Here is a 230686-nt window from a genome sequence, read left to right on the forward strand (position 1 = left end):
TCCCTTCTGCATTTGCAGAAGGGATTTTTTATATTAAGCTAATAAAATAAGAATACGTGAATACTAGCGGTAATATTTGACCATCCTATACGATAGAGAATTCAGTACAGGAGGTTGATCCGGGTATGGAGAAGCACGGGTTTTTATCCACGGGTTTAGCTGTTGGACTAGGTCTATTTGGGGTTGTCGGTCTATCGGCTGTTGTTTTAATTAAAATTATGGTAACTATTGTGGAATTATTTATAACCGTAACTACTTTAACAGTTTTGTAACTGAAGTAACGATAATAGAGCGCTGTATATACAAAAAAGACGTATCATACAGTGCTCTTTATTATCACATGATTCAATACCCCATGAAGCAAGTTATACTACTTGCAGACACAAAGTCCACTCTCTTCATTGTTCAATAGTCTCCTTAGATGCGATTAAAAAATAAACAAAGAATGCAACACAAATACAAGCAATGAACCCATATCCACCGAAAACATCAAATTTGGATGAAAAATAACCAAAGCCCAAACCGGTAATGATTAGAACTACATTTAGCCCTAATGACTGAAACGAATCAATGGTCGCTCTCATGGAGGAATTGATTCGATGGTGCAAGTATCCGGTTGTAATAGGTTCTATTATCCCTGAAAGCAAACAAATGAGGAAGATTGCTACCAAACTCGTATAGTCCTTAATCACTGAGATATAGATGAACCCAACAGCAAAAATAGCGGTCACGCCCGACAGTATTGTTCTGTAACGGAACCGGCTTTTGATTACATATGCAATTATATTTCCCGGAAGTCTCACAATCATAATGGCTGCCGAAAATAAGCCTGAATATAAAACCGGGATTTCCAATCTATTTAAATAAAGCTGCCAGAACTCATCGATGAAGCTTAAGGCTGCACCAGTAACCATGCCAGAAAGCACCACAAGATAAACCCCTGGATGTTTTCTGAAAAAGCGCACGGAAGCTTTTATATGTTCTTTAATCTCAGTTGATTCATCGGATTTGCTTTTAACAGCTGTCTCAACTAGCATCAACGATACACACACAGACACAAGCATACTGACAAACGATATCCAATAATTCAACTCAAAACCATACCGGCTCGCCAAAAGACTCCCACACAATGCTGCTATGATGGCTGCTGTGAAATCACACACGTTCAAGCGACCAAGATACTTTTCAAAAGCTTGCTCTTGACCATTTTGCAGCAATGAATCATAAAGCATTGCATTTTCCGACCCGCTGCTTGCGGAACGGGCAATGCCTGCTAGGAAAATAGCAGCTGCAAAATGCCAGAATTCCGTTGCGAATACCAGTATAAGAAACATGAAACATTCTAATAAGGTGCTCAACACGATCATTTGCTTCCGTCCCCACTTATCAGCAATGATACCTGTTGGAACCTCAAGTAAAACAACGGTTATGGCAAAAATTATTTCTGTATATACGACCATCTGGATGGTCATTCCTCTTTGTTCCCAAAATAACCTTTCAATTACATATGCAGGTATTAGATTGTAAAAAAATCGTATCGCATATAGCTTCCAAATATTTAATCTATAGTTCATAACGAAGCTCCTCTCATTTCTGATTGCACTTAGCCAATCAAATAATGGAGGTGCTCGTGAACGATTGGATTCTACATCTTAGCAGGGAGGTCTTGCGTATGGTGTCATATCAACATCTCCTTTGGTTTTATATTATTCATCTTTTTTTGTTGCATTTCAAGAAAGTATAAATTTTTAGTCAAAAGTGAACTCGACGTAGCAGGAAATTTTGAGAACAAAGTGTAGGTGCAACTACGCCTCTGTCTTCGCCCAAAGGCAGGGCTCGCCAATCGACGAGTTTTCTTTATTACATCAATCATAAGTTGTAGGAAATAATTGGTCAATTAGAAGGTTTTTTGGCAAATGTTTCACGGGGGCGGCGGCATTATGCAGTAGCTTCAGTGGATAACACTCAAGAACTTTTCGACAGGACAAAGGAAAATGCATACATATAAAACAAAAAATGCTTAGTAGGAATTTGCTAAGCATTTTTTGTTTATTGTTACACAATTTATTTCAAGGGCTGGCCAAAGCTTCCTTCAAATATGGATTCCTCTAAAGGACGGCGAGGAGATGGCTGTTCGCGCTGTTGAAGAGCTTCAGGAAGAGCATCCTTTTCACCTTGATAGCCAATGGCAACTAATGCATTAATAGCATAATCATCTGGTATTTGAAGGACTCCCCGTGCTTTATCAAAATCAATGCCGGTCATTGGATGAGTGATAAGCCCCTTATGGACTGCTTCTAACGATAAACTGCCCCATGCTGCACCTGTATCGAATGCATGGGAGCGATTATCGCCATGTTCTGAAGTCACCTTTGAGATAATCAGGGCGAAGGCAGGCGCCTTTTTGCACCATGTTAAATTGAATTCACCAATGAAGGAATGGAATTGCTCACGAGCTTCTTGCGAACGGGCGATAATAAATCTCCAAGGCTGTACGTTAAAAGCAGATGGTGCCCAACGTGCTGCTTCAAATAAACTGAGCAATACTCCCTCAGGAACTTCCTTCTCTGAAAATGAACGAGGAGACCAACGATTTACGAAAACCGGATCAATCTCATATGTGGGCTGACGGAATTGCGCTGCTTTAGATTGGGAATTTGAAGATATCATGATAATTACCTCCTGTTTTGTTAGTACCTATTCATTTTATAGTTGATGCTATTTATTTTCAAACAATATGATTGAGAATATTTGGATGAGATGCTGAAGGCATTGAACTACCCCCACCTACTCGCTAATGCTCCTTGAGGTGGGGGATTCTGTATTTTCTTCCTAAGAAGCAAAATACAGAGCCGTTCAACAGGCTTCTCATAGGGCAAATAGGGAGAGCTCACACTTCCTTGTACGTGACAAAGCCACCGAGGTGACCTTGTCTCATACAAGTAGTGATAGTTGCTTCTCTTTTTTCACCCTATACGTGTTGCGATGTTCTTACACCAATGCACCCACCATTCTGGAGTTAGATCCTCTGGCCTTTGCGGCAAAATGATGGTGATGCAAGAACAGATGATGCCATTCCAAACGAAGTCAGGTTTCCCTTTCTTCTAACCAAATTTTTGGTACATACTTCTGCAAACTATCACGTTCTGCTTGTGTCAGCCCATAGTTACAAATCTCTTTATTGAATAATGGATAAGATTGGCCCGATACATGATAGAATACGTGCAGACGAAGCGCTTTGAATGCTTTGGTCAACATACTCCATTGTTTTCAGTGGTGCTCCCCATCCTTACGTTCTGTATAGGTTTGCAACACCTTTGGCACCTGCTCCTTCAGGTTCATGCCGCGTCTGCCAATGACATAGGAAGCTGCTTGATAGATGGAAATATGCATCTGTTTCATATACTTCATCTTCCCAATCTGGCTTGTGAAGGCAGGATTCACTGCAAACACAGTGACTCCCATTTTAGCAGCTCGGCTGTGAATGCTATCCTGCATCTTTTTATAGGCAAACATGCTTATCCTTCGGTTTTGCTTCCGATTGCGGTAACGGCCGGCAGACTTTGATAGAGTTGTATCTAATACTTCTAACACAATCGGTTTATTTCTTTGAACCGCGATATCCACCAAACGAATCGCTTCTGCTTCTAGGATTTTTGTAATTTGTCCGCTTCGTTTTCCTTCTAAGGAGAAATAGAGACAGGAGGAGGAAAGTAATTGTCCTTGTCCATTTACATTGGAGAAGGCAATATGATTGTAGTTGAGATCTACACCAATGACACCGTCTGCTTTTGAATAATTGATAGGAGGATGTTCTAGTTCTTCTATCATGCATTTGATGATGTAGTACGTACCATGGTCTTCGATGGACCAACCGATTGGCTTGCCATACTTCTTTTTGTTCTGACAGGAAAGCTGCGTGGCGATAGATTCTTGCACCTGATCTTGTCCATAAGGAAAATACACATAGGGAAGTATAAGCGCTTGTCCTATAATACTTCTGACGTGTAAGGTTTGGCTTTGTGCATCATATTGGAACACAAAGTTCCCATACTTCGCATCCTTCCGTCCAGAGAGCGTCATCTTGGCGTTTCTTTTGTAACAGAATGCATGTCTCCACGCCGCATGACTCTTTTGATCCTTACGCATTGTATATTGCTTACGAAAGAAGGAACGAGAGCCGAACAAAACCGAAGGAATCTCTCGTCTTAATTTCTCCTTTTTCTGCTCCTGCCGAAGGAGACGATGCCGGAGCTGTCCGATTCTTGCCTTGAGACGTTTGAGCTCTTTATCTATATGCCGATGCTCAAACAGGTAGGGGAAGAACCAAACCTGTGTCTCGTTCTTACGATGAAGCGCATATACCGCACCGGAAGCTGTTTGATGCATCCGGTACCCCATTCTCTTATGCAATTTCGGTTTTCTATCCACAATTGATTGCTTCATGTTTTGCAATGCTGTCAGCTTGCTGCGTTCCTTTTTTAATTTCTTTTGAATCGATTTCATGACACTGTCTATCTGTTTGACATACAACGTTTGTAGTTCCTTTTGCGATGTCCGAAGAGCGTTTGCTTGTTGGACTGCGCTATTCGTATAGTAGTCATCCAGTTGAAATTGTTTCTTAATCGCAAGGTGAAGAGTGCCTTCATACGGCTTGTTCCCTGTGCGTAGATGTTTTGTTTGCCACGCATAAGCCGTGCGCACGGCTCTATTATAGAGACGGAGAGAATGAGAGAGTTCCTGATTCACATCGTGGGGGACCTTGTGTTTATAGATTCGATTGGAAAAATAACACTTCTTCATTCCTTTCTCCTCTCTTCTGGTTCATTTTGGTAATTATATATTACCGAAGGAACATACGTTTGTCTAGTGGAGTTTTCCTATTCAAACATGCTAGGCGAATCGCCTAGCCGACATTCATCCCTCACTTACCACTGGGCTACGCCCATCACGTGCTTGAAGTGGGGGTCTTCTGTCGGAAAATGATAAACGAGGATAGCTCGGAAATAATGGGGGCTTGGTTTAGGTGGTATCAGGATCTTACTAATGCTAGCTATGATAGGATATACGTTGGAACGAAAGATAAATTACACGAATTATTGCTGACAACTGATCCAGTTAACGTTGATGAATCTCTCATATATTGAGACCGTATGAGGCAAAGGCTTAGCGATTACGGGAGTAAGAGGTAAACCCTTCATTCTTTGGCAGGCTGCCTTCCTGGTGAGCCTGCTTTGTTTGCATCCTATGTCACTATGTACTATTTACATTTGCTTAGGAAATGCTAACTCACTAATCCTTCTCGTAAATTCATGACCTTTCCAAGTTCGCTAGAGAATATGAGAAAGGCTTCCTTATCTCGTGTATCAAGCGCTTCATTCACTTTAAAGCGCAAATAATTGATACGTAAATCTAAATCAGAGATAGCACAAATGGTTCCTTTCATACGCAGATGTTCAATATCCTCTAAAAACATAAACATATTATATTCGTCGTTAATCGTGATAAGGACGTACCAGCCCATACCGTCGACATATCTTCTCTCTTCTTCAATTGTTCAGATATCACCCGCTGAAAAGTAGATTGGATGTCGCTCGGGACAGTTGCAATTTAACTCGTATTCAAAAGACTTTAGTGTAACAAAGTTGCTATTCATTGTATTGCCTCCTTATAGTGATCTATAGTCTGTTGGTATTTTTCTTGCATCATTATTTTTGCTAGGCTGTTTGTAGCTACCAAAGTCAAACTTCTTCTCTTCTAAGGCTGATTGTTCTTCCGGTTTGAGCCTAGCTTTCCCTTGTCCTATAAATGTAGGAACTTTTCTTAAAGATGAAACAGAAACAAGGGGGAGGTTTATATTTTTACACTGTAAGAAAGTATAAATTCTCAGCTAGAAGTGAATTCGACACAGTGATTTTTCTTTAGTTGATATTAATTATCATTTATATTCACTAGTTTAATTGATAATGATTATCACTGTCAACTAATTATGTGTGTAAGATCTATTTTTTGAAATCCCATAACAAAGCTTAGCTGCAGTAATGTTCAGTGGTTTAAACAAATGAATTTTAGGGAAGTTACTAAAAGGAAGGCTTTTCTAAACTAGATTGCAGAACTTAAGCTATGTGTTGCTATTATACAGTTTGTCTTGTAACAGAATTTCTTTGCACATAAGGCTTTTTGTTTTATACTTCAAAATTATGTTAAAATAGATTAAAAGAATGAAAGCAGATGGATCTTGTCACTTTTGTTGGAGTAAGGGGAATGTCTCCTTCTAATATTAGGTAGGGAGAGGGAATGTTGAAGCTAAAAAAACTGAAACTGCAGCAGCGAATTACCTTGTTCATTATTGCTCTTATTATTTTAATTGTTTCGCAAATCAGCTTTCTATTTTATTACGTGCTATCTGATACGGTCGAGAATCAATTAGGAAAACGTGCGCTTCACGTTGCGAAAACTGTAGCGGCTATGCCTGAGATTAGATCCGCATTGCATACGGAAAACCCGGCAGCTATCATTCAGCCGATTGCGGAACGCATCCGGCTGGAAACAGATGCTGAGTTTATTGTCATCGGCAATAAACAGGGAATACGTTATTCTCATCCAAATCCGCAGAGAATTGGCAAAAGAATGATGGGCGGAGATAATGATAAAGCACTTGTAGATGGAAAAGCTTATATATCCAAGGCAAAGGGCACGCTTGGATTATCTTTGCGCGGTAAAGCTCCAATTTGGGATGAAAACGGAAATATCATTGGGATTGTCTCAGTTGGCTTTCTGATGGAGGATATTAATCAAATTGTCGGCGAATACGATTATACCATGTGGGGGATTGCCCTTTCTGGAGCAGTCATTGGAATCATTGGCTCCGTGTATCTCGCGCGCAATATTAAAAATTTAATGTTTGGTCTGGAACCCGAGGAAATTGCATCCCTGTACGAAGAGAGAAGTGCTTTAATTCAATCGGTTCGAGAAGGGATTATGATGATTGATAAGCAAGGAAGGATTAGTCTTTTAAATCAAGCCGCATATGAAATTCTCCTTATTCGTCAGGAACAAAATGTAATCGGAAAGCCTGTTCTAGAGGTGATTCCGAATACATCCATTTTAGAGGTACTTCGCAATGGGGAAGAGCAGCTAGATCGACAGTTACAATTAAAGGGACGAACTATTATCGCAAATCGGTTGCCCGTTAAAATTGGTAATGAAGTAATAGGCGTTGTTTCGAGTTTTCGTCTTAAATCTGAAATCGATCAACTAACAGAGGAGCTTTCACAAGTCAAACGCTATACAGAGGCTCTCCGTGCTCAGACGCATGAGTTTAATAATCTTTTGTATACGCTTTCGGGATTGATTCAGCTAGAGTCCTATGAGGAAGCACTAGAGCTTGTGCATAAGGAAACAGCGGTTCAGCAGGATTTTGTCCAGTTTATTATGAGCAGGCTGAAGGATCCTAGACTCGGTGGAATTTTAATTGGTTTTTATAACCGTGCAAGGGAATTGAAAATTGATTTTGTGCTCGATCGGGAAAGCAGTCTAGAGAGATTAGCTGAGCATATTGATAGCAGCTATTTCATTTCTATTCTTGGCAATTTAATTACTAATGCTTTTGAATCTGTTGAGGGAAATACGGATAAAGAAAAACAGGTACGCTTATGTATAACAGATATCGGTGATGATTTGCTTCTTGAGGTTGAAGATTCGGGCTCGGGTGTAGATGACAACCTAATTCCATATATTTTTAAACGCGGCTTTTCTACAAAGGATGGAGGAAATCGTGGATACGGTTTGGCGAGAGTGAAGGAATTGGTAGATGATTTGCACGGCAGCATTGCAATTGAAAAGGGAGATTGGGACGGAGCATTATTTATTGTGGCCATCCCAAAAGAAAGGTGTGGAGAGAATGTCTCAGCCTATTGAGGTATTGATTGTTGAAGATGATGTTCGAATTGCGGAAATTCATCGCCGCTTTACTGAGAAGATCGGTGGGTTTACAGTCGTTGGAACGGCAACGAACGGTGAGCAGGCAAAGGAGTGGATTGAGCTTGTGCAGCCGCAGTTGATTTTGCTTGATGTGTATTTACCTGATATGAGGGGAATCGATCTTGTACCGTTTATTCGTGAGAATGCCAAGGAGGCTGATATTATTATGATTACGGCCGCCTCGGAGGTTGATGTTGTGCGCCATGCAATGCGAGGCGGAGTATTGGATTATATCGTCAAACCTTTAACGTTTGATCGATTTAAGAGGAGCTTGGAGCATTACAGGAGTAAGATGCAGCAGCTTGAGCAGCAGGAGAAGCTATCTCCTGATCAAATTGAAAGCTTGTGGAATACGAGCTCGCCTGGTGCGGAGATACATGTCGATACTTCGCCAAAGGGAATCGATCCTTTAACGCTAGAGAAGATTTTAAAATGTGTTTCAGGAATAGGAGAGGAGGGAATTACAGCAGAGCTTCTTAGTCAGGAGTCAGGGGTGAGCCGATCTACCGCAAGACGTTATTTGGAGTACTTAATTTCACAGCGAAAGATTTATGCGGAGCTTATTTATGGAAATGTTGGTCGTCCTGAACGCAGGTATTTTCAAGTATAGGAATCGTAAATTTTATGAACAAAATGAACTTTATGTAACTTATTAATAGTATTAACAAAAACTTAAATTAAACTAAATTTTCCGATAAATTTAAGACAGCTTGAAAACGCTGTCTTTTTTGTTGGTTTCACATCATTCCAGGGGGGTTATGAAATGAGAAAAATGGCAACTGTATTTCTTTCCGGTGTGCTGGCATTGGTCTAGCGGCCTGTGGGGGAACAAAGGAACAAGCGGCGACAAAAAATGAAAGGGCTTCCAAATATCCGGAGAAGCCAATTACAATGGTTGCTCCATCGGGGGCAGGCGGCGGATGGGATAAAACAGCTAGGTCTATTACCAAGGTTTTAGCAGAAACGAAGCTGGTGGATCAGACGATGACGGTTGAGAATAAACCAGGGGGCGGCGGTACTGTGTTCCTTGCAGAGTACGCAACACAGGATAAAAAGAATTCCTACAAGCTTTTTGTAAATTCGCCTCCTATTTTAATTAATCACGATAAAAAAGAAGGAAACAGCCCCTATGGGTATGGGGATACAACACCTTTAGCACAGCTGACGACGGATTATGGAGCAATTGTAGTAAAAGCGGATTCTCCGTATAAGGATTTAAAATCTGCGCTAGAAGCGATAAAAGCAAATCCTGCAAAGGTGACAGTGGCAGGCGGATCAGCTCCAGGATCTATGGATCACCTTGTGGCAATTCTACCAGCTTATAAGTACGGAATTGATCCAAAGTCAGTGAAGTATGTTTCATATGACGGCGGCGGGGAAGCGATGGCGGCATTGCTTGGCGGAAATGCTGATTTGATTGCAACGGATGCATCAAGTGTAGGAGAGTATTTGAAGGCAGGAAAAATTAGAGTACTGGCTATTAGTGCAAAAGAACGTTTAAGCGGAGATTTAAAGGATGTACCAACATTTAAGGAGCAGGGGGCAGATGCTGATTTCACGATTTGGCGCGGTGTATTTGGACCAAAGGAAATGACAGCAGATGCGAAGCAATACTGGGAGGAGAAGCTAAAAGCTTTGTCTGAGCATGAAGCTTGGAAGAAGGAGCTGCAGGCAAACGGATGGGAAAGCGAATATAAAAATGCTGCCGATTTTAAAAAGTTTCTCGGTGAACAGGATAAGGTTGTAAAAGAACTATTATCTGCACTTGGCATGGAGAAATAGAGGGTGTGGTAGAGAGGGGAGAAGGTTGACTTCTCCCTTTTCTAAACAATAAAAAAGGGTTTCTTTCAAGGAGGCCCATGTCCGCTTTTCTTTACTTAACGGGGGTGAACTATGAATCGGTTGTTTGATCGTTACGCAAGTTTGGTGTTTTTCATTCTGGGAGCTGCATTTGTGTTTGAAAGCCGAAAAATTTCAGAGAGTGCATACGGAAGCAATGTAGGTCCGGATATTTTTCCGATGTTTTTAGGATGTGCACTTATTCTTCTTAGTCTGCGCTTGTTCTATGAAACATTCCAGTATTATGGATCAGAGCAGAAAAAGCAATCATTAGATTATAAGAGATTTTTCATCATACTAATCTCAGCTATCCTGTACGCATTGTGTTTGGAGACTGTCGGATACGTGATTGCAACCTTTTTGTTCTTGGTGGTGGGGTTTCAAGTAATGGAACGGGGTGGATGGTGGAAAACACTATTGATTTCAGCGATATTTTCTGGCGGTGTATACTACGTATTCGTACAAGTTTTGCAGGGAACATTGCCAGGATTTCCGATTTGGTTGAACTAAGGAGGTGCAGAAATGGGAACAATACAATTTTTAGCTAATGGTTTTGCAGAAGCGATGCAATGGCATAATCTTTTATTTGCGTTCATCGGGGTATTAATTGGGACAGCCGTGGGAGTTTTGCCAGGTATTGGTCCAATGAGCGGTGTAGCGCTGCTGATTCCGGTAACAGCAACGTTAACATCAGGTCTTGAGCCGGAAGCGGCGGCAGCAAGCTCTATTATTTTGCTGGCGGGTGTGTATTACGGAGCAATGTACGGGGGATCGACAACTTCTATTTTGCTGAATACACCAGGTGAGTCTTCTTCGGTTGTGACGGCGCTTGATGGATATCAGATGGCGAAGCAAGGACGTGCTGGTGTAGCGTTATCGATTGCGGCAATCGGTTCGTTCGTTGCAGGTCTTGTCTCACTTATTGGTCTTGTATTGCTTGCGGAGCCTTTATCGGCGATTGCAATTTCATTTGGCCCGGCTGAGTACTTTTCTCTCATGATCTTAGGTCTTTGTGCAGTGAGCGGACTTGCTGGAAAATCGATGACGAAGGCGCTGATCATGACAGTTTTTGGATTGCTGCTTGCTACAATTGGTATGGATAATGTGTCTGGTGTGGCACGTTTTACGTACGATATTCCTGTTTTGTATTCGGGTTTGGAATTTTTGACCATTGCAGTCGGACTGTTTGCGCTTGGAGAGGTGTTTAAGACAATCTTAGAAAAGGATGACGCGGGAGGGGATATTGCGAAGATTGGAAGGATTCTCCCGACGAGAGAGGATATGAAGAAAAGTTCTGGACCTATTATTCGGGGATCCCTACTCGGGTTTTTTATTGGTATTTTACCCGGTGCGGGCGCAACGCTAGCTTCATTTTTTTCCTATATTGCTGAGAAGAAAATGAGCAAAAACCCTAGCAAGTTCGGACAAGGAGCGATAGAGGGTGTAGCTGCTCCGGAGTCTGCAAATAACGGAGCGTCAGGCGGAGCGATGATTCCGCTTTTAACACTTGGGATTCCGGGTTCTGGAACAACAGCCATCCTGATGGGTGCTTTAATTATGTATAATATTCAACCAGGTCCATTGCTTTTCAGTGATCATCCGCAGGTAGCCTGGGGGTTGATTGCAAGCATGTTTATCGGAAACATTATGCTTCTCATTTTGAATATGCCTCTTGTTAAGGTATTTGCAAAAATTATTGAAACACCGGCAAAGTATTTGCTGCCGCTTATTATTGCTATTTCTATTTTCGGGGTGTATGCGGTGCAATTTACAACATTTGATTTGCTGCTGCTTATTGCATGCGGGATTGCAGGATATTATCTTACAAAGAATGACTTTCCTGTTGCTCCGCTCGTTCTTGGTCTTGTGCTAGGACCGATGATTGAGAATAATATGCGCAGGGCACTTACGACATCAAACGGTGACTATATGATTTTCTTGCAAAAGCCTGTTTCACTGGTCTTTTTGTTGGTTGCGGTGTTATGGATGGTTATACCTCTTATTCTAAAAATGAGAGGGCGCAGTGTGATTATTAATGAAGAAGCTTAGAAAAATAGAACGAAAGAAGCGTTATGATTACAGATGGCAGGAGAGTATAAGGAAGCTGAGTGCAAGTACTTGCGCTCAGCTTTTATGGTTGTGCAGTTTGTAATTCATGAAGGGTTTTGGTGGTGAACCTCTTCTTTAGCGACTAAAGTGGAAGGAAATGCAGGAGAAGATGGAAGAAGGAAGAATATTGTAAGTTATTTATATGAAAAGGAATTTGATTGTTTCTATTAATGGAGCAGGGTCTGCGGATACATCCAAATTCTATCATATGTATGAGTAAGCCCTGGAGATGATGCATAGACTTGGTCACAACTCGTTATGTTTTTCAATTCGTCCCAGTTTGGAGAGAATGGGAGAAGTAAATTCAGAAGGATTTCTTTTAAGAGGATTATTAACAAAAGGGAGTGTTCACATTGAAAGCAAAAGTGTATATTACGAGAAAAATTCCTGATGAAATCGTTTCTAAAATCGAGGCAGTATGTGAAGTACGTATGTGGCAGGAGGAAGCAAAGCCTGTACCCCGCGAAGTGCTGGAAAAGGAGATTGCAGACGTTGATGGACTCTTTTGTTTACTGACAGAATCGATTGATAAGGCATTGCTTGATCGGGCAAATGCTTTGAAAGTAATTAGTAACATGGCTGTAGGTTATAACAATATTGATGTTGAGGCTGCCAAGCAAAAGGGAATTAGGGTTACTAATACTCCAGGAGTTCTGACTGAGACGACTGCTGATTTAACATTTGCTTTACTGATGTCGACAGCTCGCAGATTAGTAGAATCAACAGAGTACCTAAGAAGCGGGAAATGGGAAACGTGGTCTCCTCTGCAACTGGCAGGGCAAGATATATATGGGACTACCCTTGGAATTATCGGGATGGGAAGAATCGGGGAAGCATTGGCAAGACGAGCAAAAGGCTTTAATATGAATATCCTCTATTCTAATCGCAGCCGTAAGCCAGTTGTAGAAGAGGAGTTAGGTGTGCAATATGCTGAAATGGATCGGCTGCTGCAAGAAGCAGACTTTGTTTGTATTATGACGCCATATACACCTGAAACAAACAATCTAATTGGTGAACGAGAATTATCACTTATGAAAAATACCTCTATTCTTATTAATACTGCACGTGGCGGAATCGTAAATGAAGATGCTCTATATCATGCCTTGAAAAATGGAGATATTTGGGCGGCTGGACTTGATGTCTTTGAAAAAGAACCTGTACCATTAGAGCACCCGCTTCTTACTTTACCAAACGTTGTAACCCTTCCGCACATTGGCAGTGCAAGTATTAAAACAAGAATGAAAATGGCGGAGTTAGCAGCAGAAAACTTAATTTTAGCTATAAAAAACCAAACTCCAAAGCATGTAGTAGTGTAAACTCTATTTCCGAATTTTGAATACATATCCAGTCTCCGAGAGAGGTATGATGCCTATACCTCTCCCTCTCCTCGGGGATTTTTGCACGCTGTAGGAAAGTATAAATTTCTAGCTAGGATTGGATTTGATGTATTTGGAGATTTTAGGAATATAGTATAAGTGCAACTACGTCGCTGTCTTCGTCCAAAGGCAGGGCTCGCCAATCGGCGAGTTTTCTTTACACTGTAGGAAAGTATAAATTTCCAGCCGGAAGTCCATTCGACGTAGTCGGAAATTTTAGGAATACAGTATAAGTGCAACTACGCCTCTGTCTTCGCCCAAGAGCATGGCTCGCCAATCGACGAGTTTTCTTTATAATCACCCAGCCTTTCCGACCGTTCGTTTTTTCACCTGTTTATTGAGCAGTTGAAAAAGAACTGGCAGAAAGCTAAGAATAAGAATGACTCGCAAGACCTGAACAGCTACAACAAATGCGGCATCCGCGTGCAGGGTAAGCGATGTTGTTGCCATTTCCGCAATACCGCCTGGTGCAAGCGCTAAGGTGGCCGTTACAAATGAAATATTGGTCCATCTTGAGATGAGAAACGCACATAGTATAGTTGTACAGACAAGACTGATTGAGCTCAGTAAGCCGACCATACAAACCCGTACTGCTCCCTTAAACATCTGGCGATTGAGGCGGGAACCAATGCTTGCGCCGAGTAAAATTTGCGCGAGCGTAATGCCTTGATGCGGCCACCATGCGGCAGCATTTCCTCCCATATACAATCCTAAACCTGTTTGGAGCGCAGCTACACCGAGCATTCCCCCAACTAACCACGGAGCCGGCAGCCTTAGGAGTTTGCCAATATGATAGCCGATCCATGCCGTGAGGAGCAACGCTTGTGTCCATAGAAAGGACGTGGAGCTCAAAGGAGTCATAATTGCATGTTGGGCGCTTTGTTCTATGACTTTGTCAGAGCTTAAGTAAAAGGAAAACAGAGGGATTGTGCAGACGACAAGAAGCACACGAGTAGTTTGGACAATACTGACCGTGGCCGTATTGGCGCCGAGTTCCGCCGCTATGCCGGGCATGGCAGACAAGCCTCCTGGTGTGGCGCTAAGGAAGCTCGTCATTAAGCTTTCCTTTGTGAAGCGAAGTAAAATAAGCCCTGAAAGCAATGCAAATATCGTTGATAAAATGAGCATAATAACAATTACAATCCAGTGATTTTGGAATGTCTGAAGCACTGCTGCATTTACCTTTTGTCCAAGCTCTATTCCTAATATATATTGTCCGATGTATCCCCAATAGGCATGGATGCCTTTTGTTGATGTGCTTGGAAGGAGAAAGCGCGGTCTCCAAAAGGAAATAGCTCCTGCCGCTACAATTGTTCCAAGCATCCAGCCGATTGACATACCGGTGAGAGATAATAGATATCCACCTATACTGCTTACAATAATGAAGCCTGCTTGTACGACAAGTAGATTCTTCTTCATAATCACTCCTCACTTTCTTTATTTATATTGTATATCGTAACGCTGAACTAAAGAAAACTTATTGATTGGCGAGTCGATAAGAGAAGGCAGAGACATAGTTGCACTTATACTTTATTCCTAAAATGTCTCGCTACGTTGAATCGTCCCCTAGCTAGAACTTATGCTTTCTTAAAGTGTGAAAAGCCCCTTATAAGGAAAGGGGCTCATTCATCCAAGTATCCATCTTACCTACCATAATGCTGTTAGAAAGGAACAACACCCGTAATAATTGCGACAAGAAGCATAAAGAGTGAAGTTCCGATTGCCCATTTTAAGGTAAATCTTTGATGGTCGCCGAAGTCTACCTTTGCCATACCAACCAATAGGTATGTAGATGCTACAAGCGGGCTAAGTAAGTGAACCGGCTGCCCGATTAGAGAGGCTCTTCCCATTTCCGCAGCGCTGATTCCATAGCTTGCAGCCGCCTTGGAGAGAATAGGAAGAACACCGAAATAAAAGGCGTCATTTGACATGAAAAATGTAAATGGCATGCTGATAAGCGCTGTAATAATTGGAAGATGCGGTCCAAGTGCATCTGGAATTAAGGATACGAGACCATTAGCCATTGAATCTACCATCTTTGTTCCGGATAAAATTCCCGTAAAAATACCTGCCGCAAATACGAGTGAGACAACTGCTAGTACATTGCCTGCATGAGAAGCAATGCGCTCTTTTTGTTGTTCTAAGTTTGGATAGTTAATCATAACAGCGATTGCAAATGCAACCATAAAGAGAATCGGAAGCGGCATCACTTCTTTAATGAGACAAACCATAAGAATAACAGTGAGCACAAAGTTTACCAGCAATAGCTTCGGACGTTTATAGTGCATGGAGTCCATAGCTGCAACCGCCAGCTCATCAATAGGAGAATTTCCTAGTGCAAAGGTCTCCAATTGGATAATTCCTAATCTGTTGCGTTCTTTCTTTCCGAGGATGTACGCGGCGAAAATAACCCAGGCTGCGCCGCCAATCATTGCTGGAATCAGCGGTGTAAACACTTGAGAAGCATCTAAGTGGAGTGCGCTCATTACGCGAGCTGTCGGACCGCCCCACGGGATAATATTCATAACGCCGCTTCCAAGCATAACAACTCCGGCTAGGATGAGCGGACTCATGCCAAGATACGTATAAAGAGGAAGCATGGCTGAGATTGTAATCATATAGGTTGTTGTTCCATCGCCGTCTAATGAAACAAGCAGGGCTAAGATAGCGGTTCCGATTACAATTTTCAAGGGATCTCCTTTTACTATTTTTAATAATTTGGAAATCACTGGATCAAACAAGCCGCTGTCAATCATAATTCCAAAGTACAAAATAGCAAATGTCAGCATAATCCCGGTAGGAGCTAACTTTTGGACTCCTTCTAGCATCATCGCTCCTAAATCGGAGGAGAACCCTCCAATTACGGCAAATAGCACGGGCATAAGCATTAAAGCAATCAGTGCTGACATCCGTCTTGTCATAATTAAAAACATAAACACGAAAATCATTGCAAATCCCAACACAGCCAACATATTATAACCCCTTCCCCTTTTTGTTTACGCTTTCAAAACATGGAAATGTAAATAACAAACTCATTAGAGTGATAATAAGCCATAATAGAGAATTGGTAAATAATTAGAAAAATAACTTTATTAAAGGCATTCTTTTCATTTTGATCATTTTGTTCACCGTTTTTTTCAGAATTACGCAGGAATTCATGAACACAATAAACACAATCCTTTTTAAGCAATCAATACAGCTTATTACAACAATGGTTACTAAAGGAAAGCGCTGTTATAAAATGTGGGCAAATACAAAGAGTATTTATTTTCTGTAATGGAAAAACCTATGAAATAGCCCTTCTTCCTCCTTCTGTTCTAAGAATTGGTTCTTGCCAAGGAGTATAGAGCAATAAGGGGGGGAGCAAGCGGCTGTTGATGAAGCCTTACATTTACAATGAAAAGGATGGGATTGGAAATGGGAGTATTGATGGAGAACATGTATCACCCGCATGAAGAAGGCTTGCAGAAGGGACCTAATTTACAGAAGGTAACGACAGAACAAGCATCCATTCCTTGCAGCACGGTAGAAACCGTATATAGTCCTTGCTGCGGCAAAGTAGAGAAGGTTTTCGTCAACGAAGAATCTTATATATATGAATGGGAGAAGCTCCTCACGATCCGCACGGAGGATGGCGGGACAGAGGAGGTTGCAATAGGCGTTAGCGGCAATATCGCTTCTGTAGAGGTGGAGCCAGGAGAAGAAGTAAACACAAATACAGTGCTATGTAAGGTAGCGGATGATTTGAAGATTACTGGATGTGATTAAGCAAGCAGACAGGTCGGGGCTGCTGGACAATAACAAGTCTCTTGGAATGAAGTCCCTCTCTCTTGAGTCAGGGACTTCATTCCGTTCCTCTATTCGTGTATAATGAGAAACATATGTACAAGAGTATGGAGATGGAAGTATGGCCAAAACAATTTCAGATATCGCACAAATAACAGGAGTGGCGAAGAGTACAGTATCTCGTTATTTAAACGGCGGTTCTGTCAGCGAGGCGACGAAACGGAAAATTGAGAGTGTCATAAAAGAGACTGGATATGTTCCAAATACATTCGCCCAAAGCTTAAAGGCAAAGAAAACGAATATTATCGGGACGATTGTGCCGCGTTTAGATTCATATGCTGCGTCGCAAACATTGATTGGGATTGATGAGAAGCTGAGAGAATATCAGTGTCAAATGTTAATATCAAACTCCAGTCAAGATTTAGAACGGGAAATCGAAAATATTTACAGCTTAGCGAGGCAGAAGGTTGCAGGCATTATTTTGTTGGCAACGCAAATTACACCTGCTCATCTAGAGGCATTTGATAAGGTAGACATACCGGTACTGCTTGTAGGGCAGCAGCATGACGGGACGTATAGTCTTATCCATGATGATTATGGCGCAGCTTATAATATGGGGAAATATGTTCTCTCCATGGGGCATCGGAAGATTGTATTTTTAGGTGTGACAGAACAAGATATTGCAGTCGGAGTGAAAAGAAAGGCAGGTTTTCAGCAAGCTGTGCAGGAGGCGGGAAATTGCGAGGTTAAATATTATGAAACGGGCTTTGCTATTAACGCTGCGCTCGAAACAGCCTGCCGCATTATGGATGAGTATAGACCTTCTATATTTGTTTGTGCAACGGATAATATTGCGCTCGGTGTATTAAAGGCAGTTTATATGAAAGGCTTGCATGTCCCCACGGATTTATCCATTACTGGCTTTGGAGGCTATGAAGTGACTGAGATTATGCATCCGAGTTTGACGACCGCAAAGTTTTATTATAAAGAGGCGGGACAGTTAGCGGCCCGAAGCATGATGAAGCTGGTTAATGGGGAATCAATAGGGAAAATAATGGTGTCTCAGTATAAAATTATTGAAAGAGAAAGCGTTGACAAATTATAAATCGCAATCTATAATAAAAAACAGAAACCGGTTCCAATAAAACGCTTTCTTTTTTTTGGGGGATGTTGGAACCGGTTCTCAAAAAGTACAAATTCTATTTTCTCGAAACCGGTATTATTATAATGAAATTGTCTATATTTTTTACTCGAGTTCGGAACCGGTTCCAAGGGAAAGCTAATCAAAAGTTAGGAGGATTATTATGGATTACAAGCAAATTGCGCAAGATATTCTTTTGGCAATTGGCGGCAAGGAAAATGTCGCAGCTGCAGCACATTGTGCAACTCGTCTTCGTCTCGCCTTGCATGATGAAGGAAAGGTAGATCAGGCGAAGCTTGATAGCATGGATGTTGTTAAAGGAACGTTCTCAACAGGAGGACAATATCAAATTATTTTAGGCTCTGGAACAGTAAACGAAGTCTACAAAGAGTTCGCGAATCTAACAGGTCTTTCTGAAATGTCTACAAAGGACGTAAAAGATGCAGGAGCAAAAAAATTAAACCCGCTGCAGCGTTTCGTGAAAATGCTGTCTGATATCTTCGTTCCAATTATCCCGGCTATCGTTGCGGGCGGTTTATTAATGGGTATTAACAATCTATTAACCGCAAAGGACTTGTTTATAGCAGGAAAATCGTTAGTAGAAGCAAATCCGGGAATGGCAGATTTAGCAGCTCTTATTAATACTTTTGCAAATGCAGCATTTGTGTTTCTTCCAATTTTAATCGGATTCTCTGCAACTCAGCGCTTTGGCGGTAACCCGTATCTTGGTGCAGCGCTCGGTATGCTTATGGTTCACCCTGACTTGCTAAACGGCTGGGGTTACGGTGCAGCCTTAGCAAAGGGAGAGATTCCGGTATGGAATATCTTCGGTTTTGAGATTCAAAAGGTAGGGTATCAAGGTACTGTACTGCCGGTTCTTGCAGCATCCTTTATCTTAGCGAAGACAGAAACATTCTTAAGAAGAACAGTTCCATCCGCATTGGATAACCTAGTTACTCCACTATTATCAATCTTTGTAACAGGATTACTAACATTTACACTTGTTGGACCAATTACACGTTCTGCCGGTAACTTGTTAACAGACGGTATCGTTTGGTTATACGATACTACAGGCTTTGTTGGCGGAGCACTATTTGGACTTTTGTATGCACCTATCGTAATTACAGGTATGCATCATAGCTTTATTGCCGTGGAAACACAGCTATTAGCGGATATGGCCAAAACAGGCGGATCCTTTATTTTCCCAATTGCGGCTATGTCCAATATCGCGCAGGGTGCAGCAACATTAGCAGTTCTTATGATTACAAAGGATGCAAAGGTAAAAGGTGTTGCATCTGCGGCAGGTATCTCTGCTTTATTAGGAATTACAGAGCCAGCCTTGTTTGGAGTGAACTTAAAGCTTAAATATCCGTTCATTGGAGCAATTACAGGCTCGGCAGTGGCTTCGGCATTTATCGCATTAACTAAAGTAAAAGCAACTGCACTTGGCGCAGCAGGCCTTCCTGGTATCATCTCCATTAAGCCTGATTCTATCATTTCTTATATCATCGGTATGGCTATTTCGTTTGCCGTGGCATTCGTTATGACAATATTCCTAGCAAAGCGTGAAGGAAAAAAACAAAGCCAAAATGGTACGGGAAAGAAAGCTGCGTAAGGAAATAGAAAAGAAGGAGAGTCCTTGGATTCTCCTCTCTTTCATTTAGGAGAGGTTGATACAAAATGGAATGGACAAAAGAACAAAGATATCGTCGGATTGAAGAGGCAAGCAGCGAGGAAATGAAGGAGCTCACCGAGAGGGCCAACAGCTGCCAATGGCGGCAAGCCTTTCATATACAGCCTCCAACTGGTCTCTTGAATGATCCTAATGGATTTTCTTATTACAATGGGGAATATCATTTGTTTTATCAGTGGTTTCCGCTTGGACCAGTCCATGGTCTAAAGTATTGGTATCATACGAAATCAAAGGATCTCGTTCACTGGGAAAATGTCGGGATTGGAATCCAGCCAGATACGGAATTTGATAGCCATGGAGCATATTCCGGAAGTGCTATCGAGTATGATGGAAAGCTTCATATTTTATATACAGGTAATACGCGTGATGAAAACTGGATTAGACATCCGTATCAGTGTCTGGCGATTATGGGGGAAGATGGGGTTGTAAAGAAAAGCGATCAGCCAGTCATTGCCGAGGTACCAGCAGGATATACAGATCATTTCCGTGATCCAAAGGTATGGGAGGAAGAAGGTATCCTGTATACCATTATAGGTGCACAGCGGGAGAATGAAACTGGATGTGTATTGCTATATAGCTCATCAGACTTCCGGAATTGGAAGCTAGAGGGTGAAATCCAGACTGAACTGGAACAGTTCGGATATATGTGGGAGTGCCCAGATTATTTTGAATTAGACAATCAGGGAGTTCTCATTTTCTCGCCACAAGGATTAGAAGCAGAAGGTGATTGCTATCAAAATATTTATCAGTCCGGTTATCTTCTTGGCGGTAAGCTAGCTGTTTCAAATCGCTTATTCACACACGGTGAATTTATTGAGCTAGATCGAGGCTTTGATTTTTATGCTCCACAAACGATGCAGGCACCAGATGGAAGACGGATTTTAGTTGGCTGGATGGGGCTGCCAGAGATTGAATATCCAACCGATCGAAATAGCTGGGCGCATTGTTTAACATTGCCGCGCGAATTGTCTGTGCGAGATGGAAAGCTTATTCAGCAGCCAGTGAAAGAGCTTCAAGCACTTCGCGGTCAGCAGTCTAAAGCAGCAGACACGATCAATAATCAAACAAAGGTATACACTGGATTCTCAGGAACAGCATATGAAATGATCTGTGAGTTTGAGAACCAAGACGCAGTCGAGTTTGGTCTAGAGCTTCGCGCCGGAAAACAAGAAAAGACAGTTATTAAGTACGATGCACTGCAAAAGAAGATTGTTCTTGATCGTACTGCTTCGGGTGAGGAAGTAGGGATGTTATATGGGACAACAAGAAAATGTTCGTTAGATGCAAGGAAGATCAAGTTTCATGTATTTGTCGACACCTCCTCTGTAGAAATTTTCATTAATGACGGAGAAGAGGTGTTTACAAGCCGTATTTTCCCGCGCAACGATAGTGAAGAAATTCGTTTCTTTGCTAGAGAGGGGCAAGTTTCCTTCGAGGCAGTAAAATGGGAGTGTGCGCAGATGTTAGGACAAGCGGAGCAGAGCAGTGAAGAGCTTGTATGCAGATAAAATAGTCTCGGTAATGCAGCAGGCTATAGAACGGCGTTTTGTATGCAAATGCAGCTAGATACTGTTGTTCCCTTTATTCATGTATAAGAAAAGCACCGCATAAAACGGTGCTTTTCTTGCATTTTAAGAGGGAGTCTATATTTTAAATTTCATTTGAATAATACCTGACTTTTTCAAAGCATCATAGATAATGATGAGAGTCGGACCGAGAAACAATCCAACAAAGCCAAGCAGCTTAAAGCCGATATACATGCTGATAATTGCCGCGAGCGGAGAAATACCCATGCTTGTAGAGTAGATTTTTGGCTCAATAATTCTTCGGACAATTGTAATAACAGCAAACAGAATAAGCAGGCCGATACCAAGAGATTGATTGTCCTGTATGATGGCAATCACTGCCCATGGTACGAGCACCGATCCGGTTCCTAAAATAGGCAGAATATCGACAATGACAATCAGCAAGGCAAGTAAGGCGGTATATGAGATATCAAGCAGCCATAAACCAGTGTATGCCATGAGGAAGGTCAACAAGCTTAACACGACTTGGGCTACAAGAAAGCCAATCCCAGCATTTCCGAGCTGATTCGCAATTAGATTCAGCTTCCGCTTTGTTTCTTGCGTTAAATATGTAGATGCCTTTTCTTTTAAAAGAGGGAGCTCTAGACTAATAAGAAACAAGGCGACGAAGTACACAAGAAATTCGAGCATAAATGCAGGAATGACAGCCACAAGGCTGATTAGACTTTGTGCAATATTTTTCGCGAGCATATCTAAGGAGTTTACGCTGTTTTCCAAGGTTCGTTCAACAGAAAACATAACTCCATTCGGCAGTGTTTCTGAATAATGTCTCCACTTGTCAATGATGGGTAAAATAGTTGTGCCGTATAATTCTTGTATGAAGGCAGGTGCTTTCTGTGATAGGGCTACCAGCTGTTTAAAGATGGTATTAACCATAAAAGCGGCAACCGCCACTAAGGAAGCTAAATAGGATAGAAAGACGATGAGTACAGCGTATAACCGCTTAAGGTTTAGGCGTTGCTGAAGTCGTCTAATCCCCCCTTCTAAAACAAATGCAGTTACTAAGGCAAATACAATAGGTACGCTATAAGGGACAAGCACTATAACGGCAAGCAGCACGAGGCCGACGAACAGTCGTTTTTTCCACATACAAAAACCTCCTTGGTGAAAGCGTGAAAATAGTTCTGTTTCTTCTATTTTACAGACTTTTGGGGGCTTTGTATGCTGTTTTCCACATTAAAAATGTTTTATTGTTCACATATTTACGGAAGGCATAGGTTACCCTGTTCATTTAGCAGGCGATTCGCAAGGGAATTTTAACGTCGCCGTTGTACCTTTACCGTACTGACTCTCAAAGCGTAAACGGCCTTTAAATTCTTCTACTAATCGAAATGTTACCATTAGTCCAAGGCCCGTTCCTTTTTCCTTCGTCGAATAATAAGGACTTCCTAATCTTTGCAATTGATCGGGGTGCATACCTTCTCCTGTATCTGCAATTTGGATAAGTACGGTTCCGTTTTGGGCATACGCCTTGACGAGAACGGAACCCTGATTTTCAGTAGCTTCAACAGCATTTTTCACAAGGTTGAGTATTACTTGCTTAAATTGCAGTGGATCTCCTGTTATAAACAGGTCACCTTCAATTTGAGATTCAATATGTACTCCCTTAAGGTTGGCATACGACTGAATAAATTCTAATAGTGCTAGCAGTTCCTGCGAAATATGTAATCGTTCTTTATGAATGGACTTCGGCTTAGCGAAGTTTAAGTAATCGGTAATAATTCCCTCAGCACGATCTAATTCTAAGATAGCAGTATCCATGAAATATTTGTGTTGTTCCGCTACGTTCTCCTTTGTCAGTTGAATAAAGCCTCTTACGACGGTCAGTGGATTGCGCACTTCATGAGCAATGGCAGCTGCTAGTTCACTAACCATATTAAGCTTTTCTGCCTTTGAAAATTCCTGTTGTATTCTTTCATTCTCATAAATGCGTTCAAATAGGATAATGCTGCATATAACAGCCCCAATAGTACACAGACCTGAAAATAGAAAGAATCTTAGTCCTTGCTGGAAGAAAAAAGAAAGATTGTTGATAGAATAAAAATAATACCAAATAAAGGGTATGACTATAACGTATGAACAAAGCAAAAGGACAGTACCAGATAAAATTTTTCTCGGAAGGCTAAGTTCTATAAAACGCTTACTAATAGGTAATAGCAGGAAAAATAAAAGAAAGTTCATAATGGCCACGAAATAAAAGGCTAAGCTAAAGTCAATATATGCGCGATACCCAAGTAAAAGTATCCCCGCGACTATTCCTCCTCTGTATCCACCATACAGAACAGCGATGATAAAAGGCACCCACCGTAAATCTAAAAAGAAGGATGATCCCTGCACAACCGGAAATATCATACATAGGATGGAAGCTAGTCCGCAAATGATTCCGAGCAGCCATTGCGGCATCCAAACGGCTCCTCGATAACGTTCTAAGCGCAAAAGCTGATAGATAAATACCGGCATGATAATAATGAGTGTATTTAGTAGAAGTCCTTTAAACACCTCGCACCTCCTTCTTCGCTATCGGATTTTTCTTTAGTATAATGATATAATACTTTCGTTCTATTGGGAATCAATAATGCAACGAAATGTGGAATGAGATGCATTTATTTCCAGTTAATTGTCACCAAAATAGAAGATTATTGCCTAACTGTTAGTGATCATGTTAAGCGAGATACCTTATTAAGGACAATTAAGGGAAAGGGTGTCTTTAGAAGATTTAAAGATAAAATTATTGATTTGGATATTGAGGAACAATGGTACTCATTTCGTAACGAACGATATAAAGAGATAGCGATAGAGTGGTGTAAGGACAATAACGTAAACTATACTGAATAAAATCGGTTATAGAAAAGAGGGATCTCCAACGTTACTCTTTGTTTAACTTAATGGGTGAGTTAATTGAAGAAGAATTAAATAAAATGATGAAAACAGCCAGACATTTATCCTGGCTGTTTTTTTCAATAAATATCAATATAATTATTTAACAGAGCCTATGTGTTACATCTCAAGAGCTTTTCTCTTGGCGGTATACAATTCTAATATATAAATAGAAGTGGTATTCCTATCAATAATCTAGTAGTTTGTTATTTGTAATTAACGGATTGATTTACACAAGTAGGTAGGGGCTTCCCAGACAGCCCTGCCAATAAGTTTTCAGCCGCTAAATTAGCCATGTTATTACGCGTCTCATATGTTGCGCTGCCAATATGCGGCGTAATTAAAATATTCGATAGGGAAAGAAGCGGATGATCTGCTGGAATTGGTTCAGGATCTGTTACATCAAGAGCTGCGTATGCGATTTTGTTCTGCTGCAGTGCGTCATAAAGAGCTTGTGTATCAACGACAGGCCCGCGTGATGCATTAACAAAATAAGTAGTTGGTTTCATTTTATTAAATTGCTCTTTACTAAACATCCCCCGACTGTGATTGGACAATGGAACAAGGCAAACAATGCAATCAGAGGTTGTTAACAATTCATCAAATGATACATATGTAGCACCCTCTTGTTCATCATTTGGCCGACGTGTACGATTATGATAAATAATGTTCATTCCACAAGCCTTCGCTCTTCTTGCAACTGCGCTTCCAATATCTCCAAGACCAACAATACCAAGTGTCTTTCCATATAAATCAGTACCATATACAGTACGCCATTGACCGGCTTTAACAAGCTCCCATCCTTCATGAATCCGACGGGCAGCCGATAAAAGAAGACCAAATGTTAAATCAGCGGTTGCTTCAACTAATACACCTGGTGTATTACCGAATGGAACATCTTTTCTCGTACAAGCCTCGACATCAATATTATCATAGCCTACACTTGATTGAGCAATCACACGTAAATTTGGTGCCGCATCTAGCAACTCTTCGTCTACCTTTACATGGCCGACATTAAACAGTCCTTCCGCATCAGCTAACCAATCTAATAATTGATCACGAGGAATGGGACCTGGTCCTTCCCACACTTTTACTTCACATTGCTCTAGCAGCTTTTCATATGCCTCAGGCCATGTTGTTCCTGTTAATACAACCTTATATTTACTCATCTTCTTTAAACCCCTTCCTTGATTGAACAGCATTCTATGTTCTTGTTGTTATGGAACATAGAACTAGTATATAAATTTATTAAATCTTGTTTTACAAGCGTTTTCAATAGGGATATATAAAAAGAGGTAGATTAGGAATTCCTGATAAATGATATAGCTACATTTAAGTATGCTTTCTAAATTCTTTTGGAGATGAACCCAATTTTTTAACAAAGAGTTCCCGAAAATAATCAACGTTTGTGTACCCGACCATATTACTGATTTCTTTAATGCTGAAATCCGTATGAAGAAGGAGATGACAGCTTTTCTCTATCCGTATATTTTGCAAATATTCTATAAAAGTTTGATTTGTATATTTTTTGAATATCCTTACAAAATGACTTTCACTAATACTCATAAGATTAGCCATATCTGATAGTGTAATGGGTTCATGTAAATTCTGATGCATATAAGATATAGCCTCATTAATTGCAAAGGAGGATATTTTAGAACTTGAGTTAGGTATAAACCGGTATTCTAGGCGAAATAAATTAATCAAAAGTTCTCGCAATTTAGCATGCAAGATAATTGAGTATCCAGATTGTTTTTCCTGAAATTCTAAAAACATAGAACGAATAATAGATAAGCAAGTATCATGCTTATCTATCAAGTGGAGGTATTCAACAGCGTTATGATCCACTAATTGAGAACACCATTTTGCAAAAGAATTTTCTTCATGAGCTATAGCTGTGTTTGCTAGTTGTTTTAAGATTTGGACATCGAAAGCAATGTTACAGACGATAAGCTTATCTTTTGAACTTGAAGATAAGGGACGAAAAACATGTGAGACACCGATAGGAAGCAGGAATAGTTCACCCTTTTGAACTGTCATGACTTCTTCATTAATATAATGATAGCCTTTTCCTTCCTCTACAATGGTAATTTCGATAAAGTTATGAAAATGATGAGGTCTCTCAAAACCTTCTTGCGGTCTGTTCAAATAAATTAATAAGTCCTCTGAAAAATACTTGTCTCCAATAAATAGATCTTTGTTCTTTTTCAAAAAGTACACTCTCCTTCCGGCTTTTGCTTGTTTATGCTTAATATCCAACATATATAATGATTAGATTACCGCGTGTTTATGATTATATTACCAAACTTTTTTATGAATGTAAGCGTTATACTTGACGTAACTCATCAATAATGGCGCTAGAGATACATTGAAAGAGAACTTCAACTCAAAGATATGTACAAAAACTTTAGCCAAAAGGAGAGGATAAAATGAAGCCAAAAGTGTTTATTGCCAGGCCAATTCCAAAGCAGGTGGAAGATTATATAGCTGAGTATTGTGAGGTTGAAAGATGGGGAAAAGAGGAAATGATTTCACGGGATCAGCTTTTCGAGAAAATTCGTGAGGTAGACGGATTGTTGATCTCTGACGGAAAAATTGATGCAGAGTTGCTTGACCATGCTCCCCGTTTAAAAGTGGTGAGCAATGTATCAGTTGGCTATAATAATTTCGATCTTGAAGCAATGAAAAGCAGAAATGTGATGGGAACACATACTCCTTTTGTATTGGATGAAACCGTCGCTGATTTGGTTTTCAGCCTGATGCTTGCTGTGGCACGAAGAATTCCGGAGCTTGACCGTTATGTAAAGGAAGGAAAATGGCAGAAAGGCGATCCTTCACATCTTTTTGGAATCGATGTCCATCATGCTACGATAGGGATTATCGGGATGGGAAGAATTGGGGAAGCAGTTGCCAAGAGGGCGAAGTACGGGTTTAATATGGATGTTTTGTATTATAATCGTAGACCAAAGCGGGAAGTGGAAAAATCTCTTGGCATCCGATATGCTGCCAAGGAGGAACTTCTGAGGGAAGCTGATTTCGTCATTCTCATGACTCCTCTGACACCGGAAACGACAAATTTAATGGGTGAAACGGAATTCAGACTTATGAAAAAAAATGCTATTTTCGTTAATGCCTCACGCGGAAAGGCGGTCGATGAACAAGCCTTAATAAAAGCTTTAGAGGCGAAGGCCATCTATGGCGCGGGATTGGATGTCTTTCATCAGGAACCAGTTAGTCCGGACAACCCGCTGCTTAAGATGGAGAATGTAGTTGCGCTCCCCCATATCGCGTCTGCGACAGAAAAGACACAATTCAATATGGCCATGATAGCAGCAAAAAACCTGGTTAAGGCCGTAAAGGGAGAAATTCCTTCTAATCTCGTGGAAGAATTAAAGGTGCTTGTAAAGGTGGAATAGATCAAAAAAGCACCATATCTTCCACCGGGAGAGAGCTGTTAAATTAAAGCTAAAATATCAATGACAAAAAAATGTTATGATGGAAAGAAGCCCAGTTTGGAAATCAGAATAGATAACCAAATCTATTCATATTAAATAATATTTCTAAGTTATATTCGAGTTGATGCCCCTTTTAGGGGTTTTTTTGTTTTTTTACAATGTAAGAAATTATAAATTTCCAGGTAGAGGATAATTAGACATAAATGGAAATTTTAGGAATTGAGTATGGGTGCAACTACGCCTCTGTTTTCCCTCAAGGGCAAGGCTCGCCAATTAGCGAGTTTTCTTTAGCCGGAACAATTTAGAGGGAAATATGTACATCCGAATAAGGTGAAATAATGTGCTCGTTTACAACACTTTGATTAGATAACCGTGTATTTATAGTCATATTACCACGTTTATTAATAAATGTAAGCGGTATAATTAACTTAAGTCATCCGAGAATGAATCTAAAGATCTTAATGGTTTTCCTCAGGAAGTGATACTCTGACTCTACTTATGCTGGAGCAAAAACATATCTGCTTGGGAAGTTCGAAAACCATTATTCCTTTAAATAGACTAAAAACCAGATTTCAATTCTCTGACGGTGACATGGACTTTTTATGATAGGACTTTGTTAAGCGAACAGCTGCAAAGCAACAAAATGATTGAAGAAAATAAGGGGGTAAATACATCAATGCTATTTGTGAAGGGATTAACATGTGAGTATAGAAAAAACTTGCTTGGAACAGATGTAAAGATCCCGCGATTTAGTTGGAAGATCGAATCGGAGAAGAGAGGGACTTATCAACAAGCGTACCAAATTCAAGTCACAGGATCTGCAGGCAATTTTCAATGCCCAATCTGGGATACTGGACGAGTGGAATCAGAACAATCTATACAAGTTGAATATGCTGGTACAAAGCTTCAATCCCGCACCCGCTATCATTACCGAATTAAGGTATGGGATAATTTTGGAAGGGAATCTGACTGGAGTGAACCATCATGGTGGGAAACCGCTTTTCTGTCAATGAACGAATGGAAAGCACAATGGATTTCACCGAACCCTGATGCCATTGATCCTCATTCTAAAGCAGTTTTTCTACTAAGAAAAAGTGTGCATTTAAAACGCGGTATTGTTTCTGCCCGTATTTACGCAACAGCTGCAGGAGTGTATGAAATCCATTTAAATAGCAGTAAGGTTGGGGATGACCTGTTAGCACCTGGATGGACAAGCTACCTTCACCGTCATCAATATCAGACCTATGATGTAACCCACCAGTTGCAGAGTGGAATGAACGGGATTGGTATCGTATTAGGTGATGGCTGGTATAAAGGAGAGGTATCTTTTATACCGAGACGAAACTTTTACGGCGACCGTCGAGCAGCATTGCTGCAGCTTCATGTTCAATATGATGATGGGACCGAGGAACTAATAGTCTCTGACTCGACATGGAAGTCGTCAACTGGACCAATTCTGTTATCAGAATTTTTTGCTGGCGAAACGTATGACGCACGCCTCGAAAAGGAAGGTTGGACCGAACCAGACTACGATGATGCGGATTGGAATAAAACTGCTGCCCTTGATCTACCGATGAACCAATTAGTTGCTCAGGAAAACTGGCCTACTCGAGTTACTGAAACAATTCGGCCAAAGAACATTATTCAAACTCCATCAGGGGATACACTCCTAGATATGGGACAGAACATGGTTGGCCGTATCCGAATGACATTGAATGTTCCTGCTGGTACGTGTATTAGGTTGCAACACGCTGAGGTATTAGATAAGGATGGGAATTTTTATACAGGAAATCTACGTTCTGCAAAGCAAATTGTTAAATATATAGCCAAAGGCGGCGGGAAGGAAACGTATGCTCCTCATTTTTCCTTCCAAGGCTTCCAATATGTTAAAGTAGAAGGTTTCTCTGAACAGGAAAATAATCACAAATTACTGTTAGAAAGCTTTATAGGAGAGGTTATGCACTCTGACATGGAGCCAACTGGAGATTTTGAATGTTCCCACCCAATGGTAAACCAGTTGCAAAGCAATATTAAGTGGGGGCAACGGGGGAATTTCCTTGATGTACCGACTGATTGCCCGCAGCGTGACGAGCGCCTTGGTTGGACTGGTGATGCACAGGTCTTCATTCGAACAGCTGCCTTCAATTATCACGTTGGTCCATTCTTTACGAAATGGGTGCGGGATTTAAAGGCCGACCAAAAGCCTGATGGTAGTGTGCCATATGTAGTTCCTGATGTACTAGTGGATTTTGTTCGTAGGTCTGGTAAAAAGACATGGGGCGATGAGACGTATACTTCATCAGCTTGGGGAGATGCAGCAACCATCTGTCCATGGACACTCTATCTTTGCTATGGTGATACCCGCTTGTTATCCGAACAATATGACAGTATGAAAGCTTGGGTCGAGTATATACGCAATCAAGGGGAAAACGAATACTTATGGAATACTGGCTTCCAATTTGGCGATTGGCTTGCTTTGGATGCTGAAGAAGATAGCTATTATGGAGCAACACCTGAATATTTAGTTGCTAACGCATATTACGCTCTATCGACAAGAATTCTTCGGGATGCAGCAGCCGTGCTTGGTAAAGAAGAGGATGTCCATATTTATAGCAAACTATTAGAAGGAATTGTTGCACAGTTCCATGAGAATTTTGTCACTTCGGACGGTAGAATGACCTCAAATACCCAAACTGCACATATACTGCCGCTAATGTTCGATTTGGTGGAAGGGGAAGTTCGTGAGCGGGTCGCTCGTGATTTGAATGAGTTAGTCGTTCAGAATGACTATCATTTGACAACCGGTTTTGTTGGAACACCTTATCTTTGTTTGGCGCTTTCGAGTAATGGTTATCACTCTACAGCCGTTAAGCTGCTGCTTCAGGAAAGCTATCCATCTTGGTTGTATTCAATTACAAAAGGGGCCACTACTATTTGGGAACATTGGGATGGCATCAAACAGGATGGTTCATTCTGGAGTGATGCGATGAACTCGTTTAATCATTATGCGTATGGTGCAATTGGAGACTGGATGTACCGATATGTTGCCGGATTGGATATGGATGAGAAGCGAGCAGCATATAAACGAATTCGGATTCATCCTCACTTTTCGAGCGGAGAATTAACTTATGCACGGGCATCGTTTATCTCTCTATATGGAAAAATAGAATCAAACTGGAGTGTCGACAATAACCAAATCATTGTAAAGGTACAAATACCAGCGAATACGACAGCAGAAATTATCTTGCCTGGAGCTTCTTTAAGCAATGTGATGGAAGGAAATCTTGAATGGAACATGGTAGAAGGAATCCATTCGGCTAATGAGGTAGAGGGAGGTGCCCGTTTATTAGCAGGCTCGGGATCTTATTACTTTACCTATCCGAAACATCAAGTATTTGAGAAAGGATATGCTAATATGCTGAACTCGCACTAAAGGTACTACCAAGGAAGGCAATGATTGCGACATCCTTCATTTTTATGCTAACAACTAGTTTTTTAACTCCATCTATAAATTTGTGAGGCTAGTATTAAAAGATGAAGGATGTTCGTAGAATGCTTTTGGATCTTAGACGCGTGTGTACTTTTAATATTTAGCTTTATGTCTCACTACGTAATAGAAACAACTATCTAGTGTTGGCTAGTATTTGCTCCATAAAAAGTCTCAAGGATTATGCAGGTCAATATTGAAACAATTATTTTTGCAGCTTCTGAATATGTCTGAAAGTTAAATCAATCAGCAACTTTGAAAGCGTTATCGTGAATTGGTAATACATTTATAAGTAAAAATTTAAGTCAAATAACATTCATTATAAAGAGAATATGGTGCAATTTAGAAATATAAAACAAATGACTTATCAATTTTTTATTAAAATATATCATTTCTGTCTATAGGAGGGAAAAAGAGGAATGTTGAAACTTAGACAAAAGTTATTTTTCGGAACAGGGAGCTTAGGAAAAGATTTATTTAATGGTATTATTACAGCCTATTTGATGGTTTTTTATACGGATGTATTTGGTTTGACAGCTTCTTTGGCAGGATTAGTCCTGTTAATCACAAAATTAGTCGACGGAGTATCTAATCCACTTATTGGAATGATGATTGACCGGACAAATACACGTTTCGGTAAATTTAGACCTTATTTTCTTATTGTGCCTATTCCTTTTGCTGTATTCACCATTCTAACATTTACAGCACCAGATATGAGTGAAGGCATGAAATTTATTTACGCATTGATCACATACAATCTCGCTGGAATCTGTTTTACTGTATTTGATGTTTCTTATTGGGGGATAGTTCCAAGTTTAACGAAAGATCCAAAAGTTCGTACGGAGCTTATTTCTTATGGCCGGGTCTTCACTGCAGTTGGGGGATTGATTGTATCCACTTTTGCCTTGCCAATCATTCAGTTTTTCGGTAGAGGAGAAGACAAAACCGGTTATTTCTATCTGGCAGTTATCGTTGCAGTCATAGGTTCACTTTTCTCGTTTTCTACGTTCTTCAATACTAAGGAACAGTACACTACAAAAACTGAGCCTCCAACTTTTAAAGAATATTTTAAAGTGATTTTTAATAATAAAGGTGTTTTGTCAGTTGTTACAATCGTTTTAAGCTATGGATTGTGTTTTGGCTTGCAAAATGCTGTGGGTATCTATTATCTGAAATATTATATGAAACAACCTGAATTAATACCTCTTTACATGTTTTTGACTTTAGGCGGTAAAGTCATTGGATCGATTGTGGCACCAATCTTCACAAAGCGTTGGGGGAATAAACATACAACTATTAGAGCATTTATAGGTGTATTCGCACTTAGCTTGATTATGTTTTTTGCGCCGATTCAACATCCGTGGGTTTACTTTAGTCTAGCGGTTTTGATTACATTCTGTATCGGATTAGTACTGGTTTCAATGACGGCTTTGATGGCAGATTTGGCTGATCTCACGGAGTATACAACAGGTAAAAGATCAGATGGTGTTTTATTTTCCTTAAATGCTTTATCTATCCAAATAGGATTTGCAGTATCTGCAGGGGTTGCGGGGATTCTTCTTGATTCTACAGGTTATGTTGCAAATCAAGTAATACAAAATGATGCAACATTACTTTGTATTAACTTGATGAGAACGATTGGACCTGGTTTAGTTTGTATACTTGCCTTATTCATGATTAGATACTACCCAATCAATTCGAATCAGGAACTTGAAACCATTTATACGGAACTGGATAAAAAAAATAGATCTGCAATTTGATTATAAAAACGGCCTGACTAGCGTTCCTGTTACAGTATGAGAGCTTAATTATTGTAACAGGAATGCAGGTGTCTATGAAAAAATGAAGTGGATTTAAGTCTTACTATACTATCGAATCATAGCTCTATTTTTTCTATACTCCTTACGAGCAGAAGCTGTTTCAAACAGTCGTTTTTCTTCTTCTGTCTGAGGTATTACTTTGGGGACTGGAATAGGTTTTCCGTTTTGATCAACAGCTACCATGGTAAGGAAGGATTCTGTAGTTAAAGTGTTCGTACCAGATAATAAATCAGTAGAGTGAACTTTTACATAAACTTCCATAGAAGTGCGCCCTGTTGATGTAACAAAAGCCTCCAAACTAAGAGCATCTCCAAGAGTGGCAGCTGCTAAAAAGTCTACAGAATCAATGGATGCTGTCACAACTATATTATTACAATGCTTCATAGCTGCCAATGCAGCAATTTCGTCAATATAAGCTAGAACCTTTCCCCCAAATATTGTTTGCAAATGATTCGTATCTGGTGGAAGAACCAGTTTTGTCTGAATTGTTCTAGAGCGTTCTACTGAATAAGCTTGTTCCATAATTATCACTCCATTTAACAGATTTTCTGGAAAGAAGAAGGGGGGAGATGAATTTCCGGTAGGCAGTAGCCTCCAAAACTGCAAATTGCCAATTATTATTATGACAAATCAGTTCCAAACCCCTCAGATTCGTAACATAGTTCCCTTGTATGTTTTTACATAACCAGTTTGCCCGCTGAATCCACTAATCTAACCTACTTGTCCAAATACAAGAACTTTGTTATTCAAATACCATGAATCAGCAGATTTTATGTTCTTTTCATTGCGTTTGGGTTGTATGTTTTTTTCTTTTATTCTCCTTAATCTGCAAATTAAAGAACCATAAAGTATAAGGATAAAATGATACTATCTCATAAGTATTTTACTACAAGTGAGTCTTTTCCTCTTTGATAAAACTAAAAGTATCCAAGAATAAAGAAAATTCACTGATTGGCGAGCCCTGCCCTTGGGTGAAGACAGAGGCGAAGTTGCCCTTATACTGTATTCCTAACATTTCTCGCTATGCCGAATTGGCTTCCAGCTAGAAATCTATACTTACAGTGAAAAAACCCCTGATTTCCTGCTGAATGTAGGGAAATCAGGGGTTTACCTTCTAGAAAATGCTTACCTATGTTATTATCCCTTTTTCACAAGCAATTTTTCTCTCGTCTGTTCTGCAGCTTCAACCATTACCTTCAGTGCTGCAACTGTTTCATCAATACCACGTGTTTTTAAACCGCAATCTGGATTAATCCAGAATAGCTTTGGATCAAGCACTTGCAGGGCGCGATCAATGTTTCTTGTCAGCTCTTCAAGCTTTGGTACACGTGGACTATGAATGTCGTACACACCAAGGCCGATACCTTTGTCATACGTATTTTCTTCAAAGGAATGAATTAACTCCCCATGACTCTTTGATGTTTCAATTGAAATTACATCAGCATCGAGCGCCTTGATAGCATCGATAATATTTTTAAAGTCTGAATAGCACATATGGGTATGAATTTGTGTATCGTTCTGGACAGACGCTGTTGCAAGCTTGAATGCATACACGGCAGCGCCAAGGTAACTTTGCTTTTTCTCCTGTTTTAACGGCAGTCCTTCGCGAATCGCTGGCTCATCGACTTGAATCATGCGAATTCCATTTTCCTCAAGTGCCTCAACTTCTTTGCGAAGTGCAAGTGCAATTTGATTTGCAACATCATAGCGTGGGATATCATCGCGTACAAATGACCAGTTTAAAATAGTGATTGGACCTGTTAGCATTCCCTTTACAGGCTTGTCTGTTAACGATTGGGCATATACAGTTTCTGCAACTGTCATTGGTTCTTGATAGGACACGTCACCGTAAATAAGCGGCGGCTTCACACAACGAGAGCCATATGACTGTACCCAAGCAAATTTCGTAAATTGGAAGCCGGCTAATTTCTCACCGAAATATTCAACCATGTCTGTACGTTCAAACTCTCCATGTACAAACACATCTAGACCAAGCTCTTCTTGAATGTCGATCCACTTTTTAATTTCTGCTTTTATATATGTTTCATATTCTGCATTAGTCAGCTCGCCTTTGCGCCATTTCAAACGCTGTTTTCTGACTTCTTGTGTTTGCGGGAAGCTACCAATTGTTGTAGTTGGAAGCAGCGGTAATTCAAAAGCTTCTTCTTGCAAGCCTTGGCGTACGCTAAACGGTGCTTGGCGATCTGCTTTATACGTATGCAGGCTGCGAATCGCTTCCTGAACTTCTGTATTGTTTCGAACTGATGATTGATTTAATGCTTTGATAGCTTCTACACTCGCAGTGATTTCTGTCTGTATCGCTTCTTTTCCTTCTTGCAGTCCTTTTGTAAGTACAACAATTTCATGTAATTTTTCATCAGCAAACGCTAATGCACCTGTTAAGATCTCATCGAGCGCTTCTTCGTTTTTCACTGTCACAGGCACATGCAATAAGCTTGATGAAGGCTGTACAATGAGATGATCTTTTGAAACGACCTCTGTAATCTCCGCAAGAACAGAAAACTTATCATCTAGATTCGCACGCCATATGTTGCGTCCATCAATGACTCCAGCTGCAAGCACCTTATCTTGTGGGAAACCGTACTGCTTCAAAGCCGCAAGATTCTGGCCGGCATCATGTACAAAATCAAGTCCAATTCCTTGAACAGGAAGTGAGATAACCTCTTCATAATGTTCAATGCTCTCAAAATACGTTTGCAAAATCACCTTTATGTTTGGCGCTGCTTCATGTAATGCTTGATAAACCTCGTTGAATAATGCAAGCTCTTCTTTTGAAATCGTAGTTGCTAAAATCGGTTCATCGATTTGTACCCACTCTACTCCTTCTTGCTGTAATTCACGTAAAATGTCAGCATAAAGCGGTACAAATTGATTCACGACGGTTTTAAATTCACCTCTTTGATAGCCTTTTGAAAGCTTTACAAATGTTACAGGTCCTAATATTACTGGCTTTCCAGCAATATTAAGCTTTTGTTTCGCCTCTTTATAGAATTGAAGTGGACGGTTTTCGACAAGAGCAGGCACTGCTTCGCCCAGCTCGGGAACAATATAGTGATAGTTTGTGTTAAACCATTTTGTCATTTCAGATGCAACCGCACCTGTCGTGCCTCGTGCTATATTAAAATACGTCTCAAGTGATACCTTACCTCCGCTATATTCAAAGCGTTGTGGCACTAATCCGAACATAACCGCTGTATCAAGCACGTGATCATACAAGCTAAAGTCTCCAACCGGGATCAGGTCAATTCCTTGTTCATGCTGCTTCTGAAGATGCTGTAGACGAATCTCCTCAATTTGTTTTAAAAACTCTTCTTTTTCTAGTTTCCCTGCCCAAAACTGTTCAAGTGCTTGTTTCCATTCACGCTTTTCACCAATTCTTGGATATCCTAAATTTGAGCTTTTTACTGTATTCATCGTATGTTTTACACTCCTTGTATGTTTGTAGTTTATCCCCAACTAAAAAATCTCCCTTTTCTAAATAGAAAAGAGAGATTTATACGCATAGTTAACTAGAGTTGAGATATCCTGATTTTCCCAACACGTATTCCTCACTCCTCTCTATGTCCACGTAGAGTATAAGCGCACACAACAGGCAGGTCTCCTGACTTAGGTTCATCGCTTCTTATCCCTTCCCATTTCAATATGAAACAGTGGTTCATTGATAAGTCGCTCCCCATCACAGTGGCGGGACCGTGCCGGAATTTCACCGGTCTTCCCTTTTAAGCTGAGTGAATCATTCACACAGCACCTGATGCATTTTCTTATGAAATTTTAATAAGACAAGCGGCTGGGTCTCGACCCGCCCTTAGTTTACCTCTTCCTAAATATAAATAACCTCTCTATTCCCAATAGAGAGGTATTCATTATTTATGAAATCCTCTCTTATTTGTCAAAGCAATCTGCTTTGCGGGAATTAGCACCTTTTCAACAAAACTGTCAAATGGTTGCCGGGCTTCACAGGGCCAGTCCCTCCACCACTCTCAATAAGAGTTTTTAATATTTTGAATATGATAGTCATCTTAGCATGAGATACACAGGCTGTCAAAAAGAATTTTAAAGAAAACTCGCCGATTGGATAGTTTTTCTCATCCGTTTATACGAATATAAAATAACTTGTACTCGATACTTACTTATTTATTTTATAAATATAATTTTTGTGTGATGTAAGATCACTGATGAGGTATACAGTTGAAGCAGCAAAACTTTTTCATGAAAAGCTTGTAGCAAACCAAACAATACGTGCATAAAATATGTAAAGCAGCAACGATACCTATATGGGGTGTCGTTGCTGCTTTTTTTGAGTACCGTATTAGGATGTAATAGTAGGTTCAGACCTTTTAGAATGGAGACAACCCTTAATATTTTACGAATGGTTACAGCTTAACGTAAGCACTCAAAAGCGGACGGTTTTGTTAGATAGTTTTTAATCGTCCTTCAAATATTTTTTTCATGAATGCAGTGTTTACTTCACTTCCGTTTGGTTTTATCACTACTTCTTCACCGCATATCACATATCCAACAGATTCATATAATTTTATATTTTGCGGGACAGACATACGTACTTGGCAGAGAACTTCTCGCTTGCCGTGTTGGCGGGCATATGTCTCTAGCCATGAAAGCATGGATTTTGCGATGCCTTTTCCTCGTTCCTGTGGAGAAACAGAGAGGCGAGAAAAATAAAGGGAATTCTCATTTAATGAGAATTTTGCTGAGCCAATTGTAGTTTCATCTTGTATGTATAAACAGGCTTGTTCCTTATTGTGAGATAACGATTCCTGGATGGAATGTACTGTTTCGCTTAAAGCACTTGAGGGAATGTCTATATGTCGATACTCCTCAAATGCAGCCATCGTAACTGCATGAACTAAATGTGCATCTTTTGCCTCTGCCAGACAAATCATTTTTATCTCCTTCCGCAAGTTAATACAGATCTCTCTAAAGAGAGGAGCATTTAGTATACAAGATTTAAATTATTTTAGACTATGCCCTTCAAGAATTAAGGCCATATCTGCTTGTCTCATCATAAAATTCTCTGGTTTTTTCAACGAACCAAATCCGTATTGGCTATATAATCCATGAGCATCTTCGGTCGCCAGCATAAAACGAGTGCCCTTCAGTTTAGGATGATTCACAATGATGTCTAATAACCATTTGCTTAGTCCTTCACCTCTGTATGCTGGAAGAATGAAAACATCCGCTAACCAACTAAAACGAACGAAATCGGTAATAACTCTTGCAAACCCAACTTGCTGGAAGCGGCTATTGATATCGGGTGTTTTCTTGTAGATGCCGTAGCAAAGAGATGAATGATTGATCATTTCATTGACTAACTCTTTTTTTATATCCTTTGCCCAATAAGATTGCACACTTAAAAACTCGTGAATCATATCTAGATCGAGAAGTTCTTTGCTTGTAGAGATGAAAAAGTGTTCTATTTCCGCTTCAATCTTCTGCATGGGGAATACAGCCTCTCTTTCTATAGAAACTGGTATACATCGTTAATTTTTGCTTATGAGGAGATTCGCTTAATCGAGAGTCCTATCACTGAAGCAATTCAGCCCCATACGAATTATCAATTATACAACGCCAAATTCCATCAGCTTCTTTTTTAAATACGTACTTTGTGGTTCTCTCCATGGAGAATTCTGAATCTTTTTTTTGATTGGCGCTCAAAATTGCTTTTGCAATAACTAATGCTGTATCGCCAGTTTCAATGATCTCCATCTTTTCCTGATTCACAATTAAACTATGATTAAAATAATTAGCAATAGCCTCAAATGCCCGACGGATTTCTGCTTTTCCTTTAGCTAGCATTCCAGGCTTTACAACTAAAGTGGCATCTTCTGAATAGAAGTTCATTAAATCATCAAAGTTTTCTTGGTTGATTGCAAGATCTGCATTTTTTATGATTTGTTTTAATTCATGACTTTGCATAGCAACCTCCTGATTTTTGTAAATTCAGTACTTATATTAGGATATTAAACATTACCGAACGAAAAACCTTTGTATCCCATATTCATTTTTAGATAATGCTTAGCTCCCGCAGCCAGTTTTCAGGGAGTGGATTATTTGAAAGCCCTATGGAGCAAAGTTACACCAAAGTATGGGAATGAAAGAAGATGAAGAGAGTGGATAGCATTACACATCAGCGAGGATAGACTCAGCATTTATGATCCGCGTTTTTACCGAAATGGCCAATCATTTTTGTTTGAGTATCTTAAAAAAAAATGGGAAGGTAGAATAGAGGATGACGCGTGCACCTATGGACTTTGTCCTATTTCTGATTCTAGAGCAATCTACAAGTATCCCATTAACTATTTCCTTTTTTAGCTAATTCCTGCTATAATATTGCTCTATGTCAAAAGCAAAATACTTCCATAGAAAAGGCAAGTTCTCTAAGAGTGCAATGAACTTGTCTTTCCTTGTGTAGAGATGAGGAAAGGAGCAAGTATGTCAGCAAAACAGCATCCGGATTACGATTTTGAAAAGAAACGGTTAGAATTTACGAAGACGTATATTCGCTTTTTGCTTGAGCAGGCAAAGGAAAGCAAGCAGCATTATCAGGAGAATATGGGGGAAGCGTATGCCGATTTAAATGTGCTTGACAGCTCGCTCGGCTATTCCAATTTGCTTACGAACGTGCAGTTTTTAGAAATGACAGAGCGAGAGCATCGGCAGCTAGAGCACGTGCGGCATAAGCCGTATTTTGCGCGAATTGATTTTCAAGAGAGAAATCATGAGCAGCACGATAAGTTATATATCGGAAAGGCTTCGCTATACGATAAGGAGTCACAAAAGGATATTATCGTAGATTGGCGCTCTCCTGTCGCAAATGTGTATTACGACAGCAGACTCGGTGATGTGACATATGAGGTAGGGGACGAGGTTGTTACTGGAAACGTTTCGTTAAAGCGTCAATATATCATTGAGGATGGAGAGCTGGAGGAGATTCGTGACATTGATATTACAACGCACGATGAATTGCTACAGCAGGCTTTGTCGGGAAGCGCACAAAACAGGTTGACCGATATCGTGTCAACCATTCAGGATGAACAAAACAGGGTTATTCGTGCTGACCTGTATAAGCCGCTCATTGTACAGGGGGTGGCTGGAAGCGGGAAAACAACGATTGCCCTGCACCGAATTGCTTATTTTATTTACAAGCATGCCGCTTATTTCTCTCCACAGTCCATCATGATTTTGGCTCCGAGTAAGTTGTTTCTTACCTATATTTCCGAAGTGCTGCCAGAGCTTGGGGTTGATCAAGTGAGACAAACGACATTTTTGGAGTTTGTAGTACAATGCCTTGATCCAAAGCTCCGATTTTCCCATATGGAAGAGGACCTTATCTCTTTGCTGCAAGGCAGGGAGGAGGAGAAGCAGCAGGAACGGGCAAAAGTGATTGCGTTTAAGGGATCACTCCGTTTTGCTCGTCTGGTTCAACGATATGCAAAGGATATTGAGCAGGACATGATACCAGAGGGAGATTTTAAAATCGGAAATATCTTAGTCATGAAGCATGAACGGATTCAGGAGTTATTCCTGCATGAGTATAAGTATTTACCAGTATATAAACGAATTCAAAAATTGAAAATTGTCTTGATGAACTATGTAAGAACGAAGAAGGTACAATGGGAGCAGCGGATTCTCAAAAATTATGAAATTAAGCTAGGGCGTGCGCTTGCCATCGAAGATGACATGAGGCGCAAAGAAACTGTAACGCGTTTAATGGAGAAAAAGGAAACACTGATGGCGGATTTTAAAAAGGGATGCCGGACGGCTGTGAACCATTACATCAAGAGATTCCCAAAGCGGGATGTATTTGATTACTATTCTGAGCTGCTGACAAATGAAGAACTGCTAAGAACTTATGATGAACGCTTAACGGGAGCGCTTGTAAGCGGACTTGCTTCCTCACGTCTCAGGTGGAAACGGCACTATCGGGCAGAGGATGCGGCTGCGCTGCTTTATTTGCAGCACTACTTATATGGCCCGAGGCAAGAAGTAAAAACAAAAAGCATTATTATCGATGAAGCGCAGGATTATACGATGTTTGAGCTGTATGCGCTGAAAAAAATATGTAAAACTGAGCTATTTACCATATTGGGTGACTTATCGCAGGGCATTCATAGCTACCGGGGAGTAAAGAGCTGGGGAAATGTTGTCGAGCAGCTATTTCCAAAAGCAAACTATTTAACGCTTGAGCGAAGCTATCGGACAACAATTGAGATTATGAACCTAGCAAACGCGGTGTTAAGCAGCAGCTATGAGGTGAAGGTACCATTAGCGATTCCCGTTGTTCGTCATGGGGATGCGCCTGTATTCATTTTATATGACGATGAAAGACAGTTGGCAACTGCTTTGGAGCGGGCTATTTTGCGGGCGAAAGCAGATAAATTAAAGTCATTTGCCTTACTTGGGAAAACAAAAGCGGAATGTGAGTATCTCATGCGTATATTCGAGGCACATAGCTCTCTAGCTGTTGAATTAATGACAGAGCAGCGGGAGCTTGATACGTCTGTTGTTTCAATCATTCCCATCCATGTTGCGAAGGGATTGGAATTTGATTTTGTGGCAATTGTTTCCCACTCGGAAACGTATAGCAAGGAGGAACTCGATGCACAGCTTTTATATGTAGGAATGACGAGACCGCTTCACCAGCTATATGTATGTGCGAAGCGAGCAGAGGATGTGCTGCTTGATGATATAAATAAGGATTTATTCATGAGAGAGACTGGAGAACTGGGAAATAAAAGGGAAGAGGAAGACTCTTAGAAGGCGAGAGCTTGAAAACATTGTTTATAAGTGATGATAGCAATAAAATAAGGAGTTATTCTTAAATCCTCTAAAAGGAGGAATAACTCCTAAAAGTTTTTATGGTTATTTATGTTGCAGAAGTATTTATCAGGAGCGCTTTGTTGCTTCCTTTACGCGCTGAATATGCGCCATTTTATTGTTCCAGCAAGCCTCGCTTAGATCTACTGGATATTCCTCAGGATTCATCGTTCGTTTATATTCCGTCCAGAGAAGCTCCATATTTTCCGCTGCATATTGTTGGATGTCCGTGAGACGCGGTATATCGTATACAAGCTGTCCGTTTACAAAAATATCATGATGCAGCTCACGGGCTTCAAAATTTGTTACAAATTTGCTGATAAAGGTATGAACAGGATGAAACATTTTTAGCCGTTCTTCTTCTTGAGGCTTTTCTTCTTCAAGTGCAATATAATCACCTTCAGCATGGTGATTGACGAGATTAATAATTCGATACACCTTTTTTAAGCCGGGGGTACTGATCTTTTCAGGATTCGAGGAAAGTTTGATCGTATCCATCATCTTGCCATTTTCATCTTCAATCGAGACGATTTTATAAACAGCACCAAGCGCAGGCTGATCATAGGCAGTAATGAGCTTTGTCCCAATTCCCCACATATCAATCTTCGCTCCCTGTGCCTTTAAATTCATGATCGTATATTCATCTAAGTCACTTGAAGCAACGATTTTTGCTTCTGGAAATCCGGCATCATCAAGCACTTTTCGTGCTTCCTTGGAAAGATAGGCCATATCGCCGCTATCAAGACGAATGCCGATAAAATGAATACGGTCCCCAAATTCCTTTGCTACTCGAATTGCATTAGGAACTCCCGATTTCAATGTATCGTATGTATCCACGAGGAAAACGCAATTTGTATGTGTCTCAGCATATTTGCAAAAGGCTGTATATTCATCACGATACGCTTGTACAAATGCATGCGCATGTGTTCCTGAGACGGGGATGCCGAACTTTTTGCCCGCCCGGACATTGCTTGTTGCAGAAAAACCGCCGATAAAAGCTGCTCTTGTTCCCCAAAGTGCCGCATCGAACTCCTGGGCACGACGCGTACCAAATTCCATAAGGTCTTCAGAACCGACAGTCTGCTTTATCCGGGCAGCCTTGGTAGCGATAAGCGTTTGATAGTTGACGATGTTTAGCATGGCTGTTTCAATGAGCTGTGCCTCGGCAAGCGGCGCTTCGACGCGGAGCATTGGCTCATTTCCAAATACCAATTCCCCCTCCTGCATAGAGCGCAATGTTCCCGTAAACTGGAGAGTGTGTAAATAGGAGAGAAAGTCATCGCCATAACCGAGTTCTTCACGAAGATAACGAATATCGCTCTCTGTAAATCGAAACTGCCGCAAGTATTCAATGAGCTTTTCTAAACCGGCAAAAATGGCATATCCGTTGCCAAATGGAAGCTTGCGGAAGTACAGGTCAAATACTGCCCGGCGGTTATGAATTCCATCACGCCAATATGCTTCAACCATATTGATTTGATATAAATCAGTGTGTAACGCATAGCCATCATCTTCATACAGGTTATTCATCGTAGTACCCCCTAGTTAGTTTTAGTAACATTATAGCTAAAAAGATGGTTTGAGATTCCCTTCTTGATGAAACATCGCGTTGTGTATGGACTATCGGAGAGTGGGGAAATCAGCTTGCTTGCTATTATGTCCTTTTCTGTTTCCATATGAACAGAAGCATGATGACGGAAAGAGCTCCTAGTATGACTTTTCCTGTCCCGCTCCAATTAAGCACTTCAGAAACGGAGTATGTTTCTATGAGCAGGGCGGGAACCTTCCCGACTGTACTGGCAATAAGAAAAGAGAGCCAACCCATTTTCCCGAGCGCCGCAAACAATGTAACAAGACTTGACGGTACGAATGGCAGCAGCCGCAAGGAAAGAACGAGAAGAAATGCCTCTTTTCCTTCTACGTGAAGCAGCCGTTCTGCTTTTGGATAGCGCGCTGCATGTTGATTGATCCACTTACGGAAGCCATGTCGATATAAAAAGAAAGCGGCAATGGCCCCAAATGCTTCTCCTATCAGAGATACAACTGCTCCACCGGTAAAGCCAAATAGTTTTACGTTAAGAGCTGTAATAAATACACTTGGAATTACGCCAATGATGCTGATGAGGATATTGCAGAGTATACTGAACAAAAGGGCGATTTCCTTGTGGGCGCTAAGAATAGACTCTAATTGATTCATTGTCGTATATACTCCTAGTATGAATGATGTGATACCATTTTAGCATACAAATACGGAGTAAACTTGTGAAGAGGAAGATACAAAAAAACGACGTGGAAATCACGCCGTTTTTTTGTATCTGCTTTTTGAAATTTGCCCGCTTTCGATGACCTGTCCGTTTTGTTTAACAGTCTTATAAGTAGCGACAGTAATATTTTTAGATGTTTCGCTGACAACCTTCGAGGACACAGTTACGCTTTTTCCTGTGCTTGTACCAAACACACGCACAACTGTATTTGCTCCGTCAACCAAGGATTGAATGTAGATATAATGCCCTGTATTGTTTTTAAACTTCAGGTCTGGACCATAATCAGCTATAGTTGCATCCTGGCCAAGCGGCACATAATGAACCGGCTTGGAGTGATTGCTTCGTTCGACAATGGATAAATCTGCACGAAGAACGGCTCCGTACAATGTGCTGCTAACCTGGCAAACACCGCCGCCCGCTTCTTGCTCCAGCTTTCCATTCACGTATACGCCTGCTAGTTTATAGCCATTTGCAGCGTTAGTCAATCCAACATGGTCATTAAAGCTAAATACTTCATCAGGTGCAATAAATACGCCAGTTAATTTATTTGCGGCCCTTGATACATTGTAGACTTGATTTGCATTGCGGCCTGCGACTGGTGAACTGTATTCGGCAATGACTTCTTTAATGCCCATGTTTTGCACATCTTCTGTAGTACGCTCCGGCTTTGCGGCAGTGATAGGAACGTCAACACTAGCGATTGTTTTGCTTACGGCTTCTTCGGTTAAAGCTTTCAGTTTCTCTTTATCAACCTTCTCGCCGTCTACACTTGGAGAAATTGAAATATTGGTTCCTGAGATGCTGATGGATGCATTTTTCGGCTGCGTTAGGAGGCCGTTGTACTTATCCTTCATGAACTCCTCATATTTTTTGGCATCCAACTGAGCTGTTAATTCGTAGGAGCGCTGCAGCTTTCCTTCATTCGCTTGTTTCCGTAGGGTATAGCGTTCACTGATGCTGCCTTTTTGCGCCTTGAAAATCTCGTCGGCAATGTCAGTCTCTTTATATTGCACACCTAAGTCCTTCCACGTATATGTGCCTTTTGTACCACGCAAGGAGTATGTAATCGATTGCTGGTCCAGCGAGTTCATCTTTTGCTGAATAATCTTTGCTACCTCGTTTTTCGTTTTCCCATCTAACGATATATCTGCAAAGGTTGTATTCGGAAGAACATATGTATTAAGTTCCTTATTCATTTTTGATATGTAATTATAAGCAAATCCCCCAATAGCACAAATACCGATACCGGCTGCGGCTACTGAACCAATAATCCAGCTACGCACTTTCATTTCTTTCCCTCCTGAATCTCTATTCCTTCAGTGTCGTGCGGCAAAGTTGTCATCACTTTATCTCTAGTATACTACTAACTGAAAAATATGCGTAATAAAAAAATAAAATTTGTCATGATACTGTAACTTTTTAGGTAAAAGATAGAAAAGGGTAATGTGTTATATGTTATATAATAATTATACAGTAAATAAGAAACAAATTGTCATGTTAATTCTATTTTTTGTAATTTGTGTATTATTATTCCTTGTTCGGACAGTTATCATGGTGTCAAATGAGTGTACATTACAAGTAGAAAGGATTTTTACAGTTGTAAGAGGATATAAATTTCTAGTTGGAGGTCGTTCGACGTGGTCAGAAATTTTGGGAGTACAGTATAAGTGCAACTATGTCTCTATCTTCGCTCAAGGGCAGGGCTCGTCATTCGCTTTACAACAAAGAAAAACAGCCGTTGTGAAACGGCTGTACTTTTCTTACACTGTAAGAAAGTATAAATTTCCAACTGGAAGCCAATTCGACGTAGTCGGAAATTTTAAGAATACAGTATAGGTAGGGCTACGTCTCTGTCTTCGCCCAAGGACAGGTCCCGTCAATCGGCGAGTTTTCTTTACATGCGGGAATGTACTTCGTAAATAGCAAACTTTAAGTAATCTCCTTCATTTGCAGCGAGCAGCTTTGGATGGTCGTAGCCAGCTCCGCTCCAATGCACCTGACGAAGAATTTTCTTGGCATCAAATGCTGCATCCTCCACCATCTTTTGAAACATATCAGCATGGATGTGGTATGAGCAGCTGGCAGTAACGAAGAAGCCGCCATCCTTGACGAGCTTTAAGCCGTTTAAGTTAATATCCTTATATCCGCCCATTGCTTTTCTCACCGCATGAGCGGATTTCGCAAATGCAGGCGGGTCAACGATGACAACATCCCATTGCTTTTCTTCTCTAACAGCGTCCCGTAAATAATCAAATGCATTAGCTACTACAAATTCTACATTATCAAAGCCATTTAGGGCAGCATTTCGCTTTGCGGTATCAATGGCATGCTCAGAAATATCAACGGCGGTTACGTGCTTTGCTCCGTATAGACATGCATTCAGCATAAATGAGCCAGTGTGGGTAAAGCAGTCTAGTACAGTTTCATGTTGAGAAACGAGCGGTGCGATTGCAGCACGATTTTGACGCTGATCAAAGAAAAAGCCTGTTTTTTGTCCGTTTTCAATATCAACAATATAGGATACACCGTTTTCTTCTATTTGAATTTCAGTAGGAGCTTCTCCATACCAAAATCCCTTTTCCTGTTGTAGGCCCTCTAGCTCGCGTACATATACGTCGTTTCGTAAATAAACAGCCTTTGGCTCAAAAACAGTAAGAAGTCCTTTTAAAATCCATTCCTTTCTCCGCTCCATGCCGAGTGATAAAATTTGGACGACGAGAACATCCTCATACTTGTCAACAATAAGACCAGGGAGGAAGTCCGATTCACCATACACAGCACGGCAGGAACGAACATTTGGCAGCAGTCTTTGTCGGTATTCCCAAGATTTTCGAATGTGTTCGATAAAGAATGCTTCGTTTAATTCTTCATCTGGATTTTGCGTAAGAATACGTACAATCATTTGTGAATTTGGATTTATGTATCCCTTTCCTAAAAAGAAGTTTTGATGATTGTATACATCAACAAAGTCCCCTAGTTCAAAATCTCCTTCAATACGATTTACTTCGCTTTGAAATACCCAAGGATGTCCTTGTTCTAGTCGTTTTTTTCGATTACGCTGTAAAATAACTTTTGCCACGTGATTCACTCCATCATTGTATTTTGCTTATTCATCATACCTGACTTCTCCACGGGGCAAGCCCGCGTGGGTTCCAAATACTGTTTCTCTCTATCGTACACAAAGTTACCTCCGAAAAGATAAGATTGCTTTGGAGCATAGAGGTCAAAGACCACTATGGTTCATTCCTTACGTCCTGAACTGAGAACTCACAGTAGGGTTGAAACCCGACGTACAAGCAGTCCTCTGACCACATTCGCGTACGTCTTCTCTCTTTACAGAGAAGGAAGCAAAGTCACACTCCCTTTGTTTTATCAACATAATGCAAATTTTATGTTCAAGCAGATGTTACAACTATTTTTCCTTTATTACAAGTAATCCCACTATTTAGAACAACCTTACATTTATTTTTGATTTCCTCAATACATTGGTTGTGTAAAATTAGAAATTCATGAAAGAAACTATCGCAAATTTGTTTATTTGGCTTTTGTAAATCATGTTCTGTACAAAACAGAAGAAAAGCTGAGTATAAATCCCGTTGTAGTTGTATTCCGTTTGGAAGAGTATGCCAACGTTTCGATAATTGTTTTTTACTTGTATCATCAAGAATATGGTCATATTGAGAAGCCTTAAATGTCCATGTATTTGCTTCTTTTACTGTTCCGTCAGTTACTATAAAGCGATATTTCGCTTGTTGAATGAAGTATCCTGGACTTCGTTTTCCAATGCTTTTTCCAAAACGTTTGCGACGATTAAATGTACCCGTTTTTTCATTTACAGTTACCTCTTTTGCTTTCTTTTGAAGAGCTTTGATACTCATTTGTTCGATAATGAATTCATCACCCATGGAACGCAAACGATTTACTTCCTCATTATGTGCATATTTACGGCTTTCTGCTGCTTTTCGATGTAGGTCTCGAAGCTCTTTTTGTGATTTTAGGTATCGTTTGGAAAAATCCCATACCTTTTTACCTTTTGTAATACGTCCTTTTTCATCAAAATATTGTGGATTCATTGCACGACGAGAACGTTCTAAATATCGTTGTAACAAGTAGAGTTTTCTTTCATAGACAAACGTATGATCAGAGCGCTCTGCTAGGTTTTTTAGAAAGACCTTATCTTTTGACACAACTGCTAATGATTGTGTGCCAATGTCTCCAGCTACACGACCCACACCGTAAGTATGTCGGAATGAGCCGTCTTTCTTTCGTTTTGCAACAGGTATGCCTTCTAGCACGATTTGTACAAAATATCGTACTTTTCCACGAATATTCTTACGAACGATACGATTGTTCCGAATGCGATATGTTGAAAGGAGTGGCAATCCTAATGGATGGCGTTCTACATTTTGCTTATCTATTTCTTCACCATGTTTCATATAATAAGCAATAGAGGACAATGTTTCTTGAATGAATACGTCATCTTTTTTAATCATCAAAGGAAATTGCATATCATGAAAATGAATGTAAAAGTTATTTTTCTTTTCATTATGTTTTAATATGATACAACGTTCTGCTTGCTTTCCTTGAAACGTAATCAAATCATTTCGTTTATAAAAATACGGGTTTTCAGCACCTTTGAAGAGAATGGTTTCCATAGAATTCCATGACATTTCACAAGCAGACCAGACAGTTACAGCATCAGGCAAACCAAACGTAGTTTTGCGAATTTGTTTGCCATATTTACGGACGAAATCAAATGTTACATGATGTGTATTTCGAAGATTTTCCAGTGTATCAGTTAATTCTTTTTTCTTTTGCTCTAGCTTCTTTAGTTCCCTAGCGTCTTTTTCTTTATCGATTTGTTCTGAAAGGAAGTGATACAATTTCATTGTTCGCTTGTATGCCTTTGTACGGACCATTTGTTTATAGTTTTTTAACAATTCACCTAAAACGGTATTTCGAATGATACGCAGTTGTTCACCGATTCGCTCCATCTTCCAATGTTGAAATTCCCAAACATGTAATTCTACTTCTACTACATGAGAAGGAGAAAATTTTCGTATGACATCTAATTGCTTTTGAAACACTGATTTCGGTTTCCTTTGACGCTTTTTTACTTTATTTGTCATTTCATGTTTCTCCTTTCTATGTAGTAGAATCTGATTAATAGCTGGTATGATCATTAATTACGTATACGAACACATGCAACAGTTAACTCAGTTCATAGAATTATTATAATAATGGAAGTGTCTCATTATCAAATCATATCGATATAAAAAGGAAAAAATTTACATTTGTACATAGGAAAACATCGGTCAACTGAAATGGCAATAGCCATTCCTTGACTGAAGCCAATTCATCCTGAGGACAAGCTCGTCAGGTTTTCTTAGCTAAATTTCTATAACTAAGCGGCGAGGTGCCAACGAAAGGTTCTCATATTTCATCTTGTCCTATTTTAAACATCTTCAAAATAAGGATATTTTACCGACTATACGTCTAAGGGAAATTTCTTTTGGATCTCGAATTGGCGAAATTTATAATGGATTGCTTTTTATTTTATGAGGAAAAATAAAAGCAATCCATTTTTGTGCAGCATAGAAGGGTAAACCTCGGCTTCCCTAGGAGGTGCTACTGTTGGGAGCATGGAACTTAGTCATGATTGCATTTTTAATTGCGCTAACAGGTTTTTTCGTCGCAACAGAATTTGCAATCATTCGAGTGCGTCCGAGTCGAATTGACCAGCTTATAGCGGAAAATACGAAAGGCGCACTAGCCGTAAAAAAAGTAATCACCAATTTAGATGAATATTTATCAGCATGCCAACTCGGTATTACTGTCACATCACTTGGGCTTGGATGGTTGGGAGAACCGACTGTTCACCACCTGTTGGAGCCCATTTTTCGGGATATCCATCTTTCTCCAGCCATGGCAAGTACGCTTGCGTTTATTATTGCATTCTCTTCCATTACATTCTTGCATGTTGTAGTAGGGGAGCTGGCCCCAAAAACATTGGCTATTCAAGAGGCAGAGCGTATTAGCCTGAACTTTTCTAAACCAATTATTTATTTCTATAGGGTCATGTTTCCTTTTATCTGGCTCCTGAACAGTTCAGCGCGTCTTGTGACAGGGCTGTTTGGACTCAAGCCAGCATCGGAATATGAGGTAGCTCATTCAGAGGAGGAGCTGCGCTTTATCTTATCAGAGAGCTACGAAAGCGGGGAAATCAATCAAGCCGAGTTTAAATATGTAAGTAATATTTTTGAATTTGATAATCGTCTTGCAAAGGAAATTATGGTGCCGCGAACGGAGATTGTCGGGTTGTATGAAGAAGATACGATGGAAGCTCATATAGAAATAGTTCGTTCCGAAAAGTATACTCGTTATCCCGTGTTTGGAGAGGATAAAGATGAGATTCTTGGAATGGTTAATGTCAAAGACTTCTTTATTAACTATATGAAGAGTGAAGAAGGGCGTGTAGAATCTATTACCTCCTATATGCGCCCGGTTATTGAAGTAATGGAGACTGTTCCCATTCATGATTTGCTATTGCACATGCAAAAAGAGCGTATTCCTCTCGCTGTGTTATACGATGAATATGGCGGTACTGCAGGACTTGTGACCCTTGAGGATATTTTAGAGGAAATTGTCGGAGAAATTCGTGATGAATATGACGAGGATGAACGAGCACCGATTCAGCATATATCTGAGGACTACAAAATTGTGGATGGAAAGGTATTAGTAAGCGAAATTAACGATTTACTTGGTCTTCATCTAGAGGAAAATGATGTTGATACAATTGGCGGCTGGATATTAATGCAGGAGCAGGTGATTACGGAAGGACAGTCCTTTACCGTTGATGATTGGCAGCTGACCGTTATGTCTAAAGACTCTCATCAAATTAAGTTAGTTGAAATTAAAAAACTAACACCAACGGAGGAGGAAGCTGTTGTATCCGTACCGGAATAATTGCTTTCCTCAGAAGGAAATAAAGTGATGCAGTAAAGGCAATGGAGAAGTCCATTGCCTTTTGTAGTTTGTTGAAAAAATCCATTTATAAATCCCGGACTTTCCAAAAGTTGTAGTACCTTTGACAAAATCCGGGATTATAATCTAGGATATTAACTTAAAACAGTTTGATTGATTCTCTCAGAAATAGCTTCTGCGAATTCAGAAGTAGAGGCATTACCCCCTAAGTCTTTGGTCTTTACACCGTCTTTGAGTGATTGGTAAAGACCTTGTTCCACCAACTTACCAATTTCTTTAAGCTTGCTATCATTATGTCTCTCAGCAAGCCATTCCATTAACATGACTGTTGACAGCATAATACCTGTTGGATTTCCTAGATTTAGTCCTGCAATATCTGGTGCAGAACCATGGGCTGCCTGAGCCATAGCCAGTTTTTCGTTTGAGTTGATAGAAGGGGACAATCCCAGGCTTCCTACAAGTTCACCAGCTAAATCAGAAAGGATATCTCCGTACATATTCTCCGTTACGATGACATCGAAGTCTTTTGCTCGGCGGACTAAGTGAGCAGCCATTGCGTCGATATGATAATCATCTACCGCCACTTCAGGATATTGTTCAGCTACTTCACGACACACCTTTAAAAACAATCCCATACTTAAACGAAGAACATTCGCTTTATGGACAATCGTTACTTTTTTGTGGCGCTTCATAGCCATTTTAAAAGCTGCGTGGGCAATCCGCTCTGCGGCTTTTCTTGTAAATACACCTGATGTAACAACCACATCTTCTGTAATTTTCCATTCTCCATGACCGACAAACATGTTTCGGTCTGCGTAAAATCCTTCTGTGTTTTCACGGAAGATGACCAAGTCCGCTTCTCCCACTACGCTTTTAATTCCTGGCATAGTTTTAGCTGGGCGAATATTTGCAAATAAATCAAGGGTATGGCGAAGCGCCCCGCTTGGATTGAGTTTTACCTTATACTCCGGTGGATAAGCAGCAGAATCATGAGGACCAAGTATCCACCCATGAGTGTTTTCCAATGCTTTTGTGGTTACCTCTGGAAGGGGATTGTTGTGTTGTTTGATTCCTTCCCATCCCATAGGTAGGTCAATCCATTCGATTTCAACTCCAACTTTATATGCAGCAGCTTTAAATACATCAACTGTAGCGCTTACAATTTCCGGACCAATTCCATCACCAGCTAGCACACCAAGACGATAAACAGTCATTTTTAACATTCCTCTCTGCAATAGTATAGTAATAGTTTAAGATTTCTTAGAAGAGCTTGAGCTTTATACTATTAATGTAATATAAAGTTAGGGATTAATAAAATATGGTTTTTTTATATTTAACGATTGAGATTTTCTATACTTAATGCTAAGAATGTCTTTTTATTCATTTTTTATAAGATAAAAAGGAAGCTGCGCTCTTTGATAATCTTTTTACATAAGGTAAATATAACATACTCAATATTTTGAAAAATAAACCATCCTCATATACAATGAAACACAAAGTTTCATGTTGAAGAACTGGGGAAAGAAGGCGGGGAAGATGAGTGACATATTTGTAAAAACGAAATTACAAGAACAAGTGCTGGCGCAGCTAGAAAAGCTGATTGGAAGGTTTGCGGAGCGAGAACCATCCCTTGATGCATTGGGTTCTTTTCCTTTTGAAAATATACAGGAGTTAAAGGAAATCGGTTATACTTCGTTGTCATTGCCAAAGGAATATGGGGGAGAGGAGATTTCCTTATATGATTTGCTGCTCTTTCAAGAAAAAATTGCAGAGGGAGATGGCTCTACCGCCTTATCGATTGGCTGGCATATGAGCCTTTTTATGGAATTAACGGAGCATAGGCAATGGGAGGCGGAATTATTTTCTCGGATATGCGGTGAAGTGAGGAACGGGGCACTGCTAAATCGCGCTGCTACAGAGCGCGGAACCGGAAGCCCGACGCGCGGGGGAAAACCGGAAACGACAGCCCGTAAGGAAGGGAATCAATGGGTTATTAACGGTCGTAAAACATTTACGTCATTATCGCCTGTTCTTGATTATTTTATTGTTACAGCAAGCGTAGAAGGCAGCGATGATATCGCCGAGTTTCTGATACAAAGAGGAAGTGAAGGCGTTGGGATTGAAGAGACTTGGGATAGTGTTGCGCTGCGAGGCACAGCGAGCCATGATCTTGTTCTGAAGAATGTACATATTCCAATTTCTTCTTTAGTGGAAACAAAAGGTGCGATCAAGAAGCATACCGGCTCACTTCTTCACATTCCAGCGTGCTATTTAGGCATTGCGCGTGCGGCGCGAAATTACGCGATAAAGTTTGCGAAAACATATCATAATAATAGCACGCAGCAGCCTATTGCCTCTTTACCGAGCATTCAGCGTCTGATTGGAGAGATGGAGCTTGAGCTCATGCAGGCGCGCCATTTGATGTATAGCACCGCCGCCGCATATGATACAGCAGAGAATAAGGATATGCTGCGGGGAGAGCTGGCAGCCGCCAAGCATACTGCTACAAATACGGCCATCTCTGTTGTAGATAAGGCAATGAGAATTGTTGGAGCACGGAGTTTATCGGAGAAAAACCCGCTTCAACGCTACTATTTACATGTAAGAGCAGGGCTGCATAATCCGCCTGCTGATGATATTACGATTGCCTTATTAGCGAAGCTGGCAGTTGATTCTCAAGGATCGAATTAGACTTCTGAATTTGCACTTTAAGAAAGCATAAATTCCCAGCTAGAAGTGAATTCGACGCAGTGGGGAATGTTAGGAATACAGTATAAGTAGGGCTACGCCTCTGTCTCCGCTCAAAGGCAGGACCCGCCAATCGGCGAGTTTTCTTTATGTACTGAAGGAAGGATGCTAGATAGATGGATGCAGAAATTAAAAAGCAGCTTCGAGAAATCGAACGGCAGCATGATGTAAAGGTTTTATATGCAGTCGAGTCGGGAAGCCGAGCTTGGGGCTTTCCATCAAAGGAAAGCGACTATGATGTTCGCTTTGTTTATGTACATAGGAGGGACTGGTATCTTTCCATTGATCAAAAGCGTGATGTGATTGAGAAGCCCATCAGCAATATGCTGGATATAAGCGGCTGGGATTTGCGTAAGGCGCTGCAGCTGCTGGCAAAATCGAATCCGGCACTTCTAGAATGGCTTCGTTCTCCTATCGTATATGAAGAAGCCTATACAACTGCGCAGCGCCTTCGAAATATAGGATTATCACATCTGTCCAAAAAAGCTGTCATGTATCACTATTTACATATGGCGAAGGGGAATTATCAGGATTATTTACGCGGTGAAACGGTTAAAGTGAAAAAATACTTTTATGTTCTCCGGCCAATTTTTGTTTGTATGTGGTTAGAAAACGAACAATCCATTCCTCCTGTAGAGTTTGGCCAGCTGCTGCAGGCACAGCAGCGGCAGCTAGCTTCTTCTGTGTTACAGGAATTGCAGGAGCTGATTGCACGCAAGAAAGCAGGGGAGGAGTTAGGGGAGGAAGCGGCTCTCCCTGCTCTGCATATATTCATTCAAGATAAGCTATCGTATTACGAGCAATATGCGAAGCAGCTTGAGCAAAAGGGACAGACAAATATCGACCTGCTTAACAGGCTCTTTCGTGAAACCTTAGCAGAGGTATGGGAGAGAGGATAGAAGAAAGAGCCAGCCTTTTAGTGGACTCTCTTCATCGGGTATTCCTTTGACAAGTCTGCCGTAGTGTAATAACATCATACCTATAAAGGTATATAAAGAGGAGGCTGCGGCATGGAATATACGCAAGAAATGAAGAATCGTCTCAGACGGATTGAGGGACAAATTCGGGGGATTCTTCGAATGCTGGAAGAAAAACAGGATTGCAAGGATGTTGTAACACAATTGAGCGCTTCTCGTGCCGCAATCGACCGAGCTATTGGCGTGATTGTTGGAACGAATCTAGAGCATTGCTTACGTGAGCAAATGGAAAATGGAGATTACAGCGATCGCGACCTTGTGAAGGAGGCTGTTCAGCTTCTTGTCAAAAGCAGATAATCTGTCAAAGAAGTTGGCAGATTTCTCATGGGAATTTAAATACCTACAGTGGTATATAAAAAGAGACAACCAATAGGTTTACCCTATCATTTCTCATCTTCTTAGAAAAACACTTGCTTTTACTTATAATTCCGCCGGAAAGCGGGAATATAAAAGAGAGTATGAAGATTGAGGAGGGTATTTCTGTGGATATGAATCGTGTAAAGCAAATTTTATCGTCTCCTGGAAATGTTCGTGTTGAATACCATGGTGTTTCAGTTTGGATTGAAAGCTGTGACGAAGGAAATGGTATCGCAAACGTGCATGATATTACAAACCCAGACGAAACAGTAGAAGTGAAGGTAGCAGAGTTGGAAGAGATATAAGAGAAGCCGGTCAGATTCATTTCTGACTGGCTTTTCTTCATACTTTAAAAAGGTGTAAATTTCCATATGGAAGCGAGTCAGGCATATTTTCTTATAGAAAAGATATAAATTATAACACCGCTTTCTCATCGTTTTTTGAAATGGTACAATAGATTTGTAGATCACTCTAGTTGTAGAAAGGATGTTACGTTTGAAACAAGGGATTATTTGTTTAGGTGAAGCATTAATTGATTTTATTCCAACAGATGAAACAAATCTGACATATCAAAAGTGTCCAGGCGGTGCACCTGCAAATGTAGCAGTAGGCGTGGCGAGACTTGGCGTAAAGTCGACATTTCTCGGGAAATTAGGCAATGATGTGTTAGGGGAATTTTTGAAAGAAACGCTGCATGATTATGGTGTAGATACATCCTATCTTCCGCTGACAAGTGAGGCAAAAACAGGAGTTGTCTTTGTTACTCTTGCGGCAAATGGAGAAAGAAGCTTTGAATTTTTTGTCGACCGCAGTGCTGATCAGTTGCTAAGTGAAGAGGATATGGATGAGAGTTTGTTTGAAGGGAGCAAGCTTTTGCATTTTGGTTCTATTTCCCTTATTCATGAGCCATCCCGCAGCGCAACAATTCGTGCAGTTGAGCTTGCGAAAAAGCACGGTGTTCTTGTTTCGTATGATCCGAACCTTCGTCTTGGGCTTTGGAATAGTGCAGAGGAAGCGCGTGAAACAATTTTGTCTATGATGAGTCATGCGGATATTTTGAAAATTTCTGAAGAGGAATTGGAATTTTTAACGGGCTATGCGGATATTGAGCAAGGGCTGAAGGCACTATCTATTTATAATATCCCGTACATTTTTGTAACGCTTGGAGCAGAGGGAAGCTATGTTGCGGCAGGCAAGAATATGAGCAAGGTATCTGCGATGAAGGTGCAGGCAGTCGATACAACTGGAGCAGGTGATGCATATGTATCAGGTATTTTGTACAGCTTCCATGAGTTTAACGGAGCAGCTGCGACTGTAAGTGATTTAGAGCAGTTTGCGAAATTCGCGAGTGTATCTGGTGGCTTGGCAGCATCGAAAAAAGGTGCGATGACAGCACTTCCTACTCTAGAACAGGTATTGGAGCTTGCTGAGAAATGCTAGTATAATACTGTCCATGAATGGAACCGGTTCTTTTTCAGAGGAATGGAACATAAAAACTGGATAGGTGAACAGCAAAGAAAGCAAAAAAGGGGGAGTAATCCCTCTTTTTGTGTTTTTACACTTTAAGAAAATATAAATTTCTAGCCGGGAGATCATTTGACGTAGTGAGAAATTTAATGAGACAACATAAAAAGGTAGTATGCATCCTAAAGAAAGAGTGCTATAATTTAAAACGAAATGATTTCGTTTTAAATTATACGAAAGGATGGAGATCTATGTAGGTATTTCAAGTAAGTGAAAAAGCACTAAAGAATTGTATGGAAGAATAGAGGCTGTTATAAATACAATCTGTTAAGTTTCTGCTCGGTCTAACGACTATATACGTTACTGAAGGTTGTATCTATTGGATGATTAGGAGGAGACATGAAAGAGTTGGAGCAGTACGATACATAAATCGTAATAATAACTGTTATTACTTAGATAGGAGAGGTTTTTATGAAAAAGAAGATTCCCGTTACGGTTTTAAGTGGTTATTTAGGTTCAGGAAAAACAACTTTATTAAACCATATTTTAAAAAATCGTGAAGATAAAAGAGTAGCTGTTATCGTAAATGATATGAGTGAAATTAATATAGATGCTTCACTAGTCAAACAAGGAGGATTTTCTCGTACAGAAGAAAAACTGGTTGAGATGCAGAATGGATGTATTTGCTGCACATTAAGGGAAGATTTAATTATTGAGGTAGAGAAGCTAGTGAAATCCGGCGACATTGATTATATTGTGATTGAGTCAACAGGAATTAGTGAGCCTGTCCCTGTTGCACAAACATTTACATATGTAGATGAGAATCTTGGGATTGATTTATCAAAGATGTGTACACTTGATACGATGGTAACAGTTGTTGATGCTAATCGTTTCTGGAATGATTTTTCTTCAGGAGACAGCTTACTTGACCGGAAACAAACCGATGATGAAAATGATACAAGGGAAGTTGTCGACCTTTTAATTGATCAGATTGAATTTGCGAATGTTATTTTACTTAACAAAATTGATTTGATTGAAAGAGAGGATGTATTAGAGTTAAAAGCAGTACTGCAAAAATTGAATCCGGATGCACACGTTATTGAGACAAATCATGCTCATGTGTCGTTGGACAAAGTAATAGATACAAGGTTATTTGATTTTGAGAAGGCTAGTGAGAGCGCTGGCTGGATGAAAGAATTAAACGAAGAACACACACCCGAAACAGAGGAATATGGCATTACCTCTTTTGTGTATCGAAGAAGACGCCCGTTTCATCCTGAGCGTTTTATGAAGTGGTTAGAGGACTGGCCTATAGATGTAGTTCGAGCTAAGGGATTCTTTTGGCTGGCATCTCGTAACGATATGACAGGTTTACTTTCACAAGCAGGTACATCAATTATGATTCAAGGTGCCGGTGAATGGATTGCTGCCTATCCCGAGCAGGAGATACAGCGAATATTACAAGAAGAACCTGGACTATTGCAAAAATGGGATAGTGTATACGGGGATAGAATGACAGAGGTTGTTATGATTGGGATTGATATCGATAGAGCGGAAATTGAGGAATCATTAGACAAATGCTTGTTAACAGATCAAGAGATGATAGAGGATTGGTCTACATTTCGAGATCCGCTTCCGCCATTTACGGTAATGGAGTAGGTTATTTGATTATAAAATAAAACCTCATGTATTGACTTTTTTATAGAGCTCCTGCATTATTGGTTTTAAATAAGAATAATTACGGTTTATATTGATCTTCTATGTATAAAGGGTTAACGAATTATAAACTAAAAAATTTTTAGGAATTTTATACTCATCAAATCGTAATTATTTTGATTTGAGTGAAGTAGATCATGATACATTCATAGGATTTATTTATAAAAGCATGTCTTACAGTTGTAAAATTATACTAAATGTTATTAGGAGGAATTTCAGATGCGTGTAAACATTACACTAGCATGTACAGAATGTGGAGATCGTAATTATATTACAACAAAAAATAAGCGGAATAACCCTGAACGAATTGAACTGAAGAAATACTGTCCAAGACTAAAAAGGATGACGTTACACCGGGAAACAAAGTAACTAACATAACGATGTTGCTGGAAGCTTTATTATAGAAAAATTAGAGGATTATCTTGCGTTGTAAATCGTAATGATTTCAATTTTAGGGGGTTAGGATATGTTGATAAAAAAAATAAGTATGCATGTAGCAGCTTATATTCTAGTTTTAATCTTATCAGCATGCTCAGTTTCGACAGAGTCAAAGAGTAAAAGTGAAGAGAAGGGTAAAAAGAAGGAACTAACCTTTCTGTCTAATTTTCCAAGTGAGACCTTAGATCCGCACTTAAACTATACACCGGTTAGAGCCGGTATAGCAGAAACTCTTGTTAAGATTAATGAGAACTCAGAACTTGAACCGTGGCTTGCAAAGGAATGGAAAAGTGATGATAGCGGACAAACATGGACGTTTACAATTAGAGAGAATATCACCTTTCAAAATGGCAGTAAGGTTGATGCAGAAGCTGTAAAGAGGTCTTTGGAGCGGAACATCGAAGTGAGTGAAGCAATGAAAAATGCTTTAAAAATTAAAACGATGTCAGCTGATGGGCAGGTTTTAACAATCACAACCGAACAGCCTTTACCACAATTTCCATCTGAGCTTGTTCATCCGAACACAGCCATTATTGATGTAAGTGAAGCAAATGTAGAACAAAAACCGATTGGAACAGGTCCATTTCAAGTTGCTTCATTTGAAGCGAACAGTAAGTTGGAACTAGAACGATATGAGGGCTATTGGGACGGGAAAGCCAAGCTTGAACGTGCAACATTTACATTTAACGAAGATGCCAATGCCCGTACAGCAGCATTGCAATCTGGAGATGCAGATATTGTGTATCGTCCAGCTATTGAAAGCATTGAAGGTCTAAAAAGCGATACATCCATCGTAACTGACGTAGTTCCAAGCTTACGAACGCATCTATTGATGTACAATACTGGAAAAGAAGCTTTAAAGGATCTAAATGTGAGAAAAGCGTTTGATGCCCTTATCGATCGTAAAGCAGTGGCAGAGAGCATTATGGCAGGGCAAGCGACAGTTGCGGACGGTCCATTCTTACCGGATTTTCCTTTTGCTCCTTCTTATGAGAAAAAAATATTTAGCTTAGATACTGCTAGAAAATACTTGGAAGCAGCAGGATACAAAATGAAAGACGGAAAGGCGATGAAGGATGGAAAGCCTCTTTCATTTAAATTATTAACGTATTCTTATCGTCCTGAACTTCCATTAATGGCTCAGCTTCTGCAATCTAATGCAAAAGAGCTTGGTATTGCCATTGAAATTCAGCAAGTAGAAAACATTGATGAGTATTTGGCCCAAAATCAGGATTGGGATTTAGCTACATACAGCTTGATTACCGCCCCAAGAGGAGATGCGAGTTATTTCCTCAACTCTGCATATATGCCAGGCGGTGCAATCAATCCAGGACAAATTAGACATGAGAAACTAATTGGTCTGATAGATGAGTTAAATCACACAGTGGAGGAAGAAAAGCGGAATGGATTAGCAAAGGAGGCCATTACTATTATTGATCAGGAAGCACTTCATTCGTTTATTGTTCATCCTAACAATTTTGTCGCATATAAGGACTATGTGAAGGGCTGGAAAACAAGTAAAAGCGAGTACTATATTTTGACGAAAGATTTAGATGTGAAGACAACATGAAACAAATAGGAAAACGAATGCTGGAACTCGTCTTGTTTTTATTGTTGCTTTCTTTTATTAGCTTTGTATTTATGAAAGCAGCTCCAGGTGATCCTGTTCGATATATATTAAATATTGATGATGTGGCTATATCCGATGAACAGATAGAAGAGCTGAGAGATGAATTAGGATTTAATAAACCGATATACATTCAGTATTGGAATTGGTTAATACGCTTCTTCCAGTTTGATTTAGGATATTCGTATATGACCAGTCAGCCTGTTTTAGATGAACTGGCAGAAAAATTCCCTGCTACGCTTACGCTCAGCATTACGTCACTTATAGTAATGACGCTGATTGCGGTTCCTATTGGGACACTTGCTGCCTTATCCAAAAACAAATGGATTGACCACGTAAGCAGAGTAATTGCCTTAATTGGCGCTTCAGTTCCTAGCTTTTGGCTAGGATTGCTTTTTATTCAGTTTTTCTCGGTAAGACTGGGATGGTTACCATCAATGGGGAAAGGGACATTTCTTCATTTGATTTTGCCGTCTCTTACATTAGGTCTTGCATTATCTGCGGTGTACATTAGACTGTTACGGTCCAGCTTATTGGAAACCTTAGGACAAGATTTTATCCGTTCGGCAAAAGCCCGAGGGCTGAGTGGAAAAAGGATTTTTTTCTTTCATGCACTCCGCCACAGTCTGATGCCTGTTATTACGATCTTTGGTGTCAGCTTAGGAAGCTTACTAGGCGGGACAGTCATTATTGAAGTGTTGTTCGCTTATCCAGGTGTTGGGAAATTGGTAGTAGAGGCAATTGTCCGAAGAGATTATCCGATTATACAAGGTTACATTCTTTTTATGGGTCTCTTTATTGTCATAATAAACCTATTAGTCGATCTTTCGTATCGGTTTTTAAATCCGGAGATTCGACTGAAGGAGGTGGAGCGTCGATGATACGAAAAAGTGTGTTTACATCCTGTTCAGCCTTATATGTTACTAGTTTTGTGATGTTCGTTTTTATTTTTTTATTAGCCGCGCCTTTTATTGCTCCCCATGATCCGGTATACGTCAACATGGAGGAACGATTGAGGGGAATCAGTGCAGAGCATGTATTAGGGACCGATCATTTAGGAAGAGATGTGTTTTCACGTATTCTAGCAGGTTCTCAAATGACTGTTGGAATAAGTGTTCTTGTTTTAGCGATCTCATTATGCATTGGTGTACCAATCGGCCTTCTTGCTGGTTATCTTGGAGGAAAAATAGATCGATTTTTTATGAGAATGGTAGATGCTTTTATGGCCTTCCCTGATTATATTGTCGCTATTATATTAAGCGGCTTGTTAGGACCAGGAATGTTCAATCTTGTGTTTGCTATCGTTATGGTCAAATGGGTTGGTTATGCGAGATTGGCAAGAAGCATTGTATTGTCAGAGAAGCAAAGAGACTATATTACAATGGCCAAAATTAATGGACTGAGTTCTATTGGAGTTTTACGTAAACATATGATTCCTCATGTAGTAGGAAATGTGATGGTGCTGGCTACATTAGATGTTGGAAAGGTCATTTTGATGATTGCTTCTCTTTCTTATATTGGATTAGGAGCTCAACCTCCTGCTCCGGAGTGGGGTGCTATGTTAAATGAAGGCAAAGCATTTTTTTATCATGCACCTCATTTAATGGTGATACCGGGATTAGCGATTATGATTGTTGTGCTTATGTCTAATTTATTAGGAGATTTCTTAAGAGACCGCTTTGATGTGAAAAATCAAAAAGGAGAAATATAATGGCCATCTTAACAATTAAGGAGCTTACAATTCAACATCAGGACAATACGATTGTAAATAATGTTAGTCTTACGATCCATGAAGGAGAATGGTTGGCGTTAGTAGGAGAGAGCGGAAGTGGAAAAAGTGTGACAGCTTCTGCTATTGGAGGTCTTTTGCCAGCTGGATTGGAGGTTCGATTGGGAAGCATCCTTCTGCAAAACTTAGATGTATCCATGCTGACCGAAAAGGAACTGCAAAACATTCGTGGCAAAGATATTTCTTATATCTTTCAGGATTACCAGGGAGCTTTTACACCTTTTATAACGATCGGGAAACAGTTTGATGAGATGCTGAAAACACATACGAGTATGTCTAGAAAAGAGAGAAAAGAATATTCCTTGCTTTCTCTTAAAAATGTGCAGCTTCCGGAAGAGAGAGTCTACAAAAGCTATCCTTTCCAATTAAGCGGCGGGCAGCTGCAAAGAGCCGCTATTGCAATGGCGATGATTTTAAAGCCAAAGTTATTAATTGCGGATGAACCGACTACTGCTCTTGACGGCATGACAGCGATGAGCGTATTGGAGCTGATTGCTGATTTAAAAGAGCAAACAAACTGTGCCGTGTTATTCATTACACATGATTTGCGGCACGTCCGTAAATACTCGGATACAATGGCGATTATGCTGCGAGGTGAGATTGTAGAGGCTGGAGAGAAGGGTGCTATTTTTGAGAAGCCTCAGCATCCATACACGAAACAATTATTTACAGCGATTCCTCCTTTAAGGGAGACACCATCACGCCTGTTAACGATAGCTGAAAAAGAAGCAGTACTCATATAAAAAGGGAGAGGATATGTTGAGGACAGCAGGGCAGAAAGTTTTAAGAGCCGGCCGCATTACGAAACAATATTCATGCGGGCATAAAGCTGTGGATCAAGTATCGTTAGAGATTCACAAAGGAGAATGTTTAGGCCTAGTAGGAGAAAGCGGAAGCGGAAAGAGCACGTTAGCCAGATGCTTATTAATGCTGGAAAAAGTAGATCAAGGAGAAGTTTGGCTGAATGAGAAACCGTTACATGAGTTAAGCAAAGAGAATATGCGGAGTGTTAGAAGAGAGCTTCAGGCTGTTTTTCAAAATCCTGCGGCTTCCTTAAATCCTAAATTAAAAATTATCGATTCTTTAATGGAGCCGTTAGATGTTCAAAAGGGTATACAGCCTTCCTTTTTAAAAGGTTTTCGCGATGATCGAAAGAAAGCTGGGGAATATTTGCTTGATATGGTGGATATCCCGTCAAAGTATCTATATTCCTATCCCCATGAGCTGAGCGGGGGGCAGAAGCAGCGAGTGAGTATTGCTCGAGCTATTAGCATAGAGCCTTCTTTAATCATTCTAGATGAGCCGACAGCCAGTCTAGATGTGTCGATACAAGCTAAAATTTTAAATCTATTGAAGGATTTGCAAGAAGAACTACAGCTTTCCTATTTGTTTATTTCCCATGATCTTGCAGCTGTTAATTTTATGAGCCAACGTATTATGTTGATGCAGCAAGGCCGTATTGTAGATACATGCCAGAAACAAGAGCTATTTTCGGAGAGCAGACATCCCTATACAAAAGAATTGCTTCAAGTTTTCGAAGCATAAGGAGGAAGTGCGGTGAATCATCGATCTTATCTAGCCTTAGCTATTCCTCTTACGATTTCGACCATAACAACGCCTCTATTAGGTGTTGTAGATATGGCTGTAGTAGGGCAGCTGCCAGATCCAGCTTATATCGGCGGTGTAGCTGTCGGTACTATTATCTTTAATACGATGTATTGGTTATTCGGCTTTTTGCGGGTAAGTACATCTGGGTTTGCTGCCCAAGCACAAGGAGCTAATGATGAGAGACAACAAGTGCTTGCGCTCATCAGGCCCTTGTTTATTGCTTTTGTTGTAGGAGCCAGTTTTCTCTTTTTACAGTGGCCAATCCAGTATCTGGCCTTCGTTTTTATTAATCCTGCTGCTGATGTTTATAAGTTTGCATCTGACTATTTTTCCATTAGGATATGGGGAGCGCCATTTGCTTTAATGAATTATGTTATTATCGGTTGGTTAGTGGGGCGATCTCGTATAAAGATATCATTGTCTCTTCAGGTGCTTATGAATTTGATTAATATCCTATTGGCGATTATGTTTGTCAAATGGTTTTCTTGGGATGTATCTGGAGTTGCCGCAGCTACACTCATTGCTGAAATAACAGCATTTATTCTGAGTCTTTGCATCATTATCAAAATGCTATCACCATCATTTAACTTTCTGGCAATAAAAGAAATCTTGGATCCAAAACCTTTTAAAAAAATGATGGCTATGAATCGGGATTTAATGATCAGAACCTTCTGTTTACTAGCTGTTTTTAATGTATTCACAGCGAAGGGAGCTTCGTTTGGAACAGAGGTATTGGCAGCCAATGCCGTTCTAATTCAAGTTCATTATATGATGGCATATGCATTTGACGGCTTTGCGAATGCTTCGAGTATTTATGTGGGAAAAGCAGTAGGTTCCCATGATCAGGGTTTGTACAAGCGGACATTATCATTATCCTGTCAGTGGGCGCTTTTTTCTTCACTGTTCATTACTGGGGTGTATTACGTGTGTAAGAGTTATATTATTCCGTTATTTACGCAAATACCGAGCGTCATTGAGTTAGCTAGTACATATGAACGATGGATTATGTTGTATCCTCTATCAGCAGCTCTTGGTCTCATTCTTTACGGTGTATTTACTGGAGCAACCGAAGCGAAACCAATTAGAAATTCAATGGTTTATGCGTTAATCCTTTTTCTAGTCATTTTATATGTATGTGTTCCTGTACTGCAAAACCATGGATTATGGCTGGCCTTTATTTTATTTAGCTTAGGTCGTTCCGTTTTTTTAGCTCTTTATATCCCTAAGTTAAGCCGTAAGCTCTTTTCTGTAAAAGAAGCTTGTTATGAGCATAGCAGCAGAAGTATTTAGATATAAGGATATATAATAAAAATAAAAACCCTTTACAAATACAGTGGATTTTGAAATATAATATGGATAAAAAATTGTAAATCTTATAGAGAGTGGTTCAGGTGTGAAAACAAAACCAAAAAGCTATCCACTAAATTAAAAAGATTTGTTAAACAAGAAAAGCGGTGCCCCATAAGCAAGTGTAACTAGCTTATGGGGCACCCTCATTTTTTACACTTTAAGAAATAATTTTAAGAAGCAGCTTTTTAAGAAGCGGCTTGATTTTTAAACGTAAATCCTCTGCATGGTTAGCTACTAGGAAGTGATGGTTGTATATATTTTTCATTAATTGATAGGTTTCTTCCTTTGCTTCGCCTTCTTCAATAAAAATACCGATTACCTCAAGCCCATGCTTGCGTGCAAGCTTTACTGCTTCATGTGTATCTAAAATCCCGTCTTGGTGATAGTCTAAAGCAGATGGTTCCCCGTCTGTAAATACGAGCAAGAATTTATGTTTTTCCGGACGTTTTGCCAATGCTTCAGATATGATGCGGATAATATAGCCGTCACGATTATCCTCTTCTTCGCGCAGTTGCATAATTTCTGGACCGCTGCTTGGAGAGGTAGAGTTTTTATATGCTATCACTTCATGGATGACATTTGGCTTGTATTCGGCTTTTGCACTAGAAGCATCCTCCCAAAAGCCACTAATCGCATGCGGAACCTTTAATGATTTTAATGCCTCATGAAATAAGACGACGCTTTTTTTCGTTTCCTCCATTTTGTTGTACATCGAGCCGGAGCAATCGACTAAGAGATGAAAGACAACATCAAGTTCCTTCGATTCGTTCCCTTTTTTATAAAACATACGAGGTTGTTTTTCCGTATAGATCCGGTGGAACTTTTTATGGAGACGGCCATAGTATTTCTCCGAATGGGCATTTGTTTTATTTTCAATCGTTTTTTCGATGGTTTTCTTTAGTTCCTTTACATCTTTGTTAATTAGTGACTTTATGGTCTGATAGGCAGCCTTTTCATCGATCGTCGGCTTGCGGGAACCTTTTATAGTATGAACCGCACCAATATTATATTTGCCGTATGCATTTTCACCGCTGCCAGATGCATGAGAGGAACGGGCATCTTTTGCATCTGCTGGATTAAAGTTAGCTTGGCTGCTTTTCTTTGAGCCGCCCTGCACGGAAGCAAGTGCCTGATCTGCATCCTCAGACTCCCGCGCAGCGTTACCCATCAGATTTGTTTTTGTTCCGCTTTCTAGCTCGAAGCGTAAAAAGTTTTCATTGTCATTGTTTTTATTTTCCCGATGCCAGGTAGAGAAGGTTTCGTCCATTTTATCTTTCTTCTCATCATCGTCTAGCAGCTGTGTGTCGTCATTGGCTAATTCATGCGCACAGGCATCTTTTTCAATTTTCTCGGCTTTATCGCCAATAGGAGCAAGACCGAAGTAATTGTTAACCATGTTGCTCGGTAACGCTTCTTCAAGACGGTAACGAATTTTCTCAACCGTGTACATCGTATCCTCTGTATTACGCGCGTGAAACGCCTCATATAGAAGGGATTCAATGCTAGTGAGATAGTCATTTCCAAAGCTTTCGTACTTATCGCTCGTCAGCGTAAGGTAGCAAAGGGAAAACAGCATGTCCGCTTGAAAATCACGGATGCGGTTCATTTCATATTGCGCTGTGAAGTAGCTTCTGTACGTATTTCTGCGCCATGCGAAAATTGGTTTTGTGCCGGGACGAAGTGTTTTAATTTTTTCCTCGACCCGCAAATCCTCAAGCAGTACAAATAATTGTGTTAAAAAGTGTTTATGCGGCGAAGAGAGCAGCTCCTTCGCATACTCACGAATTAGCTTCATATCGGAATGGTGCCGATAGCCGAGAGCTTTTAAATATACTTCGCTTTTTAAACCGAGAATTTTGTCTTCTTGGCTGCGGTCATCCCAAAAACGACTGATGGTCACCTTGCCCTCTTGTTCGTCATAATATGTTTGATAATCGTACTCTAATTGGGCTTTTGGATCCTTGAGAAGCGCGCACATTAAATTTTCCATTTGTAAAAAGAGGGAAGCATCAACTTTTCGTTCATTAAAGACCTGTCTCATAATTATCCCTCAAGAAAATAGCTTTCAGCGAGTTCCCGTACCGTTATTTGTTCTGTTTCATCGCTGAGCTTCGCGATAATGCTTCGTTCAATCGCGCGCAGCACCGGAATATATAAGCTTAAGTCACACGCATCAATAATGCCGCGGATGCTTGCCGCTTCTTCACTTACCCGTCCATCACGAGCCAACGGAACAAGATCATTTGAAAACTGTGCAAATTTCTCAGCGATGGATTCATTTTTTAATTTTGATTCAGATAGAAGGAGCTCTTTTAATGTAGAGCCTTGGATATAAGGAACCTCAATGATGACGAAACGGTTTTTTAAAGCTTCATTTAGCTCACTTGTTCCAACGTAGCCTTCATTAATTGCGGCAATTACGCGGAAATCATCATCACCGTATACGACCTCCTGCGTAAATGGATTTGTAATCATTTTCCGGTAATCGAGTGCACCGTGCAGCAGTGGTAATGTCTCCGGCTTCGCCATATTAATTTCGTCAATATAGAGGAAGTGCCCGCCCTTCATGGCCTTCATCAGCGGACCGTCTACGAATGCAACCTCTGAGGCCCCATTGTGAGCCTGCAGCGTATTGTAGCCAAGAATTCCTTCTACATCTAAATCAATGGAGCAGTTAATGCTGTGCATTGGCTTTTGAAACAAGTAAGAGAGTGTTTCCGCAAGAACCGTTTTTCCGCTTCCTGTTGGTCCTTTTAAAAGAACATTTTTGCCTAGCAGGAGCGCAGTAAGCGCATCTTCTAAAATGCTCATATCCTGTGCCTTGTACAGCTTTTTCCCGATAAGAAACGCATCGCTTCCGGCACTGTTTCTATTATTTTCATGCAGCTGTTGCAATTGGTTTTTTAACTGTTCATTTATTGAAAAATGTTGAAACATTGGGATGACCACCATTCTGTTATTGTTTATAAAAATATCTGTTATACCTATTATATGATACCTTCTTTAGCTATGATTCGCAAAGGAAAGAGCAGTAAAAAAAAGCAGGAAAACGAACCAGTTTTAGGTGGTGATGGATGCTACTTTTGGTCTATATATTTTGGAATACAAAAGCCTCGTTGAGGAAAGATGGGTATTTCTCACATGCAAAAGGCCCTCCATAAACGAAGGCTCTTATAGTTGTTTGGATTAATAGAACCACCAAGGGCGGTAAACAACAGGGCTATAAAACCAAGGACGTGGTCCCCACCAAATGCGAGAATCTTCCAGTGGGATTTGCGGGAATTGCTGCATATCAACGCTTTGATACATAGTGTCATCTCTTTCCTTTGCTTATGTGCAATAGTGTATACAGGAGTGGAACGTAGAGAGTATACCCGCCACGGAGAAAAGAGTTGTTCTGTCTGATTGAAAAATATTTTTGTCGAAGAGGAGATAACGGCCTATTCCAATTGAATTTGTCCTGTATAAGGTGATAGTGACAGGAATTTATCTAAGATAAGGGAGGAAGCATTATGGAACGTATTCGTCCGTTTGGAGGATTTGGAGGATTTGGAGGATTTCATCGTCCATTCTTTGGAGGATTTCATCGCCCATTTTTTGGATTCGGTCGTCCATTTTTTGGTCGTCCATTTTTCGGCCGTCCGTTTTTTCCAGGGTTTTTAGGTGGGTTAGCATTGGGAGCGCTGCTTACGCCAGGTTACGGATATGGTTATCCGTATCCATATCCGTATTGTCCGTATCCATATCCGTATTGTCCGTATCCATATCCATACTACTAAGCCATGATTCATTTGATGTAAGAGCAAAAAACTATTAACAGCATCTGTTGGCACTGAAGAAGTCCATCCGAAGCGGGAAAGAAGCTAATCATCTACTATATAGGTGGCTAGCTTCTTTTTAATTTCTATATATTAATGAAAAATCTTATAGCTTCACTCCCCATAATCGGTGATCGTTAATTTCACACTATATTTGATTGGAACCTTACTAAACCTCTTATCCCAATCTTTTTTGATCTTTTCCCACACTCTAGGATGTTCAATTCTTAATTGATTTCCGAAACCGGCAACATCTGTACGGTACTCGACTTGTATTTTTTTTAATGCCTGTTTCACCAAACGGCTTACTTCTTTTTCAAAAATTGTTTCTTTCATCTTTAGAGATTTATTTTCAGAAGAGGTTCCTGAAGTGGCCCAGTTTTCAGATAGGCGGCCTTCTGCTTCAATTTTTACATCAAAAGAAATGTTGTTTTTCGCAACATGGGGTGTAATTTTGCTTTTCATTGACTTTATTTCATAAACGATAGGTTGTCCTGTCTTGTTATCAAAGCTTTTCACTACACCGCCTTTTCCTGTTCCTGTTAGCCATGTTAATCCCTCTACCTCCATTTCATTCAAAAAACCCCGCAGCTTTTTTGTCTTACCTTCAATTACGGCAGCTCCCGCAAATTTTTCCTCTTCATTTGCTGAAATCACATTTTGCAGGAGAAAGCTAGTTCCAGCTTTCATCTTGCCCACTAATTTAGCAAGTGGCATAGGTGGTAAAATTCTTGCTGTCTTAGGTCGATTATTTACAATTTCAAGCAAACGGAATGCGGGAATTTCTCCTATTTCTTTTGATTTCAACGTCTCACTGGCTCGACCTTTGCTAATGAGCACGAGACAACTAAGTCTAATTTCATTGTCGCGGAGATATTGATCCAATAATTGATCTAAGCTATATGTGCGTGCAAGATCCGCACTGATCACAATCACTTTTAAATGTGGACTGAACGTAGGTCGATTTGTTCTCAATGAAAGTTCACGAGTCATTTGATGGATAGAATCCCCGGTTTCAGAAATGTTGATATAAGATTTAGATTGGGAATCTCCCTCCTTATTTTTCATACCTGTTGATTGGGGGTTGGCAAATTGATAGGTCAATGTGAGAAGATTCTTTTTGGTATATCCTCCTCCTTGCTTTCTTAACCTTTTCTCAAGCGCTGACTCTTTCCCCTTATCCATTGCTATACCTGTGGTTAAACCACGATCTACAATTTCTTTACTGCTCCAGCATCCTGTAAGGGATAGAAGTAAAAGAATTGAAAAGGGAAGCAAGAGGCAACTCATATTATTAAGCTTCATGATTTCCCCCCTTCAATTTTGCAATAATGAGAAACAGAGGCGGCAGTAAACCATGCATAAATGGATGTATATTTTTTTGAAGACCTGAGACAATCCTAAAGAAGCAGCATAGTGGCTAATGTTAAAGCTAGTAAATATCTGCATAATCCATATTACGAGCAGCAAAGACTCAAAACGTTCAAATATCAAACCGGGCATTTCAAAGCTGTGCATGAGATCAATCGTTGGCCATGTTCTTGTTACTACCCCATCAACGGATAACGTTCCGATGACCATTACTATGGTAATTACATAAAAGATGAGAGGGATGAGAGTCTCAACTAGAACAACTTTTCCTGCTTTTTTTGGCTGTTTCATAAATAAGAGCAGGAGCAGCATGATTTCAACGCCTAAAGTCGTAATACGGTCACTCGTACTGAGCATTATCTTTGACCTGCTTTCTTTCGTTGTAATCTATCCTTTGCGCGTAGGGTCTTTCGTATGCATATTGGGTGGGCGACGTTTCATCATCATGAGCGGCAAGCGAACCATAAAGTCTTTCCATTCCCTTAACCGATACGGAATAGCAGGGCTTGTATAAGGTACACCAAAACTTTTCAGCTTCACTAAATGGCTATAAAGAAAAAGAAAAAACAGGATAATCCCATACAAACCGAATATGGCAGCGCAAAACATAGCTGTAAAGCGAAGGATACGTAATGCAATCCCTCCGGTATACTGAGGAATCGCAAAGGAAGAAATCGCGGTTACTGCCACCACGATGACCATAACTGGACTGACAATCCCCGCTTCTACGGCAGCTTGTCCAATAATTAATCCGCCAACAATCCCCATTGTGGGACCAATCGGCTTAGGCAGGCGCAGCCCGGCTTCCCGTAAAATCTCGATGGCTATTTCCATAATCAATGCCTCTATAAAAGCAGGGAATGGAACACCTTCACGTGATCCTATGATGGAAATGACCAGTTTAGTTGGAATCAATCCTGGATGAAACGAGCTAAAGGCAATATAGAGAGAAGGTGTGAAAAGAGATATGAAGGCTGCTGCATAACGCAATAGACGGATGAGAGAAGCGGGCAGCCAACGTTCGTAGTAGTCCTCTGGCGATTGCAACAGCATATTAAATGTAACGGGAACGATTAAAGCAAAGGGTGTTCCGTCCAACAAAATCGCTACTCGTCCTTCCATCAATGCACCGATGACGCGATCAGGGCGCTCGGTATTTTGTACTTGCGGAAAAGGACTTAGATAATTATCCTCAATGAGTTGTTCTACATATCCTGATTCAGGGACATTATCAACATCGATTCTCCGAATTCTCTTCTTTACTTCTTCCACTAATTCCGGGTCCGCGATATCCTTGATATAGGCGATTGCCAACTCCTTTTTTGCACGTTTTCCTACTAGGAATTTTATAATGGATAGGCTCTCATTTTTCCCGTGTTGTCGCAAAAGAGCAGTATTATCGTTTAATGCTTCCGTGAACCCTATACGTGGACCTCTGACTAAAGCTTCTGATACGGGTTCCTCAAGGGTTCTTGTTTTTCCTTTCGCTGTACCGAGAATTAAGACATCTGGTGATCCAGCAATTAAAAGGGCTGTCGAACCCGTTAATACTTCTGACAACAAATCTTTTATGTTATGTACTTCCTTTATCTGACTAATAGAAAGAATGTGATGCTTAATAAACTCTTTTAAAACAGTGCCTTTCATAATGGCCTGTTCCTGTTTATATTCTTCGGAAAGTTCCAGCATGAGCGACTTCATAATATGTGTGTCAATGAGATCTTTATCTGCCAGCCCTTCAACAAATACGATTGCTGCTCGAGTAGACGTATATCCGATGTTGAACTCTCGAAAGTAGACATCTGAATTAAGAGCGATTTCCTGCTTTATCAGTTCTAAATCTGAGATGAAAGCACCCGTAAAAGGGGTTGCTGAATTTTGAGGAAGGATAGCTTCTTGCTTAGTATCACTTTCAATAGGATGTTTTTGCATCTGTTTGGCTTTTGATTTCCACCATTTCATTTTCATCACTCTTCCTCTGCTGCATGGACCCAATTAAAAAACTTTGAGATAACATACGGAACGAAAAATACGATAAAAGCTTGCGTACAAACTTTCCAGTCTGGAAGATAGGAAACAATCATGTTCCACATTTTTATCACCTTACAAATGCCCCTATCAGGAGCAAATTCCACGGAATATTTTAACCATAGCCTATTTGATAGTATTTCATTACGGATTTCTTTATATGCATACACCTGGCTTTAGCTACGTTTGTCACACTGTATACATAAAATTGTCCTGTTTGGCATTTTTAAAAAAGTTTCTGAATATTTCCATTTTATATTGACTGATTAGTAGGGAAATGTCTCGGTGTACCAGTGGCTGCCTTACTTGGTGAAGGGCAGCAGCGCGATAAGGTAGAGATGTTGGGCTATTTATTTTATGTAGGTGACCGCAATAAGACGGATCTTCCATATTTGAGTGCGCATGATGCCGAAGATGATTAGATGCGCTTACGCCATGAAGAGGCGTTAACTCCAGAGGCAGTTGTCCGGCTTGCGGAAGCAGCATATAAGCGTTATGGATTTAATAATTTTAAATTAAAGGGCGGCGTACTGCGCGGCGAGGAGGAAATCGAAGCAGTTACGCCTCTGTCTTCGCCTGGGGAGCAGGGCTCGTCAGGCGGCGAGTTTTCTTTAATACATCATCCACCAAATGACTTGCCCGGATATCGCTTCATAAGACGAGAAGCGATATCCGGGCAGGGCTCGCCAATCGACGAGTTTTCCTGAGGAAAATCAACTATTGGAATTTTCTCCAGGAAACAGGACAGGTCTGGAGTATTGCTCTCCAATGAGTAAGTCGTACTGAAGCAAGCGGTATTCGTCTAATAGTTTTTGGTCATCCTTTGTAAGGGTTGTAATGATTCCATTTTCAGGATTTACTTTTAGTTCACGGATGATGCCATGATATCGTTCGTAAAGCGACATGAGAAATTGATAATAAGGCGGCAGCGGCTCCTGTAAAATCTGGAATAGGATGGGACCGAAGTAAATTGGGCTCGTTGTTCCTAGATTTACAGGGGGAATCGGAAAGTTCGCTGTAATAAAAAAGGGAGTTTCGTGCATTCTCCGGCTTTCTTCGCTTGTGCCCCCGGTTTTTATAAACCCTGAATTGTATATTGCGTTATTATTTTCTCCGAATGTCGGAAGGTGGTCTCCCCAGAAGACAACGATAGTCGGCTCATCCAAAGTGTCGAGCTGCTCCATGAGATATTGAAATGCTTCGTTTGATTGACGAACCCCCTCTGTATAGGTTTCCAGTACTTGATTGCTTTTTTCATCCAATCCCTCTACATTAATTTCGGTTGTTTTAAATCTTCCTGGTAGATAGGGGAAATGGTTTTGCATCGTTACGGTATGGATAAACACAGGGTTAGTGTGACTTTTTAGCATATCAATTAACTCTTTTGATACAGACATATTACTAACATGCTCTGCAGCCATTTCCTTGTGCTTCATTTCTTTCATAGAAGTAAAGGACTGAAATCCAAGCTTTGGATAAACAACGTCTCTTTTGAAAAAATACTTTTCAAAAGAGTGAAAAGCGACAGCGTCATATCCTCTCTGTCGTAAGATACTCGCAATGTTGGGAACACTCTTTTTTTTATCGAATACTTGCATATAGGGAACACTGCCCTGCTCTAAGAAGCTTAGTGAAAACCCGGTTAATGCTTCGAATTCCACATTTGCTGTTCCTCCTCCAAACATAGGAGACAGTGTATATCCAGAGGGATTTTGCTGCATTACTTCCCGAATATAGGGAATAGGGTCTTTTTCAAATTGTACATTTGGCAGACGGGTTGGATCCCAAAAGGCTTCATTCATCAGATAAATAATATTTGGTTTTACTGCAGCTGCTGTCTCGGTTAAAACAGTTTGTTCCTGTAGGTCATGTGCTACAGCTTGAGCGACCTGCAGCACATTCTCCTTTGAATAGTCCTTTGGTTTTTCAAAAATGTTTTGGTTTATGCTTAAAACAAACCCTAGTACTGCCCCGTTCAAGTCATAGTTTAGGACAGGATCCCATTTAATTAACTCAATCTTTGTTACCTTGAAAATAGCGGACATAATGGAGCTTTCATAATTAGCATAAGACCAGATGATAAACCCAGAAGTGCCTGCAACAAGGATGCGGTGAAGCCAATGCGGTTTATATTTAGGAAGCTTTGTTTTCAAAATCACGAGAGTTACCAAACCAAGAACAAGCGCGACAAGAGATAGAATCGACACTTTCTGTATAATCATCGGAATGAGATCTCTTACTTGCTTAAGCTGTCCAAAATCAGTTGGGTATAATGGCTGCCCCAGTATTTTTAGCTTGAGGTAATTGGTAAGTGCTAGAAGACAAAGTCCAGCCATAGCTACAATGGCTCCAAGATAATAGCTTCCAAACAAGGCAAAAATAAATAACATAATGCTTGTAATCAAGATGGCTGTCATCATGACGTGATTTGGATATTGTTTCATCCATAACAAGGCTTTATGAGCATCCATTGTGTTCTGAACCATAAAAAATAAGATAGAGACAGCCAGGGAGACAAGGATGAGCAGCATATAAACAGAAAGGCTTACCGTCCAGTCCTTCGTCGTGCGCCGTACTTGAATCAGCATAATGATTGTTGTACAAATAAAATAGATAAGCGCAGTTAAAGTAACTGTATTAATCAGATATGCACGAGGAAATGAGTGAATGAGTACAAGCATCTGTTCGATCGAATAAGATGCTTGAAGAAATTTATACATATTAACTAAGAGGAAGGCTAGCAGAAGGCTTCCAATGAAGGTGATGATGTAAATTTTATAGGTCTTGTTTACTAAAGATTTCATCATGCAAGCTCCTAACTCATTGAAATATAGTTACAGTATAGGAGTGTTCCTATTATGTAAATTATTCCAAATAAGAAAGCGGTTTAAACCAGCTATCAGACTCAATTTAATTTTCTAACTTTCTGCATAAGAAGAACTGTTTTGCAAGAGGGTATCCCCATGATATGATTTGTGTATTATAGTAGAACAGGATTACATGATATGAATGCTAGAAATATAAAAGAACAGAAAGTACAGGGTAAAAAGAAAACATCTACAGCGCCCGCAAGCAAGGGAACCGAAAGGAAGAAGTCTAGAAAAAGAAAGCCTTCCGTTCCAAAAAAGCAGACCCTTAGACAGCGAGCAGCAAAACCTGGACCGTTACGGAGCACGCTCCTGTTATCGGGGGGTGTACTGATTGTTTGTTTATATGCTTGGTTCATAGAGGCAGATATAGCAAGTGTATTCAGCAACATTCAAGGAATCGTCATTGTTTTTTTCGGGTTTATTGGTTTTCATTTTCTTTTGATCTATATTGGATATCTGCTAGGGAAGAGATCAACACGCCGCAAAAAAACGAAAAAGTAGATTGGTTGCATAAGATTTCATAAGTAAGAGCTTGGCTCTAGGAAGGAACAAGTTAGCCAAGCTCGCACGTATTAACGCAGTAATAATACAAAACTGCAAACGCTCATTTTAGTGAAGACGGCTTCCTCCTGCAAGTTGCTGCTGTGCTATCATAACAAGGCGTTTTGTAATCTCGCCTCCAACAGAACCGTTCGCGCGGGATGTTGTCTCTGGGCCAAGCTGGATGCCAAATTCTCGTGCGATTTCTAGCTTCATTTGATCAATGGAAGATTGAGCTGCTGCAAAGAGCAGTTCGTTGGAGCTGTTTCCGGAAACAGTTGTATGTCGTTGCATGGTGTATCACCTCCTTAAATGAGTCTTGCATATAGAATGTGCTAAACTTAAATATATTATTACTTTCTTTTATTTTCTTTTTTTCAGATTGAAAGCGTCTGAAGGATCAGGATTGTATACATAAAGAGAGGCTGCAATAAGATAGAGAAAAAGCTAACCAAAAGATAGATGGTTAGCTTTTTACGCTTTAAGAAAGTATAACTTTTCGGGGCGATGTCTAGCTCCCAAGGCCCAAAATGACAGACTCCGGCCCACCCCTACGCGCTGCCATAAAAGGCGGACCTTGTCCACTTTTCTTATTATGGATAAGATGTGTACAAATTGAGAAACTCTTTAAAAGACATCCTATTTTTTCTAAATTTAAACTTGACAACAATGCAAATGTCAAAATGCAATTTTGTATAAATTGATAATATATCTGAAATCGCTCTATTATAAGGATATAAGGAAGATAAAAACAAGCATGGAAGGGAGCGTCATCAAAAATGAGCCAAGCAGCTAAAGAAAAGACTGATGCTAGAGTAAAGATACAACGATTTGGCAGCTATCTAAGCGGTATGGTTATGCCTAATATTGGTGCATTTATTGCATGGGGACTTATTACAGCGTTATTTATTCCAACAGGCTGGTTACCGAATGAAAGCTTTGCTAAATTAGTGAGCCCAATGATTACGTACCTTCTTCCGCTTTTGATCGGTTTTACAGGCGGTAGAATGGTTCATGATTTACGAGGCGGCGTAGTCGGTGCGACTGCGACAATGGGGGTCATTGTCGGCTCCGATATTCCAATGTTTTTAGGTGCTATGATTGTCGGACCGCTTGGAGGATATTTAATTAAGAAATTTGACCAAGCGATTCAAGGAAAAGTGAAATCTGGCTTTGAAATGCTAGTCAACAACTTCTCTGCAGGTATTATCGGCGGACTGTTAACATTACTTGCGTATAAAGGAATTGGCCCAGTTGTTTTAGGGTTAAGCAAGGCTTTAGCAGCAGGAGTTAAAGCCATTGTTGCGGCAGGATTATTACCGCTTGCCAATATTTTTATCGAACCGGCAAAGATTTTATTCTTAAACAACGCAATTAACCACGGTATTTTAAGTCCATTAGGAATTGAGCAAGCAGCAAATACAGGAAAGTCAATCTTATTCCTATTAGAATCGAACCCTGGTCCAGGACTTGGTATTTTATTAGCGTACTGGTTGTTTGGTAAAGGTGCAGCAAAGCAATCCGCACCGGGTGCAGTTATTATTCATTTCTTAGGCGGAATTCATGAAATTTACTTCCCGTACGTTTTAATGAAGCCAGTCTTAATTTTAGCGGCAATTGCCGGCGGTGTGAGCGGCGTATTCACATTCAATATTTTACACGCAGGCCTAGTGGCGGCGCCATCACCAGGAAGTATTATTGCTTTGATGGCTATGACGCCAAGAGGCGGATATTTCGCAGTGTTAGCTGGGGTTATCGTAGCTGCGGCTGTATCTTTTGCGGTTGCTTCTATTATTTTAAAGGCAAGCAAAGCAAAAGAAGATGATGAGAATTTAACTGCTGCAGCAGAAAAAATGCAGGAAATGAAAGGAAAACGCAGTACTGCAGCTGCAGCATTAGTGGAGGAAACAGCAGCGGCTCCTGCAGCTTTTGGCACAGTAAATAAAATTGTGTTTGCTTGTGATGCAGGTATGGGTTCCAGTGCGATGGGTGCATCGATTTTGAGAAACAAAGTAAAAAAGGCAGATCTTGATGTAACGGTTATTAATACGGCTATTAATAATCTTCCGGAAGATGCAGACCTTGTGATTACGCATAAGGATTTAACAGATCGTGCAAAAGCAAAGCTTCCAAACGCACAGCATGTTTCTGTAGAAAACTTCCTGAACAGCCCAAGATATGATGAAATCGTAGGCAGTTTGCAGGAGAAGCTTGTAGGAAGTGCAAAATAAGCGGATTTTAGGAAAGGACCCGGTGTGATTGCATCGGGTCCTTTTCTAGGTTGAAAAGTTGTGTTTGTACATCCGTTTTAAAATAATGGCAACAATGCTTGTGACGAAATTGAATTTTGTCCTTGTTGTTTCTAGATTGTTCACACTTTATCATAAGAATATAGGTATACAAATTCAAAATTGTCAGCAACCTAATGAGGGGATTTGATAGGAAATCTTTATACGGAGTGGATCCAATGTATATTTCCGCACGGGAGAGACAAATTCTTGAAATCTTATTATCCACTAAGGACGAGTTAACAGTAAAAGATCTTGCAGATGAAATTCATGTGAGTGTAAGAACTGTTCACCGGGACTTGAAAAACGTGGAGGATATTTTAGCGGAATATGATTTGACATTGTTAAAAAAATCAGGTGTAGGCATTCAAGTTGCAGGAAGTGAACAGAAGGTCAATGAATTACAGTTTTTTCTGTTTGGTCTTTCGCATACGGAATATACACCAGAGGAACGTCAAACTATCCTATTATGTACGCTATTAGAAGCAAAAGAACCGGTCAAGCTGGCGAGCTTGGCAAATGATTTAAATGTAACGGTGGCTACGGTAAGTAATGATCTAAATAAAGTAGAGGAATACTTACAGAAGTTTGCGCTCTCTCTTCTTAGAAAAAGAAGCTACGGCGTAGAAATTCAAGGCTCTGAAGGTGCGAAGAGAAGAGCGATGACCAATATGATCTCCGAGCATTTGAATGAATCGGAATTTCTCTCGATTGTGAGGGAAAATATCCAGCGGAAGTCAACGCAGCAAATTGATTCGATTTCTGAACGATTATTAGGTCTCGTGGAAAAAAAGAAGCTGCTTATTGTCGAGAAGGCAATTGAAGAAGCGAATGAGGATTTAGCCTATTCAATGGCTGATAGCGCATATATTGGCTTAGTTGTGCATCTCGCCTTAGCGATGGAGCGTATTCTCCAGGGAGAAAACATTGCGATAGACCCGTCATATTTAGATGAATTGCGAGCTGAGCCGGAATATGAAGTTGCTGAAAAAATCATCCGACAATTAGAGAAGGCCTTTCAGGTCGAGATTCCTGTTGCCGAAATCGGTTATATTACGATGCACTTACGAGGTGCTAAGCTACGTCATGATAAAGAGTATTTAATAGAAGATTCGAGTCTTCAGACGGCGATTCATGCAAAGCTCCTCATCCAATATGTGAGTGATCAATTAGATCAGGACTTAACAAATAATGGCTCTTTACTCCAAGGGCTGGTTGTCCATTTAAAGCCTGCCCTCTATCGCATTAAGCATAATATGGGCATTAGTAATCCATTGCTCCATAAGGTGAAGGGGGATTACCCAGAGCTATTCGCTATTGTGAAACATGCTATGAGGAAGACCTTTCATGAGCTTATAGTACCGGATGAAGAAATCGCCTATGTTGTCATGCATTTTGGGTCTGTCTTATTAGGAAATGTTAGAAACAGTGATATCAAAGCATTGGTCATTTGCTCTAGTGGCATTGGTACATCTAAGATGCTCGCCACAAAGCTGCGGCAGGCATTTCCTGAGTTGCAACAGGTGCGGAACATTTCTTTGTTTGAATTGCCGCAAATGGATATTAATGAGTATCCCCTGATTATTTCAACGATACCGCTGCCAGATTTTTATGGAGAGTATATTATAGTCAGTCCGATTTTAACAAAAGATGAAATTGAGAAAATTAAGCCTTATATTACAAAGCATACTCAACAGAAGCCTTCCATGAAAGCAGCGAAAAGCGCTTTTTCCAATGAGAAGAACCGGCAGCAAGTGCTTGGGGGGATGCACAGCATCCGCGACTACGCTGTTATTATTACAACGCTGTTGGATGGATTCTTCTTGAAGGAAGTACAGCCTCCGTATGCAATGGCGGATATCCTGAGGCAAGCATGTACAGACCTATATGAAAACCAAGTGATTACAGATGTAACAGAGGTTGTTCAAGCATTGCTTGAGAGGGAAGCTATAGGCGGGCTCGGTATTCCGAATACATCGTTGGCGCTATTTCATGCACGTTCTTCCTATGTGCAGCTCCCTTCTTTTACGATCTACAGCTTAGCTGAGCCAATAGAAGTAAGAGCGATGGATAACTCGCTTATCGAAACAGAGCATGTTCTTATTTTATTATCTCCTGAGCAGGCTTCGGACAAGATGTTAGAAGCGCTCAGCTATATTAGTTCTTTGTTGATTGAAAGCGATGAGAGTATTGTTGTGTTTCAGTCGCGGAATGAAGAGTGGATTGCGGAATATCTTACTGTCAAATTTGATAACTACTTTGAAGAAAAAATAAAAGAAATAAGGAGTGTATAACTATGTCATTACCAGTTTTAGCTAAAGAAAATATTGTATTACAGGCAGCGATGAATAATAAAGAGGAGGCAATCCGCTTTACTGGAGATGTTCTAGTGAAACGTGGATATGTTGCACCTTCATATATCGAAAAAATGCTAGAGAGAGAGGAGCTAACATCCACTTATATGGGCAATTTTGTTGCAATTCCTCATGGTACTGAGGACGCAAAAGAATCAGTAAAAGAGTCTGGAATTTCAATTGTTCAAGTACCAGGTGGTGTAGATTTCGGAAATGGCAACATCGTCAAGCTGCTGATTGGAATTGCAGGAAAAAACAATGAGCATTTAGATATCCTCTCTCAAATAGCAATTGTTTGCTCTGAAGAAGAAAATGTCGAAAAAATCATTCACGCAGCATCTGCAGAAGAAATTTTAGCATTATTCGAAGAGGTGAACTAATATGTTAGCCGTTCATTTTGGAGCGGGGAATATTGGTAGGGGCTTTATTGGAAGCTTATTATATCAATCCGGCTTTGAAACATGCTTTGTAGATGTAAATAGTGAACTGGTAGATTTAATTGCCGAAAAGAAAGAGTACCGTGTTGTACTAGCGGAAGACGCTAAACAGGAATCAATTATCCGCAATGTCCGAGCGTTAAACAGTCAGCAAAACCCGGAGAAGGTCATTGAAGCGATTGTAGAAGCGGAAGTTGTGACAACGGCAGTTGGTCCTCATATTTTACAATTTATTGCTCCTTTACTTGCAGAAGGGTTACGCAAACGATATAGCAAGGTAGAGAAGCCGCTCAATATTATTGCATGCGAAAACATGATTGGCGGCAGTTCACTATTAAAGGAAAAGGTGTACGAGCATCTTACAGAGGAAGAAAAACCGTTGTTTGATGAGCGCTTTGGCTTCCCTGATAGTGCAGTGGACCGCATCGTTCCCAATCAAACTAATGAAGATAAGCTTATGGTAATTGTAGAGCCGTTTTATGAGTGGGTTGTGGACGAGACGAAAATTGTTGGAGAAACACCAGCGATTCAAGGAATCACATTTGTGAAGGACTTAGTGCCATATATTGAACGAAAGCTATTCACTGTAAACACAGGGCACGCCATTGCTGCCTACTTAGGCTACCACTTTGGTATTGCCACAATTAATGAGGCAATGGATCACGAAATGGTTCATAGTTTAGTTGAAGGTGCTCTAAAAGAAAGCGGAGCTTTTTTAACGAAGAAATATGATTTTGATGTAGAAGCACATTCGCAATATGTGCTGAAAATTGTTAAACGCTTCTCAAATCCGCACATCTCGGATGAGGTGACAAGGGTAGCACGTTCACCGATTCGTAAGCTTGGACCAAAGGATCGCTTAGTGAGTCCAGCGCAGCAATACATGGATGTTGTGGGAGATGAACCAACGTATCTCGTAAAGGGAATTGCCGCAGCACTGTTGTATGACTTTGCAGGAGATGAAGAAGCGGTACAGGTTCAAAAAACAATTCAAGAAGCTGGCTTAGAAGCTGCAATTCAAGAGCTTACAAAGCTTGATGGCAGTTCCAAGCTATTCCGTTTGATTGTTGAGCAGTACCATGCGTTAAAAGAAAGTAAAGTAAAAGCTTGAGTAAGGACAGCCCTTCCCGATGTGGGAAGGGCTGTTGTTTCAATATTTATGATTATAAAAATCGCTTCCTAATTTCTGGTGAAGGCAGCATACAATTATCCTTTTTGCCGAACCATTTATATCTATTCTTCGCAACGATGTTATAAAAATAGTCTCGTATTGGTCTTGGTACGATTAACAGGCAATAAAGTAGCTTCCAACCAGTCGTTAAATTCTTACAAACTCTTAGCGCCGCCGACGATTTATAGTAACATTGTTCCCCATCTACAAGAATGAAGCTATCTATATTGGCAGGGACATTGTGCTTTCTTAATCGCTCCTGTCCAACATCGCTTTGAATTGCGGCGAACTTATATAGAGCTTTTTTGTCTCTTTTGATGATAAATTGAACACTGCTATCACAAAAATTACATTCTCCATCAAATAAAATAACTTTATTCACGATAGCCTCCCTTTTCAAAGTTACTCTAGAATCAATGTAACATATAAATGCAGTACACTTATAAGTAAAAGCAGTAAATAATGTATTACTTTTACGGCAGACCATTTATAAGAACTCAATCCTATTTTATTGAATGTAAAAAAACCATTTTGAGTGAAAAATCACATTTGTTAGTGATACACTAATGGATAAGAAGGAAAAGAGACCGTTCGATACGTATAACAAGCTTATCAATCGGTGCATGCAATGAAGATTGTACATAATTAGGGACTAGTAAAAGGGGAGAACAGACGATATGACAGAGCAGCTATTGGAAAAGGGAATGTTGTTAAACGGACAGTGGGTACAGGCAGAGGAATCCTTTTTTGTAAAAAACCCCGCAACTTGGGAGAATGTCGGCGTGGTTCCAAGCGGTACTGTAGCACATGCGAAGCAAGCGGTAGATGCAGCGGCGTCTGCATTTGTGACATGGTCAAAGGCGACAGCGTATGAGCGTGCGGCATTCCTAGAGAGATGGTTTCATGTAATTGAATCGCGGCTGGAGGAAATCGCGCGTGTCATGACGCAGGAACAAGGAAAGCCGCTTGCGGAAGCAATTGGAGAGGTACGCTATGCGAATAGCTTTTTGAAATGGTATGCCGAAGAGGCGAAGCGTGTGTATGGTGAGATTATTCCCGCTTCTGTGGGATCAAAGCGCCTTCTTGTGCAAAAGCAGCCGGTTGGTGTTGTAGCAGCCGTTACTCCATGGAACTTCCCGGCAGCTATGATTACACGCAAGGTTGCTCCAGCTTTAGCGGCAGGCTGTACAGTTGTTATTAAACCAGCGGAGCATACACCGCTTACTGCACTTCTGCTGGCGGAATGTGCGCAGGAGGCTGGCATTCCAGAAGGAGTGATTAACATTGTTACAACGCTGCACCCAGCTGAGGTTGTGGATACTTGGATGGAGGACAGCCGCGTCAAAAAGATCACCTTTACCGGCTCCACACCAGTCGGCAAGCTATTAATGCGAAAGGCTGCAGATACAGTGAAAAAGGTATCCCTTGAGTTAGGGGGACTTGCGCCTTTTATCATTGCAGAGGATGCGAACTTAGATGAGGCTGTTCAAGGTGTGATGCAGTCGAAGTTCCGTAATGCCGGGCAAACATGTGTATGTGCAAATAGGATTTATGTACACGAAAATATAAAAGACAAGTTTTTGGAAGCGTTCACCCAAGCGGTAGCAGATCTTCGCGTTGGAAATGGTCTGGATGAAGGGACGGAAATCGGTCCGCTTATCAATGAAGCGGCTGTACAAAAGGTGAAACGACATCTTGAGGATGCGCAGGCCAAAGGTGCTGCTGTGCACGGAGAAGCTGTATTAGCATCAAGTGTTGGTCATTTTATGAAGCCGATTGTTGTCTCGAATGCAACAGATGATATGCTTTGCATGCAGGAGGAAACATTTGGCCCGCTTGCGCCGGTTAGCATATATACTGACGATGCCGAAGTTGTGCAGCGTGCCAACAATACACCGTTTGGTTTGGCGGCATATGTTTATACGCAATCCTTGCAAAAGGCATTTTTCTTCTCAGAGAATTTAGAGTACGGCATTGTTGGTGTAAACGATGGTTTGCCATCTGTTGCGCAAGCGCCATTTGGCGGCATGAAGGAAAGTGGTCTTGGCAGAGAAGGCGGCCATCATGGACTTGATGAGTTTTTGGAAACGAAGTACGTGTCATTGAATTTGAAATAAGGATTGGTTGTAAGCAGTCCGTATCTATAAGAAAAGCGGACAAGGCCCGCCTTTTATGGCAGCATAGGGGTGGGCCGGAGTAAAAGGCGCTTTTTGCCTTTTGCGGAGGTTTAGCTTGGAGTCTGCCATTTTGGGCCTTGGGAGCTAGACATCGCCCCGAAAAGTTATACTTTCTTATAGTGTAAAAAATACCCCCGAAGACTAGATCATTCGGGGGTTAATTGTATAGAACGAAAATGTTTGATGACAACATTTTTAAAAATAGCTGTGTCTCCTTCAGAAAAAAGTGTTATTCCTTTATCGTTTACATGAGGAAATACTTGATTCGAATGGGCTACAGTACCATCGTGAATGAATACTTCAATACTTGTTTTATCAACAAGAATTTTCAAATGAACCTTCTTCTTGCTTGCATCAAACGGGGCTTTACTTTCAACATACTTTTTACTCTTATCGGGTTGGTCTGTAAAGGCCCTATTAACATAAGAAAAGTTATCTTTTATAAACAATCCCACATCAATATGACGTGTTTTGTCTGTTGATTCTCGAATTCTTAATCCTACATTTTTGACATCTGACCAAGATATATCAGCATCAAGCTGATAAACATCCCCTTTTACCTTAAGGGTTTTTGACCCATTAACCTCGATTATGTGACTTTCATCAAAAATACGGTGAACTGTGATGCGCTGTTTTTGACGTAATTTCGGACTGAATAATGTTACATAGTCTTGTAGTTCCTTCATGTAATAGTTGTTCATTGATATAAGAGTAGCTCAATCGTAAATGGTGATTTTCTTGTTCTACAGCGTAACATGCTGATCCTGGTAAGAATGTGAGCTGCTGTTTTCTAGCTTCTACTAGAAGATGATGCGTATCTATCCAGGAAGGGAGACTGAGCCATAGGTTCAAGCCCCCTTGTGGGATTACCCATGATACCCCAGAAGGAGCATGCTGTGAAAGTAGTGTAAGAACCAAGTCGCGTCTTATCTTCAGAGCAGTTCTTAGTTTTGTCATATGATCCATGATTTTTTCAGATTGGATAAATGGCAAAATTGCTTTTTGTGTAAGCAAAGGACTGCCTAAGTCAGCATTTGCCTTTGCAGCCAGTAGACGATTAAATATAGAACCGGAAGCAGCTAATATTCCAATCCTGCAGCCGGGTGCTAATGTTTTACTTAAACCTTTCAAATAAATCACATGACCGTAATGATCCATACTTTTAATGGCAGCAGGCGGTTTTTTGTTAAAATAAATTTCCCCCCATGGATCGTCCTCAATAATAATACTTTGAATACTTTGCGCTATATCCAGAACTTGTCTACGGCGCTTCGAAGTCATAACAGCACCTGTTGGATTATGAAAAGTAGGGATTGTATAAATAATCTTTGGTTTGTATTTATCGCATAAGTTTTGAAGAATATCTACTCGCATCCCATTAGCATCAACAGGGACGGTGAGGATTGTAGCTCCTCTCCCGCGAAAAACATCAATCGCTCCCGGGTAGGTAGGGGCTTCCATCACAACCACATCACCCGGTCCAACAAATGTACGTGCAACAAGATCTATTCCTTGCTGTGAACCGCTCGTGACTAAAAGGTTATCAGGTGCAACGGCAACTCCAAAATTCTTTAAATACTCGGACATTGCATTTCTCAGCCCTGTATCCCCTTGAATCTCTCCATATTGAGAGAGAATTCTTGGACTTTTAGACAGAATTTGATGAATCTCCCGCTCTAAATATCGATTTGGAAGAAGTCCAGGATCAATCATAGAAGATGAAAGATGAATCTTTTCAGAGGTGTGATGAAAACGGGCAAACTGAGCTCTAGGTAAATAATCTTGAAGGGATAACTGCCAATCAAAAGAAAGAACCTCATGCCCCTCATCCGCTATCTCTTCTGTTTCAGCATTTACGAAGGTCCCTTTTCCTTGGACAGAAGTAATAAAACCTTCTTGCTCCAGTTTGTTGTATGCCTTCACAACAGTAACCAAACTTACTCCCAGCTGTTTCGATAGATCACGTACGGAAGGCAGTTGAATTCCTTCTGGCAGGAGCCCTGAACGGATGTGATCGATGATAGATAAGTATATTTGCTTAGAAAGTGAAATCTCAGTTTTCCGTTGGATTTCAATATGCATAATTCTTCTCCTTTAAGTGTTATATAGGTATGTTGAGTGTTATACATAATTTTGATATAAAATGCCAATTACAGATGAACATATTATAACACTTGGAGGGATAGGATGAGCAAAGCTATTGAGCTGCAGGAGTATCGTAAAAGAAAAAAGTTGCAGAGCTTCCTTCGTGTTTTCACGATAATAAGTATGACTATTGTAATCGGAATATTTATCTACGCCTTAGCTGTAATCAAGAGGGACCATCCTGTACGTTTGCCTCCATATATCGAGTTTAAGGCTGGGTAAAGCACACTTAGGCGAACAGCAAAATGAAGGTCAAGTATCTATTTTACACTTTAAGAAAGTATAAATTTCTAGCTAGAAGACAATTTGATGTAGCGAGAAATTTTAGGAATAAAGTATAAGTAGGGCTACGCCGCTGTCTTCGCCCAAAGGCAGGGCTCGACCGGTGGTTCTGACTTTAACTCGCACTGCAATCTCAGCGTTCTGCTGCATGTTAATATACGTAGTTGATCCTCTTTAAAGTGTTATACAAGTGTGTTGAGTGTTATGTATAGCGCTAGTGTAAAATAACATTGTTGAATAAATACTTTATAATATTTAGAGGGGGACGTAATAATGAAATGCTATGTTGTGGACGCATTTGCCGAAAATGTATTCGAAGGAAATCCTGCTGCTGTTTGTATTATGGAGAAGTGGATTTTGGATGATACGATGCAAAAAATTGCTGCTGAAAATAACTTGTCTGAAACAGCGTTTGCTGTGAAGGAGGGAGACGGTTATCGGTTAAGATGGTTTACTCCGGGGGGAGAAATTGACCTTTGTGGCCATGCTACTTTGGCAACAGCGTATGTGATTACCAATTATTATGAAAAGACTGTGAATAGAATTACGTTTCAGACAATGAGCGGGGAGCTTGTTGTGCTAAAAAAAGATGAGCTTTATGAAATGGATTTTCCTAGCAGAATGCCTGAAGAATTTAGGTTAACGGAGCAAATGGTCGAAGCTCTAGGGGTAAAGCCTATTGAAACCTATTTGGGCAGAGATTTAATGTTTGTACTGGAGAGGGAAGAAGACGTTCAAAATGCATCACCTGATTTCTCTAAGCTAGAAAAATTGTCAGATGGTTTGGGTGTTTTAATTACCGCGAAAAGTGAAAAGTATGATTTTGTTTCTAGATGCTTTTTTCCGAAGCTAAATGTAAATGAAGACCCTGTGTGTGGTTCTGCCCATTGTAATTTCATCCCTTTCTGGGCAAAACGTTTAGAAAAGGATGAAATGATAGCGAGACAGCTTTCTAAGCGTGGTGGAACAGTATACTGTAAATTAGCTGGTGATAGAGTAAAAATCAGCGGATCAGCAGTTTTATATTCCATTGCAGATCTGCAGATAAATTCATAAGGGATGGGCCTATGTGCCGATGATGGTACCTCTTTTAAGTAAATAGTGCAAAAAAGCCTGCAGAGATTATAGAGGCTTTTTTGCACTTTAAGAAAAAGTATAAATTTCTAGCTGGAAGACAATTCGAAGTAGCGGGAAATTTTAAGAATACAGTATAAGTGCAACTACGCCGCTGTCTTCGCCCAAAGGCAGGGCTCGCCAATCGACGAGTTTTCTTTACACTATCCTTGAATAATTCATGTAGGTTTTATATTTTTCTCGAATATTTTTTGCAAGAGCCCCCTTATTGTATCCGTTTGCAAAAAAACAGCTTTCAGACTCTATTGCAAGGGGCTATTTTCCATTAAATAACATAACCGATACCAATTTTTTCTGCAGGTCAATTCAGTTACTTGGAGATTACAAGCTCAATATTATGATTTTTTGCGTACTCTTGGTAATCCTCACTTGGATTAGTATTAGTAATGATATAATCGATCTCATTGAGACCGCAATAAGTAATCAGGGCATACTTGTCAAATTTATGCTGATCCACCATCAAATATACTTTTGAACTCCGTTTAACGACCGCTTGCTTTATTTCGCTTTCAAGAGGAGATGAATGAGTCACGCCATTTTCTATAGAGATGCCAGTTGAGGCCATGAAAGCTTTGTTAATATTATAAGCCTTTAATAAATCCGTGTTTTTAAAGCTAACAAATGATTTTGTTTCACGGTTAACTACTCCGCCTGTTGAAATTACATTTAAGTTAGAGTAAGGAAGGGAATGAGTAATAAAATCCAAGTTATTAGTAATGACAGTCACTTGTTTTGGCTGTAAATATTCCACCATTTCTAATGTGGTTGTTCCGGAGTCAATATAAATAATGTCCCCATCTTCTACTAAATCTGCTGCCGCTTTGGCAATTGCCTCTTTTTGTTCTTGATTACGTGTTTGTCTTTTATTAAAGGATTCCAGTGGAGCAGGGGCATGATCTATCGCTACTCCGCCATAGACCTTTTTTATTTTTCCTCCTTCAACCAATTGTTGAACATCACGGCGAATTGTGTTTTTTGATACATTAAACACCGTGGTAAGCTCATCTAAAGATACTGTTTGATGCTCAAAGATATAATCTTGTATTTGTTCAATCCGTTTTGTTTTTAACATATTTATCCCTCGGTTTGTTTTTTATTTTACATTAACTTAACTGCTGATCAAAAATATAATTCACCATTACAATTTATACAATCATAGAATTAGAAATGCATTTCTGGTGATAGTATAAGTGTTTTAATGTATTCTAACAAAACTTACTCAAGAATTCACCATGTTTTTTATGGGATATTCATTTGATTGAAGATGAAGAACTGTCTAAAAATAAAAAATGATGTCGTTTAATGTTTATAATTTTGACGAAAAAAGATAAATTTTAATAGAAATCCCTTGATTTATAAGGGTTTTTCTCGTGATAACTCAAGTGGATAGAAAAAATCTTGGATTTTTTATTGACTGAAAGCGGTTTTAACAGTATTATGAAATCAAACATATCCAACATGTTACCGAAACATGACAAGATCGTCTTGAAAGAGGCAGAAAAGCAAGAGATTGTAATCGATTGCAGCACTTTCTGGATAATCTGGGTATGGTTAAGTCTTGATGATGTCTGTACGCTATTTGGAATCAAAGATGTAAAGATGTAAAAACAAGACGATGTAATCGATTGTATTAGTTGCCCAATAACCTGAAAGTGATTAAGTTCTTGTAGGATCTAAATTCTATCTGGAATTCTTGTTACACGGGTATAGAAGGGAAAATGAATGTAATCGATTGCAATACTTGCCCAACGATCTGAATGTGATTAAGTCCTTGCAGGATCTAAAGCTATTTGAAATTCATATGACAAGGGTATAAAAGCAAGACGATGTAATCGATTGCAACGCTACCCGACAATCTAAGGTATTTAGACGACCTTATGTCTAAATATAAAATGAATTTTCAATATGACACCGCTGGCTTAACGTAACTACATTAGCTTTGGAGGTTATTCATTATGCCATTAATTAGATTCGATGTAATAGAAGGGCGAGACAAGGAATCACTAAAAAGTCTATTAGATGCTTCTCACCGAGCAATAGTTAAGGCTTTTGGTGTACCGGAAAGAGATCGTTATCAAATTGTTCATCAGCATCCTGCTCATGAGTTAATTATAGAGGATACTGGTTTAGGATTTGGGAGAAGTGAAAATGTAGTAATTATCAGTGTAACTAGTAAGCAAAGAACTGAGGAGCAAAAGCAGAATCTTTATAAGCTTTTGGTTCAAGAGCTCGGGGAAAGCTGCGGAATAGAACCTAATGATATTATGGTTTCTATTGTTACCAACGGAGATGCTGATTGGAGCTTTGGATTTGGAGAAGCCCAGTTTTTAACTGGTAAATTATAACCGTATGTAATAAAAAAGATACGGAAATTCTCTTTTGAGGACCTGCCCGTATGGGTTGTTAAAGTGGTTTAGATAATCAATAGAAGCAGAAGCAAAAGTAAATTTTCTAAGGAGGAAGAAAACATGGTAGAAACAGTAAAAGCGGTAAAATTGAAAAACTACATTAATGGTGAGTGGGTTGAAAGTAACACAACGAAGTATGAGGATGTTTACAATCCAGCTACAAAAGAAGTAATTGCTCAAGTTCCACACTCAACAAAAGAAGATATCGACTATGCGATCGAAGTTGCTGCAAAAGCATTTAAAAAATGGCAAAACGTTGCAGTACCACGACGTGCGAGAATCCTATTTAACTATCAACAATTACTAACTAAGCATAAAGAAGAATTGGCTCAATTGATCACAAAGGAAAATGGAAAAAGCCTTTCTGAAGCACGTGGGGAAGTACAACGCGGAATTGAGAATGTTGAATTTGCTGCTGGTGCACCTTCTCTAATGATGGGCGATTCATTGGCTTCCATTGCTACGGATGTTGAAGCAACAAACTACCGTTATCCAATTGGGGTTGTTGGCGGAATTGCACCATTTAACTTCCCAATGATGGTACCTTGCTGGATGTTCCCGATGGCAATTGCGTTAGGTAATACGTTTGTGTTAAAGCCATCTGAAAGAACACCGCTTTTAACAGAAAAATTAGTAGAGCTATTTACAGAAGCAGGACTTCCAAACGGCGTATTCAACGTGGTTCACGGTGCGCATGATGTTGTAAACGGTATTCTAGATCACCCTGAAGTAAAAGCAATTTCCTTTGTTGGATCTAAGCCAGTTGGTGAGTACGTATTTAAACGCGGCAGTGAGAACCTAAAACGTGTTCAATCGTTAACAGGTGCGAAAAACCATACAATCGTTCTAAATGATGCGGATTTAGATGACACAATCACAAACGTTGTTGCTTCTGCATTTGGTTCAGCAGGCGAGCGCTGCATGGCATGCTCAGTTGTTACAGTAGAAGAAGGAATTGCTGATGAATTCATGGCGAAGCTGAAAGAAAGAACAGCGAATATTAAAATCGGTAACGGTATCGATGATGGAGTATTCCTTGGCCCAGTGATTCGCGAAGATAACAAGAAGCGTACAATTGGTTATATCGAAAAAGGAATCGAAGAGGGTGCAAAGGTTGTATGTGACGGCCGCGAACGTGCATTAGAGGAAGGCTTCTTTGTTGGGCCGACGATCTTTGATGAAGTTACACCGGAAATGACAATCTGGAAAGAAGAAATCTTTGCTCCAGTATTATCTGTTATGCGTGTGAAAAACTTAAAAGAAGCGATTGAAATCGCTAATAAATCAGAGTTTGCGAACGGCGCTTGTATCTTTACAACAAATGCTTCATCTATTCGCTACTTCCGTGAAAATATCGATGCAGGTATGTTAGGAGTTAACTTAGGTGTACCAGCTCCTATGGCATTCTTCCCATTCTCTGGATGGAAATCATCTTTCTTCGGAACATTACATGCGAACGGAAAAGACAGTGTTGATTTCTATACACGTAAAAAAGTAGTAACAGCACGCTACGCAGCACCTACATTTGAGTAAAAAGTGTTGTTCTTAGTTCGTCAAAATTTTTGTTAGATTAATAGGTGGTTCATTATTAGAAGTTGAAGCAACCGGTCCATTATATTTGCTAAGTATATGGACTGGTTGCTAATAAAAAGCTTGTAGAGCAGCCTGTCTAGGGATGCTAAGACGGTTGGAGGTATAGCATGAGTAAATTGCTTAGAAAACCAGAACAGAACGAAGTGTCTCAAGGAGTCACTATTGTTCAAGACGTAACGACAGAAAATTCCCCATTAGAATATGTTGGGTTTAAAATAGTTGATTTAGCTCCAGGTGCTAAATATTCAGAAGTATTAGGAAAGCAAGAATGCTGCATCGTAGCCGTGACAGGAAAAATCAATGTCACAGATGGTGAAGAAGTGTTTGAAAACTTAGGTACTCGTGAAAGCGTATTCGAAAAAGTACCAACAGACAGTGTATATGTATCAAACGATCGACGTTTTGAAGTAGAGGGAGTTAGCCAAGCTCGCGTAGCATTATGTTATTCTCCATCTCAAAAACAATTGCCTACAAGACTGATTAAAGCTTCAGATAATGGCGTTGAAAATAGAGGAATTCTTAGTAACAAACGTCTTGTACACAATATCTTGCCTGATTCAGATCCAACTGCTAACAGCTTGCTTGTTGTTGAAGTATTCACAGAAAGCGGAAACTGGTCAAGCTACCCGCCGCATAAACACGACCGTGATAACTTGCCGGAAGAGTCATTTTTAGAGGAATCCTACTATCATGAAATGAATCCGCCACAAGGCTTTGTGTTCCAAAGAGTTTATACAGATGATCGTTCTATTGATGAAACGATGACGGTTGAAAAGGGTGATGTTGTTCTTGTGCCAGCAGGATACCACCCAGTTGGAGTACCAGACGGTTATACGTCCTATTATTTAAATGTAATGGCAGGACCAACACGTATTTGGAAATTCTATAACGATCCAGCTCATGAATGGATTCTTAAACGTTAATAAAGAAAACTCGCCGATTGGCGAGCCCTGCCCTTGGGCGAAGACAGAGGCGTAGTTGCACTTATACTTTATTCCTAAAATTTCTCGCTACGTCGAATTGTCTTCCAGCTAGAAATTTATACTTTCTTAAAGTGTAAAAAATATTAAGGAGTTGTTATCGGATATGAAATACGAATTCAATACAGAAAAAACATACGATATTATTGCAGTTGGACGTGCATGCATTGATTTGAATGCAACAGAATTCAATCGTCCGATGGAAGAGACAATGACATTCTCCAAATATGTTGGAGGTTCGCCTGCGAATATCGCAATTGGCAGCTCTAAGCTAGGCTTAAAAGCTGGATTTATCGGTAAAATTTCAGATGACCAGCATGGACGCTTTATCGAGCAATATATGCGCGGTGTTGGAATCGACACGTCAAATATGGTAGTGGACAAAGAAGGACACAAAACAGGATTGGCATTTACAGAAATTAAGAGCCCGGAAGAGTGCAGCATCTTAATGTACCGCCAAGATGTAGCGGATCTGTATTTGGCACCTGAAGAGGTAAATGAAGAGTATATCAAACAAGCTAAAATCTTGCTTGTTTCCGGAACGGCTTTATCTAAAAGCCCGTCTCGCGAAGCAGTGTTAAAGGCAGTTAGCTTAGCAAAAAGAAATGATGTAAAAGTTGTATTTGAATTGGATTACCGTCCGTACTCTTGGAATTCTCCTGAGGAAACAGCTGTGTATTGCTCATTAGTTGCAGAACAAGCAGATGTTGTGATCGGTACACGTGATGAATACGATGTGATGGAAAGCAAAGAAGGCGGAAAGAACGAAGATACAATCAGCTACTTGTTTAATCATTCCCCTGAATTGGTTGTTATTAAGCACGGTGTAGAAGGATCCTATGCTTACACAAAATCAGGTGAAACATTCAGAGGCCGCGCATACAAAACAAATGTATTAAAAACATTCGGTGCAGGTGATTCTTACGCTTCTGCGTTCTTATATGCTCTAATCAGCGGAAAAGAAATTGAAACTGCTTTAAAATATGGCGGTGCATCAGCTTCTATTGTTGTAAGCAAGCATAGCTCTTCAGAAGCAATGCCAACAGTGGAAGAAATTGAGCAATTAATTGCTGAAGGATCTTACATCGAGGTAGGAGTGACAAACTAATGGGAACAATTCGCTTAACAACAGCCCAAGCATTAATTAAATTTCTTAATCAACAATATGTTTCTATTGATGGTCAGGAAACTCCATTTGTTGAGGGGATTTTTAATATCTTTGGTCATGGTAATGTACTTGGAATTGGTCAAGCGCTTGAACAAGATTCCGGTCATTTAAAAGTAATCCAAGGGAAAAATGAACAAGGAATGGCGCACGCAGCTATTGCTTACAGCAAACAAATGCTGCGCAAAAAAATATATGCTGTTACAACTTCAAGCGGACCAGGCTCTGCAAACTTGGTAACGGCAGCAGGAACAGCTCTTGCTAACAATATTCCAATCTTGTTGCTACCAGCTGATACGTATGCTACACGTCAGCCAGATCCAGTGTTGCAACAAATGGAGCAAGAACACAGCATTGCAATTACGACAAATGATGCCTTACAGCCAGTATCAAGATATTGGGACCGTATTACACGTCCTGAACAATTGATGTCAAGCTTAATTCGCGCATTTGAAGTAATGACGGATCCAGCAAAGGCAGGCCCTGCTACAATCTGTATTTCACAGGATGTGGAAGGGGAAGCATTCGATTATGATGAGAAATTCTTTGAGAAGCGTGTGCATTTCATCGATCGCCGCTTACCAAATGACCGTGAATTAAACGGTGCAGCTGAACTTATTAAAGCAAGCAAAAAGCCAGTAGTTGTTGTTGGCGGCGGAGCTAAATATTCAGAAGCACGCGAGGCTTTAATCGAGTTCTCACAACGATATAATATTCCATTAGTAGAAACGCAAGCTGGTAAATCAACTGTTGAGTCCTCATTCAGCAATAACTTAGGCGGATTAGGAATTACGGGAACATTAGCGGCGAATAAAGCAGCGCAACAGGCTGATTTAGTGATCGGTATTGGTACAAGATTTACTGACTTTGCAACTTCTTCTAAAACAATTTTTGATTTTGAAACAACAAAATTCTTAAATATTAACGTGAGCCGTATGCAGGCGTACAAACTAGATGCGTTCCCTGTTGTAGCGGATGCGAAATCAACTTTGGAAGCATTAATTCCAATGCTGGAAGGGTACGAGAGCGAGTTTGGCGATACAATCACTGAGGTAAAACAAGAGTGGTTAGCAGAGCGTGATCGTTTAAGCAAAGTTGTATTTAATAGAGAGAACTTTGATCCTGAAATTAAAAATCACTTCTCACAAGAAGTATTAAATGAATATGCAGATGTGTTAAATACAGAGCTACCGCAAACAACTGCATTGATCGCTATTAATGACACAATTGATCCTGATAGCATCATTATTTGTGCAGCTGGCTCACTTCCTGGAGATCTTCAGCGTTTATGGCATTCAGAGGTGCCAAACACATACCATCTTGAATATGGTTATTCATGCATGGGATACGAAGTATCAGGTACACTAGGCTTGAAATTGGCTGATCCAACAAAAGAGGTATACACAATCGTTGGCGATGGCAGCTTCCTGATGTTGCACTCTGAATTGGTTACAGCTATTCAGTACAATAAAAAGATTAATATACTTCTATTTGATAACTCTGGATATGGCTGCATTAACAATCTGCAAATGGATTTTGGCAACGGCAGCTACTTCTGTGAATTCAGAACAGAAGACAATCAAATCTTAAATATTGATTACGCAAAATTAGCTGAAGCATATGGTGCTAAATCATACCGAGCTAATACAGTGGAAGAATTAAAGGCAGCTTTAGAAGATGCGAAAAACCAAGATAAATCCACTTTAATTGAAATGAAAGTTCTTCCGAAAACAATGACAGACGGCTACGAGGGCAGCTGGTGGAACCTTGGAGTACCTGAAGTGTCTAATCAGGAAGGCGTTCAAAAGGCATATGAATTAAAGCAAGAAAAATTGAAAAAGGCTAAGCAATATTAATAGTAACGATATCTTTATGAAGGGGGGACGATGCCAGTGACTTTAGTATCTATGAAAGACCTGTTGCGCAAGGCTAAGGAAGGTAATTACGCTGTAGGTCAATATAATATAAATAACCTGGAATTCGCACAAGCTTTTTTACAAGCCGCTGAAGAAGAACAATCGCCTATCATACTGGCGGCGTCTGATAGACTTGTTGATTATTTGGGAGGCTTTAAGACGATTGCTGCAATGGTCAGAAGTCTTGTAGAAGAAATGTCCATTACTGTTCCAGTTGTACTGCATTTGGATCATGGAATGAGTGTAGAACGCTGCCAAAAGGCAATTGATGCTGGATTTACATCGGTTATGATTGACGGTTCCCATCATTCAATTGATGAGAATATCGCTATGACGAAACAAGTTGTGGACTACGCGCGTCCAAGAGGAGTATCTGTAGAAGCGGAAGTTGGCACAGTTGGCGGCATGGAAGATGGACTAGTGGGCGGAATCAAGTATGCTGATCCTAATGAGTGTTTGCGAATTGTAAAAGAAGCAGGAATCGACGCTTTGGCAGCTGCTTTAGGTTCGGTTCATGGACCATATCAAGGAGAGCCGCAGTTAGGCTTTGACGAGATGAAGCAAATTTCTGAATTGACAAATGTGCCGCTTGTCCTCCACGGAGGCTCAGGAATTCCTGATTATCAAATCCAGAAGGCAATTGAGCTTGGCCATGCCAAAATTAATGTTAATACAGAGAATATCCAAGCATGGGCGCAAGCTGTCCGTGAGGTTTTAGCTGCTGATGAGAAAGTATATGAACCTCGAGCAATTATTACACCGGCTAGAGAGGCAATCGTAGCTGCGGTCAAAGGCAAAATAAGAGAGTTTAAAACAAGCCATAAAGCAAAAGAAGACGCTCTAGCGTAAAAATGGTTTGATAAAAAAATAGGAACCGTATATAACCCGTTAAATTTGTGAGCTATAAGCTATTTCAGATAACTTATATACGAGTTCCGCTTCAATTTGGACAGACTTTACCTTGTTGGTGAAGTTGTCCTTTTTTTTACACTTTAAGAGCAAAGTATGAGTGTAATTATGCTTCCCTCTTTACCTAATGGCTCGCCAGTCAGCGAGTTTTCTTTACAAGATAAGAAAGTATAACTTTTCGGGGTGGTGTCTAGCTCCCAAGGCCCGCTTTTCTTATCACAGGATTAACCAGGAGAGATTTTGATGAGAATTACAGGAGAAGTTTTCAAACAAAGACCGTATCCAAAGCTTTGGTATAACAATAACGAGTGCATCTTCTTTCTTGAGGCCGAGCATGGGGTTCAGGTAGGGGAAGATCGAATTAAAATTCTTCCCATTTTAAGCGAAGAATTAGAGGTTTCTTTAATTGTTGGGGAAAGAGTTGAGATTGAGGGTGAAATTCAATGGAAACGAATTATTACACCTTCAGGTAAACTGAGTTTTTTCCCCATCCCAGTTTTTATGTTGCAAGATATAAAAAAATTAGTTTCTGTATCAGAATCAATTGATAGGGTTATAGGATGCGGATGATTACGAGAGGCACTGTGTTTTTTACACTGTAGGAACGTATAAATTTCCAGCCGGAGGCGAATTCGACGTAGTCGGAAATTTTAGGAATGCGGTATAAGTAGGGCTCTTCTCTAACACTGTACAGGAACTTTATCAGGAAATGTAAGTCAGGTTTACACGTTCAGTTATTTAATAGTATCGGTATAGATACTATATGGTCCAGGAAAGAGAGGAAAAACAGTATGAATCTATTGGATGCAAAAGTCATTAATACTGTATACGGTTTAGAGATCTATTTAGATTTGGCAGAAAATATTGAAATAAAAGAACTTCATGTTCCAACTATAGATAGTCCATTTTATGATGTTCAGTTTGGGATTGAGTACTTTCTTTTAAGGGAAGGAAGATATCATAGCAGTCAAAGAAATTATTTTCGTATTTGTATGAATCATGATTTCAGTTTGATTACATTAAAAGAGACTGAGACGGAGAGCTTATTTGCGGTTAAAAACGAAGCTGAAAGAGCAGCAACAAAGAAGCTTTTGGGAGAATGGTTTATTCAAACAAAGGGTTATCAAGCAGCTCTAAATAAATGTATAACAAAGGTGAAAAGAGAAGATGTTTGTACAACAGAAGACATCCAATACAAAACAGACACGATAAAGTTCTTAGAAAAATTGCTCGAGTTAACAACTGAAAATATTGAACAGGCCCCTGTAGAAAAGTCAGTTCGATTACAAGCAGTATCAACATTCTGATATTCCTCAATAATACAGTTTTCGGTGAATGTTGATTTAATGATAGCAGTTGATTAGTATCATATTATCGCTGATAAGAAGGAGAGACATTAAAATGGTAAAACAAACACGACTTGGAAAAACAGATTTATATGTAAATCCGATTGGACTTGGAACAAACGCAGTTGGCGGTCATAATCTTTATCCAAACCTAGACGAAGAAGCAGGAAAAGAGCTAGTTCGAACAGCATTAAATAATGGTATTAATTTTCTAGATACAGCTTTTATATACGGACCAGAACGCTCAGAGGAATTAATCGGTGAAGTATTAAAAGAAAGAGGAAATCGTTCAGAGGTGGTTCTTGCTACAAAAGGCGCACATAAATTTGTTGGAACAGATGAGGTGTTTGACAACTCACCAGCTTTTTTAAAGAAAGAAGTTGAAGCAAGTTTAAAACGTCTTGGAACAGATTATATCGATTTATACTATATTCATTTTCCAGATAATGATACACCGAAGGATGAAGCAGTTGGTGCTTTAAAACAATTAAAGGATGAAGGTAAAATTAGAGCAATCGGCGTTTCCAATTTTACTATAGATCAATTAAAAGAAGCGAATAAAGATGGATATGTTGATGTATATCAAGGCGAATACAATTTGCTGCAACGGGATGCAGAGAAAGAATTGCTGCCATACACAACAGAACAGAATATCTCATTTATTCCTTATTTCCCACTTGCATCCGGATTATTAGCTGGTAAATATAATGAAAATATGGTCTTTAATGATTTGCGTGCAGAATTGCCATATTTCCAAAAAGAAGTGTTTGTACAAAATTTACAAAAAGTAGAGCAAATCCGCAAAATTGCAGATGCGAAAGGTACAGAAATAGCTCATGTAGTTCTTGCTTGGTATTTAACACGTGATTCTATTGATGCTATAATTCCAGGGGCAAAGAGAGCAGATCAAGTATTAGACAATTTAAAAACATTAGACGTTCATTTAACGAATGAAGAGATTCAACAAATTGATCGTATTTTTCGCTAATAAACGTGCATGCTGCTAGTGAGCAGCGTGCTGGGTGGAGCTAAGCAGGAAGTATTCGTATTAAGGTACATACTTAAGCCAACAAATGATTCCTGAATAGTCGATAAAACGTATACAAAAGTAAAAAATCAATGGATGTATCTGTATCGTGCATTGGATTCTTAAGGAAACAAGAGTGATTTTTATCCTAATAAGACAACAGATAAGTAGACCGCAAAGCGATAGTTTTGCGGTCTATTTATGTTACTGTAAGAAAGTATAAATTTCTAGCTGGAAGACAATTCGACGTAGTGAGAAATTTTAGGAACAAAGTATAAGAGCAACTACGCCTCTGTCTTCGCCCAAGAGCAGGGCTTGCCAATGGACGAGTTTTCCTTATCCTGCGTTATGACAGTTGATAAGAATCCAAATTAATCATATAGCCATTCTGAGAGTAAAATGTGAGTGGGGCTTCTGGGAAGAAAACGTATTCACTTAACAAGATGTCCTTTGAGTACAAAAAATATGTCATAATAATACAAATAAAACTATTATCTGTTGTCCTATAATTATAACTGTAAACGATAAGTGTTTGAATGGTTTTTAACCTTGATGACAAGGTTATATTATGAAGTTTTCAATGAATATCAACTTGGGTGAGGAGTTGATAGTGAAGGTTACGACCCAAGTTTTCACTGAGGATGGTATCTTTAAAATATAAAAGTGTACTGTCTTATAATGACAAATGACTAATTGCTGATTGCACTTTTAGCAGTGTCTGACGCGAAAAAAAGAAAGCGGATTCATTTTTTGGAGTCTTTACTAAATCTCAATTTTGGAAAGAGAGCCAATAATGAAATTTGGAAATGCAGAAAAGGAACAGGGTGCAGTATGAGGGCAACTACGCCTCTGTCTTCGCCCAAAGGCAGGGCTAGCCAATGGACGAGTTTTCTTTTCACTGTAAGAGGTATAAATTTCTAGCTGGAAGCCAACTCGACGTAGTGAGAAATTTTAGGAATACAGTATAAGTGCAACTACGTCTCTGTCTTCGCCCAAAGGCAGGGCTCGCCAATCGACGAGTTTTCTTTATTTTAGGACGAGGAGGAATTTTTGTGAGTTTGAATGATTTTGTATCGGGGAAAATTTCTTTAAACCAATATGCTCATCGTTTAGTGCAAAATGGAGCATCTTTTCATGTTCATTATTGGGGGGTCATGCCAGAGCATTATGATAATCTACCGCACAAACACTCCTTTTTTGAAGTATGCTTTGTAATTGATGGTGAAGGAGAGTATGTAGATAACGATTTTACCTATTCATTACAAAAAAATACTATGTTTTGTTCAAGACCAGATGTGTTACACCAAGTAAAAAGTGAAAATGGATTATTTCTCCTTTATGTTGCCTTTGAATTAATAGAATCGGAATCAAGTGAAGAATGGACAAACATTATGGAGGAAGCTAGGCAGCGTTCTAAAGTGGTTATTGATGTGAAAGAAGATACAACTGCTGCGCAAATTTGGAAATTTCTTCTTACCCAAGCCGCAAAGCCTGAACAAGCTTTTGGTGAAAAAATACTAACAAACTTAGCTTATTCCCTTATTCTGTCGTTACTGCAAATCTTTATCCCTTATTCATATAACAATCAGCAAGAGGTCTCTTCGGAGCAGCCTTCTCTACTTCTTAGTCAGGCGAAGCTATATATTCAGGATAATCTATCCCAGCCTTTAAAACTTACTGATGCAGCTGGCCATTTGCACATATCCGGCCGGCATCTGTCTCGAGTATTTGTAACGGAATTAGGGGTTAGTTACTCGGAGTTTGTTCAAAATGAGAGGATACAGAGAGCTGTCACATTACTCAAAACAACAGATTTATCTATCAAGGATATTGCGGAAGAAACCGGTTTTAAAACCGTTCATTATTTTACTCGTGTTTTTACTTCTGTAGTAGGTAGTTCACCTGGACGTTTTCGCTCTCTCTATACGAATTCGGAAACAACTACATTTTCAGATAACTGACTGCTTTAATTTTGTGATCTTACTCTTGTTCAGTAGACATTGAAAAAACCCTATCCATTATTACACTGTTTCAATAGCCTGATGACGGTGTTCAACCGGAGTCAGGTTTTTGCACTGTAAGAAAGTATAAATTCCCAGCTAGAAGGTCATTCGACGAGGTGGGGAATTTTGGTAATGCAGTATAAGTAGGGCTACGCCTCTGTCTTCGCCCAAAGGCAGGTATCGCCAATTGACGAAAGGCCTTATTACAGATCATTGGCAAAAAACATGTCCTTAAAAGACAAAAAAGATGTCTTCAAAGTTTAAATACTATTACTGCAGATTTTTATACAATCATTTATGTAAAGACGATCAATTATCAAATCCAAAGAAGGTGATCTAGCTTAAAGTGAATAACTAATGCGGGTTTGGAAGAGAGGCTTTAAAGATAAGTGTTAATGCAGAAATATGTCTTTAGAATGTAAATTTGAAAATATAAAGGAGTCTTTATACTGTAAAATAAATGTTTCAATAGTATAAAAGCGGCCATTATATTGTCATTCATTCCAAGGCGGATGAATTATTGTTTTTACCTTGGAAGGAAAGCGATTACATGCAGAGGGTTTTCTCTTGTGGAATTGCATCATTAAGAAAAACCAGCGAAGTGCTACGTATCCTCAAGAACTTAGAGAAATTAATATGGGTTTACTGAAGAGTCTGAACTTAAAAAAGTAACCTTCTATACCATGGATACGCCGCGTTGTATGATCATATCTTCCGTACACATAAATATTAAGTCAGTCATAAGCAGGAAATAAACCTGTTCCATGACAGTAAGACAATTGGCTTTTTAGATTCAATATCTAAAATCATTAAAATTTTATATTAGGTTAAATAGTTTAGGAGGAGTTTTTATGAAACTATCATATGTAACGGATAGCTTAGGACATTTGCCACTTGAAGAGATGCTGGATTTTGTAGCAGAGTTAGGGATTGATACGATTGAAATGACTACTGGAGGCTGGTCTCCAGCGCCGCATTTGAGACTGGATGAACTATTAGAGAGTGAGCAAAAAAGAAGTGAGTTCTTAAATAGTTTAGAAAAACGCAACATCAAACTATGTGCTTTAAATTGCTCAGGAAATCCTTTAGATCCAGGTGAACTTGGCCGAGAGCATCGGGAAGTTACAGAGAAAACAATGGAATTGGCTCAATTGCTAGGAGTAAAAAAGGTCATTATGATGAGCGGGCTGCCAGCAGGAAGTCCTGAGGATAAAGTTCCTAACTGGATTACGTATACTGTGAGCTGGCCTCCGACTTTAAAAGACATTTTGGATTATCAATGGAATGAGGTAGCGATCCCGTATTGGAAGGGATTAGTGAAGAAGGCAGAAGAGTGTGGCGTTGAAAAAATTGCCCTTGAAAACTTCAGTTCCCAATTGGTATATAATCCAGAAACTCTCTTTAAATTACGCAATGCAGTTGGACCAATCGTCGGCTTAAATCTAGATCCAAGCCATCTTTTATGGATGGGGGCTGATCCAATCTTATCAGCGAGAGAACTAGGAGCAGCGATTCACCATGTTCATGGTAAAGATGTTCGTCTTGAAAGACACTTATCTGGTGTGAATGGTGTACTTGAAACAAAAGAAGTTACCGATGTAGCGAACAGAGCGTGGAATTATGTAGCAGTAGGCTGCGGACAAGATTTGCAATGGTGGAAAGAGTTCTTCTCTGTAGTGAAAATGATGGGATATGACGGAGAGGTTTCTTTAGAAATGGAAGATTTAACAATGTCAGTAGAAGCTGGTGTAAGAACATCCATTGATGCTTTAAAACAAACGCTTAGCTTCTAAGTATGAAGCGGGTAGTAAGTCTCATGTTTTAAAAACTATGAAATTTCCGAGTGGAAATAATTGAGGAGAGAGGGGATTTATTATGTTAAACGGTGAAAAGAAAATTGCAAGACCACTGCGCTGGGGTATGGTTGGCGGAGGCAGACTTGGACAGGTTGGTTATAAACACCGAATCGGGGCACTGAGAGACAATACAGCTTTCCAATTGGTAGCTGGGGCATTTGATATTGATGCTGCTCGAGGAAAAGACTTTGGTGTGAATCTTGGTGTTGCTGAAGACCGCTGCTATCCAGATTATAAAACGATGTTTGCAGAGGAAACAAAGCGTGAAGATGGTCTTGAGGTTGTATCTATTGCGACTCCGAACGGTACGCATTACGAAATTTGTAAGGCTGCATTACATGCTGGTTTACATGTTATTTGTGAAAAACCATTGTTTTTTACGAGTGAAGAGGTGCTAGAAATTAAAGCACTAGCTGAGGAAAAAGGCAAAATCTTAGGTGTAACATATGGGTTCTCTGGAAATCAGCTGCTGCTGCAAATGCGCGCAATGGTTGAAAAGGGAGAAATCGGTGATGTGCGATTAGTTGAATTACAGTATACGCATGGCTTTAATGCGACTGATGCTGGAGACAAATTTAATGATGCACAAAAATGGCGCGTAGATCCTAAAATTGCAGGACCAAGCTATGTGTTAGGTGATCTATCTACACACACGTACTATATGTCAGAGCTAATTTTGCCGCATATGAAAATCAAAAAGTTATTATGTGATCGTCAAAGCTTTATCAGCAGCCGTGCGCCGCTAGAGGACAATGCCTACGTTTTAATGCACTATGATAATGGCGCTGTAGGAAGACTTTGGACATCTTCTGTCGATGCAGGCTGCATGGATGGACATCGCATTCGCATCGTTGGTTCAAAAGCAAGCTTAGAGTGGTGGGATAGCAAGCCAAATGAATTACGATATGAAGTACAAGGGCAACCAATCCAAACGTTGATTCGCTCTATGCCTTACTTAGATGAAAGCTGTAACGAATATGAGCGTTTAGGTGCGTTACACCAAGAAGGGCTTTCAGAGTCATGGGCAAACATCTACCTGAAATTTGCGATTGCGATTGATGCGAAAATGCGTGGAGATCAAGAAACGTTAGATAATCTTGTTTACCCAGATATTAATGCGGGACTAGAAGGCGTTCGCTGGATTGAAAATTGTGTACGCTCTGCAGATCAGGGATCAGTTTGGGTGGATTTTGAGAGCAAGAAAGAAACTTTGTCAGTGTAAAAAACTTCTTAAATTTAGTTAGCATCAAAAAGGCTTTTACTCGATGGGTAAAAGCCTTTTTTACATTGTCGGAAAGTATAAATTTCCAGCTAGAAATCATTCGACGTGGTCGGAAATTTTAGGAATAGAGTATAAGTAGGGCTACGCCTCTGTCTTCGCCCAAGGGCAGGGCTCGCCAATCGGCGAGTTTTCTTTAGGATATACAAAAAAATGGTTGACAGTTTATATAGAGAAAACTATTCACTTTAATCTAGTGTCCATAAATGTCTTTAAAGTACAAAAAATTTGTCTCTTGAAGGCAAAGATTCTTAAAATAGAGTGTAATATACTTATAAATGTAACCGATTACTTTTTGACTATTTAATAAATTCTAAAAATAAAGCGGTTACATATTGGCGTTTTTATTACATTTTAATGTAGGAGGAATGAATAAGAGAATGGGGGGAACGAGAAGGCTGTAGTAAATTTGCTCCGATCATGATGCTAGTGCTGTCTGCCTGCAGTAGTGGTAACGAGACTCGGGGGAGGATGTTCCGGTTGATACACTCAAACTGGCGGCTATCAGAATTAGAGTGCAAATGAAACGAACAGAAGAGGATCAAATGGTAGGAATAACCTGATATGAGGGGTGTGTTGGACGAGGTATAGCGCAATGGAATCGTTCAGAAGCTACGAAGAGGGTGAAGTAAGTACCGGGCTTCACTTATTAACAATGAATCTAAATATAATGATAGTTAAATTATCATTGTAATTTGGCGCACGTTGTTGGAATTCAAATATTAAGGGGGATTTATAATGGCAATTAAGAAAAAACTTATGCTTCTTGTCTCTTTAATTGTTGTACTTGCTTCATTCATGACTGCTTGCTCTTCCTCATCCGATTCTGCTAGTGGCAAGAAGGATGATGGCAAAATTGTAATTGGAGCAGCGATGCCGACATTTGATGATAAATGGGTATCTTATCTAATTGATTCACTGAAAGCAACTGCTAAGGAAAACAATGTTGACTTAAAAATGGTTGATGCAAAAAATGATTCTAGTAAACAGCTTTCCCAAGTAGAAACATTTGTTACACAGGGTGTAGATGCCATTATTATTGCTGCTCCAGATCCAAGTGCAATACAACCTGCGATCGACGCGGCGAAAGATGCGGATATCCCTGTCGTTCTTGTAAACCGTATGCCAAGTGACGATGTAATTAAGCAAGTTTATGCATATGTAGGTTCTGAGTCCGTCCAAAGTGGAACGATACAAATGGAAGAGGTTGCGAAAATGCTTGGCGGTAAAGGAAACGTTGCTATTATAACTGGTGAATTAGGTCATGAAGCACAAATTAATAGAACAAAAGGCAACAAAAATATAATCAAGAAAAATCCAGACATGAAAGTTGTACGTGAATCAACAGGAAACTGGCAGCGTTCTGAAGGTATGAAAGTAATGGAAAACTGGATTCAATCTGGCGATAAAATCAATGCGGTTGTAGCAAATAACGATGAAATGGCAATTGGAGCAATTATGGCGTTAGAAGCTGCCGGCAAGCTAAATGATGTAGTAGTAGCTGGTATTGACGGTACACCAGATGCATTGGAGTACGTAAAATCCGGCAAATTAAAAGTTTCTGCCTTCCAAGATCCAATGGGGCAAGGAAAAAAATCCATTGAGATGGCGATTCAAGCTGCGAAAGGTGAAAAGTTAGCAGACAAATATGTGTGGGTGCCATTTGAGTTGATTACACAAGAAAATGTTGACACATACATTGAGAAATGGAAAAGCGCAGGGGCTAACTAATGTAACATGAGGGGGGACTCTTATCTTAAAGAGTCCCCTTCTCACCAATCTATTGGGGGTGAGCATGAAATGAGTACAGAGTACATTTTAGAGCTACATAACATCACAAAAGAATTTCCAGGTGTTAAAGCTTTGGATAATATCCAGCTGAAGGTACGCAAAGGAACGGTTCACGCTTTAATGGGTGAGAATGGTGCTGGGAAATCCACGCTTATGAAAATTATCTTCGGTGTATATACACCAGACAAAGGCACGATTAAGTTTAAAGGGCAGGAAGTGCAAAGTAATGGCCCTAAGGATGCCTTAAGCAAAGGGATTTCGATGATTCATCAGGAACTAAGCCCAGTGCCTGACATGACGATTGCAGAAAATATTTATCTCGGCCGAGAACCAATGTATGGCAAAACAGGCTGGGTCAATAAGAAGAAAATGATAGAGGATACAGAAAAGCTATTCCAATCCTTACAAATTGATTTAAATCCCCGAACTAAAATGCGGGAGTTAAGCGTTGCGAATATGCAGATGGTCGAGATTGCAACAGCAATTTCCTACAATGCGGATTTAATTATTATGGACGAGCCAACTTCAGCAATCACGGATAAGGAAGTCGATCATCTATTCAGTATTATTGATTCCTTAGTCAAAAAAGGTGTTTCTATTATCTATATTTCTCACAAAATGGATGAGATCTTTAAGATTTGTGACGATATTACAGTCTTCCGTGATGGGCAGTATGTAGGAGCTAAGCCAGCAAGTGAATTGAATCAAGATACTTTGATTCAAATGATGGTAGGCCGTGAGATTAAAGCCGTATTCCATAAAGAGCCATCCGAAATTACAGACGTTGTCCTAGCGGTAAAAAACCTGTCTAGAGAAGGCAAATTCCAAAACGTCAACTTTGAGGTCCGCAAAGGCGAAATCCTTGGAGTCGCAGGACTGATGGGATCTGGAAGAACCGAGATTATGGAAAGTATTTTCGGGATTGATCCGCCAACCTCTGGTGAGATTTATATGCATGGCAAGCAGGTGAAAATCAATTCGCCGAAAGAGGCAATCCGTCATAAAATCGGCTTATTAACAGAGGACAGAAAGCTGACGGGCGCATTCCTGCCGCTGTCGATCCGGGAAAACATGATTATGTCTAACATTGACAATCTGTCAACTCTTGGTTATTTAAATAACGGTTTAGTGAAAAAGGCATGCAACGAGCAGGTAGAAAAATTAAGAGTAAAAACACCGCATTTAAATCAGCTTATTATGAACCTAAGCGGAGGGAACCAGCAAAAGGTATTGATTGCCCGTTGGCTGCTCAATGATCCTGATGTGCTAATTTTAGATGAACCAACACGCGGCGTAGACGTTGGTGCAAAGGCTGAGATTCATAAAGTTATGTCCAAACTTGCGCAGGAGGGAAAAGCAATCATTATGATTTCCTCCGAATTGCCTGAGGTGTTAGGGATGAGCGACAGAGTCATTGTGATGCATGAAGGAATTCAAAAGGGTGAGCTGAGCAGAGAAGAAGCAAATCAAGAAAGAATTTTAGAAGTGGCATATCAGTAAAGAAAACTCGTCGATTGGCAAGCTGTGAGGCGAAGACAGGGACGTAGTCGTACTTATACTTTGTTCTTAAAATCTCCTGCTGTGTCGAACAGCCTCACAGTTAGAAGTTTATAAATTCTTGAAAGTATACCCCCTTGAAGGAGGAATAAAAATGAAAACGCAAGAGAGTGCTGTAAGCAACCCGACGGTGATTGCGAATTCGGTTAACAGAAAGAAGCAAATTTCAGCAATATTGAATAAATACGGAATTGTCTTCATCTTTATCGCAATGTGTATTTTAATGTCGATTCTATCGCCTGCCTTTTTGAATGTGAATAACATTATTAACGTAGTGCGGCAAATTTCTTTTATCGGTATTGTGGCAATGGGTATGACAATGGTCATCATTACAACGGGGATCGACTTATCTCCTGGTTCTGTTATTGCCCTTGTATCTGTAGTCGCTGCAAGTTATGCACATCCTGGCGAATATCCATTATTCGTTCCACTTGCAATCGGTATGGCCATTGGGGCAGCAGCTGGATTCATTAACGGTGCGATCTCTGCAAAAGGAAAAATCCCTCCGTTCATCGCGACATTAGGAATGATGACAGCAGCAAGAGGTTTAGCGCTTCTATATTCAGACGGAAGACCTATTGGTAACTTATCAGAGTCGTTTATGTTTATCGGAAAAGGTACAGTCGCTGGTATTCCTTTCCCAATCCTGATCTTCATCGTAATGGGTATTATTTCGCATATTATGTTAAGTCAAATGAGATTTGGTAAGTACACATACGCAATCGGCGGAAACGAACAAGCTGCACGTATTTGCGGGATTCCAGTCGATCGCTACAAAATTATGATTTTCACATACGCTGGTTTGTTATCAGCGATTGCAGGTTTGATGTTAACAGCACGTATTTCTGCAGGACAGCCAAGCCTTGGATTAATGTATGAATTGGATGCAATTGCCGCTGCGGTTATCGGCGGAACAAGCTTAAATGGTGGAATTGGTACGATTCCAGGCACAATGATTGGCGCTTTGATTATCGGGGTTCTAAACAATGGACTTGACTTAATGAACGTATCCTCCTACTGGCAGCAAATTTTAAAGGGAGCGATCATCGTAGCGGCAGTTCTTCTTGACTCTCGCAAAAATAAAAAAGCTTAAGCTTGATATTATCCCTCCTATACAGACAGTTGGCTAGAAGTCCATACAGTCTGCATAGGAGGGGTTTTTATGTTTACAGATGGAAATAGGAAAGAGGCATATTCAAGGGAGTCTAAGTTTCATGTCACACGAAAAGAAATTTGGAAAGCAGTATTGTCTTTATGAAAATTTCTATACATATCCATATCCGGAGATGGTATTCCAGCACATCGAATTGTTAACTATGCCGCAAAATGAATGGAGAGTTATATAGAAAAACTATTTGCTTTAGTGTAGTATTTACACATGTCTTTAAAATCCAAAAAAGATGTCTTTAAAATTTAAATACTATTATTATAGATTTTTATACAATTATCTATGTAAAGCGGCTACATTATTAAATGTAGGTGACCTCATTTGAATAGCCGATATAACCATTGAACATGGAATGAGAATGTTTAAAAGCCAATGCTAATGAAAGGGGCTTTAAAGATAAACAGCACATGTTCTGGAGTATAAGGATAATTATTTTATTATCATATCATTGGTTAGTTTGAAATGAATGTCTTATTTTCACCTCGTTAAGAAAGCGATTACAAAATAAGGGTTTGCTCTTAGTGTTTTGTATTAAAAAGAAAAACCTAAGAAAAGAAGTATTACGTGTCCTCCAAAAAATCTGGATAAGGTATTTTACACTATAAGAATGTATACATTTCCAGCTAGAAGTGAATTCGACGTAGTCGGAAGTTTTCGGAATACAGTGTAAGAGCAACTACGCCTCTGTCTTCGCCTAACGGCTTGCCAGTCGGCGAGTTCTCTTTAAAGAGGAAATAATGTAAACGCTTTAGGTGTATAGGATTTGAAATAGGGGCTTTGAATACATAACAAGTCCCGCCGCAAGGTTTTTACTAGAGAGCTTATTCTATCCAGCTCTACTAAAAGGGAGGTGTTTCTTTTACAAACATATTTGTAGAGAAATATGATGGATAAGCACTTTGTTAAAAAACATACTACGAAGGAGGAATTTTAACATGGAGAATGCTAGAGTTTCTGATCATTACTCAGTTCAACCTGAACCTGCTGGGAAAAAGGATCCGAAAAAGTTCTTGAAATTAGTCACTATTGTATCAACTTTTGGCGGGTTATTATTCGGGTATGATACAGGAGTTATTAATGGTGCACTTCCATTTATGGCTAGACCTGACCAATTAGATTTAAGCCCTTTCACGGAAGGCTTGGTAGCAAGTTCTTTAGTATTAGGTGCTGCTTTTGGTTCCATATTTGGCGGGCGCTTATCGGATAGTCAAGGACGCAGGAAGGTTATTTTGTATCTTGCAATCTTGTTTTTCTTTTCTGCAGCAGGCTGCGTGATAGCGCCAAATATGACTGTAATGATTATGTTCCGTTTTCTATTGGGACTTGCTGTCGGTGGTTCTTCTGTAGTCATTCCATCCTATCTTGCTGAAATATCTCCTGCAGACAGGCGTGGTGTTTTGGTTACGCAAAACGAATTGATGATTGTTACTGGACAGTTTCTTGCTTATGTATGTAATGCGGTGATTGGAAATGTTTTTGGTGAGGCAGGACATGTATGGCGTTACATGTTAGTCATTGCTACATTACCAGCTGTGGCGCTTTGGATTGGCGTACTGATTCTGCCCGAGAGTCCTCGTTGGTTAGCATCAAAAGGAAAAATGGCTGAAGCATTGAAGATCCTTCAAAAAATTCGCAGTGCAAGTATTGCTGAGCAGGAACTAAAAGAAATGAAAGAACATATTTCAGACGATCAAAACGTAGAAAAAATCAGTTTCAAAGATTTAGGAACACCTTGGATTCGACGCATTGTGATTCTTGGGATTACGATTGGATCTATATCACAATTAGTCGGTATCAATTCGATTATGTACTATGGAACACAAATTCTTGAAAACTCCGGTTTTGGAACAAAAACAGCCTTAATTGCAAACGTAGCAAATGGATTAATTGCTGTTGTTGCCGTTATTGTTGGTATGTCTCTACTGCATAAAATGAATAGACGACCAATGTTGCTTACGGGGTTAACAGGTGTAACCGTGGCGCTTATCACTATTGGTATTTCCGCTTCAGTACTTGAGGGATCTCCAATGCTGCCATATGTAGTATTATCCATGACAGTAATCTATTTAGCCTTTTTCCAAGGAGCTATTGGTCCTATGGTATGGCTCATACTTGCTGAAATCTTCCCTGTTCGTTTACGTGGGATTGGTATGGGAATGGCTGTTTTGTTCTTATGGCTCTGCAACTTTTTAGTAGGATTATTCTTCCCAGTTCTTCTAGATGGAATCGGACTTTCAGCAACATTCTTCTTATTTGCTATGTTCGGTATTGCGGGAATCATCTATGTAGTGAAAGCTTTACCAGAGACTAGAGGACTATCATTAGAACAAATAGAGGATAACTTTAGAAGTTAAGATAGCAGGACTGGTTAGAGCTTGTTAGGGAAAGCCCATACAAACGCATTTGTAAGCGTTTGTATGGGCTTTTGCTTTGCATCAGATGAAAGAGCTGTCTTCATCAAAGCAGAGAACCTAGAAATGACATCAACCCTGTACCCAAATTGGAAGATATACAAGGAAGTGTCTCTATTTTGTAAATAAAAAAAGCGCTTTCTGTTATGATATACTTAAATTAAACAACTTAATTCCTGAAAACCTCTCTATTACGGGATTCGGCAACGCTTTGTTACTTAAGAACAGAAATCCTCCTTTAACAGGAGTACAGATGATCTGGAAATTTGTATCTCTCAACATCGGAATTGATGCTCCAGAAAGCGTCACAAGCTGGCTACAAAGGGATTGAGCTAAGATTTTATGCTATAATACAGAAAAAGAAAATGCAATTGACGGTTATGTGTGTAAAATCAGGAGCAATTCATTTTATTGAAGGGAAACATAGCTTGATTTAGCAATCAAAGCATAAATAGCAGCCTATTTGTCCCTAATGTTATGAAATTGCAAAACTTTGATAGCAAGGAGATAAATGATGAGAAGGAAGTGGTACATTCTATTAATTAGTTTGTTGTTTCTAGCCACCGTAATCGGATACATAGTCAAGTTCCGTGGAACGGGTGATGAACCTAAAGTGGTAGTTGTTTTACAAGAAATGGATTCCCAGTATTGGAATATTGTGAAGGCAGGAGCGGAAAAGGGATTTCAAGAGTTTGATATAAATGGTAAAGTTGTCGCACCCGGTAACACCTCAAAAAAGGATGTACTAGAGTATACATTAAAAAGAGTGCTTAACGAGCGTCCAGATGTAGTAGTTGTTTCTCCTGATGGATCAGCTGCTGTTATGTCTATTTTAAAGAAATTTGTTGAAAATAAGATTCCTGTATTACTAGTAGACACAGACATCCCTTTAGAACATAAAACCGCCTATATTGGCACCGATAACTATGAGCTGGGCAGAAAAGCAGGAGAATTACTAGCTTCGCAGCTGCAGCCCGGAGATGAGGTAGCCCTTCCCTTTTTGGCTGATGATTTAACTTATCCAGTTTTCAGGGAACGGATAAAAGGAGCTACATTTGGTTTGGAAAATGCAGGAATCAAAGTTGTGACGGAACAAGTAAATGCACCAAATGAATCTTCAACAACTAGAGAAGTAATGACAGCGATTTTGCAGAAACATCCTGATATAAAAGGTGTATATGTCACAACCGACACAAAGGCAATGGATGCCTTAGAGGTCATTAAGGAACAGGGGCTTAACATGCCAGTCGTAGGAGCGGATGGACTTATCGAAATGATTGAGTTAATAGCAAATGGAACCTTAACTGGGACAGTGGCGCAAAATCCTTATGATATGGGGTATATCAGCATTGAAACTGCATTAAAGGTCATCAAAGGAGAAGATGTTAAAAAAAATATTGATACAGGCGTAGATGTTATTAGCAAAGATAATGCGAAGCTGAAATTAGACTTTCTGAGAGCATTGTTAAAATAAAATGTTGTTATGAGAAGCTGTTGATAAACTGAATTTTTATATTTCGTAAACAGGATGTAATGGATAACTAACGCTACTGACCTGCACCTCACTGTTAGACACAGCTAACAATGGGGTGCAGGTCATACATATTTATAGGCAGTGTCTTCTTTTTGTTTGCACTTGCAAGAAGGTATAACCTTTCAAATGAGTGCCTACAAGGGCAAAGGGCACAAAACCTGAAATCAACTCTGCACCCAAATGGGAAGATAAATGTGGAAAGCTGCAAGAATACTCAAGATTAATCCTATCAACATCAAACAGCTGTATATGAGCAGATCTTTTCGATATTTTTTATTCTTAATCAATTGGGGCACATCTCGAGCAGCAAGCAGCATGAAAAAGCCTATAATCATAATTACCTTTATCATTTCTGAAACTCCTTCTCTTCCCACATCAGCGATTTTTTCGTTAAACCTGTACGATCCACCGTCACATCGACGTTAATTTTAGCTGGCAGTTTGGGAAATTCCTGATCCCATCGTGCTTTAAACTTATTTTCCCATTCTTTTGGATATTTTCGTTGTACAGCTGTTCCAAAGCCAAAAATGTCCGACTTGAATTTATTCTGTGCTTTATCAAGTGTTACTTGAATTCTATCTTCAATTGCCTCCCCCAACTTTTTTTCCAAAAATAGAACCTCTCTAGGATTACTTAAATCCATTTTCGAGCTGTTTTCATAAAGATCGGCATTAACCCTTACTTTGGCTCGTAAGCTTAACTCTCCTTGTTTCAGAATGGGGATAATTTCCGTCTCTGACTTAAAAATTTGAACACTTACTTTTCCATGCCCCTTTTCTTTTGGGATGTTTATCGTAATTACCCCTGTTTTTATTTTATTGCGTAGCCAAAGAATTCCTCTCGTCTCTCTGTCATTCATCCAACCGATTAATTTATCCTTTTTGAATATCGCTGCCCCTTCGATAGACTCGTTAGTTTCCACCTTTGACTGAGACTTCTGATTTGGGGATTCCTCTCCTCTGATTACGTTCGAAGGCACGAGTTCTATTTCAGAAGCAATCGGTTCCACCCCTTCTGCCACAAGCATATGGGTAAAATCCTTCAGATTTACCCCTAATCCCATATCCCTTTCTTCTTCTTCTCTCATGACTTCAGCTGGTATTTTTTCGAATTTAGGAATAAACTTTAAATTCTTTAAAGCCTCCCCTTTTGTGAATAATACATAACTGCGCATGCGCGCTTCCCGGTATCTAGTAAAAAAATCGAGTATCGGTGAAACACCGGCCTGGGCCATTTTTTCTCCAATTATAATAATACGGCTGTGGGAAAGGAAAATTTCCCGCGGCAATTTCTCTTGGAGTTTCCGATAGGCATCCATAATCGTGATCCCCTTTTCTGAAACGACCCATACAGCCTTGGTTCCTATATCCTTTTCACCGCCAAAGCCCCCCTGACCTGGAGCGCCTAACATTCGCGGAATAGCTATTTGCAGTGTTACACGGATTTTGCCATCCTCCATCTTGTCGACTCCAGTTGCGGTTACAAATGCCAGGTCATTGACCTCGACTCGACTCCAACAGCCAGAGAGAAACGGCATCATCAAACAGAATAGAATCAAAAAAATTCGTATTTTCATCTAGCATTACCCTTCCGTGAAAAATCCTACTTAGTACGTTTCGGCCGCCGAGGGCGCAGCGACTTGTTCATTCGTTGCGGATTGCCTTTTACACTCTCTTCCGGACGATTTATCATGCTCCACCAAGGTGCTCGGACAAGCGCATCTTTAATGTCACCAAGATGCAAGGGGGCCATAGGGGACAAATACGGTATGCCAAACGAACGAAGACGGCACATGTGGCTAAAAATAAGCAAGATGGCTAGTAATATTCCGTATAATCCTAGTGATCCAGCCAATATCATGATAGGGAAACGCAGCATTCTAATTGCGATCGCTTGGCCGAAGCTTGGAATGATAAAAGAAGCAATACCGGTAATGGCGACCACAATAACCATCGGAGCAGAAACAAGACCAGCCGTAACAGCGGCCTGACCAATTACTAAAGCTCCGACAATACTCACCGCCTGTCCGACCGGCCTCGGCAGACGAACCCCTGCTTCCCGCAATCCTTCAAAGGAAATTTCCATCAGCAAAGCTTCGATAATAGCTGGAAAGGGGACCGATTCACGAGAGGCGGCCACACTGAATAATAGAGTGCTCGGAAGCATTTCCTGATGATACGTTAACAAGGCAACATAAAGAGATGGAAATAATAAGGCAATTACTAAAAATAGAAAGCGAATCCAACGGATCATCGTCGAAATTATATAACGTCCATAATAGTCTTCACTGGCTTGTAGCATTTCATAAAAGGTAACCGGAACAGTCAGGGCAAAAGGGGTATTGTCGACGATAATCCCTACTTTCCCCTCCAATAAATTGCCGACGACTTTATCTGGTCGTTCCGTGTACTGGACTTGAGGGAAAATAGTATAAGGATTGTCTTCAATTAATTCTTCAATATATCCACTTTCCAAAATCGCATCGATGTCAATCCGGCTGATTCTTTCACGGACTTCCGCTACTAAAGATTCATCCGCAATACTGTCCAAATAGGTAATGACGAGATCAGTTTTCGATAACTGTCCTACCTTCAATGCTTCCATTTTAAGTTCGGGGGTTTTCAATCTTCTGCGAATGAGACTCGTATTGGTTCGTAGGCTTTCCGTGAATCCCTCCCGAGGACCGCGGATCACTGCTTCTGTCGCTGGTTCTTCGACCGAACGGGACTCCCATTCTTTTGCACTGATGAATAGGGCTTGCCCCACGCCGTCTAGGATTAAAGCAGTGTCCCCAGACAGTACGTGGTCTATCACCTCTTGAATGTGTGCTCCGCTGCTTACCTGTGCAGCAGAAATCACTTGATTTCGAAGCATAGTCTCCAGTTCCTCAAAACGAAGCATGGATGGTGACAATGAGTTCTTCCCGTATTCCAGTAAAGGTTTGATAACATCGTCATCAATCAATTCCATGTTCGTAAGACCGTCTAAAAAAACAAGTATTCCTTTTTGAATCTCACCCAACTGAAATTCCCTATATACGATGTCGGAAGAGCGATCAAAGATTATTTTCAGTTGTTTTATATTCTGCGAAAGATTTGTGCCAAGTGTAGCGCTTTCCAAGGGGGCTTTAATGGTTGGGGAGGATTTAGCTAGAGAGTTTGTGTGCTTTTGGTCAGAACTTCCTAATTTTTTCCACCAACCTAGTATCTCTTTTATCATGCCAAATACCCCTCTCGTTGAAGTCTTGATAATTCTCCACGTTGCCTTTTATCCAAATTTCTTAGGCGGATTGAGAGAACCCGCCGCTTTCATGCAGGAATCATGTCCCTTTTCTCAAGGATGGAAAAAACAATCTACGGATAAGGGAAATTACTAACATAATAATTGTAACAATTATGTAGCAAGCGCCCATAACCGCTATCAGCAATTCCAAAATAGTGAAAGTGTAAAAGTGTATATTAACAAAAAGCTTCGATAGCATCTCATTTATGTAATAATACATACACCGTCCGATGAAGGAGATGAGCACAATAGCAAAACAAATCTTTGTCATTTCGGAATTCCTCTTCATTTCTATTGATTAGTATGATTAAAGCGATGGTTTTACTTATGTAGTATTATTTCTCCAATTTATGTTATAAATACCTAATTATAAACGGACTGTAACTTGCCCTTTTTACACGGTAAGAACGTATAAATTTCCAGCTGGAAGCTAACAGCTTTCCACTTAACTTTTGTTTAAAAAAGAGGATGAACGATAATAATACTAATGTGCAAAAATTGGATAATTTGGAGAGAGAAATGTTCTGCTATGACAATTCAGACACGTAGATTAATTTCTCAGTTGTTCCTTGGTAAGAAAAGGTGAAGGTAAAATGAATCACGAGAAAATAGGCATAAAACAACTCTTTCTTTTAATGTTAGCTTTTGAAATAGGAACTGCTATCATTTTTTCTATAGGAACAGAAGCAAAACAGGATTCTTGGCTGGCCGTGTTAGTCGGCATGTTGTATGGACTTATTTTAATATCAGTCTTCACTATATTATCTGAGTATTACCCAGGTAATTCATTGATTCAAATCATTCAAATTACTTTTGGGAGGTTTATTGGCTATCCATTATGTATCGCTTATATTATTTATTTTATCTCTCAAGCTGCGAGGATTAGCCGGGACTTTGCTGAACTCATCCTTTCGACCATTTTAGTTGAAACCCCTGGCCTAATAATTATGGCAAGTTTTGTAGCTGTTATTATTTATACTCTCCGCGGTGGCGTTGAAGTGTTTGGACGAATGGCAGAAATGGTGTTTCCTGTTGTGCTGCTATTATGGATCATCACATGGATCATCATTTATGCTTCAGGAGTTGTCGATCTGAAACAACTTACACCTGTACTTGGTACAGGAATAAAAGCGGTATGGAAGACATCATTTCCTAATCTTACCTCATTACCATTTGGGGAATTGATTGTATTCACCATGGTTTGGCCAATGTTAAACGATAGCAAGAAGGCTAAGACAGTGGGAAGGGCTGCAGTTTTGACTGGAGGAGTATTATTAACTATTAATATGCTGGGTGTGTTGTCTGTTCTTGGCCCTTATTTGATCGACAGAATAAATGTCCCTCTCTTAGTGACAGTACGGATGGTTTCCATGGCAGATTTTCTTGAGCGGATTGATGCGGTTGTTATCCTGATTATGGTAGCAGGGGGGTTTTTTAAAGTAGGTGTATACATCTATGGCGCTGCGATTGGAACCGCCCACTTATTTCAGCTGCAGAGCTACCATTCCATTTTGATTCCGCTTGGTGTGATTATTATCTCTCTAGGGCAGGTTATGGTAAGGAATGTTACGGAACACAATAGCATAGGATCAATATTTGACATGAGCTTTGTGCATCTTCCATTACAGCTTGTGATACCCGGTTTGTTATTGATTATTGCCTTCTTGAATTCGCGTGAAAATTTAACAGGAACAAATCTTAAAAGACTGAGACCCAAGGAGAAAGCTGAAAAACCAATTCGCTAACGGCAAAGCAGTACATTCAACAGTTTATAATTAATACAATCGAGAGCTTTATGGAAAATTGAACATGAAATAAATCATAATTTATTTGTAAAATCTAAAGAAAAAGTCGATGGCAATCGGCTTTTTTTATTTCTTAATAATTTTATCTTTGTTAAAAATTTATTGATGTAACATGGGATAAAAAACTAAAAGTAATCGGTAAAAATTGTTTTTTCTATTCTTTTGTCCTTAAATCATAAATAAAAGTCTCTATTTCGTAAATAAATGGAAAGCGGTTTCTGCTATAATGAAACCAGGTCGAAAGCGCTTTCCGGTATAGCGTATTTAATTAAAATAATTGATATCTTTATAAAGAGTGTTGTCCGCTAATCATAATGAGGGCGACGATGGCCTGCCTAACAGGATTAGGAATAGGTCATTGCTGGAACCTTTCAAGAAAGCGCCTAAAACAACCGATGAAAAGAAAGGATGATCTGTCTATACGTGATGCACTTATCTAGTTCGGTTGAAGGAAGGAGGTACTTACTACATGAAACTCACAATCTATGATGTTGCAGAAAAAGCGGGGGTTTCCATATCTACTGTATCAAAGGTCATGAATAATCAACCGATTGGAAAGAAAACAAAACAAAAGGTTTTAAAAGTAGCAGAGGAACTAAACTATAAGCCAAGTGTCCTTGCATCTGCATTAACAGGAAAGCGGACATCTACGATAGGATTTTTATTACCGGATATATCCAATTCCGTAATTGCAGAAATGGCAAGAGCGGTAGAGGATCGCGCTGTTGAATATGGATTTAATCTTGTTATTTGCAGTACTGATTTCAAAGCTGAGAAAGAAGATCGTTATGTGTCCTTACTAAGACAGAAAAGTGTGGATGGATTTATTCTAGCCGCTGGTTTTAGGAATAAAGCAGTAGTTTCTGAGCTATTAAAGGAAGCTGTTCCAGTCGTACTTCTTTCTGAATATCATCCGCATTTAGCGATTAATACCGTAACAGTTGATAATTTCATGGGAGGATATGAGCTAGCGGCCCATTTAATTGCTCTTGGCCATCGGAGAATTGCAGTGATTGCAGAAGATAACTCGAGTAGTCAGGAGCGCATTCGTGGATATAGGAAGGCATTGCAAGATCATAATCTTGAGGTCCATGAGGACTTGATCGTCATAAGTGATTCGAGTGTGGATCATGCGCAGCGCTTAGCAGGAGATTTGTTAGATTCTTTACATCCACCGACTGCAATCATGGCTTGTAATGATATATTAGCAATAGGTACTCTTCTAGGTGCACGAGAAAAAAACATAAAGATTCCGGAAGATCTCTCTATTACAGGATTTGATAACACTTTGTTATCTAAGAGCAGTGACCCTCCTTTAACAACAGTTGAAATACCGATTCGAAATATGTGTGCACTTGCTGTAGATTTACTTGTAGAAGAGATAGAGAAAAAAAATGAAAGCAAGCAAGCAGTTTTAATGTTACCTAAGTTAATTCGTAGAGAATCAACGGGAGTATGTCCGATGAAGGATAAAAATGAAAATTAAAATACAAAAACAATATATAAAGAAATAGGGGTGTTTGAAATGGGAATTAAAATTGCAGGAGCACCTTGTTGTTGGGGAGTAGATGATCCGAAAAATCCATATCTTCCACCATGGGAGCGGGTATTACAGGAAGCATCACAAGCTGGTTATAAAGGAATTGAGCTAGGGCCTTATGGTTATATTCCGATGGATATTGAACGGGTACAAGCAGAGCTTGCCAAAAATGATCTGACGATAATTGCGGGAACAATTTTTGACGATTTGGTATCAGAGTCTAACTTAGAAAGCTTATTGCGTCAAGTAGATGACATTTGCTCATTAATTACCAAGCTGCCGCCTTCTCCACAGGAGGATGGACAACACTTTCCAACTCCTTATTTGGTAATCATCGACTGGGGACATGAGGAAAGAGATTATGCAGCTGGTCACCCTGATCGAGCAAAACGTTTATCTGACCAGGACTGGGATAATATGATGGCTCATATTCGTGCACTCGCGGAGTTGGCATGGACAAAATACGGCGTAAGATCTGTTATTCATCCTCATGCAGGCGGCTATATCGAATTTGAAGACGAAATCAAGCAGCTTTTAGAAGATATTCCTTATGAAACTGCGGGACTATGTCTTGATACCGGGCATCTCTATTATTCAAAAATGGATCCGGAGGAGTGGCTTCGAAACTATGCAGATCGGCTAGATTATATCCACTTTAAGGATATTGATTTAGAGATTTATGAGCAAGTGATGGGAGAGCATATCCGCTTTTTTGACGCCTGCGCTAAGGGGGTAATGTGCCCGATTGGACAAGGTATTATTGACTATCATTCAATTCTCAAATTACTAAAAGAAATCAATTATCACGGATATATTACGATTGAACAAGAACGTGACCCTAGAAATTCTGATACGAGTTTGCGAGATGTGAGTCAGAGCATAGCTTTTTTAAAGAGTGTTGGCTATTAATTAAAAAATTAAGATAACAAAAGGGGAAATGATACATGATTTATGGTGAAAAAAATATTGATAAACCTATTCGTTGGGCAATGGTAGGCGGTGGACGAGGAAGCCAAATTGGTTATATTCATCGTTCAGCTGCGCTGCGTGATTATAATTTTGAATTGGTTGCTGGTGCATTTGATATTAATCCGGAACGCGGTAGGGACTTTGGAGTTAACTTACATGTAGATCCAGAGCGCTGCTATCCTGATTATAAAACGATGTTTGCGGAAGAGGCAAAGCGTGAAGATGGTATTCAAGCTGTTTCAATCGCAACTCCAAATGGCACTCACTATGAAATCTGCAAGGCTGCATTGCAGGCTGGCTTGCATGTAGTATGTGAAAAGCCTCTATGCTTTACTACTGAAGAGGCAAAAGAACTAGAAGCTCTTGCGAAAAAGATGAATCGTGTTGTTGGCATCACATATGGTTATTCAGGTCATCAGGCAATTGAACAGGCGCGTCAGATGATTGCGAATGGGGATCTAGGAGAAATCCGAATTGTAAATATGCAGTTTGCGCACGGCTTCCACTCTGGGGCTGTAGAAGAAAATAATGCGAGTACGAAATGGCGTGTGGATCCAAAAATGGCAGGGCCAAGCTATGTATTGGGTGATTTAGGAACACATCCACTCTATTTGTCAGAGGTTATGCTCCCGGAGATGAAAATCCAAAAACTATTGTGTACACGCCAAAGCTTTGTGAAAAGCCGTGCCCCGCTAGAAGACAATGCCTACACAATTATGGAATATGATAATGGTGCTGTTGGTACTGTGTGGTCTTGCTGCGTAAATGCTGGCTCCATGCACGGACAAAAGATTCGTGTGATCGGTTCCAAGGCAAGTATTGAATGGTGGGACGAGCAGCCTAATCAGCTGCGTTATGAAGTACAAGGAAAACCAGTACAGATTTTAGAACGTGGAATGGACTATCTGTATCCTGAGGCATTGGTTGATGACCGCATTGGCGGTGGGCACCCTGAGGGCTTATTTGAAGCATGGTCCAATCTTTATACTCGTTTTGCGAAGGCGATGAATGCGGCAGATCATGGAAAAACGCTAGAAAACATTTGGTACCCAGGAATTGAGGCAGGAGTAGAAGGCGTTCGTTGGGTAGAGAATTGTGTACGCTCCGCTGACAATGGTGCTGTATGGGTAGAATACCAATAAACAATAGATAAAGCTGCCATTACAATAAGGTTTTTGGGAGTGACTATCTCAAAAACCTTATTGTAGAGTTTATCAGGCTCTAAGCCAAAGTTTGTGCTTGACATTGAATACTGAATATACATCTTCTTTGGTTACCTTGCATGTAACAAGGTATGCACTGGAACTTGGCAAAATACAATAAACGAGGATGATAGTAATGAGTAATCAGGGAATGAAGAAACCAAGAAATTATAAAAGTTATTTACGAACGATTATGATTTCGGCAACATTTGGGGGACTTCTTTTTGGATATGACACTGGTGTTGTGAATGGTGCGTTACCCTTTATGGCAAGACCTGATCAGCTGAATCTAACGCCAGTTACAGAAGGGCTTGTTACAAGCTCGCTTCTTTTAGGAGCAGCATTTGGTGCTTTATTCGGCGGCCGATTAACAGATCAATATGGTCGTCGTAAAATGATCCTTAATCTTTCATTGTTATTCTTGTTAGCGTCACTTGGGACGACAGTTGCACCTAATATTTCAATCATGATCATCTTCCGATTCTTACTTGGGCTTGCTGTTGGGGGAGCATCATCTATGGTACCGGCCTTTTTGGCAGAAATGGCACCTCATGAGAAACGAGGCCGAATGGTAGCCCAAAATGAAATTATGATTACCGGCGGACAATTATTAGCTTATGTCATCAACGCAATTCTTGGTGTTGCAATGGCTAGTACTGGGCATGTTTGGCGTTATATGCTTGTTATTTCTGCAATTCCAGCTTTACTGTTATTTGTAGGTATGCTCAAGGTTCCAGAAAGTCCGAGATGGCTGGCATCAAAAGGAAAAAAAGATGAGGCGCTGCGTGTCCTTAAGCTAATACGTGATGAGAAACAAGCTGATGTTGAATTTAATGAAATTGAAGAAGCAGTAAGAAAAGATGCAGATCTTGAAAAAGCGACGATGAAAGACTTTTCCGTACCATGGTTACGTCGGATTTTGCTGGTTGGGATTGGAGTTTCCGTCGTGAATCAAATCACAGGTGTCAACTCCATTATGTATTATGGAACGCAAATCCTTGAACAATCTGGTTTCGGTACAAAGACGGCATTAATTGCGAACATTGCGAATGGACTTATTTCAGTGCTTGCTGTAATATTTGGTATTTGGATGATTGGCAGGGTTAACCGTCGTCCCATGTTGATTATTGGTTTATCCGGAACGACAACATGCCTTTTCCTTATTGCGCTCTTCTCAATGGTTCTGAAAGGATCTGCTGCGTTACCTTATGTTGTACTTTCTTTAACAGTTCTATTCCTTGCCTTTATGCAAGGATGTATTGGACCAGTAACATGGTTAGTGACTGCAGAAATTTTCCCGCAAAGGTTAAGAGGTCTTGGCTCTGGTATTAGTGTATTTTTCCTATGGGTTGTAAACTTTATTATTGGTTTTACTTTCCCGATATTGCTAAATTACGTAGGCTTATCCACGACATTCTTTGTTTTCGTTGCTCTTGGTTTATTAGGAATTGGTTTCGTTTACAAATTTATGCCAGAAACAAATGGTCGTACGCTTGAAGAGATAGAAGCGTACTTCCGTTCCCGATATGGCGAAGATAAAACAAAGGAATCAATGGCGAAGGCCCAATAAGAATAACTATCTATTTTTAAAATGGTAATTGTAAACGCTTGCGTTTAGGGGTAATCTGAATTGTGAATATATAGTTTGCACACGGCGGGCGGGAGCAATCGTCTTAGTACAAGCTGGTGTGTTCATCCGAAATTTGCTGGTTAAGCTTACTTGTACGGGTTTAGCTGAAAATAGAAATGTATGGATAGGGTATTAATAACGAATGTGGAGCAGCCTTGTATACGGAGGCTGCTTTTTTTTTTCTGGCCATAACACCTTCTGAGTTTAAGGAAAACCTAGTGGAGAAAAGCACGGATGGATGTAAACAGGTTGAGTATAAAATAACTACTAATATGTTAGATTGTGAAGAGGTATTTTGATAAACTCTTGATAACATCTTTCGTTTAACTGGAGGAGCCTAATGAATATCAGTACTGCCATTTATACACTGCAAAAAGGAGCTGCTTATTTGCCTGGCGATGAGGCCTCTTTTCGCGTTTATTACTGGGGAGCACATCCGAATCATCAGGACAATCCAATTCACAAACATTCGTTTTTTGAGATATGTTATGTCCTGGATGGTTCAGGTCTTTACTTGGAGGACGGCAAGGACTACACACTTCAGAAAGGGACCTTTTTTTGTTCGCGTCCTGGCAAGCTGCATAGAATTCACAAAGGGCAGAATTTATCTTTGTTGTGGGTTGGATTTGAAATTGATGAAGGTACTTCAACCGAAGAGACTATCCATTTATTTAGAAAGCTTGCTGAAACATCAGATTTTTATATTGAAGACGCTACGCAGTCACCAGCGGCACTTTTATGGAAAACATTACTGGACCATGCGAGTCAGCCGTGTCCAGATGTATTGTTGCGGTCCCTTGGCTATAGTTTGCTGCTTTCGCTGCAAGTATTATTTTGTCCTATGAGCATTGTGGATGAGCGTAAACATCCTCACGCTCACTCATCTGCTAATAAACTGATTCAGCAGGCACAGCTGTTTATTCAAGATAATCTAGCCCAGCCTCTGTCTTTGACGGATGTAGCTCAATATCTGCACATTTCACCTCGGCATTTATCTCGGTTATTTAGTGAAATTTTAGGTGTATCCTTTACAGCGTTTGTGCGCAAAGAAAGGGTAAGAGTCTCAGCTGAAATGCTGCGTTCAACAAACTTAGCGATTAAAGAAATATCAGAAGCTACAGGCTTTTCCTCTGTCTATTATTTTACGTCTGTTTTTTCTGAAGAAACAAGTGTGGCGCCGGGAGAGTATAGAAAGTTGAATCAACTGCAGACAGAGTAGGAGATAAAAGGGAAAAAATTCATGGATATAGCTTTCGTACTAGAAAGAAACTAAGCTAATGAGAGAGGGTGAGAAGATGGCTTTTGGAATTAAGCGACAAGAATTGCAAGAGTGGAAGGAGAAGGTAAAGCGAGGGGAAATCGCGTTTTTGACCCATTATTGGCTTGATGATCGATTTCCCGAGATGAGAACAGTCACAAAGGTAGGCTGTTCTGATTTGGATAAGCTGCTCAAATGGGGAGAAGCATATGGTATTCCGGCGCGAGCGCTGCATCATCGTTCTGAGTATCCTCATTTTGATTTGTTTGGTGAACGGCAAATTGCTATTTTAACAAAGGAAAATATGCTTCAGCAATTAGAGCGATTTAAGTAGATTGCTGTTTGATCCACTTAAACATATTAGACAAGGCTTCTTTATGGACGTGGGGCGGAAGATGATGCCCCAAGCCAGCGTATTGGTGCAGCTCAACCTTATGTCCAAGCTCCTGCAGCTTCTGGTACATACTGAATCCGTGCTGAAAATCTACTTGTACATCCTCAGTCCCGTGCATGATGAGGACAGGACATGTGATCCGATGCGCCATGCAGATGGGTGAACGATTTGTATACGCATCTGGTACTTTAGATGGCGAGCCGCCAACTACTCGTTTAAGCATTCTTCGCAGGTCGATCCGCTCTTCGTACGTCTGCACCAGATGGGATACACCGCCCCAAAGGGTTAACGTGTGAATATCAGGAAGTGCGGCCGCAGTTAGCGCCGCGTTAATGGCACCGCGCGAGAATCCCATAATAGAAATGCGGTTTTCATCGACAAATGGAAGGCTGCGCAAAAAACGATAGGCCGAGAGTACATCCTCATTTTCAGCACCGCCAAATTCATCACGCCCTTCGCCGCCTTCGTTTCCTCGATAGCAAGGAGCAAAGACGATGTAGCCATGATTTGCAAATTGCTCTACCCAATCGGTTTTTACGCGGCCGACTTTTCCGATGCCGCCTCGGCAATAGATGAAGGCAGGGAGCTTGTGTGAAAGGAGAAATTTCCGGTCTTTTCCAGTAGAGCTTGCGATCGTTGTAAGCGGCAGGTTATCTGCTTCATAAAATTGTTCCATCTTCTCCTGTAATTCTACCGGTGACATATAGAATCCGCTCGGGAAAGCAATGTATCCTTTTACTTTATATGTCCCTGATATATATGTAGTGTGATAGATCATGCTGTGCTCCTTCGTAATTTATTTTGTAAGTACTATAGCTTGAAAAAGGAGCAATAGCAAGGTAATGTAAAGGAAACTCGCCAGTCGGCGAGTTTTCTTTACATTACAGATTTTCCGAATGGGAAAGCCCACTCCTTTAGGTGTGGGATGAAAGTGAGGTCAAACAAGGAGTACCTTCATTCCAGGGAGGATAGTTTTATACGATTTATACCAGTTAGAGTGTTTGGATTTTGTTTTTTAATATAATTTAAACAAGGGGGTATAAAGCATTCTTTTCGCCATTTTCAAGGTAACTGAAAACTCAATACCTGTCTTTTTGATATAAAATTTTAATTTTTTAATATTTTGTATATTTGTGAATATGTTTGAAAGAGAGAAGATATTTTATTGTCTATTCTGAATTTTTATTTATTTTGAATAATTAAAATCATGAGGGTGCATGATTTGGAATAATGTTTCGTGTTGACGCATAGATATTCTCTGTGTATGCTAGTTTAGTATAATAAAATAATACTTCCTCATCAGCTCAAGATGAGGTAGAGGTTGCGGTGTTTAAGAGTACATAGCGGGAGAGCTGGGGAGCTTGAAGAATGCGATGGAAAGGAAGCACTGCCGAAGCGCTGCGGTTCTCCAACCAAAGCAGCTGGGGCTGTATCCGAATAGGTGCAGAACTGTCATAGCGAGTGCTATGATGAACTATCTTTTTGTCTGATGCGGATGAGTTTGCCTGCACACCCGTCAGAGGGTGTGTTTTTTTGTGCTGATTATAGAACATGCAACGGCAAAAAGCAGATAGCCATCTACTTTTGAGCGATAGGATATGTCGAGAGGGGAACAAATAAAATGAGTAAAGGAAATAAGCTCGGGTTATGGATTTTGACATCCCTTGTTGTCGGGAATATGGTCGGGTCCGGTATTTTTATGCTGCCTCGTTCTTTAGCTGAAGTTGCCAGCCCGGCTGGTGTAATAGGCGCTTGGGTTTTAACTGGCTTGGGCGTACTTATGACAGCCTTAGTGTTTGGAAATTTAGCAATTCGTAAGCCAAACCTAAATGGCGGTCCGCAAATTTATGCTAAGGAATTGTTTAAGTCAGGTTCAAAGGCCTCGCTTTTATCGGGCTTTATGGCTTCTTGGGGATATTGGATTGGAAACTTGGCTGGTAATATTGCAATTATTACGACATTTGCGGGGTATTTATCTACATTTTTCCCTGTACTTACAAGTAAAGCAGAATTATTTACAATCGGTTCCTTTACATTGAAGGTAGGAAATGCATTAACATTCCTTGTATGTACGCTGTTACTATGGACAATCCATTTTATTATTTTACGCGGTTTAGAAAATGCCGGTAAACTTAACTTTTTGGCAACTTCTGCAAAGATAATGGGATTTGCATTGTTTATTATCGTTGCTTTGTTTGCATTCGAGAAAGCGAATATGTTGCCATTTGTCGCGGATAAGACAGATGAGGCAGGTAATGCGATTGGATTATTCGGACAAATCAACAATGCAGCTCTCTCGACGCTTTGGGCATTTATCGGTGTAGAGTCGGCTGTTGTATTTGCTTCTAGAGCAAGGAAGCAAGTGGATGTGAAACGCGCAACTACACTTGGTTTGTTTATTGCGCTTGCAATTTATATCGGTATTAGTACACTTGTTATGGGGATGTTGGATCAAGAAGCATTGATTCATTCTGATAAACCGCTAATTGATGCCATTGCAACTGTACTTGGTCCGATTGGCGGAAAAGTATTGGCTGGTGTAGGACTTATTAGTTTAATTGGTTCTACGCTTGGCTGGGTGATGTTAAGCTCTGAGGTACCATATCAAGCCGCAAAGCAGGGAATGTTTATCCCAGCGTTTTTGAAGGAAAATAAAAAAGGAACTCCTATATTTTCTCTTGTTGTGACAAATTTACTTGGACAGCTATTCATTTTCTCAACAGTTTCCAATTCCATTTCTGCAGCGTTTGATTTTGTAATTGTCATTGCGACGCTTTCATATTTAATACCGTATTTCATTTCTTCTATTTTCCAGCTCAAGCTTGTTATTACGGGTGAGACGTATGAAAACGGGAGAGGGCGAGTAGTTGATGGTGTGATTGCTGTGCTCTCCACAGTATATTCCTTATGGGTGATTAAAGCAGGAACAGCTGATATGAAAACTTTCTTATTTGGTATGCTGTTGCTTGCAAGCGGTATTTTATTCTATGGCCAGTTGAAGAAGAACCCTATAATCCCTGGGGATGAAAATAGAAAATCTGCTTAATAGGATAGAAAGGGCAGTTCTAAATGTCTAGTTTTTGCGGACTTTTAGAGCTGTCCTATTTATATAGGTTCAAAACAGAGTAATAAATGAAATATTAGAAAAATTCAGAAAATACATATTGACGCATAACAAAATATTATGTAACATAACAATATATAACATATTAAAAAACTATGTTATATAAAATGAAAATAAGAGGTGGAAAGAAATGAGTAAAGCGGTAGCGAATGTAAACAGTCAAGTGCAGGTTGTGTTGGATGAATTGCAAAGTAAAAGCATCAGCAATATATTTTTTGTAGCATGCGGCGGTTCCTCTGCTATTATGTATCCGGCGAAGTATGTGCTAGATCGTGAAGCAACAAAACTTGTTTCTGATTTGTATAGTTCAAATGAGTTTATTCATCGAAATCCACGTCAACTAGGGGAAGAATCACTAGTTATTTTGTGTTCCATGTCCGGAACGACTCCTGAAACAGTAGAGGCCGCTAAGTTTGCAAAAGAAAAAGGGGCTTATACAGTAGCTTTGACGAATGAGCCAGAGTCTCCATTAGCCAAAAACTCAGACCGTTTCTTGAAATATGAATGGGGTAATGATGTAAACGCTTTCGATACTAATCTTGGCGTTTTATATCAATTAGTCTTTGGGGTATTGCATGTTGTTGAAAACAATGAAAAGTTTGTAAGGTTAGTCACAAGCTTAGAGAATTTACAAGCTGTGTATGAAAAAGCATTGCAACAAGAAGGCGAAAATGCAAAGGTGTTCGCAGCATCTCATGCAAAAGAGCCTGTCATCTATACAATGGCAAGTGGGGCTAACTATGGAGTTGCTTATTCCTTCAGTATTTGTATTCTTATGGAGATGCAGTGGATTCATTCACACGCAATCCATGCTGGTGAGTATTTCCATGGTCCATTTGAAATTATTGATGAGAAAGTACCATTTATCATCCTGCTGGGGTTAGATGAAACAAGAGCGTTGGAAGAGAGAGCGCTGTCCTTCTCTAAGCGCTACGGAAAGAAGCTTACTATCTTAGATGCAAAGGAATACGATCTTGCAGGTATCGATGAAGAGGTAAAAGGATACATTGCGCCGCTAATCTTAAACCGTGTATTACGTAAGTATGCAGAAGAGCTAGCAGAAGCGCGTAATCATCCGTTAAGTACAAGACGTTATATGTGGAAGGTGGAATATTAATCTATCTTAATAAAACTTTGAATATTTACTCTTTTTAAAATCTACAATATAATGTTATATGACATTATGGTATAGTTTTTATCAAAGATATAATAAATTTTAGGAATATTTTTCAGATAACATGGACTGCTGACTGTAAGGGAAGGCTCCCCGACCGATGAGATAAAAGATATCTAATCGGTCGGAGAGCTGTCCTTCACGAGCAAAAGGCGCAGATCCGCTTTTCTTATACTGTAAGAAAGGATAAATTTCCAGCTAGAAGCGAATTCGATGTAGTCGGAAATTTTAAGAATACCATATAAGCGCAACTACGTCTCTGTCTTCGCCAAAGGGCAGGGCTCGCCAATTGGCGAGTTTTCTTTAAAACATAAGTTGATAAGGGGGCAATATCAATGAAAAAGGCAAAGCTTGTATTGGCATCAGTTTTGGGCTTATCTTTATTGCTTGGCGGCTGTTCTGGCCAAAAAACGTCTTCTGAGGCAAAAGATGAGAAGGGAACAATTACGTTAAAATTTTTCCACAGGTGGCCAAAGGAGCCTGAGAAAAGCTATTTTGAGAATGTTGTGCAGGAGTTCGAAAAGCAGCATCCTAATATCGACATTCAAACAGAAGCTGTCTTAAATGATTCCTATAAAGAAAAGATTAGAGTATTACTAGGAACGAATAATCCCCCCGACATATATTTTACGTGGAGTGACCAATTTGCCTACAAGTTTGTACAAGGAAATAAAGCTCTTGATTTAACCTCTTATTATAAGGAAGATACAGCTTGGTCCTCCCAGCTTGTTCAAAATCAAATCACCCCGTTTTCATTCGATAATAAATATTACGGTGTACCTTGGCAAATGGACGGTAAGTCATTTTTCTACAACAAGGATATCTTTGCAAAGTTGAATTTGCAGCCTCCTACAACATGGGACGAGTTCATGAAGGTACTAGAAGTATTAAAAGAAAATAACTACACTCCTATCGCATTTGGAAGCAAAGCTACATGGCCAATTTCCCATTATATTGGAACTTTGAATCAAAGGTTGGTTGACGAAAAAACGCGTGAAAAGGACTATAATCCGAAAACAGGAGCATTTACAGACTCTGGCTATGTAGAAGCACTGAAAAAAATCAAAGAGTTGATCCCTTATTTTACAGAAAACTCAAATTCTGTTGACCATGAATATGCAAGAGGAACATTTAATTCGGGTAAAGCTGGCATTCTGTATGCAGAAACAGCCGAAATCTCATTGGTACCAGATGTGAAAAACTTAGGACTCTTTCATTTCCCTGCAATTGAAGGACAAAAAGGAGATTCGGCTTATTTAACAGGGGCACCTGAAGGCTTTATGGTTTCGTCACAAACAAAGCACCCAAAAGAAGCAATGGAGTTTCTGAAGTTCTTAACCTCTAAGGAAATGGGAGAAAAATTAGTGAAGGATGTTGGCAAGTATAGTGCAGTAAAAGGGACTGCGAATGAGACCAATGCTACTCCAATTCAAATAGAAGCGGTTAATCAGATTTTAAATGCTAAGCAAATGGTTCCTTGGTTTGATACAGATGTGGATATAGAAATAGTAGATGCGTACTTAACGAATACTCAACTGATGCTGAATGGAGAAAAAACTCCTCAAGAGGTTATGAAAGAGGTACAAAAAGCTGCGGATGCCCTAAGAGCATCTGAAAATTGATGACGCGAGAGAGGAGAAGGCAGCCCTCTGCCTTCTCTTTCAGTAAAAGGAGTGAGACAATCGTGTTAAAACGCAATAAGTTCATACCATTCCTATATCTGTTTCCGGCATTGGTATTTTTATTATTTGTCTATGTTCCGATTTTCCAAAATATCAGTTCCAGCTTCTATAAGTGGAGCTCCTTTTCTCCAGATAAAATATTCGTAGGGCTCGATAACTATGTAAACTTGTTTCAAGATCCAGTCTTTTACCAGGCTTTAAAAAATAATGTTCTCTATGCAATTATCTCAATTATATGCCAAGTCTTTGGGGGATTGGTAATTGCTGCCGTTTTAGAAGACAAGCTGATTCGCAAGTTTTCCCCTATTTTTAGAACTATCTATTTTCTTCCCGTTGTGATTTCGATGACTGTCATCGCGCTGTTATTTAGCTTTTTCTATAATCCCGATATTGGATTGCTAAATCAATTACTGCGCGGGATAGGACTGGATAATCTGGCAAAGGCGTGGCTAGGCGATAGCGATACCGCAATGTATGCGGTGATTGCAGTATCTCAATGGCAATCAATTGGGTATATCGCGATGCTGTATATCGTGGCGATTCAGAAAATCTCGTCCGAACTATACGAGGCTGGTGAAATAGACGGTGCGAATAAAATACAATTGTTCTTCCATGTTACAGTCCCGCAAACGAAGGAAATGTCATTTGTAACCGTTATTATGACCTTGGCTGGAGCGTTTACAGTATTTAACGAGCCGTATATTTTAACAGGCGGAGGGCCAGGAAATGCATCTGAGGTACTGAGCACATACTTATATAAGAATGCATTTGTGAAGGATGCGATGGGATATGCATCTACAATCGCAACCGTCATTCTGATAATCACCGTAATTCTTTCCGCTGTTCAAATGGGGCTATTCAAAACAGGAAGGGAGGAGTAAGCATGGAGGTTTCAAAGCCGGAGTCTGTGACAGCAACCCTATCTGTGGAAGCTGTGAAAAGAAAAAAACGGGGAACAAGCTATGCTGGGCTAACAGGTGTATACATGATGCTGATTGCATACTTAGTTGTCATTGCTTATCCATTACTATGGATGGTAATGAGTTCATTCAAGACCACCGATGAAATTTTTACTCATAGCTGGGCTCTTCCTAAGCAATGGTTATTTGAAAATTACACGGCTGCTTGGAACCAAGGAATTTCTTCCTACTTCTTAAACAGCGTAATTGTAACGGCGCTGACTTGTATGATAACTGTTTTAGTCAGCTCATTGGGTGCATATGGATTGTCCCGGTTTGAATTTAAGTTTAAATCTATTATTCTTATTATTTGTTTAGGGGGACTTATGCTATCTCCTCAGGTTAGCTTAATTCCGCTCTATAAGATGATTCAGTCAATCGGTCTGTATAATACGTATTGGGCGTTGATTCTTCCTTATACTGCGTATCGTATCCCATTCACAATATTGCTCATTCGTTCTTACTTTCTATCTATTCCGAAAGAGCTTGAGGAGTCGGCTTATCTAGATGGTTGTACAAGCTTGGGGATATTTGTAAGGATTTTCTTGCCAATGAGCAAGCCTATTTTAGCGACAGCTACCGTTTTGACAGCCTATCATACATGGAATGAATTTATGTTTGCTATTATCTTTATAGACGATAATAGTTTAAAAACAATACCGGCTGGGCTCATGCAGTTCCGGGATGTATTGCAGACGGATTGGGGAGTATTGTTGGCTGGATTGACAATCTCAGCCGTACCAATTGTTGTTGTTTTCTTATTCCTGCAAAAATATTTTGTTCGTGGGATTGCAAATGGAAGTATAAAAGGATAATGGGGAGGAAATATCAATGAAATTATTGGCAATCGGGGATAACGTAGTAGATTATTATAAAGATCAGGGGAAAATTTATCCTGGTGGCAATGCACTGAATGTAGCGGTGTTATGCAACCGATTAAATCATGAACAGTCCTCCTATATGGGGATTGTAGGAAACGATGAAGCAGCTATCCATGTGCTGGAGTCGCTACGGCAGGAAACGGTAGACATCAGCAGAATCAGACAAGCTGTCGGGGAGAACGGAATGGCTGTTGTTACGCTTGATGAGGAAGGGGATCGTATTTTTGTCGGCTCCAATAAGGGAGGTGTTCAATCACGGATGGGAATTGTGCTGGATGAGCAGGACTTTGATTATATCCGTCAGCACGACCTTCTCCATACAAGTGTGTATAGCCGTCTAGAGCATCATCTTCCGAAATTAAGTCAGGTGATTGATATTGCATTTGACTTTTCTACCAATCAAGAAGAACCGTATTTGCAGCAAGTTTGTCCGCATATAAGCTATGCCTTTTTCTCTGGAAGCGGCCTAACGGAGCCGGAGTGTGTAGAATTAATTGGGAAGGTACATTCGCTAGGGACAAAGGTAGTATGCATCACACGTGGTGGAGAAGGTGCCATTTTATCAATTGAAAATGAAATATACAAACAGCCTATTATCCCAACCTCGGTTGTAGATACGTTAGGGGCTGGCGATTCCTTTATTGCAGGCTTTCTCTCCTCTTATGTACAAGAAAAGAACGTAAAACAGGCCTTGCATATAGGAGCCACAGTTGCATCGCAAACCTGCCAATATTATGGAGCATTTGGCTACGGAAAAGACTATACTTCTGATTCTGCCATTGTTCGAAGCTAAAGAATACATAAGGAAAAAAGGGGAATGAAGTCGCACATTATAACGTGGACTCATTCCCCTTTTCTTATGAGGTAGATGTATCGATTGTAAATGTCACACGGTTTGCAGGATAATATAGAAAGGAAGAATGAATCGGCTGCTTGGTGACATCATATGCAATTTTCTCAACCTTAAAGAGCGGTTCTCCCACTTCACATTCCAAATGCCTTGCCTCCGCGGCGTTGGCAAAGATTAAATTTAATAATTTCTGATTATGAACAGGTGTTACATTATACTTGCTTTTTAATGTCTCATACATAGAAATCGAATCTTGAACGTACTGATTCAAGTTCGGGAAGACACTAAGGGGATAATGAGAAATTTCCAAAGCGAGAGGTTTATCGTCAAAATATAAAATACGCTGCAGTTCCAGTACATCACTTTCTGAAGAGACACACAATACTGCAGCAATTTGTTTAGATGCAGGCTGGATGTTGAATGAAAGGATCTTGTTGTGGGGGGCTTTCCCTAATTCCGACATATACTCGGAATGTCCGTTGACTGCGATTAATTCCCGTTTTACCTTTGGATGTTGCACAAATGTTCCCTTTCCTTGCTGCCTGACAAGAAAGCCTTCCTCTACTAATTCCAGAACGGCTTTTCTAACTGTAATTCGGCTTACACCATAGATTTCACATAAGTCTGTTTCCGTTGGCAGTCTTTCGCCAGGGGAGTATATACCTCTATGAATATCCTCTGTAAGTGCTTGCTTTAGCTGAATATAAAGCGGTGTAGAACTATGCGTGTTCAGCTTCATGCATGCATCTCCTTTCTTAAATTCTTATGCTGGAATAAAATGTTAACTTTCGACTAGTAGCGAATTTCGCGTAGTGAGAAATTTTAGGAATACAGTATAAGTGTAACTACGCCTCTGTCTTCGCCCGAAGGTAGGGCTTACCAATCGGTGAGTTTTCTTTATTTAAATTATAACGTAATGTAATGTTATAATACAAATTTTCTGCTTGTTAAGAAAATAGGTCGTATCTCTTACTCAAGCAGATCAGATGCTCTATTTCTGAACAGGAGATTCGCTTTTTTGGAAATATATCCTTATAATAAGCTATTGTTACATAGCTGAAGTAAAGAAAGGATGTGCAAGCATGCAATCATTACAAGGAAAGACAGCGATTATTACAGGTGCAGGCAGAGGGATTGGCCGTGCGGCTGCTATTGCATTAGCTAAAGAAGGCGTAAATATTGGGCTCATCGGATTAACGATGGCAAATCTGGAAAAAGTAGCGGAAGAATTACAGGAGTTTGATGTAAACGTGTCTGCGGCTGCGGCGAATGTTGCAGATTTAGAATCAATTACCCATGCAGTGGCACATATTACAGAGGATTTGGGTCCGATTGACATTCTTATTAACAACGCAGGTACTGCCAAGTTTGGCGGCTTTATGGAGCTAGAGCCTGCCGAGTGGGAAAACATCATCCAAGTAAACCTCATGGGTGTGTATTATACAACAAGAGCAGTATTGCCGCAAATGATTGAAAGAAAGTCAGGAGATATTATTAATATTTCCTCTACAGCTGGTCAAAAGGGAGCGCCTGTAACGAGCGCGTACAGCGCATCTAAATTTGCTGTATTAGGTTTGACAGAATCATTAATGCTTGAGGTGAGAAAGCACAACATTCGCGTAAGTGCCTTAACTCCAAGCACAGTGGCGACAGATTTAGCTATTGAACAAAATCTAACGGATGGCAATCCTGAAAAGGTAATGCAGCCGGAGGATTTAGCAGAATTTATGGTAGCACAATTGAAATTGAACCCGCGCATCTTTATTAAAAATGCAGGAATGTGGTCGACAAATCCATCATAATAAACATTAGCATGACGCATTTTTAGCATGTCGTGTTTCAGGCTGTGGAGAAAGTCCTCTCCACAGCCTGTTTTTGTGTCGGAATGCTTTTTCGCACTTTAAGAAGTTATAAATTTCCAGGATTGTCATTATGGCTTCTGAAAAGTCAAAATATTGTTATCTTTAAGCAAAATAGTGTGTTGTTCTTTATGGAGAAAGCGTTTACGATAATTTTATAATTAAAGTCATGAAAACTCAAAAATTTAATTGTAGTTTTGCGACACGCTCTAATAAGTTTCTTTTTTGTGTGTTTAATGATATGATTTTTTACAAGTCCTTCTTAATGCAAAGAGAAAGGACTTTTACTGTTTTTATATTTATGAACTATTCCGCAATCTTTTAATCAATAACAAGGAAGTGATGTTAATGGATAAAATAATGGATAAGACAATGGATGAAAAAAAACAGCCTTATGGAACGGTTCTTATTAAAGCATCCATTATCTTGGATTTCTTATCTAAGTGTGATGAACCGCAGCCTTTAATTACCATTGCTAAAGAAACAGGATTAACTACTTCTACAGCTCTAAAAATCCTAGATACTTTGCTTCTAATAGGGTATGTTCAAAAGGATCTGGATTCCAAAAGGTTCAGTCTTGGTTTATCTATGATTAAATATGCTAATAAAGCAATTAATAATTTGGATATAAAACAAATAGCCCAACCTCACTTAGAGGAGTTGCAAAAGGTGACGAGTGAAACGGTTCACTTAGGGATTCGCGATAAGGATAGTATTGTTTATGTAACAAAAATAGAGAGTAAAAATCCTGTATGTTTATATTCTAAAGTTGGTAATACTGTTCCTATGTATTGTTCAGCAATGGGAAAAGCCGTTCTAGCCGATGTGTCAGATGAAGAAGTTAGGAATTATTTAAGCCGTAATCCATTAACTAAATTGACAAATAACACGATTACTACAGAACATGGTTTTATGGAAGAAATAGTAAACGTTAGAGGGTTAGGTTATGCCTATGATGATAGTGAACATGAAGAAGGCGTATTTTGTATTGGAGCATCCATTGCTTTAAATAATAAAAATTATGGTGCGATCAGTGTTAGTATGCCAAAATACAGGTTAACTGAAGAATTTCATAAACAAATTATTGAAGCAGTACAAAAATGCAAATTTAATATCCTGAATGATATTCAATAAGCCAATCTTATCGCAAATAATGATAATAAAATGGCTTCTCTTTAATTTCGATAAAAGCCTCTGATGACAATTGTAATAATAAAATTGTCATCAGAGGCTTTTATTATACTTTTATAAGTTAAAATTTTACATATTTGGGAATTGAGGGTTAATCTGTTATGCATTCAGGATTGCATTCGTTTTCATGATAATATATAATCCGAATATAATTTCTTAATTGTAAATTAAGTTTCCTTATAGGAAATTTAAAGAGCTGTTTGAGTTTTGCTACCCATCAAAAATTGTAATTTGTTAACAGCAATTTATGGAATCGATTCGAATAAAAATATCTTGATTGTTTTCTTAGTAAAAGAAATACAACAAAAGCCAAGCGCTCTTTGAAAAAGTTTTGGCTTTTTTGCACTTTTCGAAAGTATAAATTTCTAGCTAGGAGACCGTTCGACGTAGTGAGAAAGTTTCAGGGGAAAGTGTAAGTGCAGCTAAGCTTAGCACGGGAAAGGTCTATAAGATACAAGTTTTGAACGAAGAAGAAAAGTATTTATTTTATAAAGTTTATTATAAAGTTCATTAAATAAAGGTCAGATGAATCGAAATGTAGATAAGTAGAAATATGTATTTAGGATTGCATTCGTTTTCATGATAATATATAATCCAAGTATAGTTTCTGAATAATAAATTGAGTTTCCTATTAGGAAATTTAAAGTGGTTTTTTGACAGTAAGAAAATTAATTTATTACTAATATGTAAGCTTGTGGAGGAGTCGTATGAATAAACTAAACGTTTTAACAAAAATATCCCAATGTGGAGTTGTAGCGGTTTTGAGAGCTGATTCTGTAGAAGAAGCAGTTCGAATGTCAGAAGCATGTATCGAAGGCGGCATTCTAGGTATTGAAATTACATTTACGATTCAAGATGCAGATGCTGTTATTAAGCAGCTAGCATCCATCTATTCCGACAGAGGAGATGTAGTGATTGGCGCAGGGACTGTACTTGATGCAGCAACTGCTCGTATCGCGATCTTAGCTGGTGCGCAATATATTGTAAGCCCAAGCTTTGATGAGGAAACTGCTAAACTATGTAACTTGTATCAAATTCCGTATATGCCAGGCTGTATGACGATCACCGAAATGAAGCGTGCATTAGAATTTGGAGTAGATATTGTGAAGCTATTCCCGGGAAGCGCCTTCGGATCTGATTTTGTCAAGGCAGTAAAGGCGCCACTTCCACAAGTAAATATTATGCCAACAGGCGGGGTAGATTTAGACAATGTAGAAAAGTGGATTCAAAATGGTTGTGTGGCAGTTGGAGTAGGCGGGAATTTAGTTGCTCCAGCGAAAACGGGAGATTATGCACAAATTACTTCACTTGCTCGGCAATATGTAGAAAAAGTGCAACAGGCAAGGGTAAACCAGCCATGAAAAAAATAGTGACACTTGGAGAAATTATGCTCCGTCTCTCGACCCATATTGGGGAACGTCTTTCTCAAACTAATCACCTGACGATGCATTATGGTGGAGGGGAAGCAAATGTTGGGGTGTCTCTTTCGCATTTTGGCTATGATGTTTATTTTGTGAGCAAAGTACCGGCCAATCCATTAGGTCTAGGTGTGAGGCGTCATCTTCAATCACATGGCGTTCATGTGGATTATCTCTTAACAGGCGGAGAACGATTGGGTACGTATTACTTAGAAGCGGGGATTGGGGAACGAAGTGCAAAAGTGACGTATGATCGAAAATATTCCAGTTTCTCAGAGTTACTAGCAGCCGAATTAGATTTTGATGAAATCTTTCAAGGTGCATCCCTTTTTCATCTTTCCGGCATCACCCCAGCTTTGTCCGCTTGTTTGAAAGAAGTAGCGCTCGTCGCACTGCAGAAAGCAAAGGAACACGGAGTTATGACAAGCTTTGATTGTAACTATCGCGCCTCGCTTTGGAGCCATAAGGAAGCATCGGAAGTGTTTCAAATATTATTGCCGTATGTGGATATTTGCTTCTGCGGTGAATTGGATGCCATTTACTTATTGGGCATTGAACAAGCAGCGGGCACGCTAACAAGAGAAGAGAAACTAGTATTCTATTACGAAAAAATCAAAGAAATGTATCCGAACATTCAATATATGAGTTCTACCTTCCGCGATGTGTACTCAGCATCAAGTAATACATTACAGGGAACTTTATACGCGGACGGTACACTTTATGTATCTAAGAAACATGAGATACAGCCGATTGTAGATCGTGTGGGCGGTGGCGATGCATTTGCGGCAGGAATTCTATATGGTCTGTTGGAAACAGTATCACCGCAAACGACTGTTTCATTTGCGACTGCAGCCTCTGCGTTAAAACATACTGTGCACGGCGATTGTAATGTTTTCACAGTTGAAGAGGTATTCCAATTTATTGAAAATGGTTCTGGTAAGATCGCACGCTAATAAAGAAAACTCGCCGACTATAGAGAGTACTTTTTTGAACTCCTAATAAAACCTAACTAAAAAGAAAAGAGGGATCAATCATGGAAACACGTTATGCGCATCATCCTGAGGATATCAAAACATACACAACAGAACAATTACGCAGTCAGTTTTTAGTAGAAAAAATCTTTGCGGAGGGCGAAGTAAATCTAACATATACGCATGTAGATCGTATGATTTTTGGCGGTGTGATGCCAAAGGCAGAAGCATTAACGATTTCATTAAGCAAAGAATTAGGAGTCAGCTATTTCTTGGAACGCCGTGAAATGGGTGTGATTAATATCGGCGGTGACGGTGTAATCGTGCTTGATGGTGTGGAATACGATATGAAGCGCCGTGATGGTTTATATGTAGGAAAAGGAACAAAAGAGGTTTTGTTTTATTCCAAGGATGCAGCTGATCCTGCGAAGTTTTACATCAATTCTGTGCCGGCGCATCAAACATACCCAACGGTAAAAATTGATATTAACAATATCGAACCCCTTCGTTTAGGAAATCCAAGTACATTGAACCAACGTGCGATTTATCAATATGTTCATCCAAATGTATGCCAAAGCTGTCAGCTTCAATTAGGTTTGACGATGCTAGAGCCAGGAAGCGCTTGGAACACGATGCCGTGCCATACGCATGAGCGCCGCATGGAAGTATATCTATACTTTGATATGGAGCCGGAAACACGTGCGTTCCACTTTATGGGGCAGCCGAATGAAACGAGACATTTAGTGATCAGCAACGAGCAAGCAGCCATTTCCCCAAGCTGGTCCATCCACTCTGGTGTCGGTACAAGCAACTATACATTTATTTGGGGCATGTGCGGTGAAAATATCACGTACGACGACATGGATGCAGTGAAAATGGAAGATTTAAAATAAAGCTGGACAAAGGTGGGGTAAAGAATGACGAATTTAGATACATTTTCCATGGATTTCTTTCGCTTAGACGGAAAAGTAGCGATTGTAACAGGCGGAAACAAAGGGATAGGACAAGGATTTGCAGTAGCGTTAGCAAAGGCCGGTGCGGATTTGTTTATTGTCACACATGGTACTGAGTGGAACGAAACAAAGAAGCTTATTGAAAAAGAAGGCCGTAATGTAACATTTTTTCAAGCTGAGTTAACGAGGAAAGAAAGCATCAACGAAATCGTCAAGGCTTGTTTAGATGCATACGGCAAAATTGATATTTTAGTCAATAATGCAGGTACGATTCGTAGAGCGCCGCTTCTGGAATACACAGAAGAAGATTGGAATGCTGTAATGGATCTTAATTTAAATGCTCTGTACTTTTTAAGTCAAGAAGTAGCAAAGGTTATGGTCGAGCAAAAGAGCGGAAAAATCATTAACGTGGCATCGATGTTATCGTTCCAAGGGGGTAAATTTGTACCGCCATATACGGCTAGCAAACATGGTGTGGCAGGGATTACAAAAGCATTTGCAAACGAATTAGCTGTGCATAATGTACAAATTAACGCAATTGCACCTGGATATATCGCAACAGCAAATACAGCGCCAATCCGTGAAAATGAAGCACGCAACAAAGAGATATTATCACGTATTCCAGCGGAACGTTGGGGAACACCAGCTGATTTAATGGGAACAGTTGTGTTCCTAGCAAGCCGTGCATCTGATTACACGAATGGCCACATTATAGCAGTAGATGGCGGATGGTTGGTAAGATAGAACTGTATCTGTGATTTAGAGAATATTAAATAGTTTTAAAATCATGTACCAAGCCTTTTTTAGAGCAAACTCGTCGATTGGCTTCGCCCTGACCTCGGGCGAAGCCAGAGATGTAGTTGCACTTGCACTGTAGGGAATTTATACTTTCCTGCAGTGTAAAAAAAAGCTTGGTACATAACATTTATAAATGTTGTTTTGTTTTTGTTTTTAACTTTTGTTTTTATGATGAAGTAATAGATTTAAAGTTAAATGTTTAAAAAACAGATAAAAAATGTTGTTTTTCAGTGGGTTTGCTTCTGAATAGCAGATTTTTTGAAAAAAAGAAGTATAATAAAGACAGGAAAGATAATCAAAAGTTAACGTGTAATGAAAACGTTATCTCTCTAATATTATACAATATTTTATTTTTTAAAGCAGTACCATTAGTTTTAACAACCATGCCAATTTATTCATAAAAAGGAGTGCTTTAACGATGCAAAGACAAGAAATTGAACAAAAAATTGAATTATTAATTGATAACTTAGTTAATCTAAATGATCCAGAAGGAAAGTATGCGATTCCTCTTGCAGATGGACGTAAAATAGATAATAAGAGCTTTAATTACTGGGAATGGACAGCAGGCGTAGGCCTTTACGGAATGGTGAAATACTACAAGCTTACCAAAAATGAAAAAGTATTGAATATTATTATTAACTGGTTCGATGAGCAATTTAAACAGCCACCGGTTGAGAAAAATGTGAATACGATGGTGCAAATGATAACACTTGCGTATTTATATGAAGAAACAGAAAATCCAACTTATTTACCATATTTAGAAACATGGGGCGATTGGTTATATCACGATATGACGAGAACAAAAGATGGTGCCATTCAACACGTTGTCTTTGGTTCAGAAAACTACCAACAATTGTGGGACGATACATTAATGATGAGTGTTTTACCTTTGGCGAAGATCGGTCTCTTGCTAAATAAACCTGAATACATTGAAGAAGCTAAAAAGCAATTTTTAGTACACATTAAGTATCTTTTTGATAAGAAAACGGGATTATGGTTCCATGGCTGGACTTTTGAAGGGAATCACAACTTCGCTGAAGCACTATGGGGCCGTGGAAACTCTTGGATAACAATTGCAATTCCTGAATTTTTAGATTTAATTGATTTGCCAACAAATGATCCAGTTCGTCAGATCTTAGTTGATACACTTGACAGACAATTAGAAGCTTTGGAAGCATGTCAAAATGAAAACGGTTTATGGCATACTTTATTGGATGATCCATCATCTTATGTAGAAGCATCTTGTACAGCAGGTTTCGCATTCGGTACTTTAAAAGCTATTCGTAAACGTCATGTAGATAAAAAATATTTGAATATGGCATTAAAAGCAGTCCAAGCAGTTATTGAAAATATCGATGACAAAGGGGAACTACAGCATGTATCTGCTGGTACAGCAATGGGAGACACGCTAGATTTCTATAAAAAGATCCCTGTGACAGGTATGCCTTATGGACAATCAATGGCTATTCTTTGCTTAGTAGAATATTTATATTACAACATTTAAAGAAAGGTGTCCGAGCTCTCGCCTGCTGGTTCGTGGGAGTTCGGAACCTTACAACTGTAAATATTTAAAAAGATCTTTATATATTAGTGTTTCAGATTTTTGATTACGGTTTCATAAATTGGAGGAAGGCAAAATGGGAGAAAGGTCAAAAGAAATAAAACTTATTAATTATTTGTCCTATGGATTAGGTGATTTTTTAGGAGCAGGAGCCTTTGCCTTAACCGCTGCGTGGTTACTATATTTTCTTACAACCTTTTGTGGATTAACCGCCGTTGAAGCTGGTTCCATTTTCGCGATTGCCCGGGTAGTCGATGCAGTTGCTGCGCCAACAATGGGGTATATTACAGATAATTTTCATAAAACAAAGCTAGGTCGCCGGTTTGGGAGACGGAAATTCTTTATTTTAGCTGCGATTCCTCTTGTTCTTGTCTATACGTTAATTTGGGTCGATGGATTTGGATATTGGTACTATCTATTAACGTACATTATCTTTGAACTCGTGTATTCTATGGTCTTAATTCCTTATGATACACTAGCGGCAGAAATGAGCAACGATTATAAGATTCGTTCAAAATTTACTGGCGCAAGAATGTTTATCGCTCAGGCTTCTGCTGTATTTGCTGCATTTATTCCTGGACGTCTTGTAGAAACTCTAGGTAAAGATGATCCTCTCACTTTCTTGTATTCCGGCATCATTTTTACCGTCATATTTATTATCGTGTTATGCCTTCTCTATAAAAATACTTGGGAACGCCCTTTTGATGAAATTCCCGAGGAAAAGCTGGTAGATAAGAGAACATTTTTACAAAATGTTCAAAAGATTTATCTTGATTTATTCTCTACCTTGCGTGTAAAAACATTCCGTCACCACTTAGGTATGTATTTAGGCGGATATTTAAGCCAAGACGTATTTAACGCGGTATTCACTTATTTTGTAGTCTTTGCTCTTATGAAAAGTGCTGTAGTTGCTTCTAATTTATTAGCATTTATGTTTATGCTGCAAATTATTGGTGTATGGATTGCGATGACAATAACTATTAAATTGAATCCAGCTCCGGCTTACCGCACTGCGATTTCTCTATTTATTCTTGGTATTGCAGGATTTATCGTATTAGAGTTTACTGATATGACAAATAGTTTACCGCTATTGTTTGTTATGATTGGTATTGCAGGGTTGGGACGCGGTGGACTTAACTATATTCCATGGAACAACTATGCATTTATTCCTGATGTGGATGAAGCGTTAACGGGTCAGCGACGTGAAGGAGTGTTCGCTGGAGTTATGAGCTTAATCCGAAAAGGTACGCAAGCACTCGCAGTATTTCTAGTAGGTGCTATTTTAGACGCATCAGGATTTGTTTCAGGTCAAGAAACACAACCAGACTCTGTAGTTAATACTATCATATTTATCCTATTGTTTGGTACACTTTTCTTCTTAATTGGTGGATTAATTGTTTCCTTCCGTTACAAATTAACAAAAGAAAATCATGTTACCTTGATAGCTGAGATTGAACGCTTGAAAAATGGTGGATCTAAAAAAAGTGTTACTCCAGAATCTCGTCAGGTGTTTGAACAATTAACAGGTTGGACCTATGAAAAGTCATGGGGGAATAATCCGGTTGGCTATGAGAATTATGTGAATTATAAAAATAAAAAAAACGATGAGAAAGAATTAATCTCGTAGTGTAATATGTAAAGGCTGTAAATGTCTCTTCATTTACAGCCTTTTACGGGTTCGGATAGTTTTGTTACATTTTAATGGATGTTGGCTATCAGGCAGCGACTCTATATTAAAGAAGTTTCTGACGATATTTAAAAAGAACAAAGGAGAATGAATAATGATTAGAAAAGCGTCTATCATGTTTGTTAATAAAGACAGTTATGATGAATATAAACAGAGACATGATGAAATTTGGCCTGAAATGGTAAAAGAGTTAAAAGCACATGGAGCTCATAATTATTCTATTTTTTTAGAAAAAGAAACTGGAAAGTTATTTGCTTATGTAGAAATTGAAAGTGAAGAGAAATGGAATCAAATGGCTGAAACCGCGATTTGTAGAAAATGGTGGGAATATATGAAACCATTAATGAAAACAAATCCGGATAATAGCCCGGTTGCTGTTGAATTAGTAGAAATGTTTTATATGGAATAGATAGAAAATAATTAGTTTAGGTTAGGAATACGAAGGATCTTGTACAAGCTATACAATTTGTATTATTCCATGCAGAGGAATTTAAAATTTCAAAGGAGCATTATGCTGTAGCAGGATTTTTAGCAGGCAGACATCGGGCTGCCACACTTGGAACAGATAACTTTAGGAGCTTATTGAGAGTAAGAAGGGAAAGTTATAAGCGAAAAAAGCCATCATCAAAAGGTGATGGCTTTTGTGCACTGTAGGAAGGTATAAATTTTCAGATAGAAGCGAGTTCGACGTAGGTGGAAGTTTTAGGAGTACAGTATGGGAGCAACTACGGGGCTCACCAATCCTACGCTGACAACCGTAGCCTTAGCTATTCGAACGGCAGATTATATTGCGAACCACAGGGAATAAATTTTTTTTGCACCAGAACCTTAGCTATATATTTACAATTGCATTCGTTTTCAGAATAATATATAATCTGGATATGAATTTTCTAAATAATAAATAACATTTCTGTATAGGAAATTTGTTTATGTTTAAAGTGCGTTACTCCGAAGAGATATTAGGCTCCTGATTTATATTTGTTACAATACAATCTTTTCAAAAGAAGCTGCAGTTACAGAGAAAATTCTCTATTTTTTGTTCCTATCGTCCAAGCCTCTTTCGTTTAGTTTTTAATAAGCTTTATTCCGCCATTAACTAATATTTCTATAATGGAGAAAAAATAGTTTTTACATTTTAAGAAAGTATAAATTTCTAGCTGGAAGACAATTCGACGTAGCGAGAAATTTTAGGAATAAAGTATAAGTAGGGCTACGCCCCTGTCTGCGCCCAAGGGCAGGGCTTGCCAATCGGCGAGTTTTCTTTAAGAAATGTGTTCAATAAAAAGGAGGAACGAAAAAATGGAATCTATGACCTTTGTCTTATTTGGAGCAACGGGGGATTTAGCTAAGAGAAAAATTTACCCTGCTTTATACAATTTATTTGTTGATCAAAAACTGCCCCAATCGATTTCTATTATTGGTCTGGGCAGGAGAGCTTTGTCTGATGCTGAGTTTCAAAATCGCGTGGAACAATCAATAGAAACATTTTCTAGGCGGGTGGAGCATGACTATTCCAAAATGGGAGAATTTCTCGATGCCTTTCGTTATAAGGTTCTAGATGTAACAAATACCGAAGATTACGGGAAGCTACTGGATTTTGTAGAGCGACGTGAAGAAGAGTTACATATTCCAGAAAACCGAATGTTTTATCTATCGGTTGCACCAGAGCTTTTTGATGGGATTGCTTTAAATATTAAGGAGAGTGGATTAGGTTCGACAAAGGGTTGGAAACGTCTGATTATTGAAAAACCATTTGGACATGATCTAGAATCTGCTCGCGATTTAAATGTAAAACTAAGCAAGGCTTTTGAAGAGGAAGAAATTTATCGGATTGACCATTATCTTGGAAAACCAATGGTTCAAAACTTGGAAGCTTTAGCATTTGCAAATCCTGTTCTGCAAGCATTATGGAACAATCAATATATTGCTAATGTGCAAATTACAGCTAGTGAAACGGTTGGGGTAGAAGAGAGAGCAGCGTATTATGACGGGGCAGGAGCGATTCGTGATATGGTGCAAAACCATATGCTGCAGCTGCTGATGATGACAGCTATGCATCTACCAAAACAAATTAGCGCAAATGATATCCGTGAGGAAAAAAGAAAGGTTATGGAATCTCTTCGTCCGTTAAAAAAGGAAGATGTAGGCTTACATGTGATTCGCGGTCAGTATAGTGCAGGAGAGATTCACGGTCAGCCGGCTGCCGGCTATACAGATGAGCCCGGAATTGAAGCTTCTTCCCACAATGACACGTTTGTGGCTGCTAGGTTGCGGATTGATAATCCATTTTGGGATGGAGTGCCTTTCTATATTCGTACAGGAAAAAGAATGAAAGAAAAATCTACTCGTATCGTAATCGAGTTCAAAGATTCATTAAAAGAGTTATATAGAAATCGAAATGAGCAAACAGAGCCTAATCTTTTGATCATCGAGATCAATCCGAATGAGAATGTTTCCCTACAGCTCAATAGTAAAAACCCATTGAATGATGGAAAGATGGAGCCAGTAAGGATCAATTTCACATCAGAACAAGAAGGTGTGCCTGAGGCTTATGAACGGTTGATTTTTGATGCCATTCGTGGCGATTCCACGTTCTTTGCCCATTGGAAAGAGGTTGAATTGTCTTGGGAATGGGTGCAGCTGATCTTAGAAGCCTTTGAGGAGAATCTTGTACCGCTTCACCTCTATCAGGCGGGTTCATATGGCCCAGAGGCAGCTCATCATTTATTGAAAGAGGATGGGTTTAAGTGGTGGTTAGATAAAGAAGCTCTTAAAAACCTAGAGTTAGCTTTGCAAGCTTAATCTTAGATCACAAAATAGCAAGGAGAGAATACAAGTATGAACTATAACATTGAAACATTAGCTATCAATACAATTCGCACTTTATCAATTGACGCTATTAATCAGGCTAATTCCGGCCATCCGGGCCTTCCGATGGGGGCTGCTCCCATGGCGTATGCATTATGGGCGCATCATCTGGATCATAACCCTGCAAATACAAAATGGTTTAACCGAGATCGATTTGTTTTGTCTGCAGGACATGGCTCTAGTATGTTGTATAGCCTGCTTCATCTAGCTGGGTATGATGTGTCATTAGATGATTTGAAAAGCTTCCGAAAACTAAACAGCAAAACACCAGGTCATCCGGAATTTGGTCATACAGATGGTGTTGAAGCAACAACGGGTCCTTTAGGACAAGGGATTGCAAATGCGGTCGGGATGGCAATGGCTGAAGCGCATTTGGCTGCGAAATTTAACCAAGACGGATTTCCTGTGATTGACCATTACACATATGCGTTAGTGGGTGATGGTGATTTAATGGAAGGTGTCGCTTATGAAGCTATGTCGATGGCTGGTCATATGAAACTCGGAAAATTAATTGCTTTATATGACTCAAACGACATCTCTTTGGACGGTTCCTTAAACCTTTCCTTTTCAGAGGATATTCAAAAGCGAGCTGAATCTGCTCATTGGCAATATTTGTGTGTGGAAGATGGAAATAATGTCGCGGATATTGCAAAAGCAATTGAATTAGCGAAACAAAATCCGGATCAGCCAACCTTGATCGAAATTAGAACGATTATCGGCTACGGCAGCCCAAAAGTTGCCGGAACAAACAAGGCACATGGGAATCCGCTTGGAGCAGAAGAAGCGAAAGCAACGAAGCAAGCGTATGGCTGGCACTATGAAGAGAATTTCTTTGTGCCAGAAGAAGTACAAGCCCATTTTGAAGAACTAAAACAAAGCGGGATCGGCAAAGAAGAGCAATGGAAGGAATTGTTCCGTTCGTATCGAGAAGCGTATCCTGCACTAGCAAATGAACTAGAACAAGCCATTACAGGGGAGGTTCTTATCGAAGCGAAAGATATTTTGACGTTTGATACAGAAAAATCTATTTCCACTCGTGTAGCGAGCGGAGAGGCGATGAATCACTTTGTAAAATCGCTTCCTTCTATCTTTGGAGGAAGCGCAGACCTTTCCCACTCTACTATGACCGATATCAAGGGAGAAGCAGCATACGCAGTAGAATCCTTTGGTGGACGTAATGTGTACTTCGGTGTTCGTGAGCACGCGATGGGAGCAGCTGGCAATGGAATGGCTCTTCATGGCGGGGTGAAGCCTTTTGTAAGTACCTTCTTTGTGTTCAATGATTATCTTAGACCGTCTATTCGTCTAGCAGCCCTGCAAAAGCTGCCGGTTACGTATGTCTTTACTCACGATTCGATTGCAGTTGGAGAAGATGGTCCAACTCATGAGCCAATCGAACAACTGGCGGCTCTTCGTGCGATTCCTGGCCTTACAGTGATTCGTCCATCAGACGCAAATGAAACAGCGAGTGCTTGGGCGTATGCTCTGCAGCAAACAGATGGTCCGGTTGCTTTGGTGCTCAGCCGGCAAAACCTGCCTGTGTTCCATGAAACAGAAGCGAATCTGGAGAATCTTTCTAAAGGGGCCTATGTACTAACACAAACGGATGAACATCCAGATGTAATCTTGATTGCGACAGGTTCGGAAGTGTCCCTGGCTGTGAATGCGAAAGCTGAATTGGAAAAAGAGGATGTATCCGTTCGTGTTGTGGCTATGCCAAGCTGGGAACTGTTTGATCGTCAACCAAAAGAATACAAAGAGCTTGTTCTGCCAGCATCTGTTACGAAGCGTGTAGCACTCGAGATGGGAATCTCCCTTGGATGGGAACGCTATGTGGGATTCGAAGGGAAAATCGTATCTATCGAAACATTCGGAGCTTCTGGAACAGGGGCGGAAGTCATGGAGCTGTTTGGCTTTACAACGGCAAATGTTGTTCAAACTGCAAAAGGATTACTTCAAACAACAAAAAGTCTATCACATTCTTAAAATGGGGAAATAGATTGTGAAATTGTTTATTGATACTGCAAACCTAGAGAAAGCAGAAAGGTTTTAGCTGAAATAAACGATTAAATATAGCAAACATAAATCAATACCGAGGAGAAGCGTTATATGACCATTTCTTTTGATTACTCAAACGCATTATCATTTATGCAACAAAATGAAGTAGATAATCTAAGCGAATTTGTAAAAGTAGCTCATAGCATGCTTCATGAAAAAAAAGGACCGGGGTCCGACTTCCTTGGCTGGGTGGACTTACCGAACCATTATGATAAAGACGAATTCTCAAGAATTAAACAAGCAGCCGAGCGAATTCGCAGTAGTTCCGACGCTCTGATTGTGATTGGTATTGGAGGATCTTATCTAGGTGCACGGGCTGCGATTGAGGCATTATCTCACACATTTCATAACCAAATGAATGATACAACGCAAGTATACTTTGCAGGCCAGAATATTAGCTCTACTTATGTAGCTCATTTGCTAGAGTTATTAGAAGGTAAGGATATCTCTATTAATGTCATTTCCAAATCTGGCACTACAACGGAGCCTGCCATTGCTTTCCGGATCTTCCGTGACTATATGGAGAAGAAATACGGGAAAGAAGAAGCGAAAAAACGTATTTATGCTACCACGGATCGAGCACAAGGAGCATTGAAAAAACTTGCGGACGAAGAAGGCTACGAAACCTTTGTTATTCCTGATGATGTAGGTGGAAGATATTCTGTCCTAACTGCAGTAGGTCTATTACCCATTGCTGTAGCTGGCCTTGATATTGATCAAATGATGGCTGGGGCCGCTGCCGCTGCTCTCAAATACAACAATCCTGAACTCTCAACAAATGAGAGTTACCAATATGCAGCTGTGAGAAATGCACTTTACGGTAAAGGGAAATCCATAGAGTTGTTAGTAAACTATGAACCTTCTCTTCATTATGTATCTGAGTGGTGGAAGCAATTGTTTGGAGAAAGTGAAGGCAAAGACCAAAAAGGGTTATTCCCTGCTTCCGTTGATTTTACGACCGATTTACATTCTATGGGTCAATATGTACAAGAAGGTCGACGTGATTTGATTGAAACGGTACTACAAATTAAAAAACCGAAAATTCAACTAACGATTCAAGAAGATCCAGCGAATACAGATGGTTTGAACTTTTTGGCTGGAAAAACAATGGATGATGTGAATAAAAAAGCCTTCCAGGGTACAGTATTGGCCCATGTAGATGGGGGAGTGCCAAACTTGGTTATCGAATTGGATGAATTGACTGAATTCACATTTGGTGAAATGGTGTACTTCTTTGAAAAAGCTTGTGGGATTAGCGGGCTGTTGCTAGGAGTAAATCCGTTCGATCAACCTGGAGTTGAGGCCTATAAAAAGAATATGTTCGCTTTACTTGGCAAGCCAGGCTTTGAAGCGGAAAAAGCGCGCTTGATGAAGCGTTTATCCGAATAATATTATAACTGAACGAATAAAAGTATCCATTTCATAAATTATCTTGATGGAAAACAATTTTAAATGCAATTGTATGATGAAGAATATTTTATCAGCATAAAAGGTAGAGAAGAGGACGAATAGTGAAAAAGACATGGACGCTCCTAATAGTTTATGTGTTTTTCCTTGCAATCCTAATAGGTGCTATATTTGAATTTCCTAAAAAGGATAATCGTCTTACGGTCATGATTGTCTCAAAAACAGTAAAAACAGAATATTGGAGAGCGTTTAACATAGGAGCAGAAAGAGCACTCAATGAGTTAAGGCTCAATGGTAAAGTGATTATATCTGATTCCGGTCATTCTATCACCAATCAAGCTGATCTATTAAACAAGCTTTTAAAACAACATCCGGATGCGCTCGTCATTGCTCCGACCCAGTCACAATCCATTATCCCTATATTAATGGAATATAAGAAAAAGAATATTCCTGTCTTACTGGCTGATACGGATGTTGAGTGGAAGGATAAAACAAGTTTTATTGGAACTGATAACTTTATATTAGGAAAAAAAGCAGGAGCGTTACTAGCATCTATGCTACAGCCGGGTGATCAAGTAGCCCTTATTCATGGGACGTTATCAGATACAGTTAGCGGGAAGCGGATAGAGGGAGCGAAAGAAAGCTTGGAAGAGGCTGGTATCCAAGTTGTTGTACAACGGCAGGGGTATGATGAATTTTGGAATGTAAAATCGGCGATGACAAGCATTTTACAAAGTTATCCGGATATTAAGGGTGTATTTGCTACAGATGATCTCTTGGCTCTAGATGCATTACAAGTAATAGAGCAGAAAGGCTTAAAAATTCCTGTTGTTGGAACAGAAGGTAATGCGAAAATGGTGAAGTATATTAAAGAGGGGAAGTTGAGTGCTACCATTGCACAGAATCCCTACGATATGGGATATATAAGTGTGGAACAAGCGTTTAAGGCAATAAAAGGAGAGAAGGTTAGGAAATCGATCGATAGTGGTACTGATATCGTAACTCGAGACAATGCGAAAGATAAATTAGATCTCCAAGAAAAGCTACTGCGTATGAGTGAAGGAGATGTTACAAGTTTTTACTTGCGCTATTAATGACTGGGGTTTAACCCCAATATTTTAAAACAAATTCTAATTAAATTTTAAATTCATAGTACCAAGATATTTTTAGGTATTACAATTATTTCTAGAAATCATCCACTAATAAAGTAAGCGAGGATATATATATGTCAAAACAACAAATTGGTGTTATTGGTTTAGCGGTTATGGGGAAAAATCTTGCGTTAAATATTGAGAGCAGAGGTTATTCTGTGTCTGTGTACAACCGGTCAGCTGATAAAACAGAAGAATTTTTAAAGGGTGAAGCGGAAGGAAAGAATTTTGTTGGGGCATACAGCATTGAAGAGTTTGTGAACTCCTTAGAAAAACCGCGTAAAATTTTACTTATGGTTAAAGCTGGCGGACCAACAGATGCAACGATTGATTCATTAAAACCGTATCTTGAAAAAGATGATATTCTCATTGATGGTGGAAACACGTTATTCGTAGATACAATTAGACGTAATAAAGAATTAGAAACTACAGGTATTCATTTTATTGGTACAGGCGTTTCAGGTGGAGAGGAAGGTGCACTAAAAGGTCCTTCCATTATGCCAGGCGGTCAAAAAGAAGCATATGAACTTGTAGAGCCGATTTTACAGGCGATTTCAGCAAAAGTGGATGGTGATCCTTGCTGTACGTATATCGGCCCTAATGGCGCTGGCCACTACGTAAAAATGGTTCATAACGGTATCGAATACGGTGATATGCAATTGATTTCAGAATCCTATTTCATTCTGAAGAATGTGCTTGGCCTAGAGGCTGAAGAGCTTCATAAAGTGTTTGCAGAGTGGAACAAGGGGGAATTAGATAGCTATCTCATTGAAATTACTGCAGATATCTTCACAAAAATAGATGAAGAAACAGGCAAGCCGCTTGTTGATGTAATTCTAGATACAGCAGGACAAAAAGGTACTGGTAAGTGGACAAGCCAAAATGCATTAGATTTAGGAGTTCCACTTCCAATTATCACAGAATCCGTCTTTTCACGTTTTATGTCTGCAATGAAAGAAGAGCGTGTAATAGCAAGCCAACAATTAAGAGGACCTGAAGTGAAATCTTTTGAAGGCAATCAAGCAGAGTTAATTGAAGCGGTACGTAGGGCGTTATATATGAGTAAGATTTGTTCATATGCGCAAGGCTTTGCTCAAATGCGTGCTGCGTCTGAAGAATACGATTGGAATCTTAGCTATGGTGACATTGCCATGATTTTCCGTGGCGGTTGTATTATTCGTGCGCAATTCCTGCAAAAAATCAAGGATGCTTATGACCGTGACGCTAATCTACCAAACTTATTGTTAGATCCGTACTTTAAAGAAATTGTCGAAAGCTATCAATTTGCATTACGTCAAGTGATTGCTGTAGCAATTGAACGTGGTATTCCAGTCCCTTCGTTCTCTAGTGCGATCGCTTACTATGACAGCTATCGGACAGAAACATTGCCAGCTAACCTTCTACAAGCACAACGTGATTATTTTGGCGCTCATACGTATCAACGTGTCGACAAAGAGGGAGTCTTTCATACTAATTGGATCTAAAATAAGAAGCCAGGATTGGTAATGAAGTCTTAAGTAATTTCTTACACTTTAAGCGAGAAACTTTAGGAATAAAGTATAGGGGCAACTATGCCTCTGTCTCCGCCCAAGGGCAGGGCTCGCCAATCGGCAAGTTTTCCTTATTTAGGGATAGATAAAACATGATCGTAATGTGAAAGAGAGGCAAAGTAGTATGAATCTATTAGACGCAAAAGTAATTCATACTGTATACGGTTTAGAAATCTATTTAGATGTAGTAAAAAATATTCAAATAAAAGAAATCCATACTCCAACCATAGAGAGTCCATTTTATGAAGTCCAATTTGGAATCGAGTATTTTCTTTTAAAAAACGAAAAGTATTATAATAGCTTAAGAAATTATTTTTGTATTTGTATGAACCAGGATCTTAGCTTAATTACATTAAAAGAGACCGAGACAGAAAGTTTATTTGCAGTTAAAAGTGAGGATGAGAGAGCGGCAACAAAGAAACTCTTAGGAGAATGGTTTATTAAAACAAGCAGCTATAAAGAAGTTATAAATGAACGTATAAAAAAGGTGAAAAAGGAAGATGTTTGCACAGGAGCAGATATTCAATACAACATAGAAACGATAAAATTCTTAGGAAAGCTTCTTGAATTAACAACAGAAGAGCTTGAACTGGCTCCTATAGAAAGACCAGTTCAATTACGAGTTTTATCAGTATCTTAATGTTCTTCAAATCCTATGAAATGAAATTTCCCTTATTTGGTGTACTGCGACATTCATCAAGGTAAAAGCTATTGTCCGCAAACTCAAAAGCACGTTATTCTTTTCTCATGTTATATAAGAAAAGATGACGTGCTTATTTTGCTTCCCCTTTAAGAAAGGGAGTATAAATTTCCAGCTAATGTTATAATCTGAAGTGTAATCAGAAAGGAGACAGGCTAATGAGCGAAGAAACAAACGAACTTAAGTATTTTGAGGGAAAGTATATTGAGCGTGATATTTATCTGAATACTATCATTGCTTTAATCGAACATAAGGAAATCCAGCTTGAGGTAGGTATTACCCTTAATGTGGGCGGGGCCATTATTTCAGGAACAGCTATTTCTCGTAAAAAATATCTAGAAGGAATAGTTAACGCTGTATCAGGTGAAGATAGCAGCGTAGCCAAGCTGTTCGGTGAGATATACGGAAACTTTTTAGAAATGGAGGAAGACTCAGAAGAAGAGACGGCAGCTCCTCCTGACTACAACTTCATTCATCTGAAGAATGTCCAGATTTTTGGAGTGAATCAAGAACCTATATCCCTTAACGGTAATTATTGGAGAGGTAAATTAAGTGCAGTGGATGGATATACGATTGGTAATATGGAATTATAAAATTCCTTCATAATAAAGGAAAAATGGAAGGGGAGATAAAGCAGACACTTTATCTCCTTTTTTACATTGTAAGAACATATAAATTTCTAGCCGGATGCCAATTCGACGTAGCGAGAAATTTTAGGAATACAGAATAAGGGCAACTACGCCTCTGTCTTTGCCCGGGCGGGGGCAGGGCTCGCCAATCGGCGGGCCTTGCTTAGCTCTTCATATGTTTTTTACCCCACTCTCCCATAATGTCTAGTATAGGGACAAAGCTTATCCCTTTTGATGTTAGCGAGTATTCTACTTTGGGAGGAACTTCTTTATATACCTCTCTATGAACCATTTGGTCTTCTTCCAGTTCCCTCAGCTGTCGCGTCAATATTCCTTTTGAAATACCAGGCAACAACCTTTGAAGTTCATTAAATCTTCTTGTCCCCTTACTTAGATGCCATAGAATAATGATTTTCCATCTTCCTGCGGTTAAATTTTGAGTATACGTTACAGGACATACTTCTTCCTGTCCTTTAGGAGGGGGTTCTCCCGGAATCTTAAAGCGAGCCATCGTGTTATCCCTCTCGATCATAATGGTACTATTTTTGTGACTATGTCATAAAAAAATGCCTACTTTTATTATTATGACTATGGATATACTATATACCTATACTTGATACTTCAACAAGTAAAACCTTTAGATAAACGGGTGAGTGCACCGTAAGTCATTATTCTGTTTAGGGATAATGGTATAGGTTAAACTGCTGTAACAATCATCATTACGATAAAATATATATTGGGGGAAAAGACAATGAAAATGCTAGTAACAGGTGCAACAGGAAAATTGGGAACGAAGATTGTAGAGACGCTGCTGAAAACTGTGCCAGCGAGTCAAATAGCTGTAAGTGTTCGCAATCCAGAAAAAGCGGAAGGATTACGAGCTCGCGGAGTGGAGGTTCGCCAAGGAGATTTTGATCGTCCAGAAACATTGGATTCTGCTTTTGCAGGTATTGATCGCTTATTGCTTATTTCTGCAGATGGAGACAATGAAACGAGAGTTCGTCAACATACCGATGCCGTAGCTGCGGCAGAGCGTGCTGGAGTTAAATTTATTGCTTATACTAGTGTAGCAAATGTAAGTGAAAGTACGATATTCCTTGCCCCGCCACATGTTGCTGCGGAAGAAGCGATCTTAAAAACAGGTATTCCTTATTCTTTCTTACGCAATAACTGGTACTTGGAGAATGAAATCTCAAGCATTCAAGGTGTTCTAGCAGGAGCCCCTTGGGTGACATCAGCAGGTTCTGGCAAGGTAGGTTGGGCATTACAACAAGAGTATGCGGAGGCTGCGGCAGCTGTACTGGCTGGGAATGGCCATGAGAATACGGTCTACGAGCTTTCTGGTAAGCTCATGACTCAAGAAGAACTTGCAGCTGCTCTTGGTACTGTATTAGGTAAAGAGGTACCTGTGCAACAGATTGATGACGCTGCTTATGCCGATATCATGAAAGGTGCAGGCGTACCAGAATTCGTTATTCCTTTCCTTGTAGAAATCCAAAAAGGCATTCGGGAGGGAGCTTTGGAAATCGAGAGCAATGATTTTGAAAAACTTCTCGGTCGTCCAGTTACGCCAATCCGCGAGGCGCTGACTCAAATCGTGAATGGAATCTCTTAAACAAAATAATTGAACGCAAGTAAAAACCGACCTTTCAGAGGTCGGTTTTTACTAAAGATAGATTGGCTATGAAAGACAGCTATTTGATTTATATCTTATCCTGCGCTTTAAGAAAGTCTAAATTTCCGGCTAAAAGTCAATTTGGTGTAGTGGGAAATTTTAGGTGTACATTGTAAGTACAACTTCGCCTAACGGCTCGCCAGTCGGCGAGTTTTCTTTTTATAATCTGTTAACAATAGCTGCGATTGCTTCTTGTTCATCTGTTCCTATAGCTGTCACTGTTACTTCTGCTCCTTTTTGTAGAGGCAGAGACAATAATCCAAGTGTATCCTTTAAATTAATCTTTTTGTTATAGGTAGGGGTATATAAAGCCATTTTACTTTGGAATTTTTTTGCCTCTTGGACAATCTCCGAAATTCGCTTTATATGATGATCTCCTTGCAATAATACAGTTTGTTTCACCATATATATCCCTCCCTTGATTAAATTCTGATTATTGTAGTGTATTTTAACTAGAGGTTGGAGGAGTCAAGCTATCCTCTTATGTTAATTATAAATGGATATCCAGCATATTACAGATATGTTGTAAGATAATCTTGCGCTTTTTTTGCACTGTAATTATGTCGTTTTGGAAAATTAAGGATGATATGTAGTCAGTTTAGACATTAGCCGCTTTATCATTTAATTGTCTAGATTACCACCTGATAACATTATCGTAAGGCGTCTTTTCATTATGAACTGCTTTGTTAATTACATCTGCTAGCTCTTGTGCAAGCTGATACTGTAATCCCTGACGACAAAGGGAACGAAGCAGTTCATTATATTCTTGTTTCGCCTCATCATGTGTGCCAATATCATAGCGAAGTAAAAATGACCACTCTTTTTGAGGAATAGCAACAAGTACACGATTTTCGCTTATATTTTCGAGATATACTTTTAAAACTCCAGTACCCTCGGCTACATCATATTGTTTCATTAGATACTCCCCCTTTTTCTGTAGATTTCGTTCCATTTTTCAATAAAAGAAATACCTAATAAAGATTAGGTGCTTTTATTGATTTTCAGCAGCCTATAACTATGCTGCACAATAACCTTGCATACTGCATATATAGGAATAATTAAAATCATCCCGAGCACCCCAGCCAAATTTCCTCCAACTAAAATGAGAAGAATGATGGTAAGCGGATGGATTTTCAGGGCGCGTCCCATAACAAGCGGAGATACAAAGCTGCTTTCAATTTGCTGGGCGGCAAACATAATGATGATAACATATACAACCATAATCGGGTCCTGCAGCCAAGCAGCAATGATAGCAGGGATTACTGCCAAAAATGGTCCGAGAAACGGAATGATATTCATGACCATACCGAACAGGGCTAGCAAGAGCGCATAATCAAGACCGATAATCAAATAGCCAATTAACAGCAACACACCGATACATGTACTTACAATGAGCTGGCCTTGAATGTAGCTAGCTAATGCTTTATCCATATCGCCTAAGATGCCGCGGATATAATCTGTTTTCGAGCTTGGGAAGAAACGAATTACACTCGGAACAAATTTGTCGCGGTCGCTTAATAAATAGAAGAGAATGAACGGCACAATGGCGAGCGCCACAACAAGACTGACCGTATTGCTTAGGAGCGTACCGATGGATGAACCTGTTACCGCTACGATATCGCCAAGGCTATCGGTGATATAGGTAACACCTTCCTTGACATACTGCGGGATAAACTGTTGATGTTCTTGCCAGTAATGAATTCCTTTTTGCACAGAGTCGATCATTTTTGGTGTATTATGGACTAGGTTTACGAATTGCTTTTGAATAATCGGTCCGATAAACGAAATAACAAAGGTCAGAAGACCGGCTATTACCAAAAAGATAACTACAATTCCAATCCCTCTCGGCACCTTTCGTCCTTCCAGCCAATGCAAGAGAGGGCGGCAAAGATAAAATAAAACTCCTGCTATTAAAAAGGGTGTAAACAAGGTTTGTACAAATATAATAAGTGGTGTAAAAATAAACTTCACTTCATTCGCCAGCCAGATGATGACGAGGCACAAGATGATTGCTATGCTAACACGAAACCAACGTGTGTTTGATATCCCCATTTTGCTGTTCGCTCCTTCTTAGTCAATTTTTCCTGTCTTTCCTTAAATTATAGAAACATTGTGAGTGATCCTGCAATCTTATCATGTTATTAAAGGGAAAGGATAGGATTTCATAGGATAAACTGAAGTTATTTTATAGTTTTTCAGTAATTAATTAGTCTCTTTACTAGATTGTTGCGGAATGAACGCGGAACATTACCGCTACCTTTTAGTTTACACTTTAAGAAAGGATAAATTTCTAGCTAGAAGACAATTCGACGTAGTGAGAAATTTTACGAATAAAGTATAAGTAGGGCTACGCCTCTGTCTTCGCCCAAAGGCAGGGCTTGCCAATCAGCGAGTTTCCTTTAAAATCAAACCACTTAAAACCATCAGCACATTCAAGGTCATATGCCATATAACCGAAGGAATAATACTTTTAGATTTGATAGTCATCCCCCCGTAAAACATTCCGCCAATAGAAAAAGCAATACAAACAAGCCAGGGAAAGCCAAGTGAATAATGCTGCAGTCCGAATCCCAAGCTCGTTACTACAACCGCCCATTTCTCACCTAACTGTTCAGAAAAGCGACTTAAAAGGGTTCCTCTCCAAATCACTTCTTCAAGTACTGCGTTTGTAATTGAAAATATAATAGCCAATAACCAAACTTCCTGGATAAAAGACCATCCATTTCGAATAGCTAACGGCATAAAGGCAATGATGTTACTTGTTAATGCTATGAGAAGAACAAATCTTACCGTTGTCTTGTGAAAACCTGTCCAAATAAACGGAAAATAAATTTGATCCTTCCATTGGGGTTTTCCCCAATACGTTATAAATGGTAATTTTGAAAAGAAAGAGAAGACAAATAAAGGAATTAAAATACAAGCTAATGCTAACCTGTGTAAAAGTATATGTAATTCTTTTTGTTCTATTTCTGCAATCCAATGATTAATTACTTGTAAGTAAATAAAGAAGCCAATGCCAAATAGTATATTGGTAATAACAAATGATTTTATAAACTTATTAAATTTGAAAAAAAGAAAAATAGAAACTAGTGCCCATATACTAAGTAGAAAATAACTTTTAATTTGTAGTAAGACAATGAGCAAGATGAATAACAATAAGCAAATTACATTTTTGATCAAGGTATTATTTATAATTTTTCCCCCTTAAAAATAGAGGTTTTTAAATGCGGAATTTTAAATAAAGATTTTCCTAGGAAACAATCAGCCTCATTCATTATACCAAATTACTTTATTATTTTGAGGCTTCTGTGCCACTTTAAGAAATTTCTAGCTGGAAACCAATTCGATGTAGCGAGAAATTTTAGGGATAGAGTATAAGAGCAATTACGCCTCTATCCTTACCCAAGGGCAGAGCTCACCAATCAACTAAGTGTGCAAAATTCCGTGATTTTGTACGTCATGTTTTTTATATTTCTCTATTTTTTTGTATAATCATTAACGAAAACGGTTAGGTAAGTAAGAGATTGATGCAGTATGAGTTAAAGGAAGTGTAAGAGGATGTATGAATTTAGCATAACATTGCCATATACGCAGGTGGAGGAAGCTGCGCAAAGACTGTATGAGGCAGGAATTTATAATTTATATTATGAGGCTCCGATTGAGGTGAAGGTGACTCAAAATGGATATGCATTTGAGACAGATGCACAGCAGCAGGTAGATTTAAAGGTGTATGGGGATGAAGATCCGGAGCAATATCTTTCTATACTTCCTGCACTTTTATCTATTAGAAGGGAAGAGATTATATATCGGACGGTGGAAACACAGGAGTGGAATCAAGCATTTGAAGATATTGAGCTGAAAAACGGATGGGTGATTCGCTATGCTGGTTCTGACGAAGAGTACAAGCCAGAGACGACGCTGCATTTAGATCCGCAAGGGGCATTTGGGACGGGCATTCATGGGACAACACAAGATTGTTTGGAGGTTATTTTAGGCCGTGACTTCACAGAGAAGAGGGTCTTGGATTTAGGAACCGGATCAGGTATTTTAAGTATAGCGGCGTTATTAAAAGGTGCTCAGGAGGTTATGGCTGTAGATTTAGAGCCTGTTGAACGGGAGATTTTACATCATGCACATTTGAATGGCGTCAAGCAAATTCAAATTGTACAGGCTGATTTAATGGATGGAAGCTACCGTATCCAAGATTGGTTTGATTGGATTTTTATTAACATTGGAGGAGATGAGGCAAAAATAATTATCGATAGACATGAGCTGCTGGAAAAAAGCAATCATTTCCTTGTCTCAGGCCTGGTTGAGTGGCATACAGAGCATGTAACTTCCTTGTTTCAAAATGCTGGCTTCTCTTTGCAAAAGAGGCTGCAGTCCGATGAGTGGGTTACGATGTATTTTAGTAAATGACGATTGTATATAAAAATGTCCCATAGATTACAGTCTATGGGACACTGTATGCATAAACAGCTTCTATTTTGCGGCTATTAGGCTGCAAGCCGATTCGTCTGCTTACGCAAGTGTAGAAAGAATGGATTTTGCGCGGTCGTCAACAACCTCATAGTAAATTTCTAGACCTTTACGTGTCCCGGAAATAATTTTTGCGGATTTCAGCTTAGATAAATGCTGGCTAATTGTACTTTGCGGCATTTTGAATTCCTCATACATCGATGTGACATTTGTAGGACCGTTTGCGATCATTGTCTCAATCAGCCCTAAACGAACAGGATGAGCTAAAATTTTTAATACTTCGGCACTGTTTTCGTACTGTCCTATTTTTTGCATTTCAACTTCGCTCCTTTATTATCTTTTGGTTATGTTCTTACTAAGATAAGATACATAGTTCTTCATATTGTACGGAATTGATAACTTACGCAAGTGTAGAAAGAATGGATTTTGCGCGGTCGTCAACAACCTCGTAGTAAATTTCTAAGCCTTTACGTGTCCCGGAAATAATTTTTGCGGATTTTAATTTAGATAAATGCTGGCTAATTGTACTTTGCGGCATTTTAAATTCCTCATACATGGCTGTGACATTCGTAGGACCGTTTGTGATCATCGTCTCAATCAGTCCTAAACGAACAGGATGAGCTAAAATTCTTAATACTTCGGCACTGTTTTCATATTTTCTTATTTTTTGCATCATAATGTTTCTCCCTTGTTATCTTTTACTTGTATTCTTGCTAAGATTAAGATACATAGTTCTTCATATTGCATGGAATTGATAATATTGGCATTGAACATGCTAATAAGAGAGGTTTCTTATTAGCACTCTGCCCATCTATTATAATAATTCGGCAGCATGTCGTTTTTTCTGTCCGTCTTTTTTAAAAATAGGAGAATTTTAAATTTTTTTCGCACAATTGGTGCCAGAGAAATTTTTCTGGATAGAATGCCCGCATTAAGCAAGAAAAAGGACAGGTACATGTTAAGATAGAAGCTAAACGATATTTTAAGGAATTTTAGAAAACATATGTATGGAGGGAGAAAGAATATGAACATAGAAAAAATTCATCATACTGCGATTATTTGCGCTAATTATGAAAAGTCAAAGCACTTTTATGTAAATATTCTTGGGCTCAGTATTATCAGTGAAATATATCGAGAGGAGAGAGATTCCTATAAATTGGATCTTGCGGTAGGAGAGCATGGACAAATCGAATTGTTTTCTTTTCCGCATCCTCCGAAGCGTCCGAGTTATCCGGAAGCGGCTGGCTTGCGCCATTTGGCATTTCAAGTTACAGATATAGAAGCAGCTGTATGCGAACTGAAGGAGCATGGTGTGAGCGTTGAGCCAATCCGAATCGATTCTCTTACAGGCAAACAGTTTACATTCTTTCAGGACCCAGACGGCTTGCCCTTAGAGCTATATGAGGCGTAAAACGAAATCAAAACGAAAGGGGTTTATGAGATGAAGCTGCTGCAAATCAGTGTCGGGCTTCCAAAAACAAAACAATTGGAGAACGGAACGCTCGTAACGGGAATCGGGAAAGAAGAGGTAGAAGGATGTTGGCTGCGAAAGGAATCGTTTGATGGTGATGCTGTTGCCAATACCTCATTTCATGGCGGAGTAGATCGGGCTGTTTGTGTCTATCCGTTTGAGCACTATGCGCTATGGGAAAAGCAATTTGGGAGCACCTTGCCGCGTCCGGCGTTTGGGGAGAATTTTACGGTAATAGGTATGAAAGAGGAGGATACATACATCGGGGATGTGTACCGAATTGGAGAAGCGATTGTACAAGTAACGCAGGGAAGGATCCCATGTATTACGATTGACCAGCATACGGGCTGTAAGGGCTTGATGGCGGAAATTGTGAAAACTGGATATACAGGCTATTTTATGCGCGTGCTTGAGGAAGGATTTGTAGATAAAGATGCAAGCATTACTCTATTAGAGCGAGGAAAATCTGTGACGGTTTTACATACAAATCGTATTTACTTCCACGGCCCATGGAATGAGGGAAAGGCGAAAGAAATTCTAGCGGAAGAAGCGTTGGCACCTGCGTGGAGAAATAAGCTTGTGCAGCGTATTACAAAGAACCGGTAAAGAAAACTCGCCCATTCGGCGAGTTTTCTTTATTACAGGTTTTAGACATTCTTTCCATATTACAGGGGATGCAGTCCGTATTGCTGAATTTTGTTAATAATCTGTTCCTTAGTAACTTGATTTTCATTGTATGTAATCTTCACTTCGCCATCCTCCATGTTCACATCGGTCCATTCAACGCCATTCATCTGTATGAGAATTGATTCTAATGTTTGAATAGGCTGTTCATTTGTTGCTTCTTTTACATAGATAGTTGTATCTGCCAATTTGCATCTTCCTTTCCGAGCATTTTATAGAGGTATGTTTCTAAGCACTAGACTTCCATTTTAAATCTAAGTAGAGTCCTTATTTACTCTATGTGGTTTTTCTTTCTTACCCACGTAATGATGGATAAAACGATAGACAGGAAAGAGAAAAAAATATATAAAGCCCAAGGATACTGAATGATTACTTTAGACTGCCATGGCCAAAGAAATTGCTCCATTGTGAGATACAGCTCCTATTTCTATAATCCGCTTTTTTTCATTTGTTTACCGGATATGCCCTTTCGGATACAGGTCACAATCAATAATAAACTAGGAATTAAAAACCAAGGGACTATCGAAGGATATCCAAGGCTTCCTAAACCTGAAGCAATATGCTCCGATGTGCTTTTGGATTCGGTTAATCCTAAAATAAGGACAATGACGCTTACAGGGAAAACAAGAACTCTGCTATCGCTAAGATATAACAATTGCTGTATTCCCCGAATGACTCCATACATTTGTAACGTCACTTTAAAAAAGACGAAGCCCATAAAATACAAAATCCCTAACGCATCTAGGTTTTCGAGAAAGTCCGCAATAGAGATAGTTTTGACTAACCTGTATAAGGGGTACGTACTGCTTGAAAAGACTTCTTCACCAAATGTAAGGATCGCCAGTGCATCGAAAGTAGAAAGAAGAATTCCATATAAAAGAGTAGCCAAGATAGTCGTTTTTGCGATGCGTTCCGGCTGTTTCGTCAACGTCCAAATCATAGCGAACTCAAGGGTTTCCGCAAAGGATTGCTGGGCGCCGCTTGGCCATGTCCCTTCCCAAACACGGCCCCACCCTTCTCCCAAAACCGGCTGTAATCGTTCAATACGGATCGTATCTGATCCAAAAATTAAGACAATCTCAACCAAAAATAAAACTAATAGGACAGGCAAAATGATCTCTCCGAGACGAGCTATAACCTCAATTCCACTAAACAGAGCGTAAGCGATAGCGATCATAAATACGCTAAGGATCACCCAATTAGGTGTACCTGGCAAAATAGTTGTTGGGATGAGGTCCTTTACATCACCGAGTGTACGACTAGAGTTGTATAAAAACATAAGCATATAAAACCAGGAAATAGGGGTGCCAAGCCATTGACCAAACTGGGCAGGAAACCATTCAACAAGAGTTAATCCCGGCTGAAGACGCATTAAGATGAGAAATATACCAATGAGACATGTCCCAAGTGCAGTAGACAATAAGACAGATAGCCAAGCATCTTTCCCGGCGGCAGAAGCAAACCCGAATATCCCAGACGAGCCAATTTGAAACAATAAGGTAAGCATAAACAATTGGGTGATTGAGATTCTTTCCATGGTTTTCCTCATCCTAATCCACTTTTTGTCACCTGCTTTAGTATTAACATGAACAAAATTTTGGGAGGATATCCTTGAAATTTATTTTTATATCTGGTCAAAATAAGAAAAATTATCTGAAGCTAGAAGGGGAGTTGTGGGAATGAAAATACTGGGTTGGTTGAAAAAGAGAGACCTACAATCGAAGCAAAATCATGAGCCACTGTTATGTCCCCAGCGGGATGCTTCAAAAGATGCTCGGCTAACAGGTCTTTTCCATAATGATATAAACCAGTTGAAAGGGGTTTTTGATCGGTTCTCCGATATTGTTTTTTATGAGTTTCAGTTAGGCGGGATCCAAAAGGGAGTACTTATTTGCTTAGATGGCATGGTAGATACAGAAATAATTGATTCTGATGTGATAAAACCTTTACTAAAAGTTGGAAAAGAGGTAATTCTCTCCGCGGACATTCCATTAAGGGATATGGAAGCCTTTCTGCAGGAGCAAGTTATTCATGTCTCGCAAGTTAGTATAGGGGAGACCATTCAGGAAGCAGTAGAGCATATTTTGGACGGGGATACCGTTTTATTATTAGATGGAGTAAAGCAAGCTCTTTTTATTAGCGCCAAAGGATGGGACATGAGATCTGTTGAAGAGCCAGCGACGGAAGCGGTAATTCGTGGTCCTAGGGAAGGTTTTACAGAAAACTTGAGAACCAACACGAGTCTGCTTCGCAGAAGATTAAAAACCTCTCAGCTCAAAATGGAAGCTATAAAGGTAGGGCGATTATCAAATACGAATATCGTTATTACCTATCTGGACGGGGTTGTGGAGCCATCTCTCGTAGCAGAGGTGCGAGAAAGGTTAAGACGAATTGATATTGATGCAATTTTAGAAAGCGGCTATATTGAGGAACTTATTGGGGATAATCCCTTTTCTGTTTTCCCCCAGGTGAACAATACTGAGCGTCCAGACAAGGTGGCAGCTAATTTATTGGAAGGAAAGATAGGGATACTCATTGACAATACACCGTTTGCGCTGATTGTGCCGATTACTTTTTATGAAATGCTGCAATCAAGTGAGGACTATTACCAGCATTTTATGGTTTCGACGGTAATCCGATGGCTCCGCTTCTGTATGATAGGAATTGCTTTACTTTTACCCTCCCTTTATATTGCGATAACGACCTATCATCCAGAAATGCTTCCGACTACCTTATTGCTTAGTGTTGCTTCTGGAAGGGAAACCGTTCCTTTTCCAGCCTTTGTAGAAGCTTTAATTATGGAGATTTCCTTCGAAGGATTGCGGGAAGCTGGTGTACGTCTGCCAAGGACTGTTGGGCAGGCGGTGAGTATTGTGGGGGCTCTAGTTATTGGGCAGGCGGCAGTACAGGCCGGAATTGTATCTGCTACGATGGTAATTGTTGTTTCTATTACTGGTATATCATCCTTTATTTTCCCTGTTTTTAGTCAAGGAATCGCCATTCGGCTGCTTCGATTTCCCATGATGATTTGCGCGGCAACATTAGGTTTATATGGTATCTTAGTGGCAATTTTAATTCTTTTAATCCATATGGCACGACTTCGTTCTTTCGGTGTGCCTTATTTGTCTCCAGTGGCACCTTTGAATCTTACGAGTTTGAAGGATATTTATGTGCGTGTTCCTTGGTGGGGAATGGTGGATCGTTCTGATCAAACCGGGAAAAAGAATCGAAAACGGATGAGTCATTCATTGCGTCCGCGTTCACCTCAGCGAAAAAGTTAGAAAAGCTATGGCTAGGAAAGGGGAACGTTATGAGAAAACTAGGCATCCTCGTTATCTGTTGCGTTATGATACTCGCGCTAGCTGGCTGTTGGAGCCGGGTGGAGATTAATGATATCGCGATTGTAACTGCCACAGCTATCGATAAGATGCGTGATGGAAAAATCCGCATCGCGCTTCAAGTGGCAATTCCAAAGAAGCTTGGCCCTGTTGGGGCCGGTGGTTCTGGAGGAGAAATGGAAACAACTCTGCTGATTTCGGAGACGGGAGAAAACGTGATGGATGCCTCTCGGAAACTGCAAGAAAAATTTCCTCGCCGCATTTTCTTTTCTCATAGCCGAAACATAATCATTGGAGAAAGGGCGGCAAAGGATGGTGTTTTTCCACTCTTAAGTTTCTTTGCGAGGGGAAGGGAAGCACGTCTGCGCGGTTTTATTTTGTTCTCCAAGGGAGAAGCTGCACGCATTTTAAAACCAGCTCCCAACATTGAGCGATACACTTCAGAGGCTATTAGGGAGGAATTGAAAGCGGGGGTAGGACTAAGGATCATGCAAAAGGACTTTATTGATATGCTTACGACAGAAGGGATTTCCCCTGCTGCGGCTCAAGTGGCAATAAGACCTGCAGAAAAGGGAAGGAAGAATGCGGGGCTAAATCCTGCCATCAGCGGAACGGCTGTTTTTCGTCAAGATAAATTGGTAGGGTGGATTGATGAGGGGGATACACGGGGGGTACTATGGTTTCGCAATGAGGTGGAGAAATCAAATATTACAGTCACGGTACCAAAGGAAAAAGGAGGGGGAAAAATCGGTACCCAGTTACTAACAGGAAAGACAAAGGTGAAGCCAATCCTTGAGCAAGGCAAAGTAAAGATGAAAGTGAATGTTCATGCAGAAGTTGAGCTTTTTGAAAATGGTTCAAGTTTAGATCTAGGCAATCCAAAAGTATTGCAATACGTTCAAAATCTGCTAGAGATGGCCGTGAAAAAAAGGATGCAATCGGCTCTTTATAAGACACAGAAACAGTTTCATTCTGATATATTTGGGTTTGGAAATTCCTTGTATCGCACCTACCCGAAGCTATGGAAAGAACGCTTTAAAAAACAGTGGAATGAGGAATTTCCCGAACTAGAGGTCAGCATAACGCCTCATATTTCCATCGTTCGAATCGGGCTTTACGTCAAATCTCCAGAAATGAAAGATTAAAATAAAAGCGGGCGGTATGTATCTATCCATCCATTTTCTTCTATGGCTGGATGTTGATTGTGTTTATATTCCGCAAACTGTCTGCTTGTCAGACGGCTTGTTTTAATCACCTTATTATAAAAACAGCGCATTTTCTTGTTGCTAACGGGTTTATAAAATTTTTCATTCGCTTCATTTTTTGTCCCTCTATTAAGGGTCATTTTGAATATTTATAGTAGAAATAACAAAACAATTAAATATAGAAGATATACGTTTCCTATTGACGAAATGTCTGGTTTGTTAAAAAATAAAAGCTATGTAATTTATAAAACTTGAGAAATTATGCCAAAGGTGGTTTGAAGTATGGGGAGAATGGAGAGAAGGCAGCAGCAAAAGCAACAGCAAAAGTCGGCGAGGCGTATAGGAATGCCGTGGCGTTCTAAAGGTCTTATTTTTAAAATTACGACGGCAACAGCAGCATTAATTGCTTGCATGTTTCTCGTTTTTAATATTGCTGTTCTAGCAAGCGATGTAAGTAAACTAGAGGATCCAGCGCCGCAGCCGACTATTATTTATGATCAAAATGGTAAGATTGCCAGCACAATTGCTGCCTCCGATATTAAAGGGGTTGGATTAGACGAAATCCCAAAGAATGTGATTCATGCCGTTATTGCAACGGAGGATCAACGATTTTATAAGCATCATGGAATTAATTATGTGGGGATTGCCCGGGCGTTTGTTGAGAACGTAAAAAGCGGAGAGGTTGTAGCGGGCGGGAGTACGATTACACAGCAGTTAGCAAAAAATGTGTTCCTCACTCAGGATAGGACATATACACGGAAATTGAAGGAGCTCGTTCTGACAAAGAAAATTGAACGTACGTACTCAAAGGATGAAATCATTGTTCGCTACTTAAATCAAATTTATTTTGGAGAAGGAGCATGGGGAATTGAGAGAGCTGCTGAAACGTACTTCGGTAAAAATGCCAAAGACCTAACATTGAGCGAATCTGCTATCCTGGCTGGACTAATTAAAGCACCTTCTGTGTTATCGCCTGTTAAGAATTTTGAAAAGTCGATGGAGAGAAGAAATGTTGTCCTTTCTTTAATGCAAAAGGAAGGATATATTACTCAAAGTGAAGTGAACCAAGCAAAGGCGCAGAAAATTGTGTTAAAAAGCAAAAAAGCGACTGATGACTATGATGGAAAATATCCTCATTATGTTGATCATATTATTGAAGAAGCCAGTGAGAAGTACGGTTTAAACGCAAATGAGATTTTAGCTGGAGGTTACAGCATTTATACAGAGCTCAATCCAACGATGCAGGAAGCGACGGAAAAGACATATGCAAATAATCGCCTGTTCCCGAACAGCCCATCTGATCAGCTCGTACAAAGTAGCGCGGTGTTTGTAAATCCTTCAACAGGGGGGATTCAGGCGCTAATCGGAGGAAGAGGAGAGCATACATTTAGACAGTTTAATCGTGCAACACAGTTAAAACGGCAGCCTGGCTCTTCGATGAAGCCGTTGGCTGTTTATACGCCTGCGTTGGAGAATGGATATGACATATTCGATGAACTACAAGATAGGCCGCTTAATATTAGCGGATATACACCGCTAAACTACGATAAACGCTTCCGTGGGGAAGTAACTATGTATAAGGCTGTCATTGAGTCCTACAATGTCCCAGCTGTTTGGTTATTACAAAAGATCGGCTTAGAGAAAGGCTTAGATTCTGTACGCAGCTTTGGCATTCCACTAGAGAAAGAAGACGAAACCCCTGCTATTGCATTAGGCGGCATGCATGAGGGTACCTCTCCGCTTAAAATGGCACAAGCTTTTGCTGCATTCGCAAATAATGGTGTGATGGTAGAGGCCCACGCAATTAAGGAAATTAAAAATGCGGATGGAGAAACAATTGGAAAATGGAAGAAAAAATCGAAGAGGATTATGGATGCCGTCACTGCACAAAAAATAACCTACATGCTTAAAGGTGTTGTGCAGGAAGGAACTGGAAGAAAAGCTGCGATAAGCGGAAGGGATATTGCAGGTAAAACAGGAACGACACAATTGCCAATACAAGGGCTCGATGGGGCAAAGGATCATTGGTTCGTCGGATATACACCGGAGATTGCAGGTGCCGTTTGGCTTGGATATGATAAAACGGACGCATCACATTATCTTTCCTCATCTAGTGGATCGACGTCTGCAGTTATCTTTAAAGAGATTATTTCCAAATCCCAATCTGTGCTTCCTGATAAAACATTCGATCTCTCATTACTTGGCAGCAAGTATAAGAAAAAAAATCAGAGTGTACAAGTAGAGCAGGAAGAGAAGCAGGAAACAGAAAAGCAGGAAACAGAAAAGCAGGAAACAGAAGATAAGGCTCAAGAACAGGAAGAGAAGCAACAAGAGAAAGAAGAAGAAAAGCAAGAAAAAGAAGAGCAAAAACAAGAGCAAAAACAAGAGAAGGAAAACGAGAAGCAGAACGAGAAGCAGAACGAAGAACAAAAGCAGGATAGTGGAACGCAGCAGGGGAATAATGGAAACAGTAATACTACTGGTAATACTGGCAATACTATTGGTAATACTGGCAACACTACTGGTAATACCGGTAAGCCGACACAAGAGCAGCAACCCCAAACCCAGGAAAAGCAACAGAACCAAGAAAGCACACAGAGTCAAGCAACTCAATAGAATCATCAATCACCCAAAGCAAGCAGAACAGGATTTCTCACATCCCTACTTGCTCGGAAAGGAAGCAGCCTCGGCAAATGGATCGGGGCTGTTTTTGATCTTGGGCTACTCTAATCTTTTGAGAAATCGTTTTCCTTGAAACCTTAATGAAATATACTTTTTTATGAAGAATAAATCAAATTAATAAGCTCTATAGGACATTTTAGTAAATATTTAGCCTATTTATCCATCTTTCACATGGAATATTCTATAAAAACTCGCCAATATCACTTCTCTTTTAGAAAAAACAATATTGACCTCTATCAAAAACTATCTTATAATTAAAAACAATTAAAGAAAACGTTTTCCTTAAAACTTATGAAAGGTAGGTTTTTCTAGTTAAGATAAAAACAAAAGATTATGATATGTAATTCTCATTATTTTTGTCTTAACAGCATTTTCAATGTAAGACGCTATTGGTTTTATTAATTAAAACTCATAAGAGAAGTTAATCGAAATTGTTTTTAAAACTTATTACAGTTTTAAAAGTAAGCGCTTAATCTGTATTGATTTTACTATTAATACAGAAATCGGTATTCAGGTGCAGCTTCAACAAAATTTATAAAATATGAAAAGGTGGAGAGATATGATGGGGAAGGTAAAGGTTGGTATTGTTGGATTAGGTCGATTAGGGAGACAGCATGCAGAAAATTTGGCGTTCCGTATCCCGAACTGTGAATTATTAGCTGTTTGCAGTGTTATTCAAGATGAAGTCGAACAAGTCCAAAAAGAGTGGGATGTTAAATATGCCTATACTGATTATGATGAAATGCTGAAGAATAAGGAGTTAGATGCTATATTTATTGCTTCTCCATCTGGATTTCATTGTGAACAAATTGAAAAGGCCTTACATGCTGGTTTTCATGTATTCAGTGAAAAACCGCTTGGATTATATTTGGAAGAAGCAGTACGTGTTCAAGAGGTAGTTAATAATCACCCAGACAAGGTATTTATGATTGGTTTCATGCGAAGATATGACAGATCATATGTATATACGAAAAAGAAAATTGAGCAAGGGAAAATCGGAGATCCGGTTTTGGTTCGTTGCTACGGACTTGATCCGGCAAAAGCTATCAATGGATTTATGCAGTTTGCGAAAAACAATTACAGTGGTGGTTTGTTCTTGGATATGGCCATCCATGACCTGGATTTAGCTAGATGGTATCTAAATGCAGAAGCCAAACAGGTATGGGCGATTGGCGGTGCTTATGCTTATCCAGAAATTGCACAGTTAAACGATGCCGAAACAGGAGCGGCATTGGTGAAATTTGAAAACAATAAAATGGGAATTTTTGTAGCTGGACGTAACTGTGCTCATGGATATCATATTGAAACTGAGATTATCGGCACGAAAGGTACATTAAGAATTGGGACAACCCCAGACAAAAATATGGTATCCGTATTTGATGATAATGGGGTCGTGAAAGAATGCTCAGACGGATTTTTAGAACGATTTGAACAGGCGTATTTGAGCGAGGCAGAAGAATTTATTTCTTGCATCAGGGAGAACAGACAACCAAGTGTCACTGTGGAAGACGGGGTATTATCTACAGCCCTTGGCTATGCTTGCAAAGAGTCATTTGAAACAGGAGAACTGATTTCGGTTCAATCTCCTTATAAAACAAAACCGTTATCTATTTAATTGGAGGGCACGCTACTCGTTATTTGATGACTATATAAGTCCATTTTAATGTTTCCACATATTTAAAGCAGGTCAGTTCAAGTATTCATTAAGTGGCAGAGTTAGTGATATATCAGATGTTTAAGTTGGACTTATAGATTGTTAAAAGTAAAGTAAAACGAGAAGCAGTGTATGAATTAGAGGTTGGCACAATACAGCAAATGAGGGTGATCATGCATGAGCAATCAAGGGAGGAAGAACCCAAGAAATTATAAAAGCTTTTTGCAGCTTATTATGATTTCTGCGACCTTTGGCGGGCTTCTTTTTGGATATGATACTGGGGTTATCAACGGAGCTTTACCTTTTATGGAAAGGCCTGATCAGCTTCATCTAACACCAGTTACAGAAGGTCTTGTTACGAGCTCGCTTCTATTAGGAGCTGCATTTGGTGCGTTAGCGTGCGGTAAACTAGCAGACCGCTATGGTCGTCGGAAAATGATCCTTAATCTTTCGTTTTTATTCCTGTTAGCATCACTTGGAACTACATTTGCGCCTAATGTTTCAATCATGGTTGTCTTCCGGTTTTTACTAGGGCTCGCTGTTGGCGGGGCATCATCGATGGTACCGGCCTTTTTAGCAGAAATGGCACCCCATGAGCAACGCGGCCGAATGGTGACGATGAATGAATTTATGATTGTTGGCGGGCAATTATTAGCCTACGTTTTCAACGCTATTCTTGGTGTTACAATGGCTGATACTGGACATGTTTGGCGATACATGCTTTTTATTTGTGCAATTCCGGCTTTAGCGCTATTTGTAAGTATGCTTGTTGTTCCAGAGAGCCCAAGATGGCTAGCTGCAAAAGGGAAAAAGAATGAGGCGTTGCGTGTTCTGAAACAAATACGTGACGAGAAACGAGCACAAACTGAATTTAATGAAATTGAAGCAGCATTACAAAAGGATTCAGAGCTTGAAAAGGCATCTATCAAAGACTTTGCCGCACCATGGATGCGCCGCGTTTTGTTAATTGGCATTGGGGTTGCCATGGTAAATCAAATTACAGGTGTTAACTCCATTATGTATTATGGAACGCAAATTCTTGAAGAGTCTGGCTTTGGTACGAAGGCGGCTTTAATTGCTAACATTGCGAATGGGCTCGTTTCAGTGATTGCAGTAGTATTTGGGATTTGGATGGTTGGTAAGGTAAATCGTCGTCCCATGCTGATTATTGGTTTGTCTGGAACCACAACAGCACTTTTACTTATTGCAATATTTTCAAAGGTACTTGAAGGATCGGCTGCCCTTCCGTATGTTGTGCTTTCTTTAACGGTGTTATTCCTTGCCTTTATGCAGGCGTGTGTTGGACCGGTAACATGGTTAGTCATTGCAGAAATCTTCCCGCAAAGACTAAGGGGTCTTGGGGCTGGTATTAGTGTATTTTTCCTATGGATTGTAAACTTTATTATTGGTTTTACTTTTCCAATACTGCTAAGCTCTGTAGGTCTATCTACTACATTCTTTATTTTCGTCGTTCTTGGTATATTGGGAATTGGCTTCGTTTACAAATGGATGCCAGAAACAAATGGACGCACACTTGAAGATATAGAGGAGCATTTCCGTTCACAATATGATCAGGGCAACACAAATAAATCAATGATGAAGGTCCAATAAGAAAAATAATTGTAAGCGCTTATGACTAGAAAAATAAATTGTAAGTATGCAGTTTACATAGGGCTGTCGAAGTACATCACCCTATTACGAAATGGAGTGTTGATTCAAAATTTGCTGATTTGATTGATGGGTTAAGCGACTTGAGAACACCTCCATTGTTCTACCTTAGGTCATGTTACCGAATGTAGTACTATCAGACTTTATTAAAAAGTCGTACGCACTTCTCTGAAAAGGGTGCTGTATGCTGTAGAGACTATCAATAACGAATGTGAGGCAGCCTTGTATATCAAGGCTGTCTTTTTCTCACTGTAAGAAAGTATAAATTCCCAGCTAGAAGTTCATTCGGCGTAGTAGGGAATTTTAGGAATACAGTATAAGTGCAACTACGCCTCTGTCTTCGCCCAAGGGCAGGGCTTGCCAATCGGCGAGTTTTCTTTAGTGGGTATCCTGCTCCTGTACATACTTTCTCTTAGTTTTTTTGTTTAGAAGGGAGACCTAATATTGGAGTAAGTGTAAAATCGGAACATACTTCTCCTTTTATAAAATAGCAGTATAGAAGGAGGGAGAGGAGCAAGAGTGGGTTATATTTGAGTTTGTTATATTAAGATATCTTTGTTGTACTTATGTATCATGAAGATATACATAATATTAAACAATAGTCTTGATATTCGATATTGAATTTTACATGTTATAATAGCATGAAGCGTTTTCATGTTACTATGTTAATGTTATATAAATGAAAGCTAGTAAAGAAAGGAGGAGCTACTGTTGTGAAACCGACCATTCATAGTGTCGCTCAAGAAGCTGGGGTTTCCATTTCCACTGTTTCAAAAGTGATACATAATACGGGAAGCATTAGTGAACAAACTAGGAAAAAAGTGTTCCAAGCAATGAATAAACTCAATTATCATCCTGATGTAGCCGCAGCTTCTCTAAGAGGGAAAAAAACAAAGATGATTGGTTTGCTGGTTCCTGATATCTCAAATCCGTTTTATGCTGAGGTTGCAAGAAGCATTGAAGATCGCAGTCGTGAGTTGGGATTTAATGTTATGATGTGTAATACAGATAATGATGCAGAAAAGGAAAAAGAATATCTATCACTTTTAACTAGCCAAAGAATAGATGGCATTGTTGTAGCTTCAGCTTTTCGAAGCACTGACTTGCTTGAAGGTCTGCTGGAAAAAGGAATTCCGATTGCCTTAATCGCTTCAGAGATCCCAAAATTATCTATAGATACTGTAACGGTTGATGACTATAAAGGAGGATACTTAGCTACTTCATATTTGCTATCCTTAGGTCATAAGAGAATTGCTATTATTGTTGAAAATGTTCGGAGTAATATACCGCGCCTAGAGGCATTTAGAGATGCTATGGAAGAAGCTGAGTTGCCTATATTGGATGGTTATATAATAAAAACAGAAGCTATGATTCAAAAGGGATATGAAGGTGCCCGGCAACTTCTTTCCTTGCAAGAAAGGCCGACTGCTATTTTTGCTTGTAATGACTTGTTGGCGGCTGGGGTTATACAGGCTGCTAAGGAAATGGGATTCAATATTCCTGAGGATGTATCTGTTGTTGGGTTTGATAATACGGTACTTTCGACGACAACTTCTCCAATGTTAACGACAGTTGCCCAACCGGTGAAAGAGATGGGAGCAAAGGTTATTGATTTATTAACGAAAGAAATGCAAACATCTAAACCTTATAAAGAACGGTTACTCCTTTCTCCTGAATTGATGATTAGGCAATCAACAGCTGCTTTGCCTTAAATCTATAAATCAACAATCAGAGAAAATAAGGTTTTTATATTTGTGGGCGTAAAACCACGATACCTTTAGGTTCGTGGTAGTTCACATACAAAGGTTTATGTTTCTTTTTAGAGGCACCCTTGAGCAGTATAATCGGCTGACGTCCTTACAAAACACATGAATGGCAGGCGCGCGTACATACGTAACTAGACTTGCAGCTAAATATGTCTCCTCTGTTCATCAGCAGGCTTACATTATTTCATCTCTCGTTGTTTTAATTTTTCTTCTGAAATCGCAATATAGGAATCACCGCTTCTCATACTGCATTCCTCTGCCTTTTGAATGGCTTCCTCAAAGGTTTCAGCATATGAATAAATGAAATAACCATCTTTTTCAACTCTGCAAACGGCATATCGGCTCATTGTGTTTCTCCCTTCATCCTACAGTCTTTTTACATAGTATAATGCTACTAGAGGAATTGGGCAAAATAATCTCTCGTTTCTACTTTAGCGATACATTCCCAGATAGATGCTGATTGGGTTTTCTTTCTACAAGTGAGATAGTGATTCGACTAAGCGAGCCTCCCGATTTGTATGCAAACCAATCTTATGAAATGCTATACTAAGCTTGTTGTATTTTCTTTGCAGTCCAACTACAAACATTGAGGAAATTATAGATGAAGAAACTGTTTACGTCCAATTTGCGCATGAAAATTGGGATTCTTGTATTTTGCCTTGTATTTTTATCAAGTGCTATTAGCGGTGGAATGCTCGTAGAAAAGGTATTGTCAGCAACGGAAGATGAACAAGGACAGCGTGCATTGTCTATTGCCCGATCGGTTGCGGAGCTGGAGCCAATTATTAATAATGTTGGGCAGCCTGATGGGGCTAAGAGCATTCAGCCGGTTGCTGAAAAAATTCGTCTTGCAACAGATGTGGAATATATTGTCGTCTATGATATGAATCGTATTCGCTATTCTCACCCTATCTCATCGAAGATTGGGACAGTATTTATGGGAGGAGATGAAGGCCCTTCCTTAGCTGAGCATGTGTATATTTCCCGTGCCTATGGCAGTAAGGGGCCTTCTATCAGGGCGTTTGTGCCAGTGATGAAGGAAAGCAAACAAGTCGGGGTTGTTGTTGTAGGAATTGTAACACCGACGTATAAGCAGCTGCTTTTAGAATATCGCAGTGATTTGCAGATTCCTTTTTTTATTGCTCTCATTGTTGGATTGATAGGGGCAGTATTGCTTGCTTACAATATTAAAAAGCAAATGTTTAATATGGAGCCGGCTGAGATTGCCCGCTTGCTTGAGGAGCGGGTTGCTGTTTTTCAATCAATTGGTGATGGGGTTATAGCGATTGACAGTCAATATCGTATTACAATAGCGAATCCAGAGGCTTGCCGCATTCTTGGCTTGGCAGAACCTGTTGTTGGAAAAGGAGTGTTTGATGTTATCCCAGACAGCGGGTTAACAACAGTGATGCAAACGGGAACTCCGCAATATAATGAGGATCGCATTGTTGGTAACGCTCGCATACTGGTTAGTATTCTGCCGATACGGGTGAAGGGGAAAATTGTAGGAGCGGCAGCAACGTTTCGAGATAAAACAGAAATGTTCAATTTGGCCGAGGAGTTGACAGGGGTTAAGCAATTTATTGAGGCGCTTCGTGTACAGAATCATGAGCATCGAAATAAGCTGCATGCAATTGCTGGGCTTATTCAATTAGGAAAATCAGAACAAGCGCTTAGTTACGTGTTCGATAGTGTACATGAGCAGGAGGAGCTGGCATCCTTTTTAACTAATAACATATGTGACTATAGCATTTCTGGTTTGTTGCTCGCAAAGGTAAGCCGGGCGAAGGAGCTGGGCATTCAGCTCCATATCGACCGCGGCAGCTGTTTGAAGGACATCCCGCAGAAATGGGATGTTGGTATTTTGGTTACGGTAATCGGAAACTTATTAGAAAATGCGATGGAGGCACTTCAAGGCCAGGCCTTAGAGAGACGGAAAATAGAGTGTGCCATTCGTGATTTGGCGGATGAATTAAGAATTGAGATAAAGGATAATGGACAAGGTATTCCGAAACAGATACGAGATCAAATATATAAGCAAGGATTTACGACAAAGGGAAGTAAAAATCGGGGAATTGGGCTTGCTCTGATTCATAGGTATGTAGAAAATGTGGGTGGGAGAATCGATTTGGAGACAGAAGTAAATCTGGGAACCATTTTCACGGTTATTATTCCGAAATAGGAAAGGGGCAAGGGAGTTGCAGGAAAACATCAGGGTAATGATTGTGGATGATGATCCGATGGTTATGGAGGTGAACAAGCAGTTTGTGGAAGCTACCGGTGGATTTGAAATTGTAGGTGCAGCGCAATCTGGTATAGAGGCTTTAGCGGCGATTGCTGCAAAGCAGCCCCATCTTGTTATTCTTGATCATTTTTTGCCTGATTTGAATGGTATGGATGTATTGGTAGAACTGCGTAAGCAAAACCAACCTGTTGATGTGATTTTGGTGACCGCAGCTCGTGATTCAGAAACAGTGCAAAGTGTATTTCGGTACGGAGCTATTGATTATATTGTGAAGCCGTTTCGCTTTGACCGCTTCAAGAGTGCACTTGATAATTATAAGGCGCTCCGTCTCAAGCTGGCAAAGAACGAGCTAAACCAAGAAGAGATTGATTATTTGGCGAATACTAAGGTCAAGCCGCAGCAGAGAGAGTTGCAATTATCCGAAGAGCCTCTTCCAAAGGGGTTAAATGCAGTTACAATGAAACAAATTTTGCTGTTTTTATTAAATCAGAAGAAAGCATTGTCGGCTGAAGAGGTTGCTGAGGGGGTTGGGCTGGCGCGAGTGACAGCGCGAAGATATTTAGATTATCTGGAGAAAACGAAAAAAATAAAATTGGAAGTTCAATATGGAACGATTGGACGACCTATTAATCGCTATTCTCCTTTATAATGTGAAACAGCTACAATTGGCAGCTCTTCTATTACGAAAAAAGCTTCATAGAAAAGGCGGGCTGCATCTTGCTTTTCTGTGAAGCTTTTTTTCTTTCTTGTAAAAATGGATACATTCTAGGTTGAAGTACTCCGGCCCCTGTACTGCCGTAAAAGGCGGGCTTTGTCCGCCTTTCTTACACTTTAAGAAAGTATAAATTTCTAGCTGGGAGATCATTCGACGTGGCGAGAAATTTTAGGAATAAAGTATAAGTGCAACTACGCCTCTGTCTTCGCCCAAGAGCAGGGCTCGCCAATCGGCGAGTTTTCTTTAAATGATTTATTGTCTATACGAGAAACTATGGTTATTTTGTTTTTACATATTCTTCAATCACTTTATTATCAATTTTGTTTGTAAACCATTGGTATGTAGAATGAAAGGTGTTCCTCCACTCCGTCTTTTCTTTAGGACTTAACTCATAAATAGAAAGATCCTCTTGCTGTTTCAGCTGTAAGTATTGCTCCTCCTCCATCTTTGCAGCTGTTTGTCTTTCCCATTCTGTTACCTCGTCTATTGTTTCCTCAAGCATCGTTTTTGTATCTTTCGGAAGACTGCTCCAAAACTGGTTTGTTGTAATAACAAAGTATCCTAAATAGCCATGGTCGCTTTTAGTCATATATTCTTGATGAGTGTAGAGCCGTTTGTTATTAATGTTTGAAACAGTATTTTCTTCTCCCTGCACTTTTCCAGCTTCTAATGCTCCGTACAATTCATCAAATGGCAGAACAATGCTTTTGGCGCCAGCAAGCTCGAACTGCTCTTTAATTACTTCGCTATGTGCGATACGAAAGACCAGTCCAAAGAGATCTTCAGGCGTTTGAATTGGTTTTTGGTTGTTTGTCAGCTGTTTAAAGCCATTATTCCAAACAGCAAGCAGCTTAAAGCCTTTTTTTTCAAGAAGCCGGCTTATTTCTGCGCCGACTGGCCCCTCTGCCAATTCATCAACTTCCTCATGGTTGTTAAATAAGTATGGTAAGTCTAGCAGCTGTGCTTCTGGAAGGATTTCTGAAAATTTGGCTGTATGTGGCGCAATCATCTGAACATTTCCCTTTTGCAGCTGTTCAATTTCTTTGTAGTCAGAGTATAGACTGGAATTTGGAAAGACCTGCACCTCGATTTTTCCATTACTCCGCTTCTCTACAAGCTCTTTAAATTTCTTCGCTGCTAATCCTTTAGGAGTATTTTCCCCCGTTACATACGGGAAGCGAATAATGAGCCTTTCTTGATCGCTTACTTGATCATAGTCCACAGCGCGAGGGGAGCTGCATCCAGACAATAGAAAGGCGGCTGTTATGATGGGATAGAAAAGAACTCTCCTTATACAATGCAAAGTGTATCACCTTCCTGGTAGTCATAACGGAACTTTCTTTTATTATAACCTAGTTATTTTGTGAGACCAAAAAGAACAATAAGAACTAAAAAACCATAAAATTGTCGGACTTGTGAACTTCTATTATAGTTGGGTACAGGAAATAAAGCGTTTTCAAAAATTAAAAGGAGGCTGGACGATGTCTAAATTGAAAAATCTGACTGTTCAAGTAATTCTAGCAATTATTATTGGTATTTGCGTGGGTCACTTCTTCCCTGCGTTCGGAGCAGAGTTGAAGGTGTTAGCTGATATTTTTATTAAACTCATTAAAATGGTTATTGCTCCGATTGTATTCTTTACAATTGTCATTGGTATTGCAAGCATGGGAGATGTAAAAAAGGTAGGACGTATTGGCGGTAAGGCGTTGTTATACTTTGAAATTGTGACAACGTTTGCTTTGGCGATTGGACTCCTTATTGTAAATCTTGTGAAGCCTGGTGAGGGCATTAATACGAGCAACATAGAGGGAGATGTTTCTCAATTTACAAAGCAAGCAGCAGAAACAAGTCATGGTTTAGTAGACTTTCTCATGGGTATTATTCCTGATAATATCGTGAGCGCGATGGCAAAGGGTGAGTTGCTTCCTATTCTATTTTTTGCTGTGTTATTCGGGGTTGCGCTTGCGGCTATGGGAGAGCAGTCAAAGCCTGTTATTCAACTGTTCGATAAATTGAGTCATGGCTTTTTCGGAATTGTAAATATGATTATGAAGCTTTCTCCGATTGCGGCGTTTGGTGCGATGTCTTATACAATTGGAAATTTTGGCCTTGGTTCTTTGTTTTCTCTTGGCAAACTAATGGGCTCTGTTTACTTAACGATGTTCTTCTTTATCGTGTTTATATTAGGTGCAATTGCAAGATTCTATGGCTTTAACATTCTATCATTCATTAAATTTATTAAAGATGAGATTTTCCTAGTATTAGGTACTTCCTCCTCTGAATCTGCGTTACCTCGTTTAATGGACCGATTAAACCAATACGGCTGCTCTAAATCTGTTGTTGGTCTTGTAGTGCCAACGGGTTATTCCTTCAACCTTGATGGAACATCTATTTACTTGTCCATGGCTGCAATCTTTATCGCGCAAGCTTATGGTATTGATTTAAGCATTTGGGATCAAATCACATTGCTCGGTATTTTAATGCTTACGTCAAAGGGTGCTGCAGGAGTAACGGGTTCTGGATTTGTTACGTTGGCTGCGACGCTTGCCGCATTCCCGGTAATTCCGGTAGAGGGTATGGCACTTCTGTTGGGAGTGGATCGCTTTATGTCTGAAGCGCGTGCTATTACAAACTTAATCGGAAACGGTGTGGCAACTGTTGTAGTTGCAAAAATGGAAAATGAATTCACTCCGCAACAGGTAGAAAAAGTAGTAGAATCAAGGATTTCTTAATAGCGGACAAACGGGCTATCCTTTCTTTGTACGAAAGGATAGCCCGTTGTTGGTTGTTTGGTTGCTTATAACGGGCGTTATATGATCTATTTCAATATTTGTTGTCAGGAAGATAAACACCTATTCCTGTTGGCTTTAAGACGCATATGGTAAAGGTGATAGGTAAAATAATGAAAAGGGAGGAAATAGGAATGTTTCCACGACAGGTACCATTTGGAGGATCTCCATATTTAGCTATGGGTCCATATATGGGAGGAGGCTACGGCAGTCCATATATGGGGGGAGGCTGTGGATGCTCATATACGGGAGGAGGCTATGGCAGTCCATATACGGGAGGAGGCTATGGCGGCCCATACACGGGAGGAGGCTATGGCAGTCCATATACGGGAGGAGGCTACGGCAGTCCATATATGGGAGGAGGCTATGGCAGCCCGTACACGGGAGGAGGCTATGGCAGCCCGTACACGGGAGGAGGCTATGGTAGCCCGTACACGGGGAGCTAAGGAATTCTTTCTGCAGCTGGCTATAGAATGAAGTGCGTATTTAACAGGTAAAATAAGCAACGATTCATGAGGCACCGTCTTGGTCCTGGACGGTGTCGTAAGTTTGCTAGGAAAGTATTTGCTTTTCGGTTGCTTTGATTCGTATAAAAATACATAAGAGTGGAAACTCTATGTAGAAAGACTTTGCACAGGGAGGTATAAAATATGCCCAATGAGTTTGTGGACAATCGCTATTTAACAGATCTGTTATCTATTGTTTTAGGATTTGATGATACAAGTGTCAAGGAATTATCTCCCGAGCAGCAGCTTGAGGTATTTAAGCATTTACATAGCGCAAGAGGTGAATTTGATAAATTGAATGATAGTACCGGATGATGAAACGAGACGGTACTCTAACAAGTTCTCGATATGAAAAAAGGCTGCCTAAGAGCAGCCTTTTTTCATATGATTGGCAACATACGATACTTGTGTACAAAAGAAGGTGCGTGAATGAAGGTAGGTGGTGCAGCCGTTTTGGCAGGCGAAAGGGTATGTGCGGTAAATAAACTGACCAAGTACAAAATCCTATCATAGGTGCGATATGAATGTTTTGTGCCATTTGCTCCGGTTATTCGTGTTTTTTGTTTATCTGAACTCTATAGGAAAGCTTTCCGGATGTTTTTCATACAATTATCGTGGCTTTTGAATACCAAATTGTGCATTTAGCTGTCCGCGAATCATTTGTTCACGAACAGTTTTCTCGTTCAGTTGTTTTTCCTTTCGCAGCATCTCTTTTCGAATTTCGTACGTCTGCACGCCTTCCTCCATTTTCTCCACAATTTCCATCAACTGCTCTATATCGTTGAAGGAGTACTTTCTTGTACCTTTCTGCGTACGCTCCGGGAAAATGAGTTTTCTTTCTTCGTAGTATCGAATCTGACGTTCGGATAATCCTGTAATTTCACTGACTGTTCCAATGGTAATAACCTTCTTGTCTTTATAGGACTCTTCTTTGAGCGCCAACACAGTTCTCCCCTTTTTGTGTTACACTTTCTTTCCCATATTTATTACTATACGCTTTTTTTGCGAATTATGCGACATGTTTGTTATATTTTCTGACATTCTTGTTATATTTTCTTACATGTAATGGAAAAAAATTCAAAACACTGTAAGGTTTTCTTACGGTTTTTGAGGAAAATACTTGGAAATTTCATACAATAAAATAAAGGCAAAATAATATACAGCAAAGTGTAATCAGCACATGAAAGCAGGAGAAAGGAGGGGGGCAACGTGACAAATTTAGAGGAATCTATGCAACTGGCCAGAAAAATTATTGAGCTGGATTTGTTGAGAGATGAGATGCTCGAAGAGTTGATGACGTTAGCGGGAAACAAAGCCTTCGATCTACTGCGGACATTGCAAAATCAATAAGCTTTTCAGAAAGGGGCATGCGGCATGTCAAATTTACTCAGAAAAGCCGTAGAACGGCAAAAGCGATTTTACATTGAAAGATTGCTGGAAGCTGGGATTTATAAGAAGTCCAATGTTCATTTGTATGAAATGACATTGAGTGATCTAAAACAGGTATATCAATCGTATAGACATTCTCAACAGCATCTTTGAATGCTATGCTTTTTTCACCATATAAGAAACTCATTATAGGTATAACAATAGCGCTATATGCTGCTTTTGTTATACCTTTTTCTTTGCGCCGTAAGAAAGGATAAATTTCCAGAAGGGAGGAATTTTGGGCATGCAGCAGTTATATATTAGGAAAAGAAAAAATTCAAGACAGGAACGCCGATGGATTTTGCGTGTCTGTGTCATAATATAAGTTGCATCCTTAGCTAGGATGAAAGAGAATAGCAATAGGATAGAAAAAACCGTTATACATAAATTTCCATAAGGGGATTTAGTTTGATAAAAGGAGTGGCGGATGTCTATGAGAGATTTAGAGCAGGAGCAACAACGCGTTGATGAAGTCGTCGCAAAAATGAAATTAAAAAGCGCCGCCCTAGAGCAGCAAGCGGGAGCGGTAAAATCAGAAGTTGTAGGAATTCGCCAAAACTTTTGGGAGGATGTAACTGTAAATTTTGATGATGCGGTTGAAGCTGCGGAAACCTTCACGAGCTTAAAGCAGCAAGTTGAATTATTAGCTGAGAGGGAACGGAGTCACCGTCATGGAAATGAACAACTGAAAATATTAAAAAGATTACAGTCTTCCCCCTACTTTGGGCGGATTGATTTTATAGAAGACGGAGAAGAGGAAGAAAGGATTTATTTAGGAGTCGGTTCGTTTTATGACGAGGAGACGGAGCAATTTCTCGTTTATGATTGGCGAGCACCGATTTCAAGCTTATATTATGATTACGGAATTGGTCCAGCACAATATGAGGCGCCTGGCGGTACGATTACAGGAGAAATGAAGAGAAAGCGCCAGTTTGTCATCCGTAATAGCCATATTGAGAGTATGTTCGATACTGGCATTACCATTGGTGATGAAATGCTGCGTGAGGTATTGGGGAAGCAAGCGAACACACAAATGAAAAGCATTGTAGCAACGATCCAGAAGGAACAAAATCGGATTATCCGCAACGACACAAGCCGTTTGTTGGTTGTGCAGGGAGCAGCAGGGAGCGGAAAAACTTCGGCTGCTTTGCAGCGAGTCGCTTATTTGCTCTATCGATATCGTGGCGGGCTAAACGCGGATCAGATTGTGTTGTTTTCACCAAACTCCATGTTTAATAGCTACGTGGCAACAGTTTTGCCGGAGCTTGGGGAAGAAAATATGCAGCAGGCGACCTTTCAGGAATATTTGGAGCGGCAGCTTGGTAAGCATTTTGATTTAGAGGATCCATTTACACAAATGGAATATGCCCTTAGTTCCAAGGGTGATCCGGGCTATCCTGTGCGCATGGTAAGTATTCGCTATAAAGCAACGATGCATTTTATGCGGTTAATTGAGCAGTATGTAGAGGCTTTACATGAAGAGGGATTGATCTTTAGGGATATGATATTTCGGGAAGAGGTTCTGATTTCCGCAGCGCAAATTCATGAGCGATTTTATAGCTTAGATGCAAGTCTATCCATTCCAAATCGGATGCAGCTTGTTGCAGAATGGCTGAAAACCGAATTAAGACGTTTGGAGCGTTCGGAGCGGAAAAAGCCATGGGTCGAAGAGGAAATGCAGTTTTTGGACAATGATATTTATGTCCGTGCTTATCGCAGATTGCAAAAACAGAAAGAATATTCTGAGCATACCTTTGATGATTTTAAGAGGGAAGAGCGGTTGTTAGCAACGGTTGTTGTGCAGGAGAAGTTTAAGCCGCTGCGCCGGTTTGTGAAGCGTCTCCAATTTTTAGATGCTGTTGCCGTATATAAGCAACTGTTCGCACCGGGGGCTGCCGAGCAATTTCAAATGGATTTGCCGGAGCAGTGGGCGGATATGTGTAAGCAAACCGTTGAAAAGGTAGATGCGGCCGAGCTGTTTTATGAAGATGCAACACCGTACTTGTATTTAAAAGAACAGCTTGAAGGCTTTCAGCGCAATACGTCCGTACGCCATGTGTTTGTAGATGAAGCGCAGGACTATTCACCGTTTCAGTTTGCTTTTTTAAAGAAGCTGTTTCCGCTTGCGCGTATGACGGTGCTGGGAGATTTGAATCAGGCAATTCATGCGCATGCTGCTGATAACGGCTTTATGGCGGCTGAAGAGCTATATGGTCCTAAGCAGACCGAAACAATTATATTGACACGCAGCTACCGTTCAACAAGGCCAATTATTGAATTTACAAGTCAGCTGATTTCCGGTGGAGAGAATATTGAGCCATTTAACCGTGAAGGGGAAAAGCCTTCTGTTACAAACGTTTTGAAGGAACAGTTAGCACAGCGTATTATAGAACGTGTTCGAAGTTTGCAAGCAGCCGGGCATGAGACAATCGCTGTTATTTGCAAAACAGCTTCAGAAAGCATGGAGGCGTACAATGCGATGCGAGACGACCTTCAGCTTCGCCTCATTCGGAAGGAGAGTGCCTCCTTTGAGCCAGGGGTGCTTGTTATTCCGTCTTATTTGGCTAAGGGCGTGGAGTTTGATGCGGTCATTGTGTATGACGCTTCGCAATACTGTACCGAAGATCGGAAGCTGTTTTATACAGTGTGCACACGGGCGATGCATGAACTGTATTTGTACGCTTCAGAAGAGGAGAACTCTCTTTTAGCAGATGTTTCTAGAGAGTTATATGTACAAGGCTAAGTGGGCAAAGAATGCCTTCGCCTACAGCACATAAAACTAAGAGATAGAATCGTAATACTTGTACTTTAAGAATGTATAAATTTCTAGCTGGGAGACAATTCGACGTAGTGAGAAATTTTAGGAATAAAGTTATAAGTGCAACTACGCCTCTGTCTTCGCCCAAGGGCAGGGCTCGCCAATCGGCGAGTTTTCTTTATTAGAGAAAAGGACATAGGGAGAATACTTGAATGACGAAACAAAGGAAAATTGCCTGGGTTACAGACAGCACTGCGACGCTTTCGAAGCAATATATCGCACAGCATCATATATATGTTGTGCCGCTTGAAATTATATTTGGGAGTGAATCATTCAAGGAAGATGTAGATATTACAGCAGAGGCATTTTACAAACGGTTGGAAGAGTCTAAGGAATTACCGAAAACGTCTCAGCCGGCTATCGGCGAGTTTGTAAGCTTATACGAGAAGTTAAAAGGGGAGTACGAATACGTGATTGCCATTCACGCGTCAAGTGCTCTTACCGGAACGTATCAAACGTCAGTGAGTGCAGCGGCAATGGTTGGTCTCCCTATTGAGATTATCGATTCAAAAATTGGTTCGTATGCATTAGGGAAGATGGTGCAAAAGGGGATAGAGCTTGAGCAGCAGAGAAGAACGTATGAGGAAATTGTATCCTATCTTCAGACGCTTCCTGATAAAGGACGATTGTACATGATTCCCGGCAGCCTTGAACAGCTTCATAAGGGCGGACGAGTTTCTACAACACAGGCGTTCATTGGAAACTTAATTAAGCTGCGATTGTTAATTAAGTTCGATGAAGGAAAAGCTGTACTGTTTGATAAAATTCGTACCGACTCAAAGGCAAAGGCTCGGTTGTATGAGATTTTGGACGCTGATGCTTCGCACATTAAAGAAGCAAGCATTATTCACGGTAATGATCCGGAAAAAGCAATGGTATGGAAGCGGGAACTGGAACAAATTTATCCTCATGTTAAATTTACGACGACGATGTTCAGTCCGGTGGCTGGCACCCATACGGGACAAGGAACGATAGGATTGACGTGGATTAGCGAGTAAAACGGGAGAAACCTCCCGTTTTATTTTTGCACTGTAGGAAAGTATAAATTTCCATCCAGGATTTAATTTTACATTTAGAAATAAAGTGTAAGCGTATGAAAAGAGGGAGAATAGGTAACAATTCTTGGTGGATAGTGATAGGAGAGGAGATTATTTTATGGACTCGCACCAGTTTGATTATGACAGGCAGGAAAAGCCTGGAGATTCCATGTCTGGAAAACAGTTAATGGATATTCTGGAGCATTCGCTTGAAATGGAAAATGAAATGATGCGTACCTATTTAATTACAGCAGAGCGACTTCATGCAGATGAAGAGCTGAAGGAGCGGCTGCAAAATTTTGCGGAAGGCAATGCGAAACGAACGCGTCAGCTTTTAAACGAGATTGAGAAGTTAGACAAAGGCGAATCGTGATAACTGTGAATACTTATAACCCTGCAATCCGTATTTGTATCGGTATTCTTCTAGATATGAGCTGCGATGTTATACAAAAACCTGAATCCTGCATTGTACAGGACTCAGGTTTTTTACATTGTAACCAGAAAGTATAACTTTTCGGGGTGATGTCTAGCTCCCAAGGTCCAAAATGGCAGACTCCGGGCTGAACCTCTGCAAAAGGAAAAAAGCGCCTTTTACTTCGGCCCACCCCTACGCTGCCATAAAAGGCGGGCCTTGTCCGCTTTTCTTAATACAATATGTTTCCTTAGACAAGTAAAGAAAGACTGTCCTAAGTTGCTTTGCTATATTTTATCCAGCAAGGTATTGAAAACGCTTCCCTTAATCTGTACTATATATAATACGGATTGGAGGGACATATGGGAAACAAAAGGTGGACGGCTAGTTTAATAGTGTTGTTTGTTCTTTTTATGTACGTACTTATTCGCTTTGCAGCAAATACGAACAATATTGAAAATGCCGTAGAAAGTTTGAAAACGACGCAAAAGGCAAAGGGAAAAACGGCTCATTTTATTCTTATTGCCCAGGAATTGGATAATCCATATTGGAGAAGCATTGAACAAGGAGCGAGGAAAGCAGCCCATACGTACAATGTGCAGGTAGAGTATATTGCCCCGTTGCAGACAAGTGTTGAAGAACAAATGAAATTATTTGAAAAGGCAATTGTATCTAAGGTAGACGGGATTGTTGTACAAAGCCTTGATGAACAGATGTTTGCCCCAATTATTAATAAAGCTGTTAACGAGAATATTCCTGTCGTCACGATTGATACAGATTCGCCAAAGAGTGAGCGGGTTGCCTATGTCGGAACCGACAATTATACAGCTGGTGAGAAATTAGGAGAAGTGGTAGCGGAAATGACCGGGGGCGAAGGTGAAATTGGCGTAATGATTGGCAGTGAAACATCAACAAGTCAAAAACTACGATTTAACGGCTTCCTATCTGTCATTCAGAAGCATCCACAGATGAAGGTTGTCGAGGTAATGTCGTCGAATATTTCTCAAATCCAAGCCGTTTTGCAGGGAGAAAGCATGCTGAAGAAGCATCCTGACATGTCAATTATGGTCGGCATGAGTGCTTTAGATGCAATCGGTATTTTAAATGCAACAACTAATATGCGCAGAAATAATGTGCAAATATTTGGCTTTGATGATGTAGAGGAAACTCTGCAAGCTATTTCAAATGGGCATATTCAAGCAACCATTGTACAAAAACCCTTTGATATGGGCTTTCAATCTATCAAAATTCTGCGCCAGCATTTACAGGGGAAGGCGATGAAAGTGGAACATTTTACTCCGACTGAGGTGATTACGAAAAATAATGTACATCTGGAGGAAACGAATTGAATATTCGCACAAAATTATTTATTTTTATCCCAATTCTCGTTATTTTAATTAATTTGGTTTCATTTTTTGTTTTTCAGAGCGGGAAAAAGGTTCAAGAAAGCTATAATGTCATGATTGACAGGGTTTTTCTATACAAGCAAATTTCAATGGAGACACAGGAAAATCTCCGTTTATTAAGCGGCTATATTGCGAATCAGGATACAAATTCCTATAGCTCATTCCTTCGGCATAAAGGAAAGCTGCAGGCTCTTCAGGCATCATTAGAGAAACAAAATCGCGGAGGAAATGAGGAGCTTATTTTAGAAAATTACAGTCATCTCATCTCATCATTTTTAGAGCTGGAGACTGCTACTACAAAAAAATTACTTGAGCAGGATTTTGCGGGCTATGTGGAACAATACAAGGAAGTTGAAAAAATTGCTTCTTTCATTCGGGAGGATAGTCAAAATCTTGTTGATTTAGAACTAAGCAACTACCAGCCGATTTTTAAGAAGATTATGGCTAATACACGATCTATGAACCAATTAGGCGGGATACTATTTATTCTTACAACGGCGCTTAGTATCGTATTTGCAATCTGGCTCTCACGAAGCATTGTCATTCCTATCCAGCGTCTTGTGTATATTGCAAAGCAGATTGGCAAAGGGAACCTAGATATAGCTGTACCAGTATTCCAAGCGAAGGACGAGTTTAGTATTTTAGGAAATATGTTTCATGAAATGCTAGAGAATCTCCGAACATTGATGGGTAAGAATATGGAAATTCTGGAAAAAGAGCGCCTTGTAAAAGAGCTTGAGTTAAAGGCGCTGCAAAGCCAGATCAATCCACACTTTTTATTTAATACATTAAATGTAATTTCAAAGCTGGCATATATTGAAGGGGCTGAGCAGACGAGCGACTTGACGGTTTCTACGTCCAATTTGCTGCGCTATAATCTAAGGAAGCTGGATGAACCGGTGACGCTTCGGGATGAAATCAAGCATGCTGAGGAATATTTTGCGATTCAAAAAGCGCGATTCCGGGATCGAGTCCAGTTTAGATTGGATATTAACGAATCGTGCTTAGAACAGGCCATTCCGTGTTTAACTCTTCAGCCGCTTTTAGAAAATGCATTTGTACATGGTATTGAGGGAATGGAAGCGGGAGCAATTATAGAGCTTTCTGTTAAGGAGATAGATAACTTTGTATTTGTCTCTATTTTTGACAATGGTGCTGGGATGACTAAAGAAACAAAAGAGGCACTGTTGACAGCTTCAACGGTTTTCCCGACAAAGAGACGTTCCACTGGACTTGGGACGACAAATGTATTTAAGCGCTTACGCCTCTTTTATGAAAAGGAGGAGATTGTGGATATTATCAGTAAGCAGGACGAAGGAACAAGTATTATTTTAAAGCTTCCAATCAAACAAGGGGGGCAGGGGAAAGTATGTATCAATTACTAATCGCTGATGATGAACCGCTAGAGAGAGAAGGTCTTGAGCTTATGGTGCAAAGGGCAATGCCTGAGCAATTTACCATCTATCATGCAGAGAACGGAAGAGTTGCAATTGAAAAGGCAGATAAACACCAGCCCGATATTATTTTTATGGATATTAAAATGCCAGGCATTCAGGGTCTTGAGGCAGTTTCTGTGATTCAAAAAAAGCTCCCGGATACAAAGATTGTAATTGTAACAGCGTATGATTATTTTACTTATGCAAAGGAAGCGCTCTCCTTAGGAGTGAGCGATTATCTTTTAAAGCCGGCAAAACGGGAGCAGATTGTTGCATTGCTCCAGCGGCTTACGAATGAAATTGTTACAGACCGCAGCAAGCGAACACAGGAGCTTGAGCTTATTGAACAAGTTTCTCATCTTCGGCCTCTTACAGAGAATGAATGCACGTTAATGCTGATGCTAGAAACGGTTCAAGAGCTGGATGTACTCACACTGTCACGAATGCTTGCTATAGAGATGCAATTTGGCAGCGCAGTTGTGATATCATTTCCAGATGTGAAGGATGAAAAGGAGCAAAGACGCGTATATGAGTGTGCGAAGCATTATGTAAAGTCACAGCAAAATTGCTTAGTCAGCCCAGTTATTCAGCAGCATATGGCAGTTTTCTTTCCTGTTGTCCTAGAGCGGGAACGAGATGTGCAGCAAGCAGCTTTTTTGCATGATGCAGGGAAGTTGCGTGAATATATAAAGCAGCAAACAGGACAAACCGTCTGTATTGGAATTGGTCCAGTACATAAAGGAGCCGCGGGCTGGCGGCAGTCGTATGAGGAGGCATTGGCAGCGAGCAAGCAATGTACAGAAGCTGTACCTGTGCAGCCATTTCGTAAAGAGATGAAAAGAAGCATTTCAGAGGAGCAAGGGCGGCAGCTATGCAATGCAATTAGTATCATGGATGAGCAGGCAGCTATGTTGCAGCTTCGGACTATATATGAAAAGCTTATAGAGATAACGAAGAGTGACGCAAAGCGTATTCGCGCTCAGCTTCTTTCTCTGTTTGGTTATATTTCACAATTCATGCAGCATTCCCATCTGCAGCTGGAGCCTATTTCCTTCCCTGATATAGATGATCTATCAATGCTGCGAGTAGCGAGTGAGCAATATGTTATAAATATTATTTCTAAGATGAAGAATGAGCGGGAGAAAAGGGCAGGACATTTGCTCATGCTGGCCAAGAATTATATTAAGGACAAATATACAGAGGATATTTCCCTTGAACAGGTAGCTGAGCATGTAAATTTAAATTCTGTATATTTCAGTAAGCTTTTTAAAAAGCAAACGGGAGAAACATTCAGCGATTATGTAATGAATATGCGCATTGAAAAAGCAAAGCAATTGATGAGAAATGAAGCATTAAGCTTAAAAGAGATTTGCTTTCAGATTGGCTATCATGATCCAAATTATTTTAGCCGGGTATTTAAAAAATGTACGAACGAAGCTCCAAAGGAATATCGTCAAAAGCTTTTGCTTTAACAAACTGTGAAAGAAATTCCTTTTCTAACAGGTATAGTATAAACATAGATTCAATGTGGAATGCCGTTGCGATTTGTAACGGTATTTTTCTATTTCTATTTAAAAAAGAGTAGATTTCGAGTTGGAAGTGAATTTGGCGCAGGCGGTATTTTCTGGGAGAAGGGGCTGAATTCTGGACTATTTTAAGTAAAAGATAAAAAAATGCTAGTTTTCAGTAGAAATTATTTGTAACCGTTTTCGATAGGTTAAATTAATGAAGATAATGCATAAATAAGTGAAGAAAAAGTGAAAACAGAGGGAGTATTCCCCATGATAATCTATGTATGTAAGCGTGATCATAATAGAGAAATAGGGGGACTTAAGCATATGAATAAATGGTTCAACGTTGTATCTAAAGGTGCTTTAGCAGTTGCATTAGCTTCTACGGTTGCCGCTTGTGGAGTTGTATCATCTGGCAATGAACAGAAGGCAGAGAACAATGAAAAGAAAAAAGACGATAAAGTTGTAATCGGTTTTTCACTAGATACCCTGAAAGAGGAACGTTGGCTAACAGACAAAGCATTATTTGAGAAAAAAGCAAAGGACCTTGGTGCAGAAGTGAAAACGCTATCAGCTAACGGGGATGATGCCATGCAGCTGAGCCAAGCAGAGCAGTTGATTTCTCAAGGTGTTGATGTTCTTGTAGTGGTACCTCATAATGCCGAAGCTTCTGCAGCGATCGTAGAAAAGGCTCATAGAGAAGGGATTAAAGTGATTTCCTATGACCGTTTAATTAAAAATTCGGATGTAGATTACTACGTTTCCTTTGACAATGTACGTGTAGGAGAAATGCAAGCGCAGGCGATTGTAGACAAGGCTCCGAAAGGCAACTACGCCTATATTGGAGGAGCAGATACTGATAACAATGCAAAGCTATTCCGTGAAGGGGCAATGAATGTCTTAAAGCCGCTCGTTGATAAAGGCGATATCAAAATCGTATATGATCAGTATTCTAAAGATTGGAAGCCAGAGGAAGCCTTGAAAAACATGGAGAATGCGTTAACAGCTAATAAAAACAATATCCAAGCTGTTGTAGCAGCAAATGATGGAACTGCAGGCGGTGCAATCCAAGCATTAACGGCACAAGGCTTAGCCGGTAAGATTCCGGTGTCTGGTCAAGATGCAGACTTAGCAGGCTTGCAGCGTATTGCGGAAGGTATACAAACGATGACAGTGTACAAGCCAATTGATAAAATCGCAACGACAGCAGCAGAAATGGCTGTAAACGTAGCAAAAGGAGAACAGGTGAAGGCGGATCAAAAGGTAGAGAACGGAAAAATTGATGTTCCAGCTGTGTTGCTTGATCCAGTTGCGGTTACGAAAGAAAACATCATGTCGACAGTTATTAAAGATGGCTTCAAAAAGCTTGAGGATGTATTTAAAAACGTTCCGAAAGATCAATGGCCAAAACAATAATTCTAGTAAAGAGGAAGTGAATTGGACAGAATGTCCAATTCATTCCTTACAGAGTAAGGGGGTTGGAATAATGTACGCTTTAGAGATGATGAGCATTACAAAAGAGTTTCCCGGCGTAAAAGCCTTAGATAATGTAAGTTTTAAAGTCAAAAAAGGAGAAATTCATTCGCTGTGCGGAGAAAATGGAGCAGGTAAATCTACCTTAATGAAGGTGCTCAGCGGTTTATATCCAGCAGGGACATACAGCGGTGAAATCCGTATCGATGGCAAGACAATGAATTTCCGTAATATTACAGATGCAGAGCAAGCAGGTATCTCCATTATTCATCAGGAGCTGGCGCTCGTGAAGGATATGACAGTGGGAGAAAATATATTTCTAGGCAGAGAACCGAAGCGGTTCGGCTCCATTCAATGGGATCAGCTGTATGCTGAAACGAGAAAATGGCTGCAAGCTGTCGGACTCGATGTTCACCCGGAAACGAAAGTTCATTCTCTTGGTATCGGTCAACAGCAGCTAGTAGAAATTGCAAAAGCATTATCTAAGAATACAAGAATTTTAATCTTGGATGAACCGACGGCAGCGCTAACGGAGAGTGAAGTGGAAATTTTAATGAATTTGCTGCAGGACTTGCGGAAAAAAGGCGTTGCTTGTATTTATATTTCCCATAAAATGCCTGAGGTGTTTTTCTTATCAGATTCTATTACCATTTTACGGGATGGCCAATCTATCGCTACTCTAGACCGGGAAGAGGCAAATGAGGACCGCGTTATCGCTTTGATGGTAGGACGCGAATTAACAGAGCGTTATCCGTATGTAAAGCATACACCAAAGGAAGTTGTGCTTGAGGTGAAGAACTATACCGTCTGGAATAAGGATAAGCCGGGCATGAAGGTGAATGAAAATATTAATTTTAAGCTGCGCAAGGGAGAAATTCTTGGTATCGCTGGATTAATGGGTGCAGGTCGGTCTGAGCTTGTGATGAGTTTGTTTGGCGCATATGAAGGAAAAGCAGAAGGTGAAGTGTGTATCGAGGGCCAAAAGGTGAAAATTAACTCCGTTCGCTCTGCGATTCAAGCAGGCTTGGCTCTTGTAACAGAGGATCGGAAGCGGCTTGGTCTTGTGCTTGGGATGGATGTCAAAACAAATACAACACTAGCGAGTTTGCCTACAATCAGCAAGTTTGGTGTGATGAATAACAATGAAGAAATTAAGTGGAGTGCAAAATATGCGAAAGAGCTGAAGACGAAGACAGCATCACTTGAAACAAGAGTAGGATCTCTTTCAGGCGGAAATCAGCAGAAGGTTGTATTAGCAAAATGGCTGATGGCAAAGCCGAAAATTTTGATTTTAGATGAACCAACACGCGGAATTGATGTTGGAGCAAAATATGAGATTTATAACTTAATGAATCGGCTTGTAGAAGACGGGGTTGCAATCATCATGATTTCTTCTGAGCTTCCAGAGGTTCTTGGTATGAGCGATCGTATTCTTGTTATGAATGAGGGGAAATTCGTAAAAGAGCTAAAGCGTGAGGAAGCAAATCAGGAAAATATTATGCAGGCAGCAACAGGAGGGAAATAAAAATGGAAGCAAAAGCAGTGATTTCTCAAAAAGAGACCATCAAGCAGCGGAGTCCAAAAAACATCTTTGGAAAATTTGATGTTCGTGCTTATACGATGATTATTGCGTTAGTAGGGATCTGGATTTTATTCTCATTCTTAAATGATACATTTTTAACTGCGCGTAACCTATCGAACCTATTTACACAAATGTCGGTAACCTCCATCTTAGCAATTGGTATGGTACTCGTTATCGTAGCTGGTCATATTGACCTATCTGTCGGCTCTATCGTAGGTTTAACAGGCGGTGTTGCTGCTATTTTAAGTAGCTGGATGGGATTGCCGACAGTTGTTGCAATTGTAGGTACACTTGTAGCTGGCATTCTCATTGGTTTATTGCAGGGGTGGCTTGTCGCATATCGTGCAATTCCTGCCTTTATCGTAACACTTGGCGGTATGATGATATTCCGTGGTTTATTAATGGCTATTACAAAATCAACAACGATTTCAATTTCTGATCCAAACTTTATAGCGATTGGAAACGCGTATTTCACAAATGCATTCGGAATGATTTTAGCGGTAATCGTAATTGGAGCATTGGCTATTTCAATGTTTAGAAGACGCAAATCCCGTCAGCAATATGGATTTGAAGTTGCGCCGTTCGGTTTAGATACAGCAAAGCTTGTGTTCTATAGCCTTCTTATTATTGCATTCGTATATGTGATGAACAGCTATAAAGGAACACCATTTCCAATCATCTTTGTTATTCTTATCGCATTAATCTTCAGCTTTATTTCAACCAAAACGACATTTGGCCGCCATATTTATGCACTCGGCGGAAACCCTGAGGCAGCTCGTCTGTCAGGTATTAATATTAAAAGCCGTACAATGCTTCTCTTTATCCTAACAGGCTTACTGTCCGCTGTGGCTGCTCTAATCCTAACAGCGCGCCTAACATCCGCAACGATTACAGCGGGACAAAACTTTGAATTGGATGCAGTTGCTGCATGTGTAATTGGCGGAACATCGCTTATGGGCGGTACAGGAACAATCCTTGGAGCCATTATCGGTGCGCTTGTTATGACATCTCTTGATAACGGAATGTCCTTAATGGGAATGGAATCCTTCTGGCAGTATATCGTAAAAGGAAGCATCTTAATTTTAGCAGTTTGGCTTGATATTGCGAGCAGGAATAAAAAGTAATGATGGTGTTGTTAGTGTGAACGTCCCCCTGTCAAGTAGACATCGGCAAAAAGATAGTGTCTATAATGCAGCCATTCTTCGGTACTCTATCGGGGAATGGCTGTGTAACTTTAATTGAATTCTTTCTGCGTTATAAAAATAAATATAATTCCTAACGGCACGCTGTACCATCTCTTTTGTTTGAAATGACTGTAGATATAACAGCTTTGATTTTAAATGGCCAAAGAAATTTTGAATGCCAATATCTTTTTTAATACATCATTTTGTGCTTGTACGTAGTTTACTACTGCCTCTAAGTTCATTGTTTTTTTACTCGGTTGCTTTTTTGTATTACGTATAGATTTTCCACGCTGATCCTCTAATCCTAGAACACCAGATTCACGATAGGCCTTTACCCATCTCCTTACATGACGATTGCTTGGTAAGTTTAATTGCTTCATTACCATGTCCCAACCCATTCACATCAGAGCCAATCAAACCTATAGTTTGTATCTCTTTTAAAGATTATAATGTTATATTTACTTCATTGGCTTTCTATGATATTGTCTATGTGTAAAAAAGATATTACATCCTTTTCTCACTTATAATTCAAAAACGTTTACTTGACAGGAGAAGAAGTTTACTTGACAGGAGAAGAAGGGAATTAAGTTTGGATATGTATCTATTAATGGTTACCTTGTCAACCAATGTAATTGTCATTTTAGGAGTGGAGTGGCGGAAATGGCATGCAAGCGATAGATTCCCTCATTCGATTCCTCGATGTAAAGAAATTGCCTGGACCATGTCTTTACATTCTCACAACATATTTGTATCAGAACCTTTTATGAGGGAGATGGATAAAAAGGGAGGGATCATGAATGATTCATTTGCATCCTCGATCAATTTTTATATTAAAAGAATTTCTCAATACAAATTCGGTCATTAATGGAAATTATCTCTCAAAGTTTGCGAATGTTTCCTCACGTACAATCCGAGGCGATATAAAAATGTTAAATTCGCTCATTTGTGAACACGGTGCGGTTATCCAGTCATCTAGGGGAAATGGGTATCAGCTTGAAATCATGGATGAGGGTTCATTTTATTCATTTATACAAACATACCTTCAAAAGAATACCGTAAATCATGCTGTTGTCCCCACTGATCAGAAAGAACGAGTTATGTATATAGTAAGAAGATTACTCAGTTCACCAAATTATATGAAGTTAGAAGACTTGTCTGAAGAACTTTATATTAGCAAATCTACTGTGAATAATTTAATGAAAGATGTAAAGAAATTATTAGGGAAATATCAATTAATGCTAGAGAAACGTCCGAATTACGGTGTGAGAGTAACGGGTGATGAATTTTACATTCGTTCTTGTATATCCGAGTATTATTTTAATCGCGATATCCACATACCGATGCTGCAAAATGAACAATATATGTTGAAATTGTTCAACTCCTTTGAGATAGATATGGTTAAAGAGATTGTACTGCGCTCTCTAAAGGAAAAAGGCATGGGATTATCCGATCAAGAATTTGAAAATTTGCTGGCGCATATTTTGATTTCTATTGAAAGAATTCGAAGTGGCAGTGTAATGAAAGAAATAGATATAGACACAAAAGACATTGAACATACAAGGGAATATGCGATTTCCCGTAATATGCTCTCAGAGTTGGAAAAGGTATTTTCTATTCATTTCCCATATTTAGAAGGCATTTATATCACCATTCGTTTATTGGGGACAAAAGTGACTAGTTATCCAACCTCCAAAGCGAGTTCAAAAGAGAAAACAGTGAACGACATGATACAAGAAATTATTCAAGCCGTTTACGAAGAGATGAATATAGATGTAAAGCATGACGAAGAGCTAAAGCTTAATATGGCGGCACATTTATATGTTGCATTAAACCGTATTAAATATGGGTTAAATGTACGAAATCCTATTATTCAAGATATCAAAACGCATTATCCCTTAGCCTTCGAAGCTGGTTTAATCGCAGCTAGTGTGATTGGTGGCAAGATAAACAAAGAAATTGAAGAAAGTGAAACTGGGTATTTAGCCATTCATTTAGGTGCAGCCATCGAGAGGCTGAAAAAGACCCGGAAACAAAAACGCTGTTTAATCGTTTGTGCAACAGGAAAGGGAAGTGCTCAATTATTGAAATACAAATTGATTGAGCATTTCGGGGGATTGTTAGATGTTGTTGATGTTACCAGCTATTATGAATTAAAAGATTGTGTATTAGAGATGCATATTGATTTTATTATTAGTACTGTTACGATTGATTTCGATCTTCCTGTACCTGTTACAAAGGTGAACACTATTCTAGGAAAAGATGACGTAAGTAAAATTAGGAAAAATTTATATGAACAGCACAGTGAAGACATCAGCAGCCATGTAAAGAATGAACTCATATTTTTACGGCAACATATGGATTCGAGAGAGGAAGTCATTCAATTTTTAAGTGACAAAATCGTTGAGTTAAACTTAGCAAGCCAAACTTTGTGCAGCTCTGTTTTAGAGCGCGAGGCATGCTCTTCTACAGCCTTTGGCAACCTTGTAGCCATTCCTCATCCTATCAAAAACATAAGCAAAGAGACGTTTGTTGCATTTTGTTCCTTGGTTAAGCCGATTGATTGGGGAGGAACACCAGTACAATTGGTTTGTTTATTCAGCGTAAAAGAAAACAATACGAGCGACTTACAATATTTATATGATTTCCTATACAACATTCTTGATAATAATAGTACAGTAGATAAAATGATTAATTGTGTGAATCAAAAAGAGTTTAAAAGATTGATGCATGTAAAATAGACAGTCGCAATTCGTGTCCGTAGTGTATATGTATGGAAAAGTGTAACAGAAGAATTATCATACTATTCCAAGACTTCCGTTTCCAACGGAAGTTTTTTATATTTAGAAGAAGGTAATTTTGAACTAAAATAAAACCATCAAAAGAAAGCGCTTTTACAAATAAGGAGGTTAATATGGAAACAAACTTGCCAATCAGTTTTCAAATTATTTTGCATAGTGGAAATGCACGCAGTTTATCATTAGAAGCTATAAGGCTTGCCAAGAATGCAAACATGGAGGAAGCACTAGCAAATCTTAAAAGGGCTAAAGAGGAATTAGGGCTTGCACATCAAATACAAACTAAGCTTATTCAAGATGAAGCAGGCGAGAATAAAACGGAGATTAGTTTAATCCTAATTCATGCTCAAGATCATCTGATGAATGCGATTACAATGAGAGAGTTAGCAGAAGAATTTGTTTCGTTATATCAAAAAATAGATAAACTGCTTATTCAGTCATAATGCATGTTTAACAAAATCTATTACGTTACAGCAAGAGATCGATAAATCAAGAAGCATAGCAGTCACGTTTAAATTATAATTTTATTTCTATAGGGGGAGATAAGACATGAAAATTTTATTATGTTGTGCAGCAGGAATGTCTACTAGTATCATCGTGAGAAAAATGCAAGCGTCGGCTGAGAGCCAAGGGAAAGAATATATGATTAAAGCAGTTGACCAAGGCAGAGCGGAAGAAGAAATAAAAGATTGTGATGTAGTGCTTCTTGGTCCTCAAATCCGCTTTTCACTGCCAAGATTTCAAGAGTTAGGAAAGTATCACAATGTGCCGGTTGAAGTCATCAATCAAATGCACTATGGAATGTGCAACGGAGAAGCAATTCTGCAGCATGCAGAGTCATTAGTTTCCAAAGCATAACGAGAACAAGAGGGGAGGATGAGGAGATGAATAAGTTATTTGGCTTTTTGGAGAATAAGGTCGCTCCAATCACTTACAAGATTGGATCGCAAAGGCATTTATTAGCAGTACGAAATGGTGTTATGTCAACGCTGCCCTTAACAATTGTCGGATCGTTTTTTGTTCTCTTGCTAAACTTCCCAGTTGAAGCGTTTAGTGAATGGATAGCGCCGCATAAAGCTGCTCTTGATGTTCCATTTCGTTTTACGGTTGGTGCCATGTCGCTATATGCAGCCTTTGGGGTAGGGTCAGCATTAGCAGAATCGTATAAACTAGATCAATTAAACGCTGGTTTTTTATCCATTCTTGCATTCCTAATTTCCTGTGTAGTACCTGTACAGATTACACAGCCAGTTGAAGGAGTAATCGGAGCCGGACGTTGGCTGCCTATCAGTAGCTTAAGTGCCGGATCTTTATTCGGAGCTATTGTTACATCTTTAATCACTGTTGAAATTTATAGGTTTTTAATCAAACGCAACATTACTGTTAGGCTGCCAGATAGTGTTCCGCCAGCAGTTGCAAAATCGTTTTCTGCCCTAATTCCTACTTTTGCGGTTGTGTTAGTCTTTTGGGGGATTCGTTACGGGCTAAACTTCAATATTAACTCTTTTATTACAACCTTGATTTCCCCGCTTAAAAATGTATTAGTAGGCAACAGTCTGTTGGGAGGATTATTAACAGTTTTCTTAATTGTATTTTTCTGGTCACTTGGTATTCATGGACCGGCAATTTTAGATCCGCTTATACGTCCGATGTGGGATACGGCAATCTTAGAAAATGCGGACACTTTCGCACGAACTGGGGATGCCCATCACTTGCCATATTTATTTACAGAACAATTTCTCCAATGGTTTGTATGGATTGGGGGAGCAGGATCAACCTTAGCTCTTGTCGTTCTATTCATGTTCTCAAAAGTAAAATATTTAAAAGAACTGGGTAAATTATCCCTTGTTCCAGGATTATTTAATATCAATGAGCCTATTATCTTTGGTGCTCCTATCGTTATGAATCCAATACTTGCCATTCCATTTATTATTACGCCATTAGTCACAACAACAATCTCTTATTTTGCAGTAGTTTCGGGGTTTATTCCAATGATGATGGCAAAATTACCTTTTACCATGCTAGCGCCAATTGGAGCTATTATAAGCACAAATTGGACCTTTGCGGCTGGCGCACTTTCAATTATAAATTTCCTTATTGCATTAGTAATTTACTATCCATTCTTTAAGATGTTTGAAAGACGACAAATGAAAGCTGAAGAAGAAGGGGGACAAGCAGCCTAAGATGATTGAAATGATAAGTGCTGGGCTAGCTCTAATAGCAGCTCATATTCTTTTTGAACGTTCAGGCCTAGGGAAGAAGTTAACTCCCTGGAAATCTATCGGCATCTCTATTCTAGTTATCAGTTTGTCCTTAGTTATATTTGTATTAAGCGGCAGCAAGTTTGTTTTTATAGTTATTGTAACAACTGTATTTTGCGGTGTATTTGTTTCAACAAGATATCGAGACTATTTAATGAGCTTGGCTCGCAGCAAAAAGTTATAACAGAATGAGAGGAAGAAGAGGTAATGTCAAGAAAATTAGGTGTTTCTATATACCCAGAACATTCAACACCCGAAAAAGACAAGAAATATTTAACGCTGGCTTCTCAATACGGATTTGAAAGAGTGTTTACCTGTCTTCTCTCTGTGAATAAACCGAAAGAAATCATTATCGAAGAGTTTACGGACATTATCGCCCATGCAAAATCACTGAGGATGGAAGTCATTTTGGATGTCGCACCAGATGTCTTCGGAAAGTTGGGTATTAGCTATGACGACTTAAGCTTCTTTGCTTATTTGGATGCTGACGGCATTCGGCTAGATCTTGGATTCGATGGTTTAAAAGAGGCAAAAATGACATATAATCCATATGGACTCAAGATTGAATTAAATATGAGCAATGATGTGGACTATCTGGAGAACATATTAACTCATCAAGCGAATAAAACACAACTGCTCGGATGTCATAATTTTTATCCGCAAAGGTATACGGGCTTACCATATAATTTTTTTATAGACTGCAGTAAACGATTTAAAAAGCATGGAATCCGCACGGCAGCGTTTGTCACTTCTCGTCAAGGAAATCTTGGCCCTTGGGATATTAATGATGGTTTATGTACATTAGAACAACATCGTTCCTTGCCAATTGATGTACAAGCGAAGCATCTATGGGCGACAAAGCTAATTGATGATGTAATTATTGGAAATGCATATGCAAGTGAAGCAGAGTTGAAATTACTAGGTTCCCTCAATCGTGAAATGGTGGAATTAAAAGTAAAGCTTCAACCGGAAGCATCTAATATAGAGAAACAAATAGCACTACGAGAAATCCATGTACGACGCGGTGATATAAGCGAATATATGATTCGTTCTGTAGAGGTAAGAAAAAAATATGCTGCCGAAGATTTCTCTTTCCACAATAGTATAAGGCAACAAAAAGGGAGATTATTCATTGGAAACAATAGTTTTGGTAAGTACAAAGGGGAGCTCCAGGTTGTTTTGCGAGACATGCCATTAGATGAGCGGAAAAACTATATTGGGGATGTTGTGGAGGAGGAGCATTTCCTCATTGATTATATTCAGCCCTGGGGAGCATTTGTTTTAAAGGATCAAGAATAATACTGGAGTGGGGACAGCGTGAAAGAGGTTTTAAACATAGAACGAGTTCATTTCTTTACACTTTAAGAAAGTATAAATTTCTAACTGGAAGACAATTCGACGTAGTTAGAAATTTTAGGAACAAAGTATAAGTGCAACTACGCCTCTGTCTTCGCCCAAGGGCAGGGCTTGCCAATCGGCGAGTTTTCTTTATAAAACACTGATTCTGTCCGACAATATTATGGAGGCAGCATATTTGCCAAGTGAGCTTCAGTCTCGCTTGGCTTTTTGATGTGCCAGGCATATTCATCAATTAGACGGTGAAAGTCCGTTATGGGTGTCGAGATATACAAAGGATGTCTCTGGTGATAGGGAATCTAAAGGAGGCGGGCGAAAAATCCCTGACCTGAGGAACAATAAGCTTCAGAAATATTACAAAACAACGATAGTTATACTTTTTTGATTTCTTAGGACATATTAACAACATAACATTATAACGTTATGTTTACTTTATCGATTTTCTATGTTATTCTACATGTGTAAGAAAGAAATACAGATGCAATTAGTTATGTAAGCGCATTTAAATGGAGTTACGGAAGAGGTGAAATGAATGAAAGGGCGGTTCGTATTGCGCAATGTAAAGCGCATAAATAAAGAAGAAATCGATATCGTGGTTGAAGACGGAAAAATTGCCGAGGTGACAAAGGCTGGGAGTGGACGTGGGCAGCAGATATTTGACTACTCAGATGTATACGTATCGAGCGGCTGGATTGATTTACATGTCCATGCATTTCCTGAGTTTGATCCATATGGCGATGAAATTGATGAAATTGGCGTCAAACAAGGCGTAACGACGATTGTTGATGCTGGAAGCTGCGGAGCGGACCGGATTGCAGATTTGGCTGCGAGCAGGGAACAGGCAAAAACGAACTTGTTTGCATTTTTGAACATTTCACGAATTGGATTAAAACGAATCGATGAATTATCCAATATGGACTGGATAGATAAAGACAAGGTATTGCAGGCCGTTAATAAACATCGGGATCTCATTGTCGGATTGAAGGCGCGTATTAGTAAGAGTGTCGTTCGTGACAGCGGGGTTGAACCTTTGCGGGTGGCACGGGAGCTTTCTCATGAAACATCGTTGCCATTAATGGTGCACATCGGTTCCGGACCGCCAAATATTGAGGAAGTAATACCTCTCTTGGAAAAAAGGGATGTCATTACTCATTACCTCAACGGGAAAGAAAATAATCTTTTCGATGATGAAGGCAAGCCGCTTCAAGTGTTGATTGATGCAATTGAACGCGGTGTGCATTTGGATGTCGGTCACGGCAATGCAAGCTTTTCATTCAAGGTTGCTGAAGCAGCGAAACGGCATCACATCGATTTAAATACAATCAGCACAGATATCTACCGTAAGAATAGATTGAACGGTCCGGTATACAGCATGTCCAATGTTCTCTCAAAATTCCTTTACTTAGGATATTCACTTGAGGATGTTATTGCGGCGGTCACAACGAATGCGGCAAGCTGGCTGGAAAAACCGGAGCTTGGCCGGATACAGATCGGGGACACTGCGAATTTAACACTATTTACAGTTCAAAATGATCCGATTACACTCATTGATTCTGAGGGGGACAAGCGTGTAGCAGAGAGAAGGATAGAAGCAAAAGGAGTGGTTGTAAATGGAACGTTCATTGAATGCTAAATATGGGCTTAAACGTGTCATTAACGCGAGCGGACGAATGAGTATTCTAGGTGTGTCAGCCCCGACGGATACAGTGATGGATGCGATGAAGCAGGGCGGACAAAGTTATGTGGAGATTGCGGATTTGGTCGATAAAGCAGGTGACCATATCGCACGCATCCTAGGTTCAGAGGCGGCAGTTGTCGTAAACTCGGCATCCAGCGGTATCGCCCTTTCTGTCGCGGCACTTGTGACGCAAGGGAATCGCCGCAAGAGTGAACGCCTGCATCAAGAAGTCATTGCGAAAAATCAAGTAATTATGCTGAAAGGTCACAACGTACAATACGGGGCGCCGGTTGAAACGATGATCTACTTGGGCGGCGGTAAGCTTGTTGAAGTCGGCTATGCGAATGAAGGCAGAGCGGAGCATATCGAAGAGGCCATTTGTGAAAATACGGCAGCTATTCTTTATGTGAAATCGCACCATACGGTTCAAAAAAATATGATCTCTATTGAGGAAGCATGGGAAGTCGCAAGGAGGAATGGCGTTCCGCTCATCGTCGATGCTGCGGCAGAAGAAGATATTCAAAAGTATGTGAAATACTCGGACCTTGCGATTTACAGCGGTTCAAAGGCTATTGAAGGCCCGACTTCAGGGATCGTCGGCGGTAAGCGAAACTATATTGAATGGTTAAAAGTGCAACTGCATTGTATCGGAAGAAGTATGAAAGTCGGCAAAGAAACGACGTTCGGGCTGCTTCAAGCACTTGATGAGTATGGCGTAAAAGAGGACAAAAGCAAACAAGAAAAAGAAACATTGCAAGTATTAATGCCGCTGAAGGACATTGAAGGTGTCAATGTGACGGTTGTACAGGATGAAGCAGGGCGGGCAATATTCCGCGCACGTATTCAAATTGATCCAGAGCGGACAAATACGACGGCAAAAGATGTCGTGAAGGGACTGCGCGAAGGTGAAATTGCCATCTACACACGTGATTACGGTGTGAGACAAGGCTATTTCGATATTGATCCACGTCCGCTCCAAGGTGATGATATCCATGTCATTGAATCTAAAATACGCGAATTAGTGAGGGGAAAATAAGATGTCAAACATTACAAAACGTTTTTACAAAGATCGTGTCTCGTTAAATGTATTAGCAAGCAGCGTAGAGAATGCGAAAGAGGTATTTGAAGCGGCAGAAGGATATGTTTTAGTAGGTGTCCTCTCCAAAGATTATCCAACGGTAGAAGAAGCAGTAGCAGCAATGAAAGAATACGGAAAAGAAATTGATGAAGCAGTATCGATTGGATTAGGTGCTGGTGACAATCGCCAGGCCGCTGTAGTAGCAGAAATCGCGAAACACTACCCAGGCAGCCATATTAACCAAGTATTTCCTGCTGTTGGAGCAACACGTGCTAACCTTGGTGAAAAAGATAGCTGGATTAACAGTTTAGTGTCGCCGACAGGGCGCGTAGGCTATGTGAATATCTCAACAGGCCCAGTAAGCGCTGCGCAGGATGAACATGCAATTGTACCAATTAAAACTGCGATTGCACTTGTGCGCGATATGGGCGGGAATGCATTGAAATACTTCCCGATGCAAGGATTAAGCCGTGAAGACGAGTTCCGTGCTGTTGCACAAGCATGTGGCGAAGAAGGATTTGCGTTAGAGCCGACTGGCGGAATTGATAAAGAGAATTTCGCAGCAATCTTACGTATTGCTTTAGAAGCAAATGTTCCGCAAGTAATCCCTCATGTCTATTCATCAATCATTGACAAGGAAACAGGAAAAACAAATGTAGATGATGTACGTGAATTACTTGAAATAATGAAGAAATTAGTTGATCACCATGGTTAAAAGGTTTGCGGCTTTTGGCGAGGTTATGATGCGCTTGCAAGTGCCTGGATACGAACTTTTGTCACAGGCTAGTACATTAAACTATTCTTTCTCTGGCACGGGAGTGAATGTAGCGTCGGCTCTGGCGCGCTTTGGGCATATAGGATACCTCGTATCCACATTACCAGCCAATGCAGTAGGTGATGCGGCAGTATCGTATCTTCAAAAATTAGGTATTGATCGATCGTTTATTACTCGCGGCGGGAATTATGTTGGTATGTATTTCTTAGAAAATGGATTCGGTGCGCGGTCCAGCCGCGTTACCTATTCTAATCGTCTGGAAAGCAGCTTCAATACGGCCCGTGAAGGATCATATGATTTTGAGGGAATTGCCAAGAATATCGATGTTGTTCATTTTTGCGGAATCACACTTGCGATGAACGACTCCGTCCGTCATCACATGAAATCCTTTGCGAAGGCTGTTAAAGAAAATGGCGGCACGGTTGTCTTCGACTGTAACTACCGCCCGTCACTCTGGGGGGCAGACGGATATGAAAAGGCAAAACCGCATTATGAAGAAATGCTGTATTTTGCCGATATCGTTATGATGAACGAAAAAGATGCGATGTTTGTCCTCGGTATGCAAACAGAGAGAGAAACACGTATAGAGCAACTTATGGAGCTTATTCCAAAAGTTGCACAAAAATACGAGATATCTGTTATAGCAGGCACGCATCGAACAATCAATGGCGACAATACCCATTCTTTGCACGGCTTTATATTTAAGAATCAAACATTCACGTTCTCAAATACCATTACCTTTTCTGTCTATGATAGAATAGGTGCAGGAGATGCCTATACGAGTGGGATCGTACATGGTGAGATGGAAGGGTTTTCACCAGAGAAAACAGTCGCGTTTGCTGCAGCGTCAGGGATGCTTGCGCATACGATTGTAGGCGATACCCCAATGTCGTCGGAAAACGAAATATTCAGAGCGATGGCAGAAACAGTGGGCGATGTAGAAAGGTAGTGAATGTAACAGTGAACGTAACTCGAAAAAAAGGACCTTTATATTTGCAAGTGAAGAATATCTTGAAAGATCGGATTTTACACGGTATCTATCCTATTGATACGAATATACCTTCGGAGCCGCAATTAGAAAGCGAATTCAATGTCAGCAAAATTACTGTCCGAAATGCGATCAAAGAGCTTGTTCAAGAGGGGTTTCTTGAAACGAAGAGCGGCAAAGGGACGAAAGTCATTCGAAATACGTCTGCTTCAAAACTTTCCAAAGGAAAACGTTTTACAGAAGTATTGGTCGAAGAGGGGCATAAAATTCAAAAACAGTTGTTGCAAGCAGAAGTTATATGCAATCAAGAAGATACAGAGCCTTATCAATTATTCGGAGAGCATTGTCTCCGAATAGAACGTCTTTATCACCTTGACGGCGTACCCTATATTCATTACACGCATTATTTAGATGCGCGGCGAATGGAAGGGATTGAACCATCGGATTTACATGTGCAATCCTTGTACGGTTTGATTGAGGGACAAGATATTTCTTTAGAAAGGTTTCGAGATGGGTTTGCTGTTTCTGTTGCCCCTTTCCATGTAGAGGACAGACTACATGTAAAAAAAGGAACACCTTTATTAAAACGATCACGTTATTCCTATGATGAAGCGGGGGATGTGATTGAATACAGTGAAGGATATTACAACACGGAAATGCAACATTATGTTGTAAATTACGATATATAAAAAATAGCGAGAAAGCGATGCAGTCTCTTTTCTCGCCAAGTGTTTGAAAACGCTTACTATCCAAAGGGAAGGGGAATGGAGTATGGATATATACCTATTAATGATTACTTTGTTAGCAATTGTGATTGTTATCTTAGGAGTAGCTTGGTGGAAATGGCATGCGTTTATTAGTTTAACCGTTGCGAGTTTGTTCTTAGCGATTATGTCTGGGTTATCAATGGATAAAATCGCTGTTGCCTATGAAACAGGGGTTGGAAATGTTTTAGGACATTTAGTTGGAATCTTGGCGCTAGGTACAATTTTAGGAAAGCTGATGTCAGATTCAGGTGCCGGCATGCAAGTGGCAGAATTTTTTATTCGCGTCTTTGGGATAAAGAAATTGCCTTGGGCAATGCTGATCGCAGGGTTTATTATTGGAATTCCGGTATTTTTCGACGTAGGGATTGTAATTTTATTACCTCTAGTAATCTCAATTCATAAAACAACGAAACAAAACATTTTATTAATCGCATTACCTGTAATTGCCGGATTATCCATTGTACATGGTCTTGTACCGCCGCATCCGGGGGCGATGACCGCGATAGGTATTTATAATGCCAATATAGGAAAAGTCCTTATTTACTCTCTCATCATTTCGCTGCCTGCAGCCATCATCGCGGGACCGTTATTTGCGAAGTTCGTGCATAAACGCGTGATTCCTAAAGGGGAACCGCAGTTGATCCGTGTGAGCACGGCATCACAAAAATTGCCTGGCACAGGAATTTCATTTTTCATTATCTTATTACCTGTCTTATTAATGATAGTATCTGTTCTTACACCTTATATGTCACTGCCTGGTGTATTGCCGAAATTTTTTGTATTCATTGGTAGCCCTGTAATTGCGCTTCTTATCGCTTGCTTTGCGGCATTCTATTTCCTTGGTATCCGTCAAGGCATGGATAAAAATGTGATCAAGAAGTTAACGGAAGAATGTCTATTGCCGGTTAGTTCGATTATTTTAATTATTGGCGCCGGTGGTGGATTCAAACAGATTCTTATCGAAAGCGGTGTGGGCACGTCTATTGCGCAAATGTCTGAGCATTTATCCTTATCCCCACTTGTTTTAGCGTTCATGGTAGCCGGATTGATTCGAATCGCGACGGGCTCAGCGACGGTCGCATTAACAACAGCTGCTGGTATTGTCGCACCGATTGTACAGCACATGTCAGGTGTGAACCTGGAATTGCTCGTTATCGCGACAGGTGCAGGGTCGCTTATGTTTTCACACGTGAACGATGCTGGATTTTGGATGGTAAAAGAATACTTGGGATTAACCGTAAAAGAAACATTTAAAACATGGACGGTGCTCGAAACATTGCTTTCATTTATCGCATTTGGAACTGCTTTGCTGTTTAGTATGTTCGTGTAAAGACAAAGCTCCTTCTGCGTAGATACAAAATGAATTTATTTAAATAGATATATAAAATAATATTAGGAGGGATAAATATGACTTGGTTAAAAGATGTGATTGGAACTGAAAAGGCGATTATTGCAATGTGTCATTTATTGCCGCTGCCGGGAGATCCTTATTTTAACAAGGAAAAGAGTATGGATTATGTTGTAGACATGGCAAGAAAAGATCTGCAGGCTCTGCAAGAGGGAGGCGTGGATGCAGTTATGTTTTCAAATGAGTTTAGTTTGCCATATTTAACAGATGTGAAAACGGAAACTGTTGCTGCGATGGCTCGTATTATTGGGGAGTTAATGTCGGATATTAAAGTACCATTTGGTGTGAATGTATTATGGGATGCAAAAAAATCACTGGATTTGGCCGCCGCTACAGGGGCGAAGTTTGTGAGGGAAATTTTCACAGGTGTATATGCAAGTGACTTTGGAATATGGGATACAAATGTAGGTGAAACCATTAGACATCAGTACAGCATTGGTGCAGAAAATGTAAAGCTGTTATTTAACATCGTACCAGAAGCTGCTAAATATTTGGCTGATCGGGATATCGAAAGCATTGCTAAGTCAACAGTTTTTAACAACAAACCAGATGCTTTATGTGTATCAGGCTTGACAGCAGGAGCTCAAACCGATGCACAGCTATTAAGACGTGTGAAAGAAGTAGTGCCCGAAACGGTTGTGTTAGCAAACACAGGTGTAAGACTAAGTAATCTTGAAGAGCAATTGTCCATTGCTGATGGGGCAGTCGTTGGAACTACTTTTAAACAAGATGGGAAATTTGAGAATCATGTGGATGTTAGACGAGTGAAAGAATTTATGGATAAAGTAAAGGCTTTTCGCAATAAGCTTTAAGCCTTGTATCTTATGACCCAAGGGGTGCTGTAAGGTTAACTTTACCATTACATTCTTATCCAAAAAGACGGCTAACTATAGGAGATGTTAACAAGCTCTTTGAGTTGGCACTAACCGAGCAAGAATGCAGAAAAAAGAAAAGACATAGAAAAGAGGGGGAAGTGCAGAGCACTTCCCCCTTTTGTCAACATTCCCATACGTAAGCACTGTCTTAACATTAATAATAGGGAGAAATTAAAAGGTATACAAGTACACCGGTGGAGCTAACATACAACCAAATCGGCATGCTCCAGCGTACGATTTTTCGATGCTTGTCAAGTTGGTTTGTCCAGCCCCAAATAAGGGAGAAAAGCGCAAGCGGAACGATAATAGCTGCCAAAACGCTATGTGTAATTAGAATAAAGAAATAGAAGTAACGCATAAATCCCTCTCCGCCGTAATGAGTTGTTTCAACTGATAAGTAATGATACGTCAAATAGGAAACAGCGAACAAAATGGTTGTTGTAAAGGCGGCTAACACAAAGCGTTTATGAAGTGTTATATTCCGTTTTTTAATGGCGTACAAGGCTACAAGTAAAAAAATGAATGTAAAGCTGTTAAAAATAGCATTTAAGCGCGGGAAAATCTTAATGTCAAAGGTTACTTTTCCCTGGTATCCAAGGGGTGAGAAGAATAGCAATAGAATTAATGCGTTTACGACAATTGATAGGGTAACAACAATAGCTGTGTAATTCTTGCTAGTTGTCGGGCGATTGTTTGTGCTGTTCATGAGCAATAGTCTCCTTCGCTATATTTGTCTTTATCTAGAATACACACAAGTTATTCGAACCTCAAGCCAGAGGAGCAAAACGAGCATCTATCGTTTTCATTATACAAGATTGATTTTGCAAAAGTGAAATCGGATATTCCTTTTATATGAACAACTTGTGAACATTCAGAATTTGAACGGTGCAGTCTGTATAATGTTTTCAAAAATAAGGAAAATAAGGATATATTATTACTGAATAACGGAGGCATTCTTATGGATATAATGAGGATTTTTCAATATATATGTAGCGGTCTTGCGGTAGCTTGTCTGTTGTTTACATACTATCATATGCTAAAAAAGGATAGGAAAGATGAAGAGGGGGCTTGAGGGATAATATTCATAAAGAATAGCATTGTATGTAGAAAAATAATTGGCTGTTAAATCAGCATAAAAGTAGAGCTTGGGTTTTTCCTAAGCTTATTTTAGTTTTACTTTAAGAAACTACTATGAAATATCTAAAATGAATAAAAAGGAAAGTCCTTTCTTTTATTTCTGTTGAAGTATAGCGATGAATAAAATAATTCAGTGAAATTATAAAGGATTACGAATGATCAGATCTATAAAAAACATAGGTTTATAAGATTTTTATTTATATTTATGGAATTTTTTAAAAAATATTGACAATGGGTACTTTTAAAGATAAACTCACATTAAGGAAAGTTCTTTCCTTTAGAAAACGGATACAATTTAAGTTGAATATTGTTAATCGTACTTTAACAATGATTTAATTGTTTAATTTGTTGATGTTAAAGGATTTTAAGCAAATATAGGTTTAGTATTAATCTTTTATTTGGGAAAGTTCTTTCTTTTATATTAAAGCGTGGGCAGATAGAAGGGGTGAGTGATGGAAAAAGTGAAAGCGTTATAAAACACGGTCTTATAAGAATGCAATGATAGGGTGGAAAATAAATATTCGGCAAGGGGTTCCATTATGAAATCAAAAAAAGTCTATATTAATGTAATCTATTTTTTTGGAGCTTTAGGTGGATTGCTTTTCGGCTATGATACAGGGGTAATTTCGGGTGCTTTAATTTTCATAAAGGAAGATTTGGGGCTAACTCCTTTCATGGAAGGGTTAGTAGTAAGTGGAGTGCTGATAGGGGCATTAGCAGGGGCTGCATTTGGCGGGACCTTGGCAGATCGTATTGGCAGAAAGAAATTGATTATTTGGTTAGGCGCACTGTTTTCCATTGGCGCAATTGGAACAGGACTTTCGCCGAATGTAGGGAGCTTGGTGCTATTTAGAATCGTATTAGGTGTTGCTGTGGGTGGAGCATCCGCAATTGTTCCATTATATTTATCTGAAATGGCTCCTGCTGCAATTCGTGGCAGGGTAGCTTCTCTAAATACATTAATGAACGCATTAGGAATTCTGATGGCTTATGTGATTAATTATGTGTTCTCTTCATCTGGCCGTTGGGATTGGATGTTACTGTTAGCTGTTGTTCCATCTCTTCTTCTAATGATTGGGATGTTATTTATGCCAGAAAGTCCTCGTTGGCTATTACAAAACGAAAGAGAAGAAGAAGCACGCAGAGTACTGCTCTTAACAAGAGATTCTGCTGAAATAGATTTGGAAATAAAAAGTATAAAAGCATTAAAGACAGAAGAAAAAGCACCATTATCCGAGCTGTTTTCTCCACTCATGCGTCCGATTCTGTTGGTTGGAGTAGGTGTAGCAATCTTTCAGCAAGTGATAGGAACAAACACAATTATTTATTATACACCTACTATTTTGATAGATTCGGGTATTGGAGCATCCAGTGCAATCGCTGGAACAATTGGGATAGGTATAATTAATGTACTGTTCACCATAATTGGAACTGTATTAATAGATAGATTAGGTCGCAAAATGTTGATGCTTATTGGAAATATCGGAATGTCTTTGGCGTTAGGAGTATTGGGAGTCAGTACATTATTTTTTCAGGCTCCGAGTTGGTTGCTATTAGGTTGTTTATGCTTATTTATGGTAGCGTATTCAGCGAGCTGGGGAATGGTTGCATGGGTTGTCCTTGCTGAAATATTCCCATTAAAAATAAGGGGAACTGCTATTGGATTTGCAAGTACATGCTTGTGGTTAGCTAATATTGCTGTATCGCTGTCCTTCCCAGTGTTATTGGAGAGTTTAGGATCTAGTGTATTGTTCCTCTTTTATGCGGTAATTGGTATAGCAGCATTTCTCTTTGTCCTTAAATTTGTCCCGGAAACAAAAGGGAAGTCATTAGAGGAAATTGAGGCAGAGATAACAGCAAAAAAATCAATTGCATGATAATACTATTTCGAGAGTAAAGTTTTTCTATAAACTGGACGGTTGTGACTGCGAAGGGTGACTTATGGTAGAAGTAGCAAATACGTAAATTACCAATAGGTATTTTGGAAACGCTTTAAGACTTGGACGGTTTATAAAGAAACTTATTCATATATAAGTTGAGGTAATGAAATGACGAATCATGAATGGGGAGGAGGTAAAGTGAGGAGTTCCTGTTGAAGAAAATTGCAAAATATAGTAATAGCTTAGGGATTACGAGCTTTTGTAGGAGAATAGTAGATTTCAAGAACATATTTAAAAATCGAAAAGGGGTAAGAGTATGAACACAGTTACATTAGGAATTATTGGCGCAGGACGTATTGGAAGATTACATGTAGATAACCTTTTAACAATTCCACAAGTGAAAATTAAAGCGGTATCAGATGTGGTGGTAGATCACTTACAGGCATGGGCTGCTAGCAAAGGAATTTCTGTTCTCACAACAAATTACCAGGATTTATTGGCAGATCCTGAAATCGATGCAGTATTTATTTGCTCTCCAACAAGCACACATGCACAAATTATTCAAGAGGCAGCACGTGCGAAGAAGCATATCTTCTGCGAAAAGCCGGTTAGCTTCTCTGCAGAGCAAACAATCGAAGCGCTGCGTGTAGTAGCAGAAGAGGACGTGCAGCTGCAGGTTGGCTTTAACCGCCGCTTTGATCCAAACTTTAAAAAGGTACGTGATCTTGTGCAGCAAGGAGAAGTGGGGCAGCCTCATATTTTGAAAATCACATCTAGAGATCCGCAGCCACCAAGCGTTGATTATATTCTGACTTCAGGCGGCCTGTTCATGGACATGATGATTCATGATTTTGATATGGCACGTTATGTAATGAATAGTGAAGTAGTAGAGGTATCTGCCCAAGGCACGGTTTTAGTTGATCCTGCGATTGGTGAAGCTGGAGATATTGATACTGCCATTGTTACCTTGAAATTTGCAAACGGTTCACTAGGTGTGATTGATAATAGCCGCCAAGCTGTTTACGGCTATGATCAGCGTGTAGAGGTGTTTGGTGAAAAGGGAGTAGCAGTAGCTGACAACTGCCGCCCAACAACGGTGGAAGTATCAACAGTAGATGGCACTGTTAAAGACAAGCCGTTGTACTTCTTCCTTGAGCGTTATACACAAGCATATATCGCAGAAGTTACACAATTTGCAAAGACGATCCTAGCAGGTGAAAAGGTGCTTTGCACTGGTAATGATGGCTTGCAGGCAGAGCGAATTGCAAAGGCTGCAAGGGAATCTTTCCTAACGGGACGTCCTGTTAAAATTGAGCATGAAATAGTAATCAGCCAGTAAACAAATTTGATAGTGCCGCTTTTGAGAAAATGAGTTAATTGCCCAAAACAATAACGCATGGCGGCATGCAGGGATTATGGAAGTGCTGAAGAGCGAAAGTATCCAAGCTGCTCATGCGTATAAAGAAAGCAACAAACAAAAAGCGAGACGCTGCTAGGGAGAGGAAATGGATATGTTTAAAGAAAATACAATCAAACTAGGAATCGCTCCAATTGCGTGGACAAATGATGATCTTCCAGAGCTTGGCGGCGAGAATACATTTGAGCAATGCGTAAGTGAAATGGCGCTAGCAGGATTTACTGGCAGCGAAGTAGGAAATAAGTATCCACGTGATACAGAGATATTGAAACAGGCGTTATCACTTCGGGGATTGCAAATCGCAAGCGCTTGGTTCAGTGCATTTTTGACAACAAAACCTCTAGAGGAAACGGTAGAGGCATTCATCGAGCACCGTGATTTCTTACATGCGATGGGTGCGAAGGTTATTGTTGTATCGGAGCAAGGCAAAAGCGTGCAAGGTCAAGCGGTGCCTGTTTACAAAGCAAAGCCTGTATTTACAGAAGAAGAGTGGAAGCTGTTGGTAGATGGCTTGCATCGCCTTGGTGAGCTGGCTGCAGAGAAGGATATGGATATTGTATTCCACCACCATATGGGAACAGGGATTCAAACAACAGAAGAAATTGATAAGCTGATGGAGCTAACAGATCCAAAGCTTGTTTCCTTGTTGTTTGATACAGGACATCTCGTATTCTCAGGAGAGAATCCAATTCATGTATTGAAAAAACACCTTCCTCGCATTAAGCACGTTCATTTAAAAGACATCCGCCCAGAAGTGGTGGCTCGTGTGAAGGAAGAGGATTTAAGCTTTTTGCAGGCAGTAAAGGCAGGGGCTTTCACTGTTCCAGGCGACGGTGGTATCGAGTTTGCGGAAGTGTTTACAACACTTGCAGCTTCTGCTTATAAAGGCTGGTTTGTTGTTGAGGCTGAACAGGATCCAGCATTAGCAAATCCTCTTGCATATGCGTTAAAGGCTCGCCGCTATATTAGCGAAAAAACAGGATTGTAATCACAGTACTCACGTTGTTGAGAAATGAAGTAGTCCATAAAAATCCCGAAATTAGGATTTTTATGGACTATCTTTCTTACAGTGAAATAAAAGAAACGCGGCTAAAGCTTGCGCACGTTCTTTTAGGTACTAAAATTTAAATTGTTAAGGCGAGCTTATGGCTCCATTCTTTTCATACGATCAAATAACAGCCCGTCCGTGCTTGGGTTTTCCCCAAGGACAAAATCCTTCATGTAATAGGAGACGTACTGACCGTAACGGGAAGAAGTGTGACGAAGCAGCTCATCTACAGCGTAACAGCCGGTTGGTAATGAATCGAGCATTAATGAGGAGATTGCTCCGTAAACACCGCATGCAACTTGAAAGTACGTGGCGTTTGTGTGATAGCGCTCATATATCGCACTGCTGTTAAGCATATTGTACATAAAACGTTCTTTATCATTGTATACGAGCAAAACACCGACGAGATCAGCACCGGCTAATTCGTTCTGGTCCGGCAGAAGCATTTTACGCGGGTAGCTCCATAGGGCGTCAGTGTTTCTTAGATTGCTCCGAACAATATTCGTTGTATGGTCATTTATTCTATAAAGAAAGCCAACCTCTCCATTGAACCATTGACCTAAGCTAATCACCTCTTCATGCGGCATCAGGCAGCCATGAAATTGAATATTTCCTAACGTCACTTTAAATTCTTGAGCATATACATCGTCATGCAGCATAACGGGAATCTGCTGTTTCATAAAGAGCGGGTAATTGAGGACTGCTTCATCAAGGAATCCTTCAGGAGACCATGTTGTGTAAATCGTATGTTCCTGAACTAGGTTTGTATCTTTATAAAAGGTTGTATCTTGTTCCACGATGTAGCAGGCGAGGGGAGTTTCTTCAGGAGATTGCTCCATGAGATGAACTGCCATCCATTGTACAACTCCAGGGTTCATGCCAGAGCCAATAATGCTTGTTGTGTTTTGGAAGGCTTCCTTTTTTTCTATAAAACTACGGTAGCGTTCTAGGAGTCCAAATCGTGCAGTTGCCTCATTTTCATCTGCAGATTCTAAAGCAGTGCTAATATAGTGAGCTCCGAACTCATCACAGCAAGATAGCATTTGAACGGTATCGGCTCTGGATGCGTCTATTACAATGGCTGGCCCAGTGATTTGCAGATGCTTGCGGAATACAGCTAAATCAGATAAATCAATCTCGTGCAGAATGAGCTTGTCCGAGAGTGTGCTGCAAAAGCCTTCGTAATATGCTCTTGGTTTTTGTTTGATATCAATCAAATGAATCTTGCAATGTTTGATATAAGAATGAATTGGATCCTGTTCATCTTGTGCGGCCTGATTTAAAAGGGAGAGGATTGCTTTTGCAGCCCCGCCGCCGCTTCCAAGCAATGAAAGTGTAAGTTGAGATTGTGTCATTGTTGTTTCACCTCCTATTTTCTATATATATATTCGATAGAAGAGAAAGTGCTTGTTCGTTTATACTAACTCTACTTTTAAAATTTTTAAGAAGGTATTTTCAGCTAAGAAGCAATTCGAGGAACTAGCTTTATAAAAATAAGAAGCCCGCATCCAAAAGGGGCTGTGTACCTTTTGAATGCAGGCTTAAAATGTCATGTACATGCTAAAGAAATCTAGCAGTTCTACCAATAGAGTTATCACCCGTTTTGAAACTATGCTTTTTCCACCTCTACTGTCCCAGAGAAGAACGTAGCCCCATTGGCAATATCAGAAAGTGCATCAGGTGTTAGAGTGTTGACAGAAATATAGCCGAGCTCTTCATCCTCCCACCAAAGACCTTGTGTGACAGCTACTCCTGGCAGAACTGCTTGGCCAACACTTGCAAAGAGCCTGCAGGAGCCGCGGTCGTTCCATATCTTTACGATGTCTCCGTTTTGGATGCCGCGTGATTGTGCATCTTCTACATTTAAGTAGACAACAGGCCGTCCTTCCAGCTTTTGCAGCTTCGGCAGGTTTGCCAAACTCGTATTTAAAAATTGATGATTTGGTCCCGGCACGAAGCGAAGCGGATATTTGGAATCCTGTAATGGAACGTGAGCAGGGAGAGGGGAAAGACCTTGCTGCTCTAACGATTCTGAAAATAATTCAATTTTTCCGGATGGGGTTGGCGGATTTTGATAAGCTGGCGCGATCTGGTTTGTTTGGGCACGCAGCCATTTATTTTGACGCAAACCTTCGTACGTAATGCCAAGCAAATGCGGGTTGCGTGGATTGTCCAGCGCCTGACGAATCATATCCTCCTCCGAGTCTTGAAAGCAGGCTTCTTCAAAGTCCATAAGTGCTGCTAACTCTTTAAATAGTGTAAAGTTTGATTTTGCCTCACCCTGCGGCTGTAACACAGGTTCATTTAACATAATGTATAAATGCCAGTAGGATGAATATAAATCGAGATTTTCAAACGAGCTCGTCGCCGGTAATACAAGATCAGCATATTTGGCTGTATCCGTCATAAAGAGCTCATGTACAACGGTGAATAAATCATCACGCAGCAAGCCGTTCCGGACCTTTGTTTGCTCGGGCGCAACCTGTGCGGGATTACAATTATAGATGAACAGCGCCTTCACAGGGGGGTCGGCTATCTCTAAAAGTGCACGGCCTAGCTGATTCATATTGATTATGCGAGGTGCTGGCTGGGGCATTAAATCCGGCCGCTCTAGCAGAAAGCTGTTAAAGGAGCTGAATGAACTATTCCCCTTTACTGCACCGCCGCCTAGATGAGCCCACTGTCCTGTTAAAGCAGGAAGGCAGGAAATTGCACGAACAATCATTCCGCCGTTATCGTGATGCTGCAATCCATTACCAATCCGGATGAAAGATGGTGTCGTTGTTCCGTATAGACGGGCGAGCTTTTTTATATCCTCTACGCTAACGCCAGTCAGAGCACTTACCTTTTCTGGTGTATAGTCCCGAGCTTGTTCACGGAGCTGTTCAAATCCGACTGTGTAGGCATCAATGAAGGCCTTGTCTAATAGATTTTCTTCTATTAAGATGTGCATGATGCCGAGCGCCAGTGCTGCATCTGTTCCTGGCAGAATTGGAATAAACCAATCTCCCCATTTAGCAGTTCGATTTTCGTGCACATCAATCACAACAATTTTTGCGCCGTTTTTTCGTGCCTCAGTTAGGAACATGGCTTGATGCATATTTGTGCTGAGCAAGTTGCAGCCCCAAATGATGATAAGCTTGCTGTGAACCGTATCTTCTGGGTCAACCCCTGCGCTTTTTCCCATTGTATACACATACCCTGTAGACCCGGCGGCATTGCAAATACTCCGTTCTAGCTGACTCGCACCAAGACGGTGAAAGAACCGGCGATCCATTCCTTCTGTATTAATGACTCCCATATTGCCGTAGAAGCTGTATGGCAATATTGCTTCTGCTCCATATTCATCGATAATGGCAGTGAATTTTTCTTTTATTTCTGCGTACGCTTCTTCCCAGGAAATTCGTTTGAATGTCCCTTCTCCTTTTACTCCAACCCGTTTTAATGGATATAACAAGCGGTCAGGATGGTGAATCTTGTCCGGTGTATGGCGCACTTTATGGCAAATCACACCCTTTGTAACAGGATGCTCAGGATTTCCTGTAACTTTCACTATTTTTTCATCAATCTTTTCTACAATAAGACTGCACGTATCGGGACAGTCAAGAGAACAGACAGATACGAGCCGTTCTATGTTACTCAATATTTCTCCTCCTCAGCAGCAATGTGTAACAACATTATAAAGCAGAGTGGAAGGAAACGAAATATTTTAGATGTACATGAGAAAGGTACTTTTAGGAAATAGCAAGAAGCGCGTTTCCAAAAGGTTTGAAGCAGGAGGGTGAATGGAAAGGCAGCAAATATGTGAGCAAGGCAATAACAATAAAACAAAAAAGTGAAGGACAGAAGGGAGAAGGGATTTTGAAAAAGTGGATTGTTATTATCATTCTATTAGTTGGTGCAGTCGGAGGTGGTACGTGGTACTTCTTAAAGGGAAGTTCAACACCGGTACAAGCTGTACAAGCGTCAACAGCAACTGTACAAAAAGGAAAAATGGAGGTGCATGTAAGCGGCTCTGGTTCGCTTGAATCTGTAACAAACGCAGACATTACAGCAGCGACAAGTGATACAGTTGATGAAGTGCTTGTATCTGCAGGAGATGTAGTAGCTGCGGGACAAGAGCTTGTCACATTTACAGGTGATACAGATCCAATTACAGCTCCAGCAGCAGGTACGATTACCGCTATAAATGTGGCAGCCGGCGACAAAGTACAAGAAGGAAAAGTTGTAGCACATATTACAAATTATAATGATTTACAGGTCGTAGTTGGTGTAGATGAGCTTGATATTTCTAAGGTTGCAGTTGGACAAACAGCAACAGTAGCCGTAAGTGCATTTGAGGATACAGACTATACAGGAACAGTAACAGCAGTAGCGAATGAAGGAACAGCTTCTAATGGTGTATCAACATTTGATGTAACCGTGCATCTAGACAAATCTGACAATTTGAAAATCGGTATGACAGCAGAAGCGAGCATTTTAACACAAAGCAAAGACGGCGTATTATACGTACCAATTGAAGCAGTACGCACACGAGGAGATCAAAAATTTGTTTTAACGGGCGAAGCATCAACGACAGCTTCTGAATCATCTGGTAATACAAATGCACAAGCAGCTGCTTCTCAAAAAACAGTGCAAACAGGTATTAGCAATGACACATATGTGGAGATTACAGAAGGCTTAACAGAAGGTGAAACCGTGCAATTGCCTGCAGTTAAATCATCTTCTTCAACAAATGCGCAGCAAGGCCAAGGTATGATGATGGGCGGCTTTGGAGGTAACGGTAATATGGGTAGCGGCATGGGAGGATTTAACAGACAACAAGGCACAAACGGGGGGGGAACGAGATAACGTGACACAGCCTATTATTAGAATCGAAAAAATGATCAAAAAGTATGAGCTAGGTGGGGAGATCGTGATGGCGCTAAATGAAGCGTCACTCACGGTTCAAAAGGGTGATTTCGTATCGATCATGGGTCCGTCCGGTTCAGGAAAATCAACATTTATGAATATGATTGGCTGCCTAGACCGACCTGACTCAGGACATTATTTTCTTGACGGAGAAGAGGTTGAGAAAATGAATGATAGTCAACTGGCCGAGGTACGAAACAACAAAATTGGCTTTATCTTTCAAAACTTCAACCTGTTAACAAAACTTACAGCGTTTGAAAATGTCGAGCTACCGCTTTTATATCGCGGTGTTTCAACGAAGGAAAGACAAAATATAATTTATGAGTGTTTAGATAAGGTTGGCTTGCGTGATCGTGCACATCATTTACCAACACAATTATCAGGAGGACAGCAGCAGCGTGTGGCAATTGCCCGCGCGCTTGCTGGCAATCCGCCGATTTTGCTTGCCGATGAGCCGACTGGTGCATTAGATAGCAAAACGAGCAAGGAAATTATGAAGGTTATGCAGGATTTAAATGAACAAGGCCACACGATTGTATTAATTACGCATGACCCCGAGGTTGCGCTGCAGGCAAAGCGCAGAGTTCGTATCCAAGATGGACAGCTATTTGAAGAAAAGCGGCTAGCAGAGGTTGGAGGTGAGTTACTTGGGTTTGACACAATCTATCAAAATGGCAATGCGCAGTATCAAGAGCAATAAGCTGCGCGCCTTTCTTACAATGCTCGGTATTATTATTGGTGTTTCTTCTGTAATTGTACTCGTTGCGATTGGGCAGGGATCGAGTAAATCAGTAACAGATCAAATTAATAGTCTTGGAACAAATTTACTTACTGTCAATATTATTAGCACAGATGAGGTCAAGCTCAAGTTAGATGATGTAGATCAGTTTGCGGGGCTAAACGGTGTTTCAGCTGCTGCCCCAGCTGTATCAGGGCGTGTAACAGTGAAAAATGGGAAAACATCTACACAAGTGTCGTTAACAGGAACAACGGAGGCGTATCAAACGATTCGCGATCTGACAGTGAGCCAAGGACGCTTTGTAACAGATATGGATGTGGAGTACAGACAGAAAATTGTTGTACTTGGGGCAACGACAGCACAAACGCTGTTCGGGGCTTCTGAACCAGTCGGGCAGTCAATCAAGGTAAATGGAACATCCTACAAGGTTGTCGGTGTTCTTGAGTCAAAAGGCAGCTCGCTTGGCCAATCGGGAGACTCTACGATTATCATGCCGATTAGCACGGCGCAGCGTGTGACTCAAAGTACATCGATTCAAACAGTATATATACAAGCAACGGATGCAGACACACTTACATTCGCTCAAATGCAAACAAATCGATTATTAGCGAATCTGTTTCCTGATAAATCTGACAGCTACAGTGTAGTGAATCAACAGGATGTTATGAATACGATGAGCTCCGTATCAGGCACAATGACGCTGCTGCTCGGAGGGATTGCAAGTATCTCCTTGTTAGTAGGCGGTATTGGCATTATGAACATTATGCTCGTATCCGTTTCTGAGAGAACGAAGGAAATTGGGATTCGAAAAGCAATTGGTGCGAAGCGAAAGCACATTTTGCTGCAGTTTTTAATTGAAGCAGTTGTATTAAGCGCAATGGGAGGCTTAATCGGAGTAGGATTAGGACTTCTCATTACAAAGATTCTCGCTGCTGCCGCAAGCATGACAGTTGTTTACTCTACAAATGTAATGCTGCTAGCCTTTTTATTCTCTCTTGTTGTGGGAGTTATTTTTGGAGTATTCCCAGCGAATAAAGCATCGAAGCTGCATCCAATTCAAGCGCTTCGACATGGATAACTAAGAAAAACGAAGTATTTGCCGGTGCATTACTTCGTTTTCTTGCTTTTGCTAGACAACGATTTTTTACACTGTAGGAAAGGATAAATGTCTAGCTAGAAGCGAATTCGACGTAGTCGGAAATGTTAGGAATACAGGATAAGGGCAACTATGCCTCTGTCTTCGCCGGATGGCGGGGGTTAGATAAACAGGGATAGAACATGATTAGAAAAGGAGATCGATGAATATGAAAGGATTGCTGCTTGCTATAAGTACAGCTCTTACACTTGGAAGTGCTGGTGGGAATGTCAGTTTGACTGAGCAGAAAGAAGATACACGGGCTGTTGAAATGGACATGGAGGATACCCATACTGTAGATGAAGATGCAGTAAAGGAAGAAGCAGCAAAACTTGGAATTAGCACGGAGGGAAAGGATGCTCTTATTTTAGAGAAGGAGATTCAGGATAAGGAACTGCGAACAGAAGCGGAAAGTCTTGGTATTGAAACTGATGGGAAAGGAACAGGGGAGCTGTCTGAGGAAATTTATACAAAGCAGCTGAAGCAGGAAGCAGAAGCGATAGGAATTTCTACAGAAGGAAAAACCGTTTCTACGTTAACACAAGAATTAGCGGAGAAAAGAATGATACAGGAAGTATTCGGGGTTGCTGCCGCAGATAGTGATGCCAGTGCTGACGCTAAGGAGTTGTATCGTACGAGGATAATGAACGAGGCTAAGTCATTAGGAATTGAGACAGCTAATAAAGAATTAGAGACCATCGCACAGGAAGTGTCTGAAGCAAAAATGATTGCGCAGGCACAAGAACTTGGTGTTTCAATGTATGGAAAAGGACTGTTTCAGCTCTTCAATGAGGTACAAGAAACGAAAATAAAGAGCGTAGCCAAGCAACTAGGTATTTACAAAGAGGGAAGCAGTACGGAGGAACTTGCAAAGGCGATTAAAGAGCAGTTTCCTGATCAAGCAAAAAATGTAGAGTTTGTACCGTGGCTTCTGGATGGAAATGTGTATGTGCAATGAAAGGAGCAGATACGCCCGTTACTCTCACGTTAAGAAAGGATAAGGTCCAGTTAGAGGCGAATTCCACGTAGTCAAAAATTTTGGGAATACATTGTAAGCATAACTTACGTCTCTGTCTTCGCCCAAGAGCAGAGCTCGCTAATCAGCGAGTTTTCTTTAACGTAAAGTGATTAGATCGCTATTCCTCCAACTCTAAGGATACTCTTCTCCTCTTTTTAGACAATTCTGTATAAGCATAACAGGTCTTTCACCTTTTTTTCATTAAAACTTGTTAGTATAATGAAAGAATGTACGTCTAAAAAGGAGAGATTTTGGATGAATATACTTTTGGCAGAAGATGATGTGCGTCTTGGTGAACTTGTTGTTCATATGTTAAAGAAAAAAGGCGGCTATCAAGTAGATTGGGTGCAAGAGGGCGGAGATGCTTATGATTACGCGAAATCTTCTCATTATGATATATTGATTTTAGATTGGATGATGCCGGGCGGAGATGGTACAGATGTATGTCGTCGCTTACGTAAAGACGGTTATTCAGGGGCTATTTTAATGCTCACGGCAAAGGATACGGTGGAGGATCGTGTAGAGGGGTTGGATGCCGGTGCTGACGATTATTTAGTAAAGCCATTTGAACTTGCTGAGCTGTTGGCACGACTTCGAGCGTTAATGCGTAGAGCGTATGTGCCGATTGTAGGCGACTGTGTTTCTCTTGGTTCGTTTGAGTTGGATCGAACAAACCGTGTGATTCGTCAGAGAGAAGAAGAAATCTTGCTTAGCCCTCGTGAATTTGGTTTGCTTGATTTGCTAGTGCAGAATAAAGGACAAGTATTGCCTCGTGAACTCATTTTAGATCGTGTATGGGGATATGATGCGGATGTATCATTGAAGATTGTGGATGCTACCGTGAAATTGCTGAGAAAAAAGCTTGATGTGTTTGGACAACAGGATGTAATTCAAAGCATCCGCGGGGTGGGGTACAAAATTGAAGATTAAAAGCTATTTTCAAAAGTTTCTTTCGGGAAAGGATGTATTCTCCCAAACCCAAAATCGCCTCACACTGCTATACAGCGGGGTTCTAGTGCTGTTTCTCGTTCTATTCATTGCGGTGGTGTACGCACTATTATATAACATCATATTCACACAGCAAGAAAGGCAAATGAAAGAACTGGCCAAAAGAGAGATTAATGTTATTCAAGATGAATTTATTCAAAAGAAGAAAGCTTCAAGACCTGGTTCAGTTGATGAGAATGTGATTATTTCGAATGACAGCCTGTTGTTTTATTATGTAGTAGGCAAAAATGATGAAGTTTTGGTCGGAGATGAGTCGATACGTTGGATGCAGTCCAATTTGCTGGAAACCTTGCGAAACTGGGAGCCGTCCAAAGAAGAGGTTCGCTATACAGATGTAAAGGTAAACCTTCCGGAAGTAGGAAAAGAACGACATATCGAATTTGAGAAAAATCGTACGATGCACATTATGATGGTAGGGCGTCCTGTCTATTATGAAAATGAAGTTGTAGGAAGGCTTTATATTGGAAAAGATGTATCGGTGCAACAAAAAATATTCCAGTGGGTCATCTTTGTTCTTGGAGGAATTGGTCTTTTATTTTTTATCGTTGCTTTAGCTATTAGTCATTTTTTATCAAAACGAACGATGATTCCAATTGCGAATGCTTTCGCAAGGCAAAGGGAGTTTGTGGCGGATGCTTCGCATGAGTTGCGCACGCCTTTAAGTGTTTTGTTATCATCTATTGATACATTGGAGATGGAGGAGACAATTGAAGAAGATCCGTTTTCCCGTAATGTTTTAGGAAATATGAAGGATGAAGTAAAACGAATGGCCAACCTAATTGGTGATTTGCTTACATTGGCGCGATCGGATTCAGGTACGCTAGAAGTACGTCGGGATTCGCTGGAGTTTCGTACACATGCCGACACGATTGTTAAATCATTAGAGCCGATTGCTGCTGCTAAAAATATCAATCTTCAATTTCATGCGTTTTCTGATATCCATCTATATGCAGACTTGGAAAAATTGAAGCAGCTGCTTTACATTTTGTTGGATAACGCGATTAAATACACGCCAAATAATGGTTTGGTACAATTAAGCTTATCTACGGAAGGAACGGAGCAAAATAAAATGTTTATTATGCAGGTTCGGGATACAGGAGTAGGGATTCCGCCAGAGGATTGTGACAAGGTATTTGATCGCTTTTATCGAGTCGATAAATCGCGCGCAAGGCAAATGGGCGGACACGGACTCGGATTATCCATTGCAAAATGGATTGTGGATGCCCATCAAGGAACAATTCATGTAACAAGCAAGTTAAACGAAGGAAGTACATTTATCGTTCGAATCCCTGTGAAGTAAACGGAGCTCGATAGTTACGATACAACAATATGGTAGGACATAAACTCTCCAACAATTCAGTTGGAGAGTTTTTACATTTTTATAAGGTGTAAATTTCCAGACGGGAGAAAATTCAGCGAAGCAGGAAATTTTAGAGGGAAAGTGTAAGTGCAACTTACGCCGCTGCCTTCGCCCAAGAGTAGGACTTGCCAATCGGCGAGTTTTCTTTAATAAAACATCTGGGAAATGGTTATTTATGATTATTTTTGCTCTCGTTTGACATTTTTAGATAAAATTCGATATTTTCTTTAAAAAAAATTGGTTGTTTTTGAACGTTTATGATTGATTTTGATTTATTTATAGTGTATGATGAAAGCGTAAACAATAAATGGTTTACTTAGGGGGTGAGAACGTGCTGACAGCAGAAAGACATCGTATCATCCTCGATTTGTTGGAGAAGCAAGAAGTTGTTAAGCTGCAGGAGTTTGTAGATGTGACTTCTTCATCTGAATCGACAATTCGAAGGGATTTAAGTCAGCTTGAAAGCCAAAGGAAGCTCAAACGCGTTCATGGTGGCGCTGCACTGCTTCAGCAGAAAAGGGAAGAACCTAGTGTGTCTGAGAAATCGACAAAGAATTTGCAAGAAAAATTAGAGATTGCTAAGCATGCAGCGAGTTTAATTCGAGATGGTGATTGCATCTTTTTAGATGCAGGTACAACAACCTTGCAAATGATTCCTTATATAGAAGCCAAAGATGTGGTTGTCGTTACAAATGGTATCACCCATCTGGAGGCGTTGCTGGAGAATAGCATTCCTACCTATTTGACGGGCGGCTTTGTCAAACAAAGAACACGCGCGTTAGTAGGACGAGGTGCTGTGATGGGGATGGAACAGTACAGCTTTGATAAAAGCTTTATTGGTGTAAATGGCATTCATCTTACTTATGGTTATACAACACCAGACCCTGAAGAGGCATTCGTAAAGCGTTTGGCTATTCAGCTTTCACAGCAGGCTTATATGTTGGCTGATCATACGAAATGGAACGAAAGCACATTCTCCAAAATTGCGGATTTGCATGAAGCAGCTATCATCACAAGTGAATGTGATGAAGAACTGTGGAAACTATATAAAGAGAAAACATTTATAGAGGTTGTGAAAAAATGATTTATACATGTACACTAAATCCTTCCATAGACTACATTGTCGAACTGGATTCTATCCAGTTAGGAGATTTAAACCGTGCAAAACGTACAGAGCAATATCCAGGAGGCAAAGGGATTAACGTTTCAAGGGTATTGAAGCGCTTAGGGGTTGAAAATACAGCTCTTGGATTTATCGGCGGATTTACTGGCGAATTCATTCGCGAAGAATTAAGTAAAGAACTAGTAAATCATGATTTTGTAAAAGCAAATGGAACTACACGTATTAATGTGAAACTAAAGTCCGGAGATGAGACAGAAATTAATGGACAAGGTCCAACTATTGAAATAGAACAGATTAATGAATTATTGCAGAAAGTGGAAGCTATGAACGAGGGAGATATCTTCGTATTAGCGGGAAGTCTTCCATCTTCTGTTCCGGCAGATTTCTACAAAACATTAGCGGCAGCAGCAAGAGCGCGTGGAGTAAAGATTGTAGCGGACACGAGTGGGCCAGCTTTGCAGGAAATCATTGAAGAAAAGCTGTTTCTTATAAAGCCTAATCATCATGAGCTAGGAGAACTGTTTGAAACTACGATCACAAGTAAGGAAGAGTCGATTGCATATGCAAAAAGACTTGTGGAATCAGGTATCCAGAATGTGATTGTATCCATGGCGGGAGCAGGTGCACTTTTAATTACAAATCATAAAATTTTATACGCAAATGCGCCAAAAGGAACAGTCAAGAACTCGGTAGGAGCCGGAGATTCTACGATCGGTGGATTTTTAGCAGCATACACAAAAGGAAAGGCTTTGGAGGAATGCTTCCGATATGGTGTGGCAAGCGGCAGCGCTACAGCTTTCTCAAGCGACTTATGCACAAAAGAAGAGGTAGAAAAACTATTACCGGAAATCACGATTACTCAAGTATAAAGGGGGATTCACATGAAGATTACAGAGCTTTTAACGAGCAGCACAGTAATTTTGAATCTGCAGGCGAAAACGAAAGCAGCAGCAATCGATGAGCTTGTAAATAAGCTGAATGAAGCTGGAAAATTAACAGATAAAGCAAAATTTAAGGAAGCGATCTTGGCGCGTGAAGCACAAAGCACAACAGGTATTGGTGAAGGAATTGCAATTCCTCATGCAAAAACAAGTGCAGTAAAAGTACCAGCAATCGCATTCGGACGTTCTAAGGAAGGCGTTGATTACGAGGCATTAGATGGCCAACCAAGCCACTTGTTCTTCATGATTGCTGCGCCAGAAGGGGCAAACAACGCACACTTAGAAACATTATCGCGTTTATCCTCTATGCTGATGAACCCTGCATTCCGCAGCAAAATTGAGAACGCTGCAACAATAAATGATGTATTAGCAGCAATTGACGAGCAAGAGAGCGAAGCAGCAGAGGAAGAAACAGTTTCTTCTGGTTCTGGCCAAAAGGTATTAGCTGTAACAGCTTGCCCAACAGGAATTGCACACACATATATGGCTGCTGATGCTTTAAAAGCAAAAGCAAAAGAAATGGGCATTGATCTTAAAGTTGAAACAAATGGTTCCAGCGGTGTGAAAAACGCACTAACAGCACAGGAAATTCAGGAAGCAACTGCTATTATCGTAGCTGCTGATAAACAAGTTGAAATGAACCGCTTCGATGGTAAGCACGTTATTCAAGTTCCGGTTGCACAAGGTATCCGTAAGCCGCAAGAGCTGCTTGATCGTGCGGTGAAGCAGGATGCTCCTATTTATAAAAGCAGTGGCTCTAATCAAGGCGGCGGCGCAGCGAAAACTGAGCGTGCAGGCTTCTATAAGCATTTAATGAGCGGTGTATCCAGCATGCTTCCGTTTGTTGTGGGCGGCGGTATCTTAATCGCAATTAGTTTCATGTTTGGTATTAAAGCATTTGATCCAAAAGACCCTGCGTTCCATCCATTTGCAAAATTATTAATGGATATCGGTGGCGGCAGCGGTGCATTTGGTCTTTTAGTTCCAGTTTTAGCAGGATTTATTGCAATGAGTATTGCCGATCGTCCTGGTTTTGCTCCTGGTATGGTTGGTGGGGTATTAGCTGCAAGCGGCGGCGCAGGCTTCTTAGGTGGTTTGATTGCAGGTTTCTTAGCAGGTTACGTAGTAGTTCTATTGAAAAAAGTATTCAGCAGTTTACCGCAATCATTAGAAGGTATTAAACCAGTATTATTATATCCATTATTTGGTATTTTTATCACTGGCGCAATTATGCTTTATGTTATTATCGGCCCAGTAAAAGCTTTAAATACAGGCTTAACAGATTGGTTAAATGGTCTTGGAACTGGAAACTTAGTATTACTTGGCATTATTCTTGGCGGTATGATGGCAATTGATATGGGTGGCCCAATCAACAAAGCAGCTTATACATTCGGTATTGCAGCAATCGCGGCAGGAAACTTTGCTCCGCATGCAGCAATCATGGCTGGTGGTATGGTTCCTCCATTAGGACTTGCAATTGCAACAACATTCTTCAAAAACAAATTTACAAAAGCAGAGCGCGAAGCAGGAAAAACTAACTATGTTATGGGTCTATCTTTTATTACGGAAGGTGCAATTCCATTTGCAGCAGCTGACCCAGGTCGTGTAATTCCAGCTGCTGTCATTGGTTCTGCAGTTGCAGGTGCATTGACAATGATGTTCCATATCGGTCTTCCTGCACCACACGGCGGTGTTTTCGTTATCCCAGTTGTAAAAGGAAACCCATTCTTATACTTGTTAGCAATCTTAGTCGGTTCTATTGTAACAGCATTAATCGTTGGCTTCTGGAAGAAACCAGTACAAGAACAGGCATAGTAAAAGGAAGAAGCATACACATTTACGTGTATGCTTTTTTTATACTTTAAGAGGGTATAAATTTCCAGCTGTAGGATCATTCGACGTAGTGAGAAATTTTAGGAATAAAGTATAAGTGCAACTCCGTAGCTATCTTCGCCAATTGGCGAATTGTCTTTACCTTATATATACAAAGGATTGAGACGGGTAAAAATGCAATAGGAGGGGTAGCTTAATTATGTGAGGGATGCTTCACATCATTATATATTGTGATCAGAACTGTAGGGATTTTTAGGGGGAATCCGGAACAAGCTATTCAAGGATATCTTGCTTTCCCCCTGGTAATAAGCAGTGTATTTCGTTTTGTACATTATAAAGGCTGGAGAATGTTATGCAGAAAAAACAAAAATATTGTCTATGGGCACTTTCATCTGTACCTCTTGTCATGACTTTAGGGAATTCGATGCTTATTCCTGTTCTTCCGGTCATTGAAAGAAAGCTCGATATTACTGCGTTTCAGGTTTCAATGATTATTACGGTGTACTCCATCTTTGCTATTTTTCTTATCCCTGTAGCAGGTTATTTATCTGACCGATGGGGGAGAAAGAAAGTGATTATCCCTAGTTTGATTCTAGCTGGAATTGGGGGAGTGATCACTGGCTGGGCTTCATGGAAACTTGAGAACCCTTACTGGTGGATTTTGGCGGGACGCGTTGTACAGGGAATTGGTTCGGCTGGTGCTATGCCAGTTGTCATGCCGTGCGTTGGTGACATATTTAAGGATGAAAAAGACGTGAGCTGCGGACTAGGGATGATTGAAACATCCAATACCTTTGGGAAGGTATTAAGTCCAATTCTAGGATCTATACTTGCAGCCGTAGTTTGGTTTCTCCCGTTTTGGTTTATTCCAATCCTATGTGCAGCTGCTATTCTGCTTATTGCGTTTCTCGTTAAACCGCCTAAACAAGAGCCAAAGAAGGTACCTGTTAAAGAATTTGTCCACACTGTGATGGAAACAATTCGTCAAAAGGAAAGATGGCTGCTCGCAATTTTCATACTAGGTGCGATTATTATGTTTGTCTTATTTGGCGTTCAATTTTACCTGTCTACATTGTTAGAGGAAAAATATAGTGTTGATGGCATTTGGAAAGGTGTTGTTCTTGCTATTCCGCTCACAGCACTATCGTTATGTTCCTATATTACAGGGAAGAAAATTGGTGACCAAAAGAAGACAATGAAGCGGTGTACACTTATTGGATTTGCAATGCTGGGAGGAGCATTTGTAATTCCTTTGTTTTTCCATAGTATTTATATGCTGGTAGCTACACTCGTAATAGCGGGAATTGGAATTGGGCTTTCTTTACCAAGCTTAGATGCCATGATCACAGAAGGAATTGAAAAGGAGGAGCGCGGGACGGTTACTTCCTTATACAGCTCAATGAGATTTGTTGGAGTCGCAGCTGGACCTCCGATTTATGCTTTCCTGATGAAGGGCTCGGATTCTAAAATTTTCTATGTGTCCGGTTTACTCGGATTAGCTGGGGCAGCTTTAGTGATGCTCTTTATCAAACCAAACGAAAATAAATCGAAG

General features: G+C 40.0%; 192 protein-coding genes, 4 pseudogenes and 3 riboswitches (1 of these 199 cut by a window edge). Of the genes and pseudogenes, 139 read left to right on the plus strand and 57 right to left on the minus strand.

The genetic code is table 11. The annotated features are described in order from the left end of the window. The first annotated feature begins 125 nt into the window (after positions 1 to 125). A complete protein-coding gene (locus AAHB12_RS01410; RefSeq protein WP_165350885.1) occupies positions 126 to 272 on the plus strand; it encodes a hypothetical protein in 147 nt (48 codons plus the stop codon). Between the two features lie 126 nt (positions 273 to 398). On the opposite strand, the gene AAHB12_RS01415 is transcribed toward AAHB12_RS01410, so the two are convergent. The 5 genes from AAHB12_RS01415 to AAHB12_RS01435 all read right to left on the minus strand — a co-directional run bounded on the left by AAHB12_RS01415 (position 399) and on the right by AAHB12_RS01435 (position 5524). Beyond that, positions 399 to 1574, minus strand: coding sequence for an MFS transporter (locus AAHB12_RS01415; RefSeq protein ID WP_129731043.1), 1176 nt, complete (start codon positions 1572 to 1574; stop codon positions 399 to 401). A 490-nt stretch (positions 1575 to 2064) separates the two neighbouring features. Beyond that, on the minus strand, positions 2065 to 2670 hold the full coding sequence (locus tag AAHB12_RS01420) for a nitroreductase family protein (protein ID WP_342044050.1): 606 nt from the start codon (positions 2668 to 2670) through the stop codon (positions 2065 to 2067). Between the two features lie 417 nt (positions 2671 to 3087). After that, the gene (locus AAHB12_RS01425) at positions 3088 to 3258 is read right to left on the minus strand and encodes a hypothetical protein (RefSeq protein WP_342044051.1); all 171 of its coding nucleotides are present in this window, start codon (positions 3256 to 3258) and stop codon (positions 3088 to 3090) included. A 12-nt stretch (positions 3259 to 3270) separates the two neighbouring features. Then, positions 3271 to 4803: an IS200/IS605 family accessory protein TnpB-related protein gene (locus AAHB12_RS01430; RefSeq protein ID WP_342044052.1), complete on the minus strand. Its 1533-nt coding sequence runs from the start codon at positions 4801 to 4803 to the stop codon at positions 3271 to 3273. A 481-nt stretch (positions 4804 to 5284) separates the two neighbouring features. Then, positions 5285 to 5524 carry an IDEAL domain-containing protein gene (locus tag AAHB12_RS01435; RefSeq protein WP_342044053.1) on the minus strand — a complete coding sequence of 80 codons (240 nt, stop codon included), beginning with the start codon at positions 5522 to 5524 and terminating at the stop codon, positions 5285 to 5287. A 776-nt stretch (positions 5525 to 6300) separates the two neighbouring features. Between AAHB12_RS01435 and AAHB12_RS01440 the strand changes: the two genes are divergently transcribed. From AAHB12_RS01440 to AAHB12_RS01465, 6 genes are all read left to right on the plus strand, one after another. Continuing rightward, the gene (locus AAHB12_RS01440) at positions 6301 to 7920 is read left to right on the plus strand and encodes a sensor histidine kinase (protein WP_342044199.1); all 1620 of its coding nucleotides are present in this window, start codon (positions 6301 to 6303) and stop codon (positions 7918 to 7920) included. Beyond that, complete coding sequence (locus AAHB12_RS01445) at positions 7904 to 8593, plus strand: response regulator (protein WP_342044054.1); 690 nt, start codon at positions 7904 to 7906, stop codon at positions 8591 to 8593. Before AAHB12_RS01440 ends, AAHB12_RS01445 begins: the two co-directional genes overlap by 17 nt. A gap of 194 nt (positions 8594 to 8787) precedes the next feature. Continuing rightward, the gene (locus tag AAHB12_RS01450; protein WP_342044200.1) at positions 8788 to 9765 is read left to right on the plus strand and encodes a tripartite tricarboxylate transporter substrate binding protein; all 978 of its coding nucleotides are present in this window, start codon (positions 8788 to 8790) and stop codon (positions 9763 to 9765) included. A 111-nt stretch (positions 9766 to 9876) separates the two neighbouring features. Next, positions 9877 to 10332 (plus strand): tripartite tricarboxylate transporter TctB family protein, encoded by a 456-nt coding sequence (locus tag AAHB12_RS01455; protein WP_342044055.1) that lies wholly within the window; start codon positions 9877 to 9879, stop codon positions 10330 to 10332. 12 nt (positions 10333 to 10344) lie between these two features. Further along, complete coding sequence (locus AAHB12_RS01460) at positions 10345 to 11871, plus strand: tripartite tricarboxylate transporter permease (RefSeq protein WP_342044056.1); 1527 nt, start codon at positions 10345 to 10347, stop codon at positions 11869 to 11871. Between the two features lie 413 nt (positions 11872 to 12284). Beyond that, positions 12285 to 13247: a 2-hydroxyacid dehydrogenase gene (locus AAHB12_RS01465; protein WP_342044057.1), complete on the plus strand. Its 963-nt coding sequence runs from the start codon at positions 12285 to 12287 to the stop codon at positions 13245 to 13247. 357 nt (positions 13248 to 13604) lie between these two features. On the opposite strand, the gene AAHB12_RS01470 is transcribed toward AAHB12_RS01465, so the two are convergent. Further along, on the minus strand, positions 13605 to 14726 hold the full coding sequence (locus tag AAHB12_RS01470; RefSeq protein WP_342044058.1) for an AbrB family transcriptional regulator: 1122 nt from the start codon (positions 14724 to 14726) through the stop codon (positions 13605 to 13607). A 242-nt stretch (positions 14727 to 14968) separates the two neighbouring features. Beyond that, the gene (locus AAHB12_RS01475) at positions 14969 to 16279 is read right to left on the minus strand and encodes a CitMHS family transporter (RefSeq protein ID WP_342044059.1); all 1311 of its coding nucleotides are present in this window, start codon (positions 16277 to 16279) and stop codon (positions 14969 to 14971) included. Positions 16280 to 16817: 538 nt separating this feature from the next. On the opposite strand from AAHB12_RS01475, the gene AAHB12_RS01480 reads away from it, so the two are divergent. The 4 genes from AAHB12_RS01480 to AAHB12_RS01495 all read left to right on the plus strand — a co-directional run bounded on the left by AAHB12_RS01480 (position 16818) and on the right by AAHB12_RS01495 (position 21435). Continuing rightward, on the plus strand, positions 16818 to 17075 hold the full coding sequence (locus AAHB12_RS01480; protein WP_342044201.1) for a hypothetical protein: 258 nt from the start codon (positions 16818 to 16820) through the stop codon (positions 17073 to 17075). Between the two features lie 139 nt (positions 17076 to 17214). Further along, complete coding sequence (locus tag AAHB12_RS01485; RefSeq protein ID WP_342044060.1) at positions 17215 to 18198, plus strand: LacI family DNA-binding transcriptional regulator; 984 nt, start codon at positions 17215 to 17217, stop codon at positions 18196 to 18198. 199 nt (positions 18199 to 18397) lie between these two features. After that, positions 18398 to 19849, plus strand: a complete 1452-nt coding sequence (locus tag AAHB12_RS01490) for a sucrose-specific PTS transporter subunit IIBC (RefSeq protein WP_342044061.1) — start codon at positions 18398 to 18400, stop codon at positions 19847 to 19849. Between the two features lie 65 nt (positions 19850 to 19914). Then, positions 19915 to 21435 carry a glycoside hydrolase family 32 protein gene (locus tag AAHB12_RS01495; RefSeq protein ID WP_342044062.1) on the plus strand — a complete coding sequence of 507 codons (1521 nt, stop codon included), beginning with the start codon at positions 19915 to 19917 and terminating at the stop codon, positions 21433 to 21435. A 135-nt stretch (positions 21436 to 21570) separates the two neighbouring features. Here AAHB12_RS01495 and ytvI read toward each other — a convergent pair whose 3' ends face one another. Both ytvI and AAHB12_RS01505 read right to left on the minus strand, forming a co-directional pair. Further along, a complete protein-coding gene (gene ytvI, locus AAHB12_RS01500) occupies positions 21571 to 22602 on the minus strand; it encodes a sporulation integral membrane protein YtvI (RefSeq protein WP_342044063.1) in 1032 nt (343 codons plus the stop codon). Between the two features lie 138 nt (positions 22603 to 22740). Beyond that, positions 22741 to 24012 (minus strand): ATP-binding protein, encoded by a 1272-nt coding sequence (locus AAHB12_RS01505; protein ID WP_342044064.1) that lies wholly within the window; start codon positions 24010 to 24012, stop codon positions 22741 to 22743. Positions 24013 to 24105: 93 nt separating this feature from the next. Between AAHB12_RS01505 and AAHB12_RS31640 the strand changes: the two genes are divergently transcribed. Further along, positions 24106 to 24348, plus strand: a complete 243-nt coding sequence (locus tag AAHB12_RS31640; protein ID WP_446715500.1) for a UPF0158 family protein — start codon at positions 24106 to 24108, stop codon at positions 24346 to 24348. Between the two features lie 248 nt (positions 24349 to 24596). Here the strand turns inward: AAHB12_RS31640 and AAHB12_RS01510 are convergent, their stop codons facing one another. After that, entirely contained in the window at positions 24597 to 25559 is a 963-nt protein-coding gene (locus AAHB12_RS01510; RefSeq protein ID WP_342044065.1) for a 2-hydroxyacid dehydrogenase, read from the minus strand. A gap of 163 nt (positions 25560 to 25722) precedes the next feature. Next, the gene (locus tag AAHB12_RS01515) at positions 25723 to 26601 is read right to left on the minus strand and encodes an AraC family transcriptional regulator (protein ID WP_342044066.1); all 879 of its coding nucleotides are present in this window, start codon (positions 26599 to 26601) and stop codon (positions 25723 to 25725) included. Positions 26602 to 26819: 218 nt separating this feature from the next. On the opposite strand from AAHB12_RS01515, the gene AAHB12_RS01520 reads away from it, so the two are divergent. The 3 genes from AAHB12_RS01520 (at position 26820) to AAHB12_RS01530 (ending at position 33092) form a co-directional block, all read left to right on the plus strand. Further along, positions 26820 to 27806, plus strand: a complete 987-nt coding sequence (locus AAHB12_RS01520) for a 2-hydroxyacid dehydrogenase (RefSeq protein ID WP_342044067.1) — start codon at positions 26820 to 26822, stop codon at positions 27804 to 27806. 715 nt (positions 27807 to 28521) lie between these two features. Beyond that, positions 28522 to 31278, plus strand: coding sequence for a family 78 glycoside hydrolase catalytic domain (locus tag AAHB12_RS01525; RefSeq protein WP_342044068.1), 2757 nt, complete (start codon positions 28522 to 28524; stop codon positions 31276 to 31278). Positions 31279 to 31751: 473 nt separating this feature from the next. After that, positions 31752 to 33092 (plus strand): MFS transporter, encoded by a 1341-nt coding sequence (locus AAHB12_RS01530; protein WP_342044069.1) that lies wholly within the window; start codon positions 31752 to 31754, stop codon positions 33090 to 33092. Positions 33093 to 33200: 108 nt separating this feature from the next. On the opposite strand, the gene AAHB12_RS01535 is transcribed toward AAHB12_RS01530, so the two are convergent. From AAHB12_RS01535 to AAHB12_RS01555, 5 genes are all read right to left on the minus strand, one after another. After that, positions 33201 to 33674 carry an acyl-CoA thioesterase gene (locus AAHB12_RS01535; RefSeq protein WP_129729791.1) on the minus strand — a complete coding sequence of 158 codons (474 nt, stop codon included), beginning with the start codon at positions 33672 to 33674 and terminating at the stop codon, positions 33201 to 33203. Positions 33675 to 34289: 615 nt separating this feature from the next. After that, on the minus strand, positions 34290 to 36587 hold the full coding sequence (gene metE, locus AAHB12_RS01540; RefSeq protein WP_342044070.1) for a 5-methyltetrahydropteroyltriglutamate--homocysteine S-methyltransferase: 2298 nt from the start codon (positions 36585 to 36587) through the stop codon (positions 34290 to 34292). A 160-nt stretch (positions 36588 to 36747) separates the two neighbouring features. After that, positions 36748 to 36940, minus strand: a riboswitch (cobalamin riboswitch). Positions 36941 to 37052: 112 nt separating this feature from the next. Then, a riboswitch (SAM riboswitch) is annotated at positions 37053 to 37163 on the minus strand. Between the two features lie 422 nt (positions 37164 to 37585). Then, positions 37586 to 38074: a GNAT family N-acetyltransferase gene (locus tag AAHB12_RS01545; protein ID WP_342044071.1), complete on the minus strand. Its 489-nt coding sequence runs from the start codon at positions 38072 to 38074 to the stop codon at positions 37586 to 37588. A gap of 69 nt (positions 38075 to 38143) precedes the next feature. Beyond that, positions 38144 to 38629 (minus strand): GNAT family N-acetyltransferase, encoded by a 486-nt coding sequence (locus AAHB12_RS01550; RefSeq protein WP_342044072.1) that lies wholly within the window; start codon positions 38627 to 38629, stop codon positions 38144 to 38146. 85 nt (positions 38630 to 38714) lie between these two features. Then, on the minus strand, positions 38715 to 39107 hold the full coding sequence (locus AAHB12_RS01555; protein ID WP_342044073.1) for a YybH family protein: 393 nt from the start codon (positions 39105 to 39107) through the stop codon (positions 38715 to 38717). A gap of 516 nt (positions 39108 to 39623) precedes the next feature. Between AAHB12_RS01555 and helD (AAHB12_RS01560) the strand changes: the two genes are divergently transcribed. Then, positions 39624 to 41948: an RNA polymerase recycling motor HelD gene (helD, locus tag AAHB12_RS01560; protein WP_342044074.1), complete on the plus strand. Its 2325-nt coding sequence runs from the start codon at positions 39624 to 39626 to the stop codon at positions 41946 to 41948. A gap of 129 nt (positions 41949 to 42077) precedes the next feature. On the opposite strand, the gene AAHB12_RS01565 is transcribed toward helD (AAHB12_RS01560), so the two are convergent. The 5 genes from AAHB12_RS01565 to AAHB12_RS01585 all read right to left on the minus strand — a co-directional run bounded on the left by AAHB12_RS01565 (position 42078) and on the right by AAHB12_RS01585 (position 49401). Then, on the minus strand, positions 42078 to 43538 hold the full coding sequence (locus AAHB12_RS01565; protein ID WP_342044075.1) for a nicotinate phosphoribosyltransferase: 1461 nt from the start codon (positions 43536 to 43538) through the stop codon (positions 42078 to 42080). A 124-nt stretch (positions 43539 to 43662) separates the two neighbouring features. Then, positions 43663 to 44205, minus strand: coding sequence for a TVP38/TMEM64 family protein (locus AAHB12_RS01570; RefSeq protein WP_342044076.1), 543 nt, complete (start codon positions 44203 to 44205; stop codon positions 43663 to 43665). A gap of 99 nt (positions 44206 to 44304) precedes the next feature. Continuing rightward, positions 44305 to 45561 carry a VanW family protein gene (locus AAHB12_RS01575; RefSeq protein ID WP_342044077.1) on the minus strand — a complete coding sequence of 419 codons (1257 nt, stop codon included), beginning with the start codon at positions 45559 to 45561 and terminating at the stop codon, positions 44305 to 44307. A gap of 605 nt (positions 45562 to 46166) precedes the next feature. Continuing rightward, a complete protein-coding gene (locus AAHB12_RS01580; protein WP_342044078.1) occupies positions 46167 to 47351 on the minus strand; it encodes a class I SAM-dependent rRNA methyltransferase in 1185 nt (394 codons plus the stop codon). Between the two features lie 316 nt (positions 47352 to 47667). Further along, the gene (locus AAHB12_RS01585) at positions 47668 to 49401 is read right to left on the minus strand and encodes a hypothetical protein (RefSeq protein WP_342044079.1); all 1734 of its coding nucleotides are present in this window, start codon (positions 49399 to 49401) and stop codon (positions 47668 to 47670) included. Between the two features lie 526 nt (positions 49402 to 49927). On the opposite strand from AAHB12_RS01585, the gene AAHB12_RS01590 reads away from it, so the two are divergent. After that, complete coding sequence (locus AAHB12_RS01590; RefSeq protein WP_342044202.1) at positions 49928 to 51238, plus strand: hemolysin family protein; 1311 nt, start codon at positions 49928 to 49930, stop codon at positions 51236 to 51238. Between the two features lie 152 nt (positions 51239 to 51390). On the opposite strand, the gene AAHB12_RS01595 is transcribed toward AAHB12_RS01590, so the two are convergent. Then, positions 51391 to 52470, minus strand: a complete 1080-nt coding sequence (locus AAHB12_RS01595) for an isocitrate/isopropylmalate dehydrogenase family protein (protein ID WP_342044080.1) — start codon at positions 52468 to 52470, stop codon at positions 51391 to 51393. A gap of 322 nt (positions 52471 to 52792) precedes the next feature. Between AAHB12_RS01595 and AAHB12_RS01600 the strand changes: the two genes are divergently transcribed. The 13 genes from AAHB12_RS01600 (at position 52793) to AAHB12_RS01660 (ending at position 65270) form a co-directional block, all read left to right on the plus strand. After that, positions 52793 to 53947 carry an acyl-CoA dehydrogenase family protein gene (locus AAHB12_RS01600; protein WP_342044081.1) on the plus strand — a complete coding sequence of 385 codons (1155 nt, stop codon included), beginning with the start codon at positions 52793 to 52795 and terminating at the stop codon, positions 53945 to 53947. Positions 53948 to 54120: 173 nt separating this feature from the next. Beyond that, positions 54121 to 54903 carry a nucleotidyltransferase domain-containing protein gene (locus AAHB12_RS01605; protein ID WP_342044082.1) on the plus strand — a complete coding sequence of 261 codons (783 nt, stop codon included), beginning with the start codon at positions 54121 to 54123 and terminating at the stop codon, positions 54901 to 54903. A 111-nt stretch (positions 54904 to 55014) separates the two neighbouring features. Next, positions 55015 to 55278 (plus strand): metal-sensitive transcriptional regulator, encoded by a 264-nt coding sequence (locus AAHB12_RS01610; RefSeq protein WP_129729759.1) that lies wholly within the window; start codon positions 55015 to 55017, stop codon positions 55276 to 55278. A 191-nt stretch (positions 55279 to 55469) separates the two neighbouring features. Next, complete coding sequence (locus AAHB12_RS01615; RefSeq protein WP_379952513.1) at positions 55470 to 55643, plus strand: H-type small acid-soluble spore protein; 174 nt, start codon at positions 55470 to 55472, stop codon at positions 55641 to 55643. A gap of 181 nt (positions 55644 to 55824) precedes the next feature. After that, on the plus strand, positions 55825 to 56778 hold the full coding sequence (locus AAHB12_RS01620; RefSeq protein ID WP_342044083.1) for an aminoimidazole riboside kinase: 954 nt from the start codon (positions 55825 to 55827) through the stop codon (positions 56776 to 56778). A 495-nt stretch (positions 56779 to 57273) separates the two neighbouring features. After that, complete coding sequence (locus AAHB12_RS01625; RefSeq protein ID WP_342044084.1) at positions 57274 to 58461, plus strand: GTP-binding protein; 1188 nt, start codon at positions 57274 to 57276, stop codon at positions 58459 to 58461. Between the two features lie 276 nt (positions 58462 to 58737). Continuing rightward, positions 58738 to 58887, plus strand: a complete 150-nt coding sequence (gene rpmG / locus AAHB12_RS01630; RefSeq protein WP_342044085.1) for a 50S ribosomal protein L33 — start codon at positions 58738 to 58740, stop codon at positions 58885 to 58887. A 97-nt stretch (positions 58888 to 58984) separates the two neighbouring features. Continuing rightward, positions 58985 to 60526 (plus strand): nickel ABC transporter substrate-binding protein, encoded by a 1542-nt coding sequence (gene nikA, locus AAHB12_RS01635; RefSeq protein ID WP_342044086.1) that lies wholly within the window; start codon positions 58985 to 58987, stop codon positions 60524 to 60526. Then, positions 60523 to 61464 (plus strand): nickel ABC transporter permease, encoded by a 942-nt coding sequence (gene nikB / locus AAHB12_RS01640; RefSeq protein ID WP_342044087.1) that lies wholly within the window; start codon positions 60523 to 60525, stop codon positions 61462 to 61464. Before nikA ends, nikB begins: the two co-directional genes overlap by 4 nt. Beyond that, the gene (gene nikC / locus AAHB12_RS01645; RefSeq protein WP_342044203.1) at positions 61464 to 62294 is read left to right on the plus strand and encodes a nickel transporter permease; all 831 of its coding nucleotides are present in this window, start codon (positions 61464 to 61466) and stop codon (positions 62292 to 62294) included. Before nikB ends, nikC begins: the two co-directional genes overlap by 1 nt. After that, complete coding sequence (locus tag AAHB12_RS01650; RefSeq protein WP_342044088.1) at positions 62294 to 63115, plus strand: ABC transporter ATP-binding protein; 822 nt, start codon at positions 62294 to 62296, stop codon at positions 63113 to 63115. The genes nikC and AAHB12_RS01650 overlap by 1 nt, the downstream gene beginning before the upstream one ends. 13 nt (positions 63116 to 63128) lie before the next feature. Continuing rightward, positions 63129 to 63917 carry a dipeptide/oligopeptide/nickel ABC transporter ATP-binding protein gene (locus AAHB12_RS01655; protein WP_342044089.1) on the plus strand — a complete coding sequence of 263 codons (789 nt, stop codon included), beginning with the start codon at positions 63129 to 63131 and terminating at the stop codon, positions 63915 to 63917. 12 nt (positions 63918 to 63929) lie between these two features. After that, positions 63930 to 65270, plus strand: coding sequence for an MATE family efflux transporter (locus tag AAHB12_RS01660; RefSeq protein ID WP_342044090.1), 1341 nt, complete (start codon positions 63930 to 63932; stop codon positions 65268 to 65270). Between the two features lie 217 nt (positions 65271 to 65487). Here AAHB12_RS01660 and AAHB12_RS01665 read toward each other — a convergent pair whose 3' ends face one another. The 3 genes from AAHB12_RS01665 to AAHB12_RS01675 all read right to left on the minus strand — a co-directional run bounded on the left by AAHB12_RS01665 (position 65488) and on the right by AAHB12_RS01675 (position 68639). Continuing rightward, entirely contained in the window at positions 65488 to 67371 is a 1884-nt protein-coding gene (locus AAHB12_RS01665) for a vWA domain-containing protein (RefSeq protein WP_342044091.1), read from the minus strand. A gap of 2 nt (positions 67372 to 67373) precedes the next feature. After that, positions 67374 to 68267: an ATP-binding protein gene (locus AAHB12_RS01670; protein WP_129729737.1), complete on the minus strand. Its 894-nt coding sequence runs from the start codon at positions 68265 to 68267 to the stop codon at positions 67374 to 67376. 249 nt (positions 68268 to 68516) lie between these two features. Further along, the gene (locus tag AAHB12_RS01675; protein WP_281278907.1) at positions 68517 to 68639 is read right to left on the minus strand and encodes a hypothetical protein; all 123 of its coding nucleotides are present in this window, start codon (positions 68637 to 68639) and stop codon (positions 68517 to 68519) included. Between the two features lie 203 nt (positions 68640 to 68842). On the opposite strand from AAHB12_RS01675, the gene AAHB12_RS01680 reads away from it, so the two are divergent. Further along, on the plus strand, positions 68843 to 69109 hold the full coding sequence (locus tag AAHB12_RS01680) for a hypothetical protein (RefSeq protein ID WP_129729735.1): 267 nt from the start codon (positions 68843 to 68845) through the stop codon (positions 69107 to 69109). 153 nt (positions 69110 to 69262) lie between these two features. Here AAHB12_RS01680 and AAHB12_RS01685 read toward each other — a convergent pair whose 3' ends face one another. The 4 genes and pseudogenes from AAHB12_RS01685 to AAHB12_RS01700 form a co-directional block, all read right to left on the minus strand. After that, a complete protein-coding gene (locus AAHB12_RS01685; RefSeq protein ID WP_129729733.1) occupies positions 69263 to 70453 on the minus strand; it encodes a Ger(x)C family spore germination protein in 1191 nt (396 codons plus the stop codon). 1 nt (position 70454) lies between these two features. Next, positions 70455 to 70843: pseudogene (locus AAHB12_RS01690) on the minus strand (GerAB/ArcD/ProY family transporter); the annotation flags it as partial. A 63-nt stretch (positions 70844 to 70906) separates the two neighbouring features. Beyond that, positions 70907 to 72481, minus strand: a complete 1575-nt coding sequence (locus AAHB12_RS01695) for a spore germination protein (protein WP_129729731.1) — start codon at positions 72479 to 72481, stop codon at positions 70907 to 70909. 5 nt (positions 72482 to 72486) lie between these two features. Beyond that, the gene (locus AAHB12_RS01700; protein ID WP_281278908.1) at positions 72487 to 72621 is read right to left on the minus strand and encodes a hypothetical protein; all 135 of its coding nucleotides are present in this window, start codon (positions 72619 to 72621) and stop codon (positions 72487 to 72489) included. A 192-nt stretch (positions 72622 to 72813) separates the two neighbouring features. Here AAHB12_RS01700 and gudD point away from each other — a divergent pair. Beyond that, a pseudogene (gudD, locus tag AAHB12_RS01705) lies at positions 72814 to 73119 on the plus strand (glucarate dehydratase); the annotation flags it as partial. A 141-nt stretch (positions 73120 to 73260) separates the two neighbouring features. Here gudD and AAHB12_RS01710 read toward each other — a convergent pair. Beyond that, a complete protein-coding gene (locus tag AAHB12_RS01710) occupies positions 73261 to 75354 on the minus strand; it encodes an LTA synthase family protein (RefSeq protein WP_342044092.1) in 2094 nt (697 codons plus the stop codon). Between the two features lie 198 nt (positions 75355 to 75552). On the opposite strand from AAHB12_RS01710, the gene AAHB12_RS01715 reads away from it, so the two are divergent. Beyond that, a complete protein-coding gene (locus AAHB12_RS01715) occupies positions 75553 to 75918 on the plus strand; it encodes a hypothetical protein (protein WP_342044093.1) in 366 nt (121 codons plus the stop codon). Positions 75919 to 76026: 108 nt separating this feature from the next. Here the strand turns inward: AAHB12_RS01715 and AAHB12_RS01720 are convergent, their stop codons facing one another. Continuing rightward, complete coding sequence (locus AAHB12_RS01720) at positions 76027 to 76251, minus strand: alpha/beta-type small acid-soluble spore protein (RefSeq protein WP_342044094.1); 225 nt, start codon at positions 76249 to 76251, stop codon at positions 76027 to 76029. 485 nt (positions 76252 to 76736) lie between these two features. Between AAHB12_RS01720 and AAHB12_RS01725 the strand changes: the two genes are divergently transcribed. From AAHB12_RS01725 to AAHB12_RS01740, 4 genes are all read left to right on the plus strand, one after another. Next, a complete protein-coding gene (locus AAHB12_RS01725; protein WP_129729725.1) occupies positions 76737 to 78188 on the plus strand; it encodes a PTS mannitol transporter subunit IICB in 1452 nt (483 codons plus the stop codon). A gap of 236 nt (positions 78189 to 78424) precedes the next feature. Continuing rightward, on the plus strand, positions 78425 to 80539 hold the full coding sequence (locus AAHB12_RS01730; protein WP_129729723.1) for a BglG family transcription antiterminator: 2115 nt from the start codon (positions 78425 to 78427) through the stop codon (positions 80537 to 80539). Between the two features lie 2 nt (positions 80540 to 80541). After that, complete coding sequence (locus AAHB12_RS01735) at positions 80542 to 80979, plus strand: PTS sugar transporter subunit IIA (protein ID WP_129729721.1); 438 nt, start codon at positions 80542 to 80544, stop codon at positions 80977 to 80979. 1 nt (position 80980) lies between these two features. After that, positions 80981 to 82147 carry a mannitol-1-phosphate 5-dehydrogenase gene (locus AAHB12_RS01740; protein ID WP_342044095.1) on the plus strand — a complete coding sequence of 389 codons (1167 nt, stop codon included), beginning with the start codon at positions 80981 to 80983 and terminating at the stop codon, positions 82145 to 82147. Between the two features lie 52 nt (positions 82148 to 82199). Here the strand turns inward: AAHB12_RS01740 and AAHB12_RS01745 are convergent, their stop codons facing one another. Next, positions 82200 to 82589 (minus strand): thiol-disulfide oxidoreductase DCC family protein, encoded by a 390-nt coding sequence (locus AAHB12_RS01745; RefSeq protein WP_342044096.1) that lies wholly within the window; start codon positions 82587 to 82589, stop codon positions 82200 to 82202. Positions 82590 to 82884: 295 nt separating this feature from the next. Between AAHB12_RS01745 and AAHB12_RS01750 the strand changes: the two genes are divergently transcribed. Further along, positions 82885 to 84324 carry an NAD-dependent succinate-semialdehyde dehydrogenase gene (locus AAHB12_RS01750; protein ID WP_129729715.1) on the plus strand — a complete coding sequence of 480 codons (1440 nt, stop codon included), beginning with the start codon at positions 82885 to 82887 and terminating at the stop codon, positions 84322 to 84324. 206 nt (positions 84325 to 84530) lie between these two features. Here AAHB12_RS01750 and AAHB12_RS01755 read toward each other — a convergent pair. Both AAHB12_RS01755 and pdxR read right to left on the minus strand, forming a co-directional pair. Beyond that, positions 84531 to 84974 (minus strand): annotated as a pseudogene (locus tag AAHB12_RS01755) (GH32 C-terminal domain-containing protein); the annotation flags it as partial. Positions 84975 to 84987: 13 nt separating this feature from the next. Continuing rightward, entirely contained in the window at positions 84988 to 86466 is a 1479-nt protein-coding gene (gene pdxR / locus AAHB12_RS01760) for a MocR-like pyridoxine biosynthesis transcription factor PdxR (protein WP_342044097.1), read from the minus strand. 105 nt (positions 86467 to 86571) lie between these two features. Here pdxR and AAHB12_RS01765 point away from each other — a divergent pair, with 105 nt between their 5' ends. Together AAHB12_RS01765 and AAHB12_RS01770 are read left to right on the plus strand one after the other, a co-directional pair. After that, a complete protein-coding gene (locus AAHB12_RS01765; protein WP_129729709.1) occupies positions 86572 to 86751 on the plus strand; it encodes a hypothetical protein in 180 nt (59 codons plus the stop codon). A 333-nt stretch (positions 86752 to 87084) separates the two neighbouring features. Continuing rightward, positions 87085 to 87867, plus strand: a complete 783-nt coding sequence (locus AAHB12_RS01770) for a PhzF family phenazine biosynthesis protein (RefSeq protein WP_342044098.1) — start codon at positions 87085 to 87087, stop codon at positions 87865 to 87867. A gap of 388 nt (positions 87868 to 88255) precedes the next feature. On the opposite strand, the gene AAHB12_RS01775 is transcribed toward AAHB12_RS01770, so the two are convergent. After that, a complete protein-coding gene (locus AAHB12_RS01775) occupies positions 88256 to 89017 on the minus strand; it encodes a DeoR/GlpR family DNA-binding transcription regulator (protein WP_342044099.1) in 762 nt (253 codons plus the stop codon). A gap of 883 nt (positions 89018 to 89900) precedes the next feature. On the opposite strand from AAHB12_RS01775, the gene AAHB12_RS01780 reads away from it, so the two are divergent. From AAHB12_RS01780 to AAHB12_RS01865, 17 genes are all read left to right on the plus strand, one after another. After that, complete coding sequence (locus tag AAHB12_RS01780) at positions 89901 to 90290, plus strand: tautomerase family protein (protein ID WP_342044100.1); 390 nt, start codon at positions 89901 to 89903, stop codon at positions 90288 to 90290. 123 nt (positions 90291 to 90413) lie between these two features. After that, on the plus strand, positions 90414 to 91886 hold the full coding sequence (iolA, locus tag AAHB12_RS01785; protein ID WP_342044101.1) for a methylmalonate-semialdehyde dehydrogenase: 1473 nt from the start codon (positions 90414 to 90416) through the stop codon (positions 91884 to 91886). 167 nt (positions 91887 to 92053) lie between these two features. Further along, positions 92054 to 92869 (plus strand): 5-deoxy-glucuronate isomerase, encoded by an 816-nt coding sequence (iolB, locus tag AAHB12_RS01790; RefSeq protein ID WP_342044102.1) that lies wholly within the window; start codon positions 92054 to 92056, stop codon positions 92867 to 92869. A gap of 163 nt (positions 92870 to 93032) precedes the next feature. Beyond that, positions 93033 to 94034, plus strand: a complete 1002-nt coding sequence (gene iolC, locus AAHB12_RS01795; protein ID WP_342044103.1) for a 5-dehydro-2-deoxygluconokinase — start codon at positions 93033 to 93035, stop codon at positions 94032 to 94034. Continuing rightward, positions 94034 to 95947 (plus strand): 3D-(3,5/4)-trihydroxycyclohexane-1,2-dione acylhydrolase (decyclizing), encoded by a 1914-nt coding sequence (iolD, locus tag AAHB12_RS01800; RefSeq protein WP_342044104.1) that lies wholly within the window; start codon positions 94034 to 94036, stop codon positions 95945 to 95947. The genes iolC and iolD overlap by 1 nt, the downstream gene beginning before the upstream one ends. Before the next feature lie 36 nt (positions 95948 to 95983). Further along, a complete protein-coding gene (gene fba / locus AAHB12_RS01805; RefSeq protein ID WP_410776911.1) occupies positions 95984 to 96856 on the plus strand; it encodes a class II fructose-1,6-bisphosphate aldolase in 873 nt (290 codons plus the stop codon). A 303-nt stretch (positions 96857 to 97159) separates the two neighbouring features. Continuing rightward, a complete protein-coding gene (locus tag AAHB12_RS01810) occupies positions 97160 to 97486 on the plus strand; it encodes a hypothetical protein (RefSeq protein WP_342044106.1) in 327 nt (108 codons plus the stop codon). Positions 97487 to 97707: 221 nt separating this feature from the next. Further along, complete coding sequence (locus AAHB12_RS01815; protein ID WP_342044107.1) at positions 97708 to 98223, plus strand: hypothetical protein; 516 nt, start codon at positions 97708 to 97710, stop codon at positions 98221 to 98223. 94 nt (positions 98224 to 98317) lie between these two features. Beyond that, the gene (locus tag AAHB12_RS01820; RefSeq protein ID WP_342044108.1) at positions 98318 to 99250 is read left to right on the plus strand and encodes an aldo/keto reductase; all 933 of its coding nucleotides are present in this window, start codon (positions 98318 to 98320) and stop codon (positions 99248 to 99250) included. A 1091-nt stretch (positions 99251 to 100341) separates the two neighbouring features. Next, positions 100342 to 101250 (plus strand): AraC family transcriptional regulator, encoded by a 909-nt coding sequence (locus tag AAHB12_RS01830; RefSeq protein ID WP_342044109.1) that lies wholly within the window; start codon positions 100342 to 100344, stop codon positions 101248 to 101250. Between the two features lie 893 nt (positions 101251 to 102143). Next, complete coding sequence (locus AAHB12_RS01835; RefSeq protein WP_342044110.1) at positions 102144 to 103085, plus strand: sugar phosphate isomerase/epimerase family protein; 942 nt, start codon at positions 102144 to 102146, stop codon at positions 103083 to 103085. A 79-nt stretch (positions 103086 to 103164) separates the two neighbouring features. Then, on the plus strand, positions 103165 to 104370 hold the full coding sequence (locus AAHB12_RS01840; RefSeq protein WP_342044204.1) for a Gfo/Idh/MocA family protein: 1206 nt from the start codon (positions 103165 to 103167) through the stop codon (positions 104368 to 104370). Between the two features lie 795 nt (positions 104371 to 105165). After that, the gene (locus AAHB12_RS01845; RefSeq protein ID WP_342044111.1) at positions 105166 to 106158 is read left to right on the plus strand and encodes a sugar ABC transporter substrate-binding protein; all 993 of its coding nucleotides are present in this window, start codon (positions 105166 to 105168) and stop codon (positions 106156 to 106158) included. A 69-nt stretch (positions 106159 to 106227) separates the two neighbouring features. After that, positions 106228 to 107718: a sugar ABC transporter ATP-binding protein gene (locus tag AAHB12_RS01850; protein WP_342044112.1), complete on the plus strand. Its 1491-nt coding sequence runs from the start codon at positions 106228 to 106230 to the stop codon at positions 107716 to 107718. Between the two features lie 151 nt (positions 107719 to 107869). Further along, positions 107870 to 108868 carry an ABC transporter permease gene (locus tag AAHB12_RS01855; protein ID WP_342044113.1) on the plus strand — a complete coding sequence of 333 codons (999 nt, stop codon included), beginning with the start codon at positions 107870 to 107872 and terminating at the stop codon, positions 108866 to 108868. Positions 108869 to 109878: 1010 nt separating this feature from the next. Then, the gene (locus AAHB12_RS01860; RefSeq protein ID WP_342044114.1) at positions 109879 to 111297 is read left to right on the plus strand and encodes a sugar porter family MFS transporter; all 1419 of its coding nucleotides are present in this window, start codon (positions 109879 to 109881) and stop codon (positions 111295 to 111297) included. Between the two features lie 568 nt (positions 111298 to 111865). Continuing rightward, positions 111866 to 112828 (plus strand): sugar ABC transporter substrate-binding protein, encoded by a 963-nt coding sequence (locus AAHB12_RS01865; protein ID WP_342044115.1) that lies wholly within the window; start codon positions 111866 to 111868, stop codon positions 112826 to 112828. 224 nt (positions 112829 to 113052) lie between these two features. Here AAHB12_RS01865 and AAHB12_RS01870 read toward each other — a convergent pair whose 3' ends face one another. From AAHB12_RS01870 to AAHB12_RS01880, 3 genes are read right to left on the minus strand one after another with little or no spacing between them, the layout of a single operon-like run. Continuing rightward, positions 113053 to 113238 (minus strand): hypothetical protein, encoded by a 186-nt coding sequence (locus tag AAHB12_RS01870; protein ID WP_342044116.1) that lies wholly within the window; start codon positions 113236 to 113238, stop codon positions 113053 to 113055. Next, positions 113235 to 114464, minus strand: a complete 1230-nt coding sequence (locus AAHB12_RS01875) for a Ger(x)C family spore germination protein (RefSeq protein ID WP_342044117.1) — start codon at positions 114462 to 114464, stop codon at positions 113235 to 113237. Before AAHB12_RS01875 ends, AAHB12_RS01870 begins: the two co-directional genes overlap by 4 nt. A 26-nt stretch (positions 114465 to 114490) precedes the next feature. Further along, a complete protein-coding gene (locus AAHB12_RS01880) occupies positions 114491 to 116107 on the minus strand; it encodes a spore germination protein (RefSeq protein WP_342044118.1) in 1617 nt (538 codons plus the stop codon). 656 nt (positions 116108 to 116763) lie between these two features. Between AAHB12_RS01880 and AAHB12_RS01885 the strand changes: the two genes are divergently transcribed. The 7 genes from AAHB12_RS01885 to AAHB12_RS01915 all read left to right on the plus strand — a co-directional run bounded on the left by AAHB12_RS01885 (position 116764) and on the right by AAHB12_RS01915 (position 124908). Further along, the gene (locus AAHB12_RS01885) at positions 116764 to 117915 is read left to right on the plus strand and encodes a GerAB/ArcD/ProY family transporter (RefSeq protein ID WP_342044119.1); all 1152 of its coding nucleotides are present in this window, start codon (positions 116764 to 116766) and stop codon (positions 117913 to 117915) included. 529 nt (positions 117916 to 118444) lie between these two features. Then, positions 118445 to 119461, plus strand: a complete 1017-nt coding sequence (locus AAHB12_RS01890; RefSeq protein WP_342044120.1) for a LacI family DNA-binding transcriptional regulator — start codon at positions 118445 to 118447, stop codon at positions 119459 to 119461. Positions 119462 to 119500: 39 nt separating this feature from the next. After that, positions 119501 to 120424 carry a sugar phosphate isomerase/epimerase family protein gene (locus AAHB12_RS01895; protein WP_342044121.1) on the plus strand — a complete coding sequence of 308 codons (924 nt, stop codon included), beginning with the start codon at positions 119501 to 119503 and terminating at the stop codon, positions 120422 to 120424. Positions 120425 to 120459: 35 nt separating this feature from the next. Continuing rightward, entirely contained in the window at positions 120460 to 121626 is a 1167-nt protein-coding gene (locus tag AAHB12_RS01900) for a Gfo/Idh/MocA family protein (RefSeq protein WP_342044122.1), read from the plus strand. A 211-nt stretch (positions 121627 to 121837) separates the two neighbouring features. After that, a complete protein-coding gene (locus AAHB12_RS01905) occupies positions 121838 to 123256 on the plus strand; it encodes a sugar porter family MFS transporter (RefSeq protein WP_342044205.1) in 1419 nt (472 codons plus the stop codon). 400 nt (positions 123257 to 123656) lie between these two features. After that, positions 123657 to 124535 (plus strand): AraC family transcriptional regulator, encoded by an 879-nt coding sequence (locus AAHB12_RS01910; protein ID WP_342044123.1) that lies wholly within the window; start codon positions 123657 to 123659, stop codon positions 124533 to 124535. Positions 124536 to 124611: 76 nt separating this feature from the next. Further along, positions 124612 to 124908, plus strand: a complete 297-nt coding sequence (locus AAHB12_RS01915) for a hypothetical protein (RefSeq protein WP_342044124.1) — start codon at positions 124612 to 124614, stop codon at positions 124906 to 124908. Here the strand turns inward: AAHB12_RS01915 and AAHB12_RS01920 are convergent. Next, positions 124901 to 125746 (minus strand): alpha/beta hydrolase family protein, encoded by an 846-nt coding sequence (locus tag AAHB12_RS01920; protein WP_342044125.1) that lies wholly within the window; start codon positions 125744 to 125746, stop codon positions 124901 to 124903. The genes AAHB12_RS01915 and AAHB12_RS01920 overlap by 8 nt on opposite strands. Positions 125747 to 126275: 529 nt before the next feature. Continuing rightward, positions 126276 to 126453: riboswitch (Lysine riboswitch) on the plus strand. A gap of 136 nt (positions 126454 to 126589) precedes the next feature. Between AAHB12_RS01920 and AAHB12_RS01925 the strand changes: the two genes are divergently transcribed. The 6 genes from AAHB12_RS01925 to AAHB12_RS01950 all read left to right on the plus strand — a co-directional run bounded on the left by AAHB12_RS01925 (position 126590) and on the right by AAHB12_RS01950 (position 133581). Continuing rightward, positions 126590 to 128014, plus strand: coding sequence for an amino acid permease (locus AAHB12_RS01925; protein WP_342044126.1), 1425 nt, complete (start codon positions 126590 to 126592; stop codon positions 128012 to 128014). Positions 128015 to 128222: 208 nt separating this feature from the next. Next, positions 128223 to 129209 (plus strand): SIS domain-containing protein, encoded by a 987-nt coding sequence (locus AAHB12_RS01930; RefSeq protein WP_342044127.1) that lies wholly within the window; start codon positions 128223 to 128225, stop codon positions 129207 to 129209. A 392-nt stretch (positions 129210 to 129601) separates the two neighbouring features. Next, positions 129602 to 130888 carry an ABC transporter substrate-binding protein gene (locus tag AAHB12_RS01935; protein WP_342044128.1) on the plus strand — a complete coding sequence of 429 codons (1287 nt, stop codon included), beginning with the start codon at positions 129602 to 129604 and terminating at the stop codon, positions 130886 to 130888. A 62-nt stretch (positions 130889 to 130950) separates the two neighbouring features. Beyond that, entirely contained in the window at positions 130951 to 131829 is an 879-nt protein-coding gene (locus tag AAHB12_RS01940) for a carbohydrate ABC transporter permease (RefSeq protein WP_342044129.1), read from the plus strand. A 2-nt stretch (positions 131830 to 131831) separates the two neighbouring features. Beyond that, complete coding sequence (locus AAHB12_RS01945) at positions 131832 to 132722, plus strand: carbohydrate ABC transporter permease (RefSeq protein WP_342044130.1); 891 nt, start codon at positions 131832 to 131834, stop codon at positions 132720 to 132722. A 16-nt stretch (positions 132723 to 132738) separates the two neighbouring features. Beyond that, positions 132739 to 133581, plus strand: coding sequence for a fructoselysine 6-kinase (locus tag AAHB12_RS01950; RefSeq protein ID WP_342044131.1), 843 nt, complete (start codon positions 132739 to 132741; stop codon positions 133579 to 133581). A 64-nt stretch (positions 133582 to 133645) separates the two neighbouring features. Here the strand turns inward: AAHB12_RS01950 and AAHB12_RS01955 are convergent, their stop codons facing one another. Beyond that, the gene (locus tag AAHB12_RS01955) at positions 133646 to 134377 is read right to left on the minus strand and encodes a GntR family transcriptional regulator (protein ID WP_342044132.1); all 732 of its coding nucleotides are present in this window, start codon (positions 134375 to 134377) and stop codon (positions 133646 to 133648) included. 343 nt (positions 134378 to 134720) lie between these two features. On the opposite strand from AAHB12_RS01955, the gene AAHB12_RS01960 reads away from it, so the two are divergent. From AAHB12_RS01960 to gvpU, 17 genes and pseudogenes are all read left to right on the plus strand, one after another. Continuing rightward, on the plus strand, positions 134721 to 135440 hold the full coding sequence (locus AAHB12_RS01960) for a 3-ketoacyl-ACP reductase (RefSeq protein WP_342044133.1): 720 nt from the start codon (positions 134721 to 134723) through the stop codon (positions 135438 to 135440). 405 nt (positions 135441 to 135845) lie between these two features. Beyond that, positions 135846 to 136631, plus strand: coding sequence for an IclR family transcriptional regulator (locus tag AAHB12_RS01965; protein WP_342044134.1), 786 nt, complete (start codon positions 135846 to 135848; stop codon positions 136629 to 136631). A 764-nt stretch (positions 136632 to 137395) separates the two neighbouring features. Then, a complete protein-coding gene (locus AAHB12_RS01970) occupies positions 137396 to 138049 on the plus strand; it encodes a bifunctional 4-hydroxy-2-oxoglutarate aldolase/2-dehydro-3-deoxy-phosphogluconate aldolase (protein ID WP_342044135.1) in 654 nt (217 codons plus the stop codon). Next, the gene (locus AAHB12_RS01975; RefSeq protein ID WP_342044136.1) at positions 138046 to 139059 is read left to right on the plus strand and encodes a sugar kinase; all 1014 of its coding nucleotides are present in this window, start codon (positions 138046 to 138048) and stop codon (positions 139057 to 139059) included. Before AAHB12_RS01970 ends, AAHB12_RS01975 begins: the two co-directional genes overlap by 4 nt. An 80-nt stretch (positions 139060 to 139139) precedes the next feature. Beyond that, positions 139140 to 139970, plus strand: coding sequence for a 5-dehydro-4-deoxy-D-glucuronate isomerase (kduI, locus tag AAHB12_RS01980; RefSeq protein ID WP_342044137.1), 831 nt, complete (start codon positions 139140 to 139142; stop codon positions 139968 to 139970). Positions 139971 to 139994: 24 nt separating this feature from the next. Then, positions 139995 to 140774, plus strand: a complete 780-nt coding sequence (gene kduD / locus AAHB12_RS01985; protein WP_342044138.1) for a 2-dehydro-3-deoxy-D-gluconate 5-dehydrogenase KduD — start codon at positions 139995 to 139997, stop codon at positions 140772 to 140774. Between the two features lie 472 nt (positions 140775 to 141246). Beyond that, positions 141247 to 142332 carry a beta-galactosidase BglB gene (bglB, locus tag AAHB12_RS01990; protein ID WP_342044139.1) on the plus strand — a complete coding sequence of 362 codons (1086 nt, stop codon included), beginning with the start codon at positions 141247 to 141249 and terminating at the stop codon, positions 142330 to 142332. Positions 142333 to 142465: 133 nt separating this feature from the next. After that, positions 142466 to 144016 carry an MFS transporter gene (locus AAHB12_RS01995; RefSeq protein WP_342044140.1) on the plus strand — a complete coding sequence of 517 codons (1551 nt, stop codon included), beginning with the start codon at positions 142466 to 142468 and terminating at the stop codon, positions 144014 to 144016. Positions 144017 to 144170: 154 nt separating this feature from the next. Next, the gene (gene rhaM / locus AAHB12_RS02000) at positions 144171 to 144485 is read left to right on the plus strand and encodes an L-rhamnose mutarotase (RefSeq protein ID WP_129728469.1); all 315 of its coding nucleotides are present in this window, start codon (positions 144171 to 144173) and stop codon (positions 144483 to 144485) included. Positions 144486 to 144529: 44 nt separating this feature from the next. Beyond that, positions 144530 to 144730: pseudogene (locus AAHB12_RS31645) on the plus strand (hypothetical protein); the annotation flags it as partial. 645 nt (positions 144731 to 145375) lie between these two features. Further along, positions 145376 to 146878 (plus strand): glucose-6-phosphate dehydrogenase, encoded by a 1503-nt coding sequence (zwf, locus tag AAHB12_RS02005; RefSeq protein ID WP_342044141.1) that lies wholly within the window; start codon positions 145376 to 145378, stop codon positions 146876 to 146878. Between the two features lie 36 nt (positions 146879 to 146914). Next, entirely contained in the window at positions 146915 to 148930 is a 2016-nt protein-coding gene (gene tkt, locus AAHB12_RS02010; protein WP_342044142.1) for a transketolase, read from the plus strand. Between the two features lie 123 nt (positions 148931 to 149053). After that, positions 149054 to 150391, plus strand: a complete 1338-nt coding sequence (locus tag AAHB12_RS02015; RefSeq protein ID WP_342044143.1) for a glucose-6-phosphate isomerase — start codon at positions 149054 to 149056, stop codon at positions 150389 to 150391. A gap of 122 nt (positions 150392 to 150513) precedes the next feature. Continuing rightward, complete coding sequence (locus AAHB12_RS02020) at positions 150514 to 151503, plus strand: sugar ABC transporter substrate-binding protein (protein WP_342044144.1); 990 nt, start codon at positions 150514 to 150516, stop codon at positions 151501 to 151503. Between the two features lie 131 nt (positions 151504 to 151634). After that, positions 151635 to 153044, plus strand: coding sequence for an NADP-dependent phosphogluconate dehydrogenase (gene gndA, locus AAHB12_RS02025; protein ID WP_342044145.1), 1410 nt, complete (start codon positions 151635 to 151637; stop codon positions 153042 to 153044). 190 nt (positions 153045 to 153234) lie between these two features. Next, the gene (locus AAHB12_RS02030; protein WP_342044146.1) at positions 153235 to 153750 is read left to right on the plus strand and encodes a hypothetical protein; all 516 of its coding nucleotides are present in this window, start codon (positions 153235 to 153237) and stop codon (positions 153748 to 153750) included. 218 nt (positions 153751 to 153968) lie between these two features. Further along, positions 153969 to 154403, plus strand: a complete 435-nt coding sequence (gvpU, locus tag AAHB12_RS02035; protein WP_129728467.1) for a gas vesicle accessory protein GvpU — start codon at positions 153969 to 153971, stop codon at positions 154401 to 154403. Between the two features lie 199 nt (positions 154404 to 154602). Here gvpU and AAHB12_RS02040 read toward each other — a convergent pair whose 3' ends face one another. After that, positions 154603 to 154950 (minus strand): winged helix-turn-helix transcriptional regulator, encoded by a 348-nt coding sequence (locus tag AAHB12_RS02040; RefSeq protein ID WP_129728466.1) that lies wholly within the window; start codon positions 154948 to 154950, stop codon positions 154603 to 154605. Positions 154951 to 155190: 240 nt separating this feature from the next. Between AAHB12_RS02040 and AAHB12_RS02045 the strand changes: the two genes are divergently transcribed. Further along, complete coding sequence (locus AAHB12_RS02045; RefSeq protein WP_342044147.1) at positions 155191 to 156054, plus strand: SDR family oxidoreductase; 864 nt, start codon at positions 155191 to 155193, stop codon at positions 156052 to 156054. A 219-nt stretch (positions 156055 to 156273) separates the two neighbouring features. On the opposite strand, the gene AAHB12_RS02050 is transcribed toward AAHB12_RS02045, so the two are convergent. The 4 genes from AAHB12_RS02050 to AAHB12_RS02065 form a co-directional block, all read right to left on the minus strand. Then, the gene (locus AAHB12_RS02050; RefSeq protein WP_342044148.1) at positions 156274 to 156519 is read right to left on the minus strand and encodes an HPr family phosphocarrier protein; all 246 of its coding nucleotides are present in this window, start codon (positions 156517 to 156519) and stop codon (positions 156274 to 156276) included. 229 nt (positions 156520 to 156748) lie between these two features. After that, the gene (locus tag AAHB12_RS02055; protein ID WP_165350786.1) at positions 156749 to 157030 is read right to left on the minus strand and encodes a YueH family protein; all 282 of its coding nucleotides are present in this window, start codon (positions 157028 to 157030) and stop codon (positions 156749 to 156751) included. A 65-nt stretch (positions 157031 to 157095) separates the two neighbouring features. Then, complete coding sequence (locus tag AAHB12_RS02060; RefSeq protein ID WP_129728462.1) at positions 157096 to 158166, minus strand: AI-2E family transporter; 1071 nt, start codon at positions 158164 to 158166, stop codon at positions 157096 to 157098. Positions 158167 to 158499: 333 nt separating this feature from the next. Then, positions 158500 to 158805, minus strand: coding sequence for a CPBP family intramembrane glutamic endopeptidase (locus AAHB12_RS02065; RefSeq protein WP_342044149.1), 306 nt, complete (start codon positions 158803 to 158805; stop codon positions 158500 to 158502). An 867-nt stretch (positions 158806 to 159672) separates the two neighbouring features. Between AAHB12_RS02065 and AAHB12_RS02070 the strand changes: the two genes are divergently transcribed. Beyond that, a complete protein-coding gene (locus tag AAHB12_RS02070) occupies positions 159673 to 160533 on the plus strand; it encodes a 50S ribosomal protein L11 methyltransferase (RefSeq protein ID WP_342044150.1) in 861 nt (286 codons plus the stop codon). Positions 160534 to 160635: 102 nt separating this feature from the next. Here AAHB12_RS02070 and AAHB12_RS02075 read toward each other — a convergent pair whose 3' ends face one another. Together AAHB12_RS02075 and AAHB12_RS02080 are read right to left on the minus strand one after the other, a co-directional pair. Next, entirely contained in the window at positions 160636 to 160908 is a 273-nt protein-coding gene (locus tag AAHB12_RS02075; RefSeq protein WP_342044151.1) for an ArsR/SmtB family transcription factor, read from the minus strand. A gap of 85 nt (positions 160909 to 160993) precedes the next feature. Beyond that, positions 160994 to 161269 carry an ArsR/SmtB family transcription factor gene (locus AAHB12_RS02080; protein ID WP_410774288.1) on the minus strand — a complete coding sequence of 92 codons (276 nt, stop codon included), beginning with the start codon at positions 161267 to 161269 and terminating at the stop codon, positions 160994 to 160996. 348 nt (positions 161270 to 161617) lie between these two features. Here AAHB12_RS02080 and gloA2 point away from each other — a divergent pair, with 348 nt between their 5' ends. Together gloA2 and AAHB12_RS02090 are read left to right on the plus strand one after the other, a co-directional pair. Further along, positions 161618 to 162004, plus strand: a complete 387-nt coding sequence (gloA2, locus tag AAHB12_RS02085) for an SMU1112c/YaeR family gloxylase I-like metalloprotein (RefSeq protein ID WP_342044152.1) — start codon at positions 161618 to 161620, stop codon at positions 162002 to 162004. Positions 162005 to 162034: 30 nt separating this feature from the next. Then, complete coding sequence (locus AAHB12_RS02090; RefSeq protein WP_342044153.1) at positions 162035 to 162670, plus strand: MOSC domain-containing protein; 636 nt, start codon at positions 162035 to 162037, stop codon at positions 162668 to 162670. 59 nt (positions 162671 to 162729) lie between these two features. Here the strand turns inward: AAHB12_RS02090 and AAHB12_RS02095 are convergent, their stop codons facing one another. Next, complete coding sequence (locus AAHB12_RS02095) at positions 162730 to 162936, minus strand: heavy-metal-associated domain-containing protein (RefSeq protein ID WP_342044154.1); 207 nt, start codon at positions 162934 to 162936, stop codon at positions 162730 to 162732. 239 nt (positions 162937 to 163175) lie between these two features. Next, positions 163176 to 164285, minus strand: coding sequence for a GerAB/ArcD/ProY family transporter (locus AAHB12_RS02100; RefSeq protein WP_342044155.1), 1110 nt, complete (start codon positions 164283 to 164285; stop codon positions 163176 to 163178). A 142-nt stretch (positions 164286 to 164427) separates the two neighbouring features. Between AAHB12_RS02100 and AAHB12_RS02105 the strand changes: the two genes are divergently transcribed. The 6 genes from AAHB12_RS02105 to AAHB12_RS02130 all read left to right on the plus strand — a co-directional run bounded on the left by AAHB12_RS02105 (position 164428) and on the right by AAHB12_RS02130 (position 175007). Continuing rightward, the gene (locus AAHB12_RS02105; protein ID WP_342044156.1) at positions 164428 to 166029 is read left to right on the plus strand and encodes a spore germination protein; all 1602 of its coding nucleotides are present in this window, start codon (positions 164428 to 164430) and stop codon (positions 166027 to 166029) included. A 29-nt stretch (positions 166030 to 166058) separates the two neighbouring features. Then, positions 166059 to 167231: a Ger(x)C family spore germination protein gene (locus AAHB12_RS02110; protein ID WP_342044157.1), complete on the plus strand. Its 1173-nt coding sequence runs from the start codon at positions 166059 to 166061 to the stop codon at positions 167229 to 167231. 342 nt (positions 167232 to 167573) lie between these two features. After that, the gene (locus tag AAHB12_RS02115) at positions 167574 to 169907 is read left to right on the plus strand and encodes a transglycosylase domain-containing protein (protein WP_446715501.1); all 2334 of its coding nucleotides are present in this window, start codon (positions 167574 to 167576) and stop codon (positions 169905 to 169907) included. Between the two features lie 628 nt (positions 169908 to 170535). Next, positions 170536 to 171588 (plus strand): Gfo/Idh/MocA family oxidoreductase, encoded by a 1053-nt coding sequence (locus tag AAHB12_RS02120; RefSeq protein ID WP_342044208.1) that lies wholly within the window; start codon positions 170536 to 170538, stop codon positions 171586 to 171588. 216 nt (positions 171589 to 171804) lie between these two features. Further along, a complete protein-coding gene (locus AAHB12_RS02125; RefSeq protein WP_342044158.1) occupies positions 171805 to 173238 on the plus strand; it encodes a sugar porter family MFS transporter in 1434 nt (477 codons plus the stop codon). A 770-nt stretch (positions 173239 to 174008) separates the two neighbouring features. Beyond that, entirely contained in the window at positions 174009 to 175007 is a 999-nt protein-coding gene (locus AAHB12_RS02130) for a LacI family DNA-binding transcriptional regulator (RefSeq protein ID WP_342044159.1), read from the plus strand. Between the two features lie 233 nt (positions 175008 to 175240). Here the strand turns inward: AAHB12_RS02130 and AAHB12_RS02135 are convergent, their stop codons facing one another. Beyond that, positions 175241 to 175408: a DUF3933 family protein gene (locus tag AAHB12_RS02135; protein ID WP_342044160.1), complete on the minus strand. Its 168-nt coding sequence runs from the start codon at positions 175406 to 175408 to the stop codon at positions 175241 to 175243. A gap of 254 nt (positions 175409 to 175662) precedes the next feature. On the opposite strand from AAHB12_RS02135, the gene AAHB12_RS02140 reads away from it, so the two are divergent. Next, positions 175663 to 177243: a sensor histidine kinase gene (locus AAHB12_RS02140; protein WP_342044161.1), complete on the plus strand. Its 1581-nt coding sequence runs from the start codon at positions 175663 to 175665 to the stop codon at positions 177241 to 177243. A 16-nt stretch (positions 177244 to 177259) separates the two neighbouring features. Next, entirely contained in the window at positions 177260 to 177955 is a 696-nt protein-coding gene (locus AAHB12_RS02145; protein ID WP_281278897.1) for a response regulator, read from the plus strand. Between the two features lie 343 nt (positions 177956 to 178298). On the opposite strand, the gene AAHB12_RS02150 is transcribed toward AAHB12_RS02145, so the two are convergent. Continuing rightward, positions 178299 to 179324, minus strand: coding sequence for a DctP family TRAP transporter solute-binding subunit (locus AAHB12_RS02150; RefSeq protein ID WP_342044162.1), 1026 nt, complete (start codon positions 179322 to 179324; stop codon positions 178299 to 178301). A gap of 178 nt (positions 179325 to 179502) precedes the next feature. Between AAHB12_RS02150 and AAHB12_RS02155 the strand changes: the two genes are divergently transcribed. From AAHB12_RS02155 to AAHB12_RS02165, 3 genes are all read left to right on the plus strand, one after another. Then, positions 179503 to 180753, plus strand: coding sequence for a dicarboxylate/amino acid:cation symporter (locus tag AAHB12_RS02155; RefSeq protein ID WP_129728446.1), 1251 nt, complete (start codon positions 179503 to 179505; stop codon positions 180751 to 180753). 191 nt (positions 180754 to 180944) lie between these two features. Then, a complete protein-coding gene (locus AAHB12_RS02160) occupies positions 180945 to 181256 on the plus strand; it encodes a hypothetical protein (RefSeq protein ID WP_342044163.1) in 312 nt (103 codons plus the stop codon). 204 nt (positions 181257 to 181460) lie between these two features. After that, complete coding sequence (locus AAHB12_RS02165; RefSeq protein ID WP_342044164.1) at positions 181461 to 181631, plus strand: hypothetical protein; 171 nt, start codon at positions 181461 to 181463, stop codon at positions 181629 to 181631. Positions 181632 to 181925: 294 nt separating this feature from the next. Here the strand turns inward: AAHB12_RS02165 and AAHB12_RS02170 are convergent, their stop codons facing one another. Continuing rightward, positions 181926 to 182258, minus strand: a complete 333-nt coding sequence (locus AAHB12_RS02170; protein ID WP_129728444.1) for a MerR family transcriptional regulator — start codon at positions 182256 to 182258, stop codon at positions 181926 to 181928. Between the two features lie 288 nt (positions 182259 to 182546). On the opposite strand from AAHB12_RS02170, the gene AAHB12_RS02175 reads away from it, so the two are divergent. The 11 genes from AAHB12_RS02175 (at position 182547) to AAHB12_RS02225 (ending at position 195543) form a co-directional block, all read left to right on the plus strand. Continuing rightward, complete coding sequence (locus AAHB12_RS02175; RefSeq protein WP_246040257.1) at positions 182547 to 182666, plus strand: hypothetical protein; 120 nt, start codon at positions 182547 to 182549, stop codon at positions 182664 to 182666. A 24-nt stretch (positions 182667 to 182690) separates the two neighbouring features. Next, a complete protein-coding gene (locus AAHB12_RS02180; RefSeq protein WP_129728443.1) occupies positions 182691 to 182858 on the plus strand; it encodes a Fur-regulated basic protein FbpA in 168 nt (55 codons plus the stop codon). 313 nt (positions 182859 to 183171) lie between these two features. Beyond that, entirely contained in the window at positions 183172 to 185487 is a 2316-nt protein-coding gene (gene helD, locus AAHB12_RS02185) for an RNA polymerase recycling motor HelD (protein WP_342044165.1), read from the plus strand. A gap of 227 nt (positions 185488 to 185714) precedes the next feature. Then, positions 185715 to 186560, plus strand: coding sequence for a DegV family protein (locus AAHB12_RS02190; RefSeq protein WP_342044166.1), 846 nt, complete (start codon positions 185715 to 185717; stop codon positions 186558 to 186560). Between the two features lie 157 nt (positions 186561 to 186717). Then, positions 186718 to 186972, plus strand: coding sequence for a hypothetical protein (locus AAHB12_RS02195; protein ID WP_246040253.1), 255 nt, complete (start codon positions 186718 to 186720; stop codon positions 186970 to 186972). Positions 186973 to 187373: 401 nt separating this feature from the next. After that, entirely contained in the window at positions 187374 to 188360 is a 987-nt protein-coding gene (locus AAHB12_RS02200) for a sugar-binding protein (protein ID WP_129728442.1), read from the plus strand. After that, positions 188357 to 189802: a sensor histidine kinase gene (locus tag AAHB12_RS02205; RefSeq protein WP_342044167.1), complete on the plus strand. Its 1446-nt coding sequence runs from the start codon at positions 188357 to 188359 to the stop codon at positions 189800 to 189802. Before AAHB12_RS02200 ends, AAHB12_RS02205 begins: the two co-directional genes overlap by 4 nt. After that, positions 189787 to 191325, plus strand: coding sequence for a response regulator transcription factor (locus AAHB12_RS02210; protein WP_129728440.1), 1539 nt, complete (start codon positions 189787 to 189789; stop codon positions 191323 to 191325). The genes AAHB12_RS02205 and AAHB12_RS02210 overlap by 16 nt, the downstream gene beginning before the upstream one ends. Before the next feature lie 366 nt (positions 191326 to 191691). Beyond that, positions 191692 to 192780, plus strand: a complete 1089-nt coding sequence (xylF, locus tag AAHB12_RS02215; RefSeq protein WP_129728439.1) for a D-xylose ABC transporter substrate-binding protein — start codon at positions 191692 to 191694, stop codon at positions 192778 to 192780. A 70-nt stretch (positions 192781 to 192850) separates the two neighbouring features. After that, the gene (locus AAHB12_RS02220) at positions 192851 to 194362 is read left to right on the plus strand and encodes a xylose ABC transporter ATP-binding protein (protein WP_129728438.1); all 1512 of its coding nucleotides are present in this window, start codon (positions 192851 to 192853) and stop codon (positions 194360 to 194362) included. Positions 194363 to 194364: 2 nt separating this feature from the next. After that, positions 194365 to 195543, plus strand: coding sequence for a sugar ABC transporter permease (locus tag AAHB12_RS02225; RefSeq protein WP_342044168.1), 1179 nt, complete (start codon positions 194365 to 194367; stop codon positions 195541 to 195543). A gap of 60 nt (positions 195544 to 195603) precedes the next feature. Here AAHB12_RS02225 and AAHB12_RS31650 read toward each other — a convergent pair whose 3' ends face one another. Both AAHB12_RS31650 and AAHB12_RS02230 read right to left on the minus strand, forming a co-directional pair. Continuing rightward, positions 195604 to 195714 (minus strand): IS3 family transposase, encoded by a 111-nt coding sequence (locus AAHB12_RS31650; RefSeq protein ID WP_446715502.1) that lies wholly within the window; start codon positions 195712 to 195714, stop codon positions 195604 to 195606. Positions 195715 to 195755: 41 nt separating this feature from the next. Then, positions 195756 to 195983, minus strand: coding sequence for a helix-turn-helix domain-containing protein (locus tag AAHB12_RS02230; RefSeq protein ID WP_342044169.1), 228 nt, complete (start codon positions 195981 to 195983; stop codon positions 195756 to 195758). A 417-nt stretch (positions 195984 to 196400) separates the two neighbouring features. Here AAHB12_RS02230 and AAHB12_RS02235 point away from each other — a divergent pair, with 417 nt between their 5' ends. From AAHB12_RS02235 to AAHB12_RS02295, 13 genes are all read left to right on the plus strand, one after another. Continuing rightward, positions 196401 to 198341, plus strand: a complete 1941-nt coding sequence (locus AAHB12_RS02235; protein ID WP_342044170.1) for a BglG family transcription antiterminator — start codon at positions 196401 to 196403, stop codon at positions 198339 to 198341. Between the two features lie 173 nt (positions 198342 to 198514). Next, complete coding sequence (locus AAHB12_RS02240) at positions 198515 to 198841, plus strand: PTS lactose/cellobiose transporter subunit IIA (RefSeq protein WP_342044171.1); 327 nt, start codon at positions 198515 to 198517, stop codon at positions 198839 to 198841. A 106-nt stretch (positions 198842 to 198947) separates the two neighbouring features. Next, entirely contained in the window at positions 198948 to 199256 is a 309-nt protein-coding gene (locus AAHB12_RS02245) for a PTS sugar transporter subunit IIB (protein WP_129728434.1), read from the plus strand. Between the two features lie 26 nt (positions 199257 to 199282). Next, positions 199283 to 200581 (plus strand): PTS sugar transporter subunit IIC, encoded by a 1299-nt coding sequence (locus AAHB12_RS02250; RefSeq protein ID WP_129728433.1) that lies wholly within the window; start codon positions 199283 to 199285, stop codon positions 200579 to 200581. 1 nt (position 200582) lies between these two features. Continuing rightward, entirely contained in the window at positions 200583 to 200843 is a 261-nt protein-coding gene (locus tag AAHB12_RS02255; protein WP_129728432.1) for a hypothetical protein, read from the plus strand. Positions 200844 to 200866: 23 nt separating this feature from the next. Continuing rightward, on the plus strand, positions 200867 to 201958 hold the full coding sequence (locus AAHB12_RS02260; protein ID WP_342044172.1) for a DUF871 domain-containing protein: 1092 nt from the start codon (positions 200867 to 200869) through the stop codon (positions 201956 to 201958). Between the two features lie 589 nt (positions 201959 to 202547). Then, on the plus strand, positions 202548 to 203648 hold the full coding sequence (locus AAHB12_RS02265; RefSeq protein WP_342044173.1) for an amidohydrolase/deacetylase family metallohydrolase: 1101 nt from the start codon (positions 202548 to 202550) through the stop codon (positions 203646 to 203648). After that, positions 203626 to 204729: a DgaE family pyridoxal phosphate-dependent ammonia lyase gene (locus tag AAHB12_RS02270; RefSeq protein ID WP_342044174.1), complete on the plus strand. Its 1104-nt coding sequence runs from the start codon at positions 203626 to 203628 to the stop codon at positions 204727 to 204729. The genes AAHB12_RS02265 and AAHB12_RS02270 overlap by 23 nt, the downstream gene beginning before the upstream one ends. Position 204730: 1 nt before the next feature. Next, a complete protein-coding gene (dagF, locus tag AAHB12_RS02275; protein ID WP_129728428.1) occupies positions 204731 to 205486 on the plus strand; it encodes a 2-dehydro-3-deoxy-phosphogluconate aldolase in 756 nt (251 codons plus the stop codon). Next, a complete protein-coding gene (locus tag AAHB12_RS02280; protein ID WP_342044209.1) occupies positions 205479 to 206495 on the plus strand; it encodes a sugar kinase in 1017 nt (338 codons plus the stop codon). Before dagF ends, AAHB12_RS02280 begins: the two co-directional genes overlap by 8 nt. Beyond that, entirely contained in the window at positions 206495 to 207223 is a 729-nt protein-coding gene (locus AAHB12_RS02285) for a GntR family transcriptional regulator (RefSeq protein ID WP_342044175.1), read from the plus strand. Before AAHB12_RS02280 ends, AAHB12_RS02285 begins: the two co-directional genes overlap by 1 nt. An 82-nt stretch (positions 207224 to 207305) precedes the next feature. Then, positions 207306 to 208631 (plus strand): GntP family permease, encoded by a 1326-nt coding sequence (locus AAHB12_RS02290; protein ID WP_129728426.1) that lies wholly within the window; start codon positions 207306 to 207308, stop codon positions 208629 to 208631. 77 nt (positions 208632 to 208708) lie between these two features. Beyond that, complete coding sequence (locus AAHB12_RS02295; protein WP_342044176.1) at positions 208709 to 209521, plus strand: BtpA/SgcQ family protein; 813 nt, start codon at positions 208709 to 208711, stop codon at positions 209519 to 209521. Positions 209522 to 209738: 217 nt separating this feature from the next. On the opposite strand, the gene AAHB12_RS02300 is transcribed toward AAHB12_RS02295, so the two are convergent. After that, positions 209739 to 210290, minus strand: coding sequence for a DUF420 domain-containing protein (locus AAHB12_RS02300; RefSeq protein WP_129728424.1), 552 nt, complete (start codon positions 210288 to 210290; stop codon positions 209739 to 209741). A gap of 970 nt (positions 210291 to 211260) precedes the next feature. Here AAHB12_RS02300 and AAHB12_RS02305 point away from each other — a divergent pair. From AAHB12_RS02305 to iolE, 3 genes are all read left to right on the plus strand, one after another. Further along, on the plus strand, positions 211261 to 212598 hold the full coding sequence (locus tag AAHB12_RS02305) for a sugar porter family MFS transporter (RefSeq protein ID WP_342044177.1): 1338 nt from the start codon (positions 211261 to 211263) through the stop codon (positions 212596 to 212598). 319 nt (positions 212599 to 212917) lie between these two features. Next, the gene (gene iolG / locus AAHB12_RS02310) at positions 212918 to 213940 is read left to right on the plus strand and encodes an inositol 2-dehydrogenase (RefSeq protein WP_129728422.1); all 1023 of its coding nucleotides are present in this window, start codon (positions 212918 to 212920) and stop codon (positions 213938 to 213940) included. Positions 213941 to 214112: 172 nt separating this feature from the next. Further along, positions 214113 to 215006 carry a myo-inosose-2 dehydratase gene (gene iolE, locus AAHB12_RS02315; RefSeq protein ID WP_342044178.1) on the plus strand — a complete coding sequence of 298 codons (894 nt, stop codon included), beginning with the start codon at positions 214113 to 214115 and terminating at the stop codon, positions 215004 to 215006. Positions 215007 to 215161: 155 nt separating this feature from the next. Here the strand turns inward: iolE and AAHB12_RS02320 are convergent, their stop codons facing one another. Beyond that, positions 215162 to 216421, minus strand: a complete 1260-nt coding sequence (locus AAHB12_RS02320) for an S-adenosylmethionine decarboxylase related protein (protein WP_129728420.1) — start codon at positions 216419 to 216421, stop codon at positions 215162 to 215164. Between the two features lie 254 nt (positions 216422 to 216675). Further along, positions 216676 to 218712, minus strand: coding sequence for a molybdopterin-containing oxidoreductase family protein (locus tag AAHB12_RS02325; RefSeq protein WP_446715503.1), 2037 nt, complete (start codon positions 218710 to 218712; stop codon positions 216676 to 216678). 215 nt (positions 218713 to 218927) lie between these two features. Here AAHB12_RS02325 and AAHB12_RS02330 point away from each other — a divergent pair, with 215 nt between their 5' ends. The 10 genes from AAHB12_RS02330 to AAHB12_RS02375 all read left to right on the plus strand — a co-directional run. Further along, positions 218928 to 219917, plus strand: coding sequence for an HlyD family efflux transporter periplasmic adaptor subunit (locus AAHB12_RS02330; protein ID WP_342044180.1), 990 nt, complete (start codon positions 218928 to 218930; stop codon positions 219915 to 219917). Position 219918: 1 nt separating this feature from the next. Further along, positions 219919 to 220677 carry an ATP-binding cassette domain-containing protein gene (locus AAHB12_RS02335; RefSeq protein ID WP_129728502.1) on the plus strand — a complete coding sequence of 253 codons (759 nt, stop codon included), beginning with the start codon at positions 219919 to 219921 and terminating at the stop codon, positions 220675 to 220677. Beyond that, positions 220625 to 221794, plus strand: a complete 1170-nt coding sequence (locus AAHB12_RS02340) for an ABC transporter permease (protein WP_246040251.1) — start codon at positions 220625 to 220627, stop codon at positions 221792 to 221794. Before AAHB12_RS02335 ends, AAHB12_RS02340 begins: the two co-directional genes overlap by 53 nt. A 226-nt stretch (positions 221795 to 222020) precedes the next feature. Next, a complete protein-coding gene (locus AAHB12_RS02345) occupies positions 222021 to 222809 on the plus strand; it encodes a hypothetical protein (protein WP_342044181.1) in 789 nt (262 codons plus the stop codon). Between the two features lie 315 nt (positions 222810 to 223124). After that, a complete protein-coding gene (locus AAHB12_RS02350) occupies positions 223125 to 223799 on the plus strand; it encodes a response regulator transcription factor (protein WP_342044182.1) in 675 nt (224 codons plus the stop codon). Further along, on the plus strand, positions 223789 to 225177 hold the full coding sequence (locus AAHB12_RS02355) for a sensor histidine kinase (protein WP_342044183.1): 1389 nt from the start codon (positions 223789 to 223791) through the stop codon (positions 225175 to 225177). The genes AAHB12_RS02350 and AAHB12_RS02355 overlap by 11 nt, the downstream gene beginning before the upstream one ends. 391 nt (positions 225178 to 225568) lie before the next feature. Continuing rightward, on the plus strand, positions 225569 to 226321 hold the full coding sequence (locus AAHB12_RS02360; RefSeq protein ID WP_129728414.1) for a DeoR/GlpR family DNA-binding transcription regulator: 753 nt from the start codon (positions 225569 to 225571) through the stop codon (positions 226319 to 226321). Further along, the gene (pfkB, locus tag AAHB12_RS02365; protein WP_342044184.1) at positions 226318 to 227229 is read left to right on the plus strand and encodes a 1-phosphofructokinase; all 912 of its coding nucleotides are present in this window, start codon (positions 226318 to 226320) and stop codon (positions 227227 to 227229) included. The genes AAHB12_RS02360 and pfkB overlap by 4 nt, the downstream gene beginning before the upstream one ends. 12 nt (positions 227230 to 227241) lie before the next feature. Beyond that, on the plus strand, positions 227242 to 229116 hold the full coding sequence (locus AAHB12_RS02370; RefSeq protein WP_129728412.1) for a PTS fructose transporter subunit IIABC: 1875 nt from the start codon (positions 227242 to 227244) through the stop codon (positions 229114 to 229116). Positions 229117 to 229486: 370 nt separating this feature from the next. Further along, positions 229487 to 230686, plus strand: partial view of an MFS transporter gene (locus AAHB12_RS02375; RefSeq protein ID WP_342044185.1) — the 5' portion only. Its footprint extends 60 nt past the window's final position; the window shows 1200 of its 1260 coding nt (coding positions 1-1200); its start codon is at positions 229487 to 229489; the stop codon falls past the right edge of the window.

The organism is Bacillus sp. OTU530, assembly GCF_038440375.1.

Bases quoted from the DNA above. Each gene is read 5' to 3' on its own strand.
- AAHB12_RS01725 (WP_129729725.1), top strand. From the start codon at position 76,737: ATGAGCCAAGCAGCTAAAGAAAAGACTGATGCTAGAGTAAAGATACAA.
- AAHB12_RS01680 (WP_129729735.1), top strand. From the start codon at position 68,843: ATGGAACGTATTCGTCCGTTTGGAGGATTTGGAGGATTTGGAGGATTT.
- AAHB12_RS01585 (WP_342044079.1), bottom strand. From the start codon at position 49,401: ATGACAAATAAAGTAAAAAAGCGTCAAAGGAAACCGAAATCAGTGTTT.
- AAHB12_RS02305 (WP_342044177.1), top strand. From the start codon at position 211,261: ATGAAATCAAAAAAAGTCTATATTAATGTAATCTATTTTTTTGGAGCT.
- AAHB12_RS01890 (WP_342044120.1), top strand. From the start codon at position 118,445: ATGAAACTCACAATCTATGATGTTGCAGAAAAAGCGGGGGTTTCCATA.
- AAHB12_RS01875 (WP_342044117.1), bottom strand. From the start codon at position 114,464: ATGAAAATACGAATTTTTTTGATTCTATTCTGTTTGATGATGCCGTTT.
- gloA2 (WP_342044152.1), top strand. From the start codon at position 161,618: ATGAACATAGAAAAAATTCATCATACTGCGATTATTTGCGCTAATTAT.
- xylF (WP_129728439.1), top strand. From the start codon at position 191,692: ATGAATAAATGGTTCAACGTTGTATCTAAAGGTGCTTTAGCAGTTGCA.
- AAHB12_RS01575 (WP_342044077.1), bottom strand. From the start codon at position 45,561: ATGAAAGTGCGTAGCTGGATTATTGGTTCAGTAGCCGCAGCCGGTATC.
- AAHB12_RS01470 (WP_342044058.1), bottom strand. From the start codon at position 14,726: ATGAAGAAGAATCTACTTGTCGTACAAGCAGGCTTCATTATTGTAAGC.
- AAHB12_RS02090 (WP_342044153.1), top strand. From the start codon at position 162,035: ATGAAGCTGCTGCAAATCAGTGTCGGGCTTCCAAAAACAAAACAATTG.
- metE (WP_342044070.1), bottom strand. From the start codon at position 36,587: ATGAATACAGTAAAAAGCTCAAATTTAGGATATCCAAGAATTGGTGAA.
- AAHB12_RS01945 (WP_342044130.1), top strand. From the start codon at position 131,832: ATGGAGGTTTCAAAGCCGGAGTCTGTGACAGCAACCCTATCTGTGGAA.
- AAHB12_RS01820 (WP_342044108.1), top strand. From the start codon at position 98,318: ATGGTAAAACAAACACGACTTGGAAAAACAGATTTATATGTAAATCCG.
- AAHB12_RS01695 (WP_129729731.1), bottom strand. From the start codon at position 72,481: ATGAAATGGTGGAAATCAAAAGCCAAACAGATGCAAAAACATCCTATT.
- AAHB12_RS01495 (WP_342044062.1), top strand. From the start codon at position 19,915: ATGGAATGGACAAAAGAACAAAGATATCGTCGGATTGAAGAGGCAAGC.
- AAHB12_RS02055 (WP_165350786.1), bottom strand. From the start codon at position 157,030: ATGAAACAATATGATGTAGCCGAGGGTACTGGAGTTTTAAAAGTATAT.
- AAHB12_RS01665 (WP_342044091.1), bottom strand. From the start codon at position 67,371: ATGAGACAGGTCTTTAATGAACGAAAAGTTGATGCTTCCCTCTTTTTA.
- AAHB12_RS02280 (WP_342044209.1), top strand. From the start codon at position 205,479: ATGGTTAAAAGGTTTGCGGCTTTTGGCGAGGTTATGATGCGCTTGCAA.
- AAHB12_RS01885 (WP_342044119.1), top strand. From the start codon at position 116,764: ATGAATCACGAGAAAATAGGCATAAAACAACTCTTTCTTTTAATGTTA.
- AAHB12_RS01420 (WP_342044050.1), bottom strand. From the start codon at position 2,670: ATGATATCTTCAAATTCCCAATCTAAAGCAGCGCAATTCCGTCAGCCC.
- AAHB12_RS01520 (WP_342044067.1), top strand. From the start codon at position 26,820: ATGAAGCCAAAAGTGTTTATTGCCAGGCCAATTCCAAAGCAGGTGGAA.
- AAHB12_RS02045 (WP_342044147.1), top strand. From the start codon at position 155,191: ATGAAAATGCTAGTAACAGGTGCAACAGGAAAATTGGGAACGAAGATT.
- AAHB12_RS01845 (WP_342044111.1), top strand. From the start codon at position 105,166: ATGGCAATTAAGAAAAAACTTATGCTTCTTGTCTCTTTAATTGTTGTA.
- AAHB12_RS01780 (WP_342044100.1), top strand. From the start codon at position 89,901: ATGCCATTAATTAGATTCGATGTAATAGAAGGGCGAGACAAGGAATCA.
- AAHB12_RS01650 (WP_342044088.1), top strand. From the start codon at position 62,294: ATGGCCATCTTAACAATTAAGGAGCTTACAATTCAACATCAGGACAAT.
- AAHB12_RS01915 (WP_342044124.1), top strand. From the start codon at position 124,612: ATGGCTTTTGGAATTAAGCGACAAGAATTGCAAGAGTGGAAGGAGAAG.
- AAHB12_RS01775 (WP_342044099.1), bottom strand. From the start codon at position 89,017: ATGTTAAAAACAAAACGGATTGAACAAATACAAGATTATATCTTTGAG.
- AAHB12_RS02040 (WP_129728466.1), bottom strand. From the start codon at position 154,950: ATGGCTCGCTTTAAGATTCCGGGAGAACCCCCTCCTAAAGGACAGGAA.
- AAHB12_RS01925 (WP_342044126.1), top strand. From the start codon at position 126,590: ATGAGTAAAGGAAATAAGCTCGGGTTATGGATTTTGACATCCCTTGTT.
- AAHB12_RS02160 (WP_342044163.1), top strand. From the start codon at position 180,945: ATGTTTCCACGACAGGTACCATTTGGAGGATCTCCATATTTAGCTATG.
- AAHB12_RS02235 (WP_342044170.1), top strand. From the start codon at position 196,401: ATGATTCATTTGCATCCTCGATCAATTTTTATATTAAAAGAATTTCTC.
- AAHB12_RS01410 (WP_165350885.1), top strand. From the start codon at position 126: ATGGAGAAGCACGGGTTTTTATCCACGGGTTTAGCTGTTGGACTAGGT.
- AAHB12_RS02320 (WP_129728420.1), bottom strand. From the start codon at position 216,421: ATGACACAATCTCAACTTACACTTTCATTGCTTGGAAGCGGCGGCGGG.
- iolD (WP_342044104.1), top strand. From the start codon at position 94,034: ATGGGAACAATTCGCTTAACAACAGCCCAAGCATTAATTAAATTTCTT.
- AAHB12_RS01595 (WP_342044080.1), bottom strand. From the start codon at position 52,470: ATGACTGTTTATCGTCTTGGTGTGCTAGCTGGTGATGGAATTGGTCCG.
- AAHB12_RS01975 (WP_342044136.1), top strand. From the start codon at position 138,046: ATGAAAAAAATAGTGACACTTGGAGAAATTATGCTCCGTCTCTCGACC.
- AAHB12_RS01720 (WP_342044094.1), bottom strand. From the start codon at position 76,251: ATGCAACGACATACAACTGTTTCCGGAAACAGCTCCAACGAACTGCTC.
- AAHB12_RS01525 (WP_342044068.1), top strand. From the start codon at position 28,522: ATGCTATTTGTGAAGGGATTAACATGTGAGTATAGAAAAAACTTGCTT.
- ytvI (WP_342044063.1), bottom strand. From the start codon at position 22,602: ATGTGGAAAAAACGACTGTTCGTCGGCCTCGTGCTGCTTGCCGTTATA.
- AAHB12_RS02100 (WP_342044155.1), bottom strand. From the start codon at position 164,285: ATGGAAAGAATCTCAATCACCCAATTGTTTATGCTTACCTTATTGTTT.
- AAHB12_RS01960 (WP_342044133.1), top strand. From the start codon at position 134,721: ATGCAATCATTACAAGGAAAGACAGCGATTATTACAGGTGCAGGCAGA.
- AAHB12_RS02115 (WP_446715501.1), top strand. From the start codon at position 167,574: ATGGGGAGAATGGAGAGAAGGCAGCAGCAAAAGCAACAGCAAAAGTCG.
- AAHB12_RS01415 (WP_129731043.1), bottom strand. From the start codon at position 1,574: ATGAACTATAGATTAAATATTTGGAAGCTATATGCGATACGATTTTTT.
- AAHB12_RS01740 (WP_342044095.1), top strand. From the start codon at position 80,981: ATGTTAGCCGTTCATTTTGGAGCGGGGAATATTGGTAGGGGCTTTATT.
- nikB (WP_342044087.1), top strand. From the start codon at position 60,523: ATGAAACAAATAGGAAAACGAATGCTGGAACTCGTCTTGTTTTTATTG.
- AAHB12_RS01475 (WP_342044059.1), bottom strand. From the start codon at position 16,279: ATGTTGGCTGTGTTGGGATTTGCAATGATTTTCGTGTTTATGTTTTTA.
- AAHB12_RS02015 (WP_342044143.1), top strand. From the start codon at position 149,054: ATGACCATTTCTTTTGATTACTCAAACGCATTATCATTTATGCAACAA.
- AAHB12_RS02195 (WP_246040253.1), top strand. From the start codon at position 186,718: ATGGACTCGCACCAGTTTGATTATGACAGGCAGGAAAAGCCTGGAGAT.
- AAHB12_RS02270 (WP_342044174.1), top strand. From the start codon at position 203,626: ATGGAACGTTCATTGAATGCTAAATATGGGCTTAAACGTGTCATTAAC.
- AAHB12_RS01490 (WP_342044061.1), top strand. From the start codon at position 18,398: ATGGATTACAAGCAAATTGCGCAAGATATTCTTTTGGCAATTGGCGGC.
- AAHB12_RS02190 (WP_342044166.1), top strand. From the start codon at position 185,715: ATGACGAAACAAAGGAAAATTGCCTGGGTTACAGACAGCACTGCGACG.
- AAHB12_RS02120 (WP_342044208.1), top strand. From the start codon at position 170,536: ATGGGGAAGGTAAAGGTTGGTATTGTTGGATTAGGTCGATTAGGGAGA.
- AAHB12_RS02255 (WP_129728432.1), top strand. From the start codon at position 200,583: ATGATTGAAATGATAAGTGCTGGGCTAGCTCTAATAGCAGCTCATATT.
- iolE (WP_342044178.1), top strand. From the start codon at position 214,113: ATGTTTAAAGAAAATACAATCAAACTAGGAATCGCTCCAATTGCGTGG.
- kduD (WP_342044138.1), top strand. From the start codon at position 139,995: ATGACGAATTTAGATACATTTTCCATGGATTTCTTTCGCTTAGACGGA.
- AAHB12_RS01855 (WP_342044113.1), top strand. From the start codon at position 107,870: ATGAAAACGCAAGAGAGTGCTGTAAGCAACCCGACGGTGATTGCGAAT.
- AAHB12_RS01710 (WP_342044092.1), bottom strand. From the start codon at position 75,354: ATGATGAAATCTTTAGTAAACAAGACCTATAAAATTTACATCATCACC.
- nikA (WP_342044086.1), top strand. From the start codon at position 58,985: ATGTTGATAAAAAAAATAAGTATGCATGTAGCAGCTTATATTCTAGTT.
- AAHB12_RS02050 (WP_342044148.1), bottom strand. From the start codon at position 156,519: ATGGTGAAACAAACTGTATTATTGCAAGGAGATCATCATATAAAGCGA.
- AAHB12_RS02370 (WP_129728412.1), top strand. From the start codon at position 227,242: ATGAAGATTACAGAGCTTTTAACGAGCAGCACAGTAATTTTGAATCTG.
- AAHB12_RS02210 (WP_129728440.1), top strand. From the start codon at position 189,787: ATGTATCAATTACTAATCGCTGATGATGAACCGCTAGAGAGAGAAGGT.
- gvpU (WP_129728467.1), top strand. From the start codon at position 153,969: ATGAGCGAAGAAACAAACGAACTTAAGTATTTTGAGGGAAAGTATATT.
- AAHB12_RS01895 (WP_342044121.1), top strand. From the start codon at position 119,501: ATGGGAATTAAAATTGCAGGAGCACCTTGTTGTTGGGGAGTAGATGAT.
- AAHB12_RS01550 (WP_342044072.1), bottom strand. From the start codon at position 38,629: ATGCAGAAGATTGAAGCGGAAATAGAACACTTTTTCATCTCTACAAGC.
- AAHB12_RS02135 (WP_342044160.1), bottom strand. From the start codon at position 175,408: ATGAGCCGATATGCCGTTTGCAGAGTTGAAAAAGATGGTTATTTCATT.
- AAHB12_RS02300 (WP_129728424.1), bottom strand. From the start codon at position 210,290: ATGAACAGCACAAACAATCGCCCGACAACTAGCAAGAATTACACAGCT.
- AAHB12_RS01590 (WP_342044202.1), top strand. From the start codon at position 49,928: ATGATTGCATTTTTAATTGCGCTAACAGGTTTTTTCGTCGCAACAGAA.
- AAHB12_RS02220 (WP_129728438.1), top strand. From the start codon at position 192,851: ATGTACGCTTTAGAGATGATGAGCATTACAAAAGAGTTTCCCGGCGTA.
- AAHB12_RS02105 (WP_342044156.1), top strand. From the start codon at position 164,428: ATGAAAATACTGGGTTGGTTGAAAAAGAGAGACCTACAATCGAAGCAA.
- AAHB12_RS01455 (WP_342044055.1), top strand. From the start codon at position 9,877: ATGAATCGGTTGTTTGATCGTTACGCAAGTTTGGTGTTTTTCATTCTG.
- AAHB12_RS01425 (WP_342044051.1), bottom strand. From the start codon at position 3,258: ATGTTGACCAAAGCATTCAAAGCGCTTCGTCTGCACGTATTCTATCAT.
- kduI (WP_342044137.1), top strand. From the start codon at position 139,140: ATGGAAACACGTTATGCGCATCATCCTGAGGATATCAAAACATACACA.
- AAHB12_RS02230 (WP_342044169.1), bottom strand. From the start codon at position 195,983: ATGAAGCAATTAAACTTACCAAGCAATCGTCATGTAAGGAGATGGGTA.
- AAHB12_RS01815 (WP_342044107.1), top strand. From the start codon at position 97,708: ATGAATCTATTGGATGCAAAAGTCATTAATACTGTATACGGTTTAGAG.
- AAHB12_RS01850 (WP_342044112.1), top strand. From the start codon at position 106,228: ATGAGTACAGAGTACATTTTAGAGCTACATAACATCACAAAAGAATTT.
- AAHB12_RS01625 (WP_342044084.1), top strand. From the start codon at position 57,274: ATGAAAAAGAAGATTCCCGTTACGGTTTTAAGTGGTTATTTAGGTTCA.
- AAHB12_RS02175 (WP_246040257.1), top strand. From the start codon at position 182,547: ATGCAACTGGCCAGAAAAATTATTGAGCTGGATTTGTTGAGAGATGAG.
- AAHB12_RS01955 (WP_342044132.1), bottom strand. From the start codon at position 134,377: ATGAAGCTGAACACGCATAGTTCTACACCGCTTTATATTCAGCTAAAG.
- AAHB12_RS01535 (WP_129729791.1), bottom strand. From the start codon at position 33,674: ATGGAACAAGCTTATTCAGTAGAACGCTCTAGAACAATTCAGACAAAA.
- tkt (WP_342044142.1), top strand. From the start codon at position 146,915: ATGAACTATAACATTGAAACATTAGCTATCAATACAATTCGCACTTTA.
- AAHB12_RS01545 (WP_342044071.1), bottom strand. From the start codon at position 38,074: ATGATTTGTCTGGCAGAGGCAAAAGATGCACATTTAGTTCATGCAGTT.
- AAHB12_RS01930 (WP_342044127.1), top strand. From the start codon at position 128,223: ATGAGTAAAGCGGTAGCGAATGTAAACAGTCAAGTGCAGGTTGTGTTG.
- AAHB12_RS02125 (WP_342044158.1), top strand. From the start codon at position 171,805: ATGAGCAATCAAGGGAGGAAGAACCCAAGAAATTATAAAAGCTTTTTG.
- AAHB12_RS01900 (WP_342044122.1), top strand. From the start codon at position 120,460: ATGATTTATGGTGAAAAAAATATTGATAAACCTATTCGTTGGGCAATG.
- AAHB12_RS01430 (WP_342044052.1), bottom strand. From the start codon at position 4,803: ATGAAGAAGTGTTATTTTTCCAATCGAATCTATAAACACAAGGTCCCC.
- iolC (WP_342044103.1), top strand. From the start codon at position 93,033: ATGAAATACGAATTCAATACAGAAAAAACATACGATATTATTGCAGTT.
- gndA (WP_342044145.1), top strand. From the start codon at position 151,635: ATGTCAAAACAACAAATTGGTGTTATTGGTTTAGCGGTTATGGGGAAA.
- iolB (WP_342044102.1), top strand. From the start codon at position 92,054: ATGAGTAAATTGCTTAGAAAACCAGAACAGAACGAAGTGTCTCAAGGA.
- helD (WP_342044165.1), top strand. From the start codon at position 183,172: ATGTCTATGAGAGATTTAGAGCAGGAGCAACAACGCGTTGATGAAGTC.
- helD (WP_342044074.1), top strand. From the start codon at position 39,624: ATGTCAGCAAAACAGCATCCGGATTACGATTTTGAAAAGAAACGGTTA.
- AAHB12_RS02240 (WP_342044171.1), top strand. From the start codon at position 198,515: ATGGAAACAAACTTGCCAATCAGTTTTCAAATTATTTTGCATAGTGGA.
- AAHB12_RS02140 (WP_342044161.1), top strand. From the start codon at position 175,663: ATGAAGAAACTGTTTACGTCCAATTTGCGCATGAAAATTGGGATTCTT.
- AAHB12_RS01920 (WP_342044125.1), bottom strand. From the start codon at position 125,746: ATGATCTATCACACTACATATATATCAGGGACATATAAAGTAAAAGGA.
- pdxR (WP_342044097.1), bottom strand. From the start codon at position 86,466: ATGCATATTGAAATCCAACGGAAAACTGAGATTTCACTTTCTAAGCAA.
- AAHB12_RS01620 (WP_342044083.1), top strand. From the start codon at position 55,825: ATGTTACGTTTGAAACAAGGGATTATTTGTTTAGGTGAAGCATTAATT.
- AAHB12_RS01530 (WP_342044069.1), top strand. From the start codon at position 31,752: ATGTTGAAACTTAGACAAAAGTTATTTTTCGGAACAGGGAGCTTAGGA.
- AAHB12_RS01555 (WP_342044073.1), bottom strand. From the start codon at position 39,107: ATGCAAAGTCATGAATTAAAACAAATCATAAAAAATGCAGATCTTGCA.
- AAHB12_RS02165 (WP_342044164.1), top strand. From the start codon at position 181,461: ATGCCCAATGAGTTTGTGGACAATCGCTATTTAACAGATCTGTTATCT.
- pfkB (WP_342044184.1), top strand. From the start codon at position 226,318: ATGATTTATACATGTACACTAAATCCTTCCATAGACTACATTGTCGAA.
- AAHB12_RS01485 (WP_342044060.1), top strand. From the start codon at position 17,215: ATGGCCAAAACAATTTCAGATATCGCACAAATAACAGGAGTGGCGAAG.
- AAHB12_RS01675 (WP_281278907.1), bottom strand. From the start codon at position 68,639: ATGTATCAAAGCGTTGATATGCAGCAATTCCCGCAAATCCCACTGGAA.
- AAHB12_RS01615 (WP_379952513.1), top strand. From the start codon at position 55,470: ATGAATCGTGTAAAGCAAATTTTATCGTCTCCTGGAAATGTTCGTGTT.
- rhaM (WP_129728469.1), top strand. From the start codon at position 144,171: ATGATTAGAAAAGCGTCTATCATGTTTGTTAATAAAGACAGTTATGAT.
- AAHB12_RS02265 (WP_342044173.1), top strand. From the start codon at position 202,548: ATGAAAGGGCGGTTCGTATTGCGCAATGTAAAGCGCATAAATAAAGAA.
- AAHB12_RS01655 (WP_342044089.1), top strand. From the start codon at position 63,129: ATGTTGAGGACAGCAGGGCAGAAAGTTTTAAGAGCCGGCCGCATTACG.
- AAHB12_RS01610 (WP_129729759.1), top strand. From the start codon at position 55,015: ATGGAATATACGCAAGAAATGAAGAATCGTCTCAGACGGATTGAGGGA.
- AAHB12_RS01715 (WP_342044093.1), top strand. From the start codon at position 75,553: ATGAATGCTAGAAATATAAAAGAACAGAAAGTACAGGGTAAAAAGAAA.
- AAHB12_RS01765 (WP_129729709.1), top strand. From the start codon at position 86,572: ATGAGCAAAGCTATTGAGCTGCAGGAGTATCGTAAAAGAAAAAAGTTG.
- AAHB12_RS02155 (WP_129728446.1), top strand. From the start codon at position 179,503: ATGTCTAAATTGAAAAATCTGACTGTTCAAGTAATTCTAGCAATTATT.
- AAHB12_RS01735 (WP_129729721.1), top strand. From the start codon at position 80,542: ATGTCATTACCAGTTTTAGCTAAAGAAAATATTGTATTACAGGCAGCG.
- AAHB12_RS31650 (WP_446715502.1), bottom strand. From the start codon at position 195,714: ATGGTACAGCGTGCCGTTAGGAATTATATTTATTTTTATAACGCAGAA.
- bglB (WP_342044139.1), top strand. From the start codon at position 141,247: ATGCAAAGACAAGAAATTGAACAAAAAATTGAATTATTAATTGATAAC.
- AAHB12_RS01810 (WP_342044106.1), top strand. From the start codon at position 97,160: ATGAGAATTACAGGAGAAGTTTTCAAACAAAGACCGTATCCAAAGCTT.
- AAHB12_RS01730 (WP_129729723.1), top strand. From the start codon at position 78,425: ATGTATATTTCCGCACGGGAGAGACAAATTCTTGAAATCTTATTATCC.
- AAHB12_RS01685 (WP_129729733.1), bottom strand. From the start codon at position 70,453: ATGAAGCTTAATAATATGAGTTGCCTCTTGCTTCCCTTTTCAATTCTT.
- AAHB12_RS02295 (WP_342044176.1), top strand. From the start codon at position 208,709: ATGACTTGGTTAAAAGATGTGATTGGAACTGAAAAGGCGATTATTGCA.
- AAHB12_RS02030 (WP_342044146.1), top strand. From the start codon at position 153,235: ATGAATCTATTAGACGCAAAAGTAATTCATACTGTATACGGTTTAGAA.
- AAHB12_RS01565 (WP_342044075.1), bottom strand. From the start codon at position 43,538: ATGAATAACCTGTATGAAGATGATGGCTATGCGTTACACACTGATTTA.
- dagF (WP_129728428.1), top strand. From the start codon at position 204,731: ATGTCAAACATTACAAAACGTTTTTACAAAGATCGTGTCTCGTTAAAT.
- iolA (WP_342044101.1), top strand. From the start codon at position 90,414: ATGGTAGAAACAGTAAAAGCGGTAAAATTGAAAAACTACATTAATGGT.
- AAHB12_RS02180 (WP_129728443.1), top strand. From the start codon at position 182,691: ATGTCAAATTTACTCAGAAAAGCCGTAGAACGGCAAAAGCGATTTTAC.
- AAHB12_RS01570 (WP_342044076.1), bottom strand. From the start codon at position 44,205: ATGAATCAATTAGAGTCTATTCTTAGCGCCCACAAGGAAATCGCCCTT.
- AAHB12_RS01510 (WP_342044065.1), bottom strand. From the start codon at position 25,559: ATGAGTAAATATAAGGTTGTATTAACAGGAACAACATGGCCTGAGGCA.
- rpmG (WP_342044085.1), top strand. From the start codon at position 58,738: ATGCGTGTAAACATTACACTAGCATGTACAGAATGTGGAGATCGTAAT.
- AAHB12_RS02080 (WP_410774288.1), bottom strand. From the start codon at position 161,269: ATGATGCAAAAAATAAGAAAATATGAAAACAGTGCCGAAGTATTAAGA.
- AAHB12_RS01860 (WP_342044114.1), top strand. From the start codon at position 109,879: ATGGAGAATGCTAGAGTTTCTGATCATTACTCAGTTCAACCTGAACCT.
- AAHB12_RS01600 (WP_342044081.1), top strand. From the start codon at position 52,793: ATGAGTGACATATTTGTAAAAACGAAATTACAAGAACAAGTGCTGGCG.
- AAHB12_RS31640 (WP_446715500.1), top strand. From the start codon at position 24,106: ATGAGATGCATTTATTTCCAGTTAATTGTCACCAAAATAGAAGATTAT.
- AAHB12_RS02350 (WP_342044182.1), top strand. From the start codon at position 223,125: ATGAATATACTTTTGGCAGAAGATGATGTGCGTCTTGGTGAACTTGTT.
- AAHB12_RS01880 (WP_342044118.1), bottom strand. From the start codon at position 116,107: ATGATAAAAGAGATACTAGGTTGGTGGAAAAAATTAGGAAGTTCTGAC.
- AAHB12_RS01605 (WP_342044082.1), top strand. From the start codon at position 54,121: ATGGATGCAGAAATTAAAAAGCAGCTTCGAGAAATCGAACGGCAGCAT.
- AAHB12_RS01905 (WP_342044205.1), top strand. From the start codon at position 121,838: ATGAAGAAACCAAGAAATTATAAAAGTTATTTACGAACGATTATGATT.
- AAHB12_RS01435 (WP_342044053.1), bottom strand. From the start codon at position 5,524: ATGGGCTGGTACGTCCTTATCACGATTAACGACGAATATAATATGTTT.
- AAHB12_RS02225 (WP_342044168.1), top strand. From the start codon at position 194,365: ATGGAAGCAAAAGCAGTGATTTCTCAAAAAGAGACCATCAAGCAGCGG.
- AAHB12_RS01970 (WP_342044135.1), top strand. From the start codon at position 137,396: ATGAATAAACTAAACGTTTTAACAAAAATATCCCAATGTGGAGTTGTA.
- AAHB12_RS01865 (WP_342044115.1), top strand. From the start codon at position 111,866: ATGATGAGAAGGAAGTGGTACATTCTATTAATTAGTTTGTTGTTTCTA.
- AAHB12_RS02260 (WP_342044172.1), top strand. From the start codon at position 200,867: ATGTCAAGAAAATTAGGTGTTTCTATATACCCAGAACATTCAACACCC.
- AAHB12_RS02200 (WP_129728442.1), top strand. From the start codon at position 187,374: ATGGGAAACAAAAGGTGGACGGCTAGTTTAATAGTGTTGTTTGTTCTT.
- AAHB12_RS02245 (WP_129728434.1), top strand. From the start codon at position 198,948: ATGAAAATTTTATTATGTTGTGCAGCAGGAATGTCTACTAGTATCATC.
- AAHB12_RS02345 (WP_342044181.1), top strand. From the start codon at position 222,021: ATGAAAGGATTGCTGCTTGCTATAAGTACAGCTCTTACACTTGGAAGT.
- AAHB12_RS01870 (WP_342044116.1), bottom strand. From the start codon at position 113,238: ATGATAAAGGTAATTATGATTATAGGCTTTTTCATGCTGCTTGCTGCT.
- AAHB12_RS02070 (WP_342044150.1), top strand. From the start codon at position 159,673: ATGTATGAATTTAGCATAACATTGCCATATACGCAGGTGGAGGAAGCT.
- AAHB12_RS01965 (WP_342044134.1), top strand. From the start codon at position 135,846: ATGGATAAAATAATGGATAAGACAATGGATGAAAAAAAACAGCCTTAT.
- AAHB12_RS01950 (WP_342044131.1), top strand. From the start codon at position 132,739: ATGAAATTATTGGCAATCGGGGATAACGTAGTAGATTATTATAAAGAT.
- AAHB12_RS01670 (WP_129729737.1), bottom strand. From the start codon at position 68,267: ATGTTTCAACATTTTTCAATAAATGAACAGTTAAAAAACCAATTGCAA.
- AAHB12_RS02250 (WP_129728433.1), top strand. From the start codon at position 199,283: ATGAATAAGTTATTTGGCTTTTTGGAGAATAAGGTCGCTCCAATCACT.
- AAHB12_RS01835 (WP_342044110.1), top strand. From the start codon at position 102,144: ATGAAACTATCATATGTAACGGATAGCTTAGGACATTTGCCACTTGAA.
- iolG (WP_129728422.1), top strand. From the start codon at position 212,918: ATGAACACAGTTACATTAGGAATTATTGGCGCAGGACGTATTGGAAGA.
- AAHB12_RS01750 (WP_129729715.1), top strand. From the start codon at position 82,885: ATGACAGAGCAGCTATTGGAAAAGGGAATGTTGTTAAACGGACAGTGG.
- AAHB12_RS01770 (WP_342044098.1), top strand. From the start codon at position 87,085: ATGAAATGCTATGTTGTGGACGCATTTGCCGAAAATGTATTCGAAGGA.
- AAHB12_RS01460 (WP_342044056.1), top strand. From the start codon at position 10,345: ATGGGAACAATACAATTTTTAGCTAATGGTTTTGCAGAAGCGATGCAA.
- AAHB12_RS02290 (WP_129728426.1), top strand. From the start codon at position 207,306: ATGGATATATACCTATTAATGATTACTTTGTTAGCAATTGTGATTGTT.
- AAHB12_RS01910 (WP_342044123.1), top strand. From the start codon at position 123,657: ATGAATATCAGTACTGCCATTTATACACTGCAAAAAGGAGCTGCTTAT.
- AAHB12_RS01995 (WP_342044140.1), top strand. From the start codon at position 142,466: ATGGGAGAAAGGTCAAAAGAAATAAAACTTATTAATTATTTGTCCTAT.
- AAHB12_RS01935 (WP_342044128.1), top strand. From the start codon at position 129,602: ATGAAAAAGGCAAAGCTTGTATTGGCATCAGTTTTGGGCTTATCTTTA.
- AAHB12_RS02110 (WP_342044157.1), top strand. From the start codon at position 166,059: ATGAGAAAACTAGGCATCCTCGTTATCTGTTGCGTTATGATACTCGCG.
- AAHB12_RS01445 (WP_342044054.1), top strand. From the start codon at position 7,904: ATGTCTCAGCCTATTGAGGTATTGATTGTTGAAGATGATGTTCGAATT.
- zwf (WP_342044141.1), top strand. From the start codon at position 145,376: ATGGAATCTATGACCTTTGTCTTATTTGGAGCAACGGGGGATTTAGCT.
- AAHB12_RS02075 (WP_342044151.1), bottom strand. From the start codon at position 160,908: ATGCAAAAAATAGGACAGTACGAAAACAGTGCCGAAGTATTAAAAATT.
- AAHB12_RS02060 (WP_129728462.1), bottom strand. From the start codon at position 158,166: ATGGGGATATCAAACACACGTTGGTTTCGTGTTAGCATAGCAATCATC.